Annotated in this window: 212 protein-coding genes and 6 tRNA genes (1 of these 218 cut by a window edge); 109 read left to right on the forward strand and 109 right to left on the reverse strand. The window is 65.9% G+C overall.

The annotated features are described in order from the left end of the window. On the forward strand, positions 1-1,494 hold the full coding sequence (dnaA, locus tag HMP09_RS00005) for a chromosomal replication initiator protein DnaA (protein WP_176498643.1): 1,494 nt from the start codon (positions 1-3) through the stop codon (positions 1,492-1,494). Positions 1,495-1,640: 146 nt separating this feature from the next. On the opposite strand, the gene trpS is transcribed toward dnaA, so the two are convergent. From trpS to secB, 3 genes are read right to left on the reverse strand one after another with little or no spacing between them, the layout of a single operon-like run. Then, on the reverse strand, positions 1,641-2,663 hold the full coding sequence (gene trpS, locus HMP09_RS00010) for a tryptophan--tRNA ligase (protein ID WP_176498644.1): 1,023 nt from the start codon (positions 2,661-2,663) through the stop codon (positions 1,641-1,643). A 9-nt stretch (positions 2,664-2,672) separates the two neighbouring features. Next, on the reverse strand, positions 2,673-4,238 hold the full coding sequence (gene murJ / locus HMP09_RS00015; protein WP_176498645.1) for a murein biosynthesis integral membrane protein MurJ: 1,566 nt from the start codon (positions 4,236-4,238) through the stop codon (positions 2,673-2,675). Between the two features lie 28 nt (positions 4,239-4,266). Next, positions 4,267-4,779: a protein-export chaperone SecB gene (secB, locus tag HMP09_RS00020; protein ID WP_176498646.1), complete on the reverse strand. Its 513-nt coding sequence runs from the start codon at positions 4,777-4,779 to the stop codon at positions 4,267-4,269. A 166-nt stretch (positions 4,780-4,945) separates the two neighbouring features. On the opposite strand from secB, the gene HMP09_RS00025 reads away from it, so the two are divergent. Genes HMP09_RS00025 through HMP09_RS00035 form a run of 3 tightly spaced genes read left to right on the forward strand, consistent with a single transcriptional unit; the run spans position 4,946 to position 7,588 of the window. Continuing rightward, positions 4,946-5,590: a Tim44/TimA family putative adaptor protein gene (locus HMP09_RS00025; RefSeq protein ID WP_176498647.1), complete on the forward strand. Its 645-nt coding sequence runs from the start codon at positions 4,946-4,948 to the stop codon at positions 5,588-5,590. A gap of 11 nt (positions 5,591-5,601) precedes the next feature. Further along, positions 5,602-6,975: a murein transglycosylase A gene (gene mltA / locus HMP09_RS00030; RefSeq protein ID WP_232090477.1), complete on the forward strand. Its 1,374-nt coding sequence runs from the start codon at positions 5,602-5,604 to the stop codon at positions 6,973-6,975. Next, entirely contained in the window at positions 6,950-7,588 is a 639-nt protein-coding gene (locus HMP09_RS00035) for a Smr/MutS family protein (protein WP_176498648.1), read from the forward strand. The genes mltA and HMP09_RS00035 overlap by 26 nt, the downstream gene beginning before the upstream one ends. A 59-nt stretch (positions 7,589-7,647) precedes the next feature. Here the strand turns inward: HMP09_RS00035 and dapE are convergent, their stop codons facing one another. The 10 genes from dapE to HMP09_RS00085 form a co-directional block, all read right to left on the reverse strand. Then, on the reverse strand, positions 7,648-8,763 hold the full coding sequence (gene dapE / locus HMP09_RS00040) for a succinyl-diaminopimelate desuccinylase (RefSeq protein ID WP_176498649.1): 1,116 nt from the start codon (positions 8,761-8,763) through the stop codon (positions 7,648-7,650). Further along, positions 8,760-9,431, reverse strand: a complete 672-nt coding sequence (locus HMP09_RS00045; protein ID WP_176498650.1) for a glutathione S-transferase — start codon at positions 9,429-9,431, stop codon at positions 8,760-8,762. The genes dapE and HMP09_RS00045 overlap by 4 nt, the downstream gene beginning before the upstream one ends. Positions 9,432-9,440: 9 nt before the next feature. Next, positions 9,441-9,587: a hypothetical protein gene (locus HMP09_RS00050; RefSeq protein WP_176498651.1), complete on the reverse strand. Its 147-nt coding sequence runs from the start codon at positions 9,585-9,587 to the stop codon at positions 9,441-9,443. Positions 9,588-9,650: 63 nt separating this feature from the next. Further along, positions 9,651-11,093, reverse strand: a complete 1,443-nt coding sequence (locus HMP09_RS00055) for a S41 family peptidase (RefSeq protein WP_232090479.1) — start codon at positions 11,091-11,093, stop codon at positions 9,651-9,653. 181 nt (positions 11,094-11,274) lie between these two features. Next, positions 11,275-11,871, reverse strand: coding sequence for a ribosome biogenesis GTP-binding protein YihA/YsxC (yihA, locus tag HMP09_RS00060; protein ID WP_232090906.1), 597 nt, complete (start codon positions 11,869-11,871; stop codon positions 11,275-11,277). Positions 11,872-11,963: 92 nt separating this feature from the next. Continuing rightward, a complete protein-coding gene (gene yidC / locus HMP09_RS00065) occupies positions 11,964-13,673 on the reverse strand; it encodes a membrane protein insertase YidC (RefSeq protein ID WP_176498653.1) in 1,710 nt (569 codons plus the stop codon). Continuing rightward, positions 13,670-13,918 (reverse strand): membrane protein insertion efficiency factor YidD, encoded by a 249-nt coding sequence (gene yidD / locus HMP09_RS00070; RefSeq protein ID WP_176498654.1) that lies wholly within the window; start codon positions 13,916-13,918, stop codon positions 13,670-13,672. The genes yidC and yidD overlap by 4 nt, the downstream gene beginning before the upstream one ends. A 202-nt stretch (positions 13,919-14,120) precedes the next feature. Beyond that, positions 14,121-14,495, reverse strand: a complete 375-nt coding sequence (rnpA, locus tag HMP09_RS00075) for a ribonuclease P protein component (RefSeq protein ID WP_176498655.1) — start codon at positions 14,493-14,495, stop codon at positions 14,121-14,123. 32 nt (positions 14,496-14,527) lie between these two features. Next, positions 14,528-14,662, reverse strand: coding sequence for a 50S ribosomal protein L34 (gene rpmH / locus HMP09_RS00080; RefSeq protein WP_031393806.1), 135 nt, complete (start codon positions 14,660-14,662; stop codon positions 14,528-14,530). 87 nt (positions 14,663-14,749) lie between these two features. After that, the gene (locus HMP09_RS00085; protein ID WP_232090480.1) at positions 14,750-15,052 is read right to left on the reverse strand and encodes a hypothetical protein; all 303 of its coding nucleotides are present in this window, start codon (positions 15,050-15,052) and stop codon (positions 14,750-14,752) included. A gap of 117 nt (positions 15,053-15,169) precedes the next feature. Between HMP09_RS00085 and HMP09_RS00090 the strand changes: the two genes are divergently transcribed. The 3 genes from HMP09_RS00090 to HMP09_RS00100 all read left to right on the forward strand — a co-directional run bounded on the left by HMP09_RS00090 (position 15,170) and on the right by HMP09_RS00100 (position 17,588). Then, the gene (locus HMP09_RS00090; protein WP_176498657.1) at positions 15,170-16,678 is read left to right on the forward strand and encodes a YifB family Mg chelatase-like AAA ATPase; all 1,509 of its coding nucleotides are present in this window, start codon (positions 15,170-15,172) and stop codon (positions 16,676-16,678) included. A 66-nt stretch (positions 16,679-16,744) separates the two neighbouring features. Beyond that, positions 16,745-16,829: transfer RNA gene (locus HMP09_RS00095), tRNA-Leu, on the forward strand. A gap of 87 nt (positions 16,830-16,916) precedes the next feature. Further along, positions 16,917-17,588: a cell wall hydrolase gene (locus HMP09_RS00100; protein WP_176498658.1), complete on the forward strand. Its 672-nt coding sequence runs from the start codon at positions 16,917-16,919 to the stop codon at positions 17,586-17,588. Positions 17,589-17,592: 4 nt separating this feature from the next. On the opposite strand, the gene HMP09_RS00105 is transcribed toward HMP09_RS00100, so the two are convergent. Together HMP09_RS00105 and gntA are read right to left on the reverse strand one after the other, a co-directional pair. Beyond that, complete coding sequence (locus HMP09_RS00105) at positions 17,593-18,180, reverse strand: DUF1989 domain-containing protein (protein ID WP_176498659.1); 588 nt, start codon at positions 18,178-18,180, stop codon at positions 17,593-17,595. Next, positions 18,173-18,859 carry a guanitoxin biosynthesis heme-dependent pre-guanitoxin N-hydroxylase GntA gene (gene gntA / locus HMP09_RS00110; RefSeq protein ID WP_176501477.1) on the reverse strand — a complete coding sequence of 229 codons (687 nt, stop codon included), beginning with the start codon at positions 18,857-18,859 and terminating at the stop codon, positions 18,173-18,175. Before gntA ends, HMP09_RS00105 begins: the two co-directional genes overlap by 8 nt. Before the next feature lie 130 nt (positions 18,860-18,989). Between gntA and HMP09_RS00115 the strand changes: the two genes are divergently transcribed. From HMP09_RS00115 to HMP09_RS00130, 4 genes are all read left to right on the forward strand, one after another. Beyond that, positions 18,990-19,706 carry a Crp/Fnr family transcriptional regulator gene (locus tag HMP09_RS00115; protein WP_176498660.1) on the forward strand — a complete coding sequence of 239 codons (717 nt, stop codon included), beginning with the start codon at positions 18,990-18,992 and terminating at the stop codon, positions 19,704-19,706. A 40-nt stretch (positions 19,707-19,746) separates the two neighbouring features. Further along, positions 19,747-19,929 (forward strand): hypothetical protein, encoded by a 183-nt coding sequence (locus tag HMP09_RS00120; RefSeq protein WP_176498661.1) that lies wholly within the window; start codon positions 19,747-19,749, stop codon positions 19,927-19,929. Between the two features lie 145 nt (positions 19,930-20,074). Next, on the forward strand, positions 20,075-22,180 hold the full coding sequence (locus HMP09_RS00125) for a M3 family metallopeptidase (protein WP_176498662.1): 2,106 nt from the start codon (positions 20,075-20,077) through the stop codon (positions 22,178-22,180). Next, a complete protein-coding gene (locus tag HMP09_RS00130; protein ID WP_176498663.1) occupies positions 22,180-23,469 on the forward strand; it encodes an MFS transporter in 1,290 nt (429 codons plus the stop codon). The genes HMP09_RS00125 and HMP09_RS00130 overlap by 1 nt, the downstream gene beginning before the upstream one ends. 44 nt (positions 23,470-23,513) lie before the next feature. On the opposite strand, the gene HMP09_RS00135 is transcribed toward HMP09_RS00130, so the two are convergent. From HMP09_RS00135 to HMP09_RS00155, 5 genes are all read right to left on the reverse strand, one after another. Continuing rightward, a complete protein-coding gene (locus HMP09_RS00135) occupies positions 23,514-24,830 on the reverse strand; it encodes a sensor histidine kinase (protein ID WP_176501478.1) in 1,317 nt (438 codons plus the stop codon). A 46-nt stretch (positions 24,831-24,876) separates the two neighbouring features. Beyond that, complete coding sequence (locus HMP09_RS00140) at positions 24,877-25,596, reverse strand: response regulator (protein ID WP_056062218.1); 720 nt, start codon at positions 25,594-25,596, stop codon at positions 24,877-24,879. Between the two features lie 72 nt (positions 25,597-25,668). Beyond that, entirely contained in the window at positions 25,669-26,190 is a 522-nt protein-coding gene (locus tag HMP09_RS00145) for an EF-hand domain-containing protein (protein ID WP_176498664.1), read from the reverse strand. 126 nt (positions 26,191-26,316) lie between these two features. Then, a complete protein-coding gene (locus HMP09_RS00150; protein ID WP_176498665.1) occupies positions 26,317-27,093 on the reverse strand; it encodes a thioesterase family protein in 777 nt (258 codons plus the stop codon). Between the two features lie 94 nt (positions 27,094-27,187). Further along, positions 27,188-28,756 carry a class I adenylate-forming enzyme family protein gene (locus tag HMP09_RS00155; RefSeq protein WP_176498666.1) on the reverse strand — a complete coding sequence of 523 codons (1,569 nt, stop codon included), beginning with the start codon at positions 28,754-28,756 and terminating at the stop codon, positions 27,188-27,190. Between the two features lie 62 nt (positions 28,757-28,818). On the opposite strand from HMP09_RS00155, the gene HMP09_RS00160 reads away from it, so the two are divergent. The 3 genes from HMP09_RS00160 (at position 28,819) to HMP09_RS00170 (ending at position 32,088) form a co-directional block, all read left to right on the forward strand. After that, positions 28,819-29,442: a glutathione S-transferase family protein gene (locus HMP09_RS00160; RefSeq protein ID WP_232090482.1), complete on the forward strand. Its 624-nt coding sequence runs from the start codon at positions 28,819-28,821 to the stop codon at positions 29,440-29,442. A gap of 94 nt (positions 29,443-29,536) precedes the next feature. Continuing rightward, on the forward strand, positions 29,537-30,283 hold the full coding sequence (locus HMP09_RS00165) for a hypothetical protein (protein WP_176498668.1): 747 nt from the start codon (positions 29,537-29,539) through the stop codon (positions 30,281-30,283). Positions 30,284-30,783: 500 nt separating this feature from the next. Continuing rightward, on the forward strand, positions 30,784-32,088 hold the full coding sequence (locus HMP09_RS00170; RefSeq protein WP_232090483.1) for a spinster family MFS transporter: 1,305 nt from the start codon (positions 30,784-30,786) through the stop codon (positions 32,086-32,088). Positions 32,089-32,180: 92 nt separating this feature from the next. Here the strand turns inward: HMP09_RS00170 and HMP09_RS00175 are convergent, their stop codons facing one another. Continuing rightward, positions 32,181-32,555 (reverse strand): STAS/SEC14 domain-containing protein, encoded by a 375-nt coding sequence (locus HMP09_RS00175; protein WP_176498669.1) that lies wholly within the window; start codon positions 32,553-32,555, stop codon positions 32,181-32,183. A 96-nt stretch (positions 32,556-32,651) separates the two neighbouring features. Next, positions 32,652-33,896 (reverse strand): TetR/AcrR family transcriptional regulator, encoded by a 1,245-nt coding sequence (locus tag HMP09_RS00180; protein ID WP_176498670.1) that lies wholly within the window; start codon positions 33,894-33,896, stop codon positions 32,652-32,654. Positions 33,897-34,052: 156 nt separating this feature from the next. Here HMP09_RS00180 and HMP09_RS00185 point away from each other — a divergent pair, with 156 nt between their 5' ends. The 6 genes from HMP09_RS00185 (at position 34,053) to HMP09_RS00210 (ending at position 40,106) form a co-directional block, all read left to right on the forward strand. After that, the gene (locus tag HMP09_RS00185) at positions 34,053-35,336 is read left to right on the forward strand and encodes an acyl-CoA dehydrogenase family protein (RefSeq protein WP_176498671.1); all 1,284 of its coding nucleotides are present in this window, start codon (positions 34,053-34,055) and stop codon (positions 35,334-35,336) included. A gap of 191 nt (positions 35,337-35,527) precedes the next feature. Continuing rightward, a complete protein-coding gene (locus HMP09_RS00190) occupies positions 35,528-36,610 on the forward strand; it encodes a Zn-dependent alcohol dehydrogenase (RefSeq protein WP_176498672.1) in 1,083 nt (360 codons plus the stop codon). Further along, the gene (locus HMP09_RS00195; protein WP_176498673.1) at positions 36,607-37,686 is read left to right on the forward strand and encodes a phosphotransferase family protein; all 1,080 of its coding nucleotides are present in this window, start codon (positions 36,607-36,609) and stop codon (positions 37,684-37,686) included. Before HMP09_RS00190 ends, HMP09_RS00195 begins: the two co-directional genes overlap by 4 nt. 125 nt (positions 37,687-37,811) lie before the next feature. After that, entirely contained in the window at positions 37,812-38,576 is a 765-nt protein-coding gene (locus HMP09_RS00200) for an SDR family oxidoreductase (RefSeq protein ID WP_176498674.1), read from the forward strand. Positions 38,577-38,589: 13 nt separating this feature from the next. Beyond that, positions 38,590-39,387 carry an SDR family NAD(P)-dependent oxidoreductase gene (locus tag HMP09_RS00205; RefSeq protein ID WP_176498675.1) on the forward strand — a complete coding sequence of 266 codons (798 nt, stop codon included), beginning with the start codon at positions 38,590-38,592 and terminating at the stop codon, positions 39,385-39,387. Positions 39,388-39,491: 104 nt separating this feature from the next. Further along, entirely contained in the window at positions 39,492-40,106 is a 615-nt protein-coding gene (locus HMP09_RS00210) for a superoxide dismutase (RefSeq protein ID WP_176498676.1), read from the forward strand. 118 nt (positions 40,107-40,224) lie between these two features. Here HMP09_RS00210 and ispZ read toward each other — a convergent pair whose 3' ends face one another. The 4 genes from ispZ to HMP09_RS00230 all read right to left on the reverse strand — a co-directional run bounded on the left by ispZ (position 40,225) and on the right by HMP09_RS00230 (position 45,014). Beyond that, on the reverse strand, positions 40,225-40,827 hold the full coding sequence (ispZ, locus tag HMP09_RS00215; protein ID WP_176498677.1) for a septation protein IspZ: 603 nt from the start codon (positions 40,825-40,827) through the stop codon (positions 40,225-40,227). Positions 40,828-40,986: 159 nt separating this feature from the next. Continuing rightward, positions 40,987-41,922 (reverse strand): signal recognition particle-docking protein FtsY, encoded by a 936-nt coding sequence (gene ftsY, locus HMP09_RS00220; RefSeq protein WP_176498678.1) that lies wholly within the window; start codon positions 41,920-41,922, stop codon positions 40,987-40,989. Continuing rightward, a complete protein-coding gene (gene mtaB, locus HMP09_RS00225; protein WP_176498679.1) occupies positions 41,919-43,166 on the reverse strand; it encodes a tRNA (N(6)-L-threonylcarbamoyladenosine(37)-C(2))-methylthiotransferase MtaB in 1,248 nt (415 codons plus the stop codon). Before mtaB ends, ftsY begins: the two co-directional genes overlap by 4 nt. A gap of 222 nt (positions 43,167-43,388) precedes the next feature. Continuing rightward, a complete protein-coding gene (locus tag HMP09_RS00230; protein ID WP_232090484.1) occupies positions 43,389-45,014 on the reverse strand; it encodes a putative bifunctional diguanylate cyclase/phosphodiesterase in 1,626 nt (541 codons plus the stop codon). A 328-nt stretch (positions 45,015-45,342) separates the two neighbouring features. Here HMP09_RS00230 and ffh point away from each other — a divergent pair, with 328 nt between their 5' ends. The 3 genes from ffh to rimM all read left to right on the forward strand — a co-directional run bounded on the left by ffh (position 45,343) and on the right by rimM (position 48,232). Beyond that, the gene (gene ffh, locus HMP09_RS00235; RefSeq protein ID WP_176498680.1) at positions 45,343-46,887 is read left to right on the forward strand and encodes a signal recognition particle protein; all 1,545 of its coding nucleotides are present in this window, start codon (positions 45,343-45,345) and stop codon (positions 46,885-46,887) included. 66 nt (positions 46,888-46,953) lie between these two features. After that, positions 46,954-47,382 (forward strand): 30S ribosomal protein S16, encoded by a 429-nt coding sequence (gene rpsP, locus HMP09_RS00240; protein ID WP_176498681.1) that lies wholly within the window; start codon positions 46,954-46,956, stop codon positions 47,380-47,382. Positions 47,383-47,665: 283 nt separating this feature from the next. Continuing rightward, complete coding sequence (rimM, locus tag HMP09_RS00245) at positions 47,666-48,232, forward strand: ribosome maturation factor RimM (protein ID WP_176498682.1); 567 nt, start codon at positions 47,666-47,668, stop codon at positions 48,230-48,232. A 65-nt stretch (positions 48,233-48,297) separates the two neighbouring features. On the opposite strand, the gene HMP09_RS00250 is transcribed toward rimM, so the two are convergent. Next, a complete protein-coding gene (locus tag HMP09_RS00250) occupies positions 48,298-49,203 on the reverse strand; it encodes an NAD(P)/FAD-dependent oxidoreductase (protein ID WP_176501481.1) in 906 nt (301 codons plus the stop codon). Between the two features lie 137 nt (positions 49,204-49,340). Here HMP09_RS00250 and trmD point away from each other — a divergent pair, with 137 nt between their 5' ends. Both trmD and rplS read left to right on the forward strand, forming a co-directional pair. Continuing rightward, positions 49,341-50,066 (forward strand): tRNA (guanosine(37)-N1)-methyltransferase TrmD, encoded by a 726-nt coding sequence (gene trmD, locus HMP09_RS00255; RefSeq protein ID WP_176498683.1) that lies wholly within the window; start codon positions 49,341-49,343, stop codon positions 50,064-50,066. Positions 50,067-50,068: 2 nt separating this feature from the next. Continuing rightward, complete coding sequence (gene rplS / locus HMP09_RS00260) at positions 50,069-50,461, forward strand: 50S ribosomal protein L19 (RefSeq protein ID WP_176498684.1); 393 nt, start codon at positions 50,069-50,071, stop codon at positions 50,459-50,461. Positions 50,462-51,279: 818 nt separating this feature from the next. On the opposite strand, the gene HMP09_RS00265 is transcribed toward rplS, so the two are convergent. Further along, positions 51,280-51,822, reverse strand: a complete 543-nt coding sequence (locus HMP09_RS00265; protein ID WP_176498685.1) for a pseudouridine synthase — start codon at positions 51,820-51,822, stop codon at positions 51,280-51,282. Positions 51,823-52,063: 241 nt separating this feature from the next. Here HMP09_RS00265 and HMP09_RS00270 point away from each other — a divergent pair, with 241 nt between their 5' ends. After that, entirely contained in the window at positions 52,064-52,690 is a 627-nt protein-coding gene (locus HMP09_RS00270; RefSeq protein ID WP_176498686.1) for a hypothetical protein, read from the forward strand. 509 nt (positions 52,691-53,199) lie between these two features. Here HMP09_RS00270 and rpoD read toward each other — a convergent pair. The 4 genes from rpoD to HMP09_RS00290 all read right to left on the reverse strand — a co-directional run bounded on the left by rpoD (position 53,200) and on the right by HMP09_RS00290 (position 58,079). After that, positions 53,200-55,227, reverse strand: a complete 2,028-nt coding sequence (gene rpoD / locus HMP09_RS00275) for an RNA polymerase sigma factor RpoD (protein ID WP_176498687.1) — start codon at positions 55,225-55,227, stop codon at positions 53,200-53,202. Beyond that, positions 55,227-57,089 (reverse strand): DNA primase, encoded by a 1,863-nt coding sequence (gene dnaG / locus HMP09_RS00280; RefSeq protein ID WP_176498688.1) that lies wholly within the window; start codon positions 57,087-57,089, stop codon positions 55,227-55,229. The genes rpoD and dnaG overlap by 1 nt, the downstream gene beginning before the upstream one ends. Further along, on the reverse strand, positions 57,080-57,562 hold the full coding sequence (locus HMP09_RS00285; protein WP_176498689.1) for an endonuclease domain-containing protein: 483 nt from the start codon (positions 57,560-57,562) through the stop codon (positions 57,080-57,082). The genes dnaG and HMP09_RS00285 overlap by 10 nt, the downstream gene beginning before the upstream one ends. 64 nt (positions 57,563-57,626) lie before the next feature. After that, positions 57,627-58,079: a GatB/YqeY domain-containing protein gene (locus HMP09_RS00290; RefSeq protein ID WP_176498690.1), complete on the reverse strand. Its 453-nt coding sequence runs from the start codon at positions 58,077-58,079 to the stop codon at positions 57,627-57,629. Positions 58,080-58,219: 140 nt separating this feature from the next. On the opposite strand from HMP09_RS00290, the gene HMP09_RS00295 reads away from it, so the two are divergent. The 5 genes from HMP09_RS00295 to HMP09_RS00315 all read left to right on the forward strand — a co-directional run bounded on the left by HMP09_RS00295 (position 58,220) and on the right by HMP09_RS00315 (position 64,773). Then, complete coding sequence (locus HMP09_RS00295; RefSeq protein ID WP_176498691.1) at positions 58,220-59,542, forward strand: carbamoyl phosphate synthase small subunit; 1,323 nt, start codon at positions 58,220-58,222, stop codon at positions 59,540-59,542. Next, entirely contained in the window at positions 59,539-60,231 is a 693-nt protein-coding gene (locus HMP09_RS00300; protein WP_176498692.1) for a hypothetical protein, read from the forward strand. Before HMP09_RS00295 ends, HMP09_RS00300 begins: the two co-directional genes overlap by 4 nt. Next, positions 60,231-63,563 (forward strand): carbamoyl-phosphate synthase large subunit, encoded by a 3,333-nt coding sequence (carB, locus tag HMP09_RS00305; protein ID WP_176498693.1) that lies wholly within the window; start codon positions 60,231-60,233, stop codon positions 63,561-63,563. Before HMP09_RS00300 ends, carB begins: the two co-directional genes overlap by 1 nt. Positions 63,564-63,640: 77 nt before the next feature. Continuing rightward, positions 63,641-64,117, forward strand: coding sequence for a transcription elongation factor GreA (gene greA, locus HMP09_RS00310; RefSeq protein ID WP_128453260.1), 477 nt, complete (start codon positions 63,641-63,643; stop codon positions 64,115-64,117). A gap of 5 nt (positions 64,118-64,122) precedes the next feature. Next, on the forward strand, positions 64,123-64,773 hold the full coding sequence (locus tag HMP09_RS00315; protein WP_176498694.1) for a rhomboid family intramembrane serine protease: 651 nt from the start codon (positions 64,123-64,125) through the stop codon (positions 64,771-64,773). 173 nt (positions 64,774-64,946) lie between these two features. Here HMP09_RS00315 and HMP09_RS00320 read toward each other — a convergent pair whose 3' ends face one another. From HMP09_RS00320 to HMP09_RS00340, 5 genes are all read right to left on the reverse strand, one after another. Continuing rightward, positions 64,947-65,177, reverse strand: a complete 231-nt coding sequence (locus HMP09_RS00320; protein WP_055878470.1) for a DUF4170 domain-containing protein — start codon at positions 65,175-65,177, stop codon at positions 64,947-64,949. A 79-nt stretch (positions 65,178-65,256) separates the two neighbouring features. Then, the gene (locus HMP09_RS00325; protein WP_176498695.1) at positions 65,257-65,724 is read right to left on the reverse strand and encodes a hypothetical protein; all 468 of its coding nucleotides are present in this window, start codon (positions 65,722-65,724) and stop codon (positions 65,257-65,259) included. 69 nt (positions 65,725-65,793) lie between these two features. Next, on the reverse strand, positions 65,794-66,066 hold the full coding sequence (locus tag HMP09_RS00330; RefSeq protein ID WP_176498696.1) for a phosphatase: 273 nt from the start codon (positions 66,064-66,066) through the stop codon (positions 65,794-65,796). Continuing rightward, a complete protein-coding gene (locus HMP09_RS00335; protein ID WP_232090485.1) occupies positions 66,063-66,413 on the reverse strand; it encodes a phage holin family protein in 351 nt (116 codons plus the stop codon). Before HMP09_RS00335 ends, HMP09_RS00330 begins: the two co-directional genes overlap by 4 nt. A 4-nt stretch (positions 66,414-66,417) precedes the next feature. Continuing rightward, the gene (locus HMP09_RS00340; RefSeq protein WP_176498697.1) at positions 66,418-66,927 is read right to left on the reverse strand and encodes a hypothetical protein; all 510 of its coding nucleotides are present in this window, start codon (positions 66,925-66,927) and stop codon (positions 66,418-66,420) included. 142 nt (positions 66,928-67,069) lie between these two features. On the opposite strand from HMP09_RS00340, the gene eno reads away from it, so the two are divergent. Then, on the forward strand, positions 67,070-68,350 hold the full coding sequence (gene eno, locus HMP09_RS00345) for a phosphopyruvate hydratase (RefSeq protein ID WP_176498698.1): 1,281 nt from the start codon (positions 67,070-67,072) through the stop codon (positions 68,348-68,350). A gap of 25 nt (positions 68,351-68,375) precedes the next feature. Beyond that, the gene (locus HMP09_RS00350) at positions 68,376-68,702 is read left to right on the forward strand and encodes an FtsB family cell division protein (RefSeq protein ID WP_056410961.1); all 327 of its coding nucleotides are present in this window, start codon (positions 68,376-68,378) and stop codon (positions 68,700-68,702) included. A gap of 97 nt (positions 68,703-68,799) precedes the next feature. Here HMP09_RS00350 and HMP09_RS00355 read toward each other — a convergent pair whose 3' ends face one another. Further along, positions 68,800-69,624 carry an alpha/beta fold hydrolase gene (locus HMP09_RS00355; protein WP_176498699.1) on the reverse strand — a complete coding sequence of 275 codons (825 nt, stop codon included), beginning with the start codon at positions 69,622-69,624 and terminating at the stop codon, positions 68,800-68,802. Between the two features lie 124 nt (positions 69,625-69,748). Here HMP09_RS00355 and HMP09_RS00360 point away from each other — a divergent pair, with 124 nt between their 5' ends. Then, positions 69,749-71,491, forward strand: a complete 1,743-nt coding sequence (locus tag HMP09_RS00360) for a DUF885 domain-containing protein (protein ID WP_176498700.1) — start codon at positions 69,749-69,751, stop codon at positions 71,489-71,491. Between the two features lie 264 nt (positions 71,492-71,755). Here the strand turns inward: HMP09_RS00360 and HMP09_RS00365 are convergent, their stop codons facing one another. Continuing rightward, complete coding sequence (locus tag HMP09_RS00365) at positions 71,756-73,150, reverse strand: MFS transporter (protein WP_176498701.1); 1,395 nt, start codon at positions 73,148-73,150, stop codon at positions 71,756-71,758. Positions 73,151-73,298: 148 nt separating this feature from the next. Between HMP09_RS00365 and HMP09_RS00370 the strand changes: the two genes are divergently transcribed. Continuing rightward, positions 73,299-75,428 (forward strand): prolyl oligopeptidase family serine peptidase, encoded by a 2,130-nt coding sequence (locus HMP09_RS00370; RefSeq protein ID WP_176498702.1) that lies wholly within the window; start codon positions 73,299-73,301, stop codon positions 75,426-75,428. Positions 75,429-75,663: 235 nt separating this feature from the next. On the opposite strand, the gene HMP09_RS00375 is transcribed toward HMP09_RS00370, so the two are convergent. The 9 genes from HMP09_RS00375 to HMP09_RS00415 form a co-directional block, all read right to left on the reverse strand. Next, positions 75,664-76,215: a glycine zipper 2TM domain-containing protein gene (locus HMP09_RS00375; protein WP_176498703.1), complete on the reverse strand. Its 552-nt coding sequence runs from the start codon at positions 76,213-76,215 to the stop codon at positions 75,664-75,666. Between the two features lie 77 nt (positions 76,216-76,292). Beyond that, entirely contained in the window at positions 76,293-76,580 is a 288-nt protein-coding gene (locus HMP09_RS00380; RefSeq protein WP_176498704.1) for a hypothetical protein, read from the reverse strand. Positions 76,581-76,696: 116 nt separating this feature from the next. Then, complete coding sequence (locus tag HMP09_RS00385) at positions 76,697-76,990, reverse strand: DUF1330 domain-containing protein (protein WP_176498705.1); 294 nt, start codon at positions 76,988-76,990, stop codon at positions 76,697-76,699. Positions 76,991-77,042: 52 nt separating this feature from the next. Beyond that, positions 77,043-78,965 (reverse strand): alpha-L-fucosidase, encoded by a 1,923-nt coding sequence (locus tag HMP09_RS00390; protein ID WP_176498706.1) that lies wholly within the window; start codon positions 78,963-78,965, stop codon positions 77,043-77,045. 19 nt (positions 78,966-78,984) lie between these two features. Continuing rightward, on the reverse strand, positions 78,985-81,282 hold the full coding sequence (locus tag HMP09_RS00395) for a GH92 family glycosyl hydrolase (protein ID WP_176498707.1): 2,298 nt from the start codon (positions 81,280-81,282) through the stop codon (positions 78,985-78,987). Then, on the reverse strand, positions 81,279-82,709 hold the full coding sequence (locus tag HMP09_RS00400; protein ID WP_176501484.1) for a glycoside hydrolase family 125 protein: 1,431 nt from the start codon (positions 82,707-82,709) through the stop codon (positions 81,279-81,281). The genes HMP09_RS00395 and HMP09_RS00400 overlap by 4 nt, the downstream gene beginning before the upstream one ends. Positions 82,710-82,720: 11 nt before the next feature. Further along, the gene (locus tag HMP09_RS00405) at positions 82,721-85,255 is read right to left on the reverse strand and encodes a glycoside hydrolase family 3 C-terminal domain-containing protein (protein ID WP_176498708.1); all 2,535 of its coding nucleotides are present in this window, start codon (positions 85,253-85,255) and stop codon (positions 82,721-82,723) included. After that, positions 85,252-87,837 carry a beta-mannosidase gene (locus tag HMP09_RS00410; protein ID WP_176498709.1) on the reverse strand — a complete coding sequence of 862 codons (2,586 nt, stop codon included), beginning with the start codon at positions 87,835-87,837 and terminating at the stop codon, positions 85,252-85,254. Before HMP09_RS00410 ends, HMP09_RS00405 begins: the two co-directional genes overlap by 4 nt. Next, complete coding sequence (locus tag HMP09_RS00415) at positions 87,837-90,158, reverse strand: beta-N-acetylhexosaminidase (protein WP_176498710.1); 2,322 nt, start codon at positions 90,156-90,158, stop codon at positions 87,837-87,839. The genes HMP09_RS00410 and HMP09_RS00415 overlap by 1 nt, the downstream gene beginning before the upstream one ends. A gap of 251 nt (positions 90,159-90,409) precedes the next feature. Between HMP09_RS00415 and HMP09_RS00420 the strand changes: the two genes are divergently transcribed. Together HMP09_RS00420 and galA are read left to right on the forward strand one after the other, a co-directional pair. Further along, positions 90,410-91,147 (forward strand): GntR family transcriptional regulator, encoded by a 738-nt coding sequence (locus HMP09_RS00420; RefSeq protein ID WP_176498711.1) that lies wholly within the window; start codon positions 90,410-90,412, stop codon positions 91,145-91,147. Positions 91,148-91,169: 22 nt separating this feature from the next. Further along, positions 91,170-94,082, forward strand: coding sequence for a beta-galactosidase GalA (gene galA / locus HMP09_RS00425; protein ID WP_176498712.1), 2,913 nt, complete (start codon positions 91,170-91,172; stop codon positions 94,080-94,082). 150 nt (positions 94,083-94,232) lie between these two features. Here the strand turns inward: galA and nagE are convergent, their stop codons facing one another. The 6 genes from nagE to HMP09_RS00455 form a co-directional block, all read right to left on the reverse strand. Further along, the gene (gene nagE / locus HMP09_RS00430; RefSeq protein ID WP_176498713.1) at positions 94,233-95,936 is read right to left on the reverse strand and encodes an N-acetylglucosamine-specific PTS transporter subunit IIBC; all 1,704 of its coding nucleotides are present in this window, start codon (positions 95,934-95,936) and stop codon (positions 94,233-94,235) included. Then, positions 95,933-98,428, reverse strand: coding sequence for a phosphoenolpyruvate--protein phosphotransferase (gene ptsP, locus HMP09_RS00435; protein ID WP_176498714.1), 2,496 nt, complete (start codon positions 98,426-98,428; stop codon positions 95,933-95,935). The genes nagE and ptsP overlap by 4 nt, the downstream gene beginning before the upstream one ends. A gap of 76 nt (positions 98,429-98,504) precedes the next feature. After that, entirely contained in the window at positions 98,505-99,659 is a 1,155-nt protein-coding gene (gene nagA, locus HMP09_RS00440) for an N-acetylglucosamine-6-phosphate deacetylase (RefSeq protein WP_176498715.1), read from the reverse strand. Beyond that, the gene (locus tag HMP09_RS00445) at positions 99,656-100,738 is read right to left on the reverse strand and encodes an SIS domain-containing protein (protein WP_176498716.1); all 1,083 of its coding nucleotides are present in this window, start codon (positions 100,736-100,738) and stop codon (positions 99,656-99,658) included. The genes nagA and HMP09_RS00445 overlap by 4 nt, the downstream gene beginning before the upstream one ends. 105 nt (positions 100,739-100,843) lie before the next feature. Continuing rightward, the gene (locus tag HMP09_RS00450) at positions 100,844-101,605 is read right to left on the reverse strand and encodes a copper homeostasis protein CutC (protein ID WP_176501485.1); all 762 of its coding nucleotides are present in this window, start codon (positions 101,603-101,605) and stop codon (positions 100,844-100,846) included. Between the two features lie 35 nt (positions 101,606-101,640). Further along, entirely contained in the window at positions 101,641-102,615 is a 975-nt protein-coding gene (locus tag HMP09_RS00455; RefSeq protein ID WP_197942445.1) for a N(4)-(beta-N-acetylglucosaminyl)-L-asparaginase, read from the reverse strand. Positions 102,616-102,861: 246 nt separating this feature from the next. On the opposite strand from HMP09_RS00455, the gene HMP09_RS00460 reads away from it, so the two are divergent. Beyond that, positions 102,862-105,933 (forward strand): TonB-dependent receptor domain-containing protein, encoded by a 3,072-nt coding sequence (locus HMP09_RS00460; protein WP_176498718.1) that lies wholly within the window; start codon positions 102,862-102,864, stop codon positions 105,931-105,933. A 318-nt stretch (positions 105,934-106,251) separates the two neighbouring features. Then, the gene (locus HMP09_RS00465) at positions 106,252-107,106 is read left to right on the forward strand and encodes a serine hydrolase (RefSeq protein ID WP_176498719.1); all 855 of its coding nucleotides are present in this window, start codon (positions 106,252-106,254) and stop codon (positions 107,104-107,106) included. A 25-nt stretch (positions 107,107-107,131) separates the two neighbouring features. Here the strand turns inward: HMP09_RS00465 and HMP09_RS00470 are convergent, their stop codons facing one another. The 4 genes from HMP09_RS00470 to HMP09_RS00485 form a co-directional block, all read right to left on the reverse strand. Then, positions 107,132-107,410 (reverse strand): hypothetical protein, encoded by a 279-nt coding sequence (locus HMP09_RS00470; RefSeq protein ID WP_176498720.1) that lies wholly within the window; start codon positions 107,408-107,410, stop codon positions 107,132-107,134. 65 nt (positions 107,411-107,475) lie between these two features. Next, complete coding sequence (locus tag HMP09_RS00475; RefSeq protein WP_176498721.1) at positions 107,476-107,979, reverse strand: ferritin-like domain-containing protein; 504 nt, start codon at positions 107,977-107,979, stop codon at positions 107,476-107,478. Between the two features lie 85 nt (positions 107,980-108,064). Next, complete coding sequence (locus tag HMP09_RS00480; protein ID WP_176498722.1) at positions 108,065-108,529, reverse strand: hypothetical protein; 465 nt, start codon at positions 108,527-108,529, stop codon at positions 108,065-108,067. Between the two features lie 81 nt (positions 108,530-108,610). Continuing rightward, positions 108,611-109,783 carry a zinc-dependent alcohol dehydrogenase gene (locus HMP09_RS00485; protein WP_176498723.1) on the reverse strand — a complete coding sequence of 391 codons (1,173 nt, stop codon included), beginning with the start codon at positions 109,781-109,783 and terminating at the stop codon, positions 108,611-108,613. Positions 109,784-110,238: 455 nt separating this feature from the next. On the opposite strand from HMP09_RS00485, the gene HMP09_RS00490 reads away from it, so the two are divergent. Both HMP09_RS00490 and HMP09_RS00495 read left to right on the forward strand, forming a co-directional pair. Beyond that, positions 110,239-110,985, forward strand: a complete 747-nt coding sequence (locus HMP09_RS00490) for an HAD family hydrolase (RefSeq protein ID WP_176498724.1) — start codon at positions 110,239-110,241, stop codon at positions 110,983-110,985. A 5-nt stretch (positions 110,986-110,990) separates the two neighbouring features. Then, positions 110,991-111,992, forward strand: a complete 1,002-nt coding sequence (locus HMP09_RS00495; protein ID WP_176498725.1) for an SDR family oxidoreductase — start codon at positions 110,991-110,993, stop codon at positions 111,990-111,992. Positions 111,993-112,005: 13 nt separating this feature from the next. Here the strand turns inward: HMP09_RS00495 and HMP09_RS00500 are convergent. From HMP09_RS00500 to HMP09_RS00510, 3 genes are all read right to left on the reverse strand, one after another. After that, positions 112,006-112,081, reverse strand: a tRNA-Thr gene (locus HMP09_RS00500). 32 nt (positions 112,082-112,113) lie between these two features. Further along, positions 112,114-112,986, reverse strand: coding sequence for a hypothetical protein (locus HMP09_RS00505; protein WP_176498726.1), 873 nt, complete (start codon positions 112,984-112,986; stop codon positions 112,114-112,116). Continuing rightward, on the reverse strand, positions 112,979-114,298 hold the full coding sequence (locus HMP09_RS00510; protein WP_176498727.1) for a replication-associated recombination protein A: 1,320 nt from the start codon (positions 114,296-114,298) through the stop codon (positions 112,979-112,981). The genes HMP09_RS00505 and HMP09_RS00510 overlap by 8 nt, the downstream gene beginning before the upstream one ends. Before the next feature lie 245 nt (positions 114,299-114,543). Here HMP09_RS00510 and HMP09_RS18580 point away from each other — a divergent pair, with 245 nt between their 5' ends. From HMP09_RS18580 to HMP09_RS00520, 3 genes are read left to right on the forward strand one after another with little or no spacing between them, the layout of a single operon-like run. Beyond that, positions 114,544-114,687: a hypothetical protein gene (locus HMP09_RS18580; protein WP_332103252.1), complete on the forward strand. Its 144-nt coding sequence runs from the start codon at positions 114,544-114,546 to the stop codon at positions 114,685-114,687. Next, positions 114,666-115,127, forward strand: a complete 462-nt coding sequence (locus HMP09_RS00515; RefSeq protein ID WP_332103253.1) for a PadR family transcriptional regulator — start codon at positions 114,666-114,668, stop codon at positions 115,125-115,127. Before HMP09_RS18580 ends, HMP09_RS00515 begins: the two co-directional genes overlap by 22 nt. After that, positions 115,124-115,426, forward strand: a complete 303-nt coding sequence (locus HMP09_RS00520; RefSeq protein ID WP_176498729.1) for a DUF2218 domain-containing protein — start codon at positions 115,124-115,126, stop codon at positions 115,424-115,426. Before HMP09_RS00515 ends, HMP09_RS00520 begins: the two co-directional genes overlap by 4 nt. A gap of 79 nt (positions 115,427-115,505) precedes the next feature. On the opposite strand, the gene HMP09_RS00525 is transcribed toward HMP09_RS00520, so the two are convergent. Next, positions 115,506-116,657, reverse strand: coding sequence for a glycosyltransferase family 4 protein (locus HMP09_RS00525; protein ID WP_176498730.1), 1,152 nt, complete (start codon positions 116,655-116,657; stop codon positions 115,506-115,508). A 120-nt stretch (positions 116,658-116,777) separates the two neighbouring features. On the opposite strand from HMP09_RS00525, the gene radA reads away from it, so the two are divergent. The 7 genes from radA to HMP09_RS00560 all read left to right on the forward strand — a co-directional run bounded on the left by radA (position 116,778) and on the right by HMP09_RS00560 (position 122,686). Continuing rightward, positions 116,778-118,148, forward strand: a complete 1,371-nt coding sequence (gene radA, locus HMP09_RS00530) for a DNA repair protein RadA (protein WP_176498731.1) — start codon at positions 116,778-116,780, stop codon at positions 118,146-118,148. 397 nt (positions 118,149-118,545) lie between these two features. Further along, the gene (locus tag HMP09_RS00535; protein ID WP_176501486.1) at positions 118,546-118,878 is read left to right on the forward strand and encodes a hypothetical protein; all 333 of its coding nucleotides are present in this window, start codon (positions 118,546-118,548) and stop codon (positions 118,876-118,878) included. Between the two features lie 57 nt (positions 118,879-118,935). Further along, positions 118,936-119,496, forward strand: coding sequence for a YkgJ family cysteine cluster protein (locus HMP09_RS00540; RefSeq protein ID WP_176498732.1), 561 nt, complete (start codon positions 118,936-118,938; stop codon positions 119,494-119,496). A 106-nt stretch (positions 119,497-119,602) separates the two neighbouring features. Next, positions 119,603-120,169 carry a CvpA family protein gene (locus tag HMP09_RS00545; protein WP_176498733.1) on the forward strand — a complete coding sequence of 189 codons (567 nt, stop codon included), beginning with the start codon at positions 119,603-119,605 and terminating at the stop codon, positions 120,167-120,169. Then, complete coding sequence (locus HMP09_RS00550) at positions 120,166-120,597, forward strand: iron-sulfur cluster assembly scaffold protein (RefSeq protein WP_176498734.1); 432 nt, start codon at positions 120,166-120,168, stop codon at positions 120,595-120,597. Before HMP09_RS00545 ends, HMP09_RS00550 begins: the two co-directional genes overlap by 4 nt. Then, complete coding sequence (locus tag HMP09_RS00555; protein WP_176498735.1) at positions 120,597-122,360, forward strand: cation:proton antiporter domain-containing protein; 1,764 nt, start codon at positions 120,597-120,599, stop codon at positions 122,358-122,360. The genes HMP09_RS00550 and HMP09_RS00555 overlap by 1 nt, the downstream gene beginning before the upstream one ends. Beyond that, positions 122,357-122,686: a DUF423 domain-containing protein gene (locus tag HMP09_RS00560; protein ID WP_176498736.1), complete on the forward strand. Its 330-nt coding sequence runs from the start codon at positions 122,357-122,359 to the stop codon at positions 122,684-122,686. The genes HMP09_RS00555 and HMP09_RS00560 overlap by 4 nt, the downstream gene beginning before the upstream one ends. A gap of 148 nt (positions 122,687-122,834) precedes the next feature. On the opposite strand, the gene HMP09_RS00565 is transcribed toward HMP09_RS00560, so the two are convergent. From HMP09_RS00565 to HMP09_RS00575, 3 genes are read right to left on the reverse strand one after another with little or no spacing between them, the layout of a single operon-like run. Continuing rightward, entirely contained in the window at positions 122,835-122,975 is a 141-nt protein-coding gene (locus HMP09_RS00565) for a DUF2256 domain-containing protein (RefSeq protein ID WP_176498737.1), read from the reverse strand. Further along, the gene (gene aroB, locus HMP09_RS00570) at positions 122,975-124,075 is read right to left on the reverse strand and encodes a 3-dehydroquinate synthase (RefSeq protein WP_176498738.1); all 1,101 of its coding nucleotides are present in this window, start codon (positions 124,073-124,075) and stop codon (positions 122,975-122,977) included. The genes HMP09_RS00565 and aroB overlap by 1 nt, the downstream gene beginning before the upstream one ends. Continuing rightward, positions 124,072-124,623: a shikimate kinase gene (locus tag HMP09_RS00575; protein WP_176498739.1), complete on the reverse strand. Its 552-nt coding sequence runs from the start codon at positions 124,621-124,623 to the stop codon at positions 124,072-124,074. The genes aroB and HMP09_RS00575 overlap by 4 nt, the downstream gene beginning before the upstream one ends. Positions 124,624-124,712: 89 nt before the next feature. Here HMP09_RS00575 and HMP09_RS18510 point away from each other — a divergent pair, with 89 nt between their 5' ends. The 4 genes from HMP09_RS18510 to HMP09_RS00590 are packed head-to-tail and all read left to right on the forward strand — an operon-like array spanning position 124,713 to position 128,577. Next, on the forward strand, positions 124,713-124,847 hold the full coding sequence (locus HMP09_RS18510) for a hypothetical protein (RefSeq protein WP_269473577.1): 135 nt from the start codon (positions 124,713-124,715) through the stop codon (positions 124,845-124,847). Further along, complete coding sequence (locus tag HMP09_RS00580; protein WP_332103254.1) at positions 124,831-126,702, forward strand: hypothetical protein; 1,872 nt, start codon at positions 124,831-124,833, stop codon at positions 126,700-126,702. The genes HMP09_RS18510 and HMP09_RS00580 overlap by 17 nt, the downstream gene beginning before the upstream one ends. 41 nt (positions 126,703-126,743) lie before the next feature. After that, positions 126,744-127,598, forward strand: a complete 855-nt coding sequence (locus HMP09_RS00585) for a tyrosine-type recombinase/integrase (protein WP_176501488.1) — start codon at positions 126,744-126,746, stop codon at positions 127,596-127,598. Between the two features lie 31 nt (positions 127,599-127,629). Beyond that, complete coding sequence (locus HMP09_RS00590) at positions 127,630-128,577, forward strand: acetyl-CoA carboxylase carboxyltransferase subunit alpha (protein ID WP_176498740.1); 948 nt, start codon at positions 127,630-127,632, stop codon at positions 128,575-128,577. Positions 128,578-128,697: 120 nt separating this feature from the next. On the opposite strand, the gene HMP09_RS00595 is transcribed toward HMP09_RS00590, so the two are convergent. Next, positions 128,698-128,874, reverse strand: a complete 177-nt coding sequence (locus HMP09_RS00595) for a Flp family type IVb pilin (RefSeq protein ID WP_176498741.1) — start codon at positions 128,872-128,874, stop codon at positions 128,698-128,700. A gap of 126 nt (positions 128,875-129,000) precedes the next feature. Next, positions 129,001-129,204 (reverse strand): Flp family type IVb pilin, encoded by a 204-nt coding sequence (locus HMP09_RS00600; RefSeq protein WP_176498742.1) that lies wholly within the window; start codon positions 129,202-129,204, stop codon positions 129,001-129,003. A 31-nt stretch (positions 129,205-129,235) separates the two neighbouring features. Between HMP09_RS00600 and HMP09_RS00605 the strand changes: the two genes are divergently transcribed. Continuing rightward, entirely contained in the window at positions 129,236-129,685 is a 450-nt protein-coding gene (locus HMP09_RS00605) for a (deoxy)nucleoside triphosphate pyrophosphohydrolase (RefSeq protein WP_176498743.1), read from the forward strand. 342 nt (positions 129,686-130,027) lie between these two features. On the opposite strand, the gene HMP09_RS00610 is transcribed toward HMP09_RS00605, so the two are convergent. Beyond that, positions 130,028-130,101: transfer RNA gene (locus tag HMP09_RS00610), tRNA-Cys, on the reverse strand. Between the two features lie 219 nt (positions 130,102-130,320). On the opposite strand from HMP09_RS00610, the gene HMP09_RS00615 reads away from it, so the two are divergent. The 6 genes from HMP09_RS00615 to HMP09_RS00640 all read left to right on the forward strand — a co-directional run bounded on the left by HMP09_RS00615 (position 130,321) and on the right by HMP09_RS00640 (position 139,309). Continuing rightward, positions 130,321-131,340: a helix-turn-helix domain-containing protein gene (locus HMP09_RS00615; protein ID WP_176498744.1), complete on the forward strand. Its 1,020-nt coding sequence runs from the start codon at positions 130,321-130,323 to the stop codon at positions 131,338-131,340. Between the two features lie 353 nt (positions 131,341-131,693). Next, entirely contained in the window at positions 131,694-132,323 is a 630-nt protein-coding gene (locus HMP09_RS00620) for a protein-L-isoaspartate O-methyltransferase family protein (protein WP_232090908.1), read from the forward strand. 10 nt (positions 132,324-132,333) lie between these two features. Next, positions 132,334-133,863, forward strand: a complete 1,530-nt coding sequence (locus tag HMP09_RS00625) for a TolC family outer membrane protein (protein WP_176498746.1) — start codon at positions 132,334-132,336, stop codon at positions 133,861-133,863. 35 nt (positions 133,864-133,898) lie between these two features. Further along, positions 133,899-134,462, forward strand: a complete 564-nt coding sequence (locus HMP09_RS00630; RefSeq protein ID WP_176498747.1) for a DUF2497 domain-containing protein — start codon at positions 133,899-133,901, stop codon at positions 134,460-134,462. 66 nt (positions 134,463-134,528) lie between these two features. Further along, on the forward strand, positions 134,529-137,456 hold the full coding sequence (locus HMP09_RS00635; protein ID WP_176498748.1) for a valine--tRNA ligase: 2,928 nt from the start codon (positions 134,529-134,531) through the stop codon (positions 137,454-137,456). 359 nt (positions 137,457-137,815) lie between these two features. Then, on the forward strand, positions 137,816-139,309 hold the full coding sequence (locus HMP09_RS00640) for an MATE family efflux transporter (protein WP_176498749.1): 1,494 nt from the start codon (positions 137,816-137,818) through the stop codon (positions 139,307-139,309). A 216-nt stretch (positions 139,310-139,525) separates the two neighbouring features. On the opposite strand, the gene HMP09_RS00645 is transcribed toward HMP09_RS00640, so the two are convergent. The 4 genes from HMP09_RS00645 to HMP09_RS00660 all read right to left on the reverse strand — a co-directional run bounded on the left by HMP09_RS00645 (position 139,526) and on the right by HMP09_RS00660 (position 143,493). After that, positions 139,526-140,290: an NYN domain-containing protein gene (locus HMP09_RS00645; RefSeq protein WP_107957173.1), complete on the reverse strand. Its 765-nt coding sequence runs from the start codon at positions 140,288-140,290 to the stop codon at positions 139,526-139,528. Between the two features lie 10 nt (positions 140,291-140,300). Then, the gene (locus tag HMP09_RS00650) at positions 140,301-140,681 is read right to left on the reverse strand and encodes a DoxX family protein (protein WP_176498750.1); all 381 of its coding nucleotides are present in this window, start codon (positions 140,679-140,681) and stop codon (positions 140,301-140,303) included. A gap of 219 nt (positions 140,682-140,900) precedes the next feature. Beyond that, the gene (greB, locus tag HMP09_RS00655; protein WP_176501489.1) at positions 140,901-141,377 is read right to left on the reverse strand and encodes a transcription elongation factor GreB; all 477 of its coding nucleotides are present in this window, start codon (positions 141,375-141,377) and stop codon (positions 140,901-140,903) included. 118 nt (positions 141,378-141,495) lie between these two features. After that, entirely contained in the window at positions 141,496-143,493 is a 1,998-nt protein-coding gene (locus tag HMP09_RS00660) for a lytic transglycosylase domain-containing protein (RefSeq protein WP_176498751.1), read from the reverse strand. 111 nt (positions 143,494-143,604) lie between these two features. Between HMP09_RS00660 and dapA the strand changes: the two genes are divergently transcribed. From dapA to HMP09_RS00720, 13 genes are all read left to right on the forward strand, one after another. Next, positions 143,605-144,489: a 4-hydroxy-tetrahydrodipicolinate synthase gene (gene dapA, locus HMP09_RS00665; RefSeq protein WP_176498752.1), complete on the forward strand. Its 885-nt coding sequence runs from the start codon at positions 143,605-143,607 to the stop codon at positions 144,487-144,489. Between the two features lie 22 nt (positions 144,490-144,511). Next, entirely contained in the window at positions 144,512-145,006 is a 495-nt protein-coding gene (locus HMP09_RS00670) for a hypothetical protein (protein ID WP_176498753.1), read from the forward strand. 61 nt (positions 145,007-145,067) lie between these two features. Then, entirely contained in the window at positions 145,068-145,550 is a 483-nt protein-coding gene (gene smpB, locus HMP09_RS00675; protein WP_055879372.1) for an SsrA-binding protein SmpB, read from the forward strand. A 3-nt stretch (positions 145,551-145,553) separates the two neighbouring features. Further along, positions 145,554-146,123 carry a DUF2062 domain-containing protein gene (locus HMP09_RS00680; protein WP_232090488.1) on the forward strand — a complete coding sequence of 190 codons (570 nt, stop codon included), beginning with the start codon at positions 145,554-145,556 and terminating at the stop codon, positions 146,121-146,123. Between the two features lie 84 nt (positions 146,124-146,207). Continuing rightward, entirely contained in the window at positions 146,208-148,283 is a 2,076-nt protein-coding gene (locus tag HMP09_RS00685; RefSeq protein WP_176498754.1) for a M13 family metallopeptidase, read from the forward strand. Positions 148,284-148,413: 130 nt separating this feature from the next. Continuing rightward, positions 148,414-150,465 (forward strand): M13 family metallopeptidase, encoded by a 2,052-nt coding sequence (locus HMP09_RS00690; RefSeq protein WP_176498755.1) that lies wholly within the window; start codon positions 148,414-148,416, stop codon positions 150,463-150,465. Positions 150,466-150,679: 214 nt separating this feature from the next. Next, positions 150,680-153,055 (forward strand): hybrid sensor histidine kinase/response regulator, encoded by a 2,376-nt coding sequence (locus tag HMP09_RS00695; RefSeq protein ID WP_176498756.1) that lies wholly within the window; start codon positions 150,680-150,682, stop codon positions 153,053-153,055. Positions 153,056-153,104: 49 nt separating this feature from the next. Then, positions 153,105-153,455, forward strand: coding sequence for a response regulator (locus HMP09_RS00700; RefSeq protein ID WP_176498757.1), 351 nt, complete (start codon positions 153,105-153,107; stop codon positions 153,453-153,455). A gap of 462 nt (positions 153,456-153,917) precedes the next feature. Further along, positions 153,918-155,639, forward strand: coding sequence for a dihydroxy-acid dehydratase (gene ilvD / locus HMP09_RS00705; protein ID WP_176498758.1), 1,722 nt, complete (start codon positions 153,918-153,920; stop codon positions 155,637-155,639). Between the two features lie 19 nt (positions 155,640-155,658). Continuing rightward, a complete protein-coding gene (locus tag HMP09_RS00710) occupies positions 155,659-156,027 on the forward strand; it encodes a hypothetical protein (RefSeq protein WP_232090490.1) in 369 nt (122 codons plus the stop codon). Continuing rightward, positions 156,024-156,593, forward strand: a complete 570-nt coding sequence (locus HMP09_RS18290; protein ID WP_332103256.1) for an NAD(P)H-hydrate epimerase — start codon at positions 156,024-156,026, stop codon at positions 156,591-156,593. The genes HMP09_RS00710 and HMP09_RS18290 overlap by 4 nt, the downstream gene beginning before the upstream one ends. Positions 156,594-156,676: 83 nt before the next feature. Then, positions 156,677-157,519 (forward strand): NAD(P)H-hydrate dehydratase, encoded by an 843-nt coding sequence (locus tag HMP09_RS18295; protein WP_232090492.1) that lies wholly within the window; start codon positions 156,677-156,679, stop codon positions 157,517-157,519. Continuing rightward, a complete protein-coding gene (locus HMP09_RS00720) occupies positions 157,516-158,733 on the forward strand; it encodes a class I SAM-dependent RNA methyltransferase (protein ID WP_176498759.1) in 1,218 nt (405 codons plus the stop codon). Before HMP09_RS18295 ends, HMP09_RS00720 begins: the two co-directional genes overlap by 4 nt. Before the next feature lie 55 nt (positions 158,734-158,788). Here the strand turns inward: HMP09_RS00720 and truA are convergent, their stop codons facing one another. After that, entirely contained in the window at positions 158,789-159,547 is a 759-nt protein-coding gene (truA, locus tag HMP09_RS00725; RefSeq protein ID WP_176498760.1) for a tRNA pseudouridine(38-40) synthase TruA, read from the reverse strand. Beyond that, positions 159,544-160,470, reverse strand: a complete 927-nt coding sequence (fmt, locus tag HMP09_RS00730) for a methionyl-tRNA formyltransferase (RefSeq protein ID WP_176498761.1) — start codon at positions 160,468-160,470, stop codon at positions 159,544-159,546. The genes truA and fmt overlap by 4 nt, the downstream gene beginning before the upstream one ends. Before the next feature lie 53 nt (positions 160,471-160,523). On the opposite strand from fmt, the gene recR reads away from it, so the two are divergent. The 3 genes from recR to rmuC all read left to right on the forward strand — a co-directional run bounded on the left by recR (position 160,524) and on the right by rmuC (position 163,690). Further along, positions 160,524-161,120, forward strand: coding sequence for a recombination mediator RecR (gene recR, locus HMP09_RS00735; RefSeq protein ID WP_176498762.1), 597 nt, complete (start codon positions 160,524-160,526; stop codon positions 161,118-161,120). 58 nt (positions 161,121-161,178) lie between these two features. Then, positions 161,179-161,703: a peptide deformylase gene (def, locus tag HMP09_RS00740; RefSeq protein WP_176498763.1), complete on the forward strand. Its 525-nt coding sequence runs from the start codon at positions 161,179-161,181 to the stop codon at positions 161,701-161,703. A gap of 544 nt (positions 161,704-162,247) precedes the next feature. Then, positions 162,248-163,690 (forward strand): DNA recombination protein RmuC, encoded by a 1,443-nt coding sequence (rmuC, locus tag HMP09_RS00745; RefSeq protein ID WP_176498764.1) that lies wholly within the window; start codon positions 162,248-162,250, stop codon positions 163,688-163,690. Positions 163,691-164,035: 345 nt separating this feature from the next. On the opposite strand, the gene rplI is transcribed toward rmuC, so the two are convergent. The 4 genes from rplI to HMP09_RS00765 all read right to left on the reverse strand — a co-directional run bounded on the left by rplI (position 164,036) and on the right by HMP09_RS00765 (position 166,012). Next, a complete protein-coding gene (gene rplI, locus HMP09_RS00750; protein WP_176498765.1) occupies positions 164,036-164,635 on the reverse strand; it encodes a 50S ribosomal protein L9 in 600 nt (199 codons plus the stop codon). An 11-nt stretch (positions 164,636-164,646) separates the two neighbouring features. Then, positions 164,647-164,871, reverse strand: a complete 225-nt coding sequence (rpsR, locus tag HMP09_RS00755) for a 30S ribosomal protein S18 (RefSeq protein ID WP_031393978.1) — start codon at positions 164,869-164,871, stop codon at positions 164,647-164,649. A gap of 2 nt (positions 164,872-164,873) precedes the next feature. Then, positions 164,874-165,308 carry a 30S ribosomal protein S6 gene (rpsF, locus tag HMP09_RS00760; protein ID WP_055879421.1) on the reverse strand — a complete coding sequence of 145 codons (435 nt, stop codon included), beginning with the start codon at positions 165,306-165,308 and terminating at the stop codon, positions 164,874-164,876. A 347-nt stretch (positions 165,309-165,655) separates the two neighbouring features. Further along, the gene (locus tag HMP09_RS00765) at positions 165,656-166,012 is read right to left on the reverse strand and encodes an RcnB family protein (protein ID WP_176498766.1); all 357 of its coding nucleotides are present in this window, start codon (positions 166,010-166,012) and stop codon (positions 165,656-165,658) included. 195 nt (positions 166,013-166,207) lie between these two features. On the opposite strand from HMP09_RS00765, the gene fabD reads away from it, so the two are divergent. From fabD to mltG, 6 genes are all read left to right on the forward strand, one after another. Continuing rightward, positions 166,208-167,167 carry an ACP S-malonyltransferase gene (gene fabD / locus HMP09_RS00770; RefSeq protein ID WP_176498767.1) on the forward strand — a complete coding sequence of 320 codons (960 nt, stop codon included), beginning with the start codon at positions 166,208-166,210 and terminating at the stop codon, positions 167,165-167,167. Between the two features lie 27 nt (positions 167,168-167,194). Further along, positions 167,195-167,623, forward strand: a complete 429-nt coding sequence (locus HMP09_RS00775; protein ID WP_176498768.1) for a GxxExxY protein — start codon at positions 167,195-167,197, stop codon at positions 167,621-167,623. A gap of 1 nt (position 167,624) precedes the next feature. After that, a complete protein-coding gene (gene fabG, locus HMP09_RS00780) occupies positions 167,625-168,362 on the forward strand; it encodes a 3-oxoacyl-[acyl-carrier-protein] reductase (RefSeq protein ID WP_176498769.1) in 738 nt (245 codons plus the stop codon). Between the two features lie 77 nt (positions 168,363-168,439). After that, positions 168,440-168,676: an acyl carrier protein gene (locus HMP09_RS00785; RefSeq protein WP_031393971.1), complete on the forward strand. Its 237-nt coding sequence runs from the start codon at positions 168,440-168,442 to the stop codon at positions 168,674-168,676. Between the two features lie 121 nt (positions 168,677-168,797). Beyond that, positions 168,798-170,060: a beta-ketoacyl-ACP synthase II gene (fabF, locus tag HMP09_RS00790; RefSeq protein WP_176498770.1), complete on the forward strand. Its 1,263-nt coding sequence runs from the start codon at positions 168,798-168,800 to the stop codon at positions 170,058-170,060. Positions 170,061-170,132: 72 nt separating this feature from the next. After that, positions 170,133-171,101: an endolytic transglycosylase MltG gene (gene mltG / locus HMP09_RS00795; RefSeq protein ID WP_176498771.1), complete on the forward strand. Its 969-nt coding sequence runs from the start codon at positions 170,133-170,135 to the stop codon at positions 171,099-171,101. A gap of 191 nt (positions 171,102-171,292) precedes the next feature. Here mltG and eda read toward each other — a convergent pair whose 3' ends face one another. The 8 genes from eda to HMP09_RS00835 all read right to left on the reverse strand — a co-directional run bounded on the left by eda (position 171,293) and on the right by HMP09_RS00835 (position 178,821). After that, positions 171,293-171,901, reverse strand: a complete 609-nt coding sequence (gene eda / locus HMP09_RS00800; protein ID WP_176498772.1) for a bifunctional 4-hydroxy-2-oxoglutarate aldolase/2-dehydro-3-deoxy-phosphogluconate aldolase — start codon at positions 171,899-171,901, stop codon at positions 171,293-171,295. After that, positions 171,898-172,866: a glucokinase gene (gene glk, locus HMP09_RS00805; protein ID WP_176498773.1), complete on the reverse strand. Its 969-nt coding sequence runs from the start codon at positions 172,864-172,866 to the stop codon at positions 171,898-171,900. Before glk ends, eda begins: the two co-directional genes overlap by 4 nt. Before the next feature lie 155 nt (positions 172,867-173,021). Continuing rightward, a complete protein-coding gene (gene edd / locus HMP09_RS00810) occupies positions 173,022-174,836 on the reverse strand; it encodes a phosphogluconate dehydratase (RefSeq protein WP_176498774.1) in 1,815 nt (604 codons plus the stop codon). A gap of 2 nt (positions 174,837-174,838) precedes the next feature. Beyond that, positions 174,839-175,543, reverse strand: a complete 705-nt coding sequence (gene pgl, locus HMP09_RS00815) for a 6-phosphogluconolactonase (RefSeq protein ID WP_176498775.1) — start codon at positions 175,541-175,543, stop codon at positions 174,839-174,841. Positions 175,544-175,722: 179 nt separating this feature from the next. Beyond that, a complete protein-coding gene (gene zwf / locus HMP09_RS00820) occupies positions 175,723-177,186 on the reverse strand; it encodes a glucose-6-phosphate dehydrogenase (protein WP_176498776.1) in 1,464 nt (487 codons plus the stop codon). A gap of 36 nt (positions 177,187-177,222) precedes the next feature. Continuing rightward, on the reverse strand, positions 177,223-178,146 hold the full coding sequence (argC, locus tag HMP09_RS00825; protein ID WP_176498777.1) for an N-acetyl-gamma-glutamyl-phosphate reductase: 924 nt from the start codon (positions 178,144-178,146) through the stop codon (positions 177,223-177,225). After that, positions 178,143-178,565, reverse strand: coding sequence for an SH3 domain-containing protein (locus HMP09_RS00830; RefSeq protein WP_232090494.1), 423 nt, complete (start codon positions 178,563-178,565; stop codon positions 178,143-178,145). The genes argC and HMP09_RS00830 overlap by 4 nt, the downstream gene beginning before the upstream one ends. Next, positions 178,489-178,821: a MarR family transcriptional regulator gene (locus HMP09_RS00835; protein ID WP_176501494.1), complete on the reverse strand. Its 333-nt coding sequence runs from the start codon at positions 178,819-178,821 to the stop codon at positions 178,489-178,491. The genes HMP09_RS00830 and HMP09_RS00835 overlap by 77 nt, the downstream gene beginning before the upstream one ends. 234 nt (positions 178,822-179,055) lie before the next feature. Here HMP09_RS00835 and secG point away from each other — a divergent pair, with 234 nt between their 5' ends. The 10 genes from secG (at position 179,056) to HMP09_RS00885 (ending at position 189,814) form a co-directional block, all read left to right on the forward strand. After that, entirely contained in the window at positions 179,056-179,454 is a 399-nt protein-coding gene (gene secG / locus HMP09_RS00840; protein ID WP_176498778.1) for a preprotein translocase subunit SecG, read from the forward strand. A gap of 84 nt (positions 179,455-179,538) precedes the next feature. Continuing rightward, complete coding sequence (locus tag HMP09_RS00845; protein WP_176498779.1) at positions 179,539-181,173, forward strand: CTP synthase; 1,635 nt, start codon at positions 179,539-179,541, stop codon at positions 181,171-181,173. Positions 181,174-181,298: 125 nt separating this feature from the next. Continuing rightward, positions 181,299-183,755, forward strand: a complete 2,457-nt coding sequence (locus HMP09_RS00850; protein ID WP_176498780.1) for a TonB-dependent receptor — start codon at positions 181,299-181,301, stop codon at positions 183,753-183,755. Positions 183,756-183,953: 198 nt separating this feature from the next. After that, the gene (locus tag HMP09_RS00855; protein WP_232090496.1) at positions 183,954-184,388 is read left to right on the forward strand and encodes a hypothetical protein; all 435 of its coding nucleotides are present in this window, start codon (positions 183,954-183,956) and stop codon (positions 184,386-184,388) included. A gap of 63 nt (positions 184,389-184,451) precedes the next feature. Beyond that, entirely contained in the window at positions 184,452-185,312 is an 861-nt protein-coding gene (panB, locus tag HMP09_RS00860) for a 3-methyl-2-oxobutanoate hydroxymethyltransferase (RefSeq protein ID WP_176498781.1), read from the forward strand. A 72-nt stretch (positions 185,313-185,384) separates the two neighbouring features. Further along, entirely contained in the window at positions 185,385-186,125 is a 741-nt protein-coding gene (locus HMP09_RS00865) for a tetratricopeptide repeat protein (protein ID WP_176498782.1), read from the forward strand. After that, positions 186,122-187,444: an outer membrane protein assembly factor BamB family protein gene (locus tag HMP09_RS00870; protein ID WP_176498783.1), complete on the forward strand. Its 1,323-nt coding sequence runs from the start codon at positions 186,122-186,124 to the stop codon at positions 187,442-187,444. The genes HMP09_RS00865 and HMP09_RS00870 overlap by 4 nt, the downstream gene beginning before the upstream one ends. A 219-nt stretch (positions 187,445-187,663) precedes the next feature. Then, positions 187,664-189,052: a ribosome biogenesis GTPase Der gene (gene der, locus HMP09_RS00875; protein WP_176498784.1), complete on the forward strand. Its 1,389-nt coding sequence runs from the start codon at positions 187,664-187,666 to the stop codon at positions 189,050-189,052. A 17-nt stretch (positions 189,053-189,069) separates the two neighbouring features. After that, positions 189,070-189,291: a sulfurtransferase TusA family protein gene (locus HMP09_RS00880; protein WP_176498785.1), complete on the forward strand. Its 222-nt coding sequence runs from the start codon at positions 189,070-189,072 to the stop codon at positions 189,289-189,291. 82 nt (positions 189,292-189,373) lie between these two features. Continuing rightward, positions 189,374-189,814 carry an Hpt domain-containing protein gene (locus HMP09_RS00885; RefSeq protein WP_176501496.1) on the forward strand — a complete coding sequence of 147 codons (441 nt, stop codon included), beginning with the start codon at positions 189,374-189,376 and terminating at the stop codon, positions 189,812-189,814. Between the two features lie 99 nt (positions 189,815-189,913). On the opposite strand, the gene bfr is transcribed toward HMP09_RS00885, so the two are convergent. The 4 genes from bfr to purL all read right to left on the reverse strand — a co-directional run bounded on the left by bfr (position 189,914) and on the right by purL (position 195,257). Continuing rightward, positions 189,914-190,429 carry a bacterioferritin gene (gene bfr, locus HMP09_RS00890; RefSeq protein WP_176498786.1) on the reverse strand — a complete coding sequence of 172 codons (516 nt, stop codon included), beginning with the start codon at positions 190,427-190,429 and terminating at the stop codon, positions 189,914-189,916. Between the two features lie 103 nt (positions 190,430-190,532). Beyond that, complete coding sequence (locus HMP09_RS18300; RefSeq protein WP_082441433.1) at positions 190,533-190,703, reverse strand: (2Fe-2S)-binding protein; 171 nt, start codon at positions 190,701-190,703, stop codon at positions 190,533-190,535. An 81-nt stretch (positions 190,704-190,784) separates the two neighbouring features. Continuing rightward, positions 190,785-192,035, reverse strand: a complete 1,251-nt coding sequence (locus tag HMP09_RS00895) for a DUF418 domain-containing protein (protein WP_176498787.1) — start codon at positions 192,033-192,035, stop codon at positions 190,785-190,787. A gap of 993 nt (positions 192,036-193,028) precedes the next feature. Next, positions 193,029-195,257, reverse strand: coding sequence for a phosphoribosylformylglycinamidine synthase subunit PurL (gene purL / locus HMP09_RS00900; RefSeq protein ID WP_176498788.1), 2,229 nt, complete (start codon positions 195,255-195,257; stop codon positions 193,029-193,031). 163 nt (positions 195,258-195,420) lie between these two features. Here purL and HMP09_RS00905 point away from each other — a divergent pair, with 163 nt between their 5' ends. Beyond that, positions 195,421-195,843, forward strand: coding sequence for a hypothetical protein (locus tag HMP09_RS00905; protein ID WP_176498789.1), 423 nt, complete (start codon positions 195,421-195,423; stop codon positions 195,841-195,843). A 161-nt stretch (positions 195,844-196,004) separates the two neighbouring features. Here the strand turns inward: HMP09_RS00905 and map are convergent, their stop codons facing one another. Next, entirely contained in the window at positions 196,005-196,832 is an 828-nt protein-coding gene (map, locus tag HMP09_RS00910) for a type I methionyl aminopeptidase (protein ID WP_176498790.1), read from the reverse strand. Between the two features lie 51 nt (positions 196,833-196,883). Between map and HMP09_RS00915 the strand changes: the two genes are divergently transcribed. Beyond that, positions 196,884-197,654 carry a competence/damage-inducible protein A gene (locus HMP09_RS00915; RefSeq protein WP_176498791.1) on the forward strand — a complete coding sequence of 257 codons (771 nt, stop codon included), beginning with the start codon at positions 196,884-196,886 and terminating at the stop codon, positions 197,652-197,654. Between the two features lie 6 nt (positions 197,655-197,660). Here HMP09_RS00915 and HMP09_RS00920 read toward each other — a convergent pair whose 3' ends face one another. The 4 genes from HMP09_RS00920 to HMP09_RS00935 form a co-directional block, all read right to left on the reverse strand. Continuing rightward, positions 197,661-198,074 carry an HIRAN domain-containing protein gene (locus tag HMP09_RS00920; protein WP_176498792.1) on the reverse strand — a complete coding sequence of 138 codons (414 nt, stop codon included), beginning with the start codon at positions 198,072-198,074 and terminating at the stop codon, positions 197,661-197,663. A gap of 114 nt (positions 198,075-198,188) precedes the next feature. After that, positions 198,189-198,884: a phytanoyl-CoA dioxygenase family protein gene (locus tag HMP09_RS00925; RefSeq protein ID WP_232090502.1), complete on the reverse strand. Its 696-nt coding sequence runs from the start codon at positions 198,882-198,884 to the stop codon at positions 198,189-198,191. 4 nt (positions 198,885-198,888) lie between these two features. Next, complete coding sequence (locus HMP09_RS00930) at positions 198,889-200,625, reverse strand: flotillin family protein (RefSeq protein ID WP_232090504.1); 1,737 nt, start codon at positions 200,623-200,625, stop codon at positions 198,889-198,891. 26 nt (positions 200,626-200,651) lie between these two features. After that, complete coding sequence (locus HMP09_RS00935) at positions 200,652-201,272, reverse strand: OB-fold-containig protein (protein ID WP_176498794.1); 621 nt, start codon at positions 201,270-201,272, stop codon at positions 200,652-200,654. Between the two features lie 322 nt (positions 201,273-201,594). Here HMP09_RS00935 and HMP09_RS00940 point away from each other — a divergent pair, with 322 nt between their 5' ends. The 3 genes from HMP09_RS00940 to HMP09_RS00950 are packed head-to-tail and all read left to right on the forward strand — an operon-like array spanning position 201,595 to position 205,477. Next, positions 201,595-203,175, forward strand: a complete 1,581-nt coding sequence (locus HMP09_RS00940) for a DUF4153 domain-containing protein (protein WP_232090505.1) — start codon at positions 201,595-201,597, stop codon at positions 203,173-203,175. 11 nt (positions 203,176-203,186) lie between these two features. Beyond that, positions 203,187-203,894, forward strand: coding sequence for a response regulator transcription factor (locus HMP09_RS00945; RefSeq protein ID WP_232090507.1), 708 nt, complete (start codon positions 203,187-203,189; stop codon positions 203,892-203,894). Next, complete coding sequence (locus HMP09_RS00950) at positions 203,879-205,477, forward strand: sensor histidine kinase (protein WP_232090509.1); 1,599 nt, start codon at positions 203,879-203,881, stop codon at positions 205,475-205,477. The genes HMP09_RS00945 and HMP09_RS00950 overlap by 16 nt, the downstream gene beginning before the upstream one ends. Positions 205,478-205,647: 170 nt before the next feature. Here the strand turns inward: HMP09_RS00950 and HMP09_RS00955 are convergent, their stop codons facing one another. Further along, positions 205,648-206,457: a ThuA domain-containing protein gene (locus HMP09_RS00955; protein WP_176498797.1), complete on the reverse strand. Its 810-nt coding sequence runs from the start codon at positions 206,455-206,457 to the stop codon at positions 205,648-205,650. Positions 206,458-206,557: 100 nt separating this feature from the next. Here HMP09_RS00955 and HMP09_RS00960 point away from each other — a divergent pair, with 100 nt between their 5' ends. Beyond that, on the forward strand, positions 206,558-207,274 hold the full coding sequence (locus HMP09_RS00960; protein WP_232090510.1) for a hypothetical protein: 717 nt from the start codon (positions 206,558-206,560) through the stop codon (positions 207,272-207,274). Positions 207,275-207,342: 68 nt separating this feature from the next. On the opposite strand, the gene HMP09_RS00965 is transcribed toward HMP09_RS00960, so the two are convergent. The 4 genes from HMP09_RS00965 to HMP09_RS00980 form a co-directional block, all read right to left on the reverse strand. Continuing rightward, positions 207,343-208,068 carry a hypothetical protein gene (locus tag HMP09_RS00965; RefSeq protein ID WP_176498799.1) on the reverse strand — a complete coding sequence of 242 codons (726 nt, stop codon included), beginning with the start codon at positions 208,066-208,068 and terminating at the stop codon, positions 207,343-207,345. 2 nt (positions 208,069-208,070) lie between these two features. Next, complete coding sequence (locus tag HMP09_RS00970; RefSeq protein WP_176498800.1) at positions 208,071-208,511, reverse strand: hypothetical protein; 441 nt, start codon at positions 208,509-208,511, stop codon at positions 208,071-208,073. 158 nt (positions 208,512-208,669) lie between these two features. Next, positions 208,670-209,416, reverse strand: a complete 747-nt coding sequence (locus HMP09_RS00975) for a hypothetical protein (protein WP_176498801.1) — start codon at positions 209,414-209,416, stop codon at positions 208,670-208,672. Positions 209,417-209,742: 326 nt separating this feature from the next. Further along, positions 209,743-209,818 (reverse strand) — tRNA-Ala (locus HMP09_RS00980). Positions 209,819-210,067: 249 nt separating this feature from the next. Between HMP09_RS00980 and HMP09_RS00985 the strand changes: the two genes are divergently transcribed. Both HMP09_RS00985 and HMP09_RS00990 read left to right on the forward strand, forming a co-directional pair. Further along, entirely contained in the window at positions 210,068-211,363 is a 1,296-nt protein-coding gene (locus HMP09_RS00985) for a DUF2171 domain-containing protein (RefSeq protein WP_176498802.1), read from the forward strand. Between the two features lie 141 nt (positions 211,364-211,504). Next, positions 211,505-212,494, forward strand: a complete 990-nt coding sequence (locus HMP09_RS00990; protein WP_176498803.1) for an NADP-dependent oxidoreductase — start codon at positions 211,505-211,507, stop codon at positions 212,492-212,494. Between the two features lie 159 nt (positions 212,495-212,653). On the opposite strand, the gene HMP09_RS00995 is transcribed toward HMP09_RS00990, so the two are convergent. The 6 genes from HMP09_RS00995 to HMP09_RS01020 are packed head-to-tail and all read right to left on the reverse strand — an operon-like array spanning position 212,654 to position 217,775. Further along, the gene (locus HMP09_RS00995; RefSeq protein ID WP_176498804.1) at positions 212,654-213,622 is read right to left on the reverse strand and encodes a magnesium and cobalt transport protein CorA; all 969 of its coding nucleotides are present in this window, start codon (positions 213,620-213,622) and stop codon (positions 212,654-212,656) included. Positions 213,623-213,660: 38 nt separating this feature from the next. Then, positions 213,661-214,455: a MetQ/NlpA family ABC transporter substrate-binding protein gene (locus HMP09_RS01000; protein WP_176498805.1), complete on the reverse strand. Its 795-nt coding sequence runs from the start codon at positions 214,453-214,455 to the stop codon at positions 213,661-213,663. Between the two features lie 8 nt (positions 214,456-214,463). Further along, a complete protein-coding gene (locus HMP09_RS01005; protein WP_176498806.1) occupies positions 214,464-215,126 on the reverse strand; it encodes a methionine ABC transporter permease in 663 nt (220 codons plus the stop codon). Further along, positions 215,123-215,857 (reverse strand): methionine ABC transporter ATP-binding protein, encoded by a 735-nt coding sequence (locus tag HMP09_RS01010; protein ID WP_176498807.1) that lies wholly within the window; start codon positions 215,855-215,857, stop codon positions 215,123-215,125. The genes HMP09_RS01005 and HMP09_RS01010 overlap by 4 nt, the downstream gene beginning before the upstream one ends. Next, positions 215,854-216,870: an LLM class flavin-dependent oxidoreductase gene (locus tag HMP09_RS01015; protein WP_176498808.1), complete on the reverse strand. Its 1,017-nt coding sequence runs from the start codon at positions 216,868-216,870 to the stop codon at positions 215,854-215,856. The genes HMP09_RS01010 and HMP09_RS01015 overlap by 4 nt, the downstream gene beginning before the upstream one ends. Beyond that, positions 216,870-217,775: an ATP-grasp domain-containing protein gene (locus HMP09_RS01020; RefSeq protein WP_176498809.1), complete on the reverse strand. Its 906-nt coding sequence runs from the start codon at positions 217,773-217,775 to the stop codon at positions 216,870-216,872. Before HMP09_RS01020 ends, HMP09_RS01015 begins: the two co-directional genes overlap by 1 nt. Before the next feature lie 126 nt (positions 217,776-217,901). On the opposite strand from HMP09_RS01020, the gene HMP09_RS01025 reads away from it, so the two are divergent. Further along, positions 217,902-218,543, forward strand: a complete 642-nt coding sequence (locus tag HMP09_RS01025; protein ID WP_176498810.1) for a peptidylprolyl isomerase — start codon at positions 217,902-217,904, stop codon at positions 218,541-218,543. A gap of 263 nt (positions 218,544-218,806) precedes the next feature. On the opposite strand, the gene HMP09_RS01030 is transcribed toward HMP09_RS01025, so the two are convergent. Next, positions 218,807-219,691: a diacylglycerol/lipid kinase family protein gene (locus HMP09_RS01030; RefSeq protein ID WP_176498811.1), complete on the reverse strand. Its 885-nt coding sequence runs from the start codon at positions 219,689-219,691 to the stop codon at positions 218,807-218,809. A 91-nt stretch (positions 219,692-219,782) separates the two neighbouring features. Here HMP09_RS01030 and hemB point away from each other — a divergent pair, with 91 nt between their 5' ends. The 3 genes from hemB to HMP09_RS01045 are packed head-to-tail and all read left to right on the forward strand — an operon-like array spanning position 219,783 to position 223,544. Continuing rightward, the gene (hemB, locus tag HMP09_RS01035; protein WP_176498812.1) at positions 219,783-220,775 is read left to right on the forward strand and encodes a porphobilinogen synthase; all 993 of its coding nucleotides are present in this window, start codon (positions 219,783-219,785) and stop codon (positions 220,773-220,775) included. After that, positions 220,772-221,311, forward strand: a complete 540-nt coding sequence (locus tag HMP09_RS01040; protein WP_176498813.1) for a GNAT family N-acetyltransferase — start codon at positions 220,772-220,774, stop codon at positions 221,309-221,311. The genes hemB and HMP09_RS01040 overlap by 4 nt, the downstream gene beginning before the upstream one ends. Next, entirely contained in the window at positions 221,304-223,544 is a 2,241-nt protein-coding gene (locus tag HMP09_RS01045) for a fused MFS/spermidine synthase (RefSeq protein ID WP_232090513.1), read from the forward strand. The genes HMP09_RS01040 and HMP09_RS01045 overlap by 8 nt, the downstream gene beginning before the upstream one ends. A gap of 142 nt (positions 223,545-223,686) precedes the next feature. Here the strand turns inward: HMP09_RS01045 and HMP09_RS01050 are convergent, their stop codons facing one another. Continuing rightward, the gene (locus tag HMP09_RS01050; RefSeq protein ID WP_176498814.1) at positions 223,687-224,196 is read right to left on the reverse strand and encodes a hypothetical protein; all 510 of its coding nucleotides are present in this window, start codon (positions 224,194-224,196) and stop codon (positions 223,687-223,689) included. 94 nt (positions 224,197-224,290) lie between these two features. Between HMP09_RS01050 and HMP09_RS01055 the strand changes: the two genes are divergently transcribed. Beyond that, positions 224,291-224,367: transfer RNA gene (locus tag HMP09_RS01055), tRNA-Arg, on the forward strand. 49 nt (positions 224,368-224,416) lie between these two features. Further along, positions 224,417-224,493: transfer RNA gene (locus HMP09_RS01060), tRNA-Arg, on the forward strand. 8 nt (positions 224,494-224,501) lie between these two features. Here the strand turns inward: HMP09_RS01060 and HMP09_RS01065 are convergent. Then, positions 224,502-225,431 carry an alpha/beta hydrolase gene (locus HMP09_RS01065; RefSeq protein WP_176498815.1) on the reverse strand — a complete coding sequence of 310 codons (930 nt, stop codon included), beginning with the start codon at positions 225,429-225,431 and terminating at the stop codon, positions 224,502-224,504. 119 nt (positions 225,432-225,550) lie between these two features. Between HMP09_RS01065 and HMP09_RS01070 the strand changes: the two genes are divergently transcribed. Further along, a protein-coding gene (locus tag HMP09_RS01070) for an alpha/beta fold hydrolase (RefSeq protein ID WP_176498816.1) crosses the window boundary here: on the forward strand, positions 225,551-226,429 show its 5' portion. 69 nt of this gene lie beyond the right edge of the window; the window shows 879 of its 948 coding nt (coding positions 1-879); the start codon lies at positions 225,551-225,553; its stop codon lies beyond the right edge, outside the window.

Below are 226,429 nucleotides of genomic sequence, written 5' to 3' on the forward strand. Positions count from 1 at the left end.
ATGACGCATGCGGGCGAGGCCGAAAAGGCCTGGGCGCGCGTGCGTACGTCCTTGCGCGAATCGGCGGGCACGCGGTTGTTCGAGCAGTGGCTGAAGCCGATCGAGCTGATTCCCGGCGAGGATCGCGATACCATCCGACTCGCGTTGCCATCGGCGTTCATGACGAACTGGGTCCGCAATCACTATGCGGACAGGCTGGTGCTCGAATTCAAGCAGCACATGCCCAACGTCCGCACCGTCCAGATCGAGACGCGGGCGCCGGGCCGTGCGCCCGTCGTGCTTGCGATCGAGCCGGTGGCCGACGCGGTCGCGCCCAAGCCCGTTTCGGATCCGTTGCCGGTCGAGGCCAAGCCCGCTCTTAAGCCGGTCGCCGAGCCGGTTCAGGCGTCGATGAAGTTCGGGGTCGATCCGTCGCTGAAGCCGGCACCGGCGCCCGTTGTCGCTTCGGCCCCGGTCGGCGTGCCGGTCGAACGCCCGCCGCTCGATCCGCGCTACACCTTCGCGCGATTCGTGGTCGATCCGTCTAACAAGGTCGCGTTCAACGCGGCCAAGGTCCTGGCCGAGCCCGGCCCCGTCCGGTTCAGCCCGCTATTCCTCCACAGCGGCACGGGTCAGGGCAAGACCCACCTTATGCATGCGATCGGGCACGCGTTCCTCGAGCATAATCCGCACGCGATCGTGCTGTGCATGTCCGCCGAGCGCTTCATGTACGACTTCGTCGCGTCGATGCGCGCGCGCGACACGCATGCGTTCAAGCAGCGGCTGCGCGGTGCCGACCTGCTGCTGATCGACGATCTCCAGTTCATCGCCGGCAAGGACGCGACGCAGGAAGAATTCTTCCACACGGTCAACGAGATCATGGCCGCAGGCAAGCGGCTGGTGATCTCCGCCGATCGCTGCCCGCAGGCGCTCGAAGGCGTCGAGGCGCGGATCGTCAGCCGCATGTCGGTTGGGCTGGTCGCGGACATCAAGGCGCCCGATCTGGTGCTGCGCCGGACGATCCTCGACCGGAAACTGGTCGACCTGCCCGACATGCGCGTGCCGACCGACGTGCTCGACCTGCTCGCCAGCCGTATCCATGCAAACATCCGCGAGCTCGAGGGCGCGCTCAACCGAGTCGTCGCCTATGCGCAGCTGACCGGCGACACGATCGATCTCGACTTCGCGGTCGCCACGCTCGGCGAGGTTTTGCGCGGGGCGCAGAAGCGCGTGACGATCGACGAGATCCAGAAACTCGTGTCGGCACATTTCGAACTCAAGCCGCTCGACCTGATTTCGGCGCGGCGCGCGCGCGCGGTCGCGAGGCCACGCCAGATCGCGATGTATCTGGCCAAGCGCCTGACGACTCGCTCGCTGCCCGAGATCGGGCGCAAGTTCGGCGGGCGCGATCATTCGACCGTGATCCACGCGGTGCGCAAGATCGAGGAACTGCGCGATTCCGACCGTGACATCGATGCCGCGGTCCGCGTGCTGATGCGCGAGCTTGAAGGCTAAGGTCCTTCCCCACGTCATCCTGACGAAAGTCAGGATCCAGAGCCACAAACCTCGGCGCGCGTGACCCTGGATCCTGACTTTCGTCAGGATGACGACAGAGGCGACATGGCGACGGTGGGGACGTCAGGATGACGAGCGCGTGCCGCTCAGACCTGCAACCCCATCGCGTCCTGCGTCTGCTTCAACACCGGCGCCGCCAGCCCACGCGCTTTCTCGGCGCCGGCCTGCAACATCGCGGTTACCGCGGAGCGATCGTCGAGCAGGCGCACCATCTCGTCGCGGATCGGACCGAGCTTGGCCACCGCCAGATCGGCCAGTGCCGGCTTGAACGCACCGAACCCCTTGCCGCCGAACTCGCCGAGCACGCTCGCCACGTCCGTATCCGCCAGCGCCGCGTATATCGTTAGCAAGTTGCGTGCTTCCGCGCGGTCACCGAGTTCGTCGGCGGTGGCTGGCAACAGGTCGGGATCGGTCTTCGCCTTGCGGAACTTGTCGGCAATGATGTCGTCGCTGTCGATCAGCTTGACCACCGACTGCTCGGAGGGGTTCGACTTCGACATCTTAGCGCTCGCATCGCGCAACGACATGATCCGCGGCGCCGCCTTGCTGATCAGCGGGGCAGGCAGCGTGAACAGGTCCACCCCGTAGTCGCCGTTGAACTTGGTTGCGATATCGCGCGCCAACTCGAGATGCTGCTTCTGGTCCTCGCCGACCGGCACGTGAGTCGCGTTGTAGAGCAGCACGTCGGCGGCCATCAGCACCGGGTAATCGTACAGCCCGACGCTTGCGCCCTCACGGTTCTTGCCCGCCTTGTCCTTGAACTGCGTCATGCGGTTCAGCCAGCCGACGCGCGCGACGGTGTTGAGTAGCCACGCCATTTCGCTGTGCGCAGGTACGCGCGCCTGGTTGAACAGGATCGACTTGGCCGGATCGATGCCCGCCGCGATCATCGTGGCGGCAACCTCGATCGTGTGCGCGGACAGCTCGGCCGGCGCGATCCATTCGGTCGGCGCGTGCAGGTCGGCGATGAAGAATATCGATTCCCCACCCTGCGCCGCGACGTCGTCCTGCAGCGTCACCCACTGCTTCACCGCTCCCAGGTAATTGCCGAGATGGAGATTACCGGTGGGCTTGATGCCGGAGACAACCCGTTGCGAGGGGGGGCGCATGGAGAAACCTTACTTGGAACGACGCAGAAGCGTGGAGATGTCGCCCAGCCGGAACGCGCCGGTGAGCAATGTCGCGATCGCATAGACGACGCCGCCGGTCGCGACCAGCACGAGCATCGCCCCCCAGCGCTCGACGCTGGTGCCCGTCACGAACGGCTGGAACAGGTCGTTGAGGAAATACATCACGCCGCCCATGATGAGTGCCGCCACCAGCAGCCGCCACGTCCGCCGGACCAAGCGCGCATCGGGGGTGAAATGGCCGCGGCGGACAAGCGTGCGATAGAGCATCGCGACGTTCACCGTGCTCGCGATCGCAGTGGCGAGCGGCGGGCCCATATGGCCGAGCGGCTTGATGAAGGCGAGGTTGAGGACGAGGTTCACGACCATCGACATCGTCGCATAGCGCACCGGCGTCTTCGTATCGGAACGTGCGTAATAGCCCGGCGTCAGTACCTTCACGAGAATGTACGACGGCAGCCCGATCGAGAAGGCGGCCAAGGCTTGCGCGGTCAGCACGCTGTCCTCGAGCGCGAACTTGCCGTGCTGGAACAGCGCGCCGACGATCGGTACCCCGCACACGATCAGCGCGACGGTCGCGGGCAGGGTCAGGAACAGCGCTAGCTCCATGCCGCGGTTCTGCGTCGCCATCGCCTCGGCATCCTCGCCGCGACCGAGCTGCCGCGAGATGGTCGGCAGCAGGACGGTGCCGAGACCGATCCCGATCAGCCCGAGCGGGAGCTGGTTCAGCCGATCGGCGAAATAGATGTACGAGACCGACCCCGCTGGCAGCAACGCGGCGGCAAGCGCAGTCGAGACGACGAGGTTGATCTGCACCGCGCCCGCTCCGGCGGCGGCGGGCCAGATCAGCGCCATCAGCTTTTTGACGTCCGGATTGAGCTGCGGACGCTTGAGGCGAAGCTTAACTCCGGACGCGCGACACGCCCAGATCAGCCATCCGAGCTGCAAGGCACCCGATATCGTCACCGCGATCGCCTGGTTGCGCGCGGTCAGTAATGGTTGATGTTCGTGGAACAGCAGCAGCGCTGCGATCAGCGTCGCGTTGAGCAGGATCGGCGCGGCCGCGTTGATCCAGAACTTGTGCAGCGAATTGAGGATGCCGCCGAGCAGCGACACGAGGCTGATCAGCGGCAGATAGGGCAGCATGATCCGCGACAGATGGACGACATAGTCGAACCGCGCCGCACTCGCGCCGTTGAACCCGAAGGTCAGCAGCCATGTCATTGGCCACGCCGCGAGTTCGAACAGCACGGTCATGAGGATCAGCGTCGGCAGCAGCACCGACAGCGCATCCTCGGCAAACGCTATTCCGTCCGGCAGTCCGCGGCCATCCTTGGCGCCGACCTTACGATTGAACATCGGGATGAAGGCTGCGGAAAAGGCGCCCTCCGCGAAGAGCGCGCGAAACATGTTGGGGAGGCGGAACGCGATCAGGAACGCGTCAGATGCGAATCCCGCGCCGACGAACCGCGCGAACAGCGAGTCGCGTACCAGCCCCAGGACGCGGCTGGCGAGCGTCAGCCCGCCGACCGATCCCAGCGCCTTGGTCAGGTTCATCTAAGCGCGCTCCGCCCCCTCCGCTCGATCAGGCCTGACCGAAATCGCCGACGTTGGGCTGGATGCCCTGCTGCTCGGACTGCTGGAGATAGAGTTGCGAGAAGTCGATGGGCTCGAGCAGCAGCGGCGGGAAGCCACCGTCACGCACCGCATCCGACAGCACGCGGCGGGCGAACGGGAATAGCAGGCGCGGCGCCTCGCCCAGCAGGAATGGCTGGACATGTTCGGCCGGAATGTTGCGCAGCCCGAACAGGCCCGCGTACGAAAGATCGACGATAAACGCGACCTGACCCTCGGTCTCGGCACGCACGTCGATCTTCAGCACGACCTCGTGCACTTCGTCGCCGACCTGCGCCGCGCCGATGTTGAACTGCACGTCGATCGCCGGCGGGGTCTGGTTCTGGTAGACCGCCGGTGCGTTCGGGTTCTCGAACGACAGGTCCTTGACGTATTGCGAGATCAGCCCGGCCGCGGGGACCGTGTCTTCACCGTTGGCGAGAGCCTGGTCGGGCATGGCGAAGCCGTTGTCCTGATCATCCATTCGTCGTGTCCTTAAGATAAGCGGAAAATTGGGACCGAAGCGGACCGCTCGCGCGTTCTGTTTGGTCGAGGCGGTGCGAGTAGCAGTGCCGACGGGGCGTTTCAACGGGCGCGGGTTTGAATAGCTGCTGGTTTGCCCTATGTTGAAGCGAAGATCGGAGGCACGGTTGTTTTACGTAGTTCTTCTCGCGATGGTTGCAGGCTTCTTGGCGATGCGACTCTACAGCGTGCTCGGCAAGCGGACGGGGCATGAGCAGCCCTTGCCGCGTGCGGCCGAGGACCGGCCGGCGCATGCCGCCGTGCCGCGAACCGTCGAGGCGGTTCCCGACGCGCGCGAGGTCGCCAACCGCAATCTTGAGCCCAAGGCAGAGCCCGGTCTGCGGGCAATAGTCGCCGGCGAGCCCGGTTTCGACGTCGCGCGCTTTCTCGAAGGTGCCCAGTCCGCGTATCGCATGGTGCTCGAAGCCTTCTGGAAGGGCGACGAGGAAGCGCTGGCCGATCTGGCCGTCGACGATGTGCGGGCGGCGTTCGTCGAGGCGATCGAAGCGCGACGCGAGGCCGGCGAGGTGCTCGACAATCGTCTCGTTTCGATCGAGCGTGCGGTAATTGCGGATGCGAGCCTTACGGGTCGCGATGCGCGGATCACGGTGCGGTTCGACGCGGATATCGCGGCGGTGACCCGCGATGCGGACGGCAATGTTCTTGCCGGCTCGCTGACCGACGCGGTCGAGACGCATGACGTTTGGACATTCGCACGGACGTTGAAGAGCAGCGATCCGAACTGGAAGCTTGCGGACACCGACGAAGCCTGATGCGCCGGGGAATGGGGGAAAGGCTCGGCGGTCTCGGACTGCTGATGCTGATGGCGACGCTGTTGAGTGCATGCGTCGGTGGTGTCGAGCCGCCACGATCGGGGCCGCCGCCGGTGGATCGTGCAGGCGACCCGGCAGATAGCCGCGCAGGCAACCGACCGGACGAACCGGTCCGCGTGCACCCCTCGCGCGATACGGGTGCGTCCCCGAACATTCGTGGCATCCAAGCACCGGCGCGGATCATCGGCGCGGTGCCGATGCTGGCATCGCCCGTCGTGCCGGCGGTCGAGCCTGCGAATGCCGCGGCTGCGGGGGTCATTCCTGGACCATCGATCGCTAGCCTGCCGATCGACGATGCGCAGGCGCAGGCGGCATTCGCCGCTTTCGTCACGAGTTGTCCATCGCTGGTGCGTCGCACCGATACCTCTGGGCTGACGCGCGGTGCGGAATGGCAGCCGGCCTGCACCGCCGCTGGGTCGACCGATCGCCGAAGCGCACGGACTTTCTTTGCGCAGTGGTTCGAGACAGCGCAGGTCGGCGACGGCAAGGCATTCGCTACGGGCTATTACGAGCCCGAAATCGCCGGATCGCTGGAACGTCGTGATGGGTATGCACCGATCTATGGGCGTCCCAGCGACCTGATCGACGTCGATCTCGGGGCGTTCTCGACCAGTCTCAAGGGCAAGAAGGTCCGTGGTCGCGTCGATCGAAGCAATCTCGTGCCCTATTATGACCGCACTGCGATCGAACAGGGTGCGATTGCGGGCCGAGCGCCGATCCTTGCCTGGGCGCGCGATCCGGTCGAGCTGTTCTTTCTCCAGATCCAGGGATCGGGACGGTTGCGCCTGCCCGATGGCGAAATCCTGCGGATCGGTTACGCAACGCAGAACGGCCGCGACTATACCGGCATCGGCGCCCTGATGAAGTCTCGCGGGCTGCTGCAGCCCGGCCAGACGTCGATGCAGGGGATCGTCGCGTGGCTCCATGCGCATCCCGCCGAGGGACAGGCGATCATGCGCGAGAACAAGAGCTTCGTGTTCTTCCGCGAACTGGAGGGCGCACCGCTGGGTGCACTCGGCCTGCCGGTCACCGGACAGGTCAGCGCTGCTGCCGACGTCAAGTTCGTCCCGCTCGGCGCGCCCGTGTTCCTGTCTCTCGACCGCCAGGATGCGAGTGGCTTGTGGATCGCACAGGATACCGGCGGCGCGATCAAGGGCAGCAATCGCTTCGACACGTTCTGGGGTGCAGGCGCGGCGGCGGAGGCTACCGCTGGCGGTATGGCAGGGCGCGGCACCGCGTATCTGCTCCTTCCCGTCGGCACCGTAGCGCGCCTGAACACGCAAGCGAGTGGAGCGCGATATGGCGGGCCGTCCGCTCAACCCTGACGAGGCGCAGCTCTGGGCGCGCGTGATGGCGAGCGTGCGCCCGATGCGCGCCGTTGCTGTGCGCATTCCCGAGCGCGCGCCGCCGATGCCGCCGCCATCCCAGCCGGTCATCGGCCCCAACGGCAAGATCGTCCCCGCACCGCCGGCACCGATGGGGCGGGTCAAGCCGCTCATCCGTACCGTCGTGACGCCGTACGCGGCGCGGGCAGGGGGCGGGGCTGGGGCCAAGCCGGTGGTCGCGCGGCCGGTCGCCAAACCGATCACGGCCAATACGCTCGACGGCGGCTGGGACAAACGGCTCGTGCGCGGTGCGGTGATCCCGGACAGCTCGATCGACCTGCACGGCCACACATTGGCGTCCGCCCATGCGTTGCTCGACGTCGGGCTGGGGCGGGCGATCGCACGCGGCGACCGCGTCTTGCTGCTGGTAACGGGAAAGCCGCCCCGCCCCGAAAGCGAACGCCCGCATGCGCGGGGCGCCATCCGGTCCGCCGTGACGGACTGGCTGGCTGGATCGCGCCACGCGGACTCGATCGCGGCCGTCCGTGGCGCGCATCCACGGCATGGCGGGCAGGGTGCGCTGTACATCGTCCTGCGCCGCGGACGGGACTAGCCCAGGGTACATCTGATCCTTCCCCGGCGGGGGGGAGGATAAAAGCGGACCGTCCGGTCCTAGACCAGCGCGCGCCTGATCACGTCTTCATAGATATCCGTCAGCGCCAGCAAATCCGCCACCGCAACCGCCTCGTCGACCTTGTGCATCGTCGCATTGATCAGCCCGAACTCGACCACCGGGCACAGCTTCGACAGGAAGCGTGCGTCGGAGGTTCCGCCGGTCGTGGACAGTTCGGGGGTGATCCCCGTCGCGCCCGCGATAGCCTCCGACACCAGCGTCGAGAACGCGCCCGGCTCGGTCAGAAAGGCTTCGCCCGACACCTTGCCCGTCACCACCACGCCCGGTGCATGGCGTTCGGCGATCACGCTGATACGCGCGATCAGGTCCGCTCCCCGGTGGCGATCGTTGAACCGGATGCTGAGTCGCGCGGAGGCTTTGGCCGGGATGACGTTGTGCGCTTGGTTGCCGACGGCGATGTCGGTAATCTCGATGTTCGACGGTTGGAACCAGTCGGTGCCCTCGTCGAGCACGACGCTTTCGATCTCGGCCAAGATCGCGACCAGCCGGGGGACCGGGTTGTCGGCCAGATGCGGGTAGGCGACATGCCCCTGCCGCCCCGGCACGGCGATCCAGATGTTGACCGAACCGCGCCGCCCGATCTTGACCATGTCGCCGAGGCGTCCGGTCGACGTGGGCTCACCGACCAGGCACAGGTCGGGCACGATGCCCCGCGTCGCCATCCGCTCCATCAGCGCGACGGTGCCGTAGGTGGCAGGGCCTTCCTCGTCGCCGGTGATGATCAGCGACAGCGTCCCCGCATCGCTACGACTGGCAGCAGCAACGAACGCCGCGACCGCGCCCTTCATGTCGACCGCGCCGCGTCCGTATAGCAGCCCTTCGCGGACCGCGCCGGACCAGGGCGAGTCGCCCCATCCTTCGCCGGCGGGGACGACGTCGACATGGCCCGCGAACGCCAGATGCCGCGAGCCGTCGCGGCGCGTGGCCAGCAAATTCTCCACCGGGCCGTCAGGCGCTTCGCCGATGGTGAACCGGTCGACGTCAAAGCCCAGCGGGACGAGCGCCGTCTCCAGCACATCGAACACCGCACCGCGCGCGGGCGTGACGCTCTCCGCGCGGAGCAGCGCCTGGGTGAGCGCGACCGGGTCGATCATGCGGTCGTGGGTACCGGCTGCTCGAATTGCTCCAGGACCCATTCCTCTTCCTGTGCCGCCGCGATCCAGTCCTGCATGAACGGATGCTCGAACATCGCCTGCATATACCCGGCCGCAAACCGCGCGATCGGCAGCTGGTACGTGACGATGCGGGTGACGAGCGGCGCAAACATGATGTCCGCTGCGCCGAACTGGCCGAACAGGAAATCACCGCCACCGCCGAAGCGCGCCCTAGCCTGCGCCCAGATTTCCATGATCCGCTGCAACTCGACGAGTACGTCGTCGTCGGGAGTCTGCGCCGGGAAGACCTGGCGCACGTTCATGCTGTGCTTGCGACGCAGCGCGGCAAAGCTCGAATGCATCTCGGCCGCCATCGACCGCGCCATCGCCCGCGCGGCATTGTCCTCGGGCCAGAAGCGTTCGCGCCCCACTTTGTCAGCGAGGTAGTCGACGATGGCCAGGCTGTCCCAGACCACGGCGTCGCCGTCCCACAGGATCGGCACCTTGCCCGACGATGGCGCGAACTCGTCACCCGAGCGGCGGTTTTCCCAATCGGCATCGTACATCGGTACGACCACCTCTTCGAAGGGGAGCCCCGATTGTTTGCAGGCAAGCCAGCCGCGAAGCGACCAGGACGAATAGGCCTTGTTGCCGATGATCAATTTCATGCGGGTGGACTAGCGGGGCAGGCGGGCGGCGGCAACGCCGGTAATGCGTCTCGACATGAGGCAATGCAGCGTCGCGATCGCCGCCAGGACGACGATCGTACCGAGCATGAGGTCGATCAGGGAATGCGTGCCCCTGACCAGTGGCGACACCAGCAAGCGTCGTCTTGCCGCCGCACGACGTTCGCGACAGTCACGATCCCACCATGTCGTACGCGCGGCTCAGAACGAGCCCGGGACCATCCGTTGCGCCATCGTCGGCGCTGCCGGAACCAGCAGGTCCTGGCGCGTGCTGCCGGTGGTCCGTGCCGACTGTGCACTGACGTCGCTGGTGATCGGCGTGCAACTGCGCCCGGCGAGGAAGTCGAGTGCGCGACGGGTGGTGGCTTCGCGCGCGTCGCCCATCGGGAAGCTGATGTCGTCGGTCGCGCGACAGGTCGCCTCGACCGTCGATGCCAGGCCATCGAAGTAATTGCCGTTGCGCGCGGCGTTCTGCGTCGCGAACGCGATCACGCGAAGGCGATCGTCGCAGGTCGGATTGTCGAGTGCGATCTGACCAACGGGCTTGCCGTAGGTGTTGGTTCCGATCAGCGCGGAATTGCCATGCAGATACGGGGTGAAGGCGTTGATCACGAGTTCGCTCGCCGAGGCGGTGCCGGCGGTGCCGATGAAAGCGATCCGCGTCGGGGCGATCGATTCGGGTTGCGGGGCAAAGAAGCGAGTCTCGTTGTTCGACGCCTTCTCGGTGCGGAAGGTCGTGTAGTCGAAGACTTCGGACGTGGAGCGCGCGCCGCCGAGCAGGTCGCCGAGATACTCCGCCGTCGCGACGAGGCCACCGCCATTGTAGCGTAGATCGATGATGACCTTGGTCACGCCCTGCAAACGGAAATTCGCGAAAGCCAGCTTGAGTGCTGGTTCTGCCGTGAAGATGAACGTGCGCAAATTGATGTAGCCGACGCGCTGGCCGCCATCGTCGATGATCTTAGCGCCGTAGCGTGTGGAGACGGGCAGCAGGCTGAAATCGGCCTTGGCGACGGTCACCGTGCGCGTTCCGGCGGCGTCGGAGACACGGAACACGCGCGCGGTGCCGGCCGTGTCGGGACCGAATGCCGTGGTCAGCCCGGCGGTCCCCTCGGCCTTGATGATCTCGCTCACGGTCCGGAGGTTGCTCGACGTCGTACCGATCGCGAGAATTTCCGCGCCACGATCGATCCCCGCGGCGAGCGCGGGCGCCCCCTCGAACGACTCCGCCGCGAACAGCCGCTGGCCGGTCTGGTCGAGTGCGAAACGGATGCCGAAGCCCGCACTCGATCCCGAGGTATAATAGGCGGTCTCTTCCTTGATCGACGTCAGATAGGTGAAGTAGCGATCCTTGCGCTGCGCCCGTGCGGTCGCGGTCAGCGCGTCGATGTAATCGTCGACCGTCGTGTACGCGGCGGGACTCAAGGTCGCGGGAAGCGTATCGGGGAACAGATACCATTCGCGAAGCTGCGCGGCGGCCCAGTCCTGGCGCTCGCGCAACGAGCACCCCGCAATTGCGGTCGGTGTAGGAGTCGGCGTCGGCGTCGCAGCGATGCCGCCGCTCGATTTCGTGTTGCCGTCGCTACCCCCGCAGCCTGACAGCATCGCAGCCATCGCCAGCATAGCCCCAAACCGTCCACGCATTACGTAATCTCCCCCGTCGGGCAGAGGCTACGGAATTCGCCGCACGATGCCAGCGGGAAATTGAAAGTTGATTCGATGTCGGCGAATCTGGAGCCGCCGGGTGGCAATCATACCTGCGAACGTCACCGATCCGTCATCCTGATCGTGGTCGGGATGACGGATTGGAAAGCAGACCAGGCCGTCAGCTGACCGCTTCGACCACGGCCGCACGGAGTTCGGGGATACCCATGCCGTATTCGCTCGAGGTGACGAGGATGTCGGGATGCGCTGCGGGACGCTTGCGCGCCTCGGCTGCGGTACGTTCGGTCACTTCGACCAGCTCGGACGCCTTGATTTTGTCGGCCTTGGTCAACACCATCCGGTAGCTGACTGCGGCCTTGTCGAGCATCTCGAGGATCTCGCGATCGACGTCCTTGATTCCGTGGCGCGAGTCGATCAGCACGAGCGCGCGCTTCAGAACGTCGCGTCCGCGCAGGAAATCGTTGATCAGGAAGCGCCATTTCTTGACGACGTCCTTGGGCGCCTTGGCAAAGCCATAGCCTGGCATGTCGACCAGGCGGAACGCGAGCGGGGCGCCGACGTCGAAGAAGTTCAGCTCCTGCGTGCGGCCCGGCGTGTTCGACGTGCGCGCCATGGAATTGCGCCCGGTCAGCGCGTTCAGGAGCGACGACTTGCCGACGTTCGAGCGGCCCGCAAACGCCACTTCCGGCACCGCTGCATCGGGCAGGAATTCCAACGTCGGCGCCGACTTCAGGAAGCCGACATGGCCGGCGAACAGCTTTCGCGCCTGCTCGAGGTGCTCGGCGGTGAACGGTGCGTCGGTCTGCTCAAGGTCGGGGCCGAGATCCGGGCCAAGGTTCGGAACGTCGTTCACTTGGTCACCGGCACTTTCAGGCCCGGATGGCGGGCGTAGAGCAGCTTCTGCTGGATGATCGTCAGGACGTTCGACGTGATCCAGTACACCTGAAGGCCGACCGCGAACGGCGCCATCACGAACATCAGCACCCATGGCAGCAGCTTGAAGACCTGCTTCTGCGTGTCGTCCATCGGCGTCGGGTTCAGCTTGAACTGGAAGTACATGCTGATCCCCAGGATGATCGGCACGACACCGATCGCGATCATGTGCGGCGGCGTGAACGGCAGCAGGCCGAACAGGTTGAGCGGCGTCAGCGGATCGGGCGCGGACAGATCCTTGATCCACGCGACGAACGGCTGGTGACGCATCTCGATCGTCAGCATCAGCACCTTGTACAGCGCGTACATGATCGGAATCTGCAACAGCGTCGGCGCGCAACCGGCGAGCGGATTGACCTTCTCGGCCTTGTACAGCGCCATCACTTCCTGCTGCATGCGGACCTTGTCGTCCTTATACTTCTCCTGCAGCAGCTTCATCTTCGGCTGGACGGCGCGCATCGCGGCCATCGACTTGAACTGGCGCTGCGCGATCGGGAACAACAGGCCGCGGATCGTCACCGTCAGCAGGATGATCGCGACGCCGAAATTGCCGATCATCCGGAACAGCCAGTCGAGATAATAGAAGATCGGCTTCTCGACGATCCGGAACCAGCCCCAGTCGATCGCGTAATCGAGCTTGGCGACGCCGCCGGCCTGGTCGGTGTAGCGATCAAGCAGGCGCACTTCCTTGGCGCCGGCGAAGAAGCGCGAGACCTGCGTGATCGACTGGCCGGGTGCGACCTGCTTGGGCTGCAGCGCGTAGTCGGCCTGATAGGCCTTGTTGGCGCCGGCGCGGAACTGGCCGTCGAAGGCCTGGCGCTGATCGGGGATGATCGCGGTCAGCCAGTATTTGTCGGTGAAGCCGAGCCAGCCGCCGGTGGTGGTGAACTTCTGCGCGGCCTCGTCGATGTCCTTGTAGTTCGGACGGTAGTGCGCGCCGCCATTGTCGACCGACATCGGCCCGACATGGATCGTCATCGACGACGGATCCTTCGAGATGCCGACGCGGTTGACCAAGCCGTAGGTCGCGACGGGAACAGGCGCGGCGCCGGCGTTGAGGACGGTCTGCCGTACCGTGAACATATAGTCCTGGTCGACTGCGATCTGGATGCGGAAGCGCTGGCCGGTGGCGTTGGTCGCGTCGAGCGTGACCGGCGTGGTCGGCGTCAGCGTGGTCGCGCCCGAGGGCGTCCAGACGGCGTCGGCAGCGGGTGGGGCCAGGCCCTCCGCCCGCCAGCCGAAGCTTGCGAAATACGCGTCGGGTGCACCGGCGGGCGACAACAGGCGGATCGGCGGCGAGTTCTTCGCGACGGTCTCGTCATAGCCCTTGAGCACGAGATCGTCGATCCGCGCGCCCTTCAGGTTGATCGAACCGGACACGCGGGGCGTCTCGATGCGAACACGCGAGGTGCTGGCGATCACCGCGTTGCGATCGCCGATCGCAGCGGCGCCGTCCGCGGCCGGATCGGCGGCGGGGTTGGCGACGGCCTTGGTCTTGCCGCCTTCGATTCGCGTGACCGGTGGATTCGCGGTCGGAAAGAACTTGCCCTGGATCAGCGGCCATCCGAACAGGATCAGCGCCGCGATCACCGCGAACAGCACGAAATTCTGCTTGTCGTCTTTCACAGGGCGGCGTCTTTCAATTTCTCAGGCTTCAGCTCTGGGACTGGGTCGGGTCCATACCCGCCCCACGGATGGCAGCGTGCGATACGCTTCGCCGCCAACCAGCCCCCCTTGAGCGCGCCATAGCGCCCAACGGCCTCGATTGCATAGGCGGAACACGAAGGATCGTAGCGACAGGTGGATGGCAGGACGAGCGAAGGACCCAGTTGCCAGCCGCGCGCGATCAGGATGAGGAGGCGGGCTAGCATGGGTTTGCAGAGCTTCGCGCGCCGCCAGATTGTTTCCCCGCGGAGGCGGGGACCCAGACTGGGCTCCCGCTTCCGCGGGAAAACAAGGAGTGAGGGGAGGTGGTGAGTTGGAACTCGCCGCCGCTTAATCTCTCTCTCGGCACCACCCCGGCGAAGGCCGGGGCCCAATTGGGGGCGCTGAGTAACGAACGGCGGCGCGTCGTCACGGCCGCTTTCCCACTTGGGCCCCGGCCTTCGCCGGGGTAGCATCGAGAGCAGACTGCGGCGTTACCTTGCGGAACGCCTTGCTAAGCTCGGTCCGCAACAGCGCGTAATCGCGCTCGACCCCGCCATTGCGTCCGATCAAAACATGATCGGCACCCGCAACCCCGCGTTCCGCCAACAGCTCACGCGCCAACGCCCGCAACCGCCGTTTCATGCGGTTCCGGACGACGGCGTTGCCGATCTTCTTGGTGACGGTGAAGCCGATTCGCATCGTGTCGTCACCGTCATCGCGGGGGCGCATGAGCAGGACGAATCCCGGCATCGGTGCGCGCTTCCCCGCATTCGCCGCGAGAAAATCGCGGCGTTTGGACATTATAGTTATGCCGGCGTCGCCGGCGGGTATCGTTAGGCCGACAGCTTCTTGCGACCGCGTGCGCGGCGTGCATGGATCACTGCCCGGCCGCCGACCGTCGCCATCCGTGCGCGGAAGCCATGACGGCGTGCGCGTACCAGGTTGCTCGGCTGAAAGGTCCGCTTCATTGGTCATTCCCTAGGTCATCAAATAGAAAACGGCCGCCACGGGGACGGCCTTGATGGCTGGGCGCTTACGGAAACGGGGCGGGTAAGTCAATTCACACCCGGTGTGTCAGCGGCGCTTTTCGACGCCTTCGCGCGCTCATGACGTCGCATCGCGCTCTGCCGCCGCATCATCCGGTCCACGAGATGTCCGGTCCGCGGCCAGCGCCGCTTCAACCGCGCCCACTTCAGTCGCGCCCAGCGCGAGTTGCGCAACACCAGGACCATGCCGCCCGCGAACAAGAATATTCCCGCCGGCCCCGGCAGCGGCGCGAGCAGCGGTGCGCTCAGGATCAGCAGCACCCCGAGCAGCAACTGACCGAGGCGAAGGATAGGGGAGCGGACTGCTTTCACGGAAGGCATGTGGGTCCGGTGTATTAGGTTGGCAAGACGGCAGTGCGCTGCATACCATTGCAGACACGGCAAATCGGGTATGAATAAGGCGTGACGTCGTGTCGCGGGGGAGCGGGCATGGCGGCGATCGTAGCGACGGTGGCGTATCTGGGCTTGGAAGCGCGGGCGGTCGAAGTGCAAGTCCAACTGATTCCAGGACTTCCTGCGTTCAACGTCGTCGGCCTGGCGGACAAGGCGGTCGGCGAAAGTCGCGAACGTGTGCGCGGCGCGATCGCGGGAATGGGGCTGTCGCTGCCGCCCAAACGCATCGCGGTGAACCTGTCGCCCGCCGATCTGCCGAAAGAAGGATCGCATTTCGATCTTCCTATCGCGCTGGCGTTGCTGGCGGCGATGGGGGTGGTCGATGCCGAGGCGCTGGCGGATTACGTGATCGTCGGCGAACTCGGCCTCGACGCGCGGATCACCGCGTCGCCGGGCGTGTTGCTCGCGGCGCTGCATGCATCGGAAGTAGGGAAGGGGCTCGTCTGCCCCGCCGCGCAAGGGTCGGAAGCGGCGTGGGCCGGCGAGATCGAGGTGATCGCCGCGCCCGACCTGCTGTCGTTGCTCAACCACTTCAAGGGCCACGGCCTGCTCAGCCCACCCAAGCCGGGCATCGCCGAGACCGCCGATCACGGTCCGGATCTGCGTCAGGTGAAAGGGCAGGAAACCGCCAAGCGCGCGCTGGAGATCGCCGCTGCCGGATCGCATAATCTGCTGATGGTGGGACCACCCGGCTCCGGCAAGTCGCTGATGGCGTCCTGCCTCCCGGGCATCCTGCCGCCGCTCGACCCGGCCGAAGCCCTCGAAGTATCGATGGTCCAGTCGGTCGCCGGCACGCTGACGGGCGGCCGCTTGACTCGAACACGGCCCTTCCGTGCCCCGCACCACTCGGCCTCCATGGCGGCGCTTACCGGTGGCGGCCTGAAGGTGAAGCCGGGCGAAGTCAGCCTGGCGCATCTCGGCGTCCTGTTCCTTGACGAACTCCCGGAGTTCCAGCGCGCCGTCCTCGATTCGCTACGCCAGCCGCTGGAAACCGGCACGGTCAGTGTCGCGCGGGCCAACGCGCACGTTACCTTTCCTGCGCGCGTCCAGTTGATCGCCGCGATGAACCCATGTCGCTGCGGTCACTTGGGTGACGCGAGTTTGGCCTGTGCGAGAGCGCCAAAGTGCGCGGCGGACTATCAGGCGAAAGTCTCCGGCCCGTTGCTCGATCGGATCGATCTTCACATCGATGTCCAGGCGGTCAGCGCCGCCGACCTTATCCTCCCACCGCCGACCGAAGGATCGGCAGAGGTGTCCGCCCGTGTCGCCGTCGCGCGCGCCATTCAGACCGACCGCTACCGCGACCACCCGGTTCGCACGAATGCGGAGGCCGATGGCGCGCTGCTCGATGCCGTTGCCACCCCCGACGAAGCCGGTCGCAAGTTGCTTGCGCAAGCCGCCGAAGCGATGCGGCTGACTGCGCGCGGCTACACGCGCATCCTCCGCGTCGCCCGCACCATCGCCGATCTCGCCGGCAGCGACACCGTCGGTCGCATCCACATCGCCGAAGCGCTCAGCTACCGCCGCCAGCCGCCGAGAAACTGAGTCGGGACGTTTTCCGATCAACACAGCTTGCGGCGGACGAAAGCTTCGTCTAGCCAACCCGCCGCTGCCCCTGTGGCGAAATTGGTAGACGCGACCGACTCAAAATCGGTTGCCGCAAGGCATGCTGGTTCGATTCCGGCCAGGGGCACCATTTCTTTTTGACGATCACGCTTCGACACTATGGGGTCAGCGCACACGGATCGTTTCCTTGCGAAAATTTCATCGGTAAGGACGCGGGATGGCAAAGCGACCGGTCCGTTCTGTCTCATCGCGGCGGCGTGATCGATCGGGGCTGAGGCCATCGTCCGAGCATTGGCTGCTTCTCCTGGGCGCCGTGGTCGCGTGCGCGGCGATCTTCGGGTCGCTCATGGACCTGCCTTGGCCGACCGCAACCACCACGAAACACCGCAAGCCCCGGCTCACGATGGCGCAGGCTCGCGCGTCCAATGCTTTGGTCCCGATCGTCACGAAGAGACGCAAGCGGGCGGAGCCGTTCCGCTTTCACGGCGGGCCCGCCGCGCGCCTCCAGGCGACCGAGTGCCTCGCGACGGCCGCGCTCTACGAGGCGGGCAGCGACCGCGACGCGCAACGGGCCGTCATCCAGGTCGTGCTAAACCGGGTCGGCGCGCGCGGCTTCCCCAAGAGCGTGTGCGGGGTCGTGTATCAGGGCGCGGATCGCAAGACGGGATGCCAGTTCTCGTTCACCTGTGATGGATCACAAACCCGCCGGCCCGAGCATGACGGATGGGACCAGGCGAGGGGTGCCGCGCGCCGCGCCATAAGCGGCTACGTCTACGCACCGGTCGGTCGCGCGACTCATTACCATACCGACTGGCTCGTACCGTATTGGCGCGGTTCGCTGGTCAAGGTGGCGACCGTGGAGTCGCACATCTTCTACCAGCGGCGCTGATCGCTCAGTCGATCCGGTATTGGATAGGCTTGAACGAGCCCCCGTTCGACTGCAGCGCCGAGCATGCGGTCATGCCGATCACCAGATCCATCGCCGCGCGAAAGACGATCGTGTCACCCGCCTTGCTCAGCGGCGGCTCGACCGTGAACGTACCGGTCTCGCCATTGATCGGAACGTTCATGAAGCAGTTGAACGCGACCGGGATCTGGTCCGGCTCGATGTCCCAGGGCGCCAGCGCTTCTGCGAGATTGCCAAAGCAACCGCGATGCGGATCGGTATCGCCATATATAATCGCAAACGTCTCCTTCGAGCACGGCGTCAGCAAGAAATCATGCCGGCCCACATCGTCCGCAACGATCTCCAGCATCACGTTGCTGCGGTTCGAATAGAGGAGGTCGCCAGTGGTCAGGTACAACCGGCTCGCATAATCGAGCGTCCGACCGGACGAGATCGCCTCGCGCACGTCCGCGCGGTTGTAAGCGAGCAAATCCGAAACCTGCCGACCCTCGGGATCAATCACCGTCAGCGTCTGGCCCTTGTCGAGCGTGAATCCCGCACCCGAACGCGGAGGGATCGTCTTGATGTCAGCCACGCGCTTCGCCTCGCTTGAAAGGGCATTTCCAGGACTCGTCGACGACGCGTCCGCTATACTGGCGTGCTTCGCTCGATTCGCCGTGGCGCGCCAGCATCGGGTTCATAGAGCCAGCATATTCCAGATCGCGTGCGAGGATCGACGAGCGAAGCTTGTCGTAGCGCTGCTGGTCCCGCAGCACCTCGAACTGGTCGTGCAGGTTGAACACCATCGCGGGCGATTCGAACTTGCGTGCCGGGCGGCTGGCATTGGGATGCAGGCCGACGACGAAGAATGCCTCGCCGGCAAAGCTCAGCGAGAAATGGGGATCGTCGGGATCGCTGCTCACCGATGGGTCGGGCCGATAGCCAAGCCACTCGTCCTTGTCGCTAAGCGACTGAGCACGCGCCCAAAGATGCGCCTCGAACTCTTCTTCCGATAGCAAGGCCGGCGCTTCGAACAGGATAATGAGCGTCCGGAAGATCGCACGATCCTGGCGATACTTCCGCACGGTCTCGCCCAGTGCCGGCGAGATTCGCATGTCATCCCACGCGGATCGCACGTCGCGAGCGACGAGGATATCCATCTGCCCCTTGGCAAGCGCGGATTTTGCGCCGACGCAGGGGAATTGCGGCGCCTGTACCGTCTCGATGAACTTGCGCGCGAGAGGATGGTCGTTTTGGAAGATTGGCTGATACATGGTCGGGGTGGAACCCGCCAACCGTGCCAATGTTTCGCACGTAGCATAACCTTTGATATTGATCAGTACGAATCCCGATCTGTTCTTCTAACCCTCGGGACGGTACGAGGCGGGTGATGAAGGGGTGTCGATGATCTCGGAAAAGTTTCTCTTGGGGCGTGGCCGCCATGAGCTCAGCAGCGAAGAAAAGCAGGTGCTGGAGGACGGCATCGAATCCGTGCGACAAGTCGCCGCGCGCAAGCAGATCGTCCGCGCGGGCGACCTGATCGAGACGAGCACGCTGCTGCTCGAAGGGTTCGTGTGCCGCTACATGGACGATCGCGAAGGCCAGCGTCAGCTGGTCGCGGTGCACGTGCCCGGCGATTTCGTCGACCTGCACGCCTTCCCCATGAAGCGGCTCGATCACGACATCGCGACGCTCGGCCCGGTGAAGATCGCCTGCTTCGAACATCGCACGCTACAGTCGATTACCGAGCGTTACCCGCACCTGACGCAGAAACTGTGGTTCAGCACGCTGCTCGACGCGGCGATGCACCGGGAGTGGATATTCCGGCTGGGGCGCCTCGGGGCCGAAGGTCGCATCGCGCATCTGTTCTGCGAATTGAATGCGCGGCTCGAAATGGTCGGGATGGCTGCCGATGGACGCTACATGCTGCCAATGACGCAGCCCGATCTGGCAGAGGCGAGCGGGCTGACGGGGGTCCACGTCAACCGTGTGCTGCGGGCGCTCCGCGAGAAAAACCTTCTGACGTTCAAGGCCGGCGAGGTAAATATCCTGGATCGTAAGGCGCTTGCATCCGTTGCTGAGTTCGAACCACAATATCTTTACGGTTCGCGAGGCGAGTGACCGCTGCGGGTCGCCGACCGGACCGGGCTGGAGCGCGATCATGTTGAAGCCGGAAACGATACCGGGCGTAGCAGCAGCGGAATATGGCGTCGTGACGCTCGACGGGCCCGACGGGCTGGCCATCGGGATGACACCCGAGGCGGCGGCGGAAACGGGTCGCCGACTGATCGCGGCCGCGGCGCTGGCGGCCACGCAGTCGCCCGAGGAACGGCCCCTGGATTGAATAAAAACCGCATTCAACAGGGGCGGGCCGGGGCCAACTGACCCATACGGGTTCCGCTACGTAACTTTATCTCTATGCTACCCGGGACATCGACCGGGAGATCCATGTGCAATTTCTATACCTCGCTGCCAGTGCCGTCGCGCTGATGGCGTCTACATCCGTCGTCGCGCAGGCGGGTGATCAGACCGGGCCGGCCGCTACGCCCGCCAGTAATCCTTTGCTCGCCGACTGGACCGGCCCGATGGGCGGCGTGCCGCCCTGGGACAAGGTTCGCCCCGATCTGTTCCCGCAGGCGTTCGAGACGACGCTGGCCGAGCGCGCCGCGGAATATCGCAAGATCGCCGACAATCCCGCCAAGCCGACCTTCGCCAACACGATCGTGCCGATGCAGCTGGCGGGCAAGCGCTATGGCCGGGTGATGACGCTGTTCGGCGTGATGACCGGCAACATGAACACGCCCGCCTATCAAAAGCTCGACCGCGAATGGTCGCCCAAATTCTCCGCCGCGTCGGACGCGATCACCTTCGACAAGCCGCTGTTCGCGCGCATCCAGGCAATCTACGACGCGCGCAATTCGAGTGGGCTGAACGCGCAGCAGATCCGGCTCGTCACGCGGATCTACGATAGCAGCGTCCGCCAGGGCGCGAAGCTGACCGATGCGCAAAAGGCGCAGTTGTCGCAATATAATCAGCAGCTCGCGACCGCCTTCTCGACCTTTGGCGAGAAGCTGCTGGCCGATGAAAGCACCGCCATCGCGGTCGGCGACGAAGCCCAGCTGGCCGGATTGCCCGACAGCGTGAAGGCGGTCGCCAAGGCGGCCGCTGCCGAGCGGAAACTGCCGGGCTACGCGATCGTCAACACGCGCTCGGCGGTCGATCCGGTGCTGACCTACGCGACCGACCGTGCGCTGCGTGAGAAGGTGTGGCGCGCGTTCGTCAACCGCGGCGACAATGCCGACGCCAACGACACAAACGCGACGATCGCGCAGATCGTCAAGCTGCGTGCCGACCGCGCGCATCTGCTCGGGTTCAAGACGCATGCCGACTGGCGGATGCAGGACACGATGGCCAAGACGCCCGCCGCGGCGATGGACCTGATGATGCGCGTCTGGCCCGCCGCCAAGGGCCGCGTCGCCGAGGAGGTCGCGGACATGCAGAAGGTCGCCGGCACGTCGCTGACGATCGAGCCTTGGGATTACCGCTTCTATCAGGAGAAGGTCCGCAAAGCCCGGTACGATCTGGATCAGGCGCAGCTGAAGCCGTATTTCGAGCTCGGCAACATCATCCAGGGATCGCTCTACGCCGCCAACCGGCTGTACGGGCTCAACTTCAAGGAGATCACCGGTACCGTCCCGGTGTTCGAGCCGAACATGCGCGTGTGGAGCGTGACCGACAAGGCCGGCAAGGATGTCGGGCTGTTCTACCGCGACGACTTCGCGCGGACCGGCAAGCGGTCGGGCGCATGGGCGAACACCTATCGCGGCCAGCGCGGCCTTGCGCCGGCGCAGCTCGTGCTGTCGTCGAACAACAACAACTTCGCCAAGGGCGCACCCGGCGAACCGATCCTGATCAGTCTCGACGACGCGCAGACGCTGTTCCACGAATTCGGCCATGCGATCCACGCGATGCTGCAGAATGTCGAATATCCGGGGCTCGCCGGCACGCCGCGCGATTTCGTCGAATATCCGAGCCAGGTGAACGAGCATTGGCTGCTGACCCGCGACGTGCTCGACAAATATGCGCGGCATTACCAGACCAAGGCAGCGATGCCGCAGGACCTGCTCGACAAGATCGAAAAGTCGCGCACCTTCAACCAGGGCTTCGCGACCGCCGAATATCTGTCGTCGGCGATCGTCGACATGAAGATCCATACCGTGCCCGACGGCGTGATCGACCCCGACAAGTTCGAAGCCGCGACGCTCGCGGAGATCGGCATGCCGAAGCAGCTGGTGATGCGTCACCGCGTACCGCAGTTCCAGCATCTGTTCGCGTCGGACAGCTATTCGGCAGGCTATTACAGTTACCTGTGGTCCGAGACGATGGACGCCGACACGTTCGCCGCGTTCGAGGAAGCGGGCAGCCCGTGGGACAAGCCGACCGCGGACAAGTTCGCGAGGCTGCTGCTGTCGACGGGTAACGAGACCGACCGTGCCGAGGCGTATCGCGCCTTCCGCGGTCGAGACCCCGATGTGAACGCGCTGCTCAAGAAGCGCGGATTCGCCCCCACTCCAGCGACGCAGGACGCGAAATAATGGCACCCGATCAAAAGACACGCCTGAAAGCGATCATCGGCGGATCGACCGGCAACCTCGTCGAATGGTTCGACTGGTACGTCTATTCCGCCTTCACGCTGTATTTCGCGCCGCATTTCTTCCCGTCGGCGGATCGCACCGCGCAGCTGCTCAGCGCGGCGGCGATCTTTGCGGTCGGCTTCCTGATGCGCCCGATCGGCGCGTGGATCATGGGGGTCTATTCGGATCGCCACGGTCGCAAGGCGGGGCTCACGGTCGCGGTCACGCTGATGTGCGCAGGCTCGCTGATCATCGCGTGCACGCCGGGATACGAGACGATCGGCGTATTCGCGCCGATCATGCTGGTGATCGCGCGCCTGATGCAGGGTCTGTCGGTCGGCGGCGAATATGGCGCGTCGGCGACGTACCTGACCGAGATGGCAGGCAAGGATCGCCGCGGCTTCTTCTCGTCGTTCCAGTATGTCACGCTGATCTCGGGGCAGCTGCTCGCGATCTGCGTGCTGCTGGTGCTGCAGTCGACGATGAGCGAGGCGGCGCTTGATTCCTGGGGTTGGCGCATTCCGTTCGCGATCGGTGCGGTGCTGGCCGTGGTCGTGTTCTACATCCGCCGCGGGCTCGCCGAAACGCAGAGCTTCGAGAACGCGAAGTCCGAGGTGGGCGACGGCAAGCCCAAGTCGGGCTTCATCCAGCTCGTCACCAAGCATCCGCGCGAGACGATGACGGTGATGCTGCTGACCGCGGGCGGCACGCTCGCCTTCTATGCCTACTCGATCTACATGCAGAAGTTCCTGGTCAACACCAGCGGGTTCAGCCGCGAGGTGGCGAGCCAGATCAACGCCGCCACGCTGTTCGTGTTTATGCTGCTGCAACCGGTCGCGGGCGGCCTGTCGGATCGGGTCGGGCGGAAACCGCTGATGATCGCGTTCGGCATCGCCGGTGTGCTGTTCACCTATCCGATCTTCACCGCGCTCGAGACCGCGACCAACCCGATCTATGCCGGGTTGCTGGTGATGGCGGCGCTGGTGATCGTGACGGGCTACACGTCGATCAACGCGGTCGTGAAGGCAGAGCTGTTCCCCGCGCATATTCGCGCGCTCGGCGTCGCCTTGCCCTATGCGCTCGCCAACACGCTGTTCGGCGGGACCGCCGAGGTCGTTGCGCTGAAGTTCAAGGACGCCGGCTTCGAACGCGGCTTCTACTGGTATGTGACCGCAATGATCGCGGTGTCACTGGTGGTGTATCTGATGATGAAGGACACGCGGACGAACAGCCAGATCGTCGAGGACTAACCGTTCTGCTCCCTCTCCCCGCTGGGGAGAGGGAGCAGATAAACCTAGCGCGGCAACTCGATGATCGCGTCGAGTCCGCCGCCCACCCGGTTGACCAGCCGGATCTCGCCGCCGGCCTCGCGCACGATCGCCTGCGCCAAGGCGAGGCCCAGGCCGATCCCGCCCGTCTCGCGGTTGCGCGAACTTTCCAGCCGGGTGAAGGCGTCGAACACGTCGCCCATCCTGTCCTCGGGGATGCCCGGCCCGTGATCCGCCACGATGATCGCGACACAGCGTGCGTCCGCCTCGATGCGGACCTGCGCTGCCACGCCGTATTTGATCGCGTTCTCGATGAGGTTGCGGACCGCGCGGCGGATCAGCGACGGGCGCAGATGCATCCGCAACCGGTCCGCCTCGACGAAGCTCACGTCGCTGCCGATATCGCGGAAATCCTCGACGACGGCATCGACCAGGGCGGCGAGGTCGACGTCGGTCAGCGGCTCGCTTGGCCGCCCGAGCCGCGCGAGCGACAGGATGTCGTCGAGCGTGCGGTTCATCTCGGCGACCGTATCGATCATCCGCGCGCGATCGGTATCGTCCTCGACCGACTCGATGCGGACGCGCAACGCCGCCAGCGGCGTGCGCAGGTCATGGCCGATCGCGCCGAGCATGCGGTCCTTTTCGTCGAGCATTGCCGTCACGCGCAGCCTGAGCGCGTTGAACGCGGTGATGAGCGCCGCGACGTCGTCGGGCCCCTGCGCGAAAAGTGGCGTGCCCGGTTCACCCGGACGGAACCGCTCCGCCGCCACCCGCAGGTCGCGTAACGGGCGTGACAACCGGCGGACGATCCACAGCACCGGCAACAGGACGATGATGTACAGGATCGCCGTCTGCGTCAGCAACGCGATCAGCAATCGCGATCCCGGTCGCGGCCATGGCGCGGCGACCGTCAGCCAACCGCGACCGGGCTGTTCGACCGCGATCAACAGCATCGAGCCGTCACCGTCGCCGCGGCGCATCCCTGCGCGACGGCGATCGTCGCGATCGCCGTCGCGGTCCTTGGCGAACGGCGGCTTCAGTCCGGTGTCGATCCTGCCGACCGTTACGCCCTGATCGGCAAGCTGCCGACGGAGTTCGGCCGCGACTTCGGGATGGTGTTCATAGCCGGCAGGGGGGATCGGATTACTGGAAACGCGGCGGACCCGGCCGCGATCGGCGGTGAGTGGGCGACCGGCATGCGCCTCGCGGTCGAGCGCGTCGGCGATCCGCGTCGCAACCGGCCGCGTCGCCTGAGCAAGCCGGAACTCGATCCGATCGCGCAGGATCATCCCGAAATTGATCGCCTGCGCGGCGAACAACGCGAGCGCGATCAACAGCGCCATCTGGCCTGCGAGACTGCGCGGCCAAGGGCGTGTCACGGGCATGTCGTCACAGGCGCGTCACTTCGGCGGCCAGCGTGTAGCCGCCGCCCCAGACCGTCTTGATCAGCTCGGGCGTCTTCGCATCCGCTTCGATCTTTCGCCGCAATCGGCTGATCTGGTTGTCGATGGCGCGATCGAACGCGGCGGCTTCGCGGCCTTGCGTCAGGTCGAGCAACTGGTCGCGGGTCAACACCTGACGCGGGCGCGTGACGAGCGCGAGCAACAGATTATACTCGCCGGTCGATAGCGGCACCGAGACGCCTTCGCGGTCGATCAGGGCCCGCTCGCCCGACTTCAGCACCCAGCCGGCGAAGCCGTACGAACTGCTCTCCGGCGCGTGCTGCCGTGATCCACCCGCGGTAGCCCGCCGCAATACAACCTTGACCCGCGTCGCCAATTCGCGCGGCGAGAACGGCTTCACGACATAATCGTCGGCGCCCATCTCCAGTCCGACGATCCGGTCGGTCTCTTCCGCGCGCGCGGTGAGCAGGATCACGGGCACGTCGCTGGTCGCGGCGATATGCCGGCAGAGCGACAGCCCGTCCTCGCCCGGCATCATGATGTCGAGGATGACGAGATCGATCGCATACGCGGTCAGCCGCGTCCGCGCCGCCTCGGCATCCCCCGCTTGCGTCACGCGAAACCCTTGTTTGGTCAGGTACACGGCCAGCGGCTCGCGGATCGAGCGCTCGTCGTCGACGAGCAGCAGGTGCGGCATATCTCCCATCGGGGCAGTGTCTAGCATGGCGGCTGTCCAGGGGAAGCACCGGGGTTTGCCCGACGCTTCCCCCCTTCCGATTTATTGAGCGGGCATGGGGGTAGGCGAAGTCGCGCCGTCGCGGCGCTCGCGCCGGTCGATGTGGCGCATCTCGGCGGCGTTGGCGCGCTCGGTCGGGTCGATCGTGCCGTCGTGATTGGCGTCCATCCGGTCGAACCGCTTGAGCGCGCGTGCCGCGAACTCCTCGCGCGTCACGCTGCCGTCGCCGTTCGGGTCCATGCGGCGACCCATGCCGTCATGCTTGCGCCCGCCAGGGGGTGGCACGGGAACGTCGCGACCGCTCGCGACCATCCGGTCGTGGACCGCGGCACGATAGGCGCGCATTTCACCAGCGGTTACCCGGCCGTCATGGTCGGTGTCCATCTGCGCAAAGCGAGCATCGGCTTGTGCGATCGCCTCGGCGCGGGTGGCGACGCCGTCGTGGTTCGCGTCTTGGCGCATCGGCGGGCGCGGGGTGGCGGGGGCAGGGGCCGTCTGCGCGTTGCTGGCGGCAGAGGTGATCGCGCTGGCGGCGAGCATCAGGGTTAGGACGGTCTTGCGCATGTCAGTCTCCGGCGGAGTGGGACGAATTCCCATCGAATGACCGTCTTTCTAAACCCCGGTTGTCGCAGGGTTTTGCCGGCGCGCGCGCAATGTGTCGCAAGATATGTCGGGCGCGCTCGGCCAGGACTAGGCGAAGATCGCGACGCTTTGCATCTGTTCGGCGACCGGCGTGCCGTCCGCGTTCCAGATCGCCATCTGCTGGCTCGAACTACCCTCCTTCGTATAGTCGGTGGTCGCGCGGAGCAGCCACCAGCCATCACGCGTCACCGGTTGCGGGCCGAGGATGTTGAGCAGCCACGTCATCGAACTGAGCGGCGCCGGCCCGCCGAGCAACTTGAGCGCAGCGGGCGGCAGGCCATCGGCGACCGCGATCAGTTCGACCATCGGATCGAGCCCCTCGCGCTCGACCAGCCGTGCCCAGCGCAGCCATTCCGCCGGCCCGACGCTGTCGTCGCGACGGTCGAGCAGGTCGAAGTTCCGCGAGAACGCGACCGCGCTATGGCCGCGAAAGGTCGGCGTATCGGGCTCGGGCATCGGGAAGTCGGGCGCGCTGCCGGTCTGGTGATCGACGCGCGATGCGACCGCGCCCATGAACACGAACGTCGCGCGCAGCCCGAGCCCTGCCTCACTCTCGACATCCGCCTGGACAAACGCGGCGTTGCGCCCGCGCCGCAACCGGCCCGCGCGGATCACGATATCGCCCGAGAGCGGCCCGATGAACGACACCTGCGCGGATCGCAGCGGCGGCAGGTCGACGTCCGACTTCTGCGCGGCATGCAGCGCGAGCGCTGCGGAAAAGCCGCCATACGCGGTGCGGCCTTGCAGCCAGTTCTCGGGCACGGTCCCGCGCCAGCCACCCTCGATCGGCTCCAGTGCGTCGATAGCCTGCTTCAGACTGGTCATGCAGTTCGCTCCCTTCTTCCTTCGTCATCCTGGGCTCGACCCAGGATCCAGAGCCAAGCAATCCGACGTCTATGGCTCTGGATCCTGACTCTCGTCAGGATGACGGAAGAGTTGCGCTAAGCCGATCGCGCAGCTCGCGTTTGAGCACCTTGCCGATCGCACTCCGGGGTAGTTCGTCGGCTCTGTGAAGCGCGGACAGCCGCTGCGTCTTCCCGAGTTGACCGTTCACCCAGGTCAGGATCGCGGGCGCATCCTCGATTGCATCGGCCCGTGGGACGTAGAAGCCGAGCGGCGTTTCGCCCCATGCTTCGGACGGAACACCGATCACCGCGCAGTCCGCAACGGCCGGGTGCCGTGCCAACACCGCCTCCAGGTCCGACGGATAGATGTTGAACCCGCCCGAGATGATCAGGTCCTTCTTCCTGTCCATCAGCGTGAGGAAACCGTCCTCGTCGAACCGGCCGACATCGCCGTGGCGGATGTAGCGATTGCCGTTTTCGTCATGCCATTCGGCATCGCGCGTCGCCTCCACGCGGCCGTGATAGCCGTTCATCATGGCCGGGCTGCGGCCGACGACTTCGCCCATCTTGCCTGGGGCCACCTCGTTGCCGTCGTCGTCGATCAGGCGGATCTCGTGGCCCGGCATCGGCTGGCCGACGGTGTGCAGCTTGGTCGGGTTGGCGGTCGCGTTCAGCGCGCAACTCGCGCCGCCCTCGGTCATGCCGTAGAATTCGACGAGTATGCCGGGCCAACGCGCAACCACGTCGGCTTTCAGCGCCGCGGAGAAGGGCGCGCTGGTGCTGGTCTTGAAGCGGAATGCCGACAGGTCGAAGCGGTCGAAATCGGGGAGCGCCATGATCCGCTGATACTGGACGGGCACCAGCATCGTGTGTGTCGCATGGTAGCGTTCGGCAAGCTCGAGATATGCGCGCGCCTCGAACTTCCCCATCAGCACGACCGTGCCGCCCCAGCCGAGCGTCGGAAGGAAGCTGACGAGCGTGATGTTCGAGTAGAGCGGTGTGGCGATCATCGTGACCGCGGTGTCGAACCCGGCGGCGGTGTTGCGCGAAATATGCGCCCACCGCATCGCGTGGCTCTGGACGATACCCTTTGGGGTTCCGGTCGTGCCCGATGAGTAGATGATATTGAACGCGTCGTACGGAGCGATCGCGACGGGGGTTGGCTTGGCACCTTCGGGCGCGAGCCAATCCCCAAAATCTTGTTCCCCCGCGGAGGCGGGCCAGTCTTTGCGGGACAACACGATGCGGCGGGCTGACAGCGTTTGCCCCTCCAACGCCCGAGCATTCTCCGAATCGAGGAAGACGATCGGCGCGCCGCTGTCCGCAATCATCGCCGCGATCGCCGCCGCCGTCGCCGAAGGCGCGATCGGCGTCGCGACACATCCGCCCCGTACCGCACCAAGGAATATTGCTGCATAGTCGGTCGTCGGCGCCGCCACGATCGCCACCGCGGTGCCGGAAGTCACGCCATCGCGCTGCAACGCCGCCGCTACCCGGTCCATCACGCCATCGAGCGTCGCATAGTCGATGCTGCCCTGCGCATCGGCCACCGCGACCCGCCCGCCACGCTCCAGTGCGTGTGCATGGATCAGGTCCGGCAAGGTGGAAAAGCCGGTGGCGAGCATCTCTGCGGCGGTCGTCATTCCGGCATCGCTAGGCGAACGTGGCCGGCAATGCCATACGCGATGTTCGAAAAACCGAAGGAGTGATCCGCTTGCTGTTCTACGATAGCGCGCTGCCCGCGCCCAATCCGCGCCGCGTCCGCATCTTCCTCGCCGAAAAGCACGTCCGCGTGCCGACGGCTCAAATCTCGATCCCCAAGGCCGAGCACAAGGCCGACCCGTTCCTCGCGGTCAATCCGCTCGGGCAGACGCCAGCACTCGCGTTCGACGATGGCCGCGTGCTGACCGAGAGCGTCGCGATCTGCCGCTATTTCGAGGTGCTCCACCCTGATCCGCCGATGTTTGGCCGCGGCGCGCACAACATCGCCGAGATCGACATGTGGACGCGGCGGATCGAGTTGCGGCTGATGACGCCGCTGTCGATGGTATGGCTGCACACGCACCCCTGGACCGCGCGGATCGTGAACCCGCAATATACCGAGTTCGGCCAGAGCCAGCGCCCGCGCGTGCTGGCGGCGATGGCGGAGTTCGATTCCGTGCTCGACGGTCGCGACTGGCTCGACGGTGAGCGCTATACGATTGCCGATATCGTCCTGCTCACCACGATCGATTTCGCGAAGTTCGTCGGTGTTCCGGTACCAGAGGATCTCCAACACCTGAAAGCATGGCACGCCCGCGCCTCTGCCCGGCTCAGCGCAAACGCGTAACCGGCACGGTTAACCAACTCGTTTCACACGATAGAAGTCCTTCTTCGCTTAGCTCCGGCGCGGGACACGTCGTGCCCGCCGGGGAGAAAATAGAGTGCACAAGCAGATCATCGTTGCGGCATTGTGCATGCTACCGACCGCCATCGCTGCGCAGACGGCGCCCATGGATCCGGCGCCCATGGATCCGGCGATCGTCGTGCCGGCGCATACCGAAATGCTGTTGCGCCTGGACGAGGAGATTGCGTCGGATCGCGCACGCGTCGGGCAATCTGTCGCGGTCTCCGTCGCGCGGGACGTGATCGTCGATGGTGCGGTGCTCATCCCGCGTGGATCTCCCGGTGTCGGCGCGGTCACCCTCAGGACGGGCAAAGGCGCGTTCGGTAGATCGGGCAAGCTCGATATCGAACTCCGCTCGGTCGAGGTCGGCGGTCATAGCGTGCCTGTCGTCGGTCGCTATCACGTCGCGGGTGATGGCCGGACCGGCGAGACGATCGGCACGATCATCGTCGGCGGTGTCGTCGCGGGCGCGTTCGTCACCGGGCACAATGCCGTGTTCGAGCAGGGGCGCCAGTTCACCGCGTTCACGGGCGAGGCGACCCGGATCGCGCGTCCGGCGATCCGCATGGCTCGGTACGTACCGCCGGCCGCTCTCCCCTTAATGCCGTTCGCGCGAAACGCGCCGTTGGCATCACCATCCTACGCGACAATCGCCTATAGTCCGCCGCCAGCGATTGCTGGTCCGCCGGCCTACGTCGCCGATGGCAGTTTCGCGCAGAGGTTGGCCGCAGCCCAACCCGTCCGCGGTGGCGATCCGCGGTTGGGTTGGACGATCAGCGACTAATGCGCGGCCTGCGCTACAGTCTCCTCCAACCGCGTCGTATTAGCCTCTTCGGACATCGGTACGCTGCTGTCCTTGATTGCCGTGTCCTTTTGGCGCGGTCTTAAGGAGACGGACGCGACTGCAGGATTCTCTCCTCGGCGGATCCCGTAACCACAATACGCTTTGCAACGTCGCGAATCTGTGCGAGGGAAGCTGCATACCCGGTATTCAGATTGCCCGGACGCTCCGCTCCATCAACGATGGCAGGCGAGCCCGGCGACGACGTTGGAGAGGGGATAAGGCGGAAGAGCGGCCCGAACGAGGGCGCATCTTCCGCCGTCCTTCTCAAGATGCCCCGGTATTATCGTCAAATCCGTAAGAGCTTGTTTCCAAGCGGTAATAATGTTCGTCGGCGCCAGCCTATCGGCTCGCCGCAAGTCGGCGGAAGATGCAGCTTTCGCTTGTCTGGTACGCATCGATTGCCCTAGCGTAAGGCCTGTTTCGACTTCGAGGTATTGCCGGTGGCCGCAGCGTATCAGTCCCATCCCGAGATCGCCGACGCATTGGCGATGAAGCGACGGGGCCTGACGCTCGCGCTCCTCACCTTCACCTATTTCTTCAGTTACATGGATCGCCAGATCCTCGCGATCCTGCTCGAACGGATCAAGGCGGACCTGCTGCTAACCGACACGCAACTCGGCTTGCTGTCGGGTCTGGTGTTCGCGATATTCTACGCGACGCTCGGCATCCCGGTCGCGCGGTTGGCGGATCGGACCAGTCGGCGCAACATCATCGCCGCCAGCCTGACGATCTGGAGCGCGATGACCGCGCTGTGCGGCCTTGCGCAAAATTTCACGCAGCTGATGCTGTTCCGGATCGGCGTTGGCATCGGCGAAGCGGGGTCGAGTCCGCCCAGCCATTCCATCATCGCCGATCTCTACCCGCCCGAGAAGCGCGCGAGTGCGATGGCGGTGTATTCGCTCGGTGTCGTGCTCGGCGCAGGGTTTGGCACGCTGATCGGCGGTGTGGTCGCGCATTCGTACGGCTGGCGGATCGCGATGATGACAGTCGGTCTGCCGGGGATCGCGCTCGCCATCCTGGTCCGGCTGTTCATGGTCGAGCCGCGCCGCGGGCTGTCCGACGCCGCCCGCGCAGCCGAGGCGACGCCGATGCCGAGCGTGGGGCAGGGCTTCGCGTCGATGTGGGCGAGTGCGCCGGCGCGGCATCTGGTGGTCGGTGTCACGCTCACCTCGATGATCGGCTATGCGCTGACGGGTTGGGGGCCGAGCTACATGCAGCGGTCGCTGGGCGTATCGATGCTCGACATCTCGCGCTATATCGCGCTCCCGGGGGCGTTGTTCGGCGCGGTGTCGGCGCTGGCCGGCGGCAAGATCGCCGACATGCTCGCCAAGAGGCACGGCCTCCATGTCCAGGCCTGGGTCGTCCTCGTGATGAAGGGCTTGTCGCTTCCGTTCGCGCTCGCTTTCTACCTGATCGACGCGCCCGCGATCGCGATCGGCAGCTATTTCGTCTCGCTCGTCTTCGCCAACTCGTATCTCGGACCAAGCTTCGCGCTGATCCAGCATCTCGCGCCATTGCAGATCCGCGCGATGTGGGCGGCAATCACGTTACTGGTCATTAATCTGGTCGGGCTCGGCCTAGGACCAACGTTGGTCGGCTGGCTCAGCGATCTTCTGAAGCCGGGGTTCGGCGCGGATTCGCTGCGCTATGCGCTGGTTATCATCGTGCTGATGACGCCGTGGGCGCTGTTTCATTACTGGCGCGCTGGGGTTCTGCTGAAGCGCGCAGAGGATGCGGTGAGGTAAGCACGCACCCTCCTTCGTCAGGATGACGGGGTGGGGGCGTTGGCGATCCCCACGCGTTCGCAGGATGATTGATGAGATACCGCGTAGCCAAGCTATCCGGTAACCCCATCCTCCAATATCCAAGCCATCGCCGACTTCCGATCGTCGAACACCGCCATGTCGTCGCGCACAGACGCGATCCGCTTCACCTGCAGCCGCGCCAGCTTGCCATCGGTATACAGCGCGACCTTGCGCGACTTCAGCGGCATCGATACGGCCACGCGTTGCAGCATCGCGATCACCTCCTGCGGCTGGATCGCGGACTTCGAGAAGTTGCACAGCAGCGTATGCCGCTTGCCGGTTGCCAGCACGCGCCGTCCCTCGCGCTCCAGGTCGCGCAGGAAATCCTGGACATGCTCGATCGTCCAGAAGCCGGACGCGTCCACCTCGATAATCCCCGTCGCAAGATCGGTCGTGATCGTGTGCATGCCGCCTCCGTGAAGACCCGGGATCGGCCCTCAGAGGTTAATGTGACGTAACCAAACCGTTCCGACTTGAAGCGCACATGACTTCGGGTTGAGCGGTCAGGCTTTCGCCATCCGGTCGTCGAACAGACCGAACATCAGCGTCGAGGCGTACATCGCGATCGCCCGTTCGCGCGGCATCGTCGACGCCCATTTGCGCATGTCGAACGCCGCGTTCTGGAGCGCCATCAGTGCCTGCGCCGCGATCAGCGCATCGACCGCACGGATCGAGCCTTCGCCGATCCCGTCCATCATCATGCCCGCATAGCGTCGCGCGATGCCGTTCGAACGATCGACCATCGCGTTGCGCACGCCGACCGGCAAACCGCTGAGTGCGGTGGTGCGCAGCAAAGGCCCCCGCTCGGCGAACTGCACGTCGAGCAGGGTCGCGACCGTGCTCGACAGCTTGTGCCAGTAACTGCCGCCCTCCGCCTCGCCACGACTCTGCGCATCGGCGATCGTGTCGAAGCTGCGGCGATAGCACGCGATGACGAGGTCGTCCTTCGCGTCGAGATGGTGGTAGAAGCTGCCCTTGGTCACGTTCAGCTCGGACGCGATCTTCTGCACCGACGCGCCGCGATAGCCGAGTTCGTTGATCAGCCGGGTGGCAGCCAGCAGGAACGCCTCGCGCCCTGGCTCCGCCTCGTCATGGCTCAGATCGAGCAGGGTAGGGGACCATTTGGCGTCCTTGCCTGCGATGCCGTGCGCGAACACGTCCATCAGCCGCTCCTCGACGCGGCCATACTGATCGGGCTCGTACCGCGTCAGCCAGATCGGCAGCCAGAACGTGTTCTCGAGCAGCACATGCGCGCGGGCGCCGTTGAGATCGGTCTGCGCGCGCGACGACGTCGGGCCCCACAGCAGCCGAGTCCGCCGGAACACCTCGCGCCAGCCCGCCATCAGCCGGCCGCGCATCGGTTCCTCGGTGGCGCGCAGATCGGACAGGACGGCGAACGCCTTCTCCTCGCCGCGCTGAATGCGGTTCAGGCGGTCCATGTTAAGCGCTAGATAGCGCCGTACGCGATCTTCCGGCGTCGCTTCTTCCATCGCGATGTCGAGCATCGCGATCAGGGACTCGAGCGTGTTTTCGAACGCCGCCGCTGCGAGGTCTTCCTTGCGCTTGAAATAATAGGTAACGCTCGTCGTGTTGAGCCCGACGCGCCGCGCCACGTCCGCGAACGTCATGCCCTTGGCACTCTGCTCGTTGATCGCTTCTGCCGCCGCGGCGAGGATCGCATCACGCTTCGCACGGAAGCGCTTGGTACCCTGTTCGCTCTCGTCGCTGGCCTCTGCCGGAACCTTCATCGAAACACCCTATCAGCTTCGATTTGAAGATACAGTGCTTTTTAGGCGCTTTCAGGGCGGACTTGAAAACATGCTTTCTGGACCGCTGCACATGCTTTACCGAATACGCGGTATGGTCTAACCCGCGTCAAAAGCGATGACGAACGGAGAGCCCGCATGGATTTCAGCTTCAGCGAACGAGAGACGTATTTCCGCGATCGGGTCCGCGATTTCATCGACCAGAACATCCGCCCCCGACAGGCCGATTACGACCAGCAGGCGCATGAGGGCGAGCGCTGGAAGGTAATTCCGGTGATCGAGGAGATGAAGGAGAAGGCCAAGGCAGCGGGACTCTGGAATTTCTTCATGCCGCCGCATTCGGGGCAGACGCATGTCGACGATTCGTTCGAGTTCGAAGGCACCCAGCTCACCAATCTCGAATATGCGTTATGCGCCGAGGAGATGGGCAAGGTCAGTTGGGCGAGCGAGTGTTTCAACTGCTCCGCCCCCGATACCGGCAACATGGAGGTGTTTCACCGCTATGGCACGCGCGACCAGAAGGAGGCGTATCTCGGGCCGCTGATGCGCGGCGAGATCCGCTCGGCGTTCCTGATGACCGAGCCTGCGGTGGCGTCGTCGGACGCGACCAATATCGAGACGAGCATGGTCCGCGACGGCGATCACTACGTCATCAACGGCACGAAATGGTGGTCGTCTGGCGTCGGCGATCCGCGCTGCAAGATCGCGATCGTGATGGGCAAAACCTCGTTCGAAGGCTCGCGCCATCAGCAGCAGAGCCAGATCCTCGTGCCGATGGACACGCCCGGCGTGACGATCAAGCGGATGCTGTCGGTCTATGGCTATGACCACGCGCCGCACGGGCACGGCGAAGTGGTGCTCGAGAATGTCCGCGTACCGGTCGAGAATGTGTTGCTTGGCGAGGGCCGCGGGTTCGAGATCGCGCAAGGTCGGCTCGGGCCGGGCCGTATCCATCACTGCATGCGGACCATCGGCGTCGCCGAGACCGCGATCGAGGCGATGGCGCGGCGGTTGCTGGACCGTGTCGCGTTCGGCAAGCGGATCGCCGACTTCTCGGTATGGGAAGAGCGAATCGCCACCGCGCGCATCGATATCGAGATGACTCGGCTGCTGTGCCTCAAGGCGGCGGATATGATGGACAAGGCGGGCAACAAGTCCGCGCAGATCGAGATTTCGATGATCAAGGTCGCCGCGCCCAACATGGCGCTTCGGATCCTCGACGACGCGATCCAGGCGCACGGCGGCGGCGGCGTGTCGGGCGACTTCCGGCTGGCGCACGACTGGGCGGCGATGCGGACGGTGCGCTTCGCCGACGGTCCGGACGAAGTCCACAACCGCTCGATCGCGCGCAACGAGTTCGGGAAATACGGGGACTTCCGGAGAGGTGGCGTGTCGAGCGGCGATGTCGGGGTGAGCCGGTAAACCCTCGTCGCCCCCCGATCCCGTTCGTCCCGAGTAGGCATCGAGCGTGTCGAGATGACGTATCGAAGGACCTGTGATCGCACGGAGGTCCTTCGATACGGGTTCTCGACTTCGCTCGATCCCTACTCGGGACGAACGGCAATATTTCTAGCGGTGTTCTTTTACCGCAGTGTTTCCGGAGCGCATCGACCATGAAAGCCGCCGTCCTTTTCGAAGCCAACACCCCGCTCAGCATCGAGGACGTCACCGTCTCGAAGCCGACGGCACACGAAGTGCTCATCCGCACGATGGCAGTCGGCGTGTGCCGTTCCGACCTGCATTTCGTCGATGGCGCCTATCCGCACGCGATGCCGACGATTCCCGGGCACGAGGCTTGCGGCGTCGTCGAGGCGGTCGGCGACGAAGTGCGTGGCGTGAAGGTCGGCGACCATGTCGTGACCTGCTTGTCGGCGTTTTGCGGCCAGTGCGAATTCTGCGTCACGGGCCGGATGTCGTTGTGCATAGACGCCAGCGTCCGCCGTCCCAAGGGCGCCGCCCCGCGTCTGATGCTCGGTGACCGGCCGATCGCACAGATGCTCAACCTCAGCGCCTATGCCGAGATGATGCTGGTCCACGAACACGCCTGCGTTGCGATCGACCGCGACATGCCGATGGACCGGGCGGCGTTGCTTGGGTGTGCGATCACGACGGGCGCGGGAGCGGTGTTCAACACCACCGATGTCACGCCGGGCGAGACGGTCTGCGTCGTCGGCTGCGGCGGGATCGGACTGGCAGCCGTCAATGCGGCCAAGATCGCTGGCGCGGGCAAGATCATCGCACTCGATCCCGTCCCGGAAAAGCGCGCGATGGCAGAGAAGCTCGGCGCGACGCACAGCATCGACGCGCTGTCCGATACCGCCGCGGACGAGGTCGTCGCGATCACCAAGGGCGGCGTGCATCATGCGATCGAGGCGGTCGGGCGCGCGCAATCGGCCGCGACCGCGGTGAAGGTGCTGCGGCGAGGCGGTACCGCGACTATTCTCGGCATGATGCCGCTCGGCGAGAAGGTCGGGCTGTCGGCGATGGACTTGCTTTCGGGCAAGCGGTTGCAGGGTGGGTTCATGGGCTCGAACCGGTTCCCGGTCGACATTCCGCGGCTGGTCGATTTCTACATGCGCGGGCTGCTCGACCTCGACACGATCATCGCCGACCGGATGCCGCTGGAGCGTATCAACGACGCGTTCGACGAACTGCGTCGCGGCGACACCACCCGTAGCGTGATCACGTTCGCATGAGCGACGCTTCGACGAGCATGGTCGGCACGATCGCAGTCGGCGAGCGCGACAAGCTCGACCTCGTCAAGCTCGATGCGTGGATGACCACCAACGTCGCTGGTTATGCCGGGCCGCTTACCTACGCGAAGTTCGCTGGCGGTCAGTCGAATCCGACCTACCGGCTCGACACGCCGGACCGCGCCTATGTCCTGCGGCGCAAACCGTTCGGGCCGATCCTGCCGAGCGCGCATGCCGTCGACCGCGAATACCGCGTCATCGCGGGTCTGCATCCAACCGGCTTTCCCGTGCCGCGTCCCTACGGGTTGTGCGAAGACGCGGGCGTCATTGGCGCGGCATTCTACGTCATGGAGATGGTCGAGGGGCGGACGATCTGGGACGGTGCGATGCCCGGCGCGACCCCTGCCGAGCGCGCCGCGCATTACGAGGCGATGGTCGACACGCTCGCCGCGCTCCACAACACCGATCATGCTGCGGCGGGGCTGGGCGAGTACGGCAAGCCCGGCAATTATTTCGAGCGCCAGGTCGGCCGCTGGACCAAGCAATATCGCGCTGCCGAGACCGAGCCTATGGAATCGGTCGAGCGTCTGATCGAGTGGTTGCCAAGGACGCTCCCTGAGCAGACGCGCACCTCGATCGTCCACGGCGACTACCGCATCGACAACATGATCTTCGGGCCCGCCAATTCGAACGGGGCTGAGCCGAAGGTTATCGCGGTCCTCGACTGGGAATTGTCGACGCTCGGCGATCCGCTCGCGGACTTCTCGTATCTGCTGATGAGCTGGGTGACCGAACCGGAGGGGCGTTCGGGCGTACTGGGCATGACCGGTCCCGACACCGGCATCCCGACGATCGAGCAGGTCGTCGAACGCTATTGTGCCGCCACGGGCCGCGATGGCGTGCCGGATCTCAACTGGTATTTCGCCTATAACCTCTTCCGCCTGACCGGCATCGTCCAGGGCATCAAGAAGCGCATCGTCGACGGCACAGCGTCGAGCGCGCAGGCGGAGAAGACGGTGGCAAAGATTCACGGGCTGGCTGATGCGGCCTGGGGGTTCGCGGTGAAGGCGGGGGCGTAATTCATCCCCCTCCCGCTTGCGGGAGGGGCTAGGGGTGGGCTCGCGCTCACCGCATCGTACACCGTATGTGGAAGGCCGGGCGCCCACCCCCGACCCCTCCCGCATGCGGGAGGGGAGAAGGTAGAATGTCGCAGTTCGATTTAACCGGAATGGTCGCGATCGTCACCGGATCGTCGCGGGGTATCGGCCTCTCTTCCGCACGCGAGCTCGCCGGGCACGGTGCGAAGGTCGTGATCTCCAGCCGCAAGCAGGACGCGTGCGATACGGTCGCGGCGGAGCTGAACGCCAGGCACGGCGATGGTACCGCGATCGCCGTCGCCGCGAACATCTCCGACAAAGCCGGCCTCCAGCGCCTCGTCGACCAGACCCGCGCGCGCTTCGGCCGGATCGACATCCTCGTCTGCAACGCCGCCTCTAACCCTTATTACGGCCCCCAGGCCGGCATCGCCGACGACCAGTTCCGCAAGATCCTCGACAACAACATCGTCTCGAACCACTGGCTGATTCAGATGGTCGCGCCGGAGATGCTCGCGCGGCGCAGCGGCAGCATCGTCATCATCTCCTCTATCGGTGGCCTCCGCGGCTCGCCGGTGATCGGCGCATACTGCATCAGCAAGGCCGCCGACATGCAGCTTGCGCGCAATCTCGCGGTCGAATTCGGCCCCGCAAACGTCCGCGTGAACTGCATCGCCCCCGGCCTGATCAAGACCGACTTCGCGCGTGTGCTGTGGGAGGATCCCGATCGTATCGAGGCCGCCAACACGCGCGTGCCGCTCCGGCGGATCGGCGAACCAGAAGAGATTGCCGGCGCGGTCGTCTTCCTCGCCTCGTCCGCGAGCGCGTTCATGACCGGCCAGACGATGGTCATCGACGGCGGCGTCACGATCTAACCGGAGAACCCCCATGCGTTTCGAGAACAAGTCGATCATCGTAACCGGCGCAGGCTCGGGCATCGGCCGCGCGGCCGCGCTGCTGTTCGCGGCCGAGGGTGGCCATGTCGTCGTCGCCGACAAGACCGAAGGAGCGGACGAGACCGCGCATCTTATCGCGCAAGCCGGCGGCACCGCGAAGGCGATCCGCATCGACGCCGGGCTCGAAGACGACGTGATCCGTGCGGTGACGCTTGCGTGCGACAGTTTCGGCGGGCTCGACGTGATGTTCGCCAATGCAGGTATTTCAGGCGGAATGGCGAACCTGTTCGATACCGATGTCGCGCTGATCACCGAGGTGCTGCGTGTCAATTTGATCGGCCCGTTCCTCGCGATCAAGCACGCCGCGCCGCGTATCGCCGAGCGCGGGAAGGGCGCGATCGTCCTGACCGCCAGTGTCGCTGGCATCCGCTCGGGCGCCGGCTCGCCGGCCTATTCGGCGTCGAAGGCCGGGGTGATCAATCTGGCCGCCGTCTCCGCGCAGCAGCTCACCGGCTCCAACGTCCGCGTCAACGCGATCTGCCCGGGGCTCACCGAGACCGGCATGACCAAGCCGGTGTTCGATTATGCGCGCGAGGCGAACAAGATGGACCGGGTCGGCCGCCTAAACCCGCTCCACCGCGGCGCACAGCCGGACGAACTCGCGAAGGTCGCGCTGTTCCTCGCCTCCGACGACGCCAGCTACGTCAACGGGCAGGCGATCGCGGTCGATGGCGGCCTCTCGTCGAGCCACCCGGTGACACGGCAGGAATACGGCAAGACGGCCGCGTAATAGGCTCGCGTCGGCGACGGGCACGCTTGCGTAACGACTTTGTGGGGACCATTTGAAGCGCGCGGGCGTTTCACGTCCGACCCCATTCACGAAGGAGAATCCTGATGGCTTTCGAACTCCCACCGCTGCCCTACGCCTATGACGCGCTCGAGCCGGTGATCGACCAGGAAACGATGAAGTTTCATCACGACAAGCATCATGCAGCGTACACCGCCAAGCTGAACGAGGGCGTTGAGAAGGACTCCGCGCTGGCCGGCAAGTCGATCGAGGACATCCTCGGCATGATCTCGTCGCAGCCGCCTTTGGTCCGCAACAATGGCGGTGGCTTCTGGAACCATGACTTCTTCTGGAAGACGATGGCGGCCAAGAGTGGCCAGGCACCATCGGGCAAGCTCGCCGAGGCGATCGACCGCGATTTCGGTGGTCTCGACAAGCTGAAGGAAGAGTTCAACACCAAGGGTGTGGGCCAGTTCGGGTCGGGCTGGGCATGGCTGATCGCCGACGACAGCGGCAAGCTGAAGGTCACGAGCACGCCGAACCAGGACAACCCGCTGATGGACGACGCCAAGGAGCCGGGAACGCCGCTGCTGGGCAACGACGTGTGGGAGCACGCCTATTACCTGACGTACAAGAATGATCGTCCGGGCTATCTGAAGGCCTGGTGGGACATCGTAAACTGGGACGTCGTGGCCGAGCGCTACGCGCAGGTCGCGGGCTGACCCTTGGTTCCCCTCCCGCTTGCGGGAGGGGCTAGGGGAGGGGTTGTCCGCAGGCTGGCGTCAGTCTGTTGGATCAGGCCCTCCCCGGCCCCTCCCGAGCGGGAGGGGAGAAGTAGAATTACCCTTCGGGCGGCAGGTCGGTCACGGCCTTGTCGCCCGTTTGCAATCCGTGCTTCAGCAGCATCGGGATGTTGGCGAACGCGAAGACCAGCGTCAGCGGGATCGCACCCCATAGCTTGAAGCCGACCCAGAAATTCCAGCCGGCGTCCTTGCCCCACGCCGCCAGCGTGTAGCGCCAGACGAATTCGTTCAGCAGCGCCATGAAAATGAAGAACACGACCCAGTTGCGTGTCAGCTTGTGCCAGCCTTGCGCGGTGAGGCCGGGATACGCGCTCTCCAGCAACGACTGCAGCAGCGGACGCCCGGTGAGCAGCCCGAACAGCAGGATCGCAGCGAACATCGTATAGATGATCGTAGGCTTCATCTGAATGAAGCGCTGGTCATGGAAATAGATCGTCAGCCCGCCGAACACGATGATCAGCGCGCCCGACAGCCACAGCATTGGCGAGATGTGCCCCGCCTTGACCTTCGACACGATCATCGCCGCGACCGTGGCGATGATGAACGCGGTTGTGGCGGCGATCACGCGCGCGATCGGCGCGCCAGGGGTGAGGAAGTTGACCGCGAAGAAGACCGCGAGCGGGCCATAGTCGACGCCCATGCGAAGGCCGGGAGAAAGAGGGGGCTTGGTGGGGGTCACGAGATCAATCCAGAATACCGTTCGTCCTGAGCGTAGTCGAAGGACATGCCACAAACGGGCCGGTCCTTCGACTACGCTCAGGACGAACGGAAAAAGAGGGGCACGGCAAAATGAGTCGCGTTACTTCCGGACGCTCTCGACGCCGGCGATGATCCGGCTCACCTCGTTCGCGTCGAACGGCCGCAGGTCGGTCATGCCCTCGCCGATGCCGATCGCGTGGATGGGCAGGCCGTATTTCTCGGCCGCCGCGACCAGCACGCCGCCGCGCGCGGTACCGTCGAGCTTGGTCATCACGAGGCCGGTGACTCCCGCGACTTCCTTGAAGACCTCGATCTGCTGGAGCGCGTTCTGGCCGGTGGTGGCGTCGAGCACCAGGACGATGTCGTGCGGGCTTTCCGGGTTGATGCGGCCGAGCACGCGGCGGATCTTGGCCAGCTCGTCCATCAGCTCGCGCTTGTTCTGGAGGCGGCCGGCGGTGTCGACGATCAGCACGTCGATGCCAGTTTCGGTCGCCTTCTTGACCGCATCCCACACCACGCCAGCGGCGTCGCCGCCCTCGGGACCGGTCACGATCGGCACGCCGACTCGCTCGGCCCAGGTGCGCAACTGGCCGATCGCGGCGGCCCGGAACGTGTCGCCCGCGGCCAGCATCACGCCGTAATCCTGCTCCATAAGCAGATGCGCGAGCTTGGCGATCGTCGTCGTCTTGCCCGAGCCGTTGACGCCGATGACGAGGATCACCTGAGGCCGCGGGAAGGCGTCGATCTCGATCGGCTTGGCGACCGTGGCGAGCACCTTCTCGACCTCCTCCGCGACGATCACGCGGATGCCGAGTTCCTCCATGTTGCGCTCGAAGCTGCCATCGGCGAGGCGGCGGCGGATGCGGCCGGCGGTCTCGGGACCAAGGTCGGAGGCGATCAGTGCTTCCTCGATGCCGTCGAGCGTCGAATCGTCGAGCCGCGCGCCGCCGAGGCCCGCAAGGTTGCCGACGAGCCGGTCGGAGGTACGCTTGAAGCCGCCGATCAGCTTGTCGTGCCAGGTTGGGGTGGTGCTCATGATGGTTCTCGTGTTGCGCTGAGACGGTTGCCGTCGGCGCCGGTGATCGTGATGCGGACGATGTCGCCGGCTATGGCCGGTTCGTCCAGCAGGACTTCTGCGAAATTGCCGATATGGCCGCGGTCGCCAGGGCGTTCGACCAGGACGTCCTGACGACTCCCGACCAGCGTTCGGAGCCATGTCGCGCGCGCCAGTTCGCCGGCCTGGCGAAGAAGCGCGGCGCGGTGGCGACGGACGTCGGGTTCGACCTGCGGCATCCGCGCGGCGGGTGTGCCGGCGCGCGGCGAATAGGGGAAGATGTGCGGATGGACGATGTGGCAGTCGTCGATCAGCGCGAGCGTGTTGGCGAACATCGCCGCGTCCTCGGTCGGGAAGCCGGCGATCAGGTCCGCGCCGATCGCCATGTCGGGCCGCGCGGTCTTGAGGCGGTCGACCAGTGCGACGCTGTCGGCGCGGGAGTGGCGGCGCTTCATCCGCTTGAGGATCATGTCGTCGCCGGCCTGCAACGACAGGTGGACGTGCGGCATGATCCGCTCCTGCGTGGTCAGCAACGCGAAGAGGCGATCGTCGATCTCAATGCCGTCGAGCGACGAGAGGCGCAGGCGGTCGAGCTTCGGGACGTGATGCAGGATGCGCTCGACGAGGTGGCCGAGCGTGGGGGCGCCGGGGAGGTCGGGGCCATAGCTCGTAAGGTCGACACCGGTGAGGACGATCTCGCGGTGGCCGGCGTCGGCGAGGTCGGCGATCCGGTCGACGACCGCGCCGGCGGGGACCGAGCGGCTCGGGCCGCGGCCGAACGGGATCGCGCAGAAGGTGCAGCGGTGGTCGCAGCCGTTCTGAACTTCGACGAAGGCGCGCGCGTGCGCGGAGAAGCTGGCTGCGAGATGGGGTGCGGTCTCGCGGACCTGCATGATGTCGGAGACGACGACTGGGGCTTCGGTCTGCCAGGCCTGCAACGTGAGCTTGTCCGCATTGCCGACGACGCGATCGACTTCGGGCATGGCCGCAAAGCTCGCCGGGTCGATCTGTGCAGCGCATCCGGTGACGACGATCTGTGCGTCGGGCCGGTCGCGTTTGGCGCGGCGGATCGCGACCCGCGTTGCCTTCACCGCCGCATTGGTAACCGCGCAACTGTTGACCACGACCATCTCCCGACCGGCGACGAGCGCGCGGATGGTCTCGCTTTCGGCGATGTTGAGGCGGCAGCCGAGGCTGATGACCTCTGGCTGCGGGGCAGATGGCATGCGGCGCGATTTAGGGGGGGCTGAGGGGGAAGTCCACGCTTGGTGTTGCAGGGGGTGTGCTCGACGCCGTGTTCTCCTGCCAACGCAGGAGCCCACGGTGCCAACCGGAGCGCTGTTTGGTCCTGGGCTCCCGCGTTCGCGGGAGAACATGGTTTTTTTGGGGGGGGCTCAATCGCCGTACTTACCCCGGCCTTCGCCGGGGTGGCGTTGTGTGCGTGGACGTTAGCCCGCCAGCCGAGGCGCAATTCCGCGAGGCGGTGGCACGTCGCGATCGGGCCGCTGCGCCAGCAATCGCTTCTCCGCCAGCAATTGCCGGACCTGCGCCACGCCCAGCGGTCGCCCGTACAGATACCCCTGGCCCTTCACACATCCCGTGCCGCGCAGGCGGTCCTCGATCGCGGCGTTCTCGATCCCCTCCGCGGTCGTCGGCAGATTGAGGCTGTCCCCCAGGCGCACGATCGTATTCACGATTGCCATGCTCTCCGCTTTGTCGAGGATCGACGAGACGAAGCTCTTGTCGATCTTGATCCGGTCGAACGGCAGCGCCCTCAGGTGCGCCAAGCTCGAATAGCCGGTCCCGAAATCGTCGAGCGCGAGGCGGATGCCCTGGTTCTTCAGGCTGCCGACGATCGACTGCGCGAGCGGGAGGTTGTCGAACAGCGCGCTCTCGGTGATCTCGATCTCCAGCCGGCTGGCGGGGAAGCCCGTCTCGACCAAGGTCTTGATGATCTTCTGCGCGAGCCACGCATCGCGCAGCTGCAGCGGCGAGACGTTGACGGACAAGACGAGCCCGGCGTCCCAGTCGCGCGCGGCGGCGAACGCCTGGCGCATGATCGACAGCGAGAGGTCGCCGATCAGTCCGGTTTCCTCCGCGATCGGAATGAACACGTCCGGTGCGATCGTCCCCCGCGTCGGGTGTTCCCAGCGCGCAAGGACCTCGAATCCGGTGATGAGGCCGGTGGTCAGGTCGACCTGCTGCTCGAAGTACGGAACGACCTCCTGCGCCGGGATCGCGGTTCGGAGACCCGCTTCGAGTTCGCCGCGCAGTTGCAGCGATCGCTCCATCGATGCGTCGAACCATGCATGACGACTGCGTCCGGCGGTCTTGGCCGCGTGGAGCGCGATGTCGGCGTTGCGCAACAAGGCGTCGATCGACGCGCAGTCGCGATCGGACCGGGCGATGCCGATCGAGACGCTGCTGTGAATATCGACGCCGTTGGTGCGGAACGGTACCGCAAGGCCGGCGACCAAGCGCTCGGCGATCCGGTCGGCAACGTTCTTGTGCGCGGAGTCGAAGACGAACGTGCACGCGAATTCGTCCGCACCCAGTCGCGCGAGCAGGCTGGTACCGGGTGCGACTGCCGCGACCGTCTCCGCGACATGACCGAGCAGCAGGTCGCCGACCGCATAGCCGTGCAGGTCGTTGACGCTCTTGAAATGATCGATGTCGATCGTCAGCATGGCCATCGCCTTCCCGCGACGGCGGGCGCTGGCGAACAAAGCTGCGCCGTCTTCGGACAAGCTGCGGCGATTGAGGAAGCCGGTGAGCGGATCGCGCTGGGCGAGCGCGTGCGCATGGCGGCCGGCGTCGGTGACGTCGCTCAACTCTTCCGATAACGCGCGGTACCGGAACCAGCCGAACAGGATCAGCGCCGCGCTCAACAGCAGCGCCGCGATCAGGGCGTGATCGATCGCCGTATCGTTGCCGTGCCAGTGTGCCAACGCCTTGATGACGGCAATGCCGGCGGTGGCGACGAAAAGAAGCAGTGCGGCGCCCGTGACGGCGCCGGTCATGAATTCCCGACTGATGTTGCGGAGCGAACGTGTCGCCGCCGACTTTACGGTCATGGGGTTGGCCTGTTCGGTCTCTTGCCTGGTCGGTGGTGTGGCATGCGACACGTGTAGGATAGGTTAAGAAGCGGTATAGGCGGGACGGGGCGAGGCGCAGGTGCGCTTGGTTGCGCGGGATGAGCCTGGATTGAGCCACAAGAGCAAACAGGCGTCGTGTCGTAGTTCAGTCCGCGAGCCAGCTTGCATCTCGAAGCACATTCCAGTAGGTGGCAGCCCACGTTCCGTTACGGGGCGCATATGACGAGCATCCAAGGATGCACGCTGGCCGGCGAGGTTTCGCCCGCCGGCGCTTTTGCGTTTTGTGACGGTAATTGGGAGTATTTCGATGTTCGAAAGCCTGAGCGATCGACTTGGCGGAGTCTTCGACCGCCTTCGCGGCCGGGGTGCGCTGACCGAAGCGGACGTGCGCGCGGCGATGCGCGAGGTGCGCGTTGCGCTGCTCGAGGCCGACGTTGCGCTGCCGGTGGCGCGCGAGTTCGTCGATAAGGCGACCGAGAAGGCGATCGGCCAGAACGTCCTGCGCTCGGTCACGCCGGGGCAGCAGGTCGTCAAGATCGTCAGCGACGCGCTGGTCGAGATGCTCGGTTCGGAAGCCTCCGAGCTTGAGCTGGGGGTTACCCCGCCCGCAGTGATCATGATGGTCGGGCTTCAGGGCTCGGGCAAGACGACGACCACCGCGAAGATCGCCAAGCGGCTCGCGGCGGGGCAGGCCAATTTTGGCCAAGGCAGTCGCGAGCGCAAAAAGGTCCTGATGGCGTCGCTCGACGTCAATCGCCCGAACGCGCAGGAACAGCTCGCGACGCTCGGCACGCAGATCGACGTCGCGACTCTGCCGATCGTGCAGGGACAGCAGCCGGTCGATATCGCGCGGCGCGCGATGCAGGCGGCCAAGCTGCAGGGCTATGACGTCCTGATGCTCGACACCGCGGGTCGACTCCATGTCGACCAGGCGCTGATGGACGAGATGAAGGCGGTCGCCGACGTCGCGAACCCGGCCGAGATCCTGCTCGTCGTCGACTCGCTGACCGGCCAGGACGCGGTCAACGTCGCGCAGAATTTCTCCGACCAGGTGCCGCTGACCGGCATCGTGCTGACCCGGATGGACGGGGACGCACGTGGGGGCGCTGCGCTGTCGATGCGTGCGGTCACCGGCAAGCCGATCAAGTTTGCGGGCACCGGCGAGAAGCTCGATGCGCTCGAGGCGTTCCACCCCGAGCGCGTCGCCGGCCGGATCCTCGGCATGGGCGACGTCGTCAGCCTGGTCGAACGCGCGGCGGAGTCGATCCAGGTCGAAGACGCCGAGCGGATGGCCGCCAAGATGGCCAAGGGTCAGTTCGACATGAACGACCTGCGCGCCCAGCTGGCGCAGATGCAGCGGATGGGCGGGCTCGGCGCGCTGGCGGGGATGATTCCCGGCATGAAGAAGGCGCAGGGCGCGGTCGCCTCGGTCGGCGGCGAGAAGGTCCTCGTCCATATGGACGCGATGATCGGATCGATGACGATCAAGGAGCGCAACAAGCCCGAGCTGATCAACGCCAAGCGCAAGATCCGCATTGCCAAGGGCTCCGGCACCACCGTGCAGGAGGTCAACAAGCTGCTCAAGATGCACCTCGAAATGTCGACCGCCATGAAGAAGATCAAGAAGATGGGCGGCATGAAGGGCATGATGGCGATGCTCGGCAAGGGCGGCATGGGCGACGGTCTTGGCGGCATCGGCAATGCGATCGGCGGACCGCAGATGGGCGATATGCTTAACAAGGCCGGCGCCGGTGGCTTGCCGGGCGCTAGCGGCGGCGGTCTCCCGGGGCTTGGTGGCCCCAAGATGCCGCAGATGCCGGCCGGTTTCGATGATTTTCTGAAGAAGAAATAACCTTTTATCCAACCACGACACTTCGGCTCGCGCCGGAGAATCTATTAGAAAACGAAGGAAAATATCATGGCAATCAACATTCGCCTTGCGCGCGGTGGCTCCAAGAAGCGTCCGTATTACAAGATCGTCGTCGCCGATGCGCGTTCGCCGCGTGATGGCCGCTTCATCGAGAAGATCGGCAACTACAACCCGCTCCTCGCCAAGGACAATGAGCAGCGCGTTCAGCTCGACGCCGATCGCGCAAAGCATTGGCTGAGCGTCGGCGCACAGCCGACCGACCGCGTCGCACGCTTCCTCGACCAGGCTGGCGTGCTCGAGCGTTCGGCGCGCAACAACCCGAACAAGGGCAAGCCCGGCGAGAAGGCCACCGAGCGCGCTGATGAGCGTGCGACCAAGGCGGCTGAAGCTGCCGAGGCCGAAGCGGCTGCAAAGGCGGCACCCGCTGTCGAGGCAGAAGCACCTGCCGCTGCCGAGACCGAAGAAGCCGCTTCGTAAGACGGCGGATGGATCGGTTCCGATTGAGTCGATCCGTCTGTCTTCCCGTCATCCCAGCGAAAACTAAGATCCAGAGCCACGGGCGAAAGCGGTGTTTCGCTCTGGATCCTGGGTTGGGCCAAGGATGACGATGAGGAGTGGACCTGAGCGTCTGCTCCACCCTCGGATGCACCCCGCACCCGAACGGCCGTTCATGCGTTCCTTATCGGTAACCCCGAACAGGAGCGCATGATGGCCCCCGAATCCGACCCCCGCACAGCCCCCGCACCCGAGGACATCGAAGATGCCACCAACACAGGCGTCTCCGCCGAAGACCCCGCCGAAGGATCCGACGACTCCCCCGGTCGCGACGAAGGGTCCCCGCAAGGCTGACGTCACGCTCGCCGTCGTCATCGGTGCGCACGGCATCGGTGGCGAAGTGCGGCTGAAGGTCTTCGCCGAGAATTTCGGGAGCTATAAGAGCTTCAACAACGGCGCCTTGTCGCTGAAGTCCGCGCGCAGCGGCAACAATGGCATGATCGCACGCTTTGCCGAGGTCGCTGATCGGAACGCCGCGGAAGCGATGCGCGGGACCGAACTGACCGTGCCGCGCGCGTCGTTGCCGCCCCTGGAAGACGGCGAATATTATCATACCGATGTCATCGGGCTCGACGTCGTGTCGACGGTTGGCGAGAAGATCGGTCGTGTCGTGGCGATCGATAATTTCGGTGCCGGCGACGTGATCGAGATCGAGCGCGCTGCCGTCGATGACAGGCCGGGCAAGCGCTTCATGGTACCAATGCGGGTCGAAGCCGTGCCCGAGTGGGATGCGGAACGCCTCGTCGTGGAAGCGTCGTTCGCAGCAGAATAACTAGCGTTAACTACCGCATCCTTGTTCTCCCGCCTCTGCGGGAGAACAGTCTTTCCTGGTGATGACTACCGTCGCAACGGCCGCTGCTCAGCAAGCATGTTGCGGATTGTTGTGGCAGCAACACCCGCTTCGCCCATCGCGTGGCTGATCTGATCCAGTCCCTTCACCACGTCGCCCGCTGCGAACAGGCCGGGGATCGACGTCCGCTGATGGTCGTCGACCTCCAGGCACCCATCCTCGGACGCGCGCGCACCGGCCGCGACGGCGAGTTCCGAGCGGATCACCGAGCCTAACGCGGGATAGACGCTGTCGAACGCCATCCGGCCGTCGACCGTGTCCAGCGCCAGCGTGTCGCCCTCGATCGCATAGTTGCCGCAGGGGCCGCCGACGCGGACGATGCCGGCTTCGTCGAGCGCCGCCTCGCATTTCGGGTCAAGTTCGTGGCCGCCTTCGGGGGCGATCAGCGTCACGTCCTTTGTATAGCCGCGGAGGAACAGCGCCTCGCGCATGCCGTGGTCGCCGGTGCCGATGATGCCGACGCGCTTATCGGTGACTTCGTAGCCGTCGCAGATCGGGCAGTAGCGGAGCAGGCCAGCCTCCAGCGCCTCGTCGTGGATCTGGTCGGGCATCCTGGGGCGGTTGTTGACGACGCCGGTCGCGAGCAGGACGCTGCGGGCTCGCGCCTGCCGATCGCCGATCCGCACGGTGAAGCCGTCGTCGTCCACCGCGATCGAATCGACGCGGGCGCCTTCGCGGACCGCGCCGTAATTCTCGGCCTGCGCCAGCATTCGCGCGAGCAGGTCGGTGCCGCGGATCCCCTCGGGATAGCCGGCATGATTGTGCGTGCACGGGATGAGCGCCGCGCGGCTGCTGCCGCAGTCGAACAGCCGGATCGAGAGGTGGAACCGCGCGAGATAGATCGCCGCAGTGAGGCCCGCCGGGCCGGCGCCGATGATGATGCAATCGTCCATGGCTCGCGAGCGTTCCACCGCCGCAATTGTTCCGCCGTGCCGATGCGTATAGGCGTCGAGAACGCCCCAGAACCCCAGAACCCCAGAACCCCAGACCCCCAGGATCCTCGGGGCCTTCGCATAGAGAATTGGACGCTGTGACTTTCGCTGCCACGATATTGACGCTGTATCCGGAGATGTTTCCCGGGCCGCTGGGGACGTCGCTGGCGGGGCGGGCGCTGGGGGAGGGGCGGTGGTCGTGCCAGCCGGTGCAGATCCGCGACTTTGCGACCGACAAGCATCGCTCCGTCGACCATACGCCGGCGGGGGGCGGTGCGGGGATGGTGTTGCGGGCAGACGTCGTCGCGGCGGCGGTGGACAGCGTGGCCGATGGCCGCCCCGTGCTGGCGATGACGCCGCGGGGAAGGCCATTGACGCAGGAGCGCGTCCGTGAGCTCGCGCAGGGGCCCGGCGTCACCATCCTGTGCGGGCGGTTCGAGGGGTTCGACGAGCGGCTGTTCGAGGCGCGTGATATCGAGGAGGTTTCGATCGGCGACTATATCCTGTCGGGGGGCGAGATGGGGGCGCTGGTGCTGCTCGATGCTTGCATTCGCCTGCTGCCCGGCGTAATGGGCGCGGCTTCTAGTGGGGATGACGAGAGCTTCGAAACGGGGCTCCTCGAATATCCGCACTATACCCGACCTCAGATATGGGAAGGGCGCGCGATCCCGCAGGTGCTGCGATCGGGGGATCACGCGAAGATCGACGCATGGCGCAAACGCCGCGCGGAGATCGATACACGGTCACGGCGACCGGACCTTTGGGAACGCCATGAGGGCGTTCGGGTCCAGTCGCCCTCTGGCGCGCAGCGACACGAGGACTGACTATGAACCTGTTGCAGACGATCGAAGCCGAGAACATCGCGAAGTTCCTGGCCAACAAGACGATCCCCGATTTCCGCCCCGGCGATACGCTGAAGGTCGGCGTGAAGGTCGTCGAAGGCGAGCGCACGCGTATTCAGAACTATGAGGGCGTGTGCATCGCGCGCTCGAACAAGGGCATGGGCTCGAACTTCACCGTGCGGAAGATGAGCTTCGGCGAGGGCGTCGAGCGCGTCTTCCCGCTCTACTCGCCCAACGTCGATTCGATCGAAGTCGTCCGCAAGGGCGCCGTGCGTCGCGCCAAGCTGTATTACTTGCGTGGCCGCACCGGCAAGGCAGCGCGTATCGCCGAGCGTCGCGACATGCGCCCCGCCAAGGGCACTTCCGCCGCCGAGTAATCGCGCGGCCCGGTTTTCCGGGTTGAGTTTGGAAAAGGGCGCGGGGGCGATTGTCCCCGCGCCCTTTTTCGTCGTGCGCGGAGCGGAGACGGGCCGGGGGAGCGATGTCGTTGGAACGGCGCGGTTTATTCGGGTCTCGCGGGTATGCTCCAAAAGTGAAGTATAGAAAGTATAGACGCACGTGAGCGTTTTCGACGCGCTGGTGGCGCGAGCATGTGGGAGCGGCGTCGAAGACAGGGTGGTCGGTGCGGGCATTCGGCGACGGTGCGCCCGGCGCGACGTGTAGGACAGCGTTTAGCGCTTCTGACAGCGGCGGCGGTGGTCTGTGCTCCTTCCCTTTCGGGGGCGCTTATCCCGATCGGACCCGTAAGCGCTGTCCACCGCAATCACGGTCGCGTCCTTGTTCTCCCGCGAAGGCGGGAGTCCAGTCTGGGTCCCCGCCTTCGCGGTGAAACAAACGAGTTCAGAGGAATCCTCGTCCGTTGAGGATGCAGCGCAGCGCCGAGCGTGGATTCACGCGAAGGCGCTAAGGCGCGAAGAGAAGCCAGCAGGGGCGGCCGCCAAGCCGGCCACGTTTCTTCGCGCCTTGGCGCCTTCGCGTGAACACCCTCTTCTCCCGTCACCTGACGCACGTCAGGACCTAGAGCCACAGGGTGCAGCGTCCGTGACCCTGGGTCCTGACTTTCGTCAGGATGACGGCGTGGGGAGGGCGGCGTCACGCCCGCAATCGCCAACGCTGCCCGGCCGGGGTGGGTAGCCAGGGGGTGTACGCGCTTCGACTGGCTCGCACGCCGCCGTCAGCGCGCCGCGACCGCCCGTCAGGCGTCGCGCCACGTTCCGGGTGCCAGATCGGCCACCGTCCACTCGCCGATGCTCCAGCGGACCAGCCGCAGCGTCGGGTGGCCGATCGCCGCGGTCATGCGGCGGACCTGGCGGTTGCGGCCTTCGCGGATCGTGATGCGCAGCCAGCAATCGGGGATGCTCGCGCGGACGCGGATGGGCGGCACGCGCGGCCAGAGGTCCGGCGGGTCGATCCGCGCGACGTCGGCGGGGCGGGTGGGGCCGTCCTTCAGCACGACGCCCTGGCGCAACCGGTCGAGCGCGGCCGGGTCGGGCTCGCCCTCGACCTGCACGAGATAGGTTTTGGGCAGCTTGAACTGCGGGTCCGCGATCCGCGCCTGGAGGCGACCGTCGTCGGTCAGCAGCAACAGCCCCTCGCTGTCCCGATCCAGCCGCCCCGCCGGATAGACGTGCGCCACGTCGACGAACTGCGACAGCGTCGCGCGCGGGGTGGGGGAGCCCGCGTCGGTGAACTGGCTGAGGACGTCGTAGGGTTTGTTGAACAGGATCAGGCGGGGCATGGCTGGGCTTTAGACAAAGTCTGGGTCGGATTAAACCGCAAGTGTCGCACCAGAAGACTCCATCGGTGGAGCCGAGGGGAACGGTTAAAATCCCCGTAAGCACTCGAAAACAAATGATATCTATTCTGGCGTCGGGACCGCTGTGTTAGCCCTTCGTACGAGGTGAGGGTGGATATCCTCGCTCGGGCTGGTAACAAAGCAGGATTAGAAGTCCAAAGCTGAGTTCAAGGAGATAGCGTGTATGAAAGGGGTTGCTTACGAACAGGCTTGCGTCAGTCTCAGAAAGTGCCAAGTTTCTGCCGACCGCCTTAAGCTATCGTCTTCCTTCGAACAAACCTGCGACGCTTGGGCGGACTTCTTGCTAGCTACATCCCGTATTTACAGTAAACTTGAACAAGGCGCGAATGGGGATACGAGGTCAAAGAGTTGGTTTGATCTTATAAAGAATGAGAGAAAGAAAGACCCATTGCTAAGATATCTCCATTTTGCAAGAAATGCTGATGAGCATGGCTTGAAACCTACTGCGACCAATTCTGGAAAGCGTATCGATTTCGTCTCTAAGGACGATAACTCGCTAGTTGGACGCGCCTTCGTGTTGGCAGGTGGTGCCACTTTCCATCGTCTTTCGGTGAGCGAGAATGGCTCACCTCCGGTAGCATACACAAAGACGGTTGAGCACAAATTCGCACTGGTCAGCGTCGCTCACAACGAACGGCATGGCGACTATTGCGCCCCGCCCGAGACGCATCAAGGGCAGGCAATACTGTTTAAGACGCCAGATAACATTGCCAATATTGCCATGCCATATCTTACCGGCATGCTTGCGGGCGCAGAGTACCTGCTGAGCTCAACAAACGGTAACTCATAATTGACTACGACCTAATTTTGATAAAGATTTGCGAGAGGGCAATGCAGGCAGGAGTGAGCGCGGTTTACCCCGTATGCCCGGTCCGCCCCGCAGGCGACTATGACACGCCTTGCGCGACCTGCACTGTCGCGCGTGGTTCTCCATCCCTGCATGACGTGTCACAGTCGCCAGAAAAGCTATCATCGTCGCCGTCAGCACTGCCTAACTAAGCTCTGAGAAATTGCTGGCGAGCCGCGGGTTGCTTTATCCTCACGCAAGCTGGTGTGGATGCTTTCGGCTCCTGCCCCTATCGAAGAAATAAGACTTGTTTCCCCGCGAAGGCGGGGATCCAGACTGGGCTCCCGCCTTCGCGGGAGAACAGGGGGGCATGGATTCTTATGAACGCCGACTCGTCGTTGTTCGGAGGAAATGGGAACCAATGCTTTCTCGCATTGACACTAATACGATAACGAAAAAGGCCGCGGTGTTTCCACCGCGGCCCGTTCGTTCGATCAGAAATTCCGCAACCCTTACTGGTCGAGGAAACTCCGCATCTTCCGGCTACGCGACGGATGCTTCAGCTTCCGCAGCGCCTTCGCCTCGATCTGGCGGATGCGCTCGCGGGTCACCGAGAATTGCTGGCCGACTTCCTCGAGCGTGTGATCGGTGTTCATGCCGATGCCGAAGCGCATGCGCAGCACGCGTTCTTCACGCGGGGTGAGCGACGCCAGCACGCGCGTCACCGTTTCCTTGAGGTTCGCCTGGATCGCAGCATCGACGGGGATGATCGCGTTCTTGTCCTCGATGAAGTCGCCGAGGTGCGAATCCTCCTCGTCGCCGATCGGCGTTTCGAGGCTGATCGGCTCCTTGGCGATCTTCATCACTTTCCGCACCTTCTCGAGCGGCATGGAGAGGCGTTCGGCCATCTCCTCCGGGGTCGGCTCGCGGCCCTGCTCGTGGAGGAACTGGCGGCTGGTGCGGACCAGCTTGTTGATCGTCTCGATCATGTGGACCGGGATGCGGATCGTGCGGGCCTGGTCGGCGATCGAGCGCGTGATCGCCTGGCGGATCCACCACGTCGCATAGGTGCTGAACTTGTAGCCGCGGCGATACTCGAACTTGTCGACCGCCTTCATCAGGCCGATATTGCCCTCCTGGATGAGATCCAGGAACTGCAGGCCGCGGTTCGTGTATTTCTTGGCGATCGAGATCACGAGACGCAGGTTCGCCTCGACCATCTCCTTCTTGGCGATACGCGCCTCGCGCTCGCCCTTCTGGACCATGTTGACGATCCGGCGGAACTCGGTGAGCGCCATGCCGGTCTGCTGCGTGATGTCGGCGATCTCGGCGCGGATGCGCTCGACCGCCTCGCTCTCGTTGGCGACGAACGCGGTCCACTTCTTGTCGACCTTGTTGACCGTCGCCAGCCAGTTCTCGTCGATCTCGTGACCGATATAGCGATCGAGGAAGTCCTTGCGCGGCACCTTGTGGCGCTCGGCGAGGCGCAGCATCTGGCCGCCCAGCGCGGTCAGGCGACGGTTATAGGCATAGAGCTGATCGACGAGATATTCGATCTTGGCGTTGTGGAACTGGACGCTCTCGACCTCGGCCGTGAGTTCCTCGCGCAGCTTCTGGTACTTGCGCTCGTCGGCGGCCGAGAACTCGCCGCCGATGCCCATCGCGTCGACGCGGGCTTGCTGGATCTTGCTGAACTTCTTGTAGAGCGCGGTGATGCTGGCGAAGCGCTCGAGCGCGATCGGCTTCAGCTGCTCTTCCATCTGCGCGAGGCTGAGGGTGTTGTCCTCCTCCTCGTCGTCCGAGGCGCGGGGCGTGCGGCGCTCGCCGTCCTCGTCCTCGTCGACGGACGGCTCTTCGGGCTCGGCCTCTTCCTTGAACGAGGGGCCGGCGTTCTTTTCGCTGATCTCGCCGTCGTCCGCTTCGCCGTCCTCGGTCATCGCCTCGGGGGCTGGGTCCTTCGACAGCATCGCGTCGAGATCCATGATCTCGCGCAGCTGCATCGTGCCCTCGTTGAGCGCGGTCGACCAGTCGATGATCGCGTTGAAGGTGATCGGCGATTCGCACAGGCCCAGGATCATCGTGTCGCGGCCGGCTTCGATGCGCTTGGCGATGGCGATCTCGCCCTCGCGGCTGAGCAGCTCGACCGCGCCCATCTCGCGCAGATACATGCGGACCGGATCGTCGGTGCGATCGATCGTCTCTTTCTTCTTCTCGATCGCGGGGCCTGTGTCGGCATCCGCGTCGGCGGCCTCCGGCTCGTCCTCGTCGTCCTTGGCGGGCTCGGTCTCGCCGTCCTCGCCGGCTTCGTCGTTCTCGACGATGTTGATGCCCATCTCGCTCAGCGCGGCGCTGATGTCCTCGATCTGGTCGGACGACATCTCGCCCTGCGGCAGCGCTTCGTTCAGCTGCTCATAGGTGATGTAGCCACGCTTCTTGGCGCGCGCGATGACCTTCTTGATCGACGCATCGTTCATGTCGATCAGCGGCGCATCGCCGGATTCGTTCGTCTCGGCGGGTTCCGCCATGTTCGCCTTAGCCATCAATCGCCCTCGGTACCCAACGCTCGGGCGTCTTCGTTCGACTGTACAAGATTTGCAAGTCGGACTTCCAACGCCTGTTTCTCTCTTACCATAGCCACTTGTCGTTCGAACGCGCTTTCGGTGAAGTGCGTCTGCATCGCCGCGGTCGCCTGTTTCAACGCCGCATCGACTTCCGGGCGTGCGACCATGATCGCGATCGCCTCGTCTAGGTCGGCGCGGACGCGGGCTGGATCGGCCGTGGTCTGCGTGAACGAGTAGGGCATCGTATCGGCTCTCAACAGGTCACTCGCGACTGAATTGAAACCGGACCTCGCCAATATGGTGAGAAGTCGCCCGCTATCAAGCTTCTGGTCCTCAAGTGCAACATCCACGACGGCTTCGAACAATCGGCCGAGCGCGCCGTCGATGAGTTGCAGGGGGCCGAGCACCTCCATGTGCCGCGCGATCTCAACGGGATGGCGGATCAGACCGGCGAGTACCGCCTTCGCCAGCACGCGGTCGATTCCTGTCGCGAGAAACGCTTTGGCATCCTCGGTGACGGGAGCGAGGGGGGGCTTCCAGCCGCCTTTCGGGCGTTCTCCCCGTGGGACGAACGGCGCGCGGACGGGTTTGAAGTGCTTGTAGAAGCGATCCTTGAACTCGGACTGGTATTCCTGCTTCACCGAGGCGTCGGCGATGCCCTCGGCAAGCTCGTGGAGGCGGCGCTTGAGGCCGGCGCGCTGTTCGGGGGTGTCGAGTGCCTCGGCGGCGACTTCGGACGCCCAGAGGCGCTCGACGAGCGGTTCGGGGGTCTTGAGCAGTGTCTCGAACGCGGCGGGGCCGCCGGCGCGCACGAGGTCGTCGGGGTCCTGGCCTTGCGGGAGCGTGACGAAGGCGAGGCTGCGGCCGGGGGCGAGCAGCGGGAGCGCGCGGTGCGCTGCCCTGAGCGCCGCCTTCTGGCCTGCGCTGTCGCCGTCGAAGCAGAGGAGAGGGACGTCGACCATCCGCCACAGGCGTTCGAGCTGCGCTTCGGTGAGCGCGGTGCCGAGCGGGGCGACCGCTTCGCCGAACCCTGCCTGGGCTAGCGCGATGACGTCCATGTATCCCTCGACGACAAGGACGCGACCGGACTTGCGCGAGGCGGGGGCGGCCTTGTCCAGATTGTAGAGCGTGCGGCCCTTGTCGAAGAGCGGGGTATCCGGGGAATTGAGATACTTCGGCTCGCCACCGTCGAGCACGCGCCCGCCGAACGCGATCGTCCGGCCGCGCGGGTCGCGGATCGGGATCATCAGCCGACCGCGGAACCGGTCGTACGGGTCCTTGCCCTCGACGTTGATGAGCATGCCGGATTCGATCAGCATCGGGTCGCCGTACGTCTTGAGCGCGGCCTTGAGTTTCCCGCGGCTGTCGGGGGCGAACCCCATGCCGAACGCGCGGGCGGTCTCTGGCGTGATCCCGCGGCGGTCGAGAAGGGCGCGGGCGTCGGAGCCGGGCAGGCCGTTGAGCTGTTCGGTGAACCAGTCGGCCGCGTCGGACATGACCTCGTGCAGGCCCTTGGCGCGTTCGGCCTTGGCGGCGGACTGGCGGTCCATCGCGGGCATGTCCATCCCGGCGGCCTGGGCGAGTTCCTTGACCGCATCCATGAACGGCAGGCCGCGCTGGTCGGTCATCCACTTGATCGCGTCGCCATGCGCCGAGCAGCCGAAGCAGTGGTAGAAGCCCTTGTCGTCATTAACGTAGAACGACGGCGTCTTCTCGTTATGGAACGGGCAGCAGCCCTTGTGCTCGCGACCGGCCTTGGTGAGCTTGGTGGTCTTGCCGACGAGCGCCGACAGAGATGTGCGGCCGCGCAGCTCGTCGAGGAATTGTGGGGTTAGGGCCATGGGGTGGCTTTTGCTGGGGGCGTTTGTGCGGCGCTGCCCTCCCCCGCCCCCTCCCGCCGGCGGGAGGGGAGTAGAAGGGCATCGCTTGCGGCGGGCGCAACCCTGTCCCCCTTCCGCTTGCGGGAGGGGTTAGGGGAGGGGCGTTCCGCGAGCACGCGTACGATCTCGGCAACCACGCCTTCGATCCTCTCCAGCACGTCGTCGTTCCAGAACCGGATCACGCGATAGCCTTGTTGTTCGATGAAACGCGTCCGGCGCGCATCGTCGTCGGATTGCCAGTCATGCTGACCACCGTCGACCTCTACCACGAGCCGTGGCCCGCGCGCTACGAAGTCGCAGATGAACGGGCCGATCGGGACCTGGCGGTTGAACCTGACGCCCGACGTGCGGCGCGCGGCGAGATGTTGCCAGAGCGCGCTTTCGGCGCGGGTGGGGTTGGTGCGCAGAGCTCGGATGCGGGTGCGTTGTTCCAAGGCTCCGGTTCCTTTGTGGCTCTGCCCTCCCCGACCCCTCCCGCAGGTGGGAGGGGAGTAGAATTTACGCCAGCGCGGCCTTCACCAGCCCGCTCGCCTTGCTCATGTCGAGCTCGCTGGCGTGGCGTGCCTTAAGCTCTGCCATCACGCGGCCCATGTCCTTCATGCCGGTCGCGCCGAGCTCGTCCTTGATCTTGAGGATCGCCGCGGTCGTCTCCGCCTCGTTCATCTGTGCAGGCAGGAAGCGTTCGATCACCGCGACCTCGGCGGCCTCGGCGTCGGCGAGTTCCTGGCGGCCGCCGTTCGAAAACATTTCGATCGACTCGCGGCGCTGCTTGACCATCTTCTGGAGCACCTCGACGACCAGCGCGTCGTCGCTCTCGGGGGCCTTGCCGGTGCGCGCTTCGATGTCGCGGTTCTTGATCGCGGCCTGGATCAACGAGATAGCGTTGCGGCTCGTCTTGTCGCCGGCCTTCATGGCGGTCAGCTGCGCAGCCTTGATGTCGTCGCGAATCATGTACTGGTCTTTCAGGCGGTTCGGGATAGCCCGACGGGATAGCGCGTCCGCCGCCCGTTTAACAGATTGACGCTGCGGCACGCCGGCCTTAGCGGACACCACTTAGCGACATCGTCAACGTAAAGAGAGTGCCCAGCCTGATGGCCGACGCCCAGCCTACACCCATGTCTTCGGCAAAGCCTGCCGGCGCCACCGGCGTGCTCGTCCTCGCCAATGGCGACGTGATCTGGGGTCGCGGGTTCGGCGCGGAGGGCCATGCGGTCGGCGAAGTGTGCTTCCACACCGCGATGACCGGCTATCAGGAAGTGCTGACCGATCCGTCCTTCGCCGGGCAGATGATCTGCTTCACGTTTCCGCACATCGGCAATGTCGGCGCGAACCCCGACGATATCGAGGCGGACGATCCGCACGCGCTCGGCATCATCGTCCGCGAGGACGTGACCGAGCCGTCGAGCTTCCGCGCCGTCGAGGGACTCGATGGCTGGATGAAGCGGCATGCGCGGATCGGCCTGTCGGGGATCGACACGCGCGCGCTGACGCGCCGGATCCGGGTTGCGGGGGCGCCAAATGGGGTGATCGCGCATGCGGCGAATGGCGAGTTCGACGTGGCCGCGCTGCTGGCGATGGCGCAGGGCTGGCCGGGGCTTGAGGGGATGGACCTCGCCAGGGATGTGTCGACCGCGATGCATTATGGCTGGGGTGACAAGACACCGGGCGGCACGTGGAAGCTCGGCTTCGGCTATGGGGATAGCTCGCAGGCGGAGGGCGGTGCTTCTGCTCCCCTCCCGCTTGCGGGAGGGGTCGGGGGAGGGGCTGACCAATCAGCGCCGACCCCGCCTGAGGCCATGCCCTCCCCCGACCCCTCCCGCGATGCGGGAGGGGAGCAGAAGTCGCGCCCGCATGTCGTCGCGATCGATTACGGCTCGAAGCGCAACATCTTCCGCAACCTCGTTGCCGCCGGGGCGAAGGTGTCGGTCGTGCCGGCCACCGCCACCTATGACGAGGTGATGGCGCTCGCCCCCGACGGCATCTTCCTGTCGAACGGCCCGGGCGATCCCGCCGCGACCGGCGACTATGCCGTGCCGGTGATCCGCCAGCTGCTCGAGACGGGCAAGCCGCTGTTCGGCATTTGTCTGGGCCACCAGTTGCTCGGCCTCGCGGTCGGCGCGACCACGACCAAGATGTTCCAGGGCCACCGCGGCGCCAACCACCCGGTCAAGCGCCTCGCCGATGGTGTGGTCGAGATCACCAGCATGAACCACGGCTTTGCCGTCGAGCGCGGGAGCCTGCCGGAGAACGTCCGCGAGACGCATGTGTCGCTGTTCGACGGGTCGAATGCGGGGCTGGAACTGACCGACAAGCCGGCGTTCAGCGTTCAGTATCACCCGGAGGCGAGCCCCGGGCCGCAGGACAGTCTGTATCTGTTCGAGCGGTTCGTGAGGTCGTTAGGTCAAGGGAAGTGAAGTTTTCCGATTTTGAAAACGAGCTGCTCGTTGCGATTTATAACGAATCACATTCGCGCCCGAATGAGACAATAAGCTCTGGCGAGATACTTGATTTGTACCCCCTTCAATGGCGTGAAGGTTGGGTGCATCAAGTCGTTAATGATTTCGGAAATAGGGGGTATATCTACGGCAAGGGCGTTTTTGGCGACGAACGAAGTCAGCCCTTGCGGTTGAAAGCCGCGGGCATGCGAGAAGCAGAGCGTCTTGAAGAAAGCGGTGTTTCGATTTTCCGAATGGAGAGGCCAGAGCAGGCATTGACGTCGTCAGCGGCGTACCCGCCCACCGAGATACAAGAGCAATCGGCCCCGGCTTCTGACAGGTTGGTTAGTTTTGATCACAACCTGCCTGAATATATTGATATAGTTGATCAGCTAGCTTCCGTTGCTGAGAGCATCCGGGGCGCGAATGACTTTGAATTAAACGAGTTGGAGCGAAGCCGGATTACATTCGGCATCTCTGCTGCTCAGCAGCTTTGGAGCGCCTTTCAGCTCAAAGCGATTCAGATCAAGGTTGGCGTCATTATGGCTGTAGAGGATGCCGCGAAAGCGCTGGGATCTAATGCAAAAGCTACCGCGGCTGCTCTACTTGTCGATACAATTAAGGCCTTTGTGAAAAATCACTGCGGCATCGATTTGGACCACATATAATGCCAAAACGCACCGACATCTCCTCGATCCTCGTCATCGGCGCAGGACCCATCGTCATCGGTCAGGCGTGCGAGTTCGATTATTCGGGCACGCAGGCGATCAAGGCGTTGAAGGAGGAGGGCTATCGCATCGTCCTCGTCAATTCGAACCCCGCCACGATCATGACCGATCCCGAGCTGGCCGACGCGACCTATGTCGAGCCGATCACGCCGGCCATCGTCGCCAAGATCATCGAGAAGGAGCGGCCGGACGCGATCCTGCCGACGATGGGGGGGCAGACCGCGCTCAATACCGCGCTCGCGCTGTTCCATGACGGTACGCTGGAGAAGTTCGGCGTGACGATGATCGGGGCCGATGCCGATGCGATCGACATGGCCGAGGACCGGCTGAAGTTCCGCGATGCGATGGACCGGATCGGGCTGGAAAGCGCGCGCTCAGCGATCGCACATAATCTTGAAGAAGCCTTGGAAGGGCTTGAGAAGACGGGGCTTCCGTCGATCATCCGGCCGAGCTTCACGATGGGCGGTTCGGGCGGCGGCATCGCCTACAACCGCGAGGAGTTCATCGCGATCGTCCGCAACGGGCTCGACCTGTCGCCGACCACCGAAGTGCTGATCGAGGAATCGCTGCTCGGCTGGAAAGAATATGAGATGGAGGTGGTGCGCGACCGCAAGGACAACGCGATCATCATCTGTTCGATCGAGAATGTCGATCCGATGGGCGTTCATACCGGCGACTCGATCACGGTCGCGCCGGCGCTGACGCTGACCGACAAGGAATACCAGATCATGCGCAACGCATCGATCGCGGTGTTGCGCGAAATCGGGGTCGAAACAGGTGGGTCCAACGTGCAGTTCGCGGTGAATCCGAAGGACGGCCGGCTGATCGTCATCGAGATGAACCCGCGCGTGTCGCGCTCGTCGGCGCTGGCGTCGAAGGCGACCGGCTTCCCGATCGCCAAGGTCGCGGCGAAGCTGGCGGTTGGGTACACGCTCGACGAGATCGAGAACGATATTACGGGCGCCACGCCGGCCGCGTTCGAGCCGACGATCGATTATGTCGTGACGAAGATTCCGCGGTTCGCGTTCGAGAAGTTCAAGGGCGCGTCGAGCACGCTCGGCACGGCGATGAAGTCGGTCGGCGAGGTTATGGCGATCGGGCGTAACATCCACGAGTCCATGCAGAAGGCGTTGCGCGGGCTCGAGACGGGGCTGAGCGGCTTCAACCAGGTCGATCATCTGGTCGGTGCGCCGCGGGCGGAGATCGAGGCGGCGCTGGCGATGGCGACGCCGGACCGGTTGCTGGTGGCGGCGCAGGCTTTGCGCGAGGGCTTCACGGTCGCTGAGGTGCATGCGATCGCCAAGTATGATCCGTGGTTCCTGGAGCGAATCGCCGAGATCATCGCGGCCGAGGCCGAGGTGATGAAGGACGGCCTGCCGATCGACGCGACCGGCATGCGGCGGCTGAAGAGCATGGGGTTCAGCGACAAAAGGCTCGCGTGGCTGGCGCTGCAATCGGCGAACCTGCGCGGGATGAACCGCGGGATTGCGCGCGGGTCGGGGCTGATCCACGAGGTGGTCAAGGCGATGACCGGCGGCGTGACCGAGGACGAGGTGCGCGCGCACCGCGTGAAGCTGGGCGTGCGGCCGGTGTTCAAGCGGATCGACACCTGCGCGGCGGAATTCGATGCGAAGACGCCGTATATGTATTCGACCTATGAGGCGCCGAGCTTCGGCGAGCCCGAGAACGAGTCCGAGCCGACCGACCGGAAGAAGATCGTCATCCTCGGCGGCGGGCCGAACCGGATCGGGCAGGGGATCGAGTTCGATTATTGCTGCTGCCATGCGTGCTTCGCGCTGGCGGATGCGGGTTATGAGACGATCATGGTCAACTGCAACCCGGAGACCGTGTCGACCGATTACGACACCAGCGACCGGCTGTATTTCGAGCCGCTGACTGCCGAGGACGTGCTGGAGATCCTGCATGTCGAGCAGCAGAACGGGACGCTGGTGGGCGTGGTCGTGCAGTTCGGCGGGCAGACGCCGCTGAACCTCGCGCGCTCGCTGGAGGCGGCGGGGATTCCGATCCTCGGGACGACCCCGGATGCGATCGATCTGGCGGAGGACCGCGAGCGGTTCGCGGCGCTGATCACCAAGCTGGGGCTGTTGCAGCCGGCCAATGGCCTTGCGCGGAGCCGGGACGAGGCGGTCGCGGCGGCGGAGCGGATCGGCTATCCGGTGCTGATGCGGCCGTCCTACGTGCTGGGCGGGCGGGCGATGGAGATCGTCGATACGCTGGGGCAGCTCGAACATTATATCGCGACCGCGGTGCAGGTGTCGGGCGATTCCCCGGTGCTGATCGACCAGTATCTGCGCGATGCGATCGAGGTCGATGTCGATGCGATCTGCGACGGGACAGATGTGGTGGTCGCGGGCGTGTTGCAGCATATCGAGGAAGCGGGCGTCCATTCGGGTGACTCTGCGTGCTCGATCCCGCCTTACTCGCTGTCGGCGGAGATCATCGCCGAGATCGAACGTCAGACGGTCCTGCTGGCGCATGCGCTGTCGGTCGTGGGGCTGATGAACATCCAGTTCGCGGTGAAGGACGGCCTGGTCTACCTCATCGAGGTGAACCCGCGTGCGTCGCGCACCGTGCCGTTCGTCGCCAAGGCGATCGGCGCACCCATCGCCAAGATCGCCGCGCGCGTGATGGCGGGTGAGAAGCTGAAGGACCTGCCGCCGATCGACCGGCATATCCCTTATTATGCGGTGAAGGAGGCGGTGTTCCCCTTCAACAAGTTCGCTGGCGTCGACCCAGTGTTGTCGCCGGAAATGAAGTCTACCGGCGAAGTCATGGGAATCGATCCCGATTTCACGATCGCGTTTGCCAAAGCGCAGCTCGGCGCGGGGACGATCCTGCCGACCAAGGGCAATGTGTTCGTCAGCGTGAAGGACGGCGACAAGGCGATGATCGTCGAGGCCGTGAAGGCGTTGATCGACACCGGCTTCAAGATCGTCGCGACCGGGGGTACCGCGGATCACCTCGCGCGTGCGGGTCTTGCGGTGGAGAAGGTCAACAAGGTCGCGCAGGGACGGCCGCATATCGTCGACCGGATCAAGGACGGCGATATCGCGCTGATCTTCAACACGACCGAAGGGTGGCAGAGCTTGCAGGACTCGCAACCGATCCGCGCGTCGGCGCTCGGCCAGCGTATTCCGTACTTTACGACGGCGCCCGCTTCACTCGAGGCGGCGAAGGCGATCGCCAAGCTTTCCACGCACAGCCTTGAAGTACGGCCCCTGCAATCCTATTATTCGCAGTCGCACAACTGATCCCGACATAAGCGCGTGATGTGCGGGCGGGGTCGTAGAACGGCCCCGCGCGGGGTAATGGATTTGGGGACGAGATGATGGCGACCGTCGAAAAGATGCCGATGCTGCAGGAAGGCTATGAGACGCTCAGTGCGGATCTCAAGCGCCTGAAGGCCGAACGTCCGACGATCGTCGACGCGATCGAAGAGGCACGCGCGCATGGCGATCTGAGCGAGAACGCGGAATATCATGCCGCGAAGGAGCGGCAGGGTCAGGTCGAGGCATCGATCTCCGACATCGAGGACAAGCTGTCCCGCGCGCAGATCATCGATCCGAAGGACCTGTCGGGCGACAAGGTGGTGTTCGGCGCCACCGTCACTCTGCTCGACGAGAACGACAAGCCGATCAAATATCAGATCGTCGGCCAGACCGAGGCGAACGCCAAGACCGGCCGCATCTCGTACAATTCGCCGCTGGGCCGCGGGCTGATCGGGCGCAAGCTCGACGAAGAGGTCGAGGTCACGGTGCCTGCCGGCGAGCGGTACTACGTCGTATCCAAGATCGAGTTCATCTGACCGATATGAAGTTTTTCGAGACGCGGGCGACGGCGATCATCACGATCGTGACGGTCATCGTCTCGGGATTTCTGGTGCTGAGCGGGTCGCTGCCCTACTGGGCGGTGAACGCCGGGTTCATCCCGTTGCGGGTGACCGAGTTCGGTATTCCCAGCGATCATATGTTCGTGGTCCCCGCGTGGGCGACGCCGCTGACGGCGACGTTGCTCCATGGCGGCTGGGCGCACATCGCGCTGAACCTCGTGATGCTGGTCTATTGCGGGCAGTTCGTCGAGCGGGCGCTTGGGACTGTCGGGTTGGTCGTATTGTACGGGCTTGGCGCGTATGCGGCCGCCGCCGGGCACTGGGCGTTTGGGCCTGAGTCCGTCGCGCCGATGATCGGGGCTAGTGGCGCGATCTCGGCGGTGGTCGGTGCGTATGCACTGTTCTATGGCGAGCGCCGCGCCAAGGCGATCGGGCCGGTGCCGGCTGGCGTCGTGCATGTCGCCTGGTTGGCAGCGGCCTGGATCGGGATCCAGTTGCTGATGGGGCTGGCCGGGTTTGGCGCGTCCGTCGGCGCGAGCGGGCCGATCGCGATCGGCGCGCATATCGGCGGGTTCTTGGCGGGGCTGGTGCTGGCTCGACCGCTTTTGCTGTGGCGGTACCGCGCCGCCTGAAGTTTAGGCGCGGGTTCTACCACGCGACCGTTGTCCTATTTTATCTCGTCTTCCTGACGAAAGTCAGGATCCAGGGTTTCAGGCGATGCCGCTCTTGGCTCTGGATCCTGACTTTCGTCAGGATGACGGGGGTCTGGTACGGTAACGTGTGCGTTGGTCGTACGACGCGGGATTTACGCTGCGGTCTGGCCTGGCAGCGTTGGCTCGAGCATCCGGTGCAGATGCACGACCACGAACTTCATCTCGGCATCGTCGACCGTGCGCTGCGCTGCAGCACGCCAGGCCTTTTCGGCACTGGCATAGTCGGGGAAAACGCCGACGAATTCGATCTTGCTCAGATCGTTGAAATCCAGGGTGCGCGGGTCGCTGACGCGGCCGCCGAATACGAGGTGGAGCTTGCTCATGCGCTGCTTGTCCTTGGGAGGGAGGTTGCAGGTGCCCTAGCGTGTTCGACCCGCGCTTTGAACCCTTTGCCGGTAGCTTTTAGACGGCAGGCTTTTGCGAAACGGCCTTCGCACCTGCGGTACCCGCGGTGGTAAGCGCCTTGACGACGCCTTCGAGCAGCCCGCGTGCCTGGCCGCGCGCGTTGTCCTTGGTCAAGCCGAGCTCGCCCAGCTCCGACTGGCCGGCAGCTTTTGCGGCAGCGGTGGCAGCGACGACGGTCTCGCTCAAACGCTTACCGACGGGAGCGAGCAGTTCCTTCTCGCGCGCCGAACGTGGGAGCAGCGCGCCAGCAAGAGCACCGACGGCGAGGCCGCCGACGAGAATGCCAAGCGGGTTGGATTCGAGGTTGTTGACGACACGCTTGGTCTGCTCGCGCGAGACTTCGAGAACCTCGGAGGCCTTGTCGCCGGCATCGTGATACACCTTCGACGCGGTCTCGCGTACGGTGTCGAGGCCGTCGCGGACCCGGTTTTCGGTTTCGTGGATATTGGTCTTTGCGTCGGTCATGGGACGGTCCTTCTAATGGCAAGCTGCTCGTCTTTAAACGCGAGCCGGGACTTCATGGTTTCAAGGCTTTCAGCGGCCGCGGCGAAACAGGCCGACGATCCGGTGACGGGCAAGGAATAGCCCAGCGACCGCGGCAAAGCCCGCCGTGGGCCCCGGATTGCGCTTCACCGTCTCGACGCTCGCGGTCAGCGCGGCGGTGCCGGCATCGGCGACGTCGCGGCTGGCGTTAAGCGCGAGCTTCCTGGGATTGAGGCGATCCTGCAGCTGCCCGATCGTCATCATGACGCGCTGGCGGGCGAGGGCGGCTTCGATCTCTGCGGCGGCGACTTTGGCGGATGTCATGATGCGGGCTCGCTCTTGGTCTGAAGCTTCGACTTGCCGATCATCGCCAGGATGCCGGCAAGTGCCAGCACCGCAACGACGACGATCACGGTCGACCATCCAGGCCCTACCAGCGTTGCCAGCGTCAAGATCGCACCGACCAGCAGTGCGATCAGCGCGGCCAGCGCCAACACGCCGGCGACCGCGAAAAACATCGCCGCCGACTTGTACGCAGTCGCGGTCTCGCCGAACTTCGCCTTGTAGACAGCGACTTCCGCCGTTGCGAGGCTCCGCGTCTCGGTCGCCAGCCGGCCGACGATCGACGAAAGGCTTTCGTCGTCGCCGGTCAGCATCACAGGGTCGGACAACGCGTCAGCCCTTCGAGTTGGCGTCGACGCCCGACTGTACCAGTCGAGCGATGACGAACCCCACGGCCGCGGCCGCGCCGACCGCGATCGCCGGCGACTTGCGGACCAGTTCGCGCGCATCGTCGACGAGCGCGTCGATGTCCTTGGCCTTCACCTGGTCGGCGAACCCCGTGACGCTGTCGGCGGCGCTACGCGCATAGGTACCGTATTGCGACCCGAGCTTATCGTCGACCTGACCGGCGGCGTCGTTGAGCAACTGCGCGATCTGATCGAGCGCGGTGCCGGCGCGCGCCTTGCCGTCCTCGGCAAAGGTGCGCGCCTTGTCGGCGGCCTGTGCGGTGTACTTGGTCGCGCCGTCCTTGATCGCCTGCTTGGCGTCGGCGGTCTTGCCCGAGAGATCGCCGGTGCCGGTCTCGCCGATCTTGGTATCGATCGTCTTGCCGAGCTCAGTCCCGACGTCGTTCGTGGTCGTTTTCAGGTCGTTGACGGTGTCGTTTACGCTGGAGTCGGCCATGACGGTCCCTTTCAGAATTGTTACGCCCTCAACACCGCCGCCGAAGCGCGGTTCCCGACGTGCGCGCGATTGCCCGCAATGATGCTAGGCGATAGAGGCGGCGCGAACGGCCCGGCATCGGGATTTGTAGGAGCATCGTTACATGACCGCAATCATCGACCTTCATGCACGCCAGATCCTCGACAGCCGTGGCAATCCGACCGTTGAGGTCGACGTGCTGCTCGAAGACGGCAGCTTCGGCCGTGCGGCGGTCCCATCGGGCGCGTCGACCGGCGCACACGAGGCGGTCGAGCGCCGCGACGGCGACAAGACCCGCTGGGGCGGCAAGGGCGTCGACGGCGCGGTCGACGCGGTCAACGACGAGATCACCGACACCGTGCTTGGCATGGATGCGGAGGACCAGTCGGACCTCGATCGCGCGATGATCGAGCTCGATGGGACCGAGAACAAGGGCCGGCTGGGCGCGAACGCGATCCTGGGCGTCAGCCTCGCAGTCGCCAAGGCGGCGGCGGAAGCGCGTGGTCTGCCGCTGTACCGCTATGTCGGTGGCGTGCAGGCGCATCTGCTGCCGGTGCCGATGATGAACATCATCAATGGCGGCGAGCATGCCGACAACCCGATCGATTTCCAGGAATTCATGATCGTGCCGGTCGGCGCGTCGAACATCCTCGAAGCGGTGCGCTGCGGCTCGGAAATCTTCCACACGCTGAAGAAGGGCCTGAGCGAGAAGGGCCTGTCGACCAGCGTCGGCGACGAGGGCGGTTTCGCGCCCAACATCGGCAGCACGACCGAGGCGCTCGACTTCATCATGTCGAGCATCGAGAAGGCCGGCTACAAGCCCGGCGAGGACGTGATGCTCGCGCTCGATTGCGCGGCGACCGAATTCTACAAGAACGGCAAGTACGACATCTCGGGCGAGGGCCGGATCCTCGAGAGCGCCGAGATGGCCGAGTATCTCGCCGACCTCACGCGCCGCTACCCGATCTTCTCGATCGAGGACGGCATGGGCGAGGACGATTGGGAGGGCTGGAAGATGCTCACCGACCTGATCGGCGACAAGGTCCAGCTGGTCGGCGACGATCTGTTCGTGACCAACCCGAAGCGCCTGAAGCGCGGCATCGAGGGCGGCTATGCGAACTCGCTGCTGGTGAAGGTCAACCAGATCGGTACGCTGACCGAGACGCTGGAAGCGGTGTCGATGGCACAGCGCGCCACATACACTGCGGTGATGTCGCATCGGTCGGGCGAGACGGAGGATTCGACGATCGCCGACCTCGCGGTCGCGACCAACTGCGGCCAGATCAAGACGGGCAGCCTGGCGCGGTCGGACCGGTTGGCCAAGTACAACCAGCTGATCCGGATCGAGGAAGAGCTGGGCGACGCGGCGCGTTACGCGGGCCGCGACATCCTGATCGGCGGCTGATACGCTCACCCCTGCGGAGGACGACATGGCACGCGTGACGACGAAGACCAGCAAGCTGCGGAAGACGATGCGCAAGGCCGCCTGGCCTGCGCTGGGGCTGACGCTGATGGCCTTTTTCGGCGCGTATGCCGTGCTCGGCCCGAACGGCATGTTCGCCTATGGCGATTACAAGCGCCAGCTTGCCAAGCGCGAGCAGGATTACGCCGCGCTCGATCGCCGGCGCGAGGTGTTGAAGAACCGGGTGGCGTTGCTCAATCCGGATCATGCGAACCCGGACATGGTGGACGAGATGGTCCGCAAGGAACTCAACGTCGCTCACCCGGACGAGGTGATTGTCCCGCTGGGGAATTGACACGTCGTCGTCCTGGACTTGATCCAGAATCCAGAGCCACCTGCAATATCGCGCATGGCTCTGGATCCTGACTTTCGTCAGGATGACGAAGGGCGATTTACCGGCCCAGGAATGTCAGTAGGTCGTTGGTGAAGCGGTCGCTCTCCGTGACGGTCAGGCCGTGCGGCGCGCCGTCATATTCGACGAGCTGCGAGCCCGCGATGCCCTTCGCCGCGGCGCGGCCGGTCGCGTCGATCGGCACCGTCTTGTCGCTCGTCCCGTGGACGATCAGCGTGGGCACGCGGAACGCCGCAAGGTCGCCGCGGAAGTCGGTGTGGCCGAACGCCTCCGCACACCGCAGCGTCGGATGCAGACCCGCCTGCATCGCCAGGCCCCAGGCCCAGTCGACGACTTCGTCGCTGACCGGCGAAGTGATGAAGCCGACACCGAAGAACTGCTGAAGGAAGGTCTTGAAGAAGGCCGGGCGATCGTCCTCGATCCCCGCGCCGATGCCTGCGAGCGTCTGCTCGTCGACGCCGTCGGGATTGTCGTCGGTCTTGAGCATGTACGGCACGACCGACGCGATCAGCCCGGCCGCAACCACCCCCTTGCCGTCATGGCGGCTCATGTAGCGCGCAATCTCGCCGCCACCCATCGAGAAGCCGACGATCGTTGCGTCGGTGTTCGCGCCCGTCGCTTCCATCACATCGGCCAGATCATCGGTGAGCGTGTCGTAGTCGTAACCGGTCCACGGCTGGCCCGACCGGCCGAACCCGCGGCGGTCATAGGCGATCGCGCGGAAGCCGGCCTGCGCGAGCGCCATCGCCTGCGCGTCCCAGCTGTCGGCGTTGAGCGGCCATCCATGCGTGAGGATGACCGGGCGTCCGCTTCCCCAGTCCTTGACGTAAATATCTGTACCGTCACGGGTTTTTATATAGGGCATGGAGCTCTCCGGTCTGTTGAGGCAGATGTACATCCAACGGCTCATCGCGAGGGCCGTTCCGCACGCTGGCGTACCGACACTTCGACTGGCAGCATGGTACCAGACGAATCGGATTGGAGACAGGATGCGGATCGGACTTCTGACGACGGCGCTGGGCGCCGTACTTGCGCTCGGCGCATGTGGGCCCGCGCAGACCGCGTCGAATACGCAGGCCGTGGCGGCTGCACCGACGCCGGTCGCGGCGAGCGATTGGGCGGGGTTCCGCGACGGCTTTATCGACGGCTGGTTCAAGATCGATCCCGCCAATGCGGTCTATCAGGGCAAGCACGAGTATGACGGCGGGCTCGGCGACTGGAGCGCCGCGGGGCTGAAGCGGCAAGCCGACTTCCTGCACGCTGCGATCGACAAGGCGGGGACGTTCAAGGACCTGAAGCCGACCGAGGCGTTCGAGCGTGACTATCTGGTGCAGGTCGCCAAGGGCAAGCTGTTCTGGCTGGAGGATGCGGATCAACCGCATCGCAATCCCGCATGGTATGTCGGCGCGGGGCTCGATCCGAACGTCTATATCGCGCGCAACTATGCCGATGCGCCGACCCGGATGAAGGCGCTGACCGCGTTCCTGCAGAGGATCCCGGCGGCGACGGGCAACATCAAGGCGAACCTCAAGACGCCGATGCCGCTGAGCTTCGTCAACTATGGTGCCGCAGCGTTCAACGGCTTTGCGGACTATTATTCGGGCGACGCGGTGAAGGCGTTCGCGAGCGTCAAGGATGCGGCGGCGCAGAAGCAGCTGAGCGATGCGGCGCAGGCGGCGTCGAAGGCGATGCGCGATCTGGGCACATGGACCGAAGGGCAGCGCGCGACCGCGACGCAGGACTTTGCGCTGGGGGCAGACATGTTCGCGCGGATGGTCGCGATGACCGAGGGCGTGGATACGCCGCTCGACCAGCTCGAGGCGGCGGGTGTCGCTGATCTGAAGCGCAACCAGGCGGCGCTGGCGCAGGCGTGCGGCGTGTTCGCCAAGGGGCAGACGATCCGCGCGTGCATGGACAAGATGAACGCGAACAAGCCGGTCGGCGGGCCGGTCGCGGAGGCGCGGCGGCAGATCCCGAGCTTGCGCAAGTTCGTGGTCGATCATGACCTGCTGACGATCCCGGGGACCGAGCAGGCGCTGGTCGAGGAATCACCGCCCTATAACCGGCAGAACTCGGCGTATATCGATCCGCCCGGACCGTTCGAGAAGGGCGTGCCGTCGATCTACTATATCTCGCCGCCCGATCCGAGCTGGACCAAAGCGGTGCAGGACGCGTTCGTGCCCGGCAAGAACGACCTGCTGTTCACGTCGGTGCACGAGGTCATGCCGGGGCATTTCGTCCAGTTCCTGCACGCGAACCGGTCGCCGTCGCTCTTCGGGCGGCTGTTCGTCGGCTATGCGTTTGCGGAAGGGTGGGCGCATTACGCCGAGGAGATGATGTGGGAAGCGGGGCTCAATAACGGGGACCCGGAGACGCATGTGGGCCAGATCTCGAACGCGTTGCTGCGCGATTGCCGGTATCTGTCGGCGATCCGCATGCACGCCAAGGGGATGACGCAGGATCAGTCGTTCCGGATGTTCGTCGACGAATGCTATCAGGACGAGGGCAATGCCCGGCAGCAGGCGGCGCGCGGGACGTATGATCCGGCGTATCTGAACTACACGATGGGCAAGCTGATGATCCGCAAGCTGCGCAGCGACTGGACTGCGAGCCGGGGTGGGCGGAAGGCGTGGAAGGCGTTCCACGACCAGTTCCTGAGCTATGGCGGCCCGCCGATCCCGCTGGTGCGAGCGGCGATGATGGGGGAGGCGAAGGCGAGCGCTGCGTTCTGATTTTGGGGCGCGCGGTTATTTTAGCACCACCCCGGCGCAGGCAGGGGTCCAAGTGGAAAGGCTGCCGTAACGGCGGACTTCGTTCCGTTATTACCGTCCCCCATTTGGGCCCCGGCCTTCGCCGGGGTGGGGTATGTTGTTTGGCGCGATCGCGCTGCAAACCAAGCTTGTGTCCGCGCGAAGGCGGGGACCCAGACTGGGCACCCGCCTTCGCGGGTGAACATTCTTCTTCTCCCTCTCCCCGGAGGGGAGAGGGAGAAGCGGTCACCGCGTCTGTTGCGCGGGTTGGACGTCCTGGGTTTCCTCGGTCGGCGGGTTGCGGATTGAGGGGCGGAGGCGGCTTAGGCTGCAGAGGCCTGCCACCAGCGCCAACCCGGCGGCCACCAGCGGGGGCGTCGTGCCCGCGCCTACGCCCATCGCCAGCAGCGCCGCGACCAGCGTAGCGCCAGTGGTTTGCCCCACCAGCCGCACCGTCGAGACCAGCCCACCCGCCGCCGCCGCGCGTTCGCGGGGGGCCGAGCCGATGATCAGCCGCGCGTTCGGCGCCATGAACATCCCGAACCCCGATCCGCACAGCGCCATCCGCCATGCGATATCGAAATACCCCAGATCCGCCGGCATGAACGCAAGCAGCAGCAACGCGGAGATCGAAATGCTCATCCCGATCCCTCCGAGCAGCCCGGCGGGATAGCGATCCGACAACCACCCCGACAGCGGCGCCACGACCATGTTCGCTAGCGGCCATGGCGCGATCGCCGCGCCGACCTCCGCCGCTGAAAACCCGTAGGCGTGCGTCAACCGGAACGGCGTCGACAGCAGCAGCGTCATCTGTGCGATGAACGCGGTGTACGCCCCGATTGCCGATAGCGCGAGCACGGGCCGGGCAAGCAGGTCGATCGGGAGGATCGGCTTGGTCTCGCCCTGCTCGCGCTTGACGAAGAACCAGCCGATCACCGCGCCGGTCAGGACGATCGCGGCCGAGACGATCGGGCTGTCGCCGTGCACCGCGCTTTCCGCACCGCCGATGACGAGACCGATCATCGCCGCGCACATCACGGCGCCGAGCACGTCGAACGGCTCGTCATGCTTGCGCGGCTCCGGCAGCGCGCGACCGAGCACCAGACTGGCGATCGCGAACGGCACGGCGCTGGCGAACACCCAGGGCCAGGGGGCAATCGCGAGCACGAGCCCGCCGATCGTCGGTGCGAGGGCCGCGGAACTGGAGACGACGACCGAGTTAATCCCGAGCCCGCGGCCAAGTTGCTTGGCGGGATAGATCGAGCGGATCAGCGCCGACGAGACGCTCAGCGCGGCCGCTGCACCCAACGCCTGCGCGGCGCGGACGACGAGCAGGAAGGGCAGGCTCTTCGCGAAGAAACACAGCAACGTCGCGACCGTGAAGAGCAACTGGCCATATTGGTACATGCGCTTCAAGCCGATGCGGTCGCCGAGCCCCGAGAAGGGGAGCAGCGCCATCGCCAGGATCAGCTGGTACACCGTGACGACGGTCACCACCGCGCTGCTGCCGACGTCCAGGTCGCGCGCGATCGTCGGCAGCGCGACGGTGGCGATGCCGCCGTCGATGATGGTGAGCGCGGTGCCCGCCGAGATCGCGGCGATGGCAATGAAGCGGCGGGGTTTGGGCAGGCCGTCCTGCATGTTTAACACCTTGTTTCGTCACCCCGACTCTTCGACTCAGCTCAGGAGAGCCTTGTTCCGGGGACCACCGTGCCGCACACTCGCGGCGGTTCGCTATGCGGATCGGTGGACCCCGGAACAAGTCCGGGGTGACGTTAAGGAGTTGGGCATGCGTGGTTTCTCGCTTTCGGCCGTAGCAACGTTGCTTGCAGGGACCGCCGGCCTTGCGAGCGGCACCGCGCTCGCCCAAGTCGCACCGATGACCAAAACGAACACCACCGCCGACCCGTATATCTGGCTCGAGGACAAGGACGGTGCGAAGCCGCTCGCCTGGGTCGAGGCGGAGAACGCGAAGACGCTCCCGCGGCTGCAGAACGATCCGCGCTACAAGACCTTCCTTGCCGAGGCGCTGGCGATCGCGTCGGCGAAGGACCGCATCCCGATGCCCAACCAGATGTTCGGGCGGATCTACAATTTCTGGCGCGATGCCGATCATCCGCACGGGCTGTGGCGCTGGACGAGCGCCGCCGACTATTCGAGCGCGACCCCGAAATGGACGACCGCGCTGGACCTGGATGCGCTGGGCAAGGCCGAGGGCAAGCAATGGGTCTGGAAGGGCTCGACCTGCCTCCAGCCCGAGGAGCGGCTGTGCCTGGTCGCGTTGTCCGAGGGCGGCGAGGACGCGGTCACCTATCGCGAGTTCGACCTGTCGACCGGGGCGTTCGTCGCCAATGGGTTTACGCTGCCGACGTCGAAGCAGGATGCGACATGGGTCGACAAGGATACGCTGTTGGTCGCGCGCGACTGGGGCGCGGGGACGACGACGCAGTCGGGGTACGCGTTCGTGCTGAAGCAGGTGAAGCGCGGCCAGCCACTGACCGCAGCGACCGAGGTGTACCGTGGCGCGGCGACCGACCAGGGGCCAACCGGCGCGGACGTGCTGACCGACGAGAAGGGCAATCGGCTGGTCGTGATCCAGCGGCGCAAGACGTTCTTCGGCGCGGACAAGCTGGTGTGGACGCCGGCGGGCACGCGGCCGCTCGCGCTGCCCGATCGGACGTTTCCATCGGGGATGATCGACGGGCAGGTGATCTTCTCGACCAGCGACCCGTGGGGCAGGATCCCCGAGGGGGCGGTTGCGTCGGCACCGCTGTCCGAGGTCGAGAAGGGCACGATCAACCCGACGATCGTGTTCGCGCCGGGGCCGCGCCAGTCGGTCGACGGGATGGCGCTGACTCGGTCGAAGCTGTTGCTGGTGGTGTCGGACAATGTGCGCGGCCGTGCGTCGGTCTACACGCATGGGGCGGGCGGCTGGACCGCCAAGCCGATCGCGCTGCCCGACAATGCTTCGATCGATGTGGCGAGCACGACCGATCGCAGCGACGACGCGTATCTGACCGTGACGGGGTTCCTGACGCCGACCTCGCTCTATTCGCTGGATGCGGCGACGGGCGCCGCGCCGAAGCCGATCAAGACGCTGCCGCCGAAGTTCGATGCGTCGAACGACGTGGTCGAGCAGTTCGAGGCGACCTCGCCCGACGGGACGAAGGTGCCGTATTTCGTGGTCCACAAGAAGGGCATCGTGCTCGACGGCACCACGCCGACGATCATGACGGCGTATGGCGGTTTTCAGGTGTCGATGACGCCGAGCTATTCGGGAAGCACTGGCAAGCTGTGGCTGGAGCGGGGCGGCAGTTACGTGCTCGCCAATATCCGCGGCGGCGGCGAGTTCGGGCCGAAGTGGCATGACGCCGGGCGGAAGACGAAGCGGCAGGTGATCTATGACGACTTCGCGGCGGTGGCGAAGGACCTGTTTGCGCGCAAGCTGACGAGCCCTGCCAAGCTCGGCATCTATGGCGGGTCGAATGGCGGGCTGCTGATGGGCGTCGAGTTCAACCAGCATCCGGATTTGTGGAAGGCGGTGACAATCCAGGTGCCGCTGCTCGACATGATCCGGTATGAGGGGATTGCCGCGGGCGCGTCGTGGGTCGACGAATATGGGTCGGTGACGGTGCCGGCGGAGAAGGCGTTCCTCGAAAAGATCTCGCCCTATCAGAACATCAGGAAGGGCGTCGCGTATCCCGAGCCCTATATCTGGACGACGACCAAGGACGACCGCGTCGGGCCGCAGCATGCGCGCAAGTTCGCGGCGCGGCTGAAGGAATATGGCCTGCCGTATCTATATTACGAGGATACCGCCGGCGGGCATTCGGGCGATGCCGATATCGAGCAGGGGGCTCGGTTGCAGGCGTTGCAGATGACGTATTTCACGCAGAAGCTGGTTGGGCCGGCGAAGTAGGATGCCCTGTACTGTTCTCCCGCGAAGGCGGGAGCCCAGGGTTACAGGCGTTGCGGCCCGTAACCCTGGACCCCCGCCTCCGCGGGGGAACGGCTAGTCTGCTCGGTCGCGCGGATCAGCGGCCGCGGACCTGTCCGTGCCCCCGTCATCCTGGACTTGATCCAGGATCCAGAGCCACGAACGACCTCGCGCGCGGCCCTGGATCCTGACTTTCGTCAGGATGACGGCGGTTGCATCACCGGCAGCGGACCTGGTTGTTGCTCTGCTCCACCGCACGGCCGGCGAGGCCACCGGCCGCGGCGCCGAGCAACGAACCGACGATCCGCGAACGGCCGCCGTCGATCACGTTGCCGAGGATGCCGCCGCCTGCGGCACCGATGATCAGCCCGGTCGTGCCGTCGTTGCGCTTGCAGTAATATTTGCCGTCCTGCCCCGCATAGACGCGGTCGTTGGTCGCAAGCGTGCGCTCCTGATAGTTCGGCCCCGCGCGATAATAGCGCGACGGATCGTAATTGCCTTCGTCGCGCTCGTCCGGATAGGCGTCCTGATAGCCGCCGCTGCGATCGGGCGCGGTGCGGTAGCCGCCCTGTGGCGCATAGCCGCCACGGTTGCCGCGGACCGACTGGTAGCGATCGAATTCCTGGCGGAAGATCTGCAATTCGCTGTCGAGGCGCGACTGTGCGGCGGCAAAACGGGCGTCGTCGGCACTGCTCTGCGCGGCGGCGGGGGTGGCAGCGGAGAGGCAGGTGGCGGCGATCAGTGCTGCCGTACCGAGAATGCGCTTCATGATCCGGGTCCTTCTAAAGGGTCACAACGAGAGCGGGCGGCAACATCGTGCCACCGCCCGCCCGATTTCAAGAGGTATCAGCGGCAGATCTGCACGCGGCGGTTGTGGCGCCATTCGGTGCGGCAGCGACGATTGTTGTTCCAGTTGCGACGATCATGGTCGCGACCACGGTAGCGGCGGTTGTCGTGACGATCGCCGCGGTGGTCGTTGCGGCGATAATCGCGGCGGTCGCCACGATGGTCGCCCCGGTGGTCGTTGTCGCGGTATTGCTGGCTGTACCCGCGCTGCGCTTCGGCAGGAGCGGCAGCGCCGAGGCCGAGCGTCGCGAAGGCCAACCCGGCGGCGATGAGATGCGTAAACTTCATGAGATGTCCTCTCGAACCCGACAATCGGGATGCGCCGTTGATACGGCTATAGAGAGACATCGTTCCTGAACGGGGTTGTCGGCTGGCGTACAGGTTCGGTGCGCGCCAGCCGGAGATCAGCCGGCGAGGCCCTCGATCACGAACACGCGGTAATCGGCACCTTTCAGACGGTGCTGCAACGCGTCCTGATAGGCGGGGCTGTCATACCAGGCATGCGCCTCGGCCACGTCCGGGAATTCGAGGATCACGGCGCCGTCGACGGCTGGACCCTCGAGCGTCTCGACCGCGCCGTAGAACGCCAGCGGCGTCAGCGTGCGGCCTTCGCGAGCCAGGGGTGCCTTAGCCTGATAGTGTTTCATCTCGGCGGCATCGGTGATCTCGTTGCGCACGAATACGACATAGGCGGTCATCGCGATTCTCCTTCTGCGGGGGCGGGGCGGGGGCTAATATAGCCTGTGCCCGTCACATTGCGCCTGGTTTCGGCCTGAACGCGCCGAGGCCGGCGATCGCCAACCGTTGCGCGGGGATCGCCGTCTCGGCGAACGAGAACCGCAGGAAGCGCGCGGAGGTCGGTCGGGCGAAGGCGATGCGCTGGGCGGCGAGTGCATAGGCGATGTTGGGAAGTTCGCCCTTGGCGATGTCCTGCCAGGTCTTGCCGTCGGCGCTCGCCTCGACGCGGTAGCCCTTGGGCGGGGCGGTCTTCGCCATCACCGCGCGGGACGGGACCAGGACGAAGCCGGCGAGCGTCTCGGTCGCGCCGAGGTCGATCGTGACCGAGGCGGGCGTGCCGGGCGCAGGCGCGGGCATGGTCCAGGCGGTGGCGCTGTCGTCGTCGAGCAACGCCTTGGCGCCCGGCGCGGTCGCGGTGACGATCGACCAGCGGCTGGCGACGACAATCGTCGAATCGGTGTTGCGGACGGGTGCGACCGGAGCAGGCGCGACCTGCCGGAACAGTGCGACTTCGCTGATCGCGGGGCAGGCGGTGCCTTCGAGGATCCGCAGACGAAGGCGGCGGGGGGCGATCGGCTGCGGCAGGCGGACGATGCGCTGCGGACCGATCCCCGAATGCTCGGCGAGCGTGCGCCACTGTCCGCCGATTTCGGCGTCGATCGCGAACCGCGTCACGCGGACGCCGAGCGGGAGATACTCGCGCAGGCGGATGAGGTCGAACGATCGGCCAGGCGGAAGGTCGAGCGTCAGTGTCGGGGTGGTGACCGCGTCGGGCGTCGACCAATAGGTTTCGCGGTTGCCGTCGAGCACCGTGTTCGCGGCGTAGCTCTTCCCGCGAACATGGCTGGCCGAGGCGACCGCACCCTTTGCGAGATCGGTGGCGAAGGTCGCGGCCTGCGCCGTGCCGAATGACTTCAGCGTCTCTACGTCGATATCTGCGAGGCGACCGCGGCGATCCGGCGGCAGGTTGAGGTTGAGGTTGGTGCCGCGACCGACCGACTCGTCGTACAGCTTGAGCAGGCGTCCGGGCGTCTTGACCTTCGAATCCTCGTCGGCGTGATAGAACCAGCCGGGCCGGATCGAGACGTCGGTTTCCGCCGGCCACCAGAGCGGCGCGCCGCGCACGCCCGAATTGCCCTCGGACTGGACATAAGGGTGGTTCGGCATGGTGGGCCAGCACGGATCGCCGGCGACGCCGTCCTCGTTCCCGACCCAGCGCAGGTCGGCGCCGAGCGGGTCGAAGGTGCACGCCATCGGCTGATGCTGGTGGACCAGCGCGACGATCGACGGCCAGTTATAATATTTGGGCGCGTCGATCTTCCGCGTGTCGCGCGCGCCGCCATAATAGCCATCGCCGCCGTTCGCGCCGTCGAACCAGAACTCGAACAGCGTGCCGTAGCGCGTGCAGAGCTCGACGACCTGCTTGCGGAAATACTCGACATAGGCCGGGCGGCCATATTCGGCGTGGTTGCGATCCCAGGGCGAGAGATACAGCCCGAAATCAAGCCCGGCGCGACGCGTAGCGCGCTCCATCTCGCCGACGATGTCGCCCTTGCCGTCCTTATAGGGGCTGTTGCGGATGCAGTGTTCGGTCAGCATCGTCGGCCAGAGACAGAAGCCGTCATGATGCTTGGCGGTCAGGATGATGCCGCGCATCCCGCCGGCCTTTGCCGCGGCGACGATCTGGTCGGGCGAGAAGTCGGTCGGGTTGAAAAGCTTGGGATCCTCGTCGCCATATCCCCATTCGCGATCGGTGAACGTGTTGATCGAGAAATGGACGAACGCATATTGCTCGCGCGCATGCCAGGCCAGCTGGCGCTTCGACGGTGTCGCGCCCCAGGGCCTTGGCGCGGCATCGCGGCCGGCACCGATCGCGGGCGTGGAAGTGGCGGCAAGACCCGAGGCGAGCAGCAGGCGGCGGGAAACTTCGGTCATCATCGTCTCCGGGAAAAGCTCAGGCAGCGGGCTGGCCGAACGAGGGCGGTCGGTCGGTCAGCTTGGCGCCGAATGCAGGGTTCGGCGTTGCGGACATCGTGAAGCGGAGCGTGCCGCCCGCCGCGAGATCGGCGTGGGAGATCCAGCTCTTGGTCCACGGCTTGCCGTTCCACTGGACCGCCGCGACGTAGGGCGTGTCGGCGCGGTTGCCGGGTGCGTCGACGACCAGCTTGCGGCCCTTGCCGACATGGACTTCGGCGCGGGCGAACAGCGGCGAGCCGAACACGTAGACGGCCGCGACCGGATCGACTGGGTAGAAACCAAGCGCGGACATCACGAACCACGCGCTCATCTGGCCGCAATCGTCGTTGCCGATGATTCCGTCGGTCGCGTTGCGGTACATCGTGTCGAGCAGCTTGCGGACCAGCGCCTGCGTCTTCCACGGCTGGCCGACATAGGCGTAGAGATAGGGCACGTGCTGGTCGGGTTCGTTGCCGTGCGCATATTGGCCGAGCAGCCCGGAGATGTCGGGCGGCGCGTCCTTCGGCAGCGTCGACGGCGCGGCGAACAGCGCGTCGAGCCTGCCCGCGAACTTCGCGTCGCCGCCGAAATGCGCGATCTGGCCGTAGAGGTCGTGCTGGTTCAGGAACGTGGTCTGCCAACCATTCGCCTCGGTGAAGTCGCGGTAGCGCTTGGTATGGCTGAGCTGGATGGGGTCGTAGGGCGTCAGCCAGCTGCCGTCGGCGAGCTTGGGCCGCGCCAGGCCGATCGTCGGATCGAGCACGTTGCGGTAGTTACGGCTGCGCAGACGCAGGCGATCGGCGTCCTCGGTGGCACCGGCCTTGCGCGCGAGCGTCGCCATCGCCCAGTCGTCATAGGCGTATTCCTGGGTCCGGCTGACCGACTCGTCGACGACGTCCGCGGGCAAATAGCCACGCTCGATATACGTGCCGCGTGCGCGACTGTTGACCAGATCGGGGGCGGCGGGATCGAACGCGCGCGTACGGATCGCGGGCCATGCCGCGGCATAGTCGGCGTCGATGCCCTTGGCGGCTGCCTCGGCCATGATCGCGACCGCGTGCCAGCCGATCATCGTGCCGGTCTCGACCCCCTGGAGTGGCCAGCAGGGCGGGCCGTACGCGCTTTGCTGCGTCTGGCGGATCAGGTCGCGGACCAGCGATTTGGCGCGATCGGGCGCGACCAGCGTCAGCAGCGGGTGGAGCGTGCGATACGTGTCCCAGGTCGAATAGGTGCTGTACGCCTGCTCGCCGGCGGGCACGCTGTGGACCTCGCGATCGAGCCCGACATAGCGACCGTCGACGTCGGAGAAGAGCGTCGGCGCGATCATCGCGTGATAGAGCGCGGTGGTCATGATCACGCGGGCATCGTCGGTGCCGCCCTCGACCTTCACGACCTTGAGCGTGTCGGCCCAGTTCCGGATCGCCTGGCGGCGCGCGACGTCGAACTCGCGGAAATAGGACGCGGCGAGGTTGGTGCGGGCGCCGGCCAAATCGACCGCGGAGACGGCGGTGCGGACGACGATCGGCGCGGCGCCGGCGTTGTCGTAATGCAGCACCGCGCGGACGCGGTCGGCGGTGACGATCGCGCCGTTGACGCTTTGTGTACCAGCGTAGAGCGTGATCCGGTCAGGCTTTGGTGAAACGTGCATCGCGAAATGGATGCGGCGGCCCTTCGCCCAGCGAAACGTCCGGCGGCTGCCGGTGAGCGTGCCGTCGGTATCGAGTTCGATCCGGCTATCGTCGATCAGCGGACCCTCGCCGGGGCGGCTGTCGCGGTAATTGCCGAGATCGATCAGGAGATGGCCGGGGCCGGCGGGGAAGTGATGACGCTGCCACCCGACACGCGTCTCCGCGGTCAGTTCGGAGCGGACGCCGTTGCCGAGTGTGACGGCGTAATAGCCGGGCTCGGTGACTTCCTGCGTATAGGTCTGGCGATAGCCTTCGCCGGGCTTGTCGGGGGCGCCTGGCAACAGTCTGACCGCGCCGCGACCGGGGACGACCAGAACGTCCATCAGGTCGGCAATGCCGGTGCCCGACAGATGCGTGTGCGAGAAGCCCATCATGGTCGGGTCGCCGTGATGATAGCCCGAGCAATTCGCCCAATTCTCGGTATCGGTGTCGGGGCTGACCTGGACCATCCCGAACGGCATCGTCGCGCCGGGATAGGTATGGCCGTCGCCGCCGGTGCCGATCCAGAGGTCGGGCTTGGCCTGTGCCGAGCGTGCGGCGACAGGGATTGCGCCGGCGATCGCCAGCGCTCCGCTGGAGCCGAGCAGGGCGCGTCGTGTGATCGTCATAAGGCGCTCGCCAATAGTGCGGGGCGGGTGTTCGCAAGCTGAACGATCAATTCCCCGAACAGCCCGTTGGCCCAAGCGAACCAGGCGCGGGTGAACTTGGCGGGATCGTCCTTGTCGAACGCCTCGTGGATGAAGCCGGTGTCGGCATCGGTGTCGCGCAGCATGCGCAAGCACGCGCGGACCGTCGCGTCGTCGGCGCCGGACAGCGCCCGAACGATCAGCGACATCGGCCAGATCTGGCCGAGCCCGACATGCGGTCCGCCGATGCCCTCCGCCTTTGTGCCCTTGAAGAAATACGGGTTTGCGTCGCTCCAGGCGGCCTGCGCCGTGCGGCGCCAGAGCGGATCGGTGGCCGGGACGCAGCCCATATAGGCGAGCGCGGAGAGCGACGGCACGTTGGCGTCGTCCATGAAGACCGCGTTGCCGAAGCCGTCGACCTCGAACGCCCAGACCTCGCTACCGTCGCGCAGGCGCATCCGGCCGTGCGCGACCAGGGCCGCCTCGACTTCGGTGGCAAGCGCAGTCGCATCGGCGGCGAGCGCGGTGTCGTGACGCGCTTCGTTCGCGACGACCGCGAGTTCGCGCAGCGTCGTGACCGCGAACAGGTTGGACGGGATCAGATACGGATAGAGGCAGGCGTCGTCCGAGGGACGGAAGCCGCACTGGATCAGGCCGTTGGGCTTGGCGGGGTTGCCCCAGCCTTCCAGTGCCATCGTCTCGGTGTTGCGGTTCGAGGACCGCAGGAAGCTGTAGGGGCCACGGCCGTCCTTGCGCTGCTGCTCGCGGTAGGTGCGGATGCTCGCGCGCGCTGCCTCGGCCCAGGTCGCGTCGAACGGCGTCGCGTCGCGCGTCGCCTGCCAATAGCCGTATGCGAGGCGCATCGGATAACAGAGCGAGTCGATCTCCCATTTGCGCTCCGCGACGCCGGGCTTCATCACGGTCTGGTCCGTCAGCGCCCAGCTGAGGTCGGTCTTCGCGGTCGGGCTTTCCATGAACGCATTGGCGTAGGGGTCGATCAGGATCGAACGCGACTGGCGGGCGATCAGGCCGCGGAACAGCGTGCGCAGCGCGGGATCGTCGCGGACGAGGTGGAGATACGGACGGACTTGTGCGGAGGAGTCGCGGAGCCAGAGGCAGGGTATGTCGCCGGTGATGACGAACGCATCGGGGGCGCCACCGATGGTCGACATGCGGACGGTGGTGTCGAGCGTGTTCGGGTAGCAGTTGCCGAACATCCAGCGGAGCTTCGGGTCGCCGATCCGGGCCGAGACACGCGCGATCTCGCGTTCGACCGAGCGGCTGGTGAAGTTGCGGTCGGCAAGTGCGGGGCGCTTGCTCGGCAGCGAGGGGCGGGCGGCGAAGGCGGGTGTGCCGACGAGCGCTAGGCCCCCGGCGACGCCGCCGGCCATGACGGCGCGGCGGTCCATGTTCGAGCCGCTCACTTGGGCAACTCCACCGTCGTGCCGGTGATCGTCAGGTCGCTCCACTGGCCTGCGCCGTCGCCGGGCTGTCCGCCACCGATGTAGAGACGGTAAGCGCCGGGAACGATCGTCCGCGTGCCGTCGCGCGAGACGCTGCTCATCGATCGCGGATCGATCGTGATCGGGACGGTGCGCGACTGGCCGGGCTTCAGCGCGACGCGGCCGAAGCCGACGAGCTGGCGCTGGAGGACGGGGGTGGTCGATCCTCCGGCCTTGGCGGCGGGCGCGATTAGATAGGCCTGGACGACGTCTTCGCCCGCGCGGTTGCCCGAGTTGGAGAGCTTGGCGGTGACGGTCAGCGGTTGACCGGCGGTGACGCTGTGGGCCTGCTTCGTCGCGGCGTAGGCGAATTTGGTGTAGCTCAAGCCGTGGCCGAAGCCCCAGAGCGGCGTGCCGGTGAAGTAGCGGTAGGTGCGCTCCTTCATAGTGTAGTCGGTGAAGGCAGGGAGGTCGCCGGTGGTCTTGTAGAAGGTGACGGGCAGGCGGCCCGACGGGTTGTTGAGCCCTGCCAGCGTCTCGGCGATCGCGGTCCCGCCGGACTGGCCGGGATACCAGGCGGCGAGGATCGCGTCTGCCGATGCCGGGTCGACCGCGACCGCACTGCCACTGGTGAGGACCAGGACGATGGGCTTGCCGGTGGCCTTAAGGGCTTCGAGCAGGCGGACCTGGGCGAGCGGCAGGCCGATGTCGGTGCGGTCGCCGCCGACGAAGCCGGGGACGCTGACCGAGAGTGCCTCGCCTTCGAGATCGGGCGACAGGCCCATCACCGCGACGATCACATCGGCGTCGCGGGCGGTGGCGACGGCCTGGTCGAGCAGCGGCTGTGCGGGTGGACTCCAGAGCAGGCGGACACCCTCGTCGTCGCTGCGGTGATCGAGTTCGAGGCGGAACGGGACGGGCTTGCCGTCGCTGGTCAGCGTGACCTCGACGCGGCCCTTCTTGACTTCGCCGGCCGACAGCTGGCGGTCGCCGATCCAGAGCCGGACCGCGTCGTGCGTCGAGCAATCCTTCCAGCAGGCGGGGACGTCGACGACCAGCGGGTAGGTCCCGGCGGCGGGTGGCGTGAAGGTGCCGGTCCAGCGGACGCCGAACGTTCTGGCGAGGCCGGGGGCAGGGCTTGCCCGGTTGTGGTCGATGTCGATGTGACGGTCGGTGCGAGTCAGGGTTGGTGCGCCGACGCCGGCCTGTGCGGCGAAATATTCGGTCTTCAGGCCGCTGGCGAAGACCGTCTCGGGGACGGGCACGGCTGCTCCGTCGGCGAGCGACGAGCCCTGCGCATAGCGGACGTTGGCGCCGCCGAACTGCTTGCGGATGCCCTCCAGCGGCGTGACGGGCGCGACCGCGGTGCCGTGGTAATTGCCTTGCAGCACGCCGAGATCGTCGGCGTCCGCGCCGATCACCGCGATCCGGCTGCCGGGCTTCAACGGCAGGCGGTTCGCGTCGTTCTTGAGCAGGACGATCGATTTGCGCGCGGCGTCGAGTGCGAGTGCCCGGTGGGCGGGGGTGTCGAGCTGGTCGGTGCCGATGCTGCGCCACGGATTGGCCGCGCCGAACACGGTGCCGAGCGCGCGGCGGGCCTCGAGCGCACGGATCAGCGCGGTGTCGACCTCGGCTTCGGTGACGAGACCCTGGCGGACCGAAGCGGGCAGCGCGGCATAGGCGCTGCCGCAATTCAGGTCGGTGCCGCCGCGGATCGCGGCGGCGGCGGCGGCTGCGGCGTCGAGGCGGTAGTGGTGGTAGAGGCTGATGTTCGACACCGCGTCGCAGTCCGACACGGTGAAGCCCTTGAACCCCCAGTCGCGCCGCAGCCGGTCGACCATCAACGCCGACGATGCGCAGGCGGGAACGCCATGGATCGAGTTGTACGCGCACATCAGCGACTGCGCCTTGCCCTCGGTAACCGCGAGACGGAACGCGGGAAAGTAGGTGGCTTCGAGATCATAGGGGCTGGGATCGACGTCGAAGCTGTCGCGTCCGGCTTCGGGGCCGCTGTGCACCGCGAAGTGCTTGGGGGTGGCAATGACCTTGGGGTGGAGCGGGTCGGGGCCCTGCAACCCGCCGATGAACGCGACGCCGAGGCGGCCGGTCAGATAGGGGTCTTCACCATAGGTTTCCTGGCCGCGGCCCCAGCGTGGATCGCGGAAGATGTTGATGTTGGGCGACCAGATCGTCAGCCCCTCGTAGATCTTGCGGTTCGCACCGACGTCCTGCGCGTTGAAGCGCGCGCGCGCCTCGGTCGCGACGACGTCGCCGATCTTCGCGACCAGCGCGGTGTCCCAGGTCGCGGCCATGCCGATCGCCTGCGGGAAGACGGTCGCGTGGCCGTTGCGCGCGAGGCCGTGGAGCCCTTCGTTCCACCAGTCATAGGCGGGCAGGCCGGCCTTAGGATCGGCAGGGACAGTGCTCTGCAACTGCGCCGCCTTTTGTTCGAGCGACATTTGCGCGACGGCAGTCGCCACCGGATCAGCGGATGCGAGCAGGAGCCAGATCATCGGGCGAGAGTCCTCAGGGTAAGCGCCTTGCGCAACATGGCGGCGGAAGAGTCGGAGACGACGTGAATGGTGACACTCTCGCCCGGCAACAGGTCGAAGCCGTCGTCGGACGGCTGCGCGGCGACTGCGCCGAAATCGAGCATCACGGCGCGGGCGAGGTTGGTCGCGGTGATCTTCACGTCGTGGCCGGTCCAGCGAACGGTCAGGCCGGGGTCGGGATACGCCATGTCCTTGGGCAGGGCGCGTTCGATGATCGCCCGGCTCGTGCCGCCGTTGTCGACCTGCAAGTCGGCGACCACGAAGCTGCCGGCCGGCGGGGCGGCGCCGAACAGCGCCGCGTCGGACAGCGTCGCGACCAGTCTCGCCGAGAGCGGCTCCAGCATGAGCGCGGCGGTGGTGTCCTTCAACACCTTGCCGTCCATCGTCATCGTCCGCAGCCGCCAGCGCGAATCGACCAGCGTCGGCGCGTCGGAGATCAACGAGATGCGCGTCGTGCCATCCTTGCGCTCGGCGACGATCGCCTGGGGCGCGAAGAAGCGGCGGGCGGCGTAGTTGAGCAATTTCCACCGGCCGGCATGATCGATGCTCGCCCAGCTGATCGAAGGCCAGACGTCGTTCAACTGCCAGTAGAGCGAGCCCATCGTCACCGGCCGGCAGGCGCGGTGATGCGATGCGGCGATGCGGATCGCCTCGGCCTGGTTGACCTGCGTGAGGTAGACGAGATCGGCGAAATCGCGCGCGGGACGCAACCGATCGCGCAGGTACATCATCAGACGCTCGTTGCCTTCGCCGGCGAGGAACTTCTGGTGCGCCTTCATCACCGGGCTGTCCGCCGTCAGCGCGCCCTTGCCGGCGAATTCGCGGATCGTCGACAGGTCCGGCATCGACTGGAAGCCGTATTCGGACATGAAGCGCGGGCAGCTGTCGAGATAGCGCTCGACCGGCTTGGAGCCCGACCAGACGTCCCAGAAATGGCGGTCGCCATCCTTGTCGGTGTCGGTCGGTCCCTCATAGTCGCTCGACGGCGAGCCCGGCCAATAGGGCGTGCCCGGCGATTTCTTCAGCACCGCATCGCGCAGCACACGGTCGAACAACACCGTCATGCCGGTGCCGATCCGCTCCTGCTCGTCGGGGCCGACCGCCTTCTTGAACGCCTTCCGATCGGACCAGTTTTCCCAGCCGGCCTGGACCTCGTTGTTGCCGGCCCACAGCACGACGGAGGGGTGCGATCCGATCCGTGCAACCTGTTCCTCGGCCTCGATCCGGACGTTTTCGCGGAAGGCGGCATCGGGCGGCGTCACGCTGCCGCCGAACATGAAGTCCTGCCACACCATCAGGCCCATCCGGTCGGCGATGTCGTAGAACGCGTCGTCCAGATAGGTGCCGCCGCCCCAGACACGAACCATGTTCATGTTGGCGTCGCGCGCGCCCTTCAGGATCGTCTCCATATAGGCGGGCGTGACGCGCGACGGGAAGCTGTCGAACGGGATCACGTTCGCACCCTTGGCGAAGATCGGCGTACCGTTGACCTTGAACCCGAAGCTGCCGTCCTTGCGGATCAGCTCGACCGTGCGCAGGCCGATCCGCTTCGTCACGCTGTCCTCGGGGGTCGGCTCCGCGCCGACCAGCGTTGCGGTAACGGTGTAGAGCGGTTGCGCGCCGTAGCCGACCGGTTGCCAGCGCTTGGGATCGGCGATCGCCAGCGGGATCGTGACGGCATTGTTGCCCTTGACGAGCGTCACCGTCCGGTCGGCCGACACCATCTTGCCGTCCGGCCCGGTGACCGCGGCGCGAAACGTCGCGACGCCGGGCGTCTCGACGGCGACGTCGAGCTTGGCCGACAGCCGCGCCTCGGTTGGCGTCAGCGCCTCCTGCTCGACGCGGAGCGTGTCGATCCGCGCGTCGTCCCAGATCTCGAGCCGGACCGGTTGCCAGATCCCGATGTTGACGATGCGGGGACCCCAGTCCCAGCCATAATGATATTTGGGTTTGCGGATATAGGGCGAGGTCTGCTTGCCCTTCGGCTCGTCGCCGAACGCAGAGTCATATTCGCCCGGCAGCGTGTTCTTTTGTGCGAGCACCATCGGCTGAAGCGTGCGGATCGGCGAGGCGATCGTCACCAGCACTTCGTTCCGCCCCACCTTCAGCACGGGCTGCGCATCCACGCGCCAGCGCCGGTGCGCGTTGTCGGTGGTGAGCAATACCGTCCCGTTGACGCTGACCGTCGCGAACGTGTCGAGCCCGTCGAATACCAGGTCGAGGTGATTGCGCTGGAGCATCGCCGGGGTGACGTCGACCACGCGGCGGAACTGCCACCGGGTCAGCCCGGCCCACTGGATCGCCGCCTCGTTGGTGCCCTTGAACGGATCGGGCACGCGGTGCGCGGCGATCAGATCCTGCTGGACCGATCCGGGGACGGTCGCCGCCAGCCACTTGGCCTCTCGCTTGTGCGCGGCGGTCGCGGCGGTGTCGGTCGGATCGATCCGCACCTGCCAGGCGCCGTCGAGCTTCACCACGGTCTTGGGCGAGGCGAGCGCAGGCGCGGCGAGCGCGATCAGGGGAAGGACGAACCAGCGACGCATCAGCGTGTCTCCGACAAGGTCATGCGCTCGACCGCGTAGAACGGGTCGGACGTGGGGGAGGTGAATTGCAGGCAGATGTCGCGGTCTCCGGTGATCGCGGGAAGCGCGCCCTTCACGCTGAAGCGAGTCGGTGCGGTCTTCGGATCGGGCAGCGGGAAGGTGCCCGCGACGACCGGTTTCGCGCCTTTCACGGTGCAACCGACCAGCACCATCAGTTCGCCATGCGGGGTCACGTTGTAATGCTGGCGGACCTTGGTGAAGTCGTGCGCGAGGCCGTAGTTGCGCGGCAGGCGGGCGATATCGATCGTGAACCCCTTGGCGACATCCATCGGCGCGGCCGGGTAGGCGGTGCAGGTGTCGAAGATGTTGACGTTGAACACCAGGGCATTGGCTTGCGCTTCGGACGTCAGCGGCACGCGCAGGCCAAGTGACCCCTCGGGGCAGGCGATCATGTCGGACGCCGTGCGGGTCAGCAGCGCCTGTCGCCCGGTCTCGAACAGTCGCGGCTCGGCGACCGGCTGGCCACTCGCGTCGAACGCGGCGGCGCGGATCGACACCCCGGGCTTGACCGAGAGCGGCGCGGTGTAGGCGGACGAGCGCGCGGTCGGCACCTTGCCGTCGAGCGTGTAGCGGATCGTGCCGTATGGCGCTTGCGTGGCCAGGGCGACCTTCGCGCGGTTGGTGCGGAGCGCATCGCCGCGCGTGCCGTCGAGCGTGTACCCCACCGCGAACGCGCTGTCCGCGACTTCGAGCCCGGACCGCCGCCAGCGCTGGATCTGCGGCTGGACCCGGTCGAGGAAGCCCGTAAAGTCGCGCTTGTCCTTGCCGGACCAAGTGATCTCCGCGAGCGCGGCGGCGCGGGGGAAGATCAGGTGCTGCATCTGATAGGGCGTGACGATGTATTCGCTCCACAGATTGGCCTGCGCCCCGAGCACGTGCTGCGCCTTGTCCGGGCCGATCCCCGCCGGCATCGGCTCGTAATTATAGACCGTCGCGAGCGACTGGATCGACAGCCGGCCTGGTGGTTCGTCGCGGCGGTCGCTTTGCAGACTGTCGAAATAGAGCGTCGGTGCGGGCGACAGCACGACGTCGTGGTTCTGGTTCGCGGCATCGACTGCGCCTTTCTCGCCGCGCCACGACATCACCGACGCCGACGGTGGCAGGCCGCCTTCGAGGATCTCGTCCCAGCCGATCAGGCGGCGCTTCTTGCTGGCGAGGTAGGTGCCGAACTGGTCGATCATCCAGCTTTGCAGGCCGTTTTCGTCCTTGATGCCGAGCTTCGCCATCTGCGCCTGGACCTCGGGGCTGCGCTCCCACTGGTCCTTGACTGCCTCGTCGCCGCCGAGATGAATGTAGGTGCCGGGGAACACCGCCATGAGTTCGTCGAGCACCGTCTTGACGAAGGCGATGCCCTTGGGGCCCGGGTTGAAGAGGTAGGGGTTCACGCCCCATTCGTTGCTGACCTGCGGCGTGTCGCCGATCACGCCAAGTTCGGGATAGGCGGCGACCAGTGCCTGCGCATGGCCGGGCAGGTCAATCTCGGGCACGATCACGATTCCGCGTTCAGAGGCATACGCCACCAGTTTGCGCAGTTCGTCCTGCGTATAGAAGCCGCCGACGCGCGTGCCGGGTGCTTCGCCGGTCGACGGGCTGGTGCGGACGCTGCCGATTTTGGTGAGCTTGGGATACGCCTTCACCTCGAAGCGCCAGCCCTGGTCGTCGGTGAGGTGAAGATGCAGCGTGTTGAGCTTCACCGACGCCATCTGGTCGACGATCGCATAGATCGACGGCAGCGACTGGAAATGTCGCGCGGTGTCGACCATTAGTCCGCGCCAGCCGAAGCGCGGCGCGTCGTCGATCGTGACCGCCGGTATGCGGACGGGCTGGCCGACCGCGCGATCGGGGCTGATGAGCTGTGCGAGCGTCATGGCGCCGTACAGGAGCCCGGCGTCGCCCGACGCGGTGATCGTCACGCCGGACGTACCCACGGTCAGCCGGTAGGCTTCGGCGCCCTTGATCGAAGCGTCGCGAACGAGGCGGATCGTGCCGTTCGGCGACGTCTGGAGTGCAAGCCCCCGCTCGGTCTTCACGTGCGCGATGAGCAGGCGCGCGGCAGCGGCGGCACCAGTGTCGGATGCATCCGCCGCGATCGTGGCCCCGTTGGCGATCATGTAGCTTCCGGCGGTACGAGTGATCGCGGAGGGTTGCGGTACCAGCGGCAGGCGATCCTGCGCCTGGGCCGGTAGCGCGCAGAGCATGGCGGGAAGCAGCGCCGTCGCCGCCAGCAAGCGCCCGGCATTTCGGTTCGCGGTTGCACGCATGTCGACTGCTCCCTGTATCGGCTCCTGACGGCCGCTGGTCGAGGAATGTAACCAATATAAGTCCAGACACAACCCCGTCATTTGACTGCGCGGTTGTCCTGCCATGGCTGGGGAACGGACGCGGGGCAGTCACGAGACATACCAATATGGCCCATGGATTTAGTCTGGTTGCCCAGCACGCGGTCCTTGGCTACGCTACCACAAAGGACGCGGCAAGGCTCGCTTTGAGCCGCCGGTCGGAGGGGGAATACATGGCGTTTTCCGATGAAATCGGACGCTTTCGCAAGGGGAATCCATCGCCGCTATATCTGCAGTTGCAGGAACTGATCCGCAACGCGATCGGCGAGAAGCTGCTAGTACAAGGCAATGCGATCCCGGCCGAGCGCGATCTCGCGATCGAGTATGACGTATCGCGGATCACCGTGCGCAAGGCGATCGGCGGACTGGTCGAGGAAGGGCTTCTCACGCGACGACGGGGCGCGGGGACGTTCGTCGCCGGGCGCGTCGAGAAGAGCTTTTCGAAGCTGTCGTCGTTCAGCGAGGACATGGCGGCGCGGGGGCGTACGTCGAGCAGCAGCTGGATCTCGCGCTCTGCGGGACAGGTGAACCCCGAGGAAGCGATGGCGCTGGGGTTGTCGCCGGGGGCGGCGGTGTTCCGCTTCAACCGCATCCGCTATGCCGACGAAGAGGCGATGGCGCTCGAATTCTCGACGATCGCGGGATATTGCCTGCCGTCGGTCGAAGTGGTCGATGACTCGCTCTACACCGCGCTCGAGAACGCCGGAAGCCGGCCGGTACGCGCGCTCCAGCGCCTGCGTGCGGTACCGTTCGGGGGCGAGCATGCGCGGATGCTGGGTGTCGATGCGGGCCATGCCGGTCTGTTGATCGAGCGACGCGGGTTCCTGCGCGATGGTCGGGCCGCGGAGTTCACGCGCTCCTATTACCGCGGCGATGCGTACGACTTCGTCGCCGAACTCGCCGATATCTGACCTTTAATACCGAGAGCATTCGATGAACCGACGTGAGCTTCTCATCAGCACGGCGGGTGCGGGTGCTTCTTTGGTCGTGGGGCCGATCGAGACCGGGTTTGCGGCCAGCGTTACAGCGCAGGGGGCGGCGGGCGCGCTGCCGATGCCGCAGCCGTCGCGGACCTTGCCGGCGACTGCGCTGGTGCAGGATCCGTCGCGGACGCTGATCGAGCGCGGGTGGCTGTTCCACGAGGGCGATGTGATCGCGCCCGCGCCTGACGGCCACAACGCGACCTATCTGAGCGTGAAGGCGGGCAATGCGCTGGGCGCGGCGGCGATGGCGTATGACGATTCGGACTGGCAGTCGGTTCGCTTGCCGCATGACTGGGCCTCGGCGCAGCCATTCGTGAAGACCGCCAACATTTCGCAAGGGTATCGCGCGCGCGGGATCGGCTGGTACCGGCGGACGCTGCGGCTCGATCCGACAGACCGGGGCAAGACGATCGCGCTGCAGTTCGACGGGATCGCGACCAATGCGACGATCTGGGTCAACGGCAGCGTCGTCGCGCACAACTGGTCGGCCTATAACAGCGTCCAGATCGACCTGACGCCGTTCGCGCGGTTCGGCGACGACCTCAACGTGATTTCCGTGCGCGTGGATGCGCAGGCGATGGAGGGGTGGTGGTATGAAGGCGCGGGGATCTATCGCCACGTATGGCTGATCCGCCGGGCCCCCGTGGGAATCGTGACAGACGGCGTGCACTGCGATCCCAGGCGCGCTGCGGACGGCGCGTGGAGCGTGCCGGTGACAGTGACGCTCGGCAGCAACGATCGCGCCGCGGTCGGCGTGACAGTGGACGTCGCTCTGTTCGATCCGGACGGCAAGCGCGTGGCAGGGGCTCAGGCGACCGCGACCGTCCTGCCGCTGGAGCGTGCGACGGCGACCGTGACGCTGGCGGTTCCAGCACCGCGCGCGTGGTCGATCGAGACGCCGACGCTCTATACCGTCGTGACGCACGTCCTGCGCGACGGCGCGATCGTCGATGAGCGGCGCATTCCGGTCGGCTTCCGTACGATCCGGTTCGATGCGGACCGTGGCTTCCTGCTCAACGACCGATCGGTGAAGCTGAAGGGGGTGTGCCTGCACCAGGATCATGCAGGCGTCGGCACGGCGATTCCCGATGCGCTGCTGCGCTGGCGGCTGGAGCGGTTGAAGGCGATGGGCTGCAACGCGATCCGCTGTTCGCACAATGCGCCTGCCGCCGAACTGCTCGACCTGTGCGACCAGATGGGGTTCGTCGTGATGGACGAGAACCGCCAGTTCAATCCCGCGCCCGATTATATGGCGCAGCTCGAATGGATGGTCCGCCGCGATCGCAACCACCCGAGCGTGATTTTGTGGTCGGTATTCAACGAGGAGCCGATGCAAGGCACCGAGGCGGGCGTCGAGATGCTGCGGCGGATGGCGCACGCGGCGCACGCACTCGACAACAGCCGGCCCGTGACGGGGGCGATGAACGGCGCGTTCTTCGATCCGGTCAACGTGTCGAGCATTTTCGACGTGGTCGGGTTCAACTATTACCAGGGCGATTACGATCGCTTCCACCAGCTCAATCCGACCAAGCCCATGACGAGCTCGGAAGACACCAGCGCCTATGAAACGCGCGGCGCGTTCGCGAGCGATCCGGCCGCACATGTCCAGTCGTCCTACGACGTCGAGGCCGCGAGCTGGGGCGATACGCACCGCGCGACGTGGAAGAAGATCGCTGACCGGCCCTTCGTCGCGGGCGGGTTCGTGTGGACCGGGTTCGATTATCACGGCGAACCGACGCCGCATGAATGGCCGACGATTTCGAGCTTTTTCGGCATCCTCGACCTGTGCGGCTTCCCCAAGACCGCGTTCGACATTCACCGCGCGCACTGGGTGGATGACGTGCCGGTCGTCAGTCTGGCGCCGCACTGGACGTGGCCGGGACGCGAGGGCCAGCCGATCGTCGTGCTGGTGATGAGCAACGCCGAGCGGGTCGGGCTGCGACTCAACGGACGGAAGATCGGCGAGCAGGCGGTCGACCGGATCATGGGCAACGCGTTCAACGTACCCTACGCGCCGGGGCGGATCGAGGTTGTTGCGATGCGTGGCGGCAAGGTTGTCGCGACCGCGGCGCACGAGACTGTGGGCAAGCCGGTTGCGCTGCGACTGACACCGGCGCGGACCGTGATGGCGGGCGACGACGAGGATACGCAGCCGGTGACGATCGATGCGATCGATGCCGCTGGCCGCCATGTGCCGACCGCGAACCTGCCGACGCAGTTCTCAGTCGACGGCGCGGCGGTCATCGGTGTCGGCAACGGCGATCCGAACAGCCACGAGCCGGAGAAGGGTCATGCGCGGTCGTTGTTCAACGGACTGGCGCAGGTCATCGTGCAGGCGGGGACGGGTCGTGGGCGGATCGTGATGACCGCGACCGCGCCGGGGCTGAGGCCGGCGCGTCTGGTGATCGACCGGGCAGCGATCGCGCCGCGCACGCAGGTGCCGGCAACCTTTGGAGGTCAGGCGATCCGCGAGTGGCGACGCTCGCCGGCGTTCGCAGCACGGCCGGATCCTGCGCTGGCGCCGATCGACGGCGACAATAACAGCTGGGCGTTCGTGCGGAGCGGAACACCGGTGCAGGCGGCGTCGGAGGGTCGCTGGCGGCTCTACCGCGCGAGCGTGACGCCGTGGCGGCGGATCGGTGCGGACGGCGGCACGATCCGCTTCGCGGCGATCGCGGGCAAGGCCGAGCTGTGGGTCGACGGCCGGCGTCTCGCGTCGAAGACCGGCGTCGAGGCGGGGCCGCTCGACGCGGCGTTGCCGGCGGGCGGCGGCGTGCGCCAGATCGTGCTGATGGTGGAAGCGGCCGCGGAGGGGGTTTCGGGCGTCCTCGGCACTGTGTCGCTGGAACCGCTTGCGCGCTGAGGCCGCTAAATAACCAATCCTCCCCCGCCAGGGGGAGGTGGCGCCGAAGGCGACGGAGGGGGAGGACACGGAACCGGCGTTTCCCTTTCCTCCCCCTCCGTCTGGCAAGTGCCAGCCACCTCCCCCTGGCGGGGGAGGATAAGTATTGGGCTAGCGGACGAGCGTGCCGAGCACGGCGTCGGTCGCGAGCAGATGCACCTGGCCGGGTGCCGGCCGCGCAACCGCGCGAATACCGAGCTTCGCCAGCCCGGCATCATCCGCCAGGTCCGAGGCATTGAGCTCAACGCGCAACCGCCCGATGTGGCGGCTGGCGGTGCGGACATTCGCGGTACCGCCGAGCGCCGCCTCGATGGCGGAGGACAGGGCCACCGTATCCGCCGTCACGGCCGCCGCCGGTTTGGCCGCGATGTCGCCGCCCAGCGCGAGCGCATCGCGTATTTCCATCGAGACGACGTCGGCGATCGGGCCAAGGACGACCTGGAGCGCGGAGTTCGACGGGCGCAGGATACCGCGGGCGCCGAGCGCCTTCAGCGCGGCATCGTCGACCGCCGACTGGTCGACCACGATCAGCCGCAACCGCGTCGTACAGGCGCTGACCGTCGTCAGATTCGCCCCGCCGCCAAGCGCCTGTGCGAACGCCGCACCGCGCCCGCCCGCACTGGGGGTCGCTACCGCTGCGACGGTCTCCGCTTCACGCCCCGGCGTCGCGAGGTCGAACTTGCGGATGAAGAAGCGGAACAGCCCGTAATACAGCACGAAATACACTGCGCCGACCGGCAGCAGGACGAGCGGGCGCGTCGCCTTGCCGAAATTGAGCACGTAATCGAGCAACCCTGCGGAAAAGCCGAAGCCCATCTTGACGCCGAGCAGGTCCATCAGCGCCATCGACAGGCCGGTCAGCACCGCGTGGACCGCGTAGAGCACGGGCGCGAGGAACATGAAGCTGAACTCGATCGGCTCGGTGACGCCGGTGAGGGCCGAGGTCAGCGCGAGGCTGAGCAACATGCCGCCGACCGCTTTCCGGCGCTCGGGCTTCGCGGCGTGATACATGGCGAGGCACGCGGCGGGCAGGCCGAACATCATCACCGGGAAGAACCCGGCCATGAAGATCCCGGCCGACGGATCGCCCGCGAAGAACCGGCGCAGATCGCCTGATGTGCCGTGGTAATCGCCGGCGACGAACCAGACGATGTTGTTGAGCAGATGATGCAGCCCGGTGACGAGCAGCAGGCGGTTTAGGAGCCCGAACACGAACACGCCGATCGCACCGCTGCCGGTGATCGCGACGCTCAACTGGTCGACGCCCTGGCTCAGCAGCGAAAAACCGAAGCCGAACACCGCCGCGAGCACGAGGCCCGCCACGCCGCTGACGATCGGCACGAACCGTCGTCCGCCGAAGAAGGCAAGATATTCCGGCAGCTTGATCGTCGAATAGCGATTGTAGAGCGTCCCGCCCGCGAGCCCCGACAGGATGCCGATCGGCACGTCCAGCCGCGCCATCGCCTTGGCCTTCCACGCCGCGATCGCGAGGTCGGCAGAGGCGCCGGTCAGCCCTGCGGATATATCGGGCGCGACGGTGATGAGGACTTTGCCCGCCTCGGTCGCAACCAGGAAGCAGACAACGCCGGCGAGACACGCAGCACCGTTGCCGTCGCGGGCGAACCCGGTGGCGACGCCAATCGCGAAGAGCAGCCCGAGGTGCGAGAAGATCGCGTCGCCCGCTGCGCTGACGAAGGCGATGTCGAGCAGGTCGGGCTGGCCAAGGCGGAGCAGCAGGCCGGCGATCGGCAGCACCGCGATCGGCAGCATCAGCGCGCGGCCGAGCGGCTGGAGGGCTTCGAGGATCGATTTCATGCGGTGAACTCCCGGGCGAGCGAGCGGACGTCGGCGGCGGACCCGCATTGTAGCGCGGCGGCGGCATGCGCGCGGCATGCCTCCATCGTCAGTGTCGCGACCAGCGCCTTGATCTCGGGGACCAGCGCCGGTGCGGACGAGAGTTCGGTGACGCCGAGCCCGATCAGGATCGGCACGGCGAGCGGGTCGGAGGCGAGCCCGCCGCAGACCCCGGTCCAGCGGCCATGCACCGTGCCGCCCTTGCAGGTCTGTGCGATCAGGCGGAGGACGGCGGGGTGCAGCCCGTCGATCCCGCTGGCGACGGCGGCGTTGCCGCGGTCCATCGCCAGCGTGTACTGCGTGAGGTCGTTGGTGCCGACCGACAGGAAATCGGCTTCCGCGGCGATCAGGTCGGCGGTGACCGCGGCGGCGGGCGTCTCGATCATCACGCCGACGGGGACCGGGCCGTGGTGGCCGATCTCGGCGGCGACGCGGTCGACCACGGCGCGGACGGCGCGCAGTTCGTCGAGGCTGGCGATCATCGGCACCATGATCCGGCATTGGCCGGCGGGTTTGACCGACAGGATCGCGCGGACCTGATCCTCCAGGATCTGCGGATATGCGAGGCCGACGCGGATGCCGCGCAGGCCGAGCGCGGGGTTCTCTTCCGGCGCCATCGGCAGGTACGGCGCGGGCTTGTCGCCGCCGATGTCGAGCAGCCGGACGATCAGCGGGCGGCCGTCGAGCGCGTCGGCGATCGCCTGGTAATCGGCGGTCTGTTCGGCGACCGTGGGCGCGGCGTCGCGTTCGAGGAACAGGAATTCCGTGCGCAACAGGCCCGACCCTTCCGCGCCGTTCTCGACCGCGAGACGGGCATCGCCGAGCGCGCCGAGATTGGCGAAGGCCTCGATCCGGGTGCCGTCCGCCATGCGGCAGGGTTCGCCGGCCCGCGCGAGGGCTTCGGTCCGGCGGACTTGCGCCTGGACGATCCGCACCTGCGTGGCGACGAGCGTGTCGGCGTCGGGATCGATCCGCAACAGGCCTTCGCCGGCGTCGAGGATCACGGCCGTGTCATCGGCGACGGCGTTCAACGGCGCGCCGATCGCGACCAGCGCGGGGAGGCCCATCGTCGCCGCGAGGATCGCGACATGCGAGGTGGGGCCGCCGCGCTCGACGCAGAAGCCGACGATGTTGGCGCGGTCGAGCGACAGGACGTGCGACAGCAACAGATCGTCCGCGAGCAGGATCGTGTCGGGCGGGAACGACACCGGCGTGCTCTCGACACCGGCGATCAGCGCGAGGAGCTGGCGTTCGAGATCGAGCATGTCGTCGGCGCGCTCGGCAAGCCGCGTATCGGTGCTGGTGCGCAACGCATCGGCCTGCGGACGGATCGCGCCGCGCCAAGCATGACCCGCGCTTTCGCCGCGTGCGATGCCGCTGCGCGTCGTATCGTGGAGCATGGGATCGTCGAGCATCGCCGCATGCGCCTCGACGATCGCGCGTTCGGGGCCGGTTGCGCCGCGGGCGCGCTCCGCGAACCGGGTCGACAGCGTCGTGACGGCCGCATCGAAGCGTGCCTCCTCGACGGCAATGCCTTCGCCGCGTTCGGGAACGACGATGTCGGCGGGACGGAACCAGCGTGCCCGACCGATCGCCAGGCCCGGCGCCGCGGTGACTCCGCTCAGTGCGCCGTCGACCGCGGCGCGGGGCGGCAGGGGCGCGACGGCAGGCGCGCGGGCAGGGGCTTCGGCGGGCTCGTCCATGCCGCTCTCGATCAGGTCGCAGATCGCGGCGAGCGCGGTGGCGGCATCGGCCCCTGCCGCGGTCACGACGATCGTGTCGTCTCGGCGGATCGCGAGGGCGAGCAGCGCGATCGGGCTGCGGAGATTGGCGGTCTTGTCGCCGGATGCCAGCGTCACGTCGGCGTCGAAGCGCTTGGCGGTCGCGGAGAGGCGCGCGGCCGGGCGCGCGTGGATTCCGTGGGGCAGCGGTACGACGACCGTACGCGCGTGCGTCGCGCCGTCCTGGCTTGTCTCGCGGTGCGCGACCGCCTCGCTGGGTTCGAGCGTCATCAGCGGATCGCCGACCGCGACCAGTTCGCTCGAGACGGCGTAGACGATCCTGAACCGATCGGGATTGACGACGACGATCGGCGTGATGACCGCGCGGGCCTCACGGACCAACAGGTCGAGATCGAAGCGGATCAACGGCGCCCCGCGCTCGACCGTGTCGCCGACCGCGACGCACGGGCTGAACCCGCGTCCGCCGAGCGCGACCGTGTCGAGGCCGATATGGATCAGGATCTCCGCGCCCTCGGGCGTGGCGAGCGTGATCGCATGGCCGCTCGGCAGCAGCGTCAGCACGGTGCCGGTGCAGGGGGCGTACAGGCAATCGCCGGTCGGATCGATCGCGACGCCGTCCCCCAGCATCCGCTCCGAGAACACCGCGTCGGGGACCTCGTCGATCGGCGTTGCCCAGCCCTGCATCGGCGCGGTCAGGAGGATGGAGGCCATGGGTGCGTTCTCGATGCCAGAAGGGGAGGGCTCGATGCCGGAAGGGATGGGCGCAAAAGCAGGGTAGCGCGACCGGTCAGGCCGCGCGCGCCCCGCCGATCCACGTACCGACCGGGTGCAGGTCGCGCGTGAGGACGACCCAGTCGGCGGTGCGGCCGACCTGCACCGTGCCGCGCTCCTGCGACAGCCGCAGGAACGCCGCCGGATAGGTCGCTGCCATCGCCGCGGCGATCTCGGGTGCGACGCCGAGCCGGTCGACGGTGTTGCGGACCGCGCCGGCCATGTCGAGATCGGAGCCTGCGAGCGTGCCGTCGGCGCCGACGCAGCGACCACCCTCGACATGGATCTCGCGGCCCTGCAGCACGAACGACTTCTCGGTCGCGCCGACGCACGGCATGGCGTCGGAGACCAGCATGAACCGGTCGTGCGGACGCGCGCGCAGGGCGATCCGCAGTACCGCATCGTCGACATGGAAGCCGTCGACGATGATCCCGCAATACACCGCCTGGTCGTCGAGCACCGCGCCGACCACGCCCGGGGCGCGGTGGACCAGCGGCGACATCGCATTGAACAGATGCGTCACGCCGGTGATCCCGGCGGCCATCCCGGCGCTCGCGGTGGCGTGATCCGCGTCGCTATGGCCGATGCTGATGAGCACGCCCGCCGCGGTCAGCGTCGCGATCTGCGCCGCACTCACGCGCTCGGGCGCCAGCGTCACCATGACCCGGCCGAGGCGGGGGCGGGTCAGCAGCGCCAGCAGGTCGTCGTCGAGATCCTGGAAGCGCGTCGGGTCGTGGATGCCCTTGCGCGCCGGGCTGATCACCGGGCCCTCGATATGGATGCCGAGGACGCCGGGGACGCCCGCGAGGATCGCCGCGTCGACCGCATCAAGCGCGCGTGCGATCACGTCGGGCGTGTCGCTGATCAGCGTGGGCAGGAACGCGGTGGTGCCGAACGGACGATGCGCTGCGCCGATCGCGGCGATCCCCTCGACCGTGGGCGTATCGTTGAACAGCACGCCGCCGCCGCCATTGACCTGCGTATCGACGAAGCCCGGCATCAGCCAGCCGCCGTCGAGGTCGATCGCGTGATCCGCGGCCAGATCCGTGCCCTGATCGGTGGTCGTCTCGTCGATCCGAGCGATCCGCCCATCCTCGACGACGATCGTCGCGTCGTGCAGGACGCCCGCGGGGGTGACCACATGGCCATTCGAAAACCGGAAGATCGTCATAATGTGCGCGTCACTTTGCTGAGATGCGACGGGGCGTCGGGGTTGAACCCGCGAGCAACCGAGAGGGCGTTGACCATGCGGTAAAAGCTCTGGATCAGCAGGATCGGCTCGATCGCCGGATGGGCTTTCAGCGCGGGCAGGACGCCGTCGTCGGTACTGCCATCCAGCCCGGCATCGGCGAGCAAGACCGCTGCGCCACGATCGGCGAACTCGCGGGCCGCATCGCGAACGCCGTCGCCGGCCGCGTCGGACGTCGCGAGCGCCAGCAGCGGGAAGCCAGCCTCGACCAACTGCATCGGGCCATGGCGGACCTCGGCCGAACTGAACGATTCGGCGTGCAGCGCGCAGGTTTCCTTCATCTTCAGCGCCGCCTCGTTGGCGATCCCGAGCCCCATGCCGCGCGCGATCACGAACAGGTTGGTCGCCGTCCGCAGCGGTGCGACGGCGGCGGACCAGTCGAGCGTCCAGGCGCGTGCGAGATCGGTGGGGAGCGCGGCAACCGCGCGACGCAGCCCGTCGTCGTCGGCCCATTCGGCGGTCAATGCGGCGAAGGCGGCGAGCGAGCAGATATAGGATTTGGTCGCCGCGACCGACTTTTCCGGTCCGGCGCACAGCGGGATCAGCGTGTCGGCCGTCTCAGCAAGCGGGGAGGTCTCGTCGTTGACGAACGCGACGACATGCGCGCCGGCGGCCTTCTGCGCGGCGACCGCGGCAAGCAGGTCCGGGCTGCGACCGCTCTGCGACACCGCGATGCACAGCGTGTTGCGCGCGCCGAGCGGTGCCTCGTAGATCGACACGACCGACGGCGCCGCGGCGGCGACCGGGATGCCGGTCTTGGTCCAGATCAGGTATTTGCCGTAGACCGCCGCGTGATCCGACGAGCCGCGCGCGCAGGTCACGACGACCGCAGGCGGCGTGGCACGAAGCCGTGCACCAAGCGCTGCGAACGCCGCCGCGTTGGTCGCGAGCATCCGTGCGACGGCGTCGGACGATTCCGCCGCCTCGCGGAACATCAGCGTGGCGGTTTCCGCGATAGGAGGACCCGTGAGCGGTTGCGGGTTTAGCGGAGGCGGAGTCATCGGAGGCGGGGAGGCTTCGTGCATGGCGGCTCGCTTCGATTGGCGTTCGGCAAGGAGCGAGAGGCCCCCCGACCCAGACTGGTTTGAGTAAGTTATGGATTGGTATTATTCAAGCGCCGCATGTCCGGCCACCATGTTCGCCAGTCGCTCTACCGCGCCGCGATTCGTCGCTGCGCGTTGCGTCGATACGAAGCCGAAGCGCAATTCCGCGGGATCGGCGGCGCTCGTTGCCGGCAGCCGACACGAGGCGTGGACTTCGCGGACACCGGTGGCGAGGATCGCGGGCAACGTCTCCGGCGAGACCCCGCTGCCCGCAAGTATGATGATCCGACCCGCGGCCTGGCGGTGCAGCGCGGCCAGCATCGCCACCCCGTCGATCGCCTTGGGGGCGCCGCCCGACGTCAGGATCCGGTCGAAGCTGAGTGCTACGGCGGACTCGAGCGCATCGGGCATGTCGCGACACAGGTCGAACGCGCGGTGCAGCGTCAGCGACAGCGGACGTCCGCGCGCGGTGCCGAGCGCCTTGGCGTGCGTGACCCAGTCGGCAAGCGCAGCAAGATCAAGCCGGTGGTCGGCATCGAGCGCGCCGATGACGATCCCCGCCAAACCCGCTTCGGCCGCGGTGCGAATGTCGTCGGCGATCAGCGCCTGCTCGCGCGGCGTATAGACGAAGCCGCCTTCGCGCGGCCGCGCCAGGAGGTGGACGGGCACCGCCGAGGCTTCCGACGCAGCCGCCGCAGCGCGGATCAGCGACGCGGGCGGCGTAAGACCGCCGACCGCGAGCGCTGCGCACAGTTCGATCCGATCCGCGCCGCCGGCGATCGCCGTATCGATGCCGTGCAGATCCTCGACGCAGACTTCGAGCATCGTTCGCGCACCCCGCACCCTGTGTTCCGTGACGCTCACGCCTGGAACAGCGATCGCGCCTTCAGCACCGTCGTCTGGCCACGCGCGTCGGTGACCGCGTAGGTAAAGCCCGGCAGCAAACAGAACGCACCGACATTGCCCTTGGTATCGAGCGCGAGGAAGCCGACCTGCACGCCGCGAATCGCATCGCCGCGCAGCTTGGCAATGTGCCGGACGACCTCTTCGCACGCCTGCTGCGGCGTCGACCCGCCGCGCATCGACGCGACGACGCGCGCCGAACCGGCGACGCGGGTGACTTCCTCGCCGAGCCCGGTCGAGGTGGCACCGCCGACTCCCGCCTCCACGTAAAGCCCCGATCCGACCTGCGGCGAATCGCCGACCCGGCCGCGCATCTTGAACGCCATGCCGGAGGTCGTGCACGCTCCGGCCATGCGTTCGTCGGCCGCGCGTGCGAGCAGCCCGATGGTATCGTGATCGAGCGCGCCGCCCGGCGTACGGGTGATTCGGTTTTCGCTATTGGCTTCGGGTTCGTATTTCGCGGTCTTGAGCCAGTCGCGCCACGCCTTTTCCGATTCCGGGGTCAGCAGCGACTGTTGCGGAAATCCCTGGTCCCGCGCGAACCGTGTCGCGCCTTCGCCGACGAGGAAGGTGTGCGGCGTCCGCTCCATTACGCGACGCGCGACGGAGATCGCATGCATCGTGTTCTCGAGCGCGGCGACGGCACCGACTCCGCCGACATCGTCCATGATGACCGCGTCCAGCGTGACGTGGCCGTCGCGGTCGGGATAGCCGGAATAGCCGACGCTGTGGTTGGTCGGGTCGGCCTCGGGCACCATCGCGCCGGCCTCTACCGCATCGATCAGCGATCCACCCTTGGCGAGTTGCGCGAAGGCCACTGCGTTGGCGGCGGCACCGAAATCCCATGTCGACAGGACCGTCGCACCCGTCGCGGGGGCGTCCGTGGCAGCGCCCGATCGGGCACGCGCCCGAGTCGCTGCGAATGGTATCATACCCAAGCCGCCCAAGCCGGCGAGCAACGACCGTCGCGTATTCTCCATCGGATCCCCCTTGCGTTCTTGGGCGCACGCTATCGCAAGGAAGGAGCCACCGCCAGTAGTGACGCCGATTTGCAACATTCCGACGCAAAAGTTCTAGACCGGTATTGTTTCGGCATTGACTGAAACTGCGTTTTGACCAAACCACAAAGGGCAACCGGTATAGCGCTATCACGCAATCGGGTTTTTTTAGGGGTAGGTATGAACTTCGGCCATTCTGTTTCGCGGATCGCGCTCGTCGGATCTCTCGTGTTTTCCGCTACCACGGCTTTCGCGCAGGATGTGCCCGCGCAGGGCGTGACGCCTGCCCAGGCCGCCGCTACGACGCCCGCCGAAGCCAAGGTCGAGGCGGATGCGACAACCGCAACCACCGCCGTCGATCGCGACACGCCGAAGGACGATACGATCGTCGTTACCGGATCGCGCATCCAGCGTCCCAACATGACGTCGGCCGCCCCGATCACCTCGGTCACCGCGCAGGACATCCGCGCGCAGGCCGCGGTCAACGTCGAGGACGTGCTGAACCGCTTGCCGCAGATCGCGCCGGACAGCCAGCAGACCTATAACGACTCCGACGGTCGCCAGCGCATCAAGCTGCGCAGCCTCGGGTTCGAGCGCACGCTGGTCCTGATCGACGGCAAGCGTCTCGGCACGCAGAACGGCCAGGACGTCGGCATCATCCCGCCGTCGCTGCTCGAGCGGGTCGACGTGCTGACCGGCGGTGCCTCGTCGGTGTACGGGTCGGACGCGGTCGCCGGCGTCGTCAACTTCGTCCTGAAGAAGGATTTCGAAGGCGTTCAGATCGACGGCAATTATAATTTCTACAATCACAACAACAAGGACACGGTTGCGTCGTCGCTGGCGCGCTCGTCGGGCTTCAGCAGCCCGCGCGGCCTTACGAACGATGGCGGTCGCGCTGACATCACGCTGACCGCGGGCAAGAAGCTGTTCGACGGCGCGCTGCGGATCAACGGCTTCGTCAACTACAAGCATACCGACGAGGTATTGCTGTCGGCCCGGTCCAATTCGGGCTGCTACCTGACCCAGACCAGCCTGAACGCGCCGCTGTCGTGCGGCCTGACCCCGAGCAGCTCGACGAGCGGGCTCATCACGCCGCTCAGTGGCGCAAACGCCAACGCGCAGTACGTCAACAACCCCGACGGCACGCGTAATTTCGTGCCGTTCGGTCCGGGCGCCGGCAACGCCTCGAACTATTTCAGCAACTACGCGTACCAGCGCCCGTCCGAGCGCGTGAACGCCGGCGGTTTCGTCAGCCTCGACATCGCACCCGACGCCGAACTCTACGCATCGGGCATCTGGTTCCGCGACAAGTCGTACAACAACTATCCGGCGATCGCCGGCGGCACCGTCCAGGTGAACTGCAACAACCCGTTCCTGTCGGGTACGCAGGCAACCGCGATCTGCGGCGCTGCTGCTGGCACGGCTGCGACGGCACCGATCGACCTGCGCTATCGCCTGGGTGAGGGCAATGATCAGCCCGACGCCTATCTGAACACCGGCGTTCGCCTGACCGGCGGCGTCCGCGGCAAGGTTGGCAGCGCATGGACCTACGACGTCGGCGGCGTCTATGCCCGCAACCACCAGGACTACACGCCGAGCTTCGTCAACGCGGCGAACCTTCGGAACTCGATCAACGTCGGCGGCACGCGCGCCGCACCGACCTGCGCAACGACCACGGACGCGGCCTGCGTTCCCTTCGACGCGTTCAGCGCCGGCAACACCAACCCCGCGCTCATCGACTATCTGTATGACCAGGGTACGTCTGCAACCACCGGCACGCTGTACGACGTGCAGGCCAACCTCACCGGCGACCTCGGCAAATACGGCATCACCTCGCCGCTCGCCGAGCAGGGCGTCGCGATCGCGCTGGGTACGGAATATCGCAAGGATACGCTCAAATCGACCGCGGACAGCGTGTATCGCGCAGGCCTTGGCGGCACCGACAGCTATCTGAAGCAGGACGTCTGGGAAGCCAATATCGAGGTTCAGGCGCCGCTGGTTCAGCACCAGCGCTTTGCCGACCTGTTGCAGGTTAACGGCGGTTACCGCGTGTCGAAGTACAGCAGCAATGCGAACACGTTCAACACGTGGAAGGTCGAGGGCATCTACGCCCCCATCAGCGACCTGACGTTCCGCGCGTCCTTCAACAAGGCGCAGCGCGCACCGACGGTGACCGAAATCCGCCAGGCGACCAACGTCGATTTCGCGTCGGGCGGCGCCGGCACGTTCAACGATTTCTGTGCGCCGACCGTCGTCAACGGCCCGAATGGCGTGACCTACGGCGCACCGATCGCGTCGCGTGAAGTGTGTCGTGCAACCGGCCTGTCCGACGCGCTCTACGGCAGCCAGACGCTGTTGTGCAGCAACGGCACCAGCCCGAACGGCTCGGCGGCGTGCACGGTGCGCTCGGGTGGCTTCACCGCCGAACCGGAGACCGCTTACACGCAGACCTATGGCCTGATCGTGAAGCCGCGGTTCGTGAAGGGCTTGGTGTTCTCGGTCGATCGCTACCAGATCAAGATCAACGATTCGCTCGGCTATAACGACTTCAGCTATTACACCGATGGCTGCCAGCGTTCGAACGGCGACGCGTTCTTCTGCCAGGGCATCGTCCGCAACCCCGGCACCGGTACGCTGTATTCGACGGCCGGCAGCAACCCGACCACCGGCTTCATCCGCCAGGGCACGACCAACTACTACACGTCGATCGCTCGCGGCTATGATTTCCAGGCGCAGTACACGCTCGACCTCGCCGGCGCCGGCAAGATCGACTGGAACTTCAACGGATCGCTGGCGACCTTCGCGGGTGGCCAGGACTCGCCGGTCCAGCCGGAGCGCAACTGCGCTGGGTATTACGGCAATGGTTGCGGTCAGCTGCTTCCGAAATGGTCGCACGGCCTGCGCGCGACCTACACGACCGTCGACCGCGGCTTCAGCGCCTCGTTCAACTGGCGCTATGTCGGCTCGCTGACCAATGCGGACAATTCGGGGGATCCGGCGATCGGCGGCACGGACGCGCGTGCGCGGACCAGCTACTACCGGGTTTCGCCGAAGAGCTACTTCGACCTCGCGCTCAACTTCGCGATCGACAAGCAGTTCTCGCTGCGCCTGATCGCGAACAACCTGCTCGACAAGAGCGCGCCGATCGTTCCGGACTCGTACAACGTCGCCCTCGCGCGCACGAACACGATCCCGCAGCGCTACGACTCGCTGGGCCGCAACCTGGCCGTGGGTGCGACCGTCCGGTTCTGATGCTGGTGTAGCCTAGGCTCGTGTCGGCCGACGCGAGCCTCGGACGCCGAGTGAAAGAACCCCGCACTTTCGAGTGCGGGGTTTTTTTGTAGCTCCGGTCCCCGCGATGCCAAGTATCTACCGGGACGATGGCGGTAAACGCAGGGGGGCCCCTCTGGAAACCCTCAAGCATCGGATTTCAGCGCGACCGCGTCCCCGAACCGACCCGGCGCGCGTAGTTTGCCGTTGGCCGCACTGCGTCGCCATGCAACACGATGTGTTCAGGTTTTTCGGTGTAGCGTGGGAACGTCGCTGAAGGACAAGGTTCGAGGACGATCGATGCGCGCACCCCAGTTTTCCCGGCTGCTTCTTCTCGGTATCGCGACAAGCGTCCTCGTCCCGGTACCGGCGGTGGCAAGCTCGCCGGCGCTTGTCGGCCTCGAGCGCGAGTTGAGCAAGCTGGTCGCGGAACGTCCCGGCGACTATGGCATCGCCGCGCTCGACCTGAGCGATGGCTCGACCGTCGCGGTCAATGGCGACATTCCCTTTCCGATGGCCAGCACGGTCAAGATCGCCATCGCTGCCGCCTACCTCGCCGATGTCGATCAGGGCCGACGCAGCCTCGGCGACATGGTCGTCGGCCGGCCCGCCGCGAAGGTCATGGAGTTGATGATCGTCCGCAGCGACAACCAGGCAACCGACCAGTTGCTGGCCACGCTCGGCGGTCCGGTCGCCATCCAGCAGTGGCTGTGGTCACACAAGATACCCGGCATCCGGATGGACCGGACCATAGCCCAGCTGCTTCGGGAGCGCGGCCACCTCGCCGACTATAAGGACGTCGCGACGCCCGTTGCCATGGTCACGCTTCTCCACAAGCTCGACAGCGGCACCGTGCTGACCGCGCAAAGCCGGATGTTCCTGCTCGAACTGATGAGCCGATGCGCGACGGGTACGCGCCGCATCCGCGCGCTGCTTCCGGCCGGCACGCGGGTGGAGGACAAGACGGGCACGCTCGACGGTATCACCAACGATGTCGGGTTCATTACCATGCCCGACGGCCGCCGTGTCGCGGTCGCGGTGTTCGCGCGCGGGGGACGCGATCGCCAGCCCGTCATCGCCGAGGTGGCACGCGTGATCTACGACCGTTTCGCTGATAGCGTCCGTAACGCGGTCGCCATCTTCATGGGGATGTAGCGGCGGTTGCCAGGCACATCGCGGATCACTGAGCGGACGTTTTGATGTCCGTAATTTCGCTGTTCGAAAGGCCTGCAGGTTCCTCGTGCAGGAACTTCAGGAGTTCGCCGATTTCCTGTGCGCCGAATGCGAGATCGAGATCGTCCATTCGGATGGTCACCGATGACCGCTCGTCGGCTGGCAGGCCGGCAACGATATCGGCACACTCTTCCAGCGTTCCTCGTCCAAGCCCCGCCGGTTTCGGATCGTTAGACCCATCCGCCGAGTAGATCGTAGCCGGTTCGCTCAAGGGATACGTCGTCATCGTGCTCGCTTCCGTCGTGTAGCCGGATCAAGTCCCGCCGGCGTGACGCCGGCGGGTTAGGGGTCTTATTCGTCTTCGGCGTCGATGTTGACGCTCGTCTCGGCGAGCTTCGTCATATATTCGTCGCCGCCATAGATGTCCTTGGTAGCGGCGCTCAGCATCTTGTGGTCGTCCTTAAGACCCAGCGCCTTGGCGTAGGCGGTGGCGGTGCCGAACCCGGCAATCCCGTAATGCGTCATCCGCTGATACTGCGCGATGATCATCACATCGAGCAGCGGACCCTTCTCGGGACCTTCCTCGAGAACATGCTTGGTCGCTTCGGCGACAAGGCCTTCCATGCCCTTGCAATGCTCCTTCGACACCTTCTCGTCGTTCGATGCGATCAGGTCCTTCAGCAGATCGGTGTGCTTCTCGATATCCGCCTGCGACTTGGTCAGCATCTCCTTCAGCGATGCGTCGCTCGCCTTCGACGTGATCTTCTTCAAGACCTTCTTCATCTGGTCGTTGGCGGACCACAGGTCCTTCAGCTCGTCAGTGTAGATTTCCTGGAGATCTTCGGGTGCAGACATAGGATCGTCCTTGTGCATCCACCGTGCGGAATGCGCGGCGGCTGGTTTTTGAATTTCCGAATTGCAAACGCGCGATACGCCGAACTCAGCCGGCGCCGGGCTGCTTCTGCTCGTCTTCATAGTCGGCGTCGGTACCGATCTTGCCGTTGGCCTCCGCCTCGGCGATGCCCGACGTCTCGACGACATCGATCGTGCGACCCTCGGCTGCGATCGCATGCGGTTCGCGATCGGCATCCGGGTCGGCGGCGATCGTCGTGCCGTCACCGCCACCCGAACCGGCAACGCCGTTGCCCGCGTTGCCACCGTCTTCGCCGGCCTGGCCACCGCCGTGATATGCGATGTCGCTCTGCCCACCATGCGCCATGAAACCGGTGTTCGTCTCGGTCTTGCCGGCATGTGGGTTGGGATAGGCGCCCCCACCGCTCTCGCCGCCTTCGCTGCGGCCGTGAACGCCGGAGCCATCGTTGCCGCGCGGCGCGTCCGAGACACCGTCCGGTGCGCCCTTGCTGGCGGGGTTGCCGGGAACGGGAGTATGAACCTTGTCACTCATCGGTACGTCCTTCTGAATGTAGCGGATCAAAATAAGGCCGCCACGGTCCGCTCGAATGAAGCGGACCGGGGCGGGGCGGGGTTACGGCCGCAGCACGACCTTGATGACGCCGTCCTGCTTGTCGCGGAACTTCTGGTACATCTCGGGCGCATCCTCGAGGCTGGCCGGATGCGTCACAACGAAGCTCGGATCGATATCGCCTGCCTCGATCCGCGCGAGCAGCGGCTTGGTATAGGCCTGGACGTGGGTCTGACCGGTCTTGATCGTCAGCCCCTTGTTCATCATCGCGCCGATCGGAATCTTGTCGCCCATCCCGACATAGACGCCGGGGATCGACACCGTGCCACCCATCCGGCAGCTCATGATCGCTTCGCGCAGGACGTGCACGCGGTCGGTAGCGAGGAACGTAGCCGCCTTCACCTTGTCGATCACCGCATCGACGGCGCCATGACCCGAAGCCTCGGCGCCCACGGCGTCGATGCAGCTGTCCGGACCGCGGCCCTTGGTGCGGAACTGCAACTCGTCATAGACGCTGTCGACCTCGGCGAAGTTGATCGTCTCCGCGCCGCCTGCCTCGGCCATCGCCAGCCGCTCGGGCACCTCGTCGATCGCGATCACGCGGCCTGCGCCAAGCATCAGCGCCGAGCGGATCGCGAACTGGCCGACCGGACCGCAGCCCCAGATCGCGACGGTATCGCCCTCCTCGATGTTGGCATTCTCTGCGGCCGTATAGCCGGTCGGGAAGATGTCCGACAGGAACAGTGCCTGATCGTCAGTGACGTTGTCGGGCACCTTGATCGGGCCGATATCGGCCATCGGCACGCGCAGATATTCCGCCTGGCCACCGCAATAGCCGCCGAGCATGTGGCTGAACCCGAACAGGCCGGCAGGCGAATGGCCCATCGCCTTGATCGCCATCTCCGCATTCGGATTGGTCCGCTCGCACGCCGAGAACAGTCCCTTGCGGCAGAAGAAGCAATCGCCGCAGCTGATCGTGAAGGGCACGACGACCCGGTCGCCGATCTTCAAGTTGGTGACTTCGGAGCCAAGTGCGACGACGACGCCCATATTCTCGTGGCCGAGAATGTCGCCCGCCTGCATCGTCGGCTGATATCCGTCGAGCAGATGAAGGTCCGACCCGCAGATCGCACAGGCCGAGACCTTGATGATCGCATCGCGCGGATGCTTGATCTCGGGATCTGCGACCGTATCGACCCGAACATCGCCTTTTCCATGCCAAACCAGTGCACGCATCAGAAAGTCTCCGTCATAGAAGTATGATACTATTACTCATGCACGCCGCGACATTTCACCAGACACGATAAGGAAAGGGCACAAATGCCGCCCGATCATCATCAACACTATGCCTGTGTCCGCGAAGTCTCGACTGCAACGCTTCCACGTCACCGCCGTCAGCGCGAGCGTATCTTGGGGGGTATAGCGATTTGAACGGCGTCATCGTTCCTGATTTGCGCCAATATCTGCCAATTATATTTCATATTGATCGGTATCAGTAACGACTAACGTAAACTGAATTGTCCTGACGAAGCAAAAATCCATGTGTCGTAACGACTTGTCGGATTTTAGCCTCGTGCGACCTTGTTACGGATGCTTTGATTTGCGCGTGCGGCCGCAGATCGCTTGCGAAGTTTGCGCAGGCCGGGGCCAATTCGCGGAGTGGACCGTTAGGACGCTATCGCACGCTGCCGATGCCGTTCGACCGCCCCGCCTGCAATGGCACGGCGGCGTTCCGCCCGGTGGATACACGACTTCAGGTCCGGGATAGCCTCATGCAGATCAAAGCCATTCTCTTCGATATCGACGGTACGCTGGTCGACACCAACGACATGCACGTCCTCGCCTGGGAGGAGGCGTTCGCGACCGTCGGCGCGTCGTTCGACCGTCAGGCGATCCACGACCAGATCGGCAAGGGGACCGACATGCTCGTGCCGACGCTGTTGCCCGACGCAGACGAGGATCAGCAGGAAAAGCTCGGTGACAAGCACGGCGCGATCTTCAAGGCGAAATACCTGGAGACCGCCACGCCGTTCGCGCAAGCACATGATCTGTTGGCGCACGCGCACGGCCTCGGCCAGCGGGTCGTGTTGGCATCATCCGCGTCGGCAGCGGAACTCGAGCATTATATCGATCTGCTCGATGCGCGCGCGCTGATCGCCACGACGACGAGCAGCGACGACGTCGAGAAGACCAAGCCCGCACCGGACATCTTCGCGACCGCGCTCAAGAAACTGTCGGGGATCGACGCTGCCGACGTGATCGTCGTCGGCGACACGCCCTATGATATCGAGGCCGCGGCCAAATGCGGGATTGCCGCGGTCGCCGTGCGATCGGGCAAGTTCGAGGACGAGCAGCTACGCTCCGCAGGTGCGATCGCGATCTACGACGATGTGGCGGCCTTGCTCGCCGACTACGCAACCTCACCGCTGGGACGCTGAACACCATGGCCATCACTCTGAAGCCCCTCCGCGATCAGGTCATCGTCGTCACCGGCGCGACCAGCGGCAACGGCCTCGCGACCGTCGAGGAGGCCGTGCGACGCGGTGCCGCGGTCGTCGCGACCGCGCGTAACGACGCCGCGCTGGAGGCACTGCGCGATCGGCTGTCGGCCGACGGCGGACGCATCGCGATCTGCGCCGCGGACGTCAGCGACATGGCCGCGGTCGAGCGGGTCGCCGCCGTCGCGGTCGCGGCGTTCGGCGGCTTCGACAGCTGGGTCAACAATGCCGGCACAGGGACGTACGGCACGCTCGAGCAAGTGCCGCTCGCGGATCACCGCCGCGTGTTCGACGTCAATTATTTCGGTTTGCTCCACGGGTCGCTGGTCGCGGCGCGGCATCTGCGGGGGCGGGGTGGCGCGATCGTGAACGTCGGCTCGATCCTCAGCAACCGCGCGATCGTCGAGCAGGGGCCGTATTGCGCGACCAAGCATGCGGTGCAGGCGCTGACCGATACGCTGCGGATGGAACTGGAGCAGGAAGGGGCCGACATCTCGGTCACGCTCATCAAGCCGGGCGCGATCGATACGCCGTTTCCCGAGCATGCGCGCAATTTCATGGACCAGCCGCCACGCCTGCCGCCGCCGCTCTACGCGCCTTCGGTCGTCGCCGACGCGGTATTGTTCGCCTGCGAGACCCCGCGCCGGACGCTCTACGCTGGAGGCGCGGGCTTCCTGTCCTCGGTCCTCTCGCGCGCGACGCCGCGGCTGAGCGACAAGATTATGGAACTGGTCGGCACGGTCGCGCAGCAAAAGCCGGACGATCCAGGCGACCCGGCACGCCGCGACAATCTCTATGCGCCGCGCGTCGATGCGTTGCGCGGAAGCCAGGACGTCCACGCCCGCACATCGAGCACGGTCTTGCAGGCACAGAAAATTCACCCCGCGGTCCTGGTGCTCGGTGTCCTGGGTGCCGGTATCGCCGTGGCGCTCAGCCGACCGAAGTGATGGCGAAGGGCAGTGGTGCCGGTTGCAGGAATCGAACCCGCGACATCCAGTTTACAAAACTGGCGCTCTACCAACTGAGCTAAACCGGCCCGGTGCGCGTCAGGCGTAATCGCCCAATGCTTCAAGAAACGCCGAAGGTCCAGCCCTCGGTTTGCGCGATGTGCGATGTCATCGCGGCCGGGCGCCAGAGTTCGGGGCGATCGGCGTTCGCGCGGAGCCAGGCGGCGGTGAGGATCGCGTCGGTTGAGTGGTCATCGTAGCGGGCGAGCGGCTGGTGCGGCGCACTGCCGAGGTTCACGAGCGCCGTATCCAACGCGGCGGCGTCGCGCATCTTGCTGAGCCCCTTGCGGATGCCGGCGGCGCGGGCGGCGATGGTGGTATAGATTTCGACGATCACCGGACCTGCGGGAGGGAGCGGATCGAACGGCCAGATCGGCACGCGCCCCGCGAGGCGGTGAAGGACCCGCATTCCGGTGAGGCTCGATTTGCCGACCTGAGACGCACCGACGAGGTTGAAGCAGCTCGTCGGGGACAGCCCCATCGCGCGCTGGCCGTGCTCGCAGACGCGCATGCGTCCTGCGCCACCGGGGAACAGGTCGCCGCAATCGCGGTGCTGACGGAAGTGGCGGCGGATCTCGGGGTCGCTGAGCAGGCTGGAGACGGCGAGATGCGGATCGGTCGCGGAGGCGTCGTCGACCATCTTCCACAGCGTACGGGCATCGGACGGGCTGTCGGGCGCACCGGGGAAATATCCGCCTTCGTCGACGAACGGGAAGGCGGGTGAAAGGTCGAGCCCGATGAGCATCGGCCTATCCTGGTCGAGCAACCAGTCTCGGACATCCTCGCGCGACCATGCGCCGCCGCCCGACGGGGCGACCAACATCGGCGCGCCGCCCCCTGTCTCGCAGACTGCGACCGCGATGCCCTTGTGACGATGCCCCTGCGCACCGGACCAGTCGATCGCGGCGAACCTCGTGAAGCGGGGTTCAGCCATTCTTCTCGGCGCGCAAGGCATCCCAATAGGCGAGCCGCTCGGACAGCCGCTTCTCGAACCCGCGTTCGGTCGGCGTATAGAAGGTCTGCGGGCTCATTTCGTCGGGCCAGTAATCCGACCCTGAAAACGCGTCCTCGGCATCATGGTCGTATGCATAGCCCTTGCCGTAGCCGATATCGCGCATGAGCTTGGTCGGCGCGTTGCGGATCGACGCGGGCGGCATCAGCGAGCCGGTCTCGCGCGCCGATTTCCAGGCGGCCTTCTGTGCCTTGTATACCGCGTTCGATTTGGGCGCGGTGGCGAGATAGACGCAGGCCTGCGCGATCGCGAGCTCACCCTCGGGGCTGCCGAGAAAGTCGTAGGTGTCCTTGGCGGCGATGCACTGGACCAGCGCCTGCGGGTCGGCGAGGCCGATATCCTCGACTGCGGCGCGCGTGAGGCGACGGAGCAGGAAGAGCGGTTCCTCGCCCGCCGTCAGCATCCGTGCGAGGTAATAAAGTGCGGCTTGCGGATCGCTCCCGCGGATCGATTTGTGGAGCGCGGAGATGAGGTTGTAATGCCCCTCGCGATCCTTGTCGTACACCGCGACGCGGCGTTGCAGGAAATTCGACAGGCCTGCGGGATCGAGCGGTTCGGGCAGGTTGACCGAGAACAGCGTCTCCGCCTGGTTGAGCAGGAAGCGACCATCGCCGTCGGCGCTGGCGATCAGCGCATCCTTGGCGGGCGGGGTCAGGGGGAGGGGGCGGTCCATCTCCGCCTCCGCGCGGTCGAGCAGCTGTTCGAGCGCACCGCGACCGAGGCGTTCGAGGATCAGCACCTGCGCGCGGCTGAGCAAGGCGGCGTTGAGTTCGAACGACGGATTCTCGGTGGTCGCGCCGACCAGCGTTACCGTGCCGTCCTCGACATAGGGGAGGAAACCGTCCTGTTGCGCGCGGTTGAAACGGTGGATTTCGTCCACGAACAACAAGGTGCGCTTGCCGATCTTGGCGTGCTCGCGCGCCTCGGCGAACGACTTTTTGAGATCCGCCACGCCGGAGAACACCGCCGAGATCGCGACGAACCTGAGGTCGACCGCGTCGGCGAGCAATCGCGCGATGGTGGTCTTGCCGGTGCCGGGGGGACCCCACAGGATGATCGACGACAGACGACCCGCCGACACCATCCGCCCGATCGCGCCTTCGGGGCCGGTGATGTGGTCCTGCCCAACCACCTCGCTGAGCGTGCGCGGACGCAGGCGGTCGGCGAGCGGTGCGTTTTCGGGATGCGTTTCGGTGGGGGCGGCGGGTTCGAAGCCCGCGAAGAGGTCTGCCATGAGGCGAAGATAGGGGCGGGGGGCCGGTTTGCCCATCCGTGCGCAGTCCTCCTTCGCCGCAGAAGACTGGACGCCCTCGACTAGAACCAGAGACCGTAGCCCGCAAACTACCAAGATATATCTCAACGCATCTTGACGGATGTCAGCGAAGATATATCTTAGAGCCGTCTTGATACATAAAGGAAAACGAATGTTTGATATGAACGGCCGCGGATGCGGCTCACGGGGTGGGGCAGGTTGGCAGCATGAGTTTCATGCGATGCGCGATCAAATTCGGGAAGCAGTGCACGGCGCTCACCGTCATCATGGCCGTCATGGCGGCGGAGGCGGGGGCGGCGGAGGCAGTGGGGGCGGACGCAGTCGGCGGATGTTCGACGGCGGCGAGTTGAAGCTCGTCCTCTTGAAGCTGATCGCCGATGCACCGCGCCACGGCTACGACTTGATCCGCGAGATCGAGACGATGACCGGCGGCGCCTATGCGCCGAGCCCGGGCGTGGTCTACCCGACGCTCACGTTGCTCGACGAAATGAACCTGATCGGCGAGCAGCAGTCGGAAGGCGCCAAGAAGCGCTTCGCCGCGACCGACGAGGGCCGTGCCTATATCGAGGAGAACGCGGACGTCGTGGTGATGCTGATGGAGCGGCTGACCGGCCTTGCCGCCGAGAATGATCGCGTGGCCTGGAACCGGTCGCCGGTGCGTCGCGCCATGGGCAATCTGCGTGAGGCGATCCAGGGTCGCGTGCCGAAGGGCGAGACCAGCGACGACACGATCTTCGAGATCGTCGCGCTGATCGACGAGGTCGCGCAGAAGATCGAGCGCTTGAAGTGAGCGTCTCGGCAAACGTCTCGGTCGCACGCGTGCCGACGCATTCGGCCAGCAAGTATCTCCAGCAACTGGCCAAGCACTGGAGCCACAAGATGGAGGTGACGTTCTCGGAAGAAGAGGGACGCATCGCCTTCCCGAACGGCGCGGTGCTGGAGATGCGTGCGGACAGCGAGACGCTCGACGTCGCGCTGACGGTGCCGGAGGGCGAGGATGTCGAGCGGATGCGCACGGTGGTGTCGAGCCATCTCGACCGCTTCGCCTTCCGCGAGGCGCCGCTGACGTTCGATTGGGCGGCTGTCTGAGGGGGGACGCCGTCTTGCGGTCCGGGGCGCCGCGTTGGACTGGTCCTGTCCCATCCGGCGCGCCTTACCCCCTACAGCGCTACTCGCTGCGGCGCGCCATCACTGCCAGATAGGTGTCGAGCACGGTCTGGTTGATCACGTCCCAGCGATAGCCTGCGGCCTTGGCATGGCCGGCGCTGCCCATCGCGTGGCGCAGGCCAGGCTCGGCGACGATCCGGCCGATCGCGTCGGCATAGCCGGCGATGTCGGTGGGCGGCACCAGGAACCCGGTCCGGCCGTCGTCGATCAGGTCGATCGCGCCGGTCGCGCGCGCGGCGACGACGGGAACGCTCGCCGCCATCGCCTCCAACGTGACGTTGCCGAACGTCTCGGTGACGCTGGGGTTGAAGAACACGTCCATCGACGCGACCGCACGACCGAGCGCGTCGCCCGACTGGAAGCCGGTGAACACCGCTTCGGGGACACGCTCGGCGAACCAGTCTCGCGCCGGGCCTTCGCCGATCACGACGACACGGTGGCGGACGCCGCGGCGGCGCAGCTCGGTCAGTACGTCGGCAAAGACGTCGAGGCCCTTTTCCTTCACCAGCCGGCCCAGGAAGCCGACGACCATCTCGTCATCGGCGATGCCGAGCGACCGCCGCCAAGCCAGATCGCGCCGGGCCGGGTTGAACCGGTCGTGATCGATTCCGCGCGACCAGATGCCGATCGACGACGTCACGCCCCAGCCGCGCAGCAGCTCGGCCATGCTGGGTGAGGGAACGACGACCTCGTCGACCCGGTTGTAGAAGCGCGTAAGCCGCTTTTTCGCGAGCGGCTCCAGGAAGCCCATCTTGTAATAGCGGAAATAGGTCTCGAACCGGGTGTGGAACGAGGCGACCGTCGCAATGCCGCGGCTGCGGGCATAGGCGGCCGCGGCGTGGCCGAGAAATTCGGGCGCGGAGACATGGACGATGTTGGGCGCAAACGCATCGATGTCGCGGCGCACGCGCGGCGTGATGCCCAGCGCGACGCGATATTCGCCACGACCGCCGACCAGCGGGATCGCGGGCACGTCGACCAGATCGCCGATCGCCGGGAAGGCGGGCTTGGCGACGGTCGGCGAATAGACGCGGACCTGCACGCCGCGCGACAACAGGTGCCCGACAAGCAGGTTCAGCGACTGGTTCGCGCCGTCGCGGACATAGTTATAATTGCCGCTGAACAGGGCCACACGGAGATCGGTCGGCTGCATCCTCCGGGCGGATAGCGCCGCACGTGGACAAGCGCCAGACAATCCGGCCGCGCGCGCTTTGCCGGGCCGATCCGGGCGAACGATGTTCCCTTATCGTTCCTGCTGGGCTAAGCCGCCGCCATGGCGAAACCCCAGAAGCGTTACGTGTGTCAGGCTTGCGGATCGGTGTCGCATCGGTGGGCGGGGCAATGCAGCGATTGCAACGAGTGGAACACGCTGGTCGAGGAGGCGAACACCGCCGCCACGCCGTTCCATTCGAAGCATAATCTGCAGACCGGCGGCCGCGCGATCCAGCTCGTCGGGCTCGACGCCGAGATCAAGCTGCCCGACCGGATGGCGACGGGCATCGCCGAACTCGATCGGGCGCTGGGCGGCGGCTTCGTCGAGGGATCGGCGACGCTGATCGGTGGCGATCCCGGCATCGGCAAGTCGACGCTGCTGTTGCAGGCGGCCGCGAAGATGGCGCTGGCGGGCCAGTCGGTCGCCTATGTCTCGGGCGAGGAAGCGGCGGATCAGGTGCGGCTGCGTGCGCGACGGCTGGGGCTGGGCAATGCACCGGTGCAGCTCGCGGCGGCGACCTCGACGCGCGACATCCTGACGACGTTGCAGGCGCAGCCGCCGGCGATGCTGGTGATCGATTCGATCCAGACGATGCACTCCGACCTGATCGAGGGCGCGCCGGGTACGGTCAGCCAGGTGCGGGCATCGGCGCAGGAGCTTATCCGGTTCGCCAAGGAGCGCGGCACGGCCGTGGTGCTGGTCGGGCATGTGACGAAGGACGGCTCGATCGCGGGGCCTCGCGTGCTCGAGCATATGGTCGACACGGTGCTGTCGTTCGAGGGCGAGCGCAGCCACCAATACCGTATCCTGCGCGCGATCAAGAACCGCTTTGGCGGTACCGACGAGATCGGCGTGTTCTCGATGCAGACCGAAGGGTTGGCGGAGGTCGGCAACCCGTCATCGCTGTTCCTGACGCACCGCGATGACGCGATGACCGGCGCGACGGTGTTCCCGGCGCTGGAGGGGACGCGGCCGGTGCTGGTCGAGATCCAGGCGCTGACCGTTCGCCTGGCGTCGGGGGCGACCCCGAGGCGGGCGGTGGTCGGCTGGGATTCGGGGCGGCTCGCGATGATCCTGGCGGTACTGGAGGCGCGGTGTGGGCTGAGCTTTTCCAACGCCGAGGTCTATCTCAACATTGCCGGCGGCTACCGCGTGCAGGATCCGGCGGCCGACCTGGCGGTGGCGGCGGCGCTGATCTCTGCGATGTCGGAACGCCCGGTGCCGGTCGACGCGGTGGCGTTCGGCGAGGTCGCGTTGTCGGGCGAGATCCGCCCGGTCGCGCATGGCCCCTTGCGGTTGAAGGAATCGAGCAAGCTCGGTTTCGAACGCGCGCTGGTCCCGGCGTCTATGACGGGCGAGAAGAGCGGGATGAAGCTGTCGGGCTTCAAGACGCTGGCGTCGTTCGTCGACCATATGATGGGGCGAGGGTAGACGCGCAAAATCCTGTTTCCCCGCGAAGGCGGGGACCCAGACTGGCTCCTGCCTTCTTTAGAGAACAAGGTAGCGTTGGTGACTGTGTTGGCCGTGCGTCCCTGGCGATGGGGATGGCTTGCGTTCTGCTCAGCGTACCGCGCCATCGGCGACGTGTTCGGCACTGATACTAAAAAGGGGAAAACCCACCCCGGCGAAGGCCGGGGCCCAGTTGGAGAGGTCGCTGTGACTGCGCGCGGCGGTAGTCGGCAGCGTCTCCCAACTGGACCCCGGCCTCCGCCGGGGCGGGGCGGTGAAGGCTTTTGTCGAACCCCAGCTATCGAACCGAGCGCAACGGCATCGTGGAGGGCAAGTCCGGCCAAGCGCCGAACGCATGGCCTCGCGCGCCAGCCATGCTATGGCCCCCGGCATGGCGAACACTAAAAGCAATACCGGCACCGTCGAGGTCGATGGCACCCGATACGATTGGAACCTCGAGCGCGAGCCGCAGCACACGGATGCCGATGGTTGGAAGGGCATGACGATCTCGCTGTTGCAGGAAGACGCCAAACGGGAAGCCCTGCTCGAGTTCCCCGCGCCGAAACGCCTGTTGAAGGGGCTGCCGCGCAGGCGACTCCAGATCGACGATGCGACGATCTCCCGCGGCGTGCGGGCTGCCTTGCAGGCGGGATGGGAGCCGATGTCGCGCGGCAAGCCGATGGTCTTCACGGTGGATTCCGAGGGCAATTGAGCCTTGGATCGGCGTGATACCGCTCCATCGATCCCGGTAGAGGAACGGCCGGCGTCGATGCGGCCCCAGGCCGACGTGGAAACCATGCTGCTGGGGCCGGTCCTTGCCGATCGGGCCTGCGGCGACTGCGCTATATGTTGTACCGAGCTGACGGTGGACACGCCCGAGTTCGCCAAGCCTGCTGGAACGCCGTGCATCCATCTCTGCGAACGCGGGTGCGGTATCCACGCGGTTCGCCCGCGCATCTGCCGGACGTGGTTCTGCGCCTGGCGGCGGGTCGCGAGCCTGCCCGACGAGGCCCGGCCCGACCGGTCCGGGCTTCTCGTCTCGCTCAATTTCGTGAACGAACCGCAGAATTGCTTCGAAGGCGTCTCGATCCATGTCCGCGTGCTCGCGGGCAGCGACGCGATCGCGAACGGCATGGCGGCGACCGTGTTGGACAGCGTGTGCGACCAGCTGGTCCCGGTCTGGTTCAGTGACGGATCGAAGAAAATGCTGATGCATCCCGACAATGACGTTGCCGGCTTCGTGCTATCGGGAGATCCCGCGCCCGGCCATCTGCATGAGGAAGTCGCCGCGTGGCGCGAACGCTACGGTGTGTTCGGGCCGAACCGCTAGGGTGGTACTTCCGCTGGCCAAGGAACGCCAGGGGATTGCCAGCTCTGCGCGCGCAAGTCGCAGCGCGCACTAGCGGTTCGGCCCCCGCATCCCTATTCCAGACGGCATGAACCTTTCCGCCCTAGACATCGTCGTCCTGCTTGCCGTCGCCGGGTCCGCGGTGCTCGGGCTGCTCCGCGGGTTCGTCACCGAAGTGCTGTCGATGTTCGCCTGGGTCGCGATGGTCGCGATGCTGAAGCTGTTCCACATTCCGCTTGCCGCCGCGCTGTCGCCGATGATCGGGACCGTGGGGGGAGCCGCGGTGCTTGCGTTCGCGATCATCACCGGCGTCACCTATATCGGCGGCCGCCTCGTCGCCAACGCGATCGGTGCGCGGACGCGGACGTCGATTCTCGGCCCCGTCGACCGTGCGCTCGGCTTCGGGTTCGGTGCGCTCAAAGGCCTTATCCTCGCGAGCCTCGTCTTCCTGCTCGCCACGCTCGTCATCGACACGATGAGCGGCGGACCGTCGCGGCGCCCGGAATGGATGACCAAGTCGCGCACCTATCCCCTGCTCAACGCGACCAGCGCCGGGATCGCCGATTTCGTCGACCGCCGCCGCCGTGGGCAGCCCGTCTTCGGCGCCCGAACGCCACCCTCCCGATCCGATTCAGCAAGCGAGCCGAAGCCATGAGCGCGCCCCTCTACAACGCCGAGATCCTGCGCCTTGCCGCGACGATCCCGCATCACGAACGCCTTCCTCAACCGATGGCGACCGCCGAGAAGCGCTCGCCGATCTGCGGCAGCCGCGTGACGATCGACGTCGCGGTCGACGACCAGGGCCGGGTCAACGAGGTCGGCCTGTTGGTCCGCGCCTGCGCCTTAGGGCAGGCGTCGTCGTCGTTGCTCGCCGCCAACATCCTGGGCCGCACCCCCGCCGAACTCGCCGCGACGCGCGACGCGTTGACCGCATGGCTTGCGCGCGAGGGCGAGGCGCCTGATTGGCCGGGGATGGATATCTTCACCCCCGCGCTCGACTATACCGCGCGCCACCCCTCCATCCGGCTCGCGTTCGAAGCGGCCGCCGAGGCTGCCGACACCGCTGCAAAGGCGAAGGTCTGATGGCGGAGGGCACGGCACCGTCGCTGCTGCGCGACGGCGTCGTCTTGCTCGGGTTCGGGCTGATGTTCGTTCTGCTGTTTCGTCGGCTCGGGCTGGGCGCGACGCTGGGGTATCTTGTCGCCGGCGCCGTCGTCGGGCCGCATGTGCTCGGCTTGGTCGGCGATGCGGAATCCAAGCTCGGGTTCGCCGAACTCGGCATCACGCTCCTGCTGTTCATCGTCGGCCTCGAACTCAATCCGACACGATTGTGGAGGATGAAGGAGGAGATCTTCGGGCTCGGCCTGCTCCAGGTTGCGATCTGCGGGCTTGCGATCACCGCGATCGTCTGGGTCGGCGCGAAGTTCTCGCTCCCCGCCGCGCTCGCGCTCGGGCTCCCGCTCGCGCTCTCGTCGACGGCACAGGTCCTGCCGATGCTGCGCTCGTCCGGCCGGATGAAGACGCCGTTCGGCGAGCGCGCCTTCTCGATCCTGCTGTTCCAGGATCTCTCGATCGTCCCGCTGATCACGATCGTCGCGGCGATGAGCCGCAACCCCGCCGACGCCAACGCGCCTCCCGGCTGGCTGCTGGCGATCTACACCGTTCTTGCCGTCGTCGGGCTGGTCGTCGCCGGCCGCTTTCTGCTTCGTCCGTTCTTCCGCCTGATCGGCAATCTCGGCGAGCGCGAGATGTTCGTGTTCGCCGGGCTGTTCACGGTGATCGCCAGCGCGGCGATCATGGAATGGCTCGGGCTGTCGACGGCGCTCGGCGCGTTCATCGCCGGCGTGATGCTCGCCGACAGCCCGTATCGGCATGAACTGGAGGCCGATGTCGAGCCGTTCCGCTCGATCCTGCTCGGGCTGTTCTTTCTCGCGGTGGGCATGGTGCTCGATCTGGGCGCGATCGCCGAACGCCCGCTGTTCGTCATGGCGATGGCCGCCGCGCTGATCCTCACCAAGACCGGCGTCATCATGCTGATCGGCATGGCGTTCAAGATGACGTGGCGACAGGCGTTCGCGCTCGGCCTGTTGCTGAGCCAAGGCGGCGAGTTCGGCTTCGTGCTGTTCGCGCAGGCGCAGGCGGGGCTGTTGATCGAGCCTCAGGCGGCCAGCCAGTTCGGCGCGATCATCACGCTGTCGATGGCGACGACGCCGTTCCTGATGGGAATCACGCGGCGCTTCCGGACCGAACCCGTCGCCAAGGACCAGGAACGCGATGGGCCGAAGACCGACGGGGCGAATGCGATCATCGTGGGCTATGGACGGTTCGGCCAGACGGTCGGCCAGATGCTGCTCGCGCAGGATATCCCCGTGACGCTGATCGACACCGATATCGAGATGATCGATATCGCCGGCGAGTTCGGCGCGAAGGTTTATTATGGCGACGGCACGAGGCTCGACCTGCTGCGGCAGGCGGGGGCGGCGGAGGCGGAGATCATCTGCTTCTGCATGGACGGCGACCAACTCGATCCAGCCACGATCGAGGGGGTCCACGAGGCGTTTCCAAAGGCCGCGATCTATGTCCGCGCGTTCGATCGGCGCGCGCTGGTGAAACTGAAGAACACGTCCGCGACCGCGGTGGTGCGCGAAGTGCTCGAGTCCGCGGTGAAGATGGCGCGGCTGGCGCTGCGCGGACTGGACGTGTCGCCGACCGATATCGATCGTGCCGAGGAGCAATATCGCGCGCGCGACAAGGAGCGGTTGCAGCTCCAGATCGATTCGGGCGACATGCGTGCGGCGCGGGCCGAGACCGCCAAGCGCTTTCCCTGGGGGAATGACTCGCAATGATCATCGCCATTCTCGCAGCGCTCTCAGGCGCGATCGCCGTCGCCGCGGGGGCGTTCGGTGCCCACGGCGCCAGTGGATCGGCGGCGGAGTGGCTCAAGACGGGGGCGCAGTATCAGTTGGTCCATATCGTCGCCGCACTGGTCGCGATCAGGATGGAGGCACGAGGGCCGGCATGGCTGTTCGTGATCGGCGCGGCGATCTTCGCACTGACGTTGTACGCGATGGCGCTGGGCGCACCGCGCTGGTTCGGCGCGATCACGCCGATCGGGGGCGCGCTGTTGATTGCCGGCTGGCTGTGGCTCGCGTGGAGTGCCGCCCGGACCTGACCCTGGCGGTGTACATTCCTCCCCCGCCAGGGGGAGGTGTCGCCGAAGGTGACGGAGGGGGAGGAACGCGCAATCGCGGTTGTCGCGTACCGCCCCCTCCGTCTGGCAAGCGCCAGCCACCTCCCCCTGGCGGGGGAGGATGGCACGATCAGCGCTTCTTCCGGCAGGCGTCGGAGCAGTAGATCACGCTGTCCCAGTCGCGTGCCCATTTCTTGCGCCACGTGAATGGCCGCTCGCACGCCGGACACACTTTGGTCGGCAGGTTCTGCTTGGAGACACCGTTCGGCATCAGCGGGGCCTTGCGTCGAGGAAGGTTTCGACGTCGGCGAGCTCGACCGTCTTGTCGAGATACGTCTGCCCGATTCCGCGCGCGAGCAGGAAGGGTAGCGTGCCGGCCGCCATCTTCTTGTCGTGCCGCATGTGATCGACGAGGCGCGCCCCGCCAGCGCCGATCTTCGCCGCCGCCAGACCGTCCGGCAGGCCGACAGCGCACCAATGCGCCGCGACACGCTCCGCATCCTGCCCCGAGCAGATTCCTTGCGCCGCGGAGAAGCCGAACGCCAGCGAACAGCCCGCCGCGACACCCTCGCCGTGAATCAACGCCTGCGAGAAGCCGGTCTCGGCTTCCAGCGCGTGACCAAAGGTATGCCCGAGGTTGAGCAACGCCCGCGTTCCGTTCGTCTCATGCTCGTCCGCCGCGACGATCCGCGCCTTGGCCGAAACGCTGTGCGCGATCGCATATTCGCGGAGGGCCAGGTCGCCAGCCAGCAACGCCGCGCCGTTGGCCTCGCACCATTCGAAGAACGCTAAATCGTCAATGAGCCCGTATTTCACGACCTCCGCATAGCCTGCGCGCAGCTCGCGGATCGGCAGCGTGTCGAGCACCTGGGGGTCAATCAGCACCATCATCGGCTGATGAAACGCGCCGATCAGGTTCTTGCCGGCGCGCGTGTTGATCGCGGTCTTGCCGCCGACCGAGCTGTCGACCTGTGCGAGCAGGCTCGTCGGGATCTGGACGAAATTGCAGCCGCGCTTGAGAATCGAGCAGGCGAACCCGACCAGGTCCCCCATCACGCCGCCACCCAGCGCGACGACGTGATCGCCGCGCTCGACGCCGAGTTCGAGCAACCGGTCGCACAGCCTCTCCAGCGTCGCCCAGCTCTTGCTGCCCTCGCCCGGCGGCAGCACGATTGCCTCGGACGCGATTCTCGCCGCCGTCAGCGACGCCTGCAGGGTCGCGAGGTGGACCGACAGATTCTCGTCGGTGACGATCGCCACGCGGCGCGTGCCGGCGAGTGGCGCGAGATGGTCGCCCGCCCTTGCGAGAATTCCCGCCTCGACATGGATCGGGTAGGTCCGCGCACCCAGTTCGACGGTAACGGTCTTCATCGGCCAAGCGCCCTCAGGATAGCGGCGACGGTCGCTTCGTGCGGCGTCTTGTTGCTGACAATATGGATGTGCGCCTGCGCGTAGATCGGGTTGCGCACGCGCGCCAGTTCGGCGAGCACCTTGCCCGGATCGCGGTTGCGCAGAAGCGGCCGCGTATCGCGCCGCCCGACGCGTTCGACCAGGATGTCAGGGTGTGCGCTGAGCCACACCGACACCGCATCACGCAGGATCAGCGCGCGCGTGTCGTCGTTGATGAACGCACCGCCGCCCGTCGCGATGATCTTCGGCGTGCCGTCGATGAGCCGCGCGATCACGCGGCGTTCGCCGTCGCGGAAATACTCTTCACCGTATTTCGCGAAGATCTCGGCGACGGTCATGCCCGACGCCGCCTCGATCTCATGGTCGGCATCGACGAACGGCAGGTTCATGCGCAGCGCGAGGCGGCGGCCGACGGTGGTCTTGCCGACGCCCATCAGCCCGACGAGCACGATCGGGCGATCGATCGGGGCAGGGCGGCGACCGCCGGAAGGGTTGTGGCTTTGCAACATCGTAGCCCGCGCTATACAGCGGCTCCGCGCGAGGGCAAAAGCTCTTGGCGCGCGATATTATTGCCCCGTTCACTACAAGGTTACGTCGTATGCCCCGTTTCATCGTCTCGGTCGTCGTCGTTCTTGTGGTCGTGGTCGGCGGCCTGTTCCTGCTGGCAGGGCGTGCGACCGAGCGTCCGCAGAGCCGCGTCGAAAAGGCTGTGACGCTTGCGAACCTCTCTTAAGGCGACGCTCGCGGCGACTGTCGCCGCCTGCGTTCTGGTCGGGACCGGTGCGATCGCACTGGCGCCGGCGATCGGTCAGGATCGCCCCGAATCGATCCTGCCGCCCGGGTTCGGCGATCCGACGCCCACGCCTGCTCCGCGACCTGCACCGCCCGCCGGTACCCAGCCGCCGCGTCCGGGCAGTCCGTCGCAGCCGACGCCTTCGCAGCCGCTCCCGTCGCAGACGGGGGCTGCACCCGCACAACCGGGAGCGATGATCCAGCCGCTGCCGGCGACGACCGCTGCCAATGCCGTGCCCGTGGCACCCGGTGCCACCCCGGCGCCCGTCGATCCGGCACTTCTGGCGCGCTACGAGATGCCCGAATCGGCACGGCGGTCGCTGGCGACGGTCGGCCCGGTGACGCCGCGCGACGGTGGGCTGGAGACCGACGCGTTCGGTGAGGCTGACGGCCAATATGTCGAGACGCTGATGCGCCGCCTCACTGCGCCGCTGCCATCGCGCTGGATGTCGATCCTGCTGCGGCGCGCGCTGGTGTCGCGCGTCGATACGCCGACCCGGACCAACGGCGCGGACTTTGCCGCCGAACGTGCGTGGTTGCTGCTCAGGATGGGCGAATCGACTGCTGCGCGGGCGGTCACGCAGAGCGTCGATACCGACAATTATACGCCGAAACTCTACCAGGTGGCGATGAATGCGGCGCTTGCGTCGGGCGATCCAGCCGGCTTGTGCCCGCTGGTTGCTGGCGCGATGCGCTACGCACCGGCGCGCGGCTGGACGATGGCGCAGGCGATGTGCGCCGGCCTGTCGGGCAATCCCGCACAGGCGACCCCGTTGATCGCGACCGCCAAGCGTCGCAACGTCGCGAGCGGCGTCGACCTGCTGCTCGCGCAAAAGGTCGTGGGTGCGGGCGCGCAGGGACGTCAGGCCGTAACGATCGAGTGGGACGGCGTCGACCAGTTGACCGCGTGGCGGTTCGGGCTGGCGATGGCGACCGGCGTGGCCGTCCCCGACGACTTGTATGCGAGCGCCGGTCCTCAGGTGCGATACTGGCAGGCCTTGTCGCCGTCGGTTCCGCTCGGTGTCCGGCTGGCCCCTGCGGAGTCCGCGGCGGGGCAGGGCGTGCTCTCCAGCGCAGCGTTGGTCGATCTCTATGCGGCGGCATCGACCGACGACGATACGCAGAGCACCGCGACTGCGACGGCCAACGACCTCCAGACGGCGTATGCCGATCGCAGTCCCGATGCGCGGCTGAATGCGCTCCGTCAGTTGTGGGGCGGGGCCGACGCGCGACCGTCCTATTCGCGCCTCGTGCTGACGGCGCGGGCGGCGGCACGGATGAATCCGGCGCTGGCGAAGGTCGAAGCCGATCATCTGGTGGCGTCGATGCTGTCCGCCGGGCTCGATCGTACCGCCGCGCGATGGCTCGGTACGGTACCCGCCGGTGGGGACGCGTGGGCGATGATCATGCTCAGCGATCCCGACGCCTATCGCCGGCTGAGCTATTCCGATCTCGCCTCCTATTCGGGCGGCGAAGGTGATTCGGCCTTGAAACAGCGCATGCTGTTCGCCGGCCTCGCAGGGCTGGGGCGCCTCGATCAGGGCGATATCGAGCGCGCGGCGCAGTCGCTCGGCGTTCGTGTCGGCGCGGAGAATGCTTGGACCCGCGCGCTCGATCGCGCCGCGCGCGACGGGCAGGCGGGTACGGTCGTCGTGCTCGCCGCGATCGGCATGCAGGCTGCGAACTGGAAGGACATTCCTCCGGAAGCACTGTACCGCATCGTCGGCGCGCTCCGCGGCGTCGGTCTCGATGGCGAGGCGCGGATGATCGCGGCCGAGGCGATCGCGCGCGCGTGACTCACGCTGCCGACCGCGCGCTGATCGATCGGTTTCTGGAGATGATGGCAGCGGAGGCGGGTGCCGCGCCCAACACCGTCGCCGCCTATCGCAGCGACCTGACGCTCGCCTCGCAGGCGCTGGAAGGCGGGTTGGTGGAGGCGGATGCGGATGCGCTCGCGACGCTGTCGGGGGGCTGGTCCGCGCTTTCCCGGTCGACCGTGGGCCGAAAGTCCGCGTCGCTCCGCCGATTCTTCGCGTTTCTCGCCGACGAGGGGCACCGCGCCGACGATCCCGGCAAGGCGCTGCCCCGACCCGGCACCGCGCGCACCTTGCCCAAGGTGTTGAGCCATGCCGACATCGACCGCCTCTTCGGCGCGATCGCCGAACGCGCTGCGCGCGATCCGCTGGACCCGAACGACCTGCGCCTCTCTGCGCTGTTCGAACTTCTCTACGGCTCCGGGCTGCGCGCGACCGAACTCGTCAGCCTGCCGCGCAATGCGGTCCATCCCGATCGCCCGTTCCTGATCCTGCGCGGCAAGGGCGGGCGCGAACGGCTGGTCCCCATCTCCGATCGCGCGCGCGCGGCGGTTGCGGTCTGGCGCGCCTATGTGGCGACGGACCGGCTCTGGTTGTTCCCGTCGGGCAAGGGTCATCTGTCCCGCATCCGTCTGTACCAGTTGGTCAAGGCCCTCGCTGCCGAAGCGGGCATTCCGCCCGACCGCGTCAGCCCGCACGTCCTGCGCCATGCCTTCGCCACGCACCTGCTTGCGGGCGGTGCGGACTTGCGCGCGCTCCAATCGATGCTCGGCCACGCCGATATCGCCACCACCGAAATCTACACGCACGTCGATTCGAGCCGCCTCGTCGAACTCGTCAATACGCGTCATCCGCTCGCCGATCTGCCGCCGCGTTGACGCGGACGCGCCCGCGCCGTAACCGCCGCACATGCCAAGCTTCCTCGACTTCGAGAAACCGATCGCCGAACTCCAGGGCCGGATCGACGAACTCCGCGACACCGCCGCCGAAGGCAGCGTCGACCTAGCCGCCGACATCGCCCGTCTGCAGGCGAAGTCCGACAAGTTGCTGAAGGATACCTTCGCGCGGCTGACGCCGTGGCAGAAGGCGCAAGTCGCGCGCCATCCCGAGCGCCCGCACTTCAAGGATTACGTCGCCGCGCTGTTCGACGAGTTCGTGCCGCTCGCCGGCGACCGCGCATTCGGCGACGACCAGGCGATTCTTGGCGGCTTCGCGACGTTCCGCGGGCGAAAAATCATGGTGCTTGGCCACGAGAAGGGCGACGACACCGCCAGCCGCCTCCGTCACAATTTCGGCATGGGCAAGCCCGAGGGCTACCGGAAAGCGATCCGCCTGGTCGAACTCGCGGACCGATTCGGGCTGCCGATCGTGACGTTGGTCGACACGTCGGGCGCGTTCCCCGGCATTCAGGCCGAAGAGCGCGGTCAGGCCGAGGCGATCGCGCGCTCGACCGAGGCCTGCCTCAACGCCGGTGTGCCGATCGTCTCGGCGATCGTCGGCGAGGGCGGTTCGGGCGGCGCGGTCGCGCTGGCGGCGGGCAACCGCGTGCTGATGTTCGAACACGCGATCTATTCGGTGATCAGCCCCGAAGGCTGCGCCTCGATCCTGTGGCGCACCGCCGACAAGGCACCCGAGGCCGCCGAAGCGATGCGCATCACCGCGCAGGACCTGAAGGCGTTCGGCGTCATCGACGATATCGTCCCCGAGCCCTTGGGTGGCGCGCACCGCGACCGTACAGCGGCGATCGATGCGCTTGGCTCCGCCCTGACGTCCGCCCTGAACGATCTGGCGACGCTGGCCCCCGTCGAGCTGCGCAAGGACCGCCAGGCCAAGTTCCTCAAGATGGGGCGTCTCTGATCGCTTTGCACTGATCCGCGGATAGGAAAAAGGCGGCGGAACCGAGGTTCCGCCGCCTTTTTCGTAGCGATATCCGGTGGAGGGACGGTCCGCGAACGGAGCGTCCCTCGGCATCGGTTATTAGCTGGCTACCGACGAGTTCAGCTTGCCCGAGACGTTGGTGAACGTCTTGTTGAGGCTCGTACCAAGGCCCTGCATCGCAGCAATCGCGGCGACGGCGATCAGCGCGGCGATCAGGCCGTATTCGATTGCGGTCGCGCCCTTGCTGTCCTTGAAAAACTTGCGGATCGTCGTCATTCCGGTCTCCATCATTTCGATTACTTCAGTGTCACCCGGCTGCACCGGACGGGCCGGATCAGCGACCCGAGAGATACAAGTGGTTGGTTGAGAAAGGTTTAAGGTGGCGGACGATTCTCTTCGAGATCACCGGGCGGCCGTTACCTTGGTCTCGATGCTGGTCCACAGACCCGTCGTCGCACGCCCGAGCGTCGCCAGGCCGACGATCATCGCGATCACCACGAAAGCCACGATCATCCCGTATTCGACCGCAGTCGCCCCCTTCCTGTCGCGCACCGCGCGCGCGATCGTTCGGATGACGGGAGTCGTCGCGGGAGATATGAAATCCATGACCGCGGATCTACTTTTGGGGAATTAAGGAATGACCAACGATCTGGCGAAAGCGACAAGCGCGCCCGCGCCGACCGCCGCCGCGCACCTCCTGCCCGTGGTTGCGGCAGCACTCGTCGATATCGAGGGCAGGGTGCTTCTTCAGCAGCGTCCGGAAGGCAAATCGCTTGCCGGGCTCTGGGAGTTTCCGGGCGGCAAGGTCGAGCCGGGTGAAACCCCGGAGGCGGCGCTGATCCGCGAACTCGAAGAGGAGCTGGCGATCGCGGTGCCCCATGCCTGCCTGGCGCCGGCCGCATTCGCCAGTGCGCCGCTCGGCGACCGGCATCTGCTGCTGCTGCTCTACATCACGCGAAAGTGGAGCGGCGTGCCGCGCGCGATCGAGGCGACCGCGCTGCGATGGGTGCGGCCCGCGGACATGCATGCCCTGCCGATGCCGCCCGCCGATCCCCCGTTGATAGGCCTGCTCGACGCGCTGATCTGATCGATACCGTCGCCAGTCTCTATGCGGCGCGATTCGCACGGGAAAATGCGCCCGTTACGTCGGTTCGTTGGTTGGTCTGAAGGTATGTCGGCACGCCATCAACCTTTGGCTCGTCACCAAGGCGGGTCGGCATACTCCGTGTTCAAAAATCGCTTGATCCCGGCCGCGTGCAGGCGCATGGAATTCGGGCTGGCTACGTCCCAAGACCGTATCCAGCCCCGGACTGCGGCTCGCACGCGTTATTCCCTTTTCTCGAGCGAGCCGTTTCCATCGAAAGGTGGCAGCGCGCGTCGCTTTTAAGAGGTTGCGCTTCAACACGGCACTCGACGCTCGCGCATTCACTGGAGGCCCGACCGGGAATCGAACCCGGGTGCGAGGATTTGCAGTCCTCTACGTCACCACTCCGCCATCGGGCCCCGATTGCGTGAAGGCGGCGCAAATGCTTCGTTTTTGTGCTGCGGTCAACCGCCGTTGTCGCTTGCGGCGGAATAATCCTGTCAGGCCAGGATCGTGGCGCTTGCGGTCGGTGCGATCGGGGGCGGACCGGCGTGGTGAGCGCCGTTTCGTGACTCGCGCGCGAATGTGTCTTTGCTTAAGGTTAAGTATAACGACGGGAATGGCTTGGGGGCAGGCGCTTGAAGACGGACAGGATTGCGGGCGGCACGAATACGGCGGGCGTCGATGACGCGGTGTTTGCGATGCCGGCGGGTATGGCGATCCGGTATGACCGACCCGCCGCCGCGCTCGCCGATTACATTACCGGCTATCACGTCTATCGATCCGATACGGGTGGGGAAGGGCAGGTGGACTGGTTCCTGCCGGCAACCGCCAACGTCCGGATCGCGATCGATGCAGGGCCGATCGCGGTCTCGATCGGTCGGCGGACCTATGATCCACTGCCATCGGCAAGCCTGTTCGGACCGACCAACCAGGCGCTGAAGGCCGTGACGCACGGGGGCGTGATGATCGGCTTCGGGATCAGCGCGCTGGGGTGGGCGCGGTTGTTTCGGCGATCGGCCGCCGACTTCCGCAACCGTATCGTCCCGTTGGAGGACGTGCTGGGCAAGGCCTTCACGCGCGACGTGGTAGCCGCGTTGCAGGGTGCGCCGGACGACGCCGCGGTGGCGCCGATCCTTGATGCGCTGCTGCTCGCTCGGCTGGGGAGGTCGCATGCCGATGCGCCGCAGATCCGACAGTTGATGGAGATACTCGCGACCGACGGCCCGACCGACATCACGTCCGTCGCCGCACAGCTCGAGATGCCGACGCATGCGTTGCGGCGACTGGCGGTCCGCCATTTCGGCTTTCCGCCCAAGATGCTGTTGTTGCGCGCGCGGTTCCTACGCTCGTTCGTCCGATTGATGACCGACGGCGGCGGCGCGGACTATACGCGGATCGACCGATCCTATTTCGATGCGTCGCATTTCCTGCGCGATTCGGCGACCTTCCTCGGGATGACCCCGCGACGGTTCATGGCGCTGACCAAGCCGTTTCTGGACGCAAGCCTCAGGGCGCGGAATGCGGTGCTGGGTTCGCCGACACAGGTGCTGCACGACATCGAGACGGCACCGGCCCGCGATGCGCAGCCATACGACTCGGCTCGTCCTACGCACCACCGGGTCATTTCGCAGGACGGTTCCGCGATAGGGTGCTAGGGACATGTACAGAGGTGTTGCCGGGATTTCTCGTGCGCCCTCGACGCCCCGTTCGCGGCATCTCGGTGTCACACGGGCGGGCGGGGCGTCTTCCGACGCTGGCGCGCGGCTTTGAATCGTGGCGAAATCCGACCAACCGATGCTTGGCGTTACCGCGCCCACGCGATAACAGACGCGGCATATCCGGCCACGCGATATCGGAACGATCCGAAACAAGTGTATTGCGTGGCTAAAACAGTTGTGCGACAGGATGCGCCATGACGACGACGACTCTCGATACTCCCTCGCTCGCAGCCGAGACCCATGACATCGGCGGGACCACCGTTTCCTCCGCGCCCGCGACGTTCGACGCGATGCGTCACGCGATGGTGGCGAGCCAGTTGCGCACCAATGCTGTGAACGACCCGCGCGTCGTCGCCGCGATGGCACGCGTGCCGCGCGAGGCGTTCATGCCCGCCGACGTTCGTGCACTCGCATATCGCGACGCGACGATCCCGCTGGGCCGCGGGCGATATGCCAATCTGCCGATGGCGACCGGCCGTTTGCTGACCGAAGCCTATCTGACGGCGACGGACCGCGTCCTGCTGATCGGCGCCGCAACGGGCTACACCGCCGGAGTGCTGTCCGAGATCGTCGGCTCGGTCGTGGCAGTCGAGAGCGATCCCGCCTTGCTCGCGATCGCGCGAGACGCACTCGCGGGGATCGGCAACGTCGAACTCGTCGAGGCACCGATGCAGGACGGCCACGCTGCCGGCGCGCCATATGATGCGCTGATCATCGATGGGGCGATCGAGACCGTGTCCGACGCCTTGATCGCACAGGTCAAGTCGGGCGGTCGTGTCACCGCCGGGATCGCCGAACGCGGGCTGACCCGGCTCGCTTCGGGACGCAAGACCGATGGCGGGTTCGCGCTAGCGGCGTTCGTCGATGTCGAATGCGTGGGCCTGCCCGGCTTCGACGCCCCCAAACCCTTCCGGTTCTGAGCAGAAAACAATGGCCCGCGCCGCATATTTCCGCAGTCTGCTCCTGAGTGTTGCGCTGACGTATAGCGCTGCACCACTCCATGCGGAAACGTTGCGAGAGGCGCTGGTCAAGGCATACAACACCAACCCCACGATCACCGCGCAGCGCGCTACCCTGCGCGCCACCGACGAAAACGTGCCGATCGCCCGCGCTTCGGGACTGCCGTCGGCGAACGCGACCGGGGATCTCACCGAGTTCCTCGTCACGGGGCAGAACAATTTCGTCGCGCCGCCGCGTCAGGCCGTGGCACGGGCGAACGTGTCGGTCCCCTTGTACCTGGGCGGGCAAGTCCGCAATTCGGTTGCGGCAGCGAAAACCCGCGTCGAGGCAGGCCGCGCGACACTGCGTGGTACCGAAGCCGATCTGTTCACGAACGTCGTCGCGGCGTACATGGACGTGATCCGCGACGAGGCGATCGTCGGGTTGAACACGCAGAACGTGCGCGTTCTCGACGTCAATCTCCAGGCCAGCCGCGACCGCTTCCAGGTCGGCGACCTGACCCGCACCGACGTCGCCCAGTCCGAGGCGCGTCTCGCCCTCGCGCGTGCACAGCTCCAGTCCGCACAGGCCAATCTGATCTCGAGCCGCGAAAGCTATATCCAGTTCGTCGGCACGCCACCCGGCACGCTCGATACACCGCCGACGCTGCCGCATCTGCCCGATAGCCCGGCCTCGGCCGTGACCGTCGCCATCGACAACAATCCGGTGCTGATCGCGGCGGCCAGAGAGCGGGATGCGAGCCGCTACGACGTCGGTGTCGCCCGCGCGAGCCGGCTGCCACAGATCAGTGCGGTCGGTGGCGCCAGCTATACCAATTATCTCGGCTCGATTGCGTCTTCGCCCAGCGGCACCAGCACCATCCCCAACGCCAACAAGGCCGTGCAGGCCGGACTGTCGCTGACACTGCCGCTGTTCCAGGGCGGGCGCCCCGCCGCGCAGGTTCGCCAAGCCGAGGCGTTCCAGTCGCGCGCGATCGAGAACGTCACCGCGACCGAGCGCAACGTGATCGCGCAGGCGCGCTCCGCCTATGCCGTCTGGCGCTCGTCGGAGCAGGTGATCCAGTCGTCGGAAACCGCGGTCAACGCCAACAAGCTGAGCCTCGAGGGTGTCCGCGCCGAGAACAGCGTCGGCACGCGCACGATCCTCGACATCCTCAATGCCGAGCAGGAATTGCTCAATAGCCAGGTGACTCTCGTGACCGCGCGCCGCGACGCGTATGTCGCCGGGTTCGCGTTGCTGGCCGCGATGGGCCAGGCCGAGGCGCGCGACCTGGGGCTCGACGGCGGCGTGCTGTATGACCCGGTGGCCAACTATAATCGCGTCCGACGGAAGATCTGGGATTTCGGCGGCGACGGAGAACCCGTGCCAGTCGCCACCCGTACCGCGCAGACGCCTGCACAGAACGCCACGGTTCAGGCGCAGTACGACCCGTTGCTCGATACGCCGGTTGACAGGAACCCCGCCTTGACGACAGGTAAGGACGCGCCGAGCCGCCAATAGGGGCGCGCGGGGCTACGGGGTTTGGGATGGTCCGGATGGGGGATGTCAACGGCGAGCCGTCGATGGAGGAAATCCTCTCGTCGATCAAACGCATCATCGCGGAAGAGGGCGATACGCCCGGCCGGTCGCGCCGACCTGCGCGCGCGACGACGGCACCGGTCGACCTCGATCCCGCCTATTTTGACGGCGACCACGACGATGACGAGATTCTCGAACTGAGCGACCCCATGCCCGATCGTACGCCGCGCCCGCCCAAGTCCCCGGTGATCGGCGCCGGCGATACCCCGGCGGAGCCGCGCCATGCCGCCCCGCAAACCGTCGCGCCGAAGGCCGTGCCGAGCGCCAAGCCACAGCCGGCCACCGATGGCACGGCCGAGCCGATCGTCTCACGCCAGACCGCGGCTGCAACGCGCGCGCCGCTTGAGGCGTTGACGCGGATGATGGTGAAACCCGAAACCGGCAATGACGGCACGCTCGAGGGACTGGTGCGCGAAATGCTGCGCCCGATGCTGCGCGAATGGATCGACGCGAACCTCCCCAACATGGTCGAGGACATGGTCTCGCGTGAGATCGCCAAGATCATGAACCAGCAGCCTTAAAGCTCTCGGTTCCCGGGCGCGGACGCGAGGCTGGTTTCCTCGCGCCACGCTCGCTAAGGCTCGCGCATGAGCGAGCTTCCCAAAACCTTCGACCCTGCCTCCATCGAATCGCGCTGGTACGCGCATTGGGAGGCCAGCGGCCAGTTCCGCCCCGACCGCCCGAACGCCGAGCCCTGGACGATCGTCAACCCGCCGCCCAACGTCACGGGCAGCCTGCACATCGGCCATGCGCTCGACAACACCTTGCAGGATATCCTCACGCGCCACGCGCGCCTGAAGGGCAAGGATGCGCTCTGGGTGGTCGGCACCGATCACGCGGGCATCGCCACGCAGATGGTGGTCGAGCGCCAGATGGGCGCGCTGACCCCGCCGCAGAAGCGCACCGACCTGACGCGCGAAGAATTCGTCGCGAAGGTCTGGGCGTGGAAGGAAGAGAGCGGCGGCGAGATCACGCAGCAGCTCCGCCGGCTCGGCTGCTCGATGGACTGGGCGAACGAGCGCTTCACGATGGACGAGGGCTTTTCGAAGGCCGTCCTCAAAGTGTTCGTCGACCTCCACAAGCAGGGGCTCCTGTACCGCGACAAGCGGCTGGTGAACTGGGATCCGGGTCTCGGCACCGCGATCAGCGACCTCGAAGTCGAGACGCGCGAGATCAAGGGCAGCTTCTGGCACCTGCGCTATCCGCTGGCCGACGGTTCGGGTTTCATCGAGGTCGCGACGACGCGGCCCGAGACGATGCTCGCCGACATGGCGGTCGCGGTGAACGCTGCGGACGAACGCTACACGCACCTGATCGGCAAGCAGGTGAAGCTGCCGATCACCGGCCGGCTGATCCCGATCATCGCCGACGACCATGCCGATCCAGAGTTGGGATCCGGCGCTGTCAAAATCACGCCGGGGCATGACTTCAACGATTTCGAGGTCGGCAAGCGCGCCGGCATGGCCGCGGGCAGCATGCTCAACATGCTCGATGCGAAGGCGCGCGTCGTGCAGGTTGCGGACGGGCTGATCCCCGACGCGTTCCTCGGCCTCACGACCGCCGAAGCGCGCAAGGCGGTGGTCGCGCAGTTGAAGGCGGACGGCGTCCTGATCCCGCACCTCGACAAGGAGGGTGTCGAACACGACGCCGAACCCCGCACGATCCAGACGCCGTACGGCGATCGCTCGGGCGTGGTGATCGAGCCGTGGCTGACCGACCAATGGTATGTCGACGCCAAGACGCTCGCCCAGCCCGCTATCGAGGCGGTGCGGACCGGTGCGATCGATATCGTACCGAAGACGTGGGAGAAGACGTTCTTCAACTGGATGGAGAACATCCAGCCTTGGTGCGTCTCGCGGCAGCTGTGGTGGGGGCACCGGATTCCTGCGTGGTTCGGCTTCTCGAAGGAATGGCTGGAGCGCAATGCCGACAAGACATATGCTGAGATGGGCGCCGACGTGCTCAAAGGAGCATCGTCGGATCAGGTGATCTTCGTCGCCGAAACCGAAGCCGAAGTCGCTCAACAGGCCGAGGAATACTACGGCTCCGACTATCAGATCGTCTTTTCTGAACTGGAAGGCGAAAGGGTCACGCTCGCGGGCAACCGGCCCGCCATATTCCTTAGCCGAGATAGTGACGTGCTCGACACGTGGTTTTCCAGCGCCTTGTGGCCCTTCGCCACGCTCGGCTGGGACGGCACAGAATCCCCCTCCCGCTTGCGGGAGGGGCTAGGGGAGGGCATGTCCACACAAGACACCCCGTCTGCGACAAGCCCTCCCCCAACCCCTCCCGCAAGCGGGAGGGGAGCTTTGGGCGGCCGCTACCCGAACGACGTCCTCATCTCCGGCTTCGACATCCTGTTCTTCTGGAACGCGCGGATGATGATGCAGGGGCTGCACTTCATGAAGGACGTGCCGTTCCGCACGCTCTACCTCCACGGCCTCGTCCGCGCCGCCGATGGCGCCAAGATGTCGAAGTCGAAGGGCAATGTCGTCAACCCGCTCGGCCTGATCGACAAATACGGCGCCGACGCGCTGCGCTTCTTCATGGCAGCGATGGAGAGCCAGGGCCGCGACATCAAGATGGATGAGAAGCGCGTCGAGGGCTATCGCAACTTCGCTACCAAGCTGTGGAACGCAGCCCGGTTCGCGCAGGCCAACGGCATCGTCGCGAGCACGACGCTGGAGGCGCCCCGCGCGGAGCTCGCGGTCAACAAGTGGATCATCGCCGAGACGATCGCGACGGTCCAGCAGGTCGATCTGGCGCTCGCCGACTACCGCTTCGACGGCGCCGCCAACGCGATCTACCAGTTCGCGTGGAGCCGCTTCTGCGACTGGTATCTCGAACTGATCAAGCCGCAGGTGGTAGACGACGTGCGCGGCCAGATCGACGACGAATCGAAGGCCGTCGCGGGCTGGGTGCTCGACCAGATCCTGGTCCTGCTCCACCCGTTCATGCCGTTCATCACCGAGGAATTGTGGCACGCGATGGGCCCGCGCGATCATGACCTGATTGTCGCGCAATGGCCGATGGCGGATGCGCGGTCGCTCGATCCCGAGGCGAGCAAGGAGGTCGACTGGCTGATCCGGCTGGTGAGTGAAGTTCGAACCGTGCGGACAGAATTGAACGTACCACCTGGTGCTCGATTGCCTTTTGCAGTCACTGATGCGTCTCCAGAGACGGACGCAAGGTTGGGAAGGCATGCCGCAACATTAGCACGGCTAGCTCGAATCGAGCGCGGCGTTGCCATCGGAGGTGAGGCGCAGGTTGTCGTCGACGAGGCGACCTATGTATTGGCACTTGGCAGTGTCATCGACCTTGACGCCGAACGCGCGCGCCTGACCAAGGCGATCGCCGCGGCGGAGAAGGAGCGCGACGCGCTGTCGGGCCGGCTCGGCAATGCGAGCTTCGTCGAACGCGCCAAGCCTGAAGCGGTCGAGAAGGCCAAGGCCGACCACGCCGACAAGGCCGCCGAAGCCGCGCGGTTGCAGGCCGCGCTGGGGCGATTGGGCTGACCTGCTCCCCTCCCGCCTGCGGGAGGGGTCGGGGGAGGGGCGTGCCTCAAAAGCCGGACGCCGGTACGTACGTCGTGCCCTCCCCTGACCCCTCCCGCAAGCGGGAGGGGAAGGCGTGGTTGGAAGCCTTTGCGCTCTAACAACTCCCCCCGGCGAAGGCCGGGGCCCCCTTTTTTCAACGTCGCTCGCTGCGCTGGCGCTCCATTACGGGGACCTTTCCAGTTGGGCCCCGGCCTTCGCCGGGGGGGCGGACCTACCGGCTTGTCCCGGCGTTCATTCCGCGGCTAGGCTGGGGCCCCGAGAGGGCGCCCGATCGTCCGCCAATCGATACCGAAAAACCGGCTTGACGGAGTGAGTGTGTGAGCGACCTGCAATCCGATGTCCGGCCGGGTAAGCCACCTCCCGGTGGCAGATCCGGCCCCAAACCCGGCCAACGCGATCTTACCGCCGGGCATATCGGCCGCACCCTGCTCGCCTTCGCTCTCCCGACACTAGGCTCTAACATCCTGCAATCGCTCAACGGCTCGATCAACGCGATCTGGGTCGGGCGCTATCTTGGCGAAGGCGCGCTCGCCGCGACGTCCAACGCGAACATCATCATGTTCCTGACGTTCGGCGCGGTGTTCGGGTTCGGGATGGCGGCGACGATCCTCGTCGGCCAGAGCTTCGGCCGCCACGACATCGACGGCGCGCGCCGCGCGTTCGGCTCGGCGGTCGGGCTGGTGCTCGGCGGGGCGATCGTCATCGCTGCGCTCGGCTGGGTGTTCGCGCCCGAGATCCTGCACCTGCTCGCGACCCCCGGCGACGCGATGCCGCTCGCGCTCGCCTATCTGCGCGTGATCTTTCTAGGGCTGCCCGCGTCGATGATGATGGTGCTGCTGATGATGGGCCTGCGCGGCACCGGCGATTCGATGACGCCGCTCTGGTTCATGTTGCTCAGCGCGATTCTCGACAGCGGGTTCAACCCGTTGCTGATCGCCGGGATCGGCCCGTTCCCGCAGCTGGGGATCGCCGGGTCGGCGATGGCGACGCTGATCGCCAGCCATGTCTCGCTGCTCGGGCTGGTGCTCTATATCTACCGGCGCGACCTGCCGCTGCGGTTGCGCGGGCCTGAGCTGCGCTACCTCATCCCCGAGCGCGCGTTGACGGGTACGATCGTGCGGAAAGGCCTGCCGATGGGTGCGCAGATGCTCGTCATGTCGACCGCGGGGCTCGCGATGGTCGGACTGGTCAACCGGCTCGGCGTGGATACGGCCGCGGCCTATGCGGTGTCGCAGCAGCTCTGGACCTATATCCAGATGCCCGCGCTCGCGATCGGCGCGGCGGTCAGCTCGATGGCGGCGCAGAATATCGGCGCGGGCCGCTGGGACCGGGTCGGCGACATCACCAAATACGGCCTGCTCTTCAATATCGCGCTGACCGGCGCGATGGTCGGCGTGGTGATCCTGTTCGACCGGCCGGTGATGACGCTGTTCATCGGCGGCGACAGCCCTGCGCTGCCGATCGCGCGGCATATCCAGCTGATCGCGAGCTGGAACTTCATCCTGTTCGGCATGACGATGGTGCTGTTCTCGACGGTGCGCGCGAACGGCGCGGTGATCGCGCCGCTGATCGCGCTGATCATCGCGCTGTATCCGGTGCGGATCGGCTTTGCGCTGCTGGCCAAGCCGTGGCTTGGGCCGGATGCGCTGTGGTGGAGCTTCCCGCTGGGATCGGCGGCGACGCTGGCGATCGCGATCGGGTACTACCGGTACGGCAATTGGCGGAAGGGTGCGCTGGTGGTTCCCGAGGATTGCGAAGAGGGCGCCCACGCGATGACCGAACCGGGCGGGCGGTTGCAGCCTACGGGGTGAGGCGAGGCAAAGCTTCTCTGTCAAAGGCTCCAGCACCAAGGCCACCTCCCCGGCGGAGGCCGGGGTCCAGTTGGGGGACGTTGCTAACGTAGCTCAATGCCCAGTTACTGCGACCTTTCCAACTGGACCCCGGCCTCCGCCGGGGTGGTGCAATTATGGGCAGGTCGGTTGTGCCCCCGCCGCCCGTGCTCCAGGCCGCGCGTGTTCCGTGCCGCCCTACCGCAGCCGCTTCACGAACGACCGGCCACCTTCACGGCGCTCGTGCTGGAAGTTCGGGATCGTCTCGATCAGGTCGGACAGCCGGTTGAACCCGTAATTGCGCGCATCGAAGCTCGAGCGGTTGCCCGCCAGCTGGCCGAGTTCGGCGACGCTGGCATAGCCCTTCTCGTCGCGCTTCACCGCGTTGTACGCGTCGATCAGCAGCTTGATCACCTGTTCGTCGATCGGTTGCGCGGTCTTGGGGCGGGGGGCCGGGGCAGGCGCCGCCGCCTTCTCGCCCGCGACCGGCGCAGGAGCGGGCGCGGGCATCGGCTGCGACGTCTCGTTCAGCGCGCCCACGTCGATGAACCGCGTGCACGCCTGGCGGAACCCCTCGGGCGTGCGGCTGGTGCCGAAGCCGTAGACCGGGATGCCGTCCTGCCGGATGCGCGTCGCCAGCGGCATGAAATCGCTGTCCGACGACATGATCCCGAACCCGTCGATCCGCCCGCGGAACAACAGGTCCATCGCGTCGATCGTCATCTTCATGTCGGTCGCGTTCTTGCCCTTGGTCAGGTCGAACTGCTGCTGCGGCTCGATGCCGTGCTTGATCGACATGTCGCTCCACGCCTTCAGCGCAGGCTTGGACCAGTTGCCATAGACCCGCCGGACGTTGACCGTGCCGAGCTCGGCAAGGACGGTCAGCACCGGGTCGAGCGTGGCGGCGGACGCGTTGTCCGCGTCGATCAGGAGGGCGACGTTGCGCGTTGTGGTATCGATCATGCGCGTGAGGTTAGCTGCGCCCGCGCCCCGCGTCCACGCTCCACGCGCCGCCGCCCGCCGCGGCGAGGTACAGGAAGACGAAGCAGTACAGCACCGCCGCCTCGCCGCCATTGGCGATCGGGAAGGGGCCCTGCGGCAGATGCGCCATGAAATAGGCGACCGCGGACATGCCCGACAGCACGAACGCCACCGGCCGCGTGAACAGGCCGACGATCAGCAGCCCGCCGCCGACGACCTCGAGCACGCCCGCGGCGGTGAGCAGCGGGGTCATCGGCATCGGGAACGGCGGCAGGCCGAAGAATTTCGAGATGCCGTGGCTGAAAAACACGAGCGCGACGACGATCCGCATGACGCTGAGCAGGCGGGCGGACCAGGTGGCGGGTATCGGCATGCGGAGATCCTCGGTGTCGTTGCGACCCTGAAATGTACCACGCGGCACGCCCGGTCAATTTACGTAAATCGAAACGTATCGTTGACGCAGGCTCCAATCCTCCCCCGCCAGGGGGAGGTGGCACCGAAGGTGACGGGGGGGAGGACACGGAGCAAAGGTTTCGCTTACCGCCCCCTCCGTCTGGCAAGCGCCAGACACCTCCCCCTGGCGGGGGAGGATTCACGGATAGGCGATCGCCATCACCTCGTACTCGCGCTCGCCCGCAGGAAGGTCCACGCGCCGCACGTCACCGATCGCAGCCCCGCGCAGCGCCCGTGCGAACGGCGAGTTCCAGCCGATCCGGCCATTGCTCGCGTCGGTCTCGTCGTCGCCGACCAGCGTCAAAGTCCGCTCGGCATCATCCTCGTCCGCGACCGTCACGCACGCCCCGAACCACACGCGCGACCGATCTTCCTGCACGGCGGGATCGACGACCTTGGCCGCCTTCATCCGCTTCGACAGCCAGCCGAGCCGCCGGTCGATCTCGCGCAGCCGCTTGCGGCCGTAGATGTAATCGCCGTTCTCGGAACGGTCGCCATTGCCTGCGGCCCAAGAGATCACCTCGACGAGCGCAGGTCGTTCGGTCGAGAGGAGCTGCTCGTATTCGGTGCGCAACACCGCGTAGCCGGCTGGGGTAATGTAGTTCGGGCGGTCCATACGCGTCCGTATCATGTTCTGCGCTACCGTCATCCTGACGAAAGTCAGGATCCAGAGCCACCAAGGACCACCGCCCGTTACCCTGGATCCTGACTTTCGTCAGGATGACGCAAAGGTCTCAGCCCGGCCGGTTCTTCCCCAGATACCACGACAGCCGCGCAGCCCCCCGGCTCTTCGCCCGCGCGGGGTTCATCAGGTCGTACACCACCGCATTTTCCAGCACGCGCTGCACGTAATTGCGCGTCTCCTGGTACGGGATCGCCTCGACCCAATCGACCATGTCGACCGCGCCCGTGCGCGGATCGCCGTTCGCGCGGAGCCATTTGTTCACGTTGCCGCCGCCCGCATTATACGCCGCCACCGCGAGCGGATAGCTGCCGTAATTGGCGTACACGCGCTGGAAATAGCTCGATCCCAGCATGATCGACATGTTCGGATCGGTGGTCAGCGCCGCCTGGTTATAGGCCAGCCCGATCTTCCCCGACTGCTCGCGCGCGGTGGCGGGCATCAGCTGCATCAGCCCGCGCGCGCCGGCATGGCTGACCGCGGCCCGATCGAACTGGCTCTCCTGCCGCGAGATCGCGTGGATGATCGTCCAGTTATCCTCATACCCCGCCGGCACCGCGACCATCGGGAAGCCGACCGCGGAATAATCGCTGAGCCCGTTGGCCAATGCGCTCCGCCCGACCATCACGCCCAGATCGGGGCGATTGATCGTCTTCGACAGCTCGGCCGCGAGCAGATGATCGGTATCGGTCGTCGCGTCGGCGGCGATCTGGCGGACGAACGCGGTCTGGTCCTGCCAGTCGCCGATCTGGCCGAGGAACTTCACCGCGCGCACCGTCTCGCGCCGGTCGAACGCCGCGCGCGCCGACGGATCGATCGCGACCGACGCCACCGATGGCGGCGCGACCAGCGCGCGCCCGGTCCGCTCGTTCGCGAGCTGCCCGTAATATTGATCGCGATACCCGGCCGCCTGACCGTAGAAGGCCGCCGCCTGCGGTGCGAGCCCCGCCGCCTCGGCCGCACGCCCCGCCCAATAATAGCCCTTCGACCGGACCTGCGGCGAGCGCGAGCCGCGCGCATAGCGATCGAACAGCGTCATCGCATCCGCGGGCCGCCCGAGCTGCTTCATCGCCACCCGGCCGCCGAGCCAGGCGAGATTGGTATATTCGTCGCGCTCGGCATAGGATTTGGTCGAGACGTCGGCGCCATAGGGATAGGCATCGTCGATCTGCCGCGCGATGTCGTAGGCGACCTGATACTGGCTGTCGTTCGCCGCGCCGTTCGCGTTGGTGACCAGCACCTCGTACCATTCCGCCGCATTGCCCGGCCGCGTTGTAAGCGACCGCGGCCGCGCCAGCCATGCGCGGGCCGAGGGACTCGCCCCCGAATTGCGCAACCACTGCGCCCGGTCCGCGACATAGCCCGCATCGTTGGCGTACAGGGTCTGCGTCGCGGACGAGATGTCCGAGGCATTTAGCGCATTCGTCCGGAACGCGAGCCGCGCCGCGAACACCGGCCGCCGCGCCGCGCTGGTCCATACCAGTTGCCGCTGTGCTGCCCCGGTCTGGCCCGCCCACAACAGCGCATCCATCCGCGCGTCCTGATCGTCGGGCGTCAGCGCACCCGGAAAGCCCGACAGCACCATCCCCTCGTCGGTCGGCGTCAGCCCGCTGCTGCGCCACGCGGTCCGCACTGCGGCATAGGCCTGATCGCGCGCGCCCGTCGCCTGCAGAGCGCGGGCATAAGCTACGCCGCCCGACGCCGACTGCGGCGGATAGCGGCGGAAGAACGCGGCGACGCTGACCGGCGACCCGGTGGCGGCCTTGCGCTCCGCCGCGCGGCGGTTGGCGGCCTCGTTCGGCCAGCCCGGATGCGCCATGAGGAAGCCCGCATAGCTGTCGAACGGAAGCGCATCGGTCTGCTGCAGCGCGCGCCACTGCGCGATCGTCGCGGCGATCGCGCCGTCGCTTGCCATCGGCTGCGCATTCGGCCCCATATTGGCAAGCTGCGTGCTGTAGCGATCGAGCGTCTGCTGACCGCCTCCGGACGCGGCGACCGTCCCCGCCACGACTGCAAGAAGAAGGCTCGTTTTCAACATCGATGCTACCATGTGGACAGCATACGCCTCGAACCCGTATCTGTCCTGAACGAAATCCGGATTCCACCCGGTATTTGGCGCAACAGGCCAGACTTTTCTTCTCGCAGGGACGCAAGGCTACCCATGTTTTCAGGATCGATTCCGGCACTCGTCACGCCGTTCGCCGCCGATGGCAGCTTCGACGAAACCGCGTACCGCGACTTCATCGAATGGCAGATCGAGGAGGGCTCGTCGGGCCTCGTCGCGTGCGGCACCACCGGCGAAGCGGCGACCTTGTCGTATGACGAGCATTTCCACGTCGTCCGCGTCTGCGTCGACCAGGCGAAGAGCCGCGTCCCCGTGATCGCCGGCGCGGGGTCGAACGATACGCGCGTCGCCTCCGCCAACCTGCGCGCTGCCAAGGACGCCGGCGCCGACGCCGCGCTGATGGTGCCGCCTTATTACAACCGGCCGGGGCAGGAGGGCATCTTCCGCCATTTCGAGGCGCTCGCCGCGACGACGCCGCTGCCGATCATCCTCTACAACGTGCCCGCGCGCACGGTGACGGACATCCAGCCGGCGACGCTCGCCCGGATCGTCGAGGCGTTCCCCGACGTGTTCGTCGGCGTGAAGGATGCGAGCGGCGTACTCGCCCGCGTCTCACAGCACCGCGCGGCGTGCGGACCCGATTTCTGCCAGCTGTCGGGCAATGACGACATGGCACTCGCATTCAACGTGATGGGCGGCACCGGCTGCATCTCGGTGACGGCGAACGTCGCGCCCAGGCTGTGCGCCGAGTTCCAGACGGCATGCCAGTCGGGCGATTTCGTCACCGCGCTGGCGTACCAGGACAAGCTCTATCCGCTCCACGAAGCGCTGTTCACCGATGCGTCGCCGGGGCCGGTGAAATACGCGATGTCGAAGGTCCGCGCCGGTTTCCCCGAAACTCTGCGCCTGCCGATGACGCCTGCGGGTGAGACGTCGCGCATGGCCATCGACATCGCTCTGAGCCATGCTGGTCTGATCTAAGTTCCAGAAAGGAACTGCATTGGTGAAGTATCTCGAAAAGGCGAACAACGAAACATTGTCCTTTTGCCAGTGCGAACGCGCGCTTGCATCAATTCCGGGCCAGTTGGATTGCCCTTGGTGTGGCTGCGGTTATCTGATCTCCTGCACATATTGCAGGAAGGCATTTACCTACGCTAGGGTCGTCGAGATCGACTTGAGCTATGTGGAGATTGTCACCGCAGACCGAAAACGCGGAGGTTACGATACGGCGATCGGTGTCGTTCAACCGCAAGCGGATTGGTTGGCCGACGTCATGCAAGATTTCGAAATAGGCGATCTCGTCGTCTATTTCGACGGCTTCTACCTTAAGGCAGAAGCCGATACTCTCGAACTCGACGGACTTTTCGCAATCCATTCGCTTGATCGGCTGCCACATCATGACGCACTGATTGAGCCAGCGGCGCTGCTCGCGACGCTTGGAAACGTGGAGTATTGGCTATCGCGCGAGCGGCCCTTTCGCGAAATCGATAACGAATAGGCCGATCCAACCCCCGCCACCGCTTCCCCTAAGCCCCGCGACCTCCTACATCGCGCGTCCCATGGCACGTCCCAAACCCCCCACCTTCGAGAAGACCAAGATCGTCGCCGAGAACCGGCGCGCACGGTATGATTATTATATCGAGCAGGTGTTCGAGGCGGGCATCGCGCTCACCGGCACAGAGGTGAAGGCACTGCGCGGCGGCGAGGGGTCGATCGCCGAGGCTTATGCCGAGGTGAAGGGCAAGAACGTCGTCCTGGTGAATTCGAATATTCCCGAATTCAGCCATGGCAACCGGTTCAACCACGAGCCCAAGCGGCCCCGTAAGCTGCTGCTGCACGAGCGCGAGATCAACAAGATGTTCGGCGCGGTCGCGCGTCAGGGCATGACGCTCGTGCCCTTGATGATCTACTTCAATTCGAAGGGCCGCGCGAAGATCGAACTGGCGCTCGCCAAGGGCAAGCAGAACCACGACAAGCGCGATTCGGTAAAGGAACAGGACTGGAAGCGCGAGCAGGGCCGGATCATGCGGGATCGCGGATAGCCTGTGTCCAAGGCACCGGGCAGCATATTCTCGCGTCTTGCGGCGTGGTCGCATAGCAATCTGCCCACGCGCGAATCGATGGAGAAGAACCGTCTTCTCCGTCCCGTCGCGCACCGCGTGCTTGCGCCCGAGCTCTGGCGGTTCACCCGTCGATCGGTGCCGCGTGGCGTCGCGCTCGGGATGGTCGCCGGCATCCTCATCCCGGTCGCGCAGACGCCGGTCGCCGCGGTCTTCGCGTTGCCGTTTCGCGCCAACGTGCCGACCGCGGTGCTGACCACCTTCATCACCAACCCGCTGACCACGCCGCCGCTATGGATCGCGGCGTATTGGATCGGCTCTTCGATGCTACGGCTCGACGAGCATGTCCCCGGTCAGCCTGTCGCCGAGGCCGCCGCACGGACCGAATGGATCCCGTGGCTGATGCAGGCGGGGCCCGCCACGGCGCTCGGCCTGCTAGTCATCACGATCGTCTGCTCGGTCGGTGGCTATGCGCTCAGCGCGCTGGGCTGGCGGTTGTGGATCGCGCGCAAATGGCGGAACCGGCACGATAATCGCCCTGGTAATGTTTCGTAACATTTGACACCGGTTGGAATTGACGGACCGTCTTATCCGCGTAAAACACGCGATATCCAGACGGTTTTTTCTCCGAGGTTCTTGATGCGTAAGTCGATTGTTACCGTGATCCTGCTCGCGTCCGCCGCATCGGCGATCGCGCAAACCAGCCCGTCGCCGACGCCTTCGCCGACGCTCGCCAAGGCCGCGAAGGGCTCGGTCGCGTCGAAAGACGCGAACAAGCCGCAGATCGGTGATTTCGGTTTCGACATGGCCGGCCGCGATACCAGCGTGACGCCGGGCACCGACTTTTTCGATTACGCGAACGGCGGCTGGGTGAAGACGACGCCGATCCCCGCCGATCGCTCGTCCTACGGCATGTTCCACGTCCTCCAGGACCTGTCGCTCGAACGCACGCGCACGATCCTCGACGTGTCGGCCAAGACGCCCGGCGACAAGGTCGGCGATTTCTACACCAGCTTCATGGACGAGGCCGCGGTCAACGCGAAGGGCGTGACCCCGGTCAAGCCGATGCTTGCCGCGCTGAAGGCGACCAAGGACAAGACCGCGCTCGTGACCGAGATCGCCAAGCTCCAGCGCATGGGCGTCGGCGGACTGGTCGGCGTCGGCGTGCAGCAGGACGACAAGGACCCGACCACCTATGTCGTCGGCCTCGGCCAGAGCGGACTCGGGCTGCCCGACCGCGATTATTATCTGAAGGATGATGCCAAGCTCGCCACCATCCGCACGGCGTACCAGGCGTATCTCACGCGGATGCTGACGCTCGCGGGCGAGCCCAATGCCGCCGCGCGTGCCGCCGCGGTCTTCGCGATGGAGAAGGGCCTCGCGACTGCGCACTGGACGCGGATCGAGAGCCGCGATGCCGACAAGACCTACAACAAGTGGACCGCCGCCGATTTCGCCGCGAAGGCCCCCGGCTTCCCCTGGGCGCAGTATATGACTGCAATGGGCGTCACCGGCCGTCCGTTCTACCTCGTCGCACAGCCCAGCGCGGTGACCGGCGAGGCCAAGGTGTTCGCCGACACGCCGGTCGGCGTCCTCCAGGACTATGCGATGCTCAAGGTACTGCGGTCGTATGCGCCGTACCTGTCGAGCGATTTCGACAAGACCAACTTCGGCTTCTACGGCACCACGCTGTCGGGCACGCCCGAGCAGCAGGTCCGCTGGAAGCGCGGCGTCTCGACCGTATCGGGCGCGATGGGCGAGGCGATCGGCGAGCAATATGTGGCCAAATATTTCCCGCCCGCCTCGAAGGCGGCAGCCGACGATCTGGTGAAGAACGTCATCGCGGCAATGGGCGAGCGTCTCAAGAACCTCGAATGGATGGCGCCCGAGACCAAGACCAAGGCGCTTGCCAAGCTGGCCGCGTTCACCCCCAAGATCGGCTATCCGGACAAGTGGCGCGATTATTCGGCGCTGCAGATCCAGCGCGGCGATCTCGTCGGTAACGTCGCGCGCGCCAACGCGTTCGAATATGACCGCGATCTCAAGAAGCTGGGCCAGCCGATCGATCGGGCCGAATGGTTCATGACGCCGATGACGATCAACGCCTATGCCAACCCGACGATGAACGAGGTCGTCTTCCCCGCCGCGATCCTCCAGCCGCCCTTCTTCGATCCGAAGGCGGACCCCGCGGTCAACTATGGCGGCATCGGCGCGGTGATCGGCCACGAGATCAGCCATCACTTTGACGATCAGGGCCGCAAATACGATCTCAACGGCAAGCTGACCGACTGGTGGACGGCACAGGACGTCGCGCGCTTCAAGGTGTTCACCGATGCGCTCGTGAAGCAGTATGACGCGTATGAGCCGCTGCCCGGCCAGCACATTCAGGGCGGGCTGACGCTCGGCGAGAACATCGCCGATCTGGCAGGGCTGACAGTGGCGTACGACGCGTATCACAAGTCGCTGGGCGGCAAGCCGGCGCCGGTCATCGACGGCACGACGGGCGACCAGCGCTTCTATTACGGCTGGGCGGGCGTGTGGCGCACCAAGTTCCGTGACGCCGCGCTCCAGCAGACATTGCTGTCGGATCCGCATTCGCCGGGCCATCAGCGCGTCCTGACCGTCCGCAACCTCGACCCCTGGTACGCCGCGTTCGGCGCCAAGCCCGGTGAGGCCAGCTACCTCGCCCCCGCCAACCGCGTCCGCATCTGGTAACGACGACACCGCCGAACGCCTCACAGAGCCCCGTCATCCTGGGCTCGACCCAGGATCCAGAGCCACACGCACCGACGTCCGTGGCTCTGGATCCTGACTTTCGTCAGGATGACGCAGTTTGGAGAACCCCATGAAGTCCTTCCTCGTCGCCGGCCTGCTCGCCGCCACCGCCATCACCGGCGTCACCGCCGCCATCTCGCAAACCACCGAGTCCGCGCCGCCCGCCGCCGCTCCAGCCTCGACCGGCGCGCAGTACGGTACGTTCGGCTTCGACGAGAAGGGCATGGACAAGACCGTCCAGCCCGGCGACGACTTCTACACCTTCGCCAACGGCAACTGGTCGAAGGCCAACCCGATCCCCGCCGACAAGTCGAACTACGGCTCGTTCAACCTGCTGTCCGACCTGTCCGAGACGCGCACCCGCGGCATCCTAGACACCGCCGCAAAGGACAAGACCTCGAAGATCGGCCGCGCCTACGCGACCTTCCTCGATACCGGCACGATCGAGGCCAAGGGGCTCGCCCCGATCCGTCCCTGGCTCGGCAAGATCGCCGCGCTGAAGGACCGCGCCGGCTATCCGGCGCTGCTCGCCGAAGCCGACCGCGCCGGGATCGGCGGCCCGTTTGGCGGCGGCGTCGGCCAGGACGACAAGCTGCCTGAGCAATATGCGCTCTCGCTCGGCCAGTCGGGCGTAGGCCTGCCCGACCGCGATTATTATCTCAGCACCGACGCCAAGCTGGTCGAGGCGCGCAATGCCTACCGCGCGCACATCGCCAAGATGCTGACGCTCGCGGGCGAACCCAATGCCGAGGCGCGCGCCACCGCGCTGCTGGCGTTCGAGACCGAGATCGCCAAGGTCAGCTGGACTCGCGTCGACAGCCGCGATGCCACCAAGACCTACAACAAGATGACCGTCACCGATCTCGCCAAGCGCGCGCCCGGCTTCGATTTCGCCGCCTATTTCAAGGCGATCGGCACGCCGGTCCCGACCGTTATCGTCGCACAGCCCTCGGCGATCACCGGCATCGCCAAGCTCGTTGCGACCGCGCCGCTCGGCGTGCTCAAGGACCAGCTGATGCTCCGCTCGCTCGACGGCTATGCGGACGTCCTGCCCAAGGCGTTCGATGCCGAGCAGTTCGCGTTCTACGGCACCGTCCTCGGCGGCACGCCCGAGCAGGAGGCCCGCTGGAAGCGTGGCGTGCAGTTCACGAGCGGCGCGCTCGATGACGAGGTCAGCAAGCTCTACGTCGCGCAGTATTTCCCGCCCGAAACCAAGGCCGCGGCGGATACTTTGGTCAAGAACGTCCTCGCCGCGATGGGCCGCCGGATCGACAAGCTCGAATGGATGGCGCCCGAGACGAAGGTGAAGGCGCACGCCAAGCTCGCCGCGTTCACGCCCAAGATCGGCTATCCCAGCCAGTGGAAGGATTTCTCCGCGCTGACGATCACTTCCGGCGATGCGTTCGGCAACGAATGGCGCGCCAACGAATGGCAGCACCAGGACAATATTTCGAAGCTCGGCAAGCCGCTGCAGCGCTGGGAATGGGGCATGACGCCGATGACGGTGAACGCTTATGCCAATTTCGGCATGGTCGAGATCGTCTTTCCCGCAGCCATCCTGCAGCCACCCTTCTTCGATCCGAAGGCCGACGATGCGGTCAATTACGGCGGCATCGGCGCGGTGATCGGCCATGAGCTGAGCCATCATTTCGACGACCAGGGCTCGAAATACGACGCCAAGGGTCAGCTCACCGACTGGTGGACGCCCAAGGACATCGCCGGCTTCCAGGCGCTCACCGGCAAGCTCGGCGCACAATATGACGCGTACGAACCGCTGCCGGGCATGCACGTGAAGGGCCAGCTGACGATGGGCGAGAACATCGCCGATCTCGCCGGGCTCACGGTCGCGTACGACGCCTACCACACCGCGCTCGGCGGCAAGGCGGCGCCGGTGCTCGACGGCTTCACCGGCGACCAGCGCTTCTATCTCGGCTGGGCGCAGGTCTGGCGCCGCAACTACCGCGAAGCCAACCTTCGCAACCGCTTGCTGACCGATCCGCACTCGCCATCGCAGCAGCGCAGCTGGGTCGTGCGCAACCTCGACCCCTGGTACGCGGCGTACAAGCCAACCGCCGGGCAGAAGCTGTATCTGACGCCGGAGCAGTGCGTCCGGATCTGGTAACCAGCGTACCGCCCGTCCCCGCCTCCTGATGGGGGCGGGGGCGTATGATACCCACCGCACTATCCGGGGGAACGCCCAACCCCAACCACTCCGTCCTGACTTTCGTCAGAACGACGGGAAGAGGGTAGGGCGCCCCCGCAGTCCGCGCGGTCGTCGTCCGAAAACGACCATCCCGCTTGACGCCTTACCCCGCAACAGCGGATGACCCCGCGCAATGGCATCGTTCGCTTTACCCACACCCGCCCGCAACGCGGCGCTCGTCGCCGCCGTCTCGGGCACCGCCGCCGCGGCGATCGTCCTCCTGCTGGTCGGCAGCTGGATCGCGGCCGCCGGTTTCTTCGCCGCGGCCGTCATCGTCATCGGCGCGCTGATCGCGTGGCGCCTGCTGAACCCCGTCGCCCAGACTGCGGCACGCCCGGTCGACTGGGACCTCACCCGCACCGTCGCCGAAGCAGGCACCGACGCGCTCGCGATTACCGACCGCGCCGGACGCCTGGTTTGCGCCAACGACGCGTATGAAGCGCTGTTCGAAGGCTTTCCGACGCCCCCCGGACTCCCGCTGGACGATACCGGCGCCGCAGCCCTTGCCGACGCCGGCCGATCCGCCTGGCGCGACGGTACCGCGCAGGTCGAACGCCTCAATGCGCGGGGCATCTGCCTGTCCGCGCAGATCGCGCGCGCTGGCGACGATGCCGACATGCTCGTCTGGCGCTTCGTCACTGCGCAGGAACACGACCTTGCCGAGACGCTCGCCGCGCTGCTCGCCGGCCCGACCGGCGACCGGCTCGGCGGCAGCGGCATCATGGCGGCCTTGCTCTCGCCCGACGGCCGCGTCCGCACTGCCAACCGCGTGCTCAGAGCGCGTGCGTGCGGCGATGAATACGACTCGATCGAAGGCCGCGATTTCGCCCGCTTCCTCATCACCGACAGCCGGGGCCTCGTCCGCTTCGAACGCGAGGGCCTTGAGGGCACGCCGCTCCGCGTCCTCCAGATTCCGTTCCTCGACGGCGATGACGCGCCCGTCCTGGTCGCGCTGCTCGACGAGGAGGAGAATGCCCCCGCGCTTGGCGCCAGTGCCTCCGCGCACGTCCGCAGCCTGGTCAGCATGATGCCGTTCGGTATGGCGCTCGTCGACCGCGACGGCCGCTTCCTCCAGATGAACGATTCGTTCTTGCGCGCCGCCGGCGTCAATGCGGTCGCGCCGCCGCTCTATCCGGGCGATCTCGTCGTCCGCGAGGACAAGGCCGCGGTCGCCGACGCGATCCGGAAATTCGCGAGCGGCGCGACGCATTCCGCCGACATGGCGGTCCGGCTCAAGGATCACCCCGACGAGCCGGTCGCGCTCACCATCGCCGGTGCGCGCGGCCTCGGCGACGCCGCCGTCCTGCTCAGCCTCAAGGACAATAGCGAGGAAAGTCGCCTCAAGCGCGAGGTCGCTCAGGCCACCAAGATGCAGGCGGTCGGCCAGCTCGCGGGCGGCGTCGCGCATGATTTCAACAACATCCTGACCGCGATCATCGGGCATTGCGACCTGATGCTGATGCGCCATTCGCCCGGCGACAGCGATTATGACGACATCCAGCAGGTCCGCACCAACTCGAACCGCGCCGCCAGCCTGACGCGCCAACTGCTCGCCTTCTCGCGCCAGCAGACGCTCCGCCCGCAAATCCTCCAGCTCCCCGACGTCGTCTCGGAAGTTTCGAACCTGCTCAAGCGCCTCATGGGCGAGAACGTCCGGCTGGACATGACACACGGCCGCAATCTCGGCCCGGTCCGTGCTGATCCGGGCCAGCTCGAACAGGTCGTCGTCAATCTCGCGGTCAACGCGCGCGACGCGATCGTCTCGGCGAACGCGCGCGGTGGCGGCGTGCTGACGATCACCACGCGCGCGGTGCCCGCGTCGGAGGTGCGCGAGATGGCGTCCGACATTCTGCCCGTCGCCGACTATACCGCGCTGATCGTCCAGGACACCGGCACCGGCATCCCACCCGACGTGCTGCCCAAGATCTTCGAGCCGTTCTTCACCACCAAGGAATTCGGCAAGGGCACCGGCCTTGGCCTCTCGACCGTCTACGGCATCGTCAAACAGTCCGGCGGCTACATCTTCGCCGACAGCAAGCCGGGGCAGGGCGCGACCTTCTCGATGTACCTGCCGGTCCATTCGGCGCCCGCCGCCACGCGTCCGATGGTCGTCAAGCCGACGCCCAAGCCCGTCGACCTGTGGGGCACGGGCACGATCCTGCTGGTCGAGGACGAGGACATGGTCCGCGCAGTCGCCGAGCGTGCGCTGGTGCGCCAAGGCTATACCGTGCTGACCGCGGAAAACGGCGAGATAGCACTGGAAGTACTGGAGAAACACGGTCGCCCCGACCTGCTCATCAGCGACGTCGTCATGCCGCAGATGGATGGCCCGACAATGGTCCGTCATGCGCGCGAGAAATTTCCCGACCTGCCGATCCTGTTCATGTCTGGCTATGCCGAGGAGCAGTTGCGCAAGTCGATCGACCTCGACAATGTCGCGTTTCTGCCCAAGCCCTTCTCGGTCCAGGAACTCGCCGAAGCGGCACGAGACGTGCTGGCCACGCGCTGACTCGAACAAGATGTTGGCAAGTCGTAACAATCCCGACTATGCGATCGGTATGACCGCTCCCCAACAGATCCTCATCGTCGAGGACGAACCGTTGATCGCCATGATGCTCGAGGATTTCCTCGAGGTGCTGGACAAGGGGGTGGCGGGTTCCGTCGACACCGTCGCCGATGCGTTGAAGCGGATCGAAGAGGGCGGCGTCGACGGCGCGATCCTCGACGTGAACCTGCGTGGCGGCGAAAAAAGCACCGCAGTCGCCGAGGCCTTGGCGGCAAAGGGCGTCCCGTTCGTCTTTGCCACCGGCGGCGGCGATGACGGTGTCGCCCCGGAGTTCCGCGACCGCCCGCGATTGCAGAAGCCCTTCACGATGGACGGCGTAGCAAAGGCATTGGCGGGACTCTGACTGTCGTCTCCCGCGGGGCGCAATTGCGGCCCCGCTGCGTAGCGATTGGATGGCCGGGGGCGGATCACAAGCACGTGCCGTCGACCTGACGAGAGTGGGGATCGCGTACCCAACCGGTCATCCTGACGGAAGTCGGGGTTCCAAACCCCTCCCGTCATCCTGACGAAAGACGGGGTCCCAAACCCACCCCGTCATCCTGACGAAAGTCAGGATCCAGGGTAACGAACGATGTGCTGCTTGGCTCTGGATCCTGACTTTCGTCAGGATGACGGACGAGGTGGCCGTCGCCAGCCCCGCTATCCGCGCAAGGACGAGGCCAATATTGACTTGCGCCAGTGACCGATGCGCGAACGCCGGGGTCTATGGATTGGCGCCTGCACGAGCGTGACAGGCAACACCACGCGCAAAAATCGACGCAACTCTCTTGCGCAAATACCCTCTGTCGCGACATAGGCGTTCGTCATGACCCGCACATTCGATAAATCGCGCCTGCCGAGCCGCCATGTCTCCGTCGGTCCCGAACGCGCCCCGCACCGCAGCTATTACTACGCGATGGGCCTCGACGAGGAGCAGATCGCGCGCCCGTTCGTCGCGCTCGCGTCCGCCGGCAATAACTCCGCGCCCTGCAACACCACGCTAGACGCGCAGGCCGATGCCGCGCAGGCAGGCGTCATCCAGGGCGGCGGGATGCCGCGCCGGTTCAACACGATCACCGTCACCGACGGGATCGCGATGGGCCACCAGGGCATGAAGGCCTCGCTGGTGAGCCGCGAAGTCATCGCCGATTCGGTCGAGCTCTCGGTCCGCGGCCATTGCTACGACGCGCTGGTCGGGTTCGCCGGTTGCGACAAATCCTTGCCCGGCATGATGATGGCGATGCTCCGCCTCAATATCCCGAGCGTGTTCGTCTATGGCGGCTCGATCCTGCCCGGCCGCTACCAGGAGCGCGACGTCACCGTCGTCGACGTCTTCGAGATCGTCGGCAAATACGCGGCGGGTGCGTGCCCGCTGTCCGAGGTCCACGCGCTCGAGAAGGTCGCGTGCCCCGGCCATGGCGCCTGCGGTGGCCAGTACACCGCCAACACGATGGCCTGCGTCGCCGAGGCGATCGGATTGTCGATCCCGAACAGCAACATGGTGCCGGCGCCTTACATCACGCGCGAACAGATTGCGGTCGCGGCGGGTGCGCAGGTCATGGAGTGCCTCGCCGACAATATCCGCCCGCGCGACATCTGCACGCGCGAGGCGTTCATCAACGCCGCGCGCGTCGTCGCCGCGACCGGCGGCTCGACCAACGCCGCACTGCATCTGCCTGCGATGGCGTCCGAAGCCGGCATCGAGTTCGACCTGTTCGACGTCGCCGAGATCTTCAAGACGACGCCGTATATCGCCGATCTCAAGCCCGGCGGTAAGTACGTCGCCAAGGACATGTACGAGGCCGGCGGCGTCTACATGCTGATGAAGACGATGCTGGCCGGCGGCTTCCTCGACGGCAGCTGCATGACCGTGACGGGCAAGACGCTGGGCGAGAACATCGACCAGGTGACGTGGAACCCCGACCAGAAGGTCATCTACGACATCAACACCCCGCTGACGCCTACTGGCGGCGTCGTGGGCCTGCGCGGCAGCCTCGCCCCCGACGGCGCGATCGTGAAGGTCGCCGGCATGCACCGCCTCCAGTTCAGTGGCCCCGCACGCGTGTTCGACTGCGAGGAGGACACCTTCGCCGCGGTCGAAAACCGCGAGATCAACGAAGGCGAAGTCATCGTCATCCGCTACGAAGGCCCCAAGGGCGGCCCCGGCATGCGCGAAATGCTGTCGACCACCGCCGCGCTCTACGGCCTCGGCATGGGCGAGAGCGTTGCGCTGATCACCGACGGCCGCTTCTCGGGTGGCACGCGCGGCTTCTGCATCGGCCATGTCGGCCCCGAAGCCGCCGATGGCGGCCCGATCGCGCTCGTCGAAAACGGCGACATCATCCATATCGATGCCGAGGCCGGCACGATCGACCTGGACGTTCCCGAGGACGTCATGGCAGCGCGCCGCGCGGCATGGGTCCCGCGTACCAACGATTACGGTTCGGGCGCACTGTGGCGCTATGCGAAGACCGTCGGCCCGGCCTACAAGGGCGCCGTCACGCACCCAGGAGCCGCAGCCGAAACCCATGTCTACGCGGATATCTAAACCGCTTCAGTGTCTTGGCGTGCTTCTCTCGCTCCCGCTCGCCGCGGGCGGGCGGGAGCAGCCGGCCGACACGACGGTCGCGGCGCAACGGCAAGCCACCTCCGCAGATGAAGCGCGCATCGCGTGCGCGCGCGGCGATGCGGCACTGGCCGCGACCTGCACGATCGAGCAGGCGCAGGGGCGCGATGGCCTGATCCTGACGATCCGCCATCCCGACGGCGCGTTCCGTCGCCTGCTCGTCACGCAGGACGGTCGCGGCGTGATCGCCGCCGACGGGGCGGAGGTCGCCAAGGTCACGGTCATGGGCGCGGACGGGATCGAGGTGGCGCTCGGCGGCGACCGCTACCGCCTCCCGGCCACGATCAAGGGCGCGGCGAAACCGTCATGATCCGGATCGAAGGCCAACCCATCCTGACCGCTGCCGAAATGCGCGCCGCCGAAGACGCGGTAATCGCGACCGGCGTCTCGGTGGACACGCTGATGGAGCGAGCCGGCACCGCAATCGCGCACGCCGTCCGCCGCCTGGCCGGATCGAACGACGTCCTGATCCTGTGCGGCCCCGGCAACAACGGCGGCGACGGCTATGTCGCCGCGCGCGTGCTGGCCGAGATGGGCGCAACGGTGCGCATCGCCGCGCTGTCCGAACCAAAGACGGATGCGGCCAAGGCGGCGAGGGCAGGGTGGTCGGGGCCGGTCGAAACGCTGGCCGACGCGCAGCCCGCCCCGATCCTCGTCGACGCGCTGTTCGGCACCGGGCTGACGCGGGCCCTCGGTGTGATCGAGACCACGAGCCAAGCTTCCAACCCTCGCCGTTCCCCGCGGACGCGGGGGCCCAGGATAGGCCGTCAGGCGCGCCGTTGGAACTTAGCTGGGCCCCCGCGTCCGCGGGGGAACGGTCCGTTGTTGAGAAGCTTCACACCCTCGTCACCGCCGCCCAGCTCAGCATCGCCGTAGACCTCCCCAGCGGCCTCGCCACCGACTTCGGTAAGGCCCTCAGCACGCCCCCCGTCTTCGACCTCACGCTAACCCTCGGTGCGGTGAAGCCCGCGCACCTCCTCCAACCCGCCGCCCGCTACTGCGGCAATATCCGCCTCCTAGACATCGGCGTCCCTACCATCAGCGACGCCGAAGTCCTGAAAGCCCCAATCCTCCCGACCCCCGGCCCGGACGCACACAAATACACGCGAGGCATGGTCGCGATCATCGCCGGGACCATGTCAGGCGCCGCCGACCTCGCCGCGCTCGCCGCGATGCGCGCCGGCGCCGGCTACGTGACCTTGCTCGGCGACAGCCAGGGCCCCCCGCACGCGCTGGTCCGCACGCCGTTCTCAACCCAAGCGCTCGCCAACGACCGGATCGGCGCGCTCGTCATCGGCCCAGGCCTCGGCCGCGACGACGCCGCCCGCACCCGCCTCGACGCCGCGCTCGCGGCCGGTCACCCGATGATCATCGACGGCGACGCGCTTCGCCTGATCGACCCCGACCGTATCAAGGCGCTGAAGGTCCCCGTCATCCTTACCCCGCACGCAGGCGAGTTCGACGCGCTCTTCGGCAAGTCGGACGCCGATAAGATCACCCGCGCCCGCGACGCCGCCGCCCGCGCGAACGCGGTCGTCGTCTTCAAGGGCGCGGACACCGTCATCGCCGCCCCCGACGGCCGAGTCCGCGTCGCACAGGCCGCCAGCGACTGGCTCTCCACCGCGGGGACCGGCGACGTCCTCGCCGGCGCGATCGGCGCGATTCTCGCCGCGGGCCTCGATCCTCTCGATGCCGCCGGCGCAGGCGTGTGGCTCCACGGTGACGCCGCCCGCCGATTGGGCGCAGCATTTATCGCCGACGACTTGGCGGACGCGCTGCGGTGCGCCAGAGCGGCCTTATGACTTCTGAACAGACGATCGACACCATCATTCGCATCGCGGCGCGCGGCGACGGGATCACCGCCGACGGCCGCCACGCCGCGCTGACCGCCCCCGGCGACACGCTCGCCGCCGACGGCACCGTCACGCACGGGGCCCACCACCAGACGCCGCCCTGCGTGCATTTCCCGACCTGCGGCGGCTGCCAGCTCCAGCATCTCGACGACCAGAGCTATGCCGAGTTCGTCACCGACCGCATCGCCTCCGCGCTCGACGGGCAGGACCTGGCCGCGCCCATCCGCACCCCGCACATCTCGCCCGTGCGCAGCCGCCGCCGCGCGACGCTTCACGCCGAGGGCAAGGGCGGCAAGATCACGCTCGGCTTCACCGCCGAAAAGGCGCACACGATCGTCGACATCAAGGAATGCTGGATCCTCGATCCGCGCCTGTTCGCGCTCGTCCAGCCGCTCCGCCAGCTGCTCCGGCGCCTGAACTTCCGTCGCCGCGCCGACATCCACCTGACGCTCGCCGATCAGGGCGCGGACATCCTGATCACCGGTTTCGCCCCCGAAGGGCTCGCGGCCGCCGAGGCACTCACCAAATTCTGCAAAGACCAGAAAATCGCGCGCGTCGCGTTCGATGACGGTCTCGGACCCGAGACGCGCTGGGAGCCCGACGCGGTCACGATCACGCTCGGCGGCGTTCCCGTCCCGCTGCCGCCCGCCTCGTTCCTGCAGGCCACGCCCGATGGCGAGGCCGCGCTGACCGCCGCCGTGATCGAAGCGATCGGCAAGGCCACCACCGTGGCCGACCTGTTCGCCGGGCTCGGTACCTTCACGCTGGCGATCCCCGCCAAGGTCTACGCCGCCGAAGGCGCACGCGACGCGCTCGCCTCGCTAAAGGCCGCCGCGCACAGCACGCAGCGCCCGGTCTATCCCGAGCACCGCGACCTCTATCGCCGCCCGCTGACCGTCGCCGAACTCGATCGCTTCGACGCGGTCGTGATCGACCCGCCCCGCTCCGGCGCGCGCGAGCAGGCGACCGCGCTGGCGGCGTGCAAGACACCGGTGATCGTCTACGTCTCGTGCAACCCGGCCACCTTCGCGCGCGATGCGAAGGAGCTGTGCGACGCGGGCTGGCGGATCGACTGGGTCCAGCCGGTCGGCCAGTTCCGCTGGTCCACGCATGTGGAACTCGCGGCGAAATTCACGCGCCCCGCGCCCCCATCGTCATCCTGACGAAAGTCAGGACCCAGAGCCACGAACGCTGCGCCGTGTAACCCTGGGTCCCGGATCAAGTCCGGGATGACGGGGGTGGATACACCGCACTCACGAAGAACAACCCGTCGGGCGGCGCATTCAGCCCCAGCATCGCCCGATCCTTCGCCGCCAGCGCCTTGGCCACATCGCCGACCGCCCAGCGCCCCATCCCGACCAACGCCAGGCACCCGACCATCGACCGCACCTGATGATGCAGGAACGACCGCGCCGCCGCGTAAATGAACAGACGCTCGCCCTTGCGAACCACCTCGAGCCGGTCGAGCGTCCGCACCGGGCTGTCCGCCTGGCAATGCGCCGACCGAAACGTCGTGAAATCATGCCGCCCGACGAGTGCCTGCGCCGCCGCCGCCATCGCGTCCGCATCAAGCGGCTGCGGCACCTGCCACGCCAGCCCCGCCTCGAAGGTCAGCGGCGATCGCCGGTTGATAATCCGATACTCGTACGACCGCCCCACACACGAAAACCGCGCATGCCAATCGTCATCGACGACCTCGCAGGCCAGCACCGACACCGGCGCCGGCTTCACCAGCGCATTCAGCCCCTCCATCAACCGGAACGCCGCGAGCGGCTTCTCGATATCGACATGCGCGCGCATCGCCATCCCGTGCACGCCCGCATCGGTCCGCCCCGCCGCCTGCACCGAGGCGGTCTCGCCGGTCATTTTCAGCACCGCCGCCTCGAGTGCTGCCTGAACGCTCGGCCCATGCTTCTGCCGCTGCCAGCCCATGAACGGCCGGCCATCGAATTCCACCGTCAACGCGAACCGCGTCAAAGCTGCGTCCCCGAGCGAACTGGAAACCCGCGCAGCAGCTCCTCGGTCGATGTGACGCCGCGCCCGGCCCGTTGCACCAAGGTCGGCCGGATCGCGCCGTCGCCGCAGCCGATCGTCAGCGCGTCGTCGACCGTCAGCCCCTCGCACCCCAGAAAGCTGAACGGCAACACGTCCGCCGCGAGCACCTTCACGCGCTCGCCAGCGACCTCGAACCACGCGCCGGGCGCAGGGTTCATCGCGCGCACCAGCCGCTCGACCTCGCTCGCCGACCGTTCGAAGTCGATCCGCGCCTCCGCCTTGTCGATCTTGGCGGCATAGGTGACGCCCTCCTCGGGCTGCGGCCGGGCAGGGTAGGTGTCGAGATCGCCCAGCACCTCGACCATCAACCGTGCTCCCATCGTCGACAGCTCGGCGGTGAGGTCGCCCGCCGTCTTCTCCGCAACGTCGGTCCGCCCCTCGAGCCGAACCGCCCCGGTATCCAGCCCCGCCTCCATCTGCATGATGCCAACGCCGGTTTCCGAATCGCCCGCGAGGATAGCCCGCTGCACCGGCGCCGCCCCGCGCCACCGCGGCAACAGCGAGCCGTGCACGTTCAGGCACGCGAACCGCGGCGCATTTAGCAGCGCGCGCGGCAGGATCAGGCCATACGCCGCGACGACCGCGACATCCGCCCCCAAGGCCGCAAACGCCTCCCGAGCCTCAACCCCCTCGGGCAGCGACGCCTTGAACGACACCGGCGTCCGGACTTCGATCCCCAGCGACTCCGCCCGAACCTGTACCGGCGACGGCACCAGCTCGCGCCCGCGCCGCCCGCCCGGTCGCGCCGGCTGGCAATACGCCGCAACGACGTCATGCCCCGCCGCGACGAGGGCCTCCAGCACCGGCACTGCGAAGTCCGGCGTTCCCATGAAGATGATCCGCATGCCGCCTCTCGAACACGCTGGCGGGGAACCGCGCAACCCCCTATCTGTTCCAGATGGCATCCCCCGAGATCGAGGCGCTGACGCAGGCGCTGGCCCGGCTCCCCGGCCTTGGCCCCCGGTCCGCACGCCGTGCCGTGCTGCATCTGCTCAAGAAGCGCGATGCGGCGCTGGGGCCGTTGCGCGAGGCGCTGACCGCGGTCGACGAGCGGCTGGAGAACTGCACCACCTGCGGCAACGTCGATACCACCAACCCCTGCGCGATCTGCGCCGACCTGCGCCGCGACCAGCGATCGCTGTGCGTGGTCGAGGAGGTTGCCGATCTCTGGGCGCTCGATCGCTCGCGGCTGTTCCCCGGCCGCTTCCATGTGCTGGGCGGCCGGCTGTCCGCGCTCGAAGGCATCCGCCCCGAGGATCTCAGCATCGACAGCCTCGTCCGCCGCATCGAAGTCGGCGGCATCGACGAAGTCGTCCTCGCGATGAACGCCACGCTGGAGGGCCAGACCACCGCGCACTACATCGCCGAGCGCATCGAACGCTTCCCGGTCCGCGTCACGCAGCTGGCACACGGCCTGCCGGTCGGCGGCGAACTCGACTATCTCGACGAAGGGACGCTGGCACAGGCGTTGCGCGCGCGCCGCCCGATGGCCTGATCGTCACGGCTTGCGCCAAGTGCTTGACGGCCCCCCGCGCGGAACCTAGCTGCGCGGTATGACCGTAATGACCGTTCTCGAAGTCCCCGATCCCCGCCTGCGCCTCGTCGCCGAGCCGGTGGAGACTGTCGATGATTCCACCCGCACGCTCGTCGCCGACATGATCGAGACGATGTATGACTTCAACGGCATCGGCCTGGCGGCGACTCAGGTCGGCGTGCAGAAGCGCGTCCTCGTCATCGACCTTCAGGAAGAGAAGGACGAGGAGGACAAGCCGATCAAGGCACCCAAGGCGTATATCAACGCCGAGATCCTGTCAGTCAGCGACGAGATGTCGACCTACAATGAGGGCTGCCTCTCGATCCCCGAGCAATATGCCGAGGTGGCACGCCCGGCGCGCTGCCGCGTGAAGTGGCTCGACGAAACCGGCGCGGCCCACGAGGAGGATTTCGACGGTCTGCTCTCGACCTGCATGCAGCACGAGATCGACCATCTCGACGGCGTGTTGTTCATCGACCACATCAGCCGCCTGAAGCGCGACATGGTGATGAAGAAGCTGGCGAAAATGCGCAAGCTGGGGTGAGGGGCCGGGGGCTATCGCTCCCCACCACACTCCGCCTTCCCGGCGAAGGCCGGGGCCCAGTTGGGGGACGCCGCTAACTGCGCGCAGTCGATCGTTACGATGACCTAGCCATCTGGACCCCGGCCTCCGCCGGGGTGGTGCGACACCACAACACACACCACCCCGGCGAAGGCCGGGGCCCAATTGGGAAACGCCGCTAACCGCGCGCAGCCCGTCATTACGACCACCTCACCAATTGGGCCCCGGCCTCCGCCGGGGTGGGAGTGGTTGCCCGGTGAGGCTGCCTGTGACGGCGCTCTCCTCCAGTTCCCCCGCGAAGGCGGGGGCCCAGGACCACGAACGCCACGGCCCGTAACCCTGGACTCCCGCCTGCGCGGGAGAACAATATTCCGATTGTCCTACATCAACCGTTCGACGTATGTTCCACCCATGACGTCTCCATCCCCCTCCCAAAACCGCTCGCTCAAGCGCGCCTCTCCCCCCAAGACCATGCTGCGCCAGCGTCTGCACTTTCTATACTTCACTCCAAAAACGGCGGTTTTCCGTGGCTGAGTTCGCCATCGTCGCCGTCCTCGCGCTCGCCGCCGGCCTGCTCCTCGGCTGGCTGCTAGCCTCGCGCAAAGCCCAGTCGCTCGCCGCCGACCTCGCGGTCGCCCAAACCAAAGCCGCCGACGCCGAGATCATCCGCACCGCGCGCGACGCCGTCGAACGCGAACGCAACGCGGCGATGCAGGACCTCGCCACCCTCCGCGCACAGAACGCCGAGCGGGCAGCAGATACCGACCGGCTGCGGTTAGACCTCGATACAATCCGCACTGATCGTGATGCCGCTCGGACGGAGAATGCAACTTTGAAGGCGCAAGGGGAGGCTTTTGAAGCACGCCTTCGGGAAACCAAGGACCTGATGGCCGCGCAGTTCGGCGACGTCGCCAACAAGTTGCTGAGCGACGCGCAGAAGACGTTCCTCGACCGCGCCGACGCGCGCTTCCGCCAGTCGGAGGAGTCCGCCGGACTGAACCTCAAGTCGATGCTGCAACCCGTCAGCGATCGCCTGCAACGCTACGAAGAGGGTGTCGCCAAGGTCGAGGCCGAGCGCCGCGACGCGTTCGGCGATCTCAAGGGCCAGATCGAACAGATGCGCCTCGGCCAGGAAAAGGTCTCCACCGAAGCTGCCAAGCTCGTCAATTCGCTCCGCAACGCCCCGAAATCCCGCGGCCGCTGGGGCGAGCAGCAGCTCAAGAACGTCCTCGAAACCTGCGGTCTCAGCGAACACACCGACTTCCAGACCGAAGTCTCCGTCGCGGTCGGCGACGACGGCGCGAGACTCCGCCCCGACGCGATCATCCGCGTCCCCGGCGGCCGCGCGCTGGTCATCGACGCGAAGGTGTCGCTCAACGCCTATCAAGACGCGTTCGGCGCAGTCGACGATGCCGAGCGACTGATCGGCCTCGCGGCGCACGCGGCCTCGATGCGCGCGCACGTCAACGGCCTCGGCAACAAGGCCTATTGGAGCCAGTTCGCCGACACCCCTGACTATGTCATCATGTTCGTCCCTGGTGAGCATTTCCTGTCCGCCGCGCTCGAACACGACCCGACGCTCTGGGATTTCGCGTTCGAAAAGAGGGTGTTGCTCGCGACTCCAACCAACCTGATCGCGATCGCCCGCACCGTCGCTGCGGTCTGGCGCCAGGAAAAGCTCGCCAACGAAGCGCGCAAGATCGGCGAACTCGGCAAGGAAATGCACGATCGCCTGGCGAAGGTGGCGGACGATCTGCGTAAGGTCGGCGTTGGCCTCAACAGCGCGGTGAAGAATTTCAACGGCTTCACCAACTCGTTCAACGGCCGCCTGATGGTAACCGGCCGCAAGTTCCGCGATCTCAACATCGAGACCGGTGCGCGCGACTTGGAAGACGTGTCCTCGGTCGACGCGCTGGCGCTAGGCGAGGGCCCCGCGCTGATCGAGAAGCCGGAGGACGCCACGACTTGATGTTCTCCCGCGAAGGCGGGAGCCTAGGACCAAGCAGCGCTGCGTTCTGTTACCCTGGACCCCCGCCTTCGCGGGGGAACAGGCTGAAAAACCGATCGGTATAAAAATCGTTCACCTCTCGGCAACCTTTCCCCGAACGGCGCATTAACCCGGCAACATCCTCAAAGAGTCGCCCGGTCATGAAGCACATACTCCCCATCGTCTGCGCCCTGATCCCGTTCGCGGCGTTGGTCGGCGCGTACGTAACCTGCCCCTGAACCCCGTCCCGAACACGCAAAGAAAAAGGGCCGCCCGGATCTCTCCAAGCGGCCCTTTTTCTTGTCCCGAGAAGGAAAGGCGAAGGGATTAACCCTGCGCCTCTTCCTCGTCGTCGCGCTGCGGCGCTTCGGCGGTCGCGCCGGGCTCTGCGTTCGGATCGTAATCCTCGACGAAGCCAGCCTCGTCGCGCTCGAACATCGACGACATAACGTCGACGCCCGAAGCCTGCATCTCGGCCTCTTCAGGCGAGCGTGCGACGTTGACCTTGACGGACACCGACACTTCGGGGTGGAGTGCAACCTTGACGGTGTACACGCCGATCGCCTTGATCGGCTTGTCGAGCACGATCGCCGACTTGCCGACCTTGTGACCGTCGGCCACCAGCGCATCGACCAGATCGCGAACCGCGACCGAACCGTAGAGCTGACCGGTGTTCGACGCCTGACGGATCAGGGTCACGGTCGCGTCGTTGAAGGTCTTCGCTTCGGTCTCAGCATCGCTGCGACGCGATGCATTGTCCGATTCGATCTTCGCACGGTTCGACTCGAAAACCTTGCGGTTCGCGTCGTTCGAGCGAAGGGCCTTCTTGTTGGGAAGCAGGAAGTTACGCGCGTAACCGTCCTTGACCTTCACCACGTCGCCGATAGCACCAAGCTTTTCGACGCGCTCAAGCAGAATGACGTCCATGTGGCCGCTCCTTACTTAACGATGTAGGGCAGCAAGCCCAGATGACGCGCACGCTTGATGGCCTGGGCCAGTTCGCGCTGCTTCTTCGCGGCAACAGACGTGATGCGCGAAGGGACGATCTTGCCACGCTCGGACACGAAGCCCTGCAGCAACCGGACGTCCTTATAGTCGATCCGGGGCGCGTCTTTGGCGGAGAACGGGCAGCTCTTGCGGCGGCGGAAGAATGGACGTGCCATGATTATTCAGCTCCCTCTTCGCGGTCACGACGGGGACCACGGTCCGGACGATCGCCGCGGTCAGGACGGCCTTCACGGCCACCTTCGCGGTCGCCACGACGCTCACGGTCGCGGTCCGACTTGCGCATCATCACGGTCGGGCCCTCTTCGAGGGTGTCGACCTTGACCGTCATGTAACGGATGATGTCTTCGTTGATCTGGGTCTGGCGCTCCAGCTCTGCGATCACGCTGCCCGGGGCATCGATCTCGAGCATGACGTAGTGCGCCTTGCGGTTCTTGGCGATCTTGTACGCCAGCGAACGCAAGCCCCAGTTCTCGGTCTTTACGACCCGACCTTCGTTGTCGTTCACGATCTTGGTGGCGATTTCCGCCAGAGCGTCCACCTGCGCTTGTGCCAGATCCTGGCGCGCAAGGAAAACGTGCTCGTAAAGAGCCATGTCTTGTCCTTCGTCTTGGCCGATCGCTGATACACGCCCCATGCGTGCACCCCTCCGGCTGTCGTCTAGAATGCAAACAGGGGCGAGAGACGCGAATCTCTCACCCCGGTTGCAGAGCGCCTTACTCCATTGTGCGGCAAAGGCAAGACAGTGTGGACGTTCTGTCCTGGCCCCGTCGCCTAGTCGCGTAACTCTGAACTCAATTCCGTCATCCTGACGAAAGTCAGGATCCAGAGCCAGGAATGCCCCGCACCGTAACCCTGGATCCTGACTTTCGTCAGGATGACGGGGCGGGGGATGGAGGGAAGGGGCGCCCTTACGACGCCCCTAGACCCACAGGTAATCGATTACCGGAACGCGCCGCCACGAACCTGCACCACGTTGCCGCGGGCGTTGATCAGGACCGCGTCGTTGCCCGAGCGGACCCACTGGCTGCCCCGCGGCGGTGCGGCGAGGCGGTAGTTCCGATACGTGGTGATGACGCGGTAGTTCTGCGCCTGGCGACGATCGAAGCGCTGGCCAGCGCGCCAGTTGCGAGCCTGCGGTGCGCGCACGACGGTCTTCTTGGTGACGACGGTGCGGCCGTTATTGTTCTGGCGCACGGTGGTCACTTCGCGACGCGCTTGCGCTTCTGCCGGAGCGGCGGCGAGCAGCGGGCTGGCGACGAGGGTGGCGGCAAGCGCGCTGAGGATGAACTTGTTCATTGTAATCTCCCGTTGAAACACGGCGCCGTTGCTGCGGCGTCCTCCATAATCTGGGGGCCGGTTGTCGCAGGCGCTTGTCGCAGAAGCGGCGAAATGGTCGCAGTTTGTCGCAAAGCCGGAAGCGTCGTTCAGGTTCGCGCGGTTGCAACTCGCCGCGCACCTTTCTAGGCCGCGGCCATCTTAAAAGGAGAGCACATGCGCGCGTTCATCTTCCCCGGCCAGGGGAGCCAGTCTGTCGGCATGGGCAAGGCACTTGCCGACGCCAGCGCCACCGCCCGCGAGGTCTTCGCCGAAGTCGACGAGGCGCTCGGCCAGCATCTGTTCCGCCTGATGAGCGAAGGTCCGGCGGACGATCTGCTCCTCACCGAGAACGCACAGCCCGCGATCATGGCGAACGCGATCGCCACCTTGCGCGTCGCCGAGAAGGAGGGCGGCATCCGCCTTGCCGACAAGGCCGATTATGTCGCGGGGCACAGCCTCGGCGAATATACCGCCTTGTGTGCAGCGGGCGCGCTCGACCTACCGACCACCGCGCGTCTGCTCAAGCTGCGCGGCCGTGCGATGCAGGCGGCGGTCCCGGTCGGCGAGGGCGCGATGGCGGCATTGCTCGGCGCGGACCTGGAAAAGGCGCAGCTGATCGCGGGCGCTGCGGTCGATTCGATCCTCGCCGAGGGCGGGCCCGAACTGATCTGCACCGTCGCCAACGACAATGATCCTTCGCAGGTCGTGATCTCCGGCCACCGCCTTGCGATCGAAAAGGCGATCACGCTGGCCAAGGACCTCGGCGCCAAGCGCGCGGTGCTGCTCCCCGTGTCGGCCCCGTTCCATTGCCCGCTGATGCAACCCGCCGCCGACGCGATGGAAGCCGTGCTCCTCGACGCCGACCTGCGTGCGCCGCTGATCCCCGTCTTCGCCAATGTCGACGCGGTCGCCGTCGCCGATCCCGGTGCGATCCGGCATTTGCTGGTCCAGCAGGTCACCGGCATGGTCCGCTGGCGCGAATCGGTCCTGGCGATGCACGCGGCCGGCGTCGGCCACTTCTTCGAATTCGGCGGCAAGGTGCTAGGCCCGATGGTCAAGCGCATCGCCCCTGACGCCGAAACGACGAGCGTCATCACGATGGACGACATCGAGGAATTGGTGAAGAAGATGTGATTCACGCGAAGGCGCAAAGGCGCGAAGATGATGGATCTCGAGGCTGCCGCTTCCGACGTCATTGATGTGTCGCTGCGCGTTCATCGCGAGCTTGGGCCTGGTCTGCTCGAGAGCGTTTACGAGACCGTTCTGGCCGCCAAGCTCGCCGGTCTGGGGTATCAGGTCGAGCGGCAGCGGTCTGTTTCGATCGATTTCGAAGGGCTGCATTTCGATGCGGCATTTCGGATCGATCTCGTCATCGGCAATCGGTTGCTCGTCGAAATCAAATCCGTCGAGTGGCTCAACGCCGCTCATGCAAAGCAATTGCTGACCTATTTGCGACTTACCAAACAGCCCCTCGGGCTGCTGATCAACTTCGGAGGCGAAACGCTGAAGGAAGGGCTCCGCCGGATCGTCAACGGCTACACCCCCTTCGCGCCATCGCGCCTTCGCGTGAACCAATCTACTGGAGACTAGAATGTTCGACCTCACAGGCATGACCGCGCTCGTCACCGGCGCATCCGGCGGGATCGGGTCCGAGATCGCCAAAGCCCTGGCCGCGCAAGGCGCGCGCCTCGCCGTGTCCGGGTCCAATGCCGACAAGCTCGAAGCCTTCCGCGCCAGCCTCGGCGGCGATCACGTCGCGCTGCCGTGCAACCTGTCCGACGGCGCCGCGGTCGATGCGCTCGTGCCGCAGGCGGTCGAGGCGCTCGGGAAAATCGATATCCTCGTCAACAACGCCGGCGTCACGCGCGACAACCTCGCGATGCGGATGAAGGACGACGAGTGGGACAGCGTCATCCGCGTCAATCTCGAAGCCGCGTTCCGCCTCATGCGCGCCGCCGCCAAGCCGATGATGAAGGCGCGCTTCGGCCGCATGATCTCGGTCACGTCGATCGTCGGCGTTACCGGCAATCCGGGGCAGGCGAACTATGCCGCGTCGAAGGCGGGGCTGATCGGCATGTCGAAATCGATGGCGCAGGAACTCGCCAGCCGCGGCATCACGGTCAATTGCGTCGCGCCCGGTTTCATCACTTCGCCGATGACCGACGCTCTGCCTGACGCACAGAAGACGGCGCTGACGACCAAGATTCCGGCCGGTCGCCTCGGCGAAGGCGCAGACATCGGCGCCGCCGTGGTGTATCTCGCAAGCCGTGAAGCCGGCTACGTCACGGGACAAACCGTGCATGTGAACGGCGGGATGGCGATGATCTGAACTTGCGCGCTGAACTGCCGCGTTCTAGGTGCGTTCAGGAAATACCGAAAACCCCCAGATTTGAAGAGGGAACTACCATGAGCGAGACCGCTGACCGCGTGAAGAAGATCGTCGTCGAGCATCTCGGCGTCGAAGCCGACAAGGTGACCGAGGACGCGAGCTTCATCGACGACCTAGGCGCAGACAGCCTTGACATCGTCGAACTCGTCATGGCGTTCGAGGAAGAGTTCGGCGTCGAGATCCCCGATGATGCCGCCGAGAAGATCGCAACCGTCAAGGATGCGATCACGTATATCGACGAGCACAAGGCCTGATCAGGGTTTAGGGTCCATCATCTTGGACCTGCCCCGATGGGTATGATTTGAGCGGCTCCCCGTCCTTGGGCAAAGAGGGCGGGGAGCCGTTTCGTTTTGAGAGCAGACGGAGTTTGAAGCCATGCGGCGTGTCGTCGTAACCGGGCTAGGCCTGGTCACCCCCCTGGGGGCGGATGTTGAAACGGCCTGGGCGAACATTCTCGCCGGCAAGTCGGGCGCTGGACCGATCACGCGCTTCGACGCGTCGGATCAGGTGTGCCGCATCGCCTGCGAGGTGAAACCGGCCGACCATGAATATGGCTTCGATCCTGGCAAGCGCGTCGATCACAAGGTCCAGCGTCAGGTCGATCCGTTCATCATCTACGGCATCGATGCCGCCGGCCAGGCTTTGGAAGACGCCGGGCTGACCGAGATGACGCTCGAAGAGAGCTGGCGTGCCGGCGTATCGATCGGGTCGGGGATAGGCGGCCTGCCGGGCATCGAGAGCGAATCGATCGTTCTGCACACCAAGGGCCCGCGCCGGGTCTCGCCGCACTTCGTCCACGGCCGGCTGATCAACCTGATTTCTGGTCAGGTTTCGATCAAATACGGCCTGCGCGGCCCGAATCATGCGGTCGTCACCGCGTGCTCGACGGGTGCGCACGCGATCGGCGACGCCGCGCGGATGATCGCGATGGACGATGCCGACGTGATGCTCGCTGGCGGTGCGGAGGGCACCGTCTGCCCGCTCGGCATTGCCGGGTTCGCACAGGCCCGCGCGCTGTCGACCAATTTCAACGATTCGCCCGAAAAGGCCTCGCGTCCCTACGACAAGGACCGCGACGGCTTCGTGATGGGCGAGGGCGCGGGCGTGCTCGTGCTCGAGGAATATGAGCATGCCAAGGCGCGCGGCGCGAAGATCTATGCCGAGGTGATCGGCTACGGCCTGTCGGGCGACGCCTACCATGTGACCGCACCGCATCCGGAAGGCGACGGCGCGTTCCGCTCGATGCAGATGGCGATAAAGAAGTCGGGGCTCAAGCTCGAGGACATCGATTACATCAACGCGCACGGCACCTCGACGCCGCTCGGCGACGAGCTCGAACTCGGCGCGGTGCGGCGGCTGTTCGGCGATGCGATCTCGGGTCTGTCGATGTCGTCGACCAAGTCGGCGATCGGGCATCTGCTCGGCGGTGCCGGCGCGGTCGAGAGCATCTTCTGCATCCTCGCGCTGCGCGATCAGATCGTCCCGCCGACGCTGAACCTCGACAATCCGAGCGACAGCTGCGTGGGCGTCGACCTCGTGCCGCACGTCGCCAAGAAGCGGGAAGTCCGCGCGGTGCTGAACAACTCGTTCGGCTTCGGCGGGACGAATGCCTCGCTGGTGATGACGAAGGTTCAGTAAAAGGGTTTGTTCCCCCGCGAAGGCGGGGGCCCAGACTGGGCTCCCGCCTTCGCGGGAGAACAAGAGGTAGTAATGCGCAAGGTCGGCTGTTTCGGACTCGTCTTAGGCCTGGCGGCCGTCGTCGCGCTGTTCCTCGTCGTGCAAGGCTGGGGCGGTGCCGGCCCAGCCCCCCGAACGCTGACCGTGCAGATCGGCGAGGGCAGCACGCTCGCCGGTGCGGCCACCGAACTCGAAAAGGCCGGCGCGATACCCTCTGCCCGACGGTTCCGCTTGTACGCGCGCGTGTTCGGCTCCGGCGATCCGATCAAGGCCGGCGAATACCGCATCGCGCCGCACACCAGCCAGTCCGACATCCTCAAGCTGATGCAGGGCGGCAAGGTCATCCAGCGGCTGGTGGCGGTGCCCGAGGGCTATCCCTCGGTCCTCGTCCACGACGCGTTGGTGAAGGCGGACGGCCTCATTGGCGCCGTGCCAGTCCCCGCGGAAGGTTCGATCCTCCCCGACAGCTATGCGTTCCAGGCGGGCGACACGCGGGCGTCGGTCGTCACGCGCATGCAGTCGGCGATGAAGACCTATCTCGCCAAGGCATGGGCGGCGCGCAAGCCGGGAATTGCCGTGACAACGCCCGAACAGGCAATCATCCTCGCCTCGATCGTCGAGAAGGAAACTGGCAAGCCGTCCGAGCGCCGCACCGTCGCCGCGGTCTATGGCAACCGCCTGCGCAACGGCATGCCACTCCAGGCCGATCCGACGGTGATCTATCCGATCACCAAGGGGCGTCCGATCGGCCGCCGCATCCTGCGGTCGGAACTGCACGCCAAGAACGGCTATAACACCTATGCGAGCGCCGGGCTGCCGGTCGGGCCGATCGCCAACCCCGGCCGCGCGTCGATCGATGCAGTGCTCGACCCGGGGCAGACCCAGGCGCTGTATTTCGTCGCTGATGGCACCGGTGGCCATGTGTTCGCGGACACGCTGGCCGAGCACAACGCCAATGTGAAGAAATGGTACGCCATCCGCAAAGCTCGCGGCGAGATGTAGCTATCCGTCTTGGTGCTACCGAGCGACGGGCATCGTTACGCTCATCGGCTGCACTGGTATGAGGGAGGCCACGAGCATCGCGCTCGCAAGAATACCGGCAGCGGCCCACCAGAACTGCCGCCGCCGTAAATCGGCCAACGCCCTCGCCGCGCAATAGAGCGCGACGAGAGCTGTGAGACCGAACAGCATCATTATCCGCGCAATGCGTTTGCGGCGCGGGCCTTGATCTCGATTTCGGCCATCGTGCCGCCGGTCACCCAGCTGCCGCCGACGCAGAGCACAGGCTTGAACGCCAGCCACTCGGGCGCGCTCGCCTCGGTGATACCGCCGGTCGGGCAGAAGCTGCACTGGTAGAACGGCGCCGCGAGCGCCTTCAGCGCCTTCAGCCCGCCATTGGCCTCGGCCGGGAAGAACTTGAAGTGCGTGAGGCCCAGGTCGAGCCCGGTAATGATGTCGGCCGCGTTGGCGATGCCCGGCAGGAACGGGATGCCGCTCTCGATGATCGGCGTGGCGAGGCGTTCGGTGAGGCCCGGCGAGACGATGAACTCGGCGCCCGCATCGCGGACCTGCACGAACTGCTGCGTGTTCACGACGGTGCCGGCGCCGACGATCGCGCCCGGTACCTTTTTCATCTCGGCGATCGCCTCGAGCGCGGCACCGGTGCGCAGCGTCACTTCGAGCACGCGCAGGCCACCGGCGACGAGCGCCTCGGCGAGCGGACGGGCGAGCGCCGCGTCCTCGATCACCAGCACCGGGATGACGGCGCTGGTCTGCATGATGTCTGCGATAGTCACGGTCATTGCGTGTGTTCCTGTGCGAAGGCGGCCGCGGCGCCGAACAGGCCGGGCTGGGGATGAGTGATGAGCTTGACGGGCATCGCCGCCATCATCGTCTGGAAGCGACCCTTGGCGACGAAACGCTGGTCGAAGCCCGAGCGAATCAGGCGATCCTTGATCCGGAAGCCGAGGCCCCCGGCGATCACGACCGCCTTCGCGCCCTGCGCCAGTGCGAGATCGCCCGCGACCGCGCCGAGCGCGAGGCTGAAGCGGTCGAGTGCTGCCAGCGCGATCGAATCGGTGCCGTCGATCGCCTCTGTCCAGATCGTCTTGTCGTCGCGGCTGGGGACCGCGCGGCCCTCAAGCGCGGCGAGCGTCTCGTAGATCGCGACGATGCCTGGGCCGGCGACGACACGCTCGGCCGACACGCGGGTGAAGGTCTTGCGGAGGCGCTTGAGCAATGCGTCCTCGATGCCGTCGAGCGGCGCGAAGTCCATATGGCCGCCCTCGGTTTCAAGGACCTGATAGCCGTCCTTGCGCCGCAGCAGCTGCGCGACGCCCAGCCCGGTGCCGGGGCCGCAGATCGTCGTGATGCCCTCGGACGGGAGCGGCGTGTCGGGGCCGCAGAGATGAACGAAGTCGCTGTCGGGGACCTGCGCGACGGCATGGCCGACCGCGCCGAAATCGTTGACGACCACCCACTGGTCCGCCTTCAACCGCTCGGTGATCAGCGACTTGCGGATGATCCACGGGTTGTTCGTCAGGCGGATGACGTCGTTCGCGACCGGCGACGCGACTGCGATTGCCAGCGCGCGGGGGAGGGGGCGGCCGAGGCCTGCCTCGAACGCCTGATACGCGGTCTGCAGCGACGCGTGGTCCGCGGTCTTGAGCGTCACCGGTTCGCCGAGCGCCACGACGCGGCCATTCTCGACCTCGGCGATCGCGAAGCGGGCATGCGTTCCGCCGATATCTGCCGCTACGATTTCCATGTCATCCTCCGTCCGATCTTATCATTACCGCCACCCCCGTCATCCCAGCGAAAGCCGGGATCTCAAGCCGCACAGTCCGTCCCCGTGGAGCGAGGTCCCGGCTTTCGCCGGGATGACGGGGGTGTGGCTGACGCAATGGCGGCGTGTGTGGCGTTCTAAAGCCCAGCCCCCGCCAGCATTGCCGACGCACCCTTTTCGGCTTCGTCGGCGAGCCCGCGCAACATGCCGAACAACTCGCGGCCCATGCCGCTGACCGGCGGCGGCACCGCGACCATCTCGCGCGTTGCCCAGACGTCCGCATCGACCAGCGCCTCCAGCGTGCCGTTGACCGCATCGACGCGAATCATGTCGCCATCGCGGATCAGGCCGATCGCGCCGTCGAGCAGCGCCTCGGGCGAGCAATGGATCGCGCACGGCACCTTGCCGCTCGCGCCCGACATGCGGCCATCGGTGACGAGCGCCACCTTGAACCCGCGATTTTGCAGCACGCCTAGCGGCGGGGTCAGCTTGTGCAGCTCGGGCATCCCGTTCGCGCGCGGCCCCTGGAAGCGGACGACGACGACGACGTCCTTCTCGAGTTCGCCGCGTTTGAACGCCTCGATCACGTCGAGCTGGTCGTCGAACACCGCGGCGGGTGCCTCGACGATCCAGCGCTCGCGCTCGACCGCGGAGACCTTGATGCACGCGCGGCCGATATTGCCCGCGAGGATCCGCATCCCGCCATCGGCGGAGAAGGGCGCGGTGGCGGGGCGAAGGATCGTCTCGTCTCCGCTGTCCGGCGTGTCACGCCATTCGAGAGTGCCGTCCTCGACGACCGCGGTCTTCGCATAGGCCGACAGATCCTGCCCGCCGATCGTCATGATGTCGCCGTGAAGCAAGCCCTCGCTCAGCAGTTCGCGAATCACATAGGGCATGCCGCCCGCCGCCTCGAACGCGTTCACGTCGGCCGAGCCGTTGGGGTAGACGCGCGCGATCAGCGGCACCGCAGCGGAGAGGCGGTCGAAATCCTCCCAGTCGATGACGATCCCCGCCGCGCGCGCGATCGCAGGAACGTGGAGCAGGTGGTTGGTCGACCCGCCGGTCGCGAGCAGGCCGACCGCCGCGTTCACGATCGCCTTCTCGTCGACGCAATGACCGAGCGGGCGATAGTCCTCGCCGCGCGCACCGATCTTCGCGAGCCGGTGTACCGCGGCGCGCGTCAGTTCCTGGCGAAGCTTCGTGCCCGGATTGACGAACGCGGCGCCCGGCATGTGGAGGCCCATGACCTCCATCATCATCTGGTTGGTGTTGGCGGTGCCGTAGAAGGTGCACGTGCCCTTCGAATGATAAGCGCCGATCTCGGCCTCGAGCAGCTCCTCGCGGCCGACAAGGCCCTCGGCGAATTTCTCGCGCACCGCGGCCTTCGCCTTGTTGGGCAGACCGGTCGGCATCGGGCCGCCCGGGATCAGCACCATCGGCAGATGCCCAAAGCGCAGCGCGCCCATGAGCAGCCCCGGAACGATCTTGTCGCAGATGCCGAGCAGCGCCGCGCCCTCGAACGTGCCGTGGCTGAGTGCGATCGCAGTGCTCAGCGCGATCGTGTCGCGGCTGAACAGCGACAGCTCCATGCCCGGATACCCTTGCGTCACGCCGTCGCACATCGCCGGCACGCCGCCCGCGACCTGCGCGGTCGCCCCCGCCTCGCGCGCCCAGACCTTCATCAGCTCGGGGTAACGGTAATAGACCGCGTGCGCCGACAGCATGTCGTTATACGCCGTCACGATGCCGATGTTCATGCCGGCATCGGCCTTCATCGCATCGCGATCCTCCTCGGTCCCGGCATAGGCGTGCGCGAGATTCGCGCAGCCCAGACCCGGACGCCGGACCTGTGCCGCCGCCTCGCGCTCTATCAGCGCGAGGTACGCGGCACGGCTGTCGCGCGAGCGGTCGATGATCCGGTCGGTGACCGCGGCGACGACGGCGTTCAGCATGGTCAGGCGGCCCAGTGGACGTCGACGGGCAGCTCGACTTCGGCGAGCACGCGGCCGATCGGGTAGGACGAGGACGGACCCTGCTCGATCGCCTGTTCGAGGACCTTCTTCTTTTCGTCGCCGGTGATCATGACCATCAGCGCCCGCGACGAGGCGATCGCCGCCGCCGACAGCGTCACGCGCGCCAGCGGCGCCTCGGGCGGCAGCGGATCGGGCATGACGCCCAGCGCCCGACGCTCCTTGGGACCGCTGAGCGCCTCGTCATAATCGGGGCCGGGGAAGATCGACGCGGTGTGGCCGTCGGTGCCCATGCCGAGCAGGCAGAAGTCGAGCGGCCAGTGCAGGTCTTGCATCAGCGCATCCGCCGAACGGCCCGCCGCCTTGTAATCGGACATGGCCTCGGGGACGATCGGCTTCACGCGCGCGCCCTTGGGCAGGAAGATCTTGGCGAGCGCGGTGACGTTCGACAGCGGATCGCCGAGCTTCACGATACGCTCGTCGCCGGGGATGATCGTGACCTTCTTCCAGTCGAGCTTGGCCTGGGCGAGCTTCTCATACGCTGCCATCGGCGTCTTGCCGCCCGCCAGCGCGATCACCGCCGAGCCGCGCGCGTCGAGCGCGCTCTCGATGACGAACTGGATGTCCCCCGCGACGGCGTTGGCGAGCTCGTCCGCGTCCTCGTAATCCCACCATTCGATCTCGGTCATATGCTCAAACTCACTTAAAAAAATTGCCGTTCGTGCTAAAAATTGCCGTTCCCGCCGAGTAAGGATCGAGCGAAATCGAGAGTCTGTGTCGAGGTACAATGCCACAAACGGGCCGATCCCTCGATACGCCTTCTCGACTTCGCTCGAAGGCTACTCGGGACGAACGGAAGACAACAGTGTCAGTCGTCCTGCCAAGTCACCCCGTCGCGCTCGGTAAGCGCAATCGCAGCGGAGGGACCCCAGCTGCCCGATGCATAGCTTTTGGGCTTCATCGCGTTCGCCTTCCAGCCCTTGCGGATCGCATCGATCCACGTCCACTGCGCTTCGACCTCGTCGCGGCGCACGAACAGGGTCTGGTCGCCCTCGATCAGATCGAGCAGCAGCCGCTCATAAGCGATGCGGCGCCGCGAGCCGGCGAATTCTGCGTCCATGCTCAGGTTCAACGGCACCTCGCGCAGGCGGACCCCCTCACGATCGAGCCCCGGCTCCTTTGCCATCACCAGCAGCTGGATATATTCCTCCGGCTGCAGGCGGATGATCAGCATGTTGGGCTGTAACAGCCCACCACGGCCAGCGAACATCGAATGCGGCACCGCCTTGAACTGGATCGCGATCTCGCTGCGCCGCGTCGTCATGCGCTTGCCGGTGCGCAGATAGAACGGCACGCCCTGCCAGCGCCAATTGTCGACATGCGCCTTGATCGCGACGAACGTCTCGGTGTTCGACGGCTTGCCGAGTTCGTCGGAGTAGCTCTTGACGATCTTCCCCTTCACGGCGCCGTCGGCATATTGGCCGGTGACTGTGACGTGCGGCGCTTCCTCGGGCTTGATCATCCGCAACGAGCGGAAAACCTTCGACTTTTCGTCGCGGACATCGGTGCCCTCGAACCGCGCAGGCGGCTCCATCGCAATGAGCGCGAGCAGCTGGAGCATGTGATTGGCGACCATGTCGCGCAACGCGCCCGCCGTCTCGTAATAGCCGGCGCGTTCCTCGAGCCCGACCGTTTCGGAGATCGTGATCTGGACGTTGTCGATCCCCTGCGCATTCCAGACGGGCTCGAAGAACGAGTTGCCGAACCGCAGCGCGAGGATGTTCTGGACGGTCTCCTTGCCGAGATAATGATCGATCCGGTAGGTCCGGTCCTCTGGGAAGGCCTTTGCGACCGCGTCGTTGATCTCGCGGCTGGTCTCGAGGTCATAGCCGAGCGGTTTTTCGAGGCCGACGCGGACGGTTTCGCCCGCGAGGCCGACCTTGTGCAGCCCTTCGATCGCCGATTCGAACAGCGACGGCGCGGTCGAGAGATAGATGGCCAGACCACCCGAGATATCGCCGATCTTGTCCGCGAGCGGCTGGAAACTGGCCGGATCGGACAGGTCGGTCGGCTGATAATGGATCCGGTCGAGGAACGATCCGATCGCGGCCTCGTCCTTGCGATCGTCCGACAGGAACTCGTCGAGCGCCTTCTTGGCGAACGCCCGATACTGCGTGTCGTCATAGTCGTGGCGCGCCGCGCCGGTAATCGTCAGTTCGTGGGGCAGCAAACCGTCGGCGTGCAAGCCATAAAGCGAGGGCAGCAGCATACGCTGCGCGAGATCGCCGGTCGCGCCGAACAGGAGCAGCTTGGCTACGGGATTACGGTGCATGAAAGCTCCTGGAACTAGCCGGTTGGAACGCCGGTCTTAGAAAACGAGGCCGGCCACGGGATCGACCCCGGCCATGATGTTGAGGTTCTGGACCGCCGCGCCGCCGGCGCCCTTGCCCAGATTGTCGAGCGTCGCGACCAGCCGTGCATGACCGACGGCATCGTTGCCGCAAACGCGCAGCGTCAGGCGGTCGGTGTCGGCATTCTCCTCGATATCGATCGCGCCGATATCGCCATCCGCGACCGAGACGAGCATCGAACTGTCGAACGCAGCGCGCAACACGTCCTCGATCGCCGCCAGACTTGGGCGGCCGGGCAGCGCGTGAAGATGCAGCGGCACCTCCACGACCATGCCGCGATAGGCGTTGGCCACCGCCGGCGCGAAGATCGGCGCGTGGACGAGGCCGGCATGCTGAGTCATCTCGGCAATATGCTTGTGCGCGAGGCCCAGCGCGTAGGCGCGGAAGGCCATCGTCGTCGCGCCCGCTTCGAACTCGGCGATCATCGCCTTGCCTCCACCGGAATAGCCCGACGTCGCGTTGACGCTGAGCGGCAGGTCGGCGGGAAGGAGCTTGGCCGCAACGAGCGGCGCGACGAGCGCAAGGAAGCCGGTCGGATAGCAGCCCGGGTTGGCGACGCGCATCGCGGTCGCGATCGTCTCGGCTTGGCCCGGCAGTTCAGGGAAGCCATAGGTCCAGCCTGCTGAGACACGGTGTGCGCTGGACGCGTCGATAACGCGGGTGCGGGGATTGTCGATCAGCGCGACCGCCTCGCGTGCGGCGTCGTCGGGCAGGCAAAGGATGACGAAGTCGGCATCGTTCAGCGCCTCGCGCCGGGCAGCGGGGTCTTTGCGCCGATCTTCGGCGAGCAACGCGATCGAGATGTCAGCACGTCCGGCAAGCCGTTCGCGAATTTCCAGACCGGTCGTGCCGACAGCGCCGTCGATAAAGACTGTGGTCATGCTGCGTTCGGCGCGGAAAGATCGAGCGCTGCTGCTTCGACATAGCCGACAAGGCCGCTCGGGCGTGCGACGCCCCAGGCGGAAACGCCAGCAATCTCCAGCACTTCGAAACTGTCGCCAGGATTGAGATCGACCATCGTATCGCTCGCTTCGTCTCTTCCACTACGCAACAAAGCTGTGCGCGCGACGGCCCGTATCATCGGCACGGCATAGTGTGGAGCGAATACGTATTCGGCCAGGCGAATATCGGCGATGTCGCGGCGAACCGCGTGCGTGCGCGGGTCGAGGTCTACCGAACGCCCCGTCAGCGAAAAGCTCGTGCGGGCCTGGTCGTCGAACGGCTCAAGCGCGAGCGGCGGCGTGGCCGTTTGCGCCAGCAGGGGCGGGGCCGTCGCCGATGAATTGCCCGAACTCTTCAAGAAAATCTGCCCCTTCGGTCGTGCGCGCGACGAAGATGTTGCGCTTGTCGCTGTCATCGCGTTGCCGGCGCAGATAGCCGAGGGCACCCAACCTGTTCAAGGCGCGCGTAACGACCGGCTTCGATACGTTCAGCGCACGGGCAAGGCCGCGCACCGTATGGGGACCCGGTTTCAAATAGACCAGAAGAAGAAGCGCCATCTGACGATTGGTCAGATCCGGTTCACCCGAGCGGACGTAATCCACCAGAGCGGTCATCCAGGTCGATAAGGTATTGGCTGCCATTGATGCCACAGCGTTGATCCGCCATCTGAATTTATATGCACGATACCCAGTCATGAGCGTCATTACGGGTTCACAACGCTGCCCGGACGTCATGTTTCCGTAGTTTTGCGTGCGTCGTGCGATATGCCGTGCCACCGTTCCGGTTGATCGAAGCCGCGGTGTCGCCTATGTGCGCGCCTTCGCAAAAGTTCCGGGGTTTTCCGCGCAATGTTCGCCTTTCTGCTCGTCATCCACGCGATCATCGCGGCCGCCCTCGTCACGGTGATCCTCATGCAGCGGTCGGAAGGCGGCGGTCTGGGCATGGGCGGCAGTCCGTCGGGCCTCATGTCGGCCCGCGGCGCGGCCGATTTCCTGACCCGCGCGACCGGCGTCCTCGCGACGATGTTCGTGCTGTTTTCGATTCTGCTCGCGGTTCTCGCAGCGAATCACCGCACCACGACGATCGACACCTCGCTCGCGCGCACACCGGCGGCGGCAGCGACGACGGTTCCGACCGCACAGCCCAAGGGTGACGCGGCGCCGTTCGCCGGCGGTGCGGAGAACGCTGGCGTTCCTGCCGGTACTACGGCTCCGGCCGACAACGGCGCGGTCCCGCTAGCCAACTAAACACTCCATTCGCCGATTAATGCGCCCCGCGTGATCCGCGGGCGCTTGTCGTTCGTCCCCAACACACGCTACGAGACTCTTCCCATGGCTCGGTACATTTTCATCACCGGGGGCGTGGTTTCGTCGCTCGGTAAAGGTCTCATGGCGGCATCGCTTGCCGCTCTCCTCCAGGCACGCGGATACACCGTCAGGATTCGGAAGTTCGATCCGTATCTGAACGTCGATCCGGGCACGATGTCGCCGTATCAGCACGGCGAGGTGTACGTCACCGACGACGGCGCCGAGACCGATCTGGACCTAGGTCATTACGAGCGCTTCACCGGCGTTCCCTCGCGCCAGTCGGACAACGTCACGTCGGGCCGCATCTATCAGCAGATCATCACGCGCGAACGCCGCGGCGATTATCTCGGCGCGACCGTGCAGGTCATCCCGCACGTCACCGACGCAATCAAGGCGTTCGCGCGCGCCGAGACCGACGGCATCGACTTCGTGCTCTGCGAAATCGGTGGCACCGTCGGCGATATCGAATCACTGCCGTTCATCGAGGCGATTCGCCAGCTGAAGAACGAGGAAGGTCGCGGCAAGGCGATCAGCATCCACGTGACCCTGGTGCCGTACATTGCGGCCGCGGGCGAACTGAAGACCAAGCCGACTCAGCATTCGGTCCGCGAACTCGCGGCGCTGGGCGTCCAGCCGGACGTTCTCGTCTGCCGCTGCGAACATCCGTTGCCGCCGTCGGAACGCGCCAAGATCGCGCTGTTCTGTAACGTGCCCGCTAGCGCGGTTATCCCCGCGCTCGACGCGAAGAGCATCTACGCGGTTCCGCTCCAGTATCACGGTGAAGGACTCGACATCGAAGTCCTGCGCGCGTTCGGGATCGAACCCGCCGATGCACCAGACCTGTCGCGCTGGACTGAGATCATGGACCGACTGACCAACCCGCAGGGCGAAGTCACGATCGGGGTGGTCGGCAAATATGTCGGGCTCCAGGACGCGTACAAGTCGCTCAACGAAGCGCTGGTCCACGGCGGCATCGCGAATCGCGTGAAGGTCAACGTTCGCTGGATCGACGCCGAATTGTTCGAGAACGCCGAGAGCGACATTGCCGGCCAACTTGAGCCGTGCGACGCAATCCTCGTCCCCGGCGCGTTCGGCGAGCGTGGCGCAGAGGGCAAGATCGCTTCGGTCAAGTTCGCACGCGAGCGGAAGATTCCGTATTTCGGCATCTGTTTCGGGATGCAGATGGCCTGTGTCGAGGGCGCGCGCGATCTTGCGGGCATCCCCAATGCGTCGTCGACCGAGTTCGGCCCAACCGACGAGCCGGTGGTCGGAATGATCACCGAATGGATGGGCCGCGAAGGTCTCGAAACGCGCGCGGCCGAGGGCGACATGGGCGGCACGATGCGGCTTGGCGCATATGACGCCAAGCTCGACGGCAACAGCGTGGTAGCGTCGATCTACGGCGGCACCGACATCTCGGAGCGTCATCGTCACCGCTACGAGGTCAACACCGGCTACAAGGAAGCGTTGGAGCAAGGCGGCCTCGTCTTCTCGGGAATGTCCCCGGACGGCACGCTCCCCGAGATCGTCGAACGTCCCGATCACCCCTGGTTCGTCGGCGTGCAGTTCCACCCCGAACTGAAGTCCAAGCCGTTCGATCCGCACCCGCTCTTCGCCAGCTTCATCGAAGCCGCCGTGAAGCAAAGCCGATTGGTCTGAACAACGCTCCCTCGCCTCGCGGGGGAGGGAAACAAAGGCGGCCTTTTCGCCGCCCAAGACATGCTCACATTGAACATCCCCTGGATTGCTAGACTTTGCACGGCAAGGTTCAGGGAATAACATTCATGTCGCTTACGCTTGCGCTGCTGCTTGCCGGTCGGGCCGCTACCGTATCAACGCCGCCCGCCGCTGCGCAGACGCCTCCAAGCGCGCCGGCGGATACGCAAGCCAGCGGCCGTCTCGGCAACCAGCAACAGGGCGGGGGCGATATCGTCGTCACCGCGCGTCGGCGCGCCGAGACGATCCAGACCGTGCCGATCGCGATGTCCGTCATCGGCGGGACCGCCCTCGCCGAAACCGGCGCGTACAATGTGAGCCGGCTGACGCAGCTCCAGCCGACACTGCAATTCTACTCGACCAATCCGCGCAACTCCGCGGCCAACATCCGCGGCCTCGGCGCACCGTTCGGCCTGACCAATGACGGGATCGAGCAGGGCGTCGGCATCTATGTCGACCAGGTCTATTACAGCCGGATCGCCTCGGCGACGTTCGACTTCACCGATACCGAGCGGATCGAAGTGCTGCGCGGGCCCCAGGGCACGCTGTACGGCAAGAACACCACCGCCGGCGCGATCAACATCACGACGCGCAAGCCAAGCTTCACGCTCGAGGCGCGGATCGAGCTTACCACCGGCAACTATCAGTTCATCCAGGCAAAGGCGTCGGTGTCGGGACCGCTCATTCCCGACAAGCTCGCGATCCGGCTGTCGGCGGCAGTGACCGAGCGCGATGGCACGATTCACAACGTCATCACCGGCAAGGACCTGAATGCGCAGGACAATAAAAGCGTGCGTGGACAGCTTTACTGGAAGCCGACCGACACGCTCGATCTGGCCTTGTCGGGCGATTACGGCCAGCAGAACCCGAATTGTTGCGTGCAGTATTACGCACGGACCGGCGCTACGCAGCGGCCGCTTACCCGGCAATACGCCGCGCTCGCCGCCGCGCAGGGCTATGTCGTGCCGTCGACCAACGCGTTCGACCGGGTGACCGACGTCGACACGCCGTTGCGTGCAAAGCAGGAACTGGGTGGGGTATCGCTGCTCGGCAATCTGGATCTCGGCGCGGCGACGATCACGTCGGTCAGCGCGTGGCGGTTCTGGCATTGGGACCCATCCAACGACCGTGACTTCATCGGGCTGCCGATCACCACCGTCTCCGCCAATCCGTCGCAGCAGACGCAGTATAGCCAGGAACTGCGGATCGCGTCGAACGGCAAGCACACGCTCGATTACGTGCTCGGTGCGTTCTATTTCTACCAGACGATCGATACGCAAGGGCTTCAGGTGCAGGGGCCAGCCGCGAGCGCGTTCCTGCTCAGCCCGACCAGCGCCGGTGGCAAGGATCCGGCGACGCTGAACGGCCTCACGGCGCGCAACACGATCGGCTTCACCAACACCAGCGCCGCGCTGTTCGGCAAGCTGACCTGGAACGTCAGCGACCGGTTTCAGATCGCGCCGGGCCTGCGTCTCAACTACGACAAGAAGAAGGGCGACTATGTCTCGGTCGTGACGACCGGGGCAGGCGAACTCGTTACGAGTAACGCGAGGTTCAACGATCAGCGCGGGGTGCTCGCGCCGCAGAGCTACCAGCCGGATTTCGACAACTGGAACCTGTCGGGCGATATCACGGCGGCCTACACCGTGACGTCCGACATTCACGCCTATGCAACCTACGCGCGCAGCTACAAATCGGGCGGGATCAACCTGTCGGGCCTGCCGCTCGACGGCAGCAACAATCCGATCCTCTCGGCCGCGACGGTGAAGCCCGAGAAGGTGAACCATTTCGAGCTTGGCCTGAAGACACAGTTCCTGGATCGCCGGCTGACGCTCAATCTCGCCGGGTTCTGGACCGAGATCAGCGATTACCAAGCGACCGTCACCAATGGCCAGCTCGGCGTGTTGCGCGGCTATCTCGCCAATGCCGGCAAGGTCCGGACCCGCGGCCTTGAATTCGACTCGGCGTTCCGTCCCACCGACCGGTTCAGCGTCTACGCGAACGGCGCCTATACGGACGCGAAATACGTCAAGTTCGTCGATGCGCCGTGCCCGCCCGAACTGTCCGGTGGCACCACCGCCGATGCGACTCACCCCGCGAGCCAAGCCGGTCAGGCGGGAACGTCGACGGCACCGTCCTACAGCCCGCAGAATTGCGACATTTCCGGCCAGCGCCTGCCCGGCGTGTCGAAATGGGCCTTCTCCTACGGCGCGGAATACGACCTGCCGGCAACGCTCGGCGGGATCGATGGCCAGGTGTATCTCGGCTATGACGGCAGCTACCGCTCGACCTTCTCGTCCAACCCGTCGCGCTCGCTCTACACCGATATCAAGGGCTATGCGCTCAGCAACTTCCGCCTGGGATTCAAAGCGAAGGACAGCTGGAACGTATTCGGCTGGTTGCGCAACGCGTTCGACCACAACTATTACGAAGTGCTCGCGCTCCAGTCGGGCAGCACGGGCCTCGTTGTCGGACAGCCCGGTGATCCGCGCACGTATGGCCTGACCGTATCGCGATCGTTCTGATCCTCAGGCGTTATCGTCACGACACGTTCAGGTTGCGCGAAATAGAACGTGAATACGGCCCGGAGGGACGTCGCAGTCGGAAGCTCCCGATGTCCCTCCGGTTCCGGATCCACGACATCTTGCCGCTGTCCGGTGGTCTCTTGCGCAGAGCCTCTGCGGAGCGCAGTCTGTTGCTAAGGAAAATGCAGGGGCAGCGACATGTTCTTCGTACGACAGGGGCCCTTGTGGTTTCGCATGACCACGGGCGTGCTCGTTCTCTGGGGGCTCGTCGGATGTTTCATGTGCCTGCAACAGCTGAGACTCGGCGCCGACGCGATGGGGCAGGCGAGTGCCTATGACCGCGCGCTCTATGCCAGTTTGCCCAACTGGTATGGTCCGCTGTTCGCCGTCGCCGTGCTGACCGGCTTCGTCGGCGCGATCCTCTTGTTCATGCGCCGCGCCTACGCCCGCCGGTTCCTGATCGCGTCGCTGGCGGCGACGATCGCGCAGTTCGGCTGGCTGTTCGCCTCGACCGACATTGTCGCGCACAAGGGCGCGAGCGAGACGCTCGGTCTACCCGTCGTCATTATCGCGATCGCCGCGTTCACGCTCTGGCTGGTTGGCCATGCCCGGCAAAAGGGATGGGCGGTTTGATCGCCCCTGGACCGTTGATCCGAAGGCTGGGCGAGCACCGACGCACACGCTACTAGCGTTCCCATGTCAACGACCTACACCCTCGACACCGCGACGAGTCGCGCGAACCCGACGCCGGCGCCGCTCAAGCGCCTGACGATCCCTGCGATCCATCGTCAAAAGGGCAAGACGCCGCTCGTCATGCTGACCGCCTACACCGTGCGGACCGCGCAGCTGCTCGACCCGCATTGCGATATGCTGCTGGTCGGCGATAGCCTGGGGCAGGTGATCTACGGCCTGCCTTCGACCGTGCCCGTCACGCTGGAGATGATGGCGGCGCACGGCGCAGCGGTGGTACGCGGCAGCTATCATGCCGTGGTCGTGATCGACATGCCGTTCGGCAGCTACGAAGCGTCGCCTGAAAAGGCGTTCGAGAGTGCGGCGTGGCTCCTCAAGCAGACCGGCGCGGCAGCGGTGAAGCTCGAGGGGGGCACCGCTATGGCGCCGACCGTCAAGTTCCTGACCGAGCGCGGCATTCCGGTGGTGGGCCATGTCGGCCTCACGCCGCAGGCCGTCAACGTCCTCGGCGGCTACGGCGCACGCGGTCGGACACCCGAGGAGGCGGCGAAGATCGTTGCCGACGCGCAGAGCATCGCCGAGGCCGGTGCCTTCTCGCTCGTGATCGAGGGAGTGGTCGAGCCGATCGCGATCGAGATCACCAACACCATCGCTTGCCCGACGATCGGGATCGGTGCGTCGGCGCAGTGCGACGGACAAGTTCTGGTGACCGAAGACATGCTCGGGATGTTCGAGCGGACCGCCAAGTTCGTGAAGCGGTTCGCCGACATCGCCGGCACGATTTCGTCCGCGGCGCAGACCTATGCGGACGACGTCCGGTCGCGTGCGTTTCCGGGCGCCGAGCAGGTCTACTCGCCCAAGGATTGATCCGCTTCCGTTTCGGTTCCGGCGCGGCTAAGGTCCGCGCCGCCCACCCCCTCACTATTTCCGGAGCATTCCTTGGCCCTCCCGCCGAAAACCGATCAAGCATTCCTGCGTGAGGTCGACGAAGAACTGCGACGCGACCAGCTCGCCGGGTTCTGGACGAACTGGGGCGTCTGGGTTGGGGTCGCCGTTGTTGCGGCGCTCGCCGCGCTCGCCGGCTTTCTCTACTGGCAGCATCACAATGGCGAGGCCGCCGGCGTCGAAGGCGAACAGCTTCAGGTCGCGTATGACTCGCTGGGCGCGAACAACGCCGCCGCCGCCGCGAAACCGCTCGCCGAACTCGCCAAGTCGAACCGCGACGGCTACCGCGCGCTCGCGCTGTTCACGCAGGCCGACGTTCTTCTCCAGAAGGACGATCTGAAGGGTGCTGCTGCCAAGCTCGGCGCGATTGCTGCGGATACGTCGCTGGCCAAGCCGTTCCGCGACCTCGCGCTCGTTCGCCAGACGTCCGCCGAGTTCGATACGCTGAAGCCGCAGGTCATCGTCGAGCGGCTCCGTCCGCTCGCGGTGCCCGGTGGTCCATGGCTCGGCAGCGCGGGCGAGATGGTCGCGATTTCCTATCTCCGGATGAACCAGCGTCAGCAGGCTGGGACGTTGTTCGGCCAGATCGCTCGCGATACCGGCGTGCCCGAGACGATCCGTCAACGCGCGGTTCAGATGGCTGGCGTACTGGGTGTGGACGCTGTCGCCAGCACTGGAGCTACTGCCCGGGTCATCACTCCGGCTGCATCAAACGAGGATACCAAGGCGCAATGATGAAGACATATCGGGTGACGGTCGCCGTCGCCGCGCTGATGGCGCTCAGCGGTTGCGGGATCTTCAAGGGCGGCTTGAAGAAGACGCCGACGGTCGGCGACCGCGTCTCGATCCTGGTCTCGGAGAACGAGGTCGAGACCGACAAGACGATCGCCGACGTTCAGGTCCTGTTGCCGGCACCCGCGGTCAACGACGCCTGGGCACAGCCTGGCGGCAATCCCGCCAAGTCGATGGGTCAGCTCGCGCTTGGCGACCAACCCAAGCGCGCATGGCAGACGTCGATAAACGGCGGCTCCAACCGCGAGCGGCTCGGCGCCGCGCCGGTGGTTGCCGACAACAAGCTGTTCGTGACCGACGTCACCGCGACGATTCACGCCTTTGCTGCCGACACCGGCGCGGCGCTGTGGAGCGCTGGTATCACCGAGGGCAAGCTCAACAAGGCCGCACGATTCGGTGGTGGGGTCAGCTATGACGACGGCAAGCTCTATGCGACCGACGGCGTCGGCGACGTCGTCGCGATGAACGCGGCAGACGGCAAGATCCTGTGGCGCGCCAAGCCCGGCGCGCCGCTACGCGGCTCGCCGACCGTCGCCAACGGCGCGGTCTATGTCTTGACGCAGGACAACCAGGTCTTCTCGCTCAACCAAGGCGATGGCAAAGTCCAGTGGGTCCAGTCGGGGACGCTCGAAACGCAGGGCGTGTTCGGCGTTGCAGCTCCGGCGGTCAGCCAGGGCACCGTCGTCGCAGGCTTCTCGAGCGGCGAACTCAGCGCCTATCGCTACGAGAATGGCCGTATCCTGTGGCAGGACGCGCTGTCGCGCACCTCGGTCACGACGTCGGTGTCGAGCCTGTCGGATATCGACGCCGCACCGGTGATCGACGGTGGCCGCGTATACGCGGTCGGGCAGGGTGGCCGCATGGTCGCGCTCGAACTGTCGACCGGGCAGCGTCTGTGGGAGCAGAACTTCGCGGGCATCTCGACACCGTGGATCGCGGGCGAATGGCTGTTCGTCGTCACGGACGATGCCAAGCTCGTCTGCTTGTCGCGGTCGAACGGCAAGGCGCGCTGGATCGCCCAGTTGCCGCGCTTCCAGAACGAGAAGAAGCGCAGCAATGCGATCACGTGGTTCGGCCCGATCCTGGCCGGCAATCGTCTCGTCCTCACCAACTCGCGCGGCGAGATCAACTTCGTCTCGCCGGTCGATGGCACGGTGAGTTCGACGATCGAGACGAAGACGCCGTTCGCGTTGCCGCCGATCGTCGCCAACTCGACGCTCTACACGCTCGACCAGAAGGGCAAGGTCACCGCCTACCGGTGACTCAAGCTCTTTCTCCCCGCCGGGGGATAAAAGGGCAGATCCTCTTCCGCCAGAGGGAGGTGGCTGGCACCTGCCAGACGGACGGGGAGGACCCGGAACGCCTGTTCCGCGTCCTCCCGCTCTGTCGCCTCCGCACCACCCCCCTGGGGGGAGGACCGCGTAATCGAATGTCGATTCGCCATAGGTGACGCCAGCGCGTTCCCGCGCTAAGGGCCTGCCATGTCCAAACTCCCCGTGGTCGCAATCGTCGGCCGCCCCAATGTCGGCAAGTCGACCCTGTTCAACCGCCTCGTCGGCAAGAAGCTCGCGCTGGTCGACGACCGGCCGGGCGTCACGCGCGACCGCCGGGAAGCCGATGCGTCGCTGATCGGGCTCGAATTCCGTATCATCGATACCGCCGGCTATGAGGATCACGACGCGCAGACGCTGCCCGGTCGTATGCGCCAGCAGACCGAGGCGGCGGTCGGCCAGGCCGATGTCGCGCTGTTCCTGTTCGACGCGCGCGCCGGGATCGTGCCGCTCGACGAGGAGATCGCGCGTTGGCTCCGTACCGCCGACGTGCCCGTCATCCTCGTCGCCAACAAGGCCGAGGGCCGTGCGGGCGAGGACGGTATCCTCGAGTCGCTCGCGCTCGGCTTCGGCGATCCGGTCCAGCTGTCGGCCGAGCATGGCGAGGGCATGGGCGACCTGTTCGAAGGCCTGCTCCCGCTGCTCGAGGGCAAGGAAGAGCCGCCTGAGGAACAGCCCGACAATGAATATGAGGGCCCGCTGAAGCTCGCGATCGTCGGGCGCCCGAACGCCGGCAAGTCGACGCTCGTCAACCGCATCCTCGGCGAGGACCGCATGATCACCGGTCCCGAAGCCGGCATCACGCGCGATTCGATCAGCGTCGATTACGACTGGCACCCGACCGGTGGCGAAGCGCGCAAGGTGCGGCTGATCGACACTGCCGGTATGCGCAAGCGCGCCAAGGTGCAGGACAAGCTCGAGAAGATGTCGGTCGAGGACGCGCTGCACGCGGTCGACTTCGCCGAGGTCGTCGTGCTGCTGCTCGACGCCACGCTCGGGCTCGAAGCGCAGGACCTGCGCATCGCCGACAAGGTGCTGCAGGAGGGCCGTGCGCTCGTCATCGCGCTCAACAAATGGGACATCGCCGAGAGCGCGTCGTCGCTGTTCAACGGCGTCAAGCGCGCACTCGAGGACGGGCTGAGCCAGGTCAAGGGTGTCACCGTGATGACGGTGTCGGGCGCGACCGGCAAGGGCATAGACCAGTTGTTGCAAGCCTGTTTCGATACGCGCGACGCGTGGTCGAAGCGCGTCGGCACCGGCGAACTCAACCGCTGGTTCGAGCGCGCGATCGAGGCGACCCCGCCACCGGCGCCGGGCGGCAAGCGGATCAAGATGCGCTACGTCACGCAGGTCAAGACGCGCCCGCCGAGCTTCGTCATCTTCGGCACGCGCGTCGACCAGCTGCCAGCGAGCTATGAGCGTTATCTGGTCAATTCGATGCGTAAGGATCTTGGCTTTGGAGCGGTCCCCGTCCGGCTGATGTTCCGTGCGCCGAAGAATCCGTACGACGACAACGGCAAGGGCGGCGGCGGCAACTAGGCTGCGATAACTCGGCGATGGTGTCCGGCGTGGTCCGTATCGATGCCAGGGGCATGCGCTGCCCCTGGCCCGCGGTGCGCCTTGCAAAAGCGCTACGGGGCGGGGCGACATCGGTCACGGTGATCGCCGACGACCCGCAGGCACCGACCGAGCTTGCTTCGGTTGCAACGGCGGCGAATGCGAAGATGGAGATCGTTTTGGATGAGGTTTATCCGACGTTCGTCGTGACACTTCGGTAGCGTGACAACATTGTGTTTACCCAAGCGGGGTAAAGCGGGGGCTTGACCTTCATGGCACGTGGCCGAACGGGAGAAGGTGACAGTGTCGTTCGAAGGAAGCACCTTGATCAACTGGCCTGCGTTTGCGCAGGCGCGGAGCGAGCTGGGCGCTGGATTCGTCCGTATCCTCGGGTATTTCCGCGAGGATGGTGTTAAATCGGTGGCGGCGATCGAAGCGGCGATGCGCGCGCTCAACGCGGCGGCGATGGTGATCCCCGCCCATACGCTGAAAGGCGAAGCTCGGCAGTTCGGTGCCGAGCCGCTGGCTGATCTTGCGGAGGCGATCGAGACGATCGCGCGGGACTGTGTGGAGATGCAGGATACGCCGGACGAGGCGCTGGAGCTTATCGTGCGGCTGCGGCCGTTGTTCGGTGAGACGCTGACGTTGCTGGAGCGTGAGGCCAATCCGATCGTCGCGCGGAGGCCTGTTGTCGGCGGCGGCTTTGGTCGTCGTGCCATTCCGACCGCGTTCGGCGGGGACTAGTCCTTAAGCGAGCCCAGCGGTGGGCTCGCCTGGCTTCGTAGACATCGCAGAGCTTCTCCGCCGTCATCCCGACATTCGTCACGATGACGGCGGGTTAGCTTAGCCCTTCAGATACGGCGCAGCCCCGGCCTTGGGCGAATCATGTTCCGAGATCGAGTTGAGCTGGATGTAGTTGTGGATGCCCATCCGCGCGATCATCTCGAACTGGCGCTCGAGCGTGTCGACATGCTCTTCCTCGCTGGCGAGGATGCGAGCGAACAGGTCGCGGCTGATGTAATCCTTGACCTCTTCGCAGTACGCAATCGCGCCCTTGAGCTGGACGGTCGCCTCGACCTCGAGCGCCAGATCCGACTTCAGGACCTCCTCGACGGTCTCGCCGATGCGGAGGCGGCCGAGCAGCTGGAAGTTCGGCAGGCCATCGAGGAACAGGATGCGCTCCGACAGCCAGTCGGCGTGCTTCATCTCGTCGATCGATTCCATCCGCTCATACTGGGCGAGCTTGTAGACGCCCCAATGCTCGAGCATCCGGTAATGGAGCCAATATTGATTGACCGCGGTCAGCTCGTTCTTGAGCGCCTCGTTCAAGAAATCGATTACTTGGGGGTCGCCGCGCATGGCCATATCTCCGTCACCTCTGACGACCATGTAGCGGCCTGATACAGATCAGCACAACCCCCGAAAACGACCGTTTTCCGGGCTTTATCAGCTGTTGCGACGCTTATGCAGCGGCACGCTCTTCATCGATAATCGCTCGCGCTATCGACGTGCACTGGCCACATTTGGGTTTGCGACCCATCGAACGAAAGGCCTGGCACGGAGTCGTGCATCCGCCCCGTGCGCAATTGCGGACATCGGATTCTCGTATGGCATTGCAAACGCAGACGACCATGAATGCTCCCTCGCTCTGCAACCCGGATATAGCTATTGCGAAACGCTCGCAAGCTAAATTGCGTCGCGTTCGCAACAAGCATCATCGGTTCGTCGTGAAAGCGGACCCGCGCATCGGCGCCCACGCGAATCGGGAGAGGCTGCGCCACAGCCATTCGAGCGGGCCGTAGCGGTAGCGAGCGAGCCAGGGCTTCGACCACAGCAGCATCAGCAGCCAGATCGGGACCACGACCAGATAGAGGTGTGCGCGCGACAGGCCGCCGTACAGGCCGAACCCATATCCGTAGAACAGGGTCGTGCAGATCACGGTCGTGCCGAGGTAATTGGAAAACGCCATTCGACCGGCTGCGGAAACGCGGGTCGTCAGCCACCCGCCCGGCCTTGCGACCAGAATGATTGCGGCGGCATAGCCCATGATCGTCGATGGCCTCAGCGGGGTTGCGAGTGCCAGCCACGACAAGCCGACGTAGCGCGCGTTGAACCCGTGCGCGATGTCGACCGTGGCGATCGCCGCATAGCCGATCCAGCCGATCCCGATCCCGGTCACCGCGATCACTCCATAGCGGCGCCGCGACCATTCGCCGGTCAGAAACCCCGATCGCAGGCCCGCCATGCCGAACAGCATGAACCCCAGCGTCTCTGGGCCAGTGGCGGTCAGGGACGCGAACGGCCCGGCCGCGTGCGTCCAGCGCCACGCGACCAGATCGCGCCACCCGCCGCGACCGACGGCGAGTTCGTGCGTGACCGAAGGGGCGGATGGCTGTCCGAGTTGCTCGGCCAATGATTGCCAGTTCGCGATTGCCCTAGCGGCTGCACCCGGTCGGTGTGCGGACGCATGCAGGTCGAACGCATAGGCGACCAACGTCGTCAGTTCGACCGTCTGTAGCGCGATGCAGGCCAGCCCGACGCCGATCAGCCATCGCACCGGCAACCGTGCGAACATGAACGCGAACGCGCCGACCAATGCGTAATGCGCAAGTATGTCGCCCCACCAGAGCAGATAGAGGTGGGCGACGCCGAACACGAACAGCCACGCCATGCGGCGCAAATGGACCGCGGCCGGATCCTCGTCGTTCACCGTTGCGCGGTCGATGACCAGCAGCATCGATGCGCCGAACAGGAACGAGAACAGCCCGCGCATCTTGCCGTCGATGACGATGAAGGTCGTGGTCCAGGCGATCAGGTCTGGCGTGCTTGGCCAGCCCATCGACGCGGGGGTCATGTAGGCGAATTGCGGGAAGCCGAAGGCGGCGATGTTGGCGGCGAGGATACCCATGACGGCGACGCCGCGGATCAGGTCGAGCGTGGCGATTCTGGCGGGGGCTGGGGTCATGCGGAAAAAGTGAAGTATAGAAAGTATAGACGCTCGCGCAGCATTTCGTGGGGCTGTTCGGCCGGCTGTAACGGAGCGATGTTGGCGAGGGCGCTCATGACGCTAACGCCGCAGATAAGGTTACGCGTTGCGGCACTGGGGTGTGTGGATGGCACGCAGGAAAAGTGAAGTATAGAAAGTATAGACGCTCGCGCAGCATTTCGTGGGGCTGTTCGGGCGGCTGTAACGGAGCGATGTTGGCGAGGGCGCTCATGACGCTAACGCCGCAGATGCGGTCAACCGTGACGGCGCTGGGGGGTATGCGAGGCACGCGGGAAAAGTGAAGTATAGAAAGTGCAGACGCTCGCGCAGCATTTCGAGAGGCCGTCTCGTCGCTGAAGATGTGGCCTTTCGATGCCCGTCTTGTGCGAAGGCGTGGCCGATCAGGTTGGCGGGGTTTGCCGAAGGTAGAGGTCGGTCGGCGCTCGGCGTCGGCGGGCGCGGAGGGGCCACGCGGTGGGAGGGGCATGCTTCGATCATGGTTCGACGCTGGCATATTGCGGTGGTGTAGGACAGGCGCTGTGATGCGCTGCTGCGACGCGTCGTTAGTAGGCCGTCTTGAAGGGAGATACCGCACCACCACCCGTCACCCCAGCAAGGGCTGGGATATTCCAATCGGCGCGCGCTGCGACCTGATTGGGGAGATCCGAGCTTTTGCTGGGATGACGGGGTGGTGGAGCCACGAGAGTTGATCGGACGGCAGCTACCGCTCCCTTGTTCTCCCGCAAAGGCGGGAGCCCAGACTGTGTCCCCGCCTTTGCGGGGACACAGGGCGTGTTTGGTGCTGGTCGTCCTAATTTCAACAATCGCACCACCCCGGCGGAGGCCGCGGCCTCATTGGGGGACGGTTATGACGAGCCGCTGCGCGCCGTTACTGCCACCTTTCCAATTGGGCCCCGGCCTTCGCCGGGGGGGATTGGGGCTGCGCTTCTGAGTGCGCGCTGGCTACGTGTCTCACGCCAGCGCGGCGTCGACCCCCATTAGCTTCGGGAAGAAGCCCTCGTGCGCCGTCCGCAACGTATCGAGCGCGATGACGTCGTCGCGGTCGGGGCGTTCGAAGATCAGGCGCTTGCCGCCGGTGCGACCGAGCGGTTCGGCTTCGACGTCGGCGGCGTGCGCGGCGCCGAGGAAGTCGAGCAGTGCGTGGTCCTCGACGGTGACGATATAGACGCCCTGGTCCTCCGCGAAGAACGCGCGCGCGCAGTCGAACGGCTGCTTGCGGTCGATCATCGCGCCGATGCCGCCCGCCAGTGCCATCTCGGCGAGGGTGACGGCGATGCCGCCGTCGGAGACGTCGTGGACCGCGGTCAACTGGCCGAGGCTGATCGCCTCGCGGATCAGGTCGCCGACGCGGCGTTCGGCGGCGAGATCGACGGGCGGCGGCGGGCCGGCGTCGAGCTGTTCGCGGCCGTGGCATTCGCGCAGCCAGAGCGACTGGCCGAGATGGCCGCCCCGCGTGCCGACCGCGAGGATGATGTCGCCCGAGCCCTTGAACGCGATCGTCGCATTCTTCTGCCAGTCCGCGAGCAACCCGATCGCGCCGATCGCCGGCGTCGGCAGGATCGCCGAGCCACCGCCGGTCGCCTTGCTCTCATTGTAGAGCGAGACGTTGCCCGAGACGATCGGGAAGTCGAGCGCGATGCACGCGTCGCTCATCCCCTCGAGGCAGCCGACGATCTGGCCCATGATCTCGGGGCGCTGCGGGTTGGCGAAGTTGAGGCAGTTCGTCACCGCCAGCGGCAGCGCGCCGACTGCGGTGAGGTTGCGCCACGCTTCGGCGACCGCCTGCTTGCCGCCCTCGACGGGATCGGCGAAGCAATAGCGCGGCGTGCAGTCGGTGGTCATCGCCAGCGCCTTCTGCGTGCCGTGGACGCGGACGACTGCGGCGTCGCCACCGGGGCGCTGGACCGTGTCGGCGCCGACCATGTGGTCGTACTGCTCCCAGATCCAGCGGCGCGAGGCGATGTCGGGCGAGCCCATCAGCGTGACGAGATCGGCGGCGACGTCGTTGCTGTGCGGCGCGTTTGCGAGTGGCGCGGGCTTGGGCGTCGGCACGTGCGGGCGATCGTAGAGCGGCGCCTCGTCGGCGAGCGGCCCGAGCGGGATGTCGCAGACTGTCTCGCCCTTGAATTTCAGGACCATGCGTCCGGTGTCGGTGACGCGGCCGATCACCGCGAAATCGAGCTCCCATTTCTTGAAGATCGCTTCCGCTTCGGCTTCGCGGCCGGGCTTGAGCACCATGAGCATGCGCTCCTGGCTCTCGCTCAGCATCATCTCGTACGGCGTCATGCCGGTCTCGCGCTGCGGCACGTCGTCCATCGTCAGCTCGATGCCGACGCCGCCCTTCGACGCCATTTCTACCGCCGAAGACGTGAGGCCGGCGGCGCCCATGTCCTGGATCGCGACGATGACGTCGGTCGCCATCAGTTCGAGGCAGGCCTCGATCAGCAGCTTCTCGGTGAAGGGATCGCCGACCTGGACGGTCGGGCGCTTGGCGTCCGAATCCTCGCCGAAGTCCGCGCTGGCCATCGTCGCGCCGTGGATGCCGTCGCGGCCGGTCTTGCTGCCGACATAGACGATCGGATTGCCGATGCCGCTGGCGGCCGAATAGAAGATCTTGTCCTGATCGGCGATCCCGACGGTCATCGCGTTGACCAGGATGTTGCCGTCATACGCGCTGTGGAAGTTCACCTCGCCGCCGACGGTCGGCACGCCGACGCAATTGCCGTAGCCGCCGATGCCGTGGACGACGCCCGAGATCAGGTGGCGCATCTTGGGATGATCGGGCCGGCCGAAGCGAAGCGCGTTCAGGTTGGCGATCGGCCGCGCGCCCATCGTGAAGACATCGCGCAGGATGCCGCCGACACCGGTCGCTGCGCCCTGATAGGGCTCGATATAGGACGGGTGGTTGTGGCTCTCCATCTTGAAGATCGCCGCCTGGTTGTCGCCGATATCGACGACGCCGGCATTCTCACCGGGGCCGCAGATGACGCGGGGGCCCTTGGTGGGTAGCTTCATCAGGTGGATCTTGCTGGATTTGTAGCTGCAATGCTCGGACCACATCACCGAGAAGATGCCGAGCTCGACGAGATTGGGCTCGCGGCCGATCGCGTGAAGCACGCGCTCATATTCTTCGGGGGACAGGCCGTGGTCGGCGACGATCTGCGGTGTGATCTGGGGCATGGGGCGGGCTTTAGCGGGGTGGGGGGCGACTTGCCAGCGTCGATCCGCAGCAGTTGAGGAGGATTGGCGCGGTGCCGCGGCGGTGTCACATAACGGCGTCACATATCTCAGTCAGACCGCATGTGAAGCGAGCGCTATCGGACGGTTTACTTGGGGGAATGAGATGAAGATCGTATCGATACTGGCGATGATGGTATTTGGAGGCTCGACGACTCAACTGCCTGCGCAGGCATCGACGAGTTTCTGCGAGCGTCTGGCACCCAAGCTCAACATGAAACAGGTAGGATCCAAGCCGACACGGGCGACCGAATGGCGCGTGAACACCATGGGTCTCGGATCGCATCTCTTCGGTGGATCGTCGATAGTCTCGTTCATGGTTCGACCGGCAGGCGAACAGACCCAGGCCGCGTACGACAAGGCTGCAAAGGCCTGCACGCAATCGACGAAAGGCATAGTTTGCCGGATCGAAGGCCCGAGCGAACTGACCGTGCAGACCAAGGGTGGGGAAGCCAAGGGCGATGCCGCAGCGGGCGAGCGAGCCGAGGTAGAATTGCGTAAGGCGTCTATCTTCTGCCGCGACGTGTAGGCTGTGCTGACCGTTCCGTCATCCTGACGAAAGTCAGGATCCAGGGTAAGCGAGTGCGGCGCCGTGTGGCTCTGGATCCTGACTTTCGTCAGGATGACGGGGAGGGAGGGAGCGACTGGTGGGAAGGTGCGGCGCTGTTGGCAGCGCCGCCTGCGCGGCTGTCAGACGTACGGCGGCTGCGTGTAGCCCTTGGGGCTGAGCGTGAAAATGTCGCAGCCGGTCTCGGTGATGCCGATCGAATGCTCGAACTGCGCGGACAGCGAGCGGTCGCGGGTGACCGCCGTCCAGCCGTCGTCGAGCAGCTTCACGTCGGGGCGGCCGATGTTGATCATCGGCTCGATCGTGAAGATCATGCCGGGGCGCAGTTCGGGGCCGGTGCCGGGCTTGCCGACATGGACGACTTCGGGGGCGTCGTGGAACAGGCGGCCGACGCCGTGACCGCAGAAATCGCGGACCACGCCGTAGCGGTGCTTTTCCGCATGGCGCTGGATCGCGTTGGCGACGTCGCCCATGCGGTTGCCCGGTTTCGCCTGCTCGATGCCGATCATCAGGCATTCATAGGTGACTTCGACGAGGCGGCGTGCCTTGATGGGCACGTCGCCGATCAGGTACATCCGGCTCGTGTCGCCGTGCCAGCCGTCGAGCAGCGGGGTCACGTCGACATTGACGATATCGCCCGATTTCAGCGTCTTGTCGCTCGGGATGCCGTGGCAGACGACATGGTTGATCGAGATACAGACGCTGTGCGTGTAGCCGCGATAGCCGAGCGTCGCGGGGACGCCCCCGCCGGCGATGATGAAGTCGTAGATCAGCCGGTCGATCTCGGCGGTGGTCACGCCGGGCACCATGTGCGGCACGATCATGTCGAGCGTCTCGGCGGCGAGCCGGCCCGCCTTCATCATGCCTTCGAACGCGGCGGGGCCGTGCAGCTTGATGGCGCCGGTGCGCGCGTCGGGCTGGTCTGAGGTGACGGTTACATATTCGGTCATGACGCGCGATATAGCGTGGCGGCGGCGGTTTTGCGAGGCTATGCGAGGGGCATGACCCAAGCCCCGACAAACGAACGCATCTGGACGGCCGCGCTGACGATCATCGGCGACGAGATCCTGTCGGGCCGCACGCAGGACAAGAACGTCGCGCAGATCGCGGCCTGGCTGAACGTGCAGGGCATCCGCCTCGCCGAGGTGCGCGTGGTCGCCGACAAGACCGAGGCGATCGTCGAGGCGGTCAACATCCTCCGGGCGCGCAACGATTACCTGTTCACGACGGGGGGAATCGGGCCGACTCACGACGACATCACGGTCGATGCGATTGCGGAGGCGCTGGGCGTCGCGGTCGAGCATCATCCGCGCGCGATGGCGGTGCTGGAGGCCTATTACGCGACTCGCGGCGGGCTGACCGACACGCGGGCGCGGATGGCGCGGGTGCCGGCGGGGGCCGACCTGATCGACAACAAGGTGTCGGGCGCGCCGGGGATCCGGATCGGCAACATCTTCATCATGGCGGGGGTGCCGCATATCACCGCGGGGATGCTCGATGCGCTGACGGGGACGCTCGAAGGTGGACGTCCGGTGGTGTCGAAGACGATCGGCTGCTGGGTCGCGGAGAGCGAGGTCGCCGACCTTCTGCGTGATGCCGAGAAGACCCATGAGGGCGTCGCGATCGGCAGTTACCCGTTCTTTCGCGATGGCAAGACCGGTGCGAACTTCGTGGTGCGCAGTTCGGACGAGGCACTGGTCGATCGGTGCCTGGCGGACCTGACGCGCGATCTCGAAGCAACCGGCCGGATCGTCACCGCGCAGGGGATCTGACGCCGCTCATGCGCCCCATTCGGGGCCGTCGGGATCGGGATAGAAGGCATCGGGGTCATAGGGTGCGTGGCGCGACGGCGGTGGCGACTTGGCCGGTTCCGGCAGAGTCGGCGAGCCGCCACCGAAGCGGATGCGGACATAAGCCATGTTGCCTGTCAGCGCCTGGAATATGATCTCATAGGGTTCCTGCTCCATGCGCCGGCCGATGAACGGCGCGCGTTCGGCGGAGAGATAGCCCATCTGCACGCCACGCGGGCTGAATACCGCGACCGCATTGGCATCATGCGGGTTCTTGGGCTCGCGCCGAAGCGCGATCGGTTCGCCGGGCTTGCAGAGCAACAGCTCCATCCGCCGGTTGCTCCTGCTCTTGTCCGCGTTGGGAAAGTCGATGCCGACCACGTTCAGCGTCAATTCGTCCATTCCACACCTCAGGCAGCCGTTCATCGAACACATGCGCCAAGCAACCGGCGCGGTCAGCCACCGTCACGGGACTGGTCGAAGCATTCGGCCCAGAATGGCGGGCCGAGCGGACCTTCATAGTCCGCGCCAGCGGAGTTGCGAAGGCAGGTCGATAGCCGAATAATCGACCTGGAGCACGCGTCGTCGACGGGGGGGATCGGCGGCGCGCGAGCCGTGGATGATCGGCGTCGCGTAGAGCCAGACATCGCCGCGGTTCGCGAGGCACGCGCGCTCGCCGCGGTCCTCGACGACGTGCTTTATGCTCGCTTCCGGTAAGCGACCAAGCCTGTGAGATCCGGGCACGATGCGAAGCGGAGCATTCGTCGCGTCGACCGGGTCGAGATGGACGCGGATCGTGACCATCCGCTCCAGAATCGCGAAGGGCGGTTCGACCTGGATCAGGCCGGCCTTGACCGTCCAGGGACCGAAGCCGTCGGCGTCAGCGCGCTCCTCGACGACGATCGTGCGATCCTGATGCCAGCCGAGCGCCCAGTTCCGCGCTGCCGTCTTGTCGAACAGCACGGCGCGAACGGCGCGCGCATCGGGGCCCAAGGCCGATGCGGCGATGCTGCCGATGGGACCGTCCACCGCGAGCATCGCGTACAGGGCAGGGGCGGACCCGATCCTCACGCCCGCCACGTCGCTCGGTAGGTCTGCGATGGCCTGTTCGATCGAAAGGCATGCAGCGGTATCCAGGGCACCCGCAAAGATCTGTGCGCCGTCTTCCTCGAAGCGCAGATCGGTTTCCCGGGGCTGGGCCTTCGCGTTCACGCGATCAGGCCGGCGAGTTGCCCGATCCGCCGTTGAGTGCAGCGGGCTGTTTGTGGGTATCGGGGGAGGTGGTTCGGGCAGGCGCTGCATCCGCGCTGCTTCCGGCGAGCATGCCGTTCAGCGAATTGCCGGTCATGCCGAGTTCCGCCATCAGGCCATCGATGAGGGGGCCGCCGACGCGGTAGCGCATCGCGGCGGCGACCGCGGCATCGGCGAGATTGCCCTGGCCACCGCCGGATGCGCCGTCGCTGCCGCCGTCGCCGTGTAGCCCTCGAGCATCGAGGATGCTGATCTTGTCGATGTTCTCCATCGGCTTGCTCGCGGCAGCGATGATCGCGGGCAGCGCTTCGAGCATCGCGCGGCGGATCAGCAACGCGGTTTGCGCGTCGCTCAACAGGTTGGTCGCCTCGTTGAGCGATGCCTGACCCGCCGCATCGACCTTGAACGCTGCCTCGCGACCTTCCGCGCGGGCCTTCTCGGCATCGGCTTCGGCCGTCGCTTCGGTGCGCAGGGCACTGGCGCGGGCCTCCGCGGCTTCCTTCTCGGCGGTTGCAGCGACGGTGATGCCGACCGCCTCTTCCTGCGCGCGCTGCGTGGCGGCGATGACCGCGACGTTCTTGTTGCGGTTGGCGATCTCGGTTGCCTTGGCCGTGGCGACGCTTTCCTCGGCGCGGACGGCGAGTGCGCGGGCCTCGTTGGCGGCGGCGGTGGCGGTCGATTCCTCCTCGGACTTCTGCGCGGTCTGCACAGCCGTCGTGATGCGCGCGATCTCGATCGTGCGGTCGCGTTCGATCGTCGCGGTCTGGATCGCGCCGTCGCGGGCGATGGTGGCGGTCTGGATCACCTTGTCGGCCTCGGTCTGCGCGACCGTCTGCGCCTGGCTGGCTGTGATGCGGGCGATCTCGGCGAGGCGCGTCTGCTCGGCCTCCGCGGTGGCGATCGCGGTCGCCTGTTCGGCGCGGCGGGCGGAGAGTGTCTGCTCCTGCGTCAGGCGCGCCTGTTCCGCGGCCTGCGCGATCTCGAGCGACTGGTTGTTCGCGTCGAGGTTACGCTGCTCGATCTCGACGCGGTTGGTCGCGACGATATCGTTGCGGATCTTCTTGCGCTCCTCGATCGTCCGCGTGAGCACGGTCAGACCCTCGGCATCGAACGCGTTGTTCTCGTTGAAATGCTCGAACGCGGTCTGGTCGAAATGCGTGATGCTGACGGACTCGAGCTGGAAACCGTTCATGTCCAGGTCGGTCATCAGCGCTTCCTGCACCTTCTGGATGAAGTCGGCGCGGTTGGCGTGGAGGTGCTCCATCGTCATCGTCGCGGCGACCGAACGCAGCGCCGACACAAGCTTGCCGTCGAGCAGCGATTTCACCGCGTCGGGGCTGTTGACCGAGTCACCCAAGGTCTGTGCGGCGGCGGCGATCGATTCCGCGTCGGGCTTCACCTTGATGTGGAACAGGCCGACGACGTCGACGCGCAGCTTGTCGAGCGTGATCAGCGCGTCCTTGTTGAGGCGCGACACCTCCAGCTTCACCGTCGTCAGGCGGACCTGCATCAGTTCGTGGAGCACCGGGATGACCATGATGCCGCCGTTGAGCACGACCTTCTCGCCGCCGAAGCCGGTGCGGATCAGCGCCACGTCCTTGGTCGCGCGGCGATACAGCCGGGTCAAAATGATGCCGATCACGACCAGCGAGAACAACACGATACCGGCGTAGATCAGGACGTTCAGAAGCTGTGCGGGCATGAAACCCTCCCCGGTGATGATTGTGGTCAGATCGACTGCAGAAGCGCGTTGGCCTCGGGCAGTGCGTAGAAGAGTTTGCCGTCGCGGCGGACGATCAGCGCGGTCTCGCCGGTGGCGATCGCGTCGGCGTCGTCATGCGGCTCGACCATGATGAAATGCGCCTGGCCGTGCTGGTCGACGATCTTCGCGCGGGCAGGGCTACCGCGGCGCGCGGTGCCTTCGAGGATCGTGCCGCGGCGGCGGAGGAAGTCGTCGGTCGAGATCACGCTGGTCTCGAAGCCGGGCATGATGCGCGCGAGGCCGTTGGCGGCAAGCGTGTTGAGCAGGCTGCCGGCGATCAATGCGCCACCCGAGGCGAGGCCCCAGTGCAGCGGGCCGCCGGTCCATGCTGACGCCCCCTGCTGAATGGCAATCCCTGAAAGCGTGAAGCAGCCGAGCAAAGACGTGAGCCAGATCAGGATCGGTAGTTCATGGCCGAGCCCGAGCCAGTCTAGCACGCCGCCGCCATCCGCTTCGGCATGGACGTCCGCGTGGAGATCGAGATGGCCGAGCCCGAGGCCGATCGCCTCGATCAGCCCGATCCCGATCATCACGACGAACGCGATCGCAAACGGCGCGTAGGCGGGCGTCAGGAAGATCGCGAACATAGGCCGTAGCGCTGGGGAGGACTCTGGTTCTGCATCGGCGAACGGGTAGCGGACAGACGACAACGCTTCGTTACGAAACGCAGGCCGATCCCGTCTTTGCACGCCATGTGTCGATACTCCCCAGCGCGAGGCTAGCCCTACGTCGAGGCGTTCGCAATGTGAGTTAAGGTAAACCGGCCGGGTTTGGATTCATCCCCTGCACAGGATCTGCACGACAAGCGAACGGACCGCACACGGACCGCGCGATCCGACGCTCACGAGACCGCGGCAAAGCTGTCCTCGACAATCGGGGAGCGCGAAAATGAATCGTCATGGAAGACTTATGGCCAAGATCGGCGCTGCCCTGGCGCTGATCGTCCTGGCGGAGATACTGATCGACGATGGCAATGGCGCGGTCGTGGGTGGGTTCGCTTTCGCCTGGATCGCTGCCCTCTTTCTCACGCGCCGGGTGATCTGGAATGATGGATCGGCGCGACTGGCGTTGATTGTTGGCGCCGGACTGGCAGTGGTGCTCGTCGATGATCCAAGCGTGCTCGGCTGGGTTCTGTTCTGGATCGCGCTATCGCTCGCCGCACTCCTGCCGCGTCACGGGTTCGACGATGCGCTGGCGTGGACGCGCAGGCTTGGCTGGCACGCGATGTCCGCGGTCATTGCGCCGCTCAAGGATGCCGCGCGGCTGTCGACGATTCGCCAGCGTCGAGGGTCGTCCTCCGGCGGTATGCGCGCGATCGGGGCTGTCGTGGCGCTGCCCTTGGTCGGCGGCGCGGTGTTCGTCGCGCTGTTCGCGAGCGCCAACCCGCTGATCGGTCAGGCGTTTGCGCAAATCATGCTGCCGGATCCGTGGACGGTGGCATGGCGGACGGTGTTCGGGCTCTGTGTGCTGGTTACGATCTGGGCAAGCTTGCGACCTAGTGCGCGCGCGACGCGGGCGTCGCGCTTCGACGAACGCTCGACCGGCACGGCGTTCGAGCCGGGGGTGGCGACGCTGATCCTGTCGCTCGTCACGTTCAACGCGATTTTCGCGGTCGAGAATGCGCTCGACATCGTGTTCCTGTGGAGCGGCGCGGGACTGCCTGCGGGCGTGACGATGGCGGACTATGCGCATCGTGGCGCCTATTCGTTGATCGTGACCGCACTGCTCGCCGGCGTGTTCGTGCTGCTGGCATTACGTCCGGGCAGCGCGGCCGCGGCGAGCCCGATGGCACGACGACTGGTGACAGTGTGGATTGTGCAAAACCTGCTGTTGGTCGCGTCGAGTGCGTTGCGAACGCTCGACTATGTCGATGCCTATGGGATGACGGTGCTGCGACTGTCCGCGCTGGCGTGGATGGGGCTCGTGGCCACGGGACTGGCGCTGATCGGCTGGCGATTGCTGGCAGGCAAGTCGGCGGCGTGGCTGATCAACGCCAATGCGCTGGCGGCTGTCACGGTGTTGGTGACGGCCAGCGTCGTCGATCTCGGTGCGACCGCAGCGGCATGGAATGTGCGCACGACGCTCGTCAGAGGTAAGGCGGGCCCGCCGCTGGACCTGTGTTACATGGCGCGGCTCGGGTCATCGTCGCTGGTCTCGCTGGCGATGCTGGAGCAGCATGCGAAACAGCCCGGCCTGCGCGACCGGCTGGCGTATCTGCGGTGGGACAGTCAGGTCGAAACTGCGGACGCGCAGGCCGATTGGCGCCGCTGGACGCTGCGCAACGCAAGGCGGCTTGCGACCGTCCGGGCGATGGTCGGCACCAAGGCGCCGCGTTTGCGGTCTGCGCCGAACGGACGGCGCTGCGACGGATTGATCCTGCCGCCGCCCCTGGTGGCAGTATCGTCAGCGCCGCCGTCCGCTCCAGCGCCGCACACGCCCGCGCCTGCCACGCCGGCACCAAAGCCGTTGACGCCGGGTGCGCAACAATGATCCTGTGCCCGATGCCTCGCACTATCCTGGTCGTCGACGACGATCCTCATATCCGCCAGCTGCTCGTGTTCGCGTTCGACAAGGCCGGGCTCAGCGCGATCGAGGCGGCGGACGGCGAAGCCGCGCTGGCGCTCGTCGAGACGCACGCGCCTGACCTTGTGGTGCTCGACATCAACATGCCGCGGATGGACGGACTGGAGGTGTGCCGTCGCCTCCGTGGTGGAGAGGGCAGGGCGGACATACCGATCCTCTTCCTGTCGAGCCGCGACGACGAGATCGACCGGGTGCTCGGCATCGAACTCGGCGCCGACGACTATGTGGTGAAGCCCTTCTCGCCGCGCGAAGTGGTGGCGCGGGTCATGGCGATCCTGCGCCGCACCTCCGCGCGGGCGCCAAGCGTCGAGGATGGGCGCGACCTCTCGCATGGGCGGTTGCGGCTCGACCTGGAGGGCTGGCGTGCGCTGTGGAACGAGGGCGAGATCGCGCTGACCGTGACCGAGTTCCAAATCCTGCGGCTGCTCGCGTCGATGCCGGGCCGTGTGTTCAGTCGTGACTCGATCATCGACCGGCTGCATGGCCCTGGCTTCGCGGTCACCGACCGGACGATCGACAGCCACATCCGCAACCTGCGCGGCAAGTTCGCGAAAGCGGGCGCCGACGACCTGATCGAGACGCGCGCCGGGATCGGCTATCGCCTCGGATCGTGCACGGGCGCGTGATCGGCGGGATCAAGGACTGGGGGAAACGCCACTGGCCCCGGATGCGGTTGCGGACGATCCTGTTCGCGACATTGTTCCTGGTCGCCGCGCTTCCGGGCTTCGGCGCGGTCTTCCTGCGCGTCTACGAGAACACGCTTGTCCGCCAGACCGAGGCGGAGCTGGTCGCGCAGGGCGCGGCGCTGTCCGCGACGGCGGCGGCGCTCTGGCCTGCCGCACCGCCGGGTCGGGTTGCACGTCACGCGGTCGCAGGCGACGACACCCCCTACGTGCCGGCGCCGGCATCCGGCATCGATCTCAGTACGACGCCGATACGCGCGGAACGACCACGGGTCGCGGCAGGCGCGAGACCATCGGCCGATGCGGTGGTCGCCGCCACGCTCCTTTCGCCGATCATGGACGCGACGCGGTCCACCACCTTTGCCTCGATCATCCTGCTCGACCGCAACGGCAGCATCGTCGCCGGGAGTTCGGCGGTCGGCAGCTATGCCGCACTTCCCGAAGTTGCCGCAGCACTGGCCGGCAGCGCCACGACCGTGCTCCGCCGCAACGGCGCATATCGCGCGACGTACCGCTTCGAGTGGCTGTCCCGAGCCGCAGCGATCCGCGTCCATTACGCGCGCCCGATCATCGTCGGCGACCGCGTGGTCGGCGTGCTCCTGCTGTCGCGTTCCGCCCGTGCGCTGTTCCGGGGATTGTATGAAGACCGGGGCAAGATAGCGCTGGGGATCGCTGCGATCTTCGGGTTGCTCGTGGTGCTCAGCGGCGTCATCTCGCGCGGCGTCACGCGCCCGATCGAGCAACTCGGCGCGGCGACCCGCGCGGTCGCGAGCGGCCGCGGTCGCGTTCCCGATCCACCACCGACCGCGGCGATCGAGATCCAGGGCCTCTACGCCGATTTCGCGGTGATGGCGACGGCGATCGAGCGTCGTTCGCGCTATCTGCGCGACTTCGCCCACGCGGTCAGCCACGAATTCAAGACCCCGCTCGCCGGCATCCGCGGCGCGGTGGAATTGCTGCAGGATCACCCGGACATGGCGGCGGAGGATCGACGTCGATTCCTTGCCAATGCCGATGCGGACGCGCGCCGTCTCGCGCTGCTGGTCACGCGGTTGCTCGATCTCGCCCGTGCCGACATGGGCGAGCCGGGTGAGGAAAGAACCGATGCCACCCAGATCGTCGCGCGTGTTGCCGATGCTTCGCGAACGGCCGGTTTCTCGATCGAAATAGTCTCCTCTGCGAAACTACCTGACGTCATCGCACCAGCAACAACGTTGGAATCTGTACTAACCACGCTGTTAGAAAACAGTAAGCAAGCTGGCGCACGATGCGTGGTGATCCAATTGTCGATCAGAAATGATCGTCTTGAAATTCTATTGACCGATGACGGGCCCGGCATTTCGCGGGCCGATCGCGTACGGCTGTTTGAACCGTTTTTCACAACGAAGCGAGATACGGGTGGGACGGGTCTGGGTCTTGCCATATCGCGCTCTTTAATCGAGGCTCAACGGGGCGAGATCGCGCTATTAGATAGCGAGATCACGACATTTGTTTTGTATTTACCCCTGTCTAATTGTGTATTTTGAGGCAGTAATTTGTTGCGGCCATATGCATTATTTATCGAACTTAATTACCTGTTGTCGCTGCCTGTTTGCAAAATCTCAGCGCGAAACGATGATGAAACCGTTCGTTGAGATGACAATACAATCAAACCCCAGCGCCAGCCCTGCGTTCGTCGAATCATCCCCGTGCTGCGTCAGTCTCGCCCCACTTTAAGTTTCCCCGCCCAACGGATCGCGTTGACTAGAATGCGGCGGTAGTTCGGATCGTCGTACGCCTCCGGCAAGTGGCCGAGCGCCGAGTAGACGACACGGCCTTTGGTCGATGGGTTTGTCCAGATGACCGGGTGCTTACCCATGGCCAGCTTGGCGCCTGGGCGGTAACTGGCCTCATCGATCCGCGCGAGCACGGTCATACCGCGGGCGGCGGGATTGGCGTCGAAGGCATACCATTCGTCGACCGGTGACCAGGGCAATTTCACCCCGACCATAACGGGATGGTCCGGTTGGTCGATGATGATCCGTGCTCGCTGGAACTGGTCGCTACCGCCCGGATGTCCGGTGAACTTGGCGCCGATGATCGTGTCGCTGTACCAAGCGTCGGTGTGACTATCGTCGCCCGCAGCGTGCAACGCCACGACGCCGCCACCTCGTGCTACGAAACGGGCGAATGCAGCGCGTTGCGCAGGCGTGAGAAAATCTCCGCTCGCGCTGTTGAGCACGACGACAGAGAAGTGCTGCAGGTGCTCGTCGTCGAAGACCGCCGCATTCTCGGTAGCGTAGCTCGCGCGACCCAAGCTTTTCGCGATATCGTCAAGCACGATGTTCGAGTGCGGAATATGCTCGATGTGTCGCCAGCCGTTGGTCTTCGAAACGATCAGCACTGCGTTCCGCAATCCCTTCGGAAGGACGGGAGCAACGCTGTCGTATGTGGCCGCCGGCAGGTGCGGATTGGGCGCCGCTTGTGCCATCGTCAGTAGTGCGATCAGCGCCAACATCTTGTGCATCGTGCAATCCCCCCGCAGGGTCGATAGCTCAAATGTCGGAACGACGCGAACAAACACCGGCGATAATGCTATGCAGGCTGAAATAGCGGCGAGCACCGCAATGATGCCGGCGCACATTCATTTGTTCGCGATGATCACCCTGTCGACGGACGGACGGACGGACGGAGGCGTCCTTGAACTGGATGCCGATACTCAGATCCGCCAGCGCCTGATCTACTTTCTTCGGCACGACGAGAAGCAGACCCGCAAGCGCCGCGCGATGGTGCCGCTCTGCCCGACGCTGGCGCCGTGGCTCGACGGGGTGACCGGCAAGCTCATACGGTATCACACGCCGACCTCGGTAAAGACGCGTGCGGCTGGTGGGGCGGAGTGGTTCGAGCGCCCGACGGCGAACATCGCGAACGGCTTTGAAGGCGTGTTGCTCGCGGCCCATGCTGCCCGGCCGGACCTAGGTTTGGCACGGCAGGTGGTAGACGCGGACGGCGAGCCGGTATGGCTAGAGCCGCGCAAGAAACTGGGAGAGACCAAGCGCCGGCCGAAGATGGTTGGCATCGGTACGCCCAACACGCTGCGCCACACGATCCACACATGGCATAAGCGTCAAGGCGTGCCTGAAGCGCAGATTGATGCAGTTGCCGGCTACAGCGAGCAGGGGACAGGTGCGAGCTATACCCACCTGCGGCCGGAGTACCTTAGAGAGTTTCTCACATCGACCGAAGCGTTCTGGGAAGCGTTCGGCGAGTTTTCCAGTTCCCATCTGTGCTACGGCAGAACCACGAAAATCATAATTATGAATGTCAGGCGATTACGGGGCTGAATTGCCTTGGCGATGGATATTACCGAACTGGAAGGAACGAGAGGTCGCCAAGGCACTCTATACGAGGCTCAGCCCTCACGGTCCACAACCGGGGGCGGTAGACTAAGGGCGCTCGCTGCTGGCATCTCGTCTAGCACAGTGGTTTTAAAGACGTCGGCGAAACCAACGGCTAGCTCAGTGACTGAGTTATCGACGCCGCCCGCGATCATTACCGAAATCCCCTGCCATGGGCCCGGCAACACATCAGGAAGGCTATCAGTTCCTATCTTAACGAACGGATGGTTGTCGTCTCCGTTGTCACATTCGCAAAGATGAGGAGATGCTGGCGAAAAGTGAAACGCCAGCGCAAGCCCTGCATCAGTTCGAAGGTTTGCATGACGGTTTTTCGGAACACCCGTCGCGATGAACAAGCCGACGTCGACGTGCGCCTCTTCGCCAAATTCAGGAAGGCTCTTTATCGAGATACGATATTCGTCGGTGCCTTCGAGCAGGGCGCCAACAGTCGCGTCTCTGAAGCCACAGTAATATCGTTTTTTATCTAACGGGATCGGCGCCGGGGAAAGTCGTTCTTTCAAGTTATCGTTCTGAGCAGTGGCGATTTTACAACCGATACGATGAACTTCTGCCGAGGTTTCTGCTAAGCGCCGCAAGACGGCCGATTGATGAGAACCGCCGTCCTCCTCGCGCTTCCCGAATTCCCAAAGCTTGGAATTTGCGTGGATATTGCCTTTAAATAACTGTGGGTAAATGAGGCAACGCGCTATGCGATCAGAATGCTCAATATTGACGGCCATGATTAGCGCATATCTTCGATTGCAAACCGATCAACTTTCAATGAATCTTCAATCCGTAGCTGACGGTGCCCACGGCGAGCGACATACCCCCATTCGCCGTCCGTTACTGTGATGGCATATGTCATGTCTCCGACGGCCCAGAGCATTACCACAGCGTCACCCCCGTGCCAGCTTAGCTCTGGAGGAGCATAATTAGACCGTTGAAGGGCGTGCAAAATCTCCTGCGCCGTATCAATCGCGGCGTCTTCCATAAGCTCGTCACCGAAATCGTCAGTTGCGTCCCGGAGATCGGAAAGTTGATTCGCGGCCTTTGCGTAATAAGTATCCGCCAGAGATAGCATCGAGAACGCGCTGTTGGGCGTGGTTTGCGACGGCGCTCCGCTCACTCGAACGTAGCAATACGGCTGGGCGATTTCGGAACCAGTGCCGCTTTTTGTCAACATTGACTTATGTAAGCGGTAATCTGACGTAATGATATCAACGTCATAAGTTCGACGATTGCTGGTGCTATTCCGAAGCGTGTGTAAATCTAGAGCGCTGCCGCTCGCAAGAGCGTCCCAGACTGGAGAGCCAGTGTCAACAATTGGACGAGAGTATACGGTCATGCAAACCTTCTGAGCTGATCCCGCACGATCGCCAAAGCTTCGTCACGAAGCTCGTCGAAGATAGGTTGTGATAATGCTCTGGGTACAATTTGGCCAGGAGCAGTATTAACGTCAACCTTGCAGCCAATATAATTCGACATCGTCATCGGAAGGCCAGCCTGCATACCCTGAGCATTGCCGGCGACGAAACCAAATTGGCCGGTCGACCACGTACATACTCGGTTCATGACTAACCACGCGGCACGGGCGAACCGGGTTGGCGCGTTAAATGAGAAGCTCGGGTCAGTTGCCCCTTCGGGGAAGGGTACACCCGGCAGCGAGTCTTGAAACAGGCTAGCCTTCAACTCGCCATTAATGGTCGCGCCAAGATCTATCACGACTGCGATTCGCACAGGGTCCGACTCGAGTGAAATTCGTTTGGCTAGGTCGACCAGTAACTGCGTTGCCGCAGGCACGTCTTCAATCCGTGGCGGACCCGACGGTGATGAAATGAGGCCGGGTAGCTGGCGAAAGACCTGGTTCAGATTGATCGCAATGTGCCCCACTTGCGTGCTCACTGATACGGCATAACCGAGTCGCTCGCCCGATGCGCTAGATTGCAAATTCGGAGACGCGGGATTTCGCTGGTAGCCGTCGGGCGTGTCACCGGGGAATAGATCGGCCCAAACGGCAGAAGCCTCCCGTGCCGATCCAAATGGAGCGGTGAAGACGACAGCCTGAATGGTATCGGCTTGCCATTGCACTTTTCAAATTCCTCATTCAGCGAAACGCGCCCATTCCTTAACACACAATCAAGTGCAAGTCGTAAACGACGTTCAGGCCATTGCAGTGCTCGAACGCGGATTGATGCGGTTGCTGGACAAGGCAGCCGGGCCGTAGGCGGCAGATGAACGCGCTTCAGCCGGAGCATCTCGACGAATTTCCTGCCTCGACCGGAGCGTTCTCGTAGGCGGTAGGCGAGTTCGCCGATACCCATTTGCAATACCAGCGCGATGCCGATGTGGTTGCACTCACCAGCGTGCGGCTAAAGCGCACTGCATAATTCAAAACGATTTCAAGGGGTTCCGCGTGGTGGAGCCACGGGGAATCGAACCCCGGACCTCTGCAGTGCGATTGCAGCGCTCTCCCATCTGAGCTACGGCCCCGCGCGGTTGGCCATAGGCCAGGATCGATGGCTTAGCGGCTCGATTTGTGTGTTGCAACTGGGTTGGTGAGGGTGCTCGCGTTCACCTCCGGCGCGTCGTCGCAACGCTGCGTCGTGTCGGCGTCGAGCCGCGCAAGTACAGGAACATTCCGCGCTTTTGGCGTTTGTAGACTTCGGACTGTACGGCCCCGCGATCAACAAGAGCGATCGACGGAGCCGGCAACCGCAGGATAGCAATTAGGAGGTTCCTATGGTCTACGAACGCAATACCCGGGATCGTCAGTCGGGCGATTATTTCGGCCGGCCCAACTCGCAGGATTATGGTCGCGATTTCCGCTCCGATGGGGGTGGATACGCCAGGTCCAGCGCGCGCGAGTATGAAGCTGCTGGTGAATATGACCGTGACGACAACCGTGGTGGCCGTTCGCAGGCCGATCAGGGGCGTGGCGACCAGGAGCGTGGCGACCAATATAGCCGCGATCAGGGCGGTCGCGACTATTACGGTGGCCATAATGACCGGTCGCCGCCAACGGGCGGTGATCGCTATGGTCAGTCGCGGTACGGCCAGGGATCGGGCCAGGGCTATGGCGAGCAGCGTCCGGGGCAGGCCTATGGCCAGCAATCCTCTGGCCAACGCTCTTATGGTCAGCGCAGCCAGGGCTCGGGCGATACCGAGTATCATGGCAGCTATGCGTCGGACGGGCGTCGCTTCGAGGATGTAGGCCGCAACCGCGACGCGGACGACGACAACCGCCGCGGGGCATCGCGTGGCGATAGCCGTGGCTATGGCCGCCAGCCGCAGGGCTACGACTATGACGATCGTGGATTTATCGCACGCGCAGGTGACGAGGTCCGCTCGTGGTTCGGTGACGACGAGGCGGAGCGGCGCCGCGAGGCCGATGCGCGCTATGACGAGCGGTCATACGGCAATGCGGATAACCGCAATCGCTCGTCCAACCCGCACGACGATCACTATCATAGCTGGCGCAGCACGCAGATCGCGGCGCTCGACCGCGACTATGACGAGTATCGCAACGAGAACCGGTCGAAGTTCGAGAACGAGTTCTCGTCGTGGCGCACCGAGCGCCAGGGCCAGCGGAGTTCGCTGTCGCAAGTTGCCGAGCATATGGAAGTCGTCGGCTCCGACGGCAGCCATGTCGGCACCGTCGACAAGGTGAAGGGTGACCGCATCCTGCTGACCAAGAACGACCGCGATGCGGGCGGCGTGCATCACTCGATCCCATCGCGCTGGATCAAGACCGTCGACGGCGAGGTGACGCTGTCGAAGTCGGCGGACGAAGCCAAGGCGGCGTGGAAGGAAGAGGAGCGCAACTCGGCGATGTTCGAATATGGCGACCGCAGCGGAGGCGACCGCACCGGGGGCGAACGTACTGGCGCCGACCGTACCGGTGGCGACAAGAAGGACGCCAGTGCAACCGGTTACGCGTCGACCACGCAGGCCGGCAGCACGACCACGACGGGTGCTTCATCGACCACGGGCACGATGCCGGACACGCTCGGCAAGTCGGGTTCGGGCACGTACTAATCGCATGATGATATCGGTCGGCGTCGCCTGACGCCGGCCGGCAACGAGCCCGGGCGGAGACGTCCGGGCTTTTTTGCGGGTTGCGCGGAGCATGCGTTTCGCCATACCCAGAATACGAATATTCAAGACAGGAGCAAAGCTATGGCCCGTGCATGGAGCCTGAAGACTCGTCCGGAAGGCATGCCGAAGCATACCGACTTCGCCATGATCGATCTCGACACGGCGGCGCCGGGCGCTGGCGAGGTCCGTATCGCCAACCGCTGGCTGTCGGTCGATCCGTACATGCGCGGGCGGATGAACGACGTGAAGAGCTATGTCCCGCCATTCGCGCTGGGCGAGGCGATGCAGGGCGGCGCGGTCGGCGAAGTGGTCGAGAGCAACGACGACGGCATCAAGGTCGGCGACATGGTGCTGCACATGGCCGGCTGGCGCGACGAGGCGGTCGTGCCCGCCGCGCAGGTGCAGAAGCTGCCCGCGCTCGACGTGCCACCGCAGGCGTTTCTTGGCCAGCTCGGCATGCCGGGGATGACCGGCTATTTCGGGCTGCTCGCGGTCGCCGAGGCCAAGGCGGGCGATACGGTGTTCGTGTCGGCGGCGGCGGGCGCGGTCGGGTCGACCGTGGTGCAGGTCGCCAAGGCGAAGGGCATGACGGTGATCGGCTCGGCCGGTGGCGCGGAGAAATGCGCGTGGGTAAAGTCGCTCGGGGCGGATGCGGTGATCGACTATAAGGGTGACGTGCCGGTGGTGAAGGCGCTCGGTCAAGCTGCGCCTAAGGGCATCGACGTGTATTTCGACAATGTCGGCGGCGAGCATCTCGATGCGGCGCTGGCGCACGCCAATTTGCATGCGCGGTTCGCGATCTGCGGGATGATCGACGTCTATAACAGCGGCGCGGCGACGCAGCTCAAGTATCTTGCGCGGCTGATCGGCAATCGTATCCAGATCCGTGGCTTCATCGTCAGCGATTTCATGAGCCGCGCCGACGAGTTCTACAAGGACATGGGCGGCATGCTGACGGCGGGTACGCTGAAGCGGCAGGAAACCGTCCATGAGGGACTCGAGACGATGCCGGATGCGTTCCTGGGGCTGTTCTCGGGTGGAAATACGGGGAAGATGCTCGTCAAGGTTTGAGTCTGGCGTTCAATCCTCCCCCGCTAGGGGGAGGTGGCGCCGAAGGCGACGGAGGGGGAGGACACGGAACAGGCGTTTCCCTTACCGCCCCCTCCGTCTGGCAAGTGCCAGCCACCTCCCCCTGGCGGGGGAGGATTAGCGGTCGGGTACCACGCGTCCCTACAACCACTTCGCCTGTTTGAACTTCACATACAGCGCGCCGCAGACGACCGCGATCACGCCCAGCACGACGAAATACCCGTATTCGGTCTTCAGCTCGGGCATGTTCTCGAAGTTCATGCCGTAGATCCCGGCGATCGCGGTCGGGACCGCCAGGATCGCGGCCCAGGCGGCGAGCTGGCGGGTGATCGCGCCGGTGCGTTGCTGTTCGAGCAGGTTGCTGAATTCGAACACCGAGGTCAGCACCTCGCGCAGCCCTTCGACCATCGTCTGGACGCGGCGGACGTGGTCGAGCACGTCGCTGAAATAGGGTTTCGCGTTGCTGTCGACGCACGGCAGGTCGAGCCGGACGATCTTGCTCGCGACCTCGCCCATCGGCCCGAGGATGCGCTGGAAGCGGATCATTTCGCGGCGCAGGCCGAAGATCCGGACGATCTCGTCGCGACCCAGGAAGGCGTCGATGGTGCGCTGTTCCATCGCCAGCACCTCGTCCTCGATGCTTTCGACGATCGGCAGATAGCCGTCGACGACGTAGTCGAGGATCGCGTGGAGCACATAGTCGACGCCGTTGACCAGCAAGGTCGGTGCGGCTTCGAGCTGTTCGCGCAAGGCCTTGTGCGAACGCGCCGAGCCGTGGCGGACGCTGATGATATGGCTGTGGCCGACGAAGATAGCGGTCTCGCCATACGCGATCTTGTCGCCCTCGAGTTGGGCGGTGCGCGCGACGACGAACAACTGGTCGCCATAGACGTCGATTTTGGGCAGCTGGTCCGCCTTGATCGCATCCTCGACCGCGAGCGGGTGGAGGGTATACTGCTCCTGCAACGTCCGCATCTCGTCGTCGCTCGGGTCGCAAATGCCGATCCAGACGAACTCGGACCGATCCGCCGGGCAATCGACCTTCTCGTCGATCGAGACCGCGCGGACGCGTTTGCCATGGCGATAGAGATACGCGGCGACGACCGTCATGGAGCCTCGGAGTTACACGAACAAGGCTCGCGCCGGTATCAGAACGCCGGCAGCACCGCACCCTGATAATGCTGCTCGATGAACGCCTTGGTCGCCGGGCTGCGTAACGCGGCGATCAGTTTGACGACGCGCGGGTCCTTGTCGCCGCCGGGCAGGCCGACGACGAAATTGACATAGGGGCTGTTCTTGTCCTCGATCGCGAGCGCGTCGCGGACCGGATTGAGCTTCGCGTCGAGCGCGTAATTCGTGTTGATGAGCGCAAGATCGACCTCGCCGAGCGTGCGGGGCAGGGTGGCGCCCTCCAGTTCCTTGAACTGCAGGTTCCTCGGGTTGGTCGCGATGTCGTTGAGGCTCGAGAGCGGATTGGTCGGGTTCTTGAGCGTGATCAGCCCGGCCTTTTGCAGCAGCAGCAGCGCGCGGCCGCCGTTGCTCGGCTCGTTCGGAATCGCGACGGTCGCGCCGTTCGGCACCTGTGCGATCGTCTTCCACTTGCGCGAATAGGCGCCGAGCGGTTCGACATGGACGCCGGCATAGGGCACCAGATGCGTACCGCGCGAGGCGTTGAATTCGTCGAGATACGGCTTGGTCTCGAAATAGCTGACGTCGATCTGCTTCTGCTCGACCTGGAGGTTGGGCTGCACATAATCGTTGAAGACGCGGATCTGGAGGTCGACGCCTTCCTTGGCGAGCGCGGGCTTGATCGATTCGAGGATCTCGGCATGCGGCACCGCGGTCGCGGCGACGGTCAACGTCTTGCCGTCGTTGGTCTTGGTCCCCCCGCAGGCGGCGAGCGCGAGCAGCGAGAGCGTGGCGAGCAGGGTGCGGCGGTGCATGAGGGTTCCTAGCGGCGGGTAAAGTGGCGGGCGAGCGCGTCGCCGGCATATTGGAGGATCTGGACGAGCACGACCAGCAGCACGACGGTGACGACCATGACGTCGGTCTGGAACCGCTGATAGCCGAACCGGATCGCGAGATCGCCGAGGCCACCCGCACCGACCACGCCGGCCATCGCGGTGAACGACACGAGCGCGACGGCGGTGACGGTGGCGCCTGCGATCAGGCCGGGGAGGGCCTCGGGGATCAGCGCGCCGGTGACGATCTGGCGCGTGGTCGCGCCCATCGCCTGCACCGCCTCGATCGTCGTGCGGTCGACCTCCTTGAGCGATCCCTCGACGAGGCGGGCGTAGAAGGGCGCGGCACCGACGACGAGCGGCGGGATCGCGCCGGCGACGCCGAGCGAGGTGCCGACGAGCATGACGGTGAGGGGGATCATCACGATCAGCAGGATGATGAACGGCACCGAGCGGAGGATGTTGACGATGATGCCGAGCACGGCGTTGGCGACACGGTTCTGCGACAGGCGGCCTTGTCCGGTGAGGTAGAGTAGCACGCCGAGCGGAAGGCCGAGCGCGATCGTGAGGATCAGTGATCCGGCGAGCATGATCAGCGTGTCGAGGCACGCCTGGCCGATGTCCGACCAGTCGATGTTGGCGAAAAAACTCATGCCGCGAGTGCCGCCAGTATGCGCTTCGTCGCCGGATGCTGGGCGTCCGCGAAGATGTCGGTGACCGCGCCCGTTTCGACGATGCGGCCGCGTTCGAGGACGGCGACGTGGTCGCAGACGTAGCGGACGACGTCCATTTCGTGCGTGATCAGGACGATCGTCAGGCCGAGATCTCGGTTGAGGTCGCGGAGCAGCGTCAGCACCGAGCGGGTGGTTTCTGGATCCAGCGCGCTCGTCGCCTCGTCGCACAGCAGGATGTCAGGATCGGTGGCCAGCGCGCGGGCGATGCCGACGCGCTGCTTCTGGCCGCCAGACAGCTGGGCGGGGTATTTGGTGGCCTGGTCGGTCAGGCCGACGCGGTCGAGCAGCGCGGCGACCTTCGTCTCGCGCTCGGACTTGGCGACGCCGGCCAGCACCAGCGGGAACGCGACGTTTGCGGCTACCGTCCGCGAGGACAGCAGGCCGAAATTCTGGAAGATCATGCCGATCCGCCGGCGTAGCGTCCTCAGGTCCGCGGACGAGAGCGACGCCACGTCGACGCCATCGACCTCGACGCGGCCCGAACTCGGGCGTTCGAGCGCGTTGATCAGGCGGATCAACGTCGACTTGCCCGCGCCCGACTGGCCGATCACGCCGAACACGCCGCGCGCCGGGATTTCGAGCGACACGGCGTCTAGCGCCGCGGCCTCGCTTGCCGGGTAGGTTTTCGTAACGTCTACGAGACGGATCATGCCGAGCCCATGACCTGCACAGCGAACCGCTCCATTTCCTCGGCCTGCGGGCTCATCTGGAGCAGCAGCAGGTCGAGGCCGGCGGCCTCGTACTCCGCGATACGCTCCTTCAGCTGTTCGGGCGTGCCGACCAGATTGGGGCGCAGGCCGCGGTTCGAGACCGAATATTCCTGGATCTTCATCTCGCGTTCGAGCTGTGTGCCCGACAGCCACTGGTCGAAATTGGCATAGCCCGCGGGGAGTTCGGTGACGCTGGTGATGCGCTCGAGTTCGCGCTTCGCCTCGGCCTCGCTGTCGCGGACGATCGCATAGGCGGCCATGCCGTACTGCATCGGTGCGCCGCCTGCTGCTTCGCGGCGTGCGGCCATGTCGGCGATCTTGGGTGCGATCGCGGCGGCGGGGTCGCCGTGCATGACGTACGCGTCGCACTGCGCGGCGATCAGCGTCTTGGCCTTCTCGCTCTCGCCGCCGGCATAGACGGTGGGGCGCTTGGCGGGCTTGGGGGCGCAGATCGCCTGTTCGGTGGTGTAGAACTGCCCGGCGAAGTCGAACCGCTCCTGCGTCCACAGCCCGTCGACCACGGTCAGCCATTCGGCGGTGCGCGCATAGCGATCGTCGTGCTGGTCGAACTGGAGGCCGTACTGTTTCGCCTCGTCCGCCCACCAGGACGACACGACGTTGAGCGCGAGCCGCCCGCCCGAGATCCGGTCGATGTTCGCCGCCGCCTTGGCGAACAGCGCGGGGTGGTGGAAGTTCGGGCGGACCGCGACCATCAGTTCGATGCTGTCGGTCACCGCAGCCAGCGCCGCCGCGGTCGACCACGCATCGAGCGCGGGCTGTTCGAGGCCCTTGATATCGTTCAGGTTCAGCTCGGCGATCAGCGTCAAGTCGTAGCCCCAGCGCTCGGCGTTCTGCGTCAGCGCCTTGGTATAGGCCCAGCTCGCCTCCATACCCTCGTCGGGGACGTTGCGAAGCCAGCCGCCGAAGACGGGAGTCCAGTAACCGTAGCGCATCAGCGGGCCTTCTCGATCTGTTCGACCAGGTAATCGACGAGCCGGTCGTGCGGGTCCCAGCCGAGGACGTCCAAGGGCTTGGCGACGAAGTTGGACAGCGCGTTGATGTCGTAGAAGCGCGCTACGCCGTCGCGGTCGTCGATCATCACCTCTACCCCGCCGACGTCGAGATCGACCGCGCGGACGATCGCTTCGGCGGCGTCGCGCAGGGTCGGCGAGGGCTCGACCGCGGCCATGCTGATGCCCGATCCGGGGACGACGCACGCATCCGCGGGACAGAGATCGAACGCGCCGCCGCCCGCGACCTCGATCGCGTAGAGGAATTTGCGGTCGAGCGTCTCGATCCGGGTGATCGCACCGTCGCGGACGGGGACATATTCCTGGACCAGCAACACGCCGTCGACGCTGCTCGGCAGGCCGTTATCGGCCGCGGCGGTGCGGAGCTCCTCGAGGCTGTCGAAGCGGATGATGCCCGCGCCCGATCCGCCGATGTTCGCCTTCACGACCAGCGGGAAGCGCAGCGTCTGCGCGGCGGGGACGACGTCGGCGGCGCGGTGGACGACGCGCGTCTCGGGGATCGCGAGCCCGAGCGACGCGATCAGCGACAATTGGCGCGCCTTGGATGCGTCGATCGCGAGCACGTCGGCGCCGTTGATCACGCGCGCTCCGGTGCGGCGCCAGTGGTCGAGCATCGCCATCGTGTCGAAGATCGGATGCTCGTCGTTGCGCAGGAAGCTCGACATCGCGATGCGGTTGAACACCACGCGGCCGGGAGCGGTCTGGTCCGCGGGGTTCCAGCATCCGTCGGGCGTGGCGCGCGAGAAGTCGACGCCGCGGCGATCGAGCGCGGCGAACAGCGGTTCGAACCAGAGCGGGTGCTCGTAGAGAATGGCGAGATCGGTCATCGTTCGACGGATACGCATTGCGTGCGGACGTGCAAACCCAAGCAAAACTTTGCGGTGGGCAATCTCGCATCGTTCTCGGCTGATGTTCTCGGCTGACAGCGCGCGTTTGGCGCGGTAGCCTCGGCCATGATCTTGAAAACACTTGGCGCGTCGCTCGTCCTTCTCTGTGCCGTTGCCGGTTCGGCGCAAACCGTAGCGCCGGCGGCACCCGCAACGCCCGTTCCGGCCGAGGCTGTGCCTGCGGCGACCGTTTCGATCGTGATGACGACGAGCGAGGGGGTGATCACGCTGGCGCTGGAGAAGGATCGTGCGCCGCTGACGACCGCCAATTTCCTGCGCTATGTCGACCAGAAGCGGCTCGATGGGGTCACGTTCTACCGCGCAATGAAGCTCGGCGCGGAGTCTGGGTTGATCCAGGGCGGGCCGCAGGGCGATCCGAAGCGTATCCTGAAGCCTGTTCCGCACGAGCCGACGACGACCACCGGCCTGTCGCATGTCGACGGCACCATCTCGCTCGCGCGGTTTGCGCCGGGGAGCGCGACGGCGGACTTTTTCATCACGGTCGGGCCGGTGCTGTCGTTGGACGCGAACCCGGCGGGAACTGGGGACACCGCTGGGTTTGCGGCGTTCGGGCATGTGGTTGAGGGAATGGACGTGGTGAAGCGCATTCTTGCTGCGCCGACCTCGCCGACGGCTGGGGTGGGGGTGATGAAGGGTCAGATGATCGCCGCGCCGGTTAAGGTGCTGACGGTTCGGCGGGTTAAGTAGGGGTTCCGTTTCCGTTTCCACCCCGGCGAAGGCCGGGGCCCAATTGGCAAGGCTGAAGTAACGGTACGCCGCCCTCAGTTAGCGACGTCCCCCAGTTGGGCCCCGGCCTTCGCCGGGGTGGTGTGGGAGGGTTACTCCTCCCCAAAATGTATCCCCGCAAAGGCGGGGACCCAGACTGGGCTCCCGCCTTCGCGGGAGAACAAGAGGGAGCAGGAAACAGGGATGCGAGGGCGTCGACCGATAGCGGCCGTCGCGCGCAGCCCTCAAGCCGGCGCCATCACCCGGATGATCCCCGCTGCCACCTTCGCCGTCACCGGGGTCTTCGCCAGCACCTCGCCGTCGATCGAAATCGGCAGCGGGGGGATGGTGTTGATCTTCAGGCTCTTGCCCCGAAAATCGCGCACCTTCTCGTGCCGCGACTCGAGCCGGAACACGCTGGAGACCCAGTTCTGCACCAGCCGGCGCTTCACGTGACCCATCACCGCCTGCACGACGATCTCGCCCGAATCGACTGCCGCCGCGTCGACCAGTTCGGTGCCGCCATGATAGGGCCCGTTCGAGATCCGTACCTCGACGACGCGGATCTTCACCGCGGTGGGCCCTTCGCCGACGATCAGCGTGAACGGGCGGAAACGGAGATATTGATAGGCCGCCCAGGTCAGATAGCCGACCTTGCCGAAGACCTTCTTGAGGCCGTGTGGGACCGTCTCGGCGATCTTCGGGCTGATGCCCATCGCCGCGCAGTTCGCGAAATAATCGCCGTCGATCATGCCGAGATCGATGCGGCGCGGCTTGCCGGTGCGGATGACCTCGACCGCGCCTTCGATGTTCAGCGGAATGCCGAGCGTGCGGGCAAAGCTGTTGGCGGTGCCGAGCGGGAGCACGCCGAGGATCACGTCATGCCCGACCATCAGGTCGACGAGCCCGCTGACCGTGCCGTCGCCGCCGCCGAGGATCAGCAGGTCGGGCTTCTTGGCCAGCGCGCGCAGGACGGTCGCCTCAAGCTCGTCGGGATTCTCGACGGCGTGCGCATCGACATCGTAGGGCAGCCCCGACATCGCCGCGCAGGCGCGCTTGAACATCGCCTGTCCTTTGCGCGACTTGGCGTTGACGACGAGCGCGGCGGAGGTGATCGTATCGTTCGGCATGAGCACCCCAACGCACGGAATGCGGTTTCGCACCCGTAACGCTCGACCCGTAACGCTTGATTGGCCCGCGCGCATCACGCAAAGCCCGCGCATGACCGCAAGCTATCCCGCGCTTCGCCTCCGTCGCACCCGCGCCTCCGCCTGGAGCCGCCGCCTCCATGCCGAGACCGTGCTGACTCCCGCCGACCTGATCTGGCCGCTGTTCGTGGCCGAGGGGGAGGGGATTGAGCAACCGATCGCCAGCCTGCCCGGCGTCTCGCGCTGGTCGGTCGACGGGATCGTCGCGCGCGGTCGCGAGGCGCGCGACCTCGGCATCCCGTGCATCGCGCTGTTCCCCTACACGCAACCCGAACGCCGCACCGACGACGGGCGCGAGGCGTTGAACCCGGACAATCTGATGTGCCAGGCAATCCGCGCGCTCAAGGACGCGGTGCCAGAGGTCGGCGTGCTGACCGACGTTGCGCTCGATCCCTATACTAGCCACGGCCATGACGGGCTGGTCGACGCGGCGGGCTATGTCGTCAACGACACGACCGCCGAGATGCTCGTCGCGCAGGCGCTGAACCAGGCGAATGCGGGCGCGGACATCATCGCGCCGTCGGACATGATGGATGGCCGGATCGGCATGATCCGCAGCGCGCTGGAGGCGGACTCGCACCACAATGTCCAGATCATGTCCTACGCCGCCAAATATGCCAGCGCGTTCTACGGCCCGTTCCGCGATGCGGTCGGCAGCCGCGGGCTGCTCAAGGGCGACAAGAAGACGTACCAGATGGACAACGCCAACGCCGAGGAAGCCCTTCGCGAGGTCGCGATGGACCTGGCGGAGGGCGCCGACACGGTGATGGTCAAGCCGGGGCTGCCCTATCTCGACATCATCGTCCGCGTGCGCCAGGCGTTCGAGGTGCCCGTGTTCGCGTACCAGGTGTCGGGCGAATACGCGATGATCGAGGCCGCGGTCGCCGCAGGGGCGGCCGAGCGCGACGTCATGGTGCTGGAGACGCTGATGTCGTTCAAGCGCGCGGGTTGCTCGGGCGTGCTGACCTATCACGCGGCGCATGCGGCCAAACTGCTCGGCGGATGATCGAGACCGAGCGGCTGACCTTGCGCGGCTGGCGCGACGACGATGCCGCCGCGCATCACGCGATGTGCGCCGATCCGGCAGTAATGGCCTATCTCGGGCCGCCGCCCTCGCTCGCCGAGTCGGCGGCGGTGGTGGCACGTCAGACCGCGATCCTCGCCGACTATGGCGCGTTCTTCTGGGCGCTCGAACGGCGCGATACCGGTGCCTTTATCGGCTGGTGCGGGATCAAGCCCGGGCCGGTCGGTACGCCGATCGAAGACAAGCCCGAGATCGGCTGGAGCCTGGTCCGCGACGCGTGGGGGCAGGGGTACGCGCGCGAAGCCGCCGAGGCGGCGCTGAGTTGGGGCTGGGCTCGGCTCGACCTGCCGACGATCTGGGCGATCACCGTGGCCGCCAACCGGTCGAGCCGGACGCTCATGGAACGGCTCGGCATGAGCCGCGTGGTCGACGGCGATTTCGATCATCCCAAGCTCGCCGAAGACGATCCTCTCCGCCGCCACATCCTCTACCGGATCGACCGTCCCGCCTATGTCTGAGAACCATTTGGGCGAGCATCGTCCGTTGATGGCACGCTGGTGCCGGACGATGTTCGTCGCGACGATCCTGACGGGATCATTCCTGCTGTTCCTCGTCCAGCCGATGGTCGCGCGGATGGCGTTGCCGCGGCTGGGCGGGGCGCCGGCTGTGTGGAACTCGGCGATGCTGGTGTACCAGGCGCTGCTGCTCGCGGGCTATGCCTATGCGCATTGGCTCGGGCGCGTTCGGCCGCGGGCGCAGGCGGCGATCCACCTCGGCGTGCTGATCGTCGCGGCCCTGTGGCTGCCGATCGGCCTGATCGCAATGGACCTGCCGGCGGATGCGCTGCCCGCGCTCTGGGTGCCGTGGCTGCTCGGGCTGTCGATCGGGCCGTTGTTCTTTGCAGTGTCCGCGCAGGCGCCGCTGATCCAGCGCTGGTTCAGCGCGGCGAGCGGCGGCGGCGACCCCTATGCGCTGTATGCCGCCTCCAACCTCGGCAGTTTCGCCGGGCTGATCGCCTACCCGCTGCTGGTCGAGCCGCTGATGGCGGTGCATGGCCAGAGCCTGTTGTGGAGCGGCGGGTATCTGCTGCTGATCCTGTTGGTGCTCGCGTGCGCCACGCGCCTGCCCAAGACCGCGGCGGTCGACCATGTCGCCGCGACCAGCCCGCCGCCAAGCGCCAGGCGGATCGCGCACTGGATCGCGCTGGCGCTGGTGCCGTCGGGGATGATGCTGGCGACCTCGACCTATATCACCACCGATATCGTCGCGATGCCGCTGCTGTGGGTGATCCCGCTCGGGTTGTACCTGCTGAGCTTCAGCGTGGCGTTCGCGAACGATCGCTGGCTCGCCGACGTGCTGACGCGGATCGCGCCGATCACGATCCTGCTGTTCGGCGGGATCATCATGGGTGGGGTCAACGAGCGGCCGTTCTTCAGCGCGGGGATCGCGCTGGTGCTGCTGTTCATGATCTCGGTCGCACTCCATACCGCGCTGTATCGCAAGCGACCGGCGCCCGATCGGCTGACCGGCTTCTATCTCGCAATGTCGGCGGGCGGTGCGCTCGGCGGAGTGTTCGCCGCGCTGGTGGCTCCAGTGGTGTTCGACTGGACGTACGAATATCCGCTGCTGATCCTGGCGGCGGGCGCGCTGGTGCCGCAATTCTATCTGTTCGGACGGTTCCGCGCGCTGTGGAGCGGCAAGGGACCTGCGAAACACGTCGCGTTGCTGGGGATCGTCACCGCGATCCTCGTCCTCACCGGGCTCAGGGTCGGCAATCCGGATGGCGTGTTCGGCGACAGCCGCCAAGGCCTCGATTTCCTCGTGATTGCCGCGATGGGGTCCGTCGCGATCGGTGCGCGGCGGCCGTATCTGGTCGTACTGGCGGGGGCGCTGGTGCTGTTCGGTGGGTATCGATCGCTCGAGTTCTCGCTGGACCCGGGGGCGCGGGTGCGGAGCTATTTCGGCGTCTATACCGTGCGCGACACGCCGGGGCCGAATGGCGGCGTTCGCGAGCTGGATCACGGGACGACGGTGCACGACATCCAGTTACGTGGGTCACCCGAGCGCGAGCGGACGCCGACGACCTATTACGCAGCTGGATCCGGCGTCGGGCAGGCCATGCTCGCCGCGCCCAGGCTGTACGGTCCGCAGGCGCGGATCGGCGTCGTCGGGCTCGGGACGGGGACGCTGTCGTGCTACGCGCGAGCGGGCCAGCGCTGGCGGTTCTACGAGATCGACCCGGCGGTGGTGCGGATCGCGCGCGATACGGGGCAGTTCACCTATCTGTCGCGCTGCCTGCCCGGATCCGAGATCCGGATGGGCGATGCCCGGATAGCGCTGGCGCACGATGCGCCCGACAGCCTCGATTTGCTCGCGCTCGACGCGTTCTCGTCGGATTCGGTGCCGATGCACCTGATGACGCGCGAAGCGTTCGCGACCTATGGCCGAGTCTTGTCGCCGGGCGGCCTGCTGCTGGTGCATATCTCCAACCGCTTCATCGACCTGGAGCCGGTGATCGCAGCGGCGGCGCGAGAGGGCGGGTGGACTACGGTCGAACTGAAATACCGTCCGTCGAGCCAGCTGGTCGACCGTGCATCGGCGTCAGACTGGGTGGCGTTGTCGCGCGATCCGCGCGCGATCGCGGCGTTGCGGTCGGGGGATCCCGATTGGGCGCCGTTGGTGCCGCGCAAGGGCTTCGGCGTATGGACCGACGATTACTCGACGGTCCTGCCGTTGTTGAATGGGTTCTAGCCGTTCGATCCTTCCCCCGGCGGGGAGGGGGCACCGCAGGTGGCGGAGGGGGGAGGACACGCAACCGATCCTGGCGCTTACCTCCCCCTCCGTCTGGCAAGTGCCAGCCACCTCCCCCTGGCGGGGGAGGATTGCGGATGGCTCAAGCAGCCGGAAGGCTTGCCTGGATGCGCGCGATCGTGGCGCCCTGGCGATCATTCTCGGCCTGCGCCTTGTCGCGGATCGCGGCCAGCGCGGGGTAATCGGCTTGCAGCGTTGCGGCGCGATCGGTGGCGTGCTGTTCGATGTCGGTGACCAGCGCCGACGATTGCGCGCGCCAGTCGTCGAGCCCGGCCAGCGCGGTCTGCGCGGCGAGCCACGCATCGCTGCCGACCGCGGCGCCGCGGGCCGTCCGTGCGAGTGCATCGGCCCTGGCCGCATCGCGCGTGAACCCGGTGCTGATCGCATCGAGCCTGCCCGCGATCGTCCGGATATCCGCGTCGAGCGCCGGATCGGGCGTCGCCACCACCGTCTTCACCTCAGGCTCGGCGAATCCCAGCTTCTCGACGGGCCGTAGACCGAGCGACGGATAGGCGGTGGTATCCTTGCTGCACGCCGACACCGCGAGCACGGCAATGAGCGACAGCGATCGAAGCGAGGAGGCGCGTTTCATGCCTGCCGCTCTATGCGTCCGCGTCGTTCGACACAACTTTATCGCGGCAAACCCTTGCGCCCCGGAAAATGCCTGCTATCAGCGCCCCTCCAGTGCACCCATAGCTCAGCTGGATAGAGCATCAGACTACGAATCTGAGGGTCGGGCGTTCGAATCGCTCTGGGTGCACCAGGATTTTCCGCTTCATAGCGGCGCTGCTGAGCCATCATGGCAAGGCGATGCACCCATAGCTCAGCTGGATAGAGCATCAGACTACGAATCTGAGGGTCGGGCGTTCGAATCGCTCTGGGTGCACCATTCTTCCATCATCGGGCGTCGAGCCAGCGGGCGATGCGGTCCAGCAGCCGGTTGGTCGCGTCCATTCGCCCGCCCATCTGCAGGAACGCGTGGATCATGCCGTCGAACCGGTCATGGTCGACGGCGACGCCGGCGTCGCGGAGACGCTGGCCATATGCCTCACCCTCGTCGCGCAGGGGATCGTTCTCGCAGGTTATGAGCAGGGTCGGGGGCAAAGTGGCAAGGTCGTCTGCCAGGACAGGCGACGTGCGCGGATCGGCGCGGTCTGCGTCTGAAGCGAGATACAGGTCGATCTGCCGCTCGAGCGATTGCGCGTCGATGATGTTGCCAGTCTCGCTACGGCGCGACGGGTAGGCGGCATGGCGGCGCAGGTCGGTGTTCGGGTAGAGCAGGATCTGGCCGTGTAGCGCAGGTCCATTTTCGGATGCTGCGCGGGCGGTGAGCGCCGTGGCGAGCGTACCGCCTATACTGTCTCCCGATATGACGACGCGCGACAGGTCGATCTCTTGCGCGTCGGCGTGTCCGGTCAGGCCCAGCAACGCCGTCCAACAATCGTCGAGTTGCGCGGGGAAGCGGTGTTTGGGCGCCAGGCGGTAGGATGGTGCGGCGACCAGCCACCCGGTTCGGTTCGCCAGCGCGCGCAGGGCCGGATCGTGTCCGTCGATCGACCCCGCGATCGCGCCGCCGCCGTGGATATGCAGCAGGAGCGGCAACGGGCCGGGTTTCGGGCGATAGAGGCGGACGGTCAGCGGACCGGACTCGGAGGGCATCAGGAGATGCGTGATCGCATGGACCGGTTCCGGATCGCCGGAGAAGGTCTTCAAGAGCGCCGTCTGGTAGCGGAAGTCAGCCAGCCACCGCGCATCGTCGGCGTTCGGATCGACGTCGGGCGCGAGTGCCGTGATCGTGTCGAGTATCGTTCGAGCCTGTGGATCCACCCGCGCATCTCCTTCGCGGATCGGACGTCCGGAGGCTGCGACCGGTTCCATGGATTACGCGGCTGCGACTTTGGACAAGGCCGGGCGTTCAGCGCACTATGGAATCGAAGGAGATTGCGATGAGTCGGACGGGCAAGGGATTGATCGGCGGGGCGCTGCTGGCGGCGGTATCGGGGATCGGGCTGTCGCTCTATTCGAGCCGGATCGCGCGTCGTGCCGAGGAACTGGTGCCGGCGGAGGGACGCTTTCTCGACGTCGCGGGGGCACGACTGCATTATATCGACGTCGGCAGCGGGCCGACGATCGTCATGGTCCACGGCCTTGGCGGGCAGTTGCGCAATTTCAGCTATGCGCTCGTCGACCTGCTGAAGGACGACTATCGCGTGATCGTCGTCGACCGGCCGGGCTCGGGCTATTCGACCGCCACCGGGGCCATGCCGGGGATCATCGGGCAGGGCGCGATCATCGCCGACTTCATCCAGAAACTCGGGCTCGATCGACCGTTGCTGGTCGGGCATTCGCTGGGCGGTGCGCTCAGCCTGGCGGTCGGGCTCGACCATCCGCACCTGGTTCGCGCGCTCGCGCTGATCGCGCCACTGACGCGGCCGCTGGAGCAGGTGCCCGAGAGCTTCCGTGGGCTTGCCCGCATCCCCTCGGGCGCGCGTCTGGCGTTCGCGCAGGTGCTCGGCACACCGCTGAGCCGGTTAACCGCGAAGAAGACGCTCGAAGGCGTGTTTGCGCCCGAGGCGGTGCCGGATGATTTCGTGACGAGGGGCGGCGGCGCACTGTCGGCACGGCCGATCGCGATCGCGGCGGCGGCGGCGGATCTCGCCGGGGCGAATGACGACGTGGCGGCGATGGTCGACCGGTATGCGGAGATCGGCGTGCCGGTGCGGATTCTGTTCGGGCGGCAGGATGCGATCCTCGATCCGGCCTGGAACGGTCACCGGACGGCGGCTGCTATTCCAGGCGCCACGATCGACACGATCGAGGGCGGG

Origin of the sequence: Sphingomonas sp. HMP9, assembly GCF_013374115.1 — a bacterium.
In the GTDB taxonomy this organism is placed as follows: domain Bacteria; phylum Pseudomonadota; class Alphaproteobacteria; order Sphingomonadales; family Sphingomonadaceae; genus Sphingomonas.

Coding starts and splice junctions, on each gene's coding strand:
- galA (WP_176498712.1), top strand. CDS start 91,170: ATGAACCGACGTGAGCTTCTCATCAGCACGGCGGGTGCGGGTGCTTCT.
- HMP09_RS00905 (WP_176498789.1), top strand. CDS start 195,421: ATGAAGATCGTATCGATACTGGCGATGATGGTATTTGGAGGCTCGACG.
- HMP09_RS00180 (WP_176498670.1), bottom strand. CDS start 33,896: ATGAAGGTTCCGGCAGAGGCCAGCGACGAGAGCGAACAGGGTACCAAG.
- HMP09_RS00130 (WP_176498663.1), top strand. CDS start 22,180: ATGGCACCCGATCAAAAGACACGCCTGAAAGCGATCATCGGCGGATCG.
- HMP09_RS00990 (WP_176498803.1), top strand. CDS start 211,505: ATGGCCCGTGCATGGAGCCTGAAGACTCGTCCGGAAGGCATGCCGAAG.
- panB (WP_176498781.1), top strand. CDS start 184,452: ATGTCAACGACCTACACCCTCGACACCGCGACGAGTCGCGCGAACCCG.
- HMP09_RS00845 (WP_176498779.1), top strand. CDS start 179,539: ATGGCTCGGTACATTTTCATCACCGGGGGCGTGGTTTCGTCGCTCGGT.
- HMP09_RS00920 (WP_176498792.1), bottom strand. CDS start 198,074: ATGGACGAATTGACGCTGAACGTGGTCGGCATCGACTTTCCCAACGCG.
- eda (WP_176498772.1), bottom strand. CDS start 171,901: ATGACCGTGACTATCGCAGACATCATGCAGACCAGCGCCGTCATCCCG.
- HMP09_RS00125 (WP_176498662.1), top strand. CDS start 20,075: ATGGCGTCTACATCCGTCGTCGCGCAGGCGGGTGATCAGACCGGGCCG.
- HMP09_RS00145 (WP_176498664.1), bottom strand. CDS start 26,190: ATGCGCAAGACCGTCCTAACCCTGATGCTCGCCGCCAGCGCGATCACC.
- HMP09_RS00575 (WP_176498739.1), bottom strand. CDS start 124,623: ATGTTGCAAAGCCACAACCCTTCCGGCGGTCGCCGCCCTGCCCCGATC.
- HMP09_RS00775 (WP_176498768.1), top strand. CDS start 167,195: ATGATGGATCTCGAGGCTGCCGCTTCCGACGTCATTGATGTGTCGCTG.
- HMP09_RS00330 (WP_176498696.1), bottom strand. CDS start 66,066: ATGACATCCGCCAAAGTCGCCGCCGCAGAGATCGAAGCCGCCCTCGCC.
- HMP09_RS00470 (WP_176498720.1), bottom strand. CDS start 107,410: ATGACGACGTATCCCTTGAGCGAACCGGCTACGATCTACTCGGCGGAT.
- HMP09_RS00935 (WP_176498794.1), bottom strand. CDS start 201,272: ATGTTCGCGATCTTCCTGACGCCCGCCTACGCGCCGTTTGCGATCGCG.
- trpS (WP_176498644.1), bottom strand. CDS start 2,663: ATGCGCCCCCCCTCGCAACGGGTTGTCTCCGGCATCAAGCCCACCGGT.
- rpoD (WP_176498687.1), bottom strand. CDS start 55,227: ATGGCTAAGGCGAACATGGCGGAACCCGCCGAGACGAACGAATCCGGC.
- recR (WP_176498762.1), top strand. CDS start 160,524: ATGGCATCCCCCGAGATCGAGGCGCTGACGCAGGCGCTGGCCCGGCTC.
- HMP09_RS00380 (WP_176498704.1), bottom strand. CDS start 76,580: ATGAAGTTTACGCATCTCATCGCCGCCGGGTTGGCCTTCGCGACGCTC.
- mltG (WP_176498771.1), top strand. CDS start 170,133: ATGCGCAAGGTCGGCTGTTTCGGACTCGTCTTAGGCCTGGCGGCCGTC.
- HMP09_RS00945 (WP_232090507.1), top strand. CDS start 203,187: ATGCCTCGCACTATCCTGGTCGTCGACGACGATCCTCATATCCGCCAG.
- HMP09_RS00650 (WP_176498750.1), bottom strand. CDS start 140,681: ATGCCGATACCCGCCACCTGGTCCGCCCGCCTGCTCAGCGTCATGCGG.
- HMP09_RS00485 (WP_176498723.1), bottom strand. CDS start 109,783: ATGCGTGCACTGGTTTGGCATGGAAAAGGCGATGTTCGGGTCGATACG.
- HMP09_RS00400 (WP_176501484.1), bottom strand. CDS start 82,709: ATGGACCGCCGCGCCGTCATGGCCGGCGGCGTCGCCGGGGGCCTAGCG.
- HMP09_RS00930 (WP_232090504.1), bottom strand. CDS start 200,625: ATGCCCGCACAGCTTCTGAACGTCCTGATCTACGCCGGTATCGTGTTG.
- HMP09_RS00525 (WP_176498730.1), bottom strand. CDS start 116,657: ATGCAGCCGACCGATCTCCGTGTGGCCCTGTTCAGCGGCAATTATAAC.
- HMP09_RS00955 (WP_176498797.1), bottom strand. CDS start 206,457: ATGCACAAGATGTTGGCGCTGATCGCACTACTGACGATGGCACAAGCG.
- HMP09_RS00660 (WP_176498751.1), bottom strand. CDS start 143,493: ATGGTAGCATCGATGTTGAAAACGAGCCTTCTTCTTGCAGTCGTGGCG.
- mltA (WP_232090477.1), top strand. CDS start 5,602: ATGGGGGAAAGGCTCGGCGGTCTCGGACTGCTGATGCTGATGGCGACG.
- fabF (WP_176498770.1), top strand. CDS start 168,798: ATGCGGCGTGTCGTCGTAACCGGGCTAGGCCTGGTCACCCCCCTGGGG.
- radA (WP_176498731.1), top strand. CDS start 116,778: ATGGCGAAACCCCAGAAGCGTTACGTGTGTCAGGCTTGCGGATCGGTG.
- HMP09_RS00505 (WP_176498726.1), bottom strand. CDS start 112,986: ATGGCTGAACCCCGCTTCACGAGGTTCGCCGCGATCGACTGGTCCGGT.
- rnpA (WP_176498655.1), bottom strand. CDS start 14,495: ATGTCCAAACGCCGCGATTTTCTCGCGGCGAATGCGGGGAAGCGCGCA.
- HMP09_RS00515 (WP_332103253.1), top strand. CDS start 114,666: ATGTTCGACGGCGGCGAGTTGAAGCTCGTCCTCTTGAAGCTGATCGCC.
- ffh (WP_176498680.1), top strand. CDS start 45,343: ATGTTCGAAAGCCTGAGCGATCGACTTGGCGGAGTCTTCGACCGCCTT.
- HMP09_RS00455 (WP_197942445.1), bottom strand. CDS start 102,615: ATGATACCATTCGCAGCGACTCGGGCGCGTGCCCGATCGGGCGCTGCC.
- map (WP_176498790.1), bottom strand. CDS start 196,832: ATGACCGAATATGTAACCGTCACCTCAGACCAGCCCGACGCGCGCACC.
- HMP09_RS00985 (WP_176498802.1), top strand. CDS start 210,068: ATGGTCTACGAACGCAATACCCGGGATCGTCAGTCGGGCGATTATTTC.
- carB (WP_176498693.1), top strand. CDS start 60,231: ATGCCAAAACGCACCGACATCTCCTCGATCCTCGTCATCGGCGCAGGA.
- fmt (WP_176498761.1), bottom strand. CDS start 160,470: ATGCGGATCATCTTCATGGGAACGCCGGACTTCGCAGTGCCGGTGCTG.
- HMP09_RS00450 (WP_176501485.1), bottom strand. CDS start 101,605: ATGCTCGAAGTCTGCGTCGAGGATCTGCACGGCATCGATACGGCGATC.
- yidD (WP_176498654.1), bottom strand. CDS start 13,918: ATGCTAGCCCGCCTCCTCATCCTGATCGCGCGCGGCTGGCAACTGGGT.
- HMP09_RS00325 (WP_176498695.1), bottom strand. CDS start 65,724: ATGACCGACGCAAAGACCAATATCCACGAAACCGAAAACCGGGTCCGC.
- HMP09_RS00405 (WP_176498708.1), bottom strand. CDS start 85,255: ATGATCTGGCTCCTGCTCGCATCCGCTGATCCGGTGGCGACTGCCGTC.
- rpsF (WP_055879421.1), bottom strand. CDS start 165,308: ATGGCTCTTTACGAGCACGTTTTCCTTGCGCGCCAGGATCTGGCACAA.
- HMP09_RS00045 (WP_176498650.1), bottom strand. CDS start 9,431: ATGAAATTGATCATCGGCAACAAGGCCTATTCGTCCTGGTCGCTTCGC.
- HMP09_RS00195 (WP_176498673.1), top strand. CDS start 36,607: ATGAGCGACGCTTCGACGAGCATGGTCGGCACGATCGCAGTCGGCGAG.
- zwf (WP_176498776.1), bottom strand. CDS start 177,186: ATGCACCGTAATCCCGTAGCCAAGCTGCTCCTGTTCGGCGCGACCGGC.
- HMP09_RS01000 (WP_176498805.1), bottom strand. CDS start 214,455: ATGCACCGCCGCACCCTGCTCGCCACGCTCTCGCTGCTCGCGCTCGCC.
- HMP09_RS00055 (WP_232090479.1), bottom strand. CDS start 11,093: ATGCGTGGACGGTTTGGGGCTATGCTGGCGATGGCTGCGATGCTGTCA.
- ispZ (WP_176498677.1), bottom strand. CDS start 40,827: ATGGGCGTCGACTATGGCCCGCTCGCGGTCTTCTTCGCGGTCAACTTC.
- argC (WP_176498777.1), bottom strand. CDS start 178,146: ATGACCACAGTCTTTATCGACGGCGCTGTCGGCACGACCGGTCTGGAA.
- der (WP_176498784.1), top strand. CDS start 187,664: ATGTCCAAACTCCCCGTGGTCGCAATCGTCGGCCGCCCCAATGTCGGC.
- HMP09_RS00355 (WP_176498699.1), bottom strand. CDS start 69,624: ATGCCCTATATAAAAACCCGTGACGGTACAGATATTTACGTCAAGGAC.
- HMP09_RS00940 (WP_232090505.1), top strand. CDS start 201,595: ATGGCCAAGATCGGCGCTGCCCTGGCGCTGATCGTCCTGGCGGAGATA.
- HMP09_RS00395 (WP_176498707.1), bottom strand. CDS start 81,282: ATGACGATCACACGACGCGCCCTGCTCGGCTCCAGCGGAGCGCTGGCG.
- dnaG (WP_176498688.1), bottom strand. CDS start 57,089: ATGGCCCTAACCCCACAATTCCTCGACGAGCTGCGCGGCCGCACATCT.
- rplI (WP_176498765.1), bottom strand. CDS start 164,635: ATGGACGTCATTCTGCTTGAGCGCGTCGAAAAGCTTGGTGCTATCGGC.
- HMP09_RS00120 (WP_176498661.1), top strand. CDS start 19,747: ATGTTGAAGCCGGAAACGATACCGGGCGTAGCAGCAGCGGAATATGGC.
- HMP09_RS01005 (WP_176498806.1), bottom strand. CDS start 215,126: ATGAGTTTTTTCGCCAACATCGACTGGTCGGACATCGGCCAGGCGTGC.
- HMP09_RS18290 (WP_332103256.1), top strand. CDS start 156,024: ATGATCCGGATCGAAGGCCAACCCATCCTGACCGCTGCCGAAATGCGC.
- HMP09_RS00545 (WP_176498733.1), top strand. CDS start 119,603: ATGAACCTTTCCGCCCTAGACATCGTCGTCCTGCTTGCCGTCGCCGGG.
- HMP09_RS00150 (WP_176498665.1), bottom strand. CDS start 27,093: ATGACCAGTCTGAAGCAGGCTATCGACGCACTGGAGCCGATCGAGGGT.
- HMP09_RS00265 (WP_176498685.1), bottom strand. CDS start 51,822: ATGCCCCGCCTGATCCTGTTCAACAAACCCTACGACGTCCTCAGCCAG.
- rpmH (WP_031393806.1), bottom strand. CDS start 14,662: ATGAAGCGGACCTTTCAGCCGAGCAACCTGGTACGCGCACGCCGTCAT.
- secB (WP_176498646.1), bottom strand. CDS start 4,779: ATGGATGATCAGGACAACGGCTTCGCCATGCCCGACCAGGCTCTCGCC.
- HMP09_RS00495 (WP_176498725.1), top strand. CDS start 110,991: ATGGCCATCACTCTGAAGCCCCTCCGCGATCAGGTCATCGTCGTCACC.
- HMP09_RS00555 (WP_176498735.1), top strand. CDS start 120,597: ATGGCGGAGGGCACGGCACCGTCGCTGCTGCGCGACGGCGTCGTCTTG.
- HMP09_RS01045 (WP_232090513.1), top strand. CDS start 221,304: ATGTCTGAGAACCATTTGGGCGAGCATCGTCCGTTGATGGCACGCTGG.
- HMP09_RS00540 (WP_176498732.1), top strand. CDS start 118,936: ATGCGGCCCCAGGCCGACGTGGAAACCATGCTGCTGGGGCCGGTCCTT.
- HMP09_RS00695 (WP_176498756.1), top strand. CDS start 150,680: ATGGCATCGTTCGCTTTACCCACACCCGCCCGCAACGCGGCGCTCGTC.
- HMP09_RS00635 (WP_176498748.1), top strand. CDS start 134,529: ATGAGCGAGCTTCCCAAAACCTTCGACCCTGCCTCCATCGAATCGCGC.
- HMP09_RS00490 (WP_176498724.1), top strand. CDS start 110,239: ATGCCGTTCGACCGCCCCGCCTGCAATGGCACGGCGGCGTTCCGCCCG.
- HMP09_RS00625 (WP_176498746.1), top strand. CDS start 132,334: ATGGCCCGCGCCGCATATTTCCGCAGTCTGCTCCTGAGTGTTGCGCTG.
- HMP09_RS00600 (WP_176498742.1), bottom strand. CDS start 129,204: ATGGATTTCATATCTCCCGCGACGACTCCCGTCATCCGAACGATCGCG.
- ilvD (WP_176498758.1), top strand. CDS start 153,918: ATGACCCGCACATTCGATAAATCGCGCCTGCCGAGCCGCCATGTCTCC.
- HMP09_RS00415 (WP_176498710.1), bottom strand. CDS start 90,158: ATGCGTGCAACCGCGAACCGAAATGCCGGGCGCTTGCTGGCGGCGACG.
- rpsR (WP_031393978.1), bottom strand. CDS start 164,871: ATGGCACGTCCATTCTTCCGCCGCCGCAAGAGCTGCCCGTTCTCCGCC.
- HMP09_RS00765 (WP_176498766.1), bottom strand. CDS start 166,012: ATGAACAAGTTCATCCTCAGCGCGCTTGCCGCCACCCTCGTCGCCAGC.
- purL (WP_176498788.1), bottom strand. CDS start 195,257: ATGCCCCAGATCACACCGCAGATCGTCGCCGACCACGGCCTGTCCCCC.
- HMP09_RS00480 (WP_176498722.1), bottom strand. CDS start 108,529: ATGAGTGACAAGGTTCATACTCCCGTTCCCGGCAACCCCGCCAGCAAG.
- HMP09_RS00370 (WP_176498702.1), top strand. CDS start 73,299: ATGCGTGGTTTCTCGCTTTCGGCCGTAGCAACGTTGCTTGCAGGGACC.
- HMP09_RS00140 (WP_056062218.1), bottom strand. CDS start 25,596: ATGGGAGATATGCCGCACCTGCTGCTCGTCGACGACGAGCGCTCGATC.
- nagA (WP_176498715.1), bottom strand. CDS start 99,659: ATGACGATCTTCCGGTTTTCGAATGGCCATGTGGTCACCCCCGCGGGC.
- HMP09_RS01015 (WP_176498808.1), bottom strand. CDS start 216,870: ATGCGCTACGGTTACTGGACTCCCGTCTTCGGCGGCTGGCTTCGCAAC.
- dapA (WP_176498752.1), top strand. CDS start 143,605: ATGTTTTCAGGATCGATTCCGGCACTCGTCACGCCGTTCGCCGCCGAT.
- HMP09_RS00295 (WP_176498691.1), top strand. CDS start 58,220: ATGGCCGACGCCCAGCCTACACCCATGTCTTCGGCAAAGCCTGCCGGC.
- gntA (WP_176501477.1), bottom strand. CDS start 18,859: ATGTATCAGCCAATCTTCCAAAACGACCATCCTCTCGCGCGCAAGTTC.
- HMP09_RS00090 (WP_176498657.1), top strand. CDS start 15,170: ATGGCGGCGATCGTAGCGACGGTGGCGTATCTGGGCTTGGAAGCGCGG.
- dapE (WP_176498649.1), bottom strand. CDS start 8,763: ATGATCGACCCGGTCGCGCTCACCCAGGCGCTGCTCCGCGCGGAGAGC.
- mtaB (WP_176498679.1), bottom strand. CDS start 43,166: ATGCCATCTGCCCCGCAGCCAGAGGTCATCAGCCTCGGCTGCCGCCTC.
- HMP09_RS01030 (WP_176498811.1), bottom strand. CDS start 219,691: ATGCCGAACGATACGATCACCTCCGCCGCGCTCGTCGTCAACGCCAAG.
- HMP09_RS00590 (WP_176498740.1), top strand. CDS start 127,630: ATGCCAAGCTTCCTCGACTTCGAGAAACCGATCGCCGAACTCCAGGGC.
- HMP09_RS00855 (WP_232090496.1), top strand. CDS start 183,954: ATGTTCTTCGTACGACAGGGGCCCTTGTGGTTTCGCATGACCACGGGC.
- ftsY (WP_176498678.1), bottom strand. CDS start 41,922: ATGAGCACCACCCCAACCTGGCACGACAAGCTGATCGGCGGCTTCAAG.
- HMP09_RS00190 (WP_176498672.1), top strand. CDS start 35,528: ATGAAAGCCGCCGTCCTTTTCGAAGCCAACACCCCGCTCAGCATCGAG.
- HMP09_RS00620 (WP_232090908.1), top strand. CDS start 131,694: ATGCGTCACGCGATGGTGGCGAGCCAGTTGCGCACCAATGCTGTGAAC.
- HMP09_RS00550 (WP_176498734.1), top strand. CDS start 120,166: ATGAGCGCGCCCCTCTACAACGCCGAGATCCTGCGCCTTGCCGCGACG.
- HMP09_RS00915 (WP_176498791.1), top strand. CDS start 196,884: ATGACCCAAGCCCCGACAAACGAACGCATCTGGACGGCCGCGCTGACG.
- HMP09_RS00460 (WP_176498718.1), top strand. CDS start 102,862: ATGAACTTCGGCCATTCTGTTTCGCGGATCGCGCTCGTCGGATCTCTC.
- ptsP (WP_176498714.1), bottom strand. CDS start 98,428: ATGGCCTCCATCCTCCTGACCGCGCCGATGCAGGGCTGGGCAACGCCG.
- HMP09_RS00870 (WP_176498783.1), top strand. CDS start 186,122: ATGATGAAGACATATCGGGTGACGGTCGCCGTCGCCGCGCTGATGGCG.
- HMP09_RS00565 (WP_176498737.1), bottom strand. CDS start 122,975: ATGCCGAACGGTGTCTCCAAGCAGAACCTGCCGACCAAAGTGTGTCCG.
- HMP09_RS00690 (WP_176498755.1), top strand. CDS start 148,414: ATGAAGTCCTTCCTCGTCGCCGGCCTGCTCGCCGCCACCGCCATCACC.
- HMP09_RS00475 (WP_176498721.1), bottom strand. CDS start 107,979: ATGTCTGCACCCGAAGATCTCCAGGAAATCTACACTGACGAGCTGAAG.
- HMP09_RS00390 (WP_176498706.1), bottom strand. CDS start 78,965: ATGACCGAAGTTTCCCGCCGCCTGCTGCTCGCCTCGGGTCTTGCCGCC.
- rimM (WP_176498682.1), top strand. CDS start 47,666: ATGCCACCAACACAGGCGTCTCCGCCGAAGACCCCGCCGAAGGATCCG.
- hemB (WP_176498812.1), top strand. CDS start 219,783: ATGACCGCAAGCTATCCCGCGCTTCGCCTCCGTCGCACCCGCGCCTCC.
- HMP09_RS00135 (WP_176501478.1), bottom strand. CDS start 24,830: ATGGCGCTGTTGATCGCGCTCGCGTTGTTCGCCGCGCAGGCGATCAAT.
- HMP09_RS00445 (WP_176498716.1), bottom strand. CDS start 100,738: ATGACTCCGCCTCCGCTAAACCCGCAACCGCTCACGGGTCCTCCTATC.
- fabD (WP_176498767.1), top strand. CDS start 166,208: ATGCGCGCGTTCATCTTCCCCGGCCAGGGGAGCCAGTCTGTCGGCATG.
- glk (WP_176498773.1), bottom strand. CDS start 172,866: ATGGAAATCGTAGCGGCAGATATCGGCGGAACGCATGCCCGCTTCGCG.
- HMP09_RS00995 (WP_176498804.1), bottom strand. CDS start 213,622: ATGACGGTCGTCGCCGCGTATCTCTATCGCCATGGCAAACGCGTCCGC.
- HMP09_RS00595 (WP_176498741.1), bottom strand. CDS start 128,874: ATGACGACGATCCGCAAGTTTTTCAAGGACAGCAAGGGCGCGACCGCA.
- HMP09_RS01025 (WP_176498810.1), top strand. CDS start 217,902: ATGATCTTGAAAACACTTGGCGCGTCGCTCGTCCTTCTCTGTGCCGTT.
- rpsP (WP_176498681.1), top strand. CDS start 46,954: ATGGCAATCAACATTCGCCTTGCGCGCGGTGGCTCCAAGAAGCGTCCG.
- HMP09_RS18510 (WP_269473577.1), top strand. CDS start 124,713: ATGCCCCGTTTCATCGTCTCGGTCGTCGTCGTTCTTGTGGTCGTGGTC.
- HMP09_RS00210 (WP_176498676.1), top strand. CDS start 39,492: ATGGCTTTCGAACTCCCACCGCTGCCCTACGCCTATGACGCGCTCGAG.
- HMP09_RS00175 (WP_176498669.1), bottom strand. CDS start 32,555: ATGCACACGATCACGACCGATCTTGCGACGGGGATTATCGAGGTGGAC.
- HMP09_RS00350 (WP_056410961.1), top strand. CDS start 68,376: ATGGCACGCGTGACGACGAAGACCAGCAAGCTGCGGAAGACGATGCGC.
- HMP09_RS00155 (WP_176498666.1), bottom strand. CDS start 28,756: ATGACGACCGCCGCAGAGATGCTCGCCACCGGCTTTTCCACCTTGCCG.
- nagE (WP_176498713.1), bottom strand. CDS start 95,936: ATGAAATCGATCCTCGAAGCCCTCCAGCCGCTCGGCCGCGCGCTGATG.
- HMP09_RS00835 (WP_176501494.1), bottom strand. CDS start 178,821: ATGACCGCTCTGGTGGATTACGTCCGCTCGGGTGAACCGGATCTGACC.
- greB (WP_176501489.1), bottom strand. CDS start 141,377: ATGGACCGCCCGAACTACATTACCCCAGCCGGCTACGCGGTGTTGCGC.
- aroB (WP_176498738.1), bottom strand. CDS start 124,075: ATGAAGACCGTTACCGTCGAACTGGGTGCGCGGACCTACCCGATCCAT.
- HMP09_RS00035 (WP_176498648.1), top strand. CDS start 6,950: ATGGCGGGCCGTCCGCTCAACCCTGACGAGGCGCAGCTCTGGGCGCGC.
- HMP09_RS00720 (WP_176498759.1), top strand. CDS start 157,516: ATGACTTCTGAACAGACGATCGACACCATCATTCGCATCGCGGCGCGC.
- HMP09_RS00880 (WP_176498785.1), top strand. CDS start 189,070: ATGGTGTCCGGCGTGGTCCGTATCGATGCCAGGGGCATGCGCTGCCCC.
- HMP09_RS00585 (WP_176501488.1), top strand. CDS start 126,744: ATGATGGCAGCGGAGGCGGGTGCCGCGCCCAACACCGTCGCCGCCTAT.
- HMP09_RS00250 (WP_176501481.1), bottom strand. CDS start 49,203: ATGGACGATTGCATCATCATCGGCGCCGGCCCGGCGGGCCTCACTGCG.
- greA (WP_128453260.1), top strand. CDS start 63,641: ATGGCGACCGTCGAAAAGATGCCGATGCTGCAGGAAGGCTATGAGACG.
- HMP09_RS00685 (WP_176498754.1), top strand. CDS start 146,208: ATGCGTAAGTCGATTGTTACCGTGATCCTGCTCGCGTCCGCCGCATCG.
- HMP09_RS00385 (WP_176498705.1), bottom strand. CDS start 76,990: ATGACCGCCTATGTCGTATTCGTGCGCAACGAGATCACCGATGCCGCC.
- HMP09_RS00205 (WP_176498675.1), top strand. CDS start 38,590: ATGCGTTTCGAGAACAAGTCGATCATCGTAACCGGCGCAGGCTCGGGC.
- HMP09_RS00970 (WP_176498800.1), bottom strand. CDS start 208,511: ATGTTGACAAAAAGCGGCACTGGTTCCGAAATCGCCCAGCCGTATTGC.
- HMP09_RS01020 (WP_176498809.1), bottom strand. CDS start 217,775: ATGACCGATCTCGCCATTCTCTACGAGCACCCGCTCTGGTTCGAACCG.
- eno (WP_176498698.1), top strand. CDS start 67,070: ATGACCGCAATCATCGACCTTCATGCACGCCAGATCCTCGACAGCCGT.
- HMP09_RS00360 (WP_176498700.1), top strand. CDS start 69,749: ATGCGGATCGGACTTCTGACGACGGCGCTGGGCGCCGTACTTGCGCTC.
- pgl (WP_176498775.1), bottom strand. CDS start 175,543: ATGACCGAGATCGAATGGTGGGATTACGAGGACGCGGACGAGCTCGCC.
- HMP09_RS00115 (WP_176498660.1), top strand. CDS start 18,990: ATGATCTCGGAAAAGTTTCTCTTGGGGCGTGGCCGCCATGAGCTCAGC.
- HMP09_RS00630 (WP_176498747.1), top strand. CDS start 133,899: ATGGGGGATGTCAACGGCGAGCCGTCGATGGAGGAAATCCTCTCGTCG.
- HMP09_RS01010 (WP_176498807.1), bottom strand. CDS start 215,857: ATGATCCGTCTCGTAGACGTTACGAAAACCTACCCGGCAAGCGAGGCC.
- HMP09_RS00420 (WP_176498711.1), top strand. CDS start 90,410: ATGGCGTTTTCCGATGAAATCGGACGCTTTCGCAAGGGGAATCCATCG.
- rplS (WP_176498684.1), top strand. CDS start 50,069: ATGAACCTGTTGCAGACGATCGAAGCCGAGAACATCGCGAAGTTCCTG.
- HMP09_RS00315 (WP_176498694.1), top strand. CDS start 64,123: ATGAAGTTTTTCGAGACGCGGGCGACGGCGATCATCACGATCGTGACG.
- HMP09_RS00850 (WP_176498780.1), top strand. CDS start 181,299: ATGTCGCTTACGCTTGCGCTGCTGCTTGCCGGTCGGGCCGCTACCGTA.
- HMP09_RS00270 (WP_176498686.1), top strand. CDS start 52,064: ATGAAAGGGGTTGCTTACGAACAGGCTTGCGTCAGTCTCAGAAAGTGC.
- HMP09_RS00340 (WP_176498697.1), bottom strand. CDS start 66,927: ATGGCCGACTCCAGCGTAAACGACACCGTCAACGACCTGAAAACGACC.
- HMP09_RS01050 (WP_176498814.1), bottom strand. CDS start 224,196: ATGAAACGCGCCTCCTCGCTTCGATCGCTGTCGCTCATTGCCGTGCTC.
- HMP09_RS00700 (WP_176498757.1), top strand. CDS start 153,105: ATGACCGCTCCCCAACAGATCCTCATCGTCGAGGACGAACCGTTGATC.
- secG (WP_176498778.1), top strand. CDS start 179,056: ATGTTCGCCTTTCTGCTCGTCATCCACGCGATCATCGCGGCCGCCCTC.
- HMP09_RS00965 (WP_176498799.1), bottom strand. CDS start 208,068: ATGGCCGTCAATATTGAGCATTCTGATCGCATAGCGCGTTGCCTCATT.
- HMP09_RS00410 (WP_176498709.1), bottom strand. CDS start 87,837: ATGCGTCGCTGGTTCGTCCTTCCCCTGATCGCGCTCGCCGCGCCTGCG.
- bfr (WP_176498786.1), bottom strand. CDS start 190,429: ATGCGCGGCGACCCCCAAGTAATCGATTTCTTGAACGAGGCGCTCAAG.
- HMP09_RS00465 (WP_176498719.1), top strand. CDS start 106,252: ATGCGCGCACCCCAGTTTTCCCGGCTGCTTCTTCTCGGTATCGCGACA.
- HMP09_RS00605 (WP_176498743.1), top strand. CDS start 129,236: ATGACCAACGATCTGGCGAAAGCGACAAGCGCGCCCGCGCCGACCGCC.
- HMP09_RS00375 (WP_176498703.1), bottom strand. CDS start 76,215: ATGAAGCGCATTCTCGGTACGGCAGCACTGATCGCCGCCACCTGCCTC.
- HMP09_RS00560 (WP_176498736.1), top strand. CDS start 122,357: ATGATCATCGCCATTCTCGCAGCGCTCTCAGGCGCGATCGCCGTCGCC.
- edd (WP_176498774.1), bottom strand. CDS start 174,836: ATGCTGAACGCCGTCGTCGCCGCGGTCACCGACCGGATCATCGACCGC.
- fabG (WP_176498769.1), top strand. CDS start 167,625: ATGTTCGACCTCACAGGCATGACCGCGCTCGTCACCGGCGCATCCGGC.
- HMP09_RS18300 (WP_082441433.1), bottom strand. CDS start 190,703: ATGGTCGTCTGCGTTTGCAATGCCATACGAGAATCCGATGTCCGCAAT.
- HMP09_RS00100 (WP_176498658.1), top strand. CDS start 16,917: ATGGCAAAGCGACCGGTCCGTTCTGTCTCATCGCGGCGGCGTGATCGA.
- murJ (WP_176498645.1), bottom strand. CDS start 4,238: ATGAACCTGACCAAGGCGCTGGGATCGGTCGGCGGGCTGACGCTCGCC.
- HMP09_RS00200 (WP_176498674.1), top strand. CDS start 37,812: ATGTCGCAGTTCGATTTAACCGGAATGGTCGCGATCGTCACCGGATCG.
- HMP09_RS00960 (WP_232090510.1), top strand. CDS start 206,558: ATGATGCCGGCGCACATTCATTTGTTCGCGATGATCACCCTGTCGACG.
- HMP09_RS00535 (WP_176501486.1), top strand. CDS start 118,546: ATGGCCCCCGGCATGGCGAACACTAAAAGCAATACCGGCACCGTCGAG.
- HMP09_RS01040 (WP_176498813.1), top strand. CDS start 220,772: ATGATCGAGACCGAGCGGCTGACCTTGCGCGGCTGGCGCGACGACGAT.
- HMP09_RS00895 (WP_176498787.1), bottom strand. CDS start 192,035: ATGACCCCAGCCCCCGCCAGAATCGCCACGCTCGACCTGATCCGCGGC.
- HMP09_RS00320 (WP_055878470.1), bottom strand. CDS start 65,177: ATGAGCAAGCTCCACCTCGTATTCGGCGGCCGCGTCAGCGACCCGCGC.
- HMP09_RS00645 (WP_107957173.1), bottom strand. CDS start 140,290: ATGATCGATACCACAACGCGCAACGTCGCCCTCCTGATCGACGCGGAC.
- smpB (WP_055879372.1), top strand. CDS start 145,068: ATGGCACGTCCCAAACCCCCCACCTTCGAGAAGACCAAGATCGTCGCC.
- HMP09_RS00290 (WP_176498690.1), bottom strand. CDS start 58,079: ATGATTCGCGACGACATCAAGGCTGCGCAGCTGACCGCCATGAAGGCC.
- def (WP_176498763.1), top strand. CDS start 161,179: ATGACCGTAATGACCGTTCTCGAAGTCCCCGATCCCCGCCTGCGCCTC.
- HMP09_RS00510 (WP_176498727.1), bottom strand. CDS start 114,298: ATGGCAGACCTCTTCGCGGGCTTCGAACCCGCCGCCCCCACCGAAACG.
- HMP09_RS00230 (WP_232090484.1), bottom strand. CDS start 45,014: ATGACCGTAAAGTCGGCGGCGACACGTTCGCTCCGCAACATCAGTCGG.
- dnaA (WP_176498643.1), top strand. CDS start 1: ATGACGCATGCGGGCGAGGCCGAAAAGGCCTGGGCGCGCGTGCGTACG.
- HMP09_RS00185 (WP_176498671.1), top strand. CDS start 34,053: ATGGATTTCAGCTTCAGCGAACGAGAGACGTATTTCCGCGATCGGGTC.
- HMP09_RS00785 (WP_031393971.1), top strand. CDS start 168,440: ATGAGCGAGACCGCTGACCGCGTGAAGAAGATCGTCGTCGAGCATCTC.
- HMP09_RS00365 (WP_176498701.1), bottom strand. CDS start 73,150: ATGCAGGACGGCCTGCCCAAACCCCGCCGCTTCATTGCCATCGCCGCG.
- HMP09_RS18580 (WP_332103252.1), top strand. CDS start 114,544: ATGAGTTTCATGCGATGCGCGATCAAATTCGGGAAGCAGTGCACGGCG.